Origin of the sequence: Paenibacillus rhizosphaerae (assembly GCF_014192015.1) — a bacterium.
In the GTDB taxonomy this organism is placed as follows: domain Bacteria; phylum Bacillota; class Bacilli; order Paenibacillales; family Paenibacillaceae; genus Paenibacillus_AQ; species Paenibacillus_AQ rhizosphaerae.
In genome coordinates, this window is record NZ_JACHXJ010000003.1 from 346029 (window position 1) to 576714 (window position 230686).

211 protein-coding genes, 1 tRNA gene, 3 pseudogenes and 1 other annotated feature (2 of these 216 only partly in view) are annotated in these 230686 nt (G+C 53.0%); of the genes and pseudogenes, 65 read left to right on the forward strand and 150 right to left on the reverse strand.

Annotated elements, in window-relative coordinates:
- The 6 genes from FHS19_RS18215 to FHS19_RS18240 form a co-directional block, all read right to left on the reverse strand.
- Positions 1-575, reverse strand: the 5' portion of a protein-coding gene (locus tag FHS19_RS18215; protein ID WP_183583284.1) for a glycosyltransferase family 4 protein. It extends 673 nt beyond the left edge of the window; only the first 575 of its 1248 coding nucleotides appear in the window; its start codon is at positions 573-575; its stop codon lies off the left edge, out of view.
- Positions 576-595: 20 nt separating this feature from the next.
- Positions 596-1789, reverse strand: coding sequence for a glycosyltransferase family 4 protein (locus FHS19_RS18220; protein ID WP_183583285.1), 1194 nt, complete (start codon positions 1787-1789; stop codon positions 596-598).
- Positions 1790-1802: 13 nt separating this feature from the next.
- Positions 1803-2501 carry a sugar transferase gene (locus tag FHS19_RS18225; RefSeq protein ID WP_183583922.1) on the reverse strand — a complete coding sequence of 233 codons (699 nt, stop codon included), beginning with the start codon at positions 2499-2501 and terminating at the stop codon, positions 1803-1805.
- 16 nt (positions 2502-2517) lie between these two features.
- Positions 2518-3408: a UTP--glucose-1-phosphate uridylyltransferase GalU gene (galU, locus tag FHS19_RS18230; protein WP_183583286.1), complete on the reverse strand. Its 891-nt coding sequence runs from the start codon at positions 3406-3408 to the stop codon at positions 2518-2520.
- Positions 3409-3660: 252 nt separating this feature from the next.
- Positions 3661-4350, reverse strand: coding sequence for a CpsD/CapB family tyrosine-protein kinase (locus FHS19_RS18235; RefSeq protein ID WP_183583287.1), 690 nt, complete (start codon positions 4348-4350; stop codon positions 3661-3663).
- The gene (locus FHS19_RS18240) at positions 4331-5083 is read right to left on the reverse strand and encodes a YveK family protein (protein ID WP_183583288.1); all 753 of its coding nucleotides are present in this window, start codon (positions 5081-5083) and stop codon (positions 4331-4333) included. The genes FHS19_RS18235 and FHS19_RS18240 overlap by 20 nt, the downstream gene beginning before the upstream one ends.
- Positions 5084-5457: 374 nt before the next feature.
- On the opposite strand from FHS19_RS18240, the gene FHS19_RS18245 reads away from it, so the two are divergent.
- From FHS19_RS18245 to FHS19_RS18260, 4 genes are all read left to right on the forward strand, one after another.
- Complete coding sequence (locus FHS19_RS18245) at positions 5458-5931, forward strand: VanZ family protein (RefSeq protein WP_183583289.1); 474 nt, start codon at positions 5458-5460, stop codon at positions 5929-5931.
- Positions 5932-6071: 140 nt separating this feature from the next.
- A complete protein-coding gene (locus FHS19_RS18250) occupies positions 6072-8021 on the forward strand; it encodes an asparagine synthase-related protein (protein ID WP_183583290.1) in 1950 nt (649 codons plus the stop codon).
- A 15-nt stretch (positions 8022-8036) separates the two neighbouring features.
- The gene (locus FHS19_RS18255) at positions 8037-8162 is read left to right on the forward strand and encodes a paeninodin family lasso peptide (protein WP_105441696.1); all 126 of its coding nucleotides are present in this window, start codon (positions 8037-8039) and stop codon (positions 8160-8162) included.
- Between the two features lie 103 nt (positions 8163-8265).
- Positions 8266-9177, forward strand: coding sequence for an aldolase (locus tag FHS19_RS18260; RefSeq protein ID WP_183583291.1), 912 nt, complete (start codon positions 8266-8268; stop codon positions 9175-9177).
- A gap of 127 nt (positions 9178-9304) precedes the next feature.
- Here the strand turns inward: FHS19_RS18260 and FHS19_RS18265 are convergent, their stop codons facing one another.
- Positions 9305-9979: a winged helix DNA-binding protein gene (locus tag FHS19_RS18265; RefSeq protein WP_183583292.1), complete on the reverse strand. Its 675-nt coding sequence runs from the start codon at positions 9977-9979 to the stop codon at positions 9305-9307.
- A gap of 174 nt (positions 9980-10153) precedes the next feature.
- Here FHS19_RS18265 and FHS19_RS18270 point away from each other — a divergent pair, with 174 nt between their 5' ends.
- Entirely contained in the window at positions 10154-10771 is a 618-nt protein-coding gene (locus FHS19_RS18270; RefSeq protein WP_183583293.1) for an NAD(P)H-dependent oxidoreductase, read from the forward strand.
- A gap of 265 nt (positions 10772-11036) precedes the next feature.
- Positions 11037-12326, forward strand: coding sequence for a phytoene desaturase family protein (locus tag FHS19_RS18275; protein WP_281382544.1), 1290 nt, complete (start codon positions 11037-11039; stop codon positions 12324-12326).
- 72 nt (positions 12327-12398) lie between these two features.
- On the opposite strand, the gene FHS19_RS18280 is transcribed toward FHS19_RS18275, so the two are convergent.
- Positions 12399-12740 (reverse strand): KGG domain-containing protein, encoded by a 342-nt coding sequence (locus tag FHS19_RS18280; RefSeq protein WP_183583294.1) that lies wholly within the window; start codon positions 12738-12740, stop codon positions 12399-12401.
- Positions 12741-12883: 143 nt separating this feature from the next.
- On the opposite strand from FHS19_RS18280, the gene FHS19_RS18285 reads away from it, so the two are divergent.
- Positions 12884-13639, forward strand: coding sequence for a YqjF family protein (locus FHS19_RS18285; RefSeq protein ID WP_183583295.1), 756 nt, complete (start codon positions 12884-12886; stop codon positions 13637-13639).
- Between the two features lie 186 nt (positions 13640-13825).
- Here the strand turns inward: FHS19_RS18285 and ptsP are convergent, their stop codons facing one another.
- The 10 genes from ptsP to FHS19_RS18335 all read right to left on the reverse strand — a co-directional run bounded on the left by ptsP (position 13826) and on the right by FHS19_RS18335 (position 23306).
- Complete coding sequence (gene ptsP, locus FHS19_RS18290) at positions 13826-15580, reverse strand: phosphoenolpyruvate--protein phosphotransferase (protein WP_183583296.1); 1755 nt, start codon at positions 15578-15580, stop codon at positions 13826-13828.
- Positions 15580-15849 (reverse strand): HPr family phosphocarrier protein, encoded by a 270-nt coding sequence (locus FHS19_RS18295; RefSeq protein WP_183583297.1) that lies wholly within the window; start codon positions 15847-15849, stop codon positions 15580-15582. Before FHS19_RS18295 ends, ptsP begins: the two co-directional genes overlap by 1 nt.
- 26 nt (positions 15850-15875) lie before the next feature.
- Entirely contained in the window at positions 15876-16610 is a 735-nt protein-coding gene (locus FHS19_RS18300) for an SIS domain-containing protein (protein WP_376771939.1), read from the reverse strand.
- Positions 16607-17365 carry a creatininase family protein gene (locus FHS19_RS18305; protein ID WP_183583299.1) on the reverse strand — a complete coding sequence of 253 codons (759 nt, stop codon included), beginning with the start codon at positions 17363-17365 and terminating at the stop codon, positions 16607-16609. The genes FHS19_RS18300 and FHS19_RS18305 overlap by 4 nt, the downstream gene beginning before the upstream one ends.
- Positions 17366-17377: 12 nt before the next feature.
- Complete coding sequence (locus FHS19_RS18310; protein WP_183583300.1) at positions 17378-18370, reverse strand: phosphotriesterase family protein; 993 nt, start codon at positions 18368-18370, stop codon at positions 17378-17380.
- Between the two features lie 138 nt (positions 18371-18508).
- Positions 18509-19807, reverse strand: coding sequence for a PTS ascorbate transporter subunit IIC (ulaA, locus tag FHS19_RS18315; RefSeq protein WP_183583301.1), 1299 nt, complete (start codon positions 19805-19807; stop codon positions 18509-18511).
- A 35-nt stretch (positions 19808-19842) separates the two neighbouring features.
- A complete protein-coding gene (locus FHS19_RS18320) occupies positions 19843-20106 on the reverse strand; it encodes a PTS sugar transporter subunit IIB (RefSeq protein WP_183583302.1) in 264 nt (87 codons plus the stop codon).
- Positions 20103-20546 (reverse strand): PTS sugar transporter subunit IIA, encoded by a 444-nt coding sequence (locus tag FHS19_RS18325; protein ID WP_183583303.1) that lies wholly within the window; start codon positions 20544-20546, stop codon positions 20103-20105. Before FHS19_RS18325 ends, FHS19_RS18320 begins: the two co-directional genes overlap by 4 nt.
- A 24-nt stretch (positions 20547-20570) precedes the next feature.
- Entirely contained in the window at positions 20571-22706 is a 2136-nt protein-coding gene (locus FHS19_RS18330; protein WP_246426681.1) for a BglG family transcription antiterminator, read from the reverse strand.
- A gap of 246 nt (positions 22707-22952) precedes the next feature.
- Entirely contained in the window at positions 22953-23306 is a 354-nt protein-coding gene (locus FHS19_RS18335; RefSeq protein ID WP_183583304.1) for a DUF2512 family protein, read from the reverse strand.
- Positions 23307-23631: 325 nt separating this feature from the next.
- Here FHS19_RS18335 and FHS19_RS18340 point away from each other — a divergent pair, with 325 nt between their 5' ends.
- On the forward strand, positions 23632-24213 hold the full coding sequence (locus tag FHS19_RS18340; protein WP_183583305.1) for a TetR/AcrR family transcriptional regulator: 582 nt from the start codon (positions 23632-23634) through the stop codon (positions 24211-24213).
- A complete protein-coding gene (locus FHS19_RS18345; protein WP_183583306.1) occupies positions 24210-25217 on the forward strand; it encodes a glycerophosphodiester phosphodiesterase family protein in 1008 nt (335 codons plus the stop codon). The genes FHS19_RS18340 and FHS19_RS18345 overlap by 4 nt, the downstream gene beginning before the upstream one ends.
- Before the next feature lie 7 nt (positions 25218-25224).
- Here the strand turns inward: FHS19_RS18345 and FHS19_RS18350 are convergent, their stop codons facing one another.
- Positions 25225-26004, reverse strand: coding sequence for a DeoR/GlpR family DNA-binding transcription regulator (locus FHS19_RS18350; RefSeq protein ID WP_183583307.1), 780 nt, complete (start codon positions 26002-26004; stop codon positions 25225-25227).
- A gap of 252 nt (positions 26005-26256) precedes the next feature.
- Here FHS19_RS18350 and FHS19_RS18355 point away from each other — a divergent pair, with 252 nt between their 5' ends.
- On the forward strand, positions 26257-27219 hold the full coding sequence (locus tag FHS19_RS18355; RefSeq protein ID WP_183583308.1) for a metallophosphoesterase family protein: 963 nt from the start codon (positions 26257-26259) through the stop codon (positions 27217-27219).
- Between the two features lie 22 nt (positions 27220-27241).
- Complete coding sequence (locus FHS19_RS18360) at positions 27242-28099, forward strand: EamA family transporter (protein ID WP_246426682.1); 858 nt, start codon at positions 27242-27244, stop codon at positions 28097-28099.
- Between the two features lie 84 nt (positions 28100-28183).
- Here the strand turns inward: FHS19_RS18360 and FHS19_RS18365 are convergent, their stop codons facing one another.
- The gene (locus tag FHS19_RS18365; protein WP_183583309.1) at positions 28184-29320 is read right to left on the reverse strand and encodes an NADH-dependent flavin oxidoreductase; all 1137 of its coding nucleotides are present in this window, start codon (positions 29318-29320) and stop codon (positions 28184-28186) included.
- 195 nt (positions 29321-29515) lie between these two features.
- On the opposite strand from FHS19_RS18365, the gene FHS19_RS18370 reads away from it, so the two are divergent.
- The 7 genes from FHS19_RS18370 (at position 29516) to FHS19_RS18400 (ending at position 36730) form a co-directional block, all read left to right on the forward strand.
- Positions 29516-30037, forward strand: a complete 522-nt coding sequence (locus FHS19_RS18370; RefSeq protein WP_221224002.1) for a MerR family transcriptional regulator — start codon at positions 29516-29518, stop codon at positions 30035-30037.
- A 97-nt stretch (positions 30038-30134) separates the two neighbouring features.
- A complete protein-coding gene (locus tag FHS19_RS18375) occupies positions 30135-31397 on the forward strand; it encodes a sensor histidine kinase (RefSeq protein ID WP_183583311.1) in 1263 nt (420 codons plus the stop codon).
- Positions 31372-32040, forward strand: a complete 669-nt coding sequence (locus tag FHS19_RS18380; protein WP_246426683.1) for a response regulator — start codon at positions 31372-31374, stop codon at positions 32038-32040. Before FHS19_RS18375 ends, FHS19_RS18380 begins: the two co-directional genes overlap by 26 nt.
- A gap of 231 nt (positions 32041-32271) precedes the next feature.
- A complete protein-coding gene (locus FHS19_RS18385; RefSeq protein WP_183583313.1) occupies positions 32272-33201 on the forward strand; it encodes an alpha/beta fold hydrolase in 930 nt (309 codons plus the stop codon).
- A 56-nt stretch (positions 33202-33257) separates the two neighbouring features.
- Positions 33258-34529, forward strand: a complete 1272-nt coding sequence (locus FHS19_RS18390) for an alpha/beta fold hydrolase (RefSeq protein WP_183583314.1) — start codon at positions 33258-33260, stop codon at positions 34527-34529.
- Positions 34530-35102: 573 nt separating this feature from the next.
- Complete coding sequence (msrA, locus tag FHS19_RS18395; protein WP_312887262.1) at positions 35103-36272, forward strand: peptide-methionine (S)-S-oxide reductase MsrA; 1170 nt, start codon at positions 35103-35105, stop codon at positions 36270-36272.
- Positions 36269-36730: a DinB family protein gene (locus FHS19_RS18400; RefSeq protein WP_183583315.1), complete on the forward strand. Its 462-nt coding sequence runs from the start codon at positions 36269-36271 to the stop codon at positions 36728-36730. Before msrA ends, FHS19_RS18400 begins: the two co-directional genes overlap by 4 nt.
- A gap of 269 nt (positions 36731-36999) precedes the next feature.
- Here FHS19_RS18400 and FHS19_RS18405 read toward each other — a convergent pair whose 3' ends face one another.
- Together FHS19_RS18405 and FHS19_RS18410 are read right to left on the reverse strand one after the other, a co-directional pair.
- Positions 37000-38070 (reverse strand): bifunctional 3-deoxy-7-phosphoheptulonate synthase/chorismate mutase, encoded by a 1071-nt coding sequence (locus FHS19_RS18405; protein WP_183583316.1) that lies wholly within the window; start codon positions 38068-38070, stop codon positions 37000-37002.
- A gap of 585 nt (positions 38071-38655) precedes the next feature.
- Positions 38656-39528, reverse strand: a complete 873-nt coding sequence (locus FHS19_RS18410; RefSeq protein WP_183583317.1) for a LysR family transcriptional regulator — start codon at positions 39526-39528, stop codon at positions 38656-38658.
- A gap of 144 nt (positions 39529-39672) precedes the next feature.
- Between FHS19_RS18410 and FHS19_RS18415 the strand changes: the two genes are divergently transcribed.
- On the forward strand, positions 39673-40590 hold the full coding sequence (locus FHS19_RS18415; RefSeq protein ID WP_183583318.1) for an NADP-dependent oxidoreductase: 918 nt from the start codon (positions 39673-39675) through the stop codon (positions 40588-40590).
- A 110-nt stretch (positions 40591-40700) separates the two neighbouring features.
- Here the strand turns inward: FHS19_RS18415 and FHS19_RS18420 are convergent, their stop codons facing one another.
- The 9 genes and pseudogenes from FHS19_RS18420 to FHS19_RS18455 all read right to left on the reverse strand — a co-directional run.
- Positions 40701-41906 (reverse strand): acyltransferase, encoded by a 1206-nt coding sequence (locus tag FHS19_RS18420; protein WP_183583319.1) that lies wholly within the window; start codon positions 41904-41906, stop codon positions 40701-40703.
- A 244-nt stretch (positions 41907-42150) separates the two neighbouring features.
- Positions 42151-42621, reverse strand: coding sequence for a RidA family protein (locus FHS19_RS18425; RefSeq protein ID WP_183583929.1), 471 nt, complete (start codon positions 42619-42621; stop codon positions 42151-42153).
- Positions 42621-43862, reverse strand: a complete 1242-nt coding sequence (locus FHS19_RS18430) for a M20 family metallopeptidase (protein WP_183583320.1) — start codon at positions 43860-43862, stop codon at positions 42621-42623. Before FHS19_RS18430 ends, FHS19_RS18425 begins: the two co-directional genes overlap by 1 nt.
- Before the next feature lie 27 nt (positions 43863-43889).
- Positions 43890-44639 carry an alanine racemase gene (locus FHS19_RS35320; RefSeq protein WP_312887263.1) on the reverse strand — a complete coding sequence of 250 codons (750 nt, stop codon included), beginning with the start codon at positions 44637-44639 and terminating at the stop codon, positions 43890-43892.
- Positions 44627-44980, reverse strand: a complete 354-nt coding sequence (locus FHS19_RS35325) for an alanine racemase (RefSeq protein WP_281382545.1) — start codon at positions 44978-44980, stop codon at positions 44627-44629. Before FHS19_RS35325 ends, FHS19_RS35320 begins: the two co-directional genes overlap by 13 nt.
- Positions 44981-45329: 349 nt before the next feature.
- Entirely contained in the window at positions 45330-45998 is a 669-nt protein-coding gene (locus tag FHS19_RS18440; RefSeq protein ID WP_183583321.1) for a helix-turn-helix transcriptional regulator, read from the reverse strand.
- Positions 45999-46352: 354 nt separating this feature from the next.
- Positions 46353-47915 carry a 2-isopropylmalate synthase gene (locus FHS19_RS18445; protein WP_183583322.1) on the reverse strand — a complete coding sequence of 521 codons (1563 nt, stop codon included), beginning with the start codon at positions 47913-47915 and terminating at the stop codon, positions 46353-46355.
- Between the two features lie 93 nt (positions 47916-48008).
- Positions 48009-48245 (reverse strand) — a binding site (T-box leader).
- Positions 48246-48327: 82 nt separating this feature from the next.
- Positions 48328-48855: a PadR family transcriptional regulator gene (locus FHS19_RS18450; protein WP_183583323.1), complete on the reverse strand. Its 528-nt coding sequence runs from the start codon at positions 48853-48855 to the stop codon at positions 48328-48330.
- A gap of 69 nt (positions 48856-48924) precedes the next feature.
- A pseudogene (locus FHS19_RS18455) lies at positions 48925-49854 on the reverse strand (YhgE/Pip domain-containing protein); the annotation flags it as partial.
- Between the two features lie 90 nt (positions 49855-49944).
- Between FHS19_RS18455 and FHS19_RS18460 the strand changes: the two are divergent.
- Complete coding sequence (locus FHS19_RS18460) at positions 49945-50439, forward strand: GNAT family N-acetyltransferase (RefSeq protein WP_246426685.1); 495 nt, start codon at positions 49945-49947, stop codon at positions 50437-50439.
- Positions 50440-50513: 74 nt separating this feature from the next.
- Here FHS19_RS18460 and FHS19_RS18465 read toward each other — a convergent pair whose 3' ends face one another.
- The gene (locus tag FHS19_RS18465) at positions 50514-50720 is read right to left on the reverse strand and encodes a zinc ribbon domain-containing protein (RefSeq protein WP_183583324.1); all 207 of its coding nucleotides are present in this window, start codon (positions 50718-50720) and stop codon (positions 50514-50516) included.
- Between the two features lie 74 nt (positions 50721-50794).
- On the reverse strand, positions 50795-50950 hold the full coding sequence (locus FHS19_RS18470) for a hypothetical protein (RefSeq protein WP_183583325.1): 156 nt from the start codon (positions 50948-50950) through the stop codon (positions 50795-50797).
- 172 nt (positions 50951-51122) lie between these two features.
- Between FHS19_RS18470 and FHS19_RS18475 the strand changes: the two genes are divergently transcribed.
- The 3 genes from FHS19_RS18475 to FHS19_RS18485 all read left to right on the forward strand — a co-directional run bounded on the left by FHS19_RS18475 (position 51123) and on the right by FHS19_RS18485 (position 53963).
- On the forward strand, positions 51123-51698 hold the full coding sequence (locus FHS19_RS18475) for a sigma-70 family RNA polymerase sigma factor (RefSeq protein WP_183583326.1): 576 nt from the start codon (positions 51123-51125) through the stop codon (positions 51696-51698).
- On the forward strand, positions 51688-52758 hold the full coding sequence (locus FHS19_RS18480) for a hypothetical protein (RefSeq protein ID WP_183583327.1): 1071 nt from the start codon (positions 51688-51690) through the stop codon (positions 52756-52758). Before FHS19_RS18475 ends, FHS19_RS18480 begins: the two co-directional genes overlap by 11 nt.
- A 221-nt stretch (positions 52759-52979) precedes the next feature.
- Complete coding sequence (locus tag FHS19_RS18485; RefSeq protein WP_183583328.1) at positions 52980-53963, forward strand: glycoside hydrolase family 43 protein; 984 nt, start codon at positions 52980-52982, stop codon at positions 53961-53963.
- 88 nt (positions 53964-54051) lie between these two features.
- Here the strand turns inward: FHS19_RS18485 and FHS19_RS18490 are convergent, their stop codons facing one another.
- The 4 genes from FHS19_RS18490 to FHS19_RS18505 form a co-directional block, all read right to left on the reverse strand.
- On the reverse strand, positions 54052-54507 hold the full coding sequence (locus FHS19_RS18490) for an SRPBCC domain-containing protein (protein ID WP_183583329.1): 456 nt from the start codon (positions 54505-54507) through the stop codon (positions 54052-54054).
- 120 nt (positions 54508-54627) lie between these two features.
- Positions 54628-55620, reverse strand: coding sequence for a quinone oxidoreductase family protein (locus tag FHS19_RS18495; RefSeq protein WP_183583330.1), 993 nt, complete (start codon positions 55618-55620; stop codon positions 54628-54630).
- 17 nt (positions 55621-55637) lie between these two features.
- Positions 55638-56867, reverse strand: a complete 1230-nt coding sequence (locus FHS19_RS18500) for an MFS transporter (RefSeq protein ID WP_183583331.1) — start codon at positions 56865-56867, stop codon at positions 55638-55640.
- A gap of 130 nt (positions 56868-56997) precedes the next feature.
- A complete protein-coding gene (locus FHS19_RS18505; protein WP_183583332.1) occupies positions 56998-57846 on the reverse strand; it encodes a helix-turn-helix transcriptional regulator in 849 nt (282 codons plus the stop codon).
- A gap of 135 nt (positions 57847-57981) precedes the next feature.
- On the opposite strand from FHS19_RS18505, the gene FHS19_RS18510 reads away from it, so the two are divergent.
- Both FHS19_RS18510 and shc read left to right on the forward strand, forming a co-directional pair.
- Positions 57982-58893 (forward strand): alpha/beta hydrolase, encoded by a 912-nt coding sequence (locus FHS19_RS18510; protein ID WP_183583333.1) that lies wholly within the window; start codon positions 57982-57984, stop codon positions 58891-58893.
- 76 nt (positions 58894-58969) lie between these two features.
- Positions 58970-60898: a squalene--hopene cyclase gene (gene shc / locus FHS19_RS18515; protein WP_183583334.1), complete on the forward strand. Its 1929-nt coding sequence runs from the start codon at positions 58970-58972 to the stop codon at positions 60896-60898.
- 59 nt (positions 60899-60957) lie between these two features.
- Here the strand turns inward: shc and FHS19_RS18520 are convergent, their stop codons facing one another.
- The 3 genes from FHS19_RS18520 to FHS19_RS18530 all read right to left on the reverse strand — a co-directional run bounded on the left by FHS19_RS18520 (position 60958) and on the right by FHS19_RS18530 (position 63879).
- The gene (locus FHS19_RS18520; protein ID WP_183583335.1) at positions 60958-61431 is read right to left on the reverse strand and encodes a PAS domain S-box protein; all 474 of its coding nucleotides are present in this window, start codon (positions 61429-61431) and stop codon (positions 60958-60960) included.
- A 1-nt stretch (position 61432) separates the two neighbouring features.
- A complete protein-coding gene (locus tag FHS19_RS18525) occupies positions 61433-62272 on the reverse strand; it encodes an alpha/beta fold hydrolase (protein ID WP_183583336.1) in 840 nt (279 codons plus the stop codon).
- A gap of 158 nt (positions 62273-62430) precedes the next feature.
- A complete protein-coding gene (locus FHS19_RS18530) occupies positions 62431-63879 on the reverse strand; it encodes an aminotransferase-like domain-containing protein (RefSeq protein ID WP_183583337.1) in 1449 nt (482 codons plus the stop codon).
- Positions 63880-64004: 125 nt separating this feature from the next.
- Between FHS19_RS18530 and FHS19_RS18535 the strand changes: the two genes are divergently transcribed.
- Entirely contained in the window at positions 64005-64622 is a 618-nt protein-coding gene (locus FHS19_RS18535; RefSeq protein ID WP_183583338.1) for a LysE/ArgO family amino acid transporter, read from the forward strand.
- A 186-nt stretch (positions 64623-64808) separates the two neighbouring features.
- Positions 64809-65786: an aldo/keto reductase gene (locus FHS19_RS18540; protein WP_183583339.1), complete on the forward strand. Its 978-nt coding sequence runs from the start codon at positions 64809-64811 to the stop codon at positions 65784-65786.
- Between the two features lie 154 nt (positions 65787-65940).
- Here FHS19_RS18540 and FHS19_RS18545 read toward each other — a convergent pair whose 3' ends face one another.
- Together FHS19_RS18545 and FHS19_RS18550 are read right to left on the reverse strand one after the other, a co-directional pair.
- Positions 65941-67086 (reverse strand): epoxide hydrolase family protein, encoded by a 1146-nt coding sequence (locus tag FHS19_RS18545; protein ID WP_221224003.1) that lies wholly within the window; start codon positions 67084-67086, stop codon positions 65941-65943.
- A gap of 265 nt (positions 67087-67351) precedes the next feature.
- Positions 67352-67972 (reverse strand): TetR/AcrR family transcriptional regulator, encoded by a 621-nt coding sequence (locus FHS19_RS18550; RefSeq protein ID WP_246426686.1) that lies wholly within the window; start codon positions 67970-67972, stop codon positions 67352-67354.
- A 238-nt stretch (positions 67973-68210) separates the two neighbouring features.
- Between FHS19_RS18550 and FHS19_RS18555 the strand changes: the two genes are divergently transcribed.
- On the forward strand, positions 68211-69470 hold the full coding sequence (locus tag FHS19_RS18555) for a cytochrome P450 family protein (RefSeq protein WP_246426687.1): 1260 nt from the start codon (positions 68211-68213) through the stop codon (positions 69468-69470).
- A gap of 184 nt (positions 69471-69654) precedes the next feature.
- Here the strand turns inward: FHS19_RS18555 and gdhA are convergent, their stop codons facing one another.
- The 5 genes from gdhA to FHS19_RS18580 form a co-directional block, all read right to left on the reverse strand.
- Positions 69655-71019 carry an NADP-specific glutamate dehydrogenase gene (gdhA, locus tag FHS19_RS18560; protein WP_376771940.1) on the reverse strand — a complete coding sequence of 455 codons (1365 nt, stop codon included), beginning with the start codon at positions 71017-71019 and terminating at the stop codon, positions 69655-69657.
- 150 nt (positions 71020-71169) lie between these two features.
- Positions 71170-72153: a diaminopimelate dehydrogenase gene (locus FHS19_RS18565; protein WP_183583341.1), complete on the reverse strand. Its 984-nt coding sequence runs from the start codon at positions 72151-72153 to the stop codon at positions 71170-71172.
- A gap of 132 nt (positions 72154-72285) precedes the next feature.
- Entirely contained in the window at positions 72286-72999 is a 714-nt protein-coding gene (locus FHS19_RS18570) for an SDR family oxidoreductase (RefSeq protein WP_183583342.1), read from the reverse strand.
- 27 nt (positions 73000-73026) lie between these two features.
- On the reverse strand, positions 73027-73581 hold the full coding sequence (locus tag FHS19_RS18575; RefSeq protein WP_183583343.1) for an NAD(P)H-dependent oxidoreductase: 555 nt from the start codon (positions 73579-73581) through the stop codon (positions 73027-73029).
- 124 nt (positions 73582-73705) lie between these two features.
- A complete protein-coding gene (locus FHS19_RS18580) occupies positions 73706-74284 on the reverse strand; it encodes a TetR/AcrR family transcriptional regulator (protein ID WP_183583344.1) in 579 nt (192 codons plus the stop codon).
- 304 nt (positions 74285-74588) lie between these two features.
- Here FHS19_RS18580 and FHS19_RS18585 point away from each other — a divergent pair, with 304 nt between their 5' ends.
- Complete coding sequence (locus tag FHS19_RS18585; RefSeq protein ID WP_183583345.1) at positions 74589-75731, forward strand: family 8 glycosyl hydrolase; 1143 nt, start codon at positions 74589-74591, stop codon at positions 75729-75731.
- 229 nt (positions 75732-75960) lie between these two features.
- Positions 75961-76458, forward strand: coding sequence for a MarR family winged helix-turn-helix transcriptional regulator (locus tag FHS19_RS18590; RefSeq protein ID WP_376771925.1), 498 nt, complete (start codon positions 75961-75963; stop codon positions 76456-76458).
- Between the two features lie 90 nt (positions 76459-76548).
- On the opposite strand, the gene FHS19_RS18595 is transcribed toward FHS19_RS18590, so the two are convergent.
- A complete protein-coding gene (locus FHS19_RS18595) occupies positions 76549-77634 on the reverse strand; it encodes a Gfo/Idh/MocA family protein (RefSeq protein WP_183583346.1) in 1086 nt (361 codons plus the stop codon).
- A 50-nt stretch (positions 77635-77684) separates the two neighbouring features.
- Positions 77685-78866: a Gfo/Idh/MocA family protein gene (locus FHS19_RS18600; RefSeq protein ID WP_183583347.1), complete on the reverse strand. Its 1182-nt coding sequence runs from the start codon at positions 78864-78866 to the stop codon at positions 77685-77687.
- 166 nt (positions 78867-79032) lie between these two features.
- On the opposite strand from FHS19_RS18600, the gene FHS19_RS18605 reads away from it, so the two are divergent.
- Entirely contained in the window at positions 79033-79917 is an 885-nt protein-coding gene (locus tag FHS19_RS18605; RefSeq protein ID WP_183583348.1) for an AraC family transcriptional regulator, read from the forward strand.
- 282 nt (positions 79918-80199) lie between these two features.
- On the opposite strand, the gene FHS19_RS18610 is transcribed toward FHS19_RS18605, so the two are convergent.
- From FHS19_RS18610 to FHS19_RS18630, 5 genes are all read right to left on the reverse strand, one after another.
- Positions 80200-82479, reverse strand: coding sequence for a penicillin-binding transpeptidase domain-containing protein (locus FHS19_RS18610; protein WP_183583349.1), 2280 nt, complete (start codon positions 82477-82479; stop codon positions 80200-80202).
- Positions 82480-82937: 458 nt separating this feature from the next.
- Positions 82938-83321 carry a hypothetical protein gene (locus FHS19_RS18615; RefSeq protein ID WP_183583350.1) on the reverse strand — a complete coding sequence of 128 codons (384 nt, stop codon included), beginning with the start codon at positions 83319-83321 and terminating at the stop codon, positions 82938-82940.
- A 14-nt stretch (positions 83322-83335) separates the two neighbouring features.
- Positions 83336-84313, reverse strand: a complete 978-nt coding sequence (locus tag FHS19_RS18620) for a hypothetical protein (RefSeq protein ID WP_183583351.1) — start codon at positions 84311-84313, stop codon at positions 83336-83338.
- Between the two features lie 434 nt (positions 84314-84747).
- The gene (locus FHS19_RS18625; protein WP_183583352.1) at positions 84748-85140 is read right to left on the reverse strand and encodes a hypothetical protein; all 393 of its coding nucleotides are present in this window, start codon (positions 85138-85140) and stop codon (positions 84748-84750) included.
- Between the two features lie 31 nt (positions 85141-85171).
- Positions 85172-85735 carry a hypothetical protein gene (locus FHS19_RS18630; RefSeq protein WP_183583353.1) on the reverse strand — a complete coding sequence of 188 codons (564 nt, stop codon included), beginning with the start codon at positions 85733-85735 and terminating at the stop codon, positions 85172-85174.
- 456 nt (positions 85736-86191) lie between these two features.
- Here FHS19_RS18630 and FHS19_RS18635 point away from each other — a divergent pair, with 456 nt between their 5' ends.
- From FHS19_RS18635 to FHS19_RS18645, 3 genes are all read left to right on the forward strand, one after another.
- Positions 86192-87592, forward strand: coding sequence for a metallophosphoesterase (locus FHS19_RS18635; protein WP_281382547.1), 1401 nt, complete (start codon positions 86192-86194; stop codon positions 87590-87592).
- A gap of 88 nt (positions 87593-87680) precedes the next feature.
- Positions 87681-88838, forward strand: coding sequence for a HupE/UreJ family protein (locus tag FHS19_RS18640; RefSeq protein ID WP_183583355.1), 1158 nt, complete (start codon positions 87681-87683; stop codon positions 88836-88838).
- A gap of 23 nt (positions 88839-88861) precedes the next feature.
- Complete coding sequence (locus FHS19_RS18645) at positions 88862-90148, forward strand: tetratricopeptide repeat protein (protein ID WP_183583356.1); 1287 nt, start codon at positions 88862-88864, stop codon at positions 90146-90148.
- A 330-nt stretch (positions 90149-90478) separates the two neighbouring features.
- On the opposite strand, the gene FHS19_RS18650 is transcribed toward FHS19_RS18645, so the two are convergent.
- The 5 genes from FHS19_RS18650 to FHS19_RS18670 form a co-directional block, all read right to left on the reverse strand.
- Positions 90479-91792 carry an extracellular solute-binding protein gene (locus FHS19_RS18650; RefSeq protein ID WP_183583357.1) on the reverse strand — a complete coding sequence of 438 codons (1314 nt, stop codon included), beginning with the start codon at positions 91790-91792 and terminating at the stop codon, positions 90479-90481.
- A gap of 295 nt (positions 91793-92087) precedes the next feature.
- Entirely contained in the window at positions 92088-94334 is a 2247-nt protein-coding gene (locus FHS19_RS18655; protein WP_183583358.1) for a pectate lyase family protein, read from the reverse strand.
- Positions 94335-94632: 298 nt separating this feature from the next.
- Positions 94633-94842: a tyrosine-type recombinase/integrase gene (locus FHS19_RS35730; protein WP_183583943.1), complete on the reverse strand. Its 210-nt coding sequence runs from the start codon at positions 94840-94842 to the stop codon at positions 94633-94635.
- A 367-nt stretch (positions 94843-95209) separates the two neighbouring features.
- A complete protein-coding gene (locus FHS19_RS18665) occupies positions 95210-95977 on the reverse strand; it encodes a fumarylacetoacetate hydrolase family protein (RefSeq protein WP_183583359.1) in 768 nt (255 codons plus the stop codon).
- 29 nt (positions 95978-96006) lie between these two features.
- Positions 96007-98187 carry a malate synthase G gene (locus FHS19_RS18670; protein ID WP_183583360.1) on the reverse strand — a complete coding sequence of 727 codons (2181 nt, stop codon included), beginning with the start codon at positions 98185-98187 and terminating at the stop codon, positions 96007-96009.
- Between the two features lie 723 nt (positions 98188-98910).
- Between FHS19_RS18670 and FHS19_RS18675 the strand changes: the two genes are divergently transcribed.
- On the forward strand, positions 98911-99801 hold the full coding sequence (locus FHS19_RS18675) for an NAD(P)-dependent oxidoreductase (RefSeq protein WP_183583944.1): 891 nt from the start codon (positions 98911-98913) through the stop codon (positions 99799-99801).
- Positions 99802-100030: 229 nt separating this feature from the next.
- On the opposite strand, the gene eno is transcribed toward FHS19_RS18675, so the two are convergent.
- From eno to FHS19_RS18705, 5 genes are all read right to left on the reverse strand, one after another.
- Positions 100031-102724, reverse strand: a complete 2694-nt coding sequence (eno, locus tag FHS19_RS34605; protein ID WP_204797547.1) for a phosphopyruvate hydratase — start codon at positions 102722-102724, stop codon at positions 100031-100033.
- Between the two features lie 39 nt (positions 102725-102763).
- Complete coding sequence (locus FHS19_RS18690; protein ID WP_183583361.1) at positions 102764-103894, reverse strand: tyramine oxidase subunit B; 1131 nt, start codon at positions 103892-103894, stop codon at positions 102764-102766.
- 222 nt (positions 103895-104116) lie between these two features.
- Positions 104117-105142, reverse strand: a complete 1026-nt coding sequence (locus FHS19_RS18695) for an N-acetylglucosamine kinase (protein ID WP_183583362.1) — start codon at positions 105140-105142, stop codon at positions 104117-104119.
- Positions 105143-105268: 126 nt separating this feature from the next.
- The gene (locus FHS19_RS18700) at positions 105269-106372 is read right to left on the reverse strand and encodes a sialidase family protein (RefSeq protein ID WP_183583363.1); all 1104 of its coding nucleotides are present in this window, start codon (positions 106370-106372) and stop codon (positions 105269-105271) included.
- Complete coding sequence (locus tag FHS19_RS18705) at positions 106369-106914, reverse strand: DUF4364 family protein (RefSeq protein ID WP_183583364.1); 546 nt, start codon at positions 106912-106914, stop codon at positions 106369-106371. The genes FHS19_RS18700 and FHS19_RS18705 overlap by 4 nt, the downstream gene beginning before the upstream one ends.
- A 282-nt stretch (positions 106915-107196) precedes the next feature.
- Between FHS19_RS18705 and FHS19_RS18710 the strand changes: the two genes are divergently transcribed.
- Positions 107197-108156 carry a D-2-hydroxyacid dehydrogenase gene (locus tag FHS19_RS18710; RefSeq protein ID WP_183583365.1) on the forward strand — a complete coding sequence of 320 codons (960 nt, stop codon included), beginning with the start codon at positions 107197-107199 and terminating at the stop codon, positions 108154-108156.
- 74 nt (positions 108157-108230) lie between these two features.
- Here the strand turns inward: FHS19_RS18710 and FHS19_RS18715 are convergent, their stop codons facing one another.
- The 11 genes and pseudogenes from FHS19_RS18715 to FHS19_RS18765 form a co-directional block, all read right to left on the reverse strand.
- Positions 108231-110558, reverse strand: coding sequence for a glycoside hydrolase family 9 protein (locus tag FHS19_RS18715; protein ID WP_183583366.1), 2328 nt, complete (start codon positions 110556-110558; stop codon positions 108231-108233).
- Positions 110559-110601: 43 nt separating this feature from the next.
- Positions 110602-111540, reverse strand: coding sequence for a 3-hydroxyacyl-CoA dehydrogenase family protein (locus FHS19_RS18720; RefSeq protein WP_246426688.1), 939 nt, complete (start codon positions 111538-111540; stop codon positions 110602-110604).
- A gap of 131 nt (positions 111541-111671) precedes the next feature.
- Complete coding sequence (locus tag FHS19_RS18725) at positions 111672-113051, reverse strand: aminotransferase family protein (protein ID WP_183583367.1); 1380 nt, start codon at positions 113049-113051, stop codon at positions 111672-111674.
- Positions 113052-113088: 37 nt separating this feature from the next.
- Positions 113089-114150 (reverse strand): tartrate dehydrogenase, encoded by a 1062-nt coding sequence (locus FHS19_RS18730; protein WP_183583368.1) that lies wholly within the window; start codon positions 114148-114150, stop codon positions 113089-113091.
- A 31-nt stretch (positions 114151-114181) separates the two neighbouring features.
- Positions 114182-114597, reverse strand: a pseudogene (locus tag FHS19_RS18735) (alanine dehydrogenase); the annotation flags it as partial.
- A 32-nt stretch (positions 114598-114629) separates the two neighbouring features.
- Complete coding sequence (locus FHS19_RS18740) at positions 114630-116075, reverse strand: aldehyde dehydrogenase family protein (protein WP_183583369.1); 1446 nt, start codon at positions 116073-116075, stop codon at positions 114630-114632.
- Positions 116076-116197: 122 nt separating this feature from the next.
- Positions 116198-117820, reverse strand: a complete 1623-nt coding sequence (locus FHS19_RS18745; RefSeq protein ID WP_183583370.1) for a type 2 periplasmic-binding domain-containing protein — start codon at positions 117818-117820, stop codon at positions 116198-116200.
- 47 nt (positions 117821-117867) lie between these two features.
- A complete protein-coding gene (locus FHS19_RS18750; RefSeq protein WP_183583371.1) occupies positions 117868-118752 on the reverse strand; it encodes a carbohydrate ABC transporter permease in 885 nt (294 codons plus the stop codon).
- Positions 118753-118770: 18 nt separating this feature from the next.
- Positions 118771-119718, reverse strand: a complete 948-nt coding sequence (locus FHS19_RS18755) for an ABC transporter permease (protein WP_312887264.1) — start codon at positions 119716-119718, stop codon at positions 118771-118773.
- Positions 119719-119740: 22 nt separating this feature from the next.
- The gene (locus FHS19_RS18760) at positions 119741-120697 is read right to left on the reverse strand and encodes a BadF/BadG/BcrA/BcrD ATPase family protein (protein ID WP_183583372.1); all 957 of its coding nucleotides are present in this window, start codon (positions 120695-120697) and stop codon (positions 119741-119743) included.
- Positions 120698-120706: 9 nt separating this feature from the next.
- Entirely contained in the window at positions 120707-121807 is a 1101-nt protein-coding gene (locus FHS19_RS18765; protein ID WP_183583373.1) for an SIS domain-containing protein, read from the reverse strand.
- A gap of 697 nt (positions 121808-122504) precedes the next feature.
- Here FHS19_RS18765 and FHS19_RS18770 point away from each other — a divergent pair.
- From FHS19_RS18770 to FHS19_RS35735, 6 genes and pseudogenes are all read left to right on the forward strand, one after another.
- Positions 122505-123200 carry a helix-turn-helix transcriptional regulator gene (locus FHS19_RS18770; RefSeq protein WP_183583374.1) on the forward strand — a complete coding sequence of 232 codons (696 nt, stop codon included), beginning with the start codon at positions 122505-122507 and terminating at the stop codon, positions 123198-123200.
- Between the two features lie 832 nt (positions 123201-124032).
- A complete protein-coding gene (locus tag FHS19_RS18775) occupies positions 124033-124296 on the forward strand; it encodes a hypothetical protein (protein ID WP_183583375.1) in 264 nt (87 codons plus the stop codon).
- 886 nt (positions 124297-125182) lie between these two features.
- Positions 125183-125863 carry a YrpD family protein gene (locus tag FHS19_RS35330; protein WP_183583376.1) on the forward strand — a complete coding sequence of 227 codons (681 nt, stop codon included), beginning with the start codon at positions 125183-125185 and terminating at the stop codon, positions 125861-125863.
- A complete protein-coding gene (locus FHS19_RS35335; protein WP_312887290.1) occupies positions 125859-126275 on the forward strand; it encodes a YrpD family protein in 417 nt (138 codons plus the stop codon). Before FHS19_RS35330 ends, FHS19_RS35335 begins: the two co-directional genes overlap by 5 nt.
- 21 nt (positions 126276-126296) lie before the next feature.
- On the forward strand, positions 126297-126506 hold the full coding sequence (locus tag FHS19_RS18790; RefSeq protein ID WP_183583377.1) for a hypothetical protein: 210 nt from the start codon (positions 126297-126299) through the stop codon (positions 126504-126506).
- Between the two features lie 12 nt (positions 126507-126518).
- Positions 126519-126731: pseudogene (locus FHS19_RS35735) on the forward strand (stalk domain-containing protein); the annotation flags it as partial.
- Positions 126732-127617: 886 nt separating this feature from the next.
- Here the strand turns inward: FHS19_RS35735 and FHS19_RS18800 are convergent.
- Positions 127618-127690: transfer RNA gene (locus FHS19_RS18800), tRNA-Ala, on the reverse strand.
- A gap of 226 nt (positions 127691-127916) precedes the next feature.
- Complete coding sequence (nrdR, locus tag FHS19_RS18805) at positions 127917-128384, reverse strand: transcriptional regulator NrdR (protein WP_076170449.1); 468 nt, start codon at positions 128382-128384, stop codon at positions 127917-127919.
- A gap of 214 nt (positions 128385-128598) precedes the next feature.
- Here nrdR and FHS19_RS18810 point away from each other — a divergent pair, with 214 nt between their 5' ends.
- The gene (locus FHS19_RS18810) at positions 128599-128817 is read left to right on the forward strand and encodes an alpha/beta-type small acid-soluble spore protein (protein WP_076170450.1); all 219 of its coding nucleotides are present in this window, start codon (positions 128599-128601) and stop codon (positions 128815-128817) included.
- Between the two features lie 91 nt (positions 128818-128908).
- On the opposite strand, the gene FHS19_RS18815 is transcribed toward FHS19_RS18810, so the two are convergent.
- The 10 genes from FHS19_RS18815 to pnpS all read right to left on the reverse strand — a co-directional run bounded on the left by FHS19_RS18815 (position 128909) and on the right by pnpS (position 140440).
- Positions 128909-129472: a lytic transglycosylase domain-containing protein gene (locus FHS19_RS18815; RefSeq protein WP_076170451.1), complete on the reverse strand. Its 564-nt coding sequence runs from the start codon at positions 129470-129472 to the stop codon at positions 128909-128911.
- Complete coding sequence (gene coaE, locus FHS19_RS18820; RefSeq protein WP_183583378.1) at positions 129469-130065, reverse strand: dephospho-CoA kinase; 597 nt, start codon at positions 130063-130065, stop codon at positions 129469-129471. The genes FHS19_RS18815 and coaE overlap by 4 nt, the downstream gene beginning before the upstream one ends.
- A 14-nt stretch (positions 130066-130079) precedes the next feature.
- Positions 130080-130832, reverse strand: coding sequence for a manganese efflux pump (locus tag FHS19_RS18825; protein ID WP_183583379.1), 753 nt, complete (start codon positions 130830-130832; stop codon positions 130080-130082).
- Between the two features lie 141 nt (positions 130833-130973).
- Positions 130974-131807: a DNA-formamidopyrimidine glycosylase gene (gene mutM, locus FHS19_RS18830; protein ID WP_183583380.1), complete on the reverse strand. Its 834-nt coding sequence runs from the start codon at positions 131805-131807 to the stop codon at positions 130974-130976.
- A 127-nt stretch (positions 131808-131934) separates the two neighbouring features.
- Positions 131935-134601 (reverse strand): DNA polymerase I, encoded by a 2667-nt coding sequence (gene polA, locus FHS19_RS18835; RefSeq protein ID WP_183583381.1) that lies wholly within the window; start codon positions 134599-134601, stop codon positions 131935-131937.
- 179 nt (positions 134602-134780) lie between these two features.
- On the reverse strand, positions 134781-135440 hold the full coding sequence (phoU, locus tag FHS19_RS18840) for a phosphate signaling complex protein PhoU (protein ID WP_183583382.1): 660 nt from the start codon (positions 135438-135440) through the stop codon (positions 134781-134783).
- A gap of 49 nt (positions 135441-135489) precedes the next feature.
- Positions 135490-136245 carry a phosphate ABC transporter ATP-binding protein PstB gene (pstB, locus tag FHS19_RS18845; RefSeq protein WP_183583383.1) on the reverse strand — a complete coding sequence of 252 codons (756 nt, stop codon included), beginning with the start codon at positions 136243-136245 and terminating at the stop codon, positions 135490-135492.
- A 145-nt stretch (positions 136246-136390) separates the two neighbouring features.
- Positions 136391-137581 (reverse strand): methyl-accepting chemotaxis protein, encoded by a 1191-nt coding sequence (locus FHS19_RS35340; RefSeq protein ID WP_281382548.1) that lies wholly within the window; start codon positions 137579-137581, stop codon positions 136391-136393.
- A gap of 153 nt (positions 137582-137734) precedes the next feature.
- Entirely contained in the window at positions 137735-138469 is a 735-nt protein-coding gene (locus tag FHS19_RS18855; protein WP_183583385.1) for a response regulator transcription factor, read from the reverse strand.
- A 165-nt stretch (positions 138470-138634) separates the two neighbouring features.
- Positions 138635-140440, reverse strand: coding sequence for a two-component system histidine kinase PnpS (gene pnpS, locus FHS19_RS18860; RefSeq protein WP_183583386.1), 1806 nt, complete (start codon positions 140438-140440; stop codon positions 138635-138637).
- A 328-nt stretch (positions 140441-140768) separates the two neighbouring features.
- Between pnpS and yfbR the strand changes: the two genes are divergently transcribed.
- Entirely contained in the window at positions 140769-141425 is a 657-nt protein-coding gene (gene yfbR, locus FHS19_RS18865; RefSeq protein WP_183583387.1) for a 5'-deoxynucleotidase, read from the forward strand.
- A gap of 180 nt (positions 141426-141605) precedes the next feature.
- Here the strand turns inward: yfbR and FHS19_RS18870 are convergent, their stop codons facing one another.
- From FHS19_RS18870 to FHS19_RS18930, 13 genes are all read right to left on the reverse strand, one after another.
- Positions 141606-142481, reverse strand: a complete 876-nt coding sequence (locus FHS19_RS18870; RefSeq protein WP_183583953.1) for an SDR family oxidoreductase — start codon at positions 142479-142481, stop codon at positions 141606-141608.
- A gap of 278 nt (positions 142482-142759) precedes the next feature.
- On the reverse strand, positions 142760-143185 hold the full coding sequence (locus tag FHS19_RS18875) for a hypothetical protein (protein ID WP_076170462.1): 426 nt from the start codon (positions 143183-143185) through the stop codon (positions 142760-142762).
- Between the two features lie 135 nt (positions 143186-143320).
- Positions 143321-144262: a malate dehydrogenase gene (gene mdh, locus FHS19_RS18880; RefSeq protein ID WP_183583388.1), complete on the reverse strand. Its 942-nt coding sequence runs from the start codon at positions 144260-144262 to the stop codon at positions 143321-143323.
- Between the two features lie 15 nt (positions 144263-144277).
- On the reverse strand, positions 144278-145570 hold the full coding sequence (gene icd / locus FHS19_RS18885; RefSeq protein ID WP_183583389.1) for an NADP-dependent isocitrate dehydrogenase: 1293 nt from the start codon (positions 145568-145570) through the stop codon (positions 144278-144280).
- A gap of 123 nt (positions 145571-145693) precedes the next feature.
- Positions 145694-146809 (reverse strand): citrate synthase, encoded by a 1116-nt coding sequence (citZ, locus tag FHS19_RS18890; protein WP_183583390.1) that lies wholly within the window; start codon positions 146807-146809, stop codon positions 145694-145696.
- Between the two features lie 339 nt (positions 146810-147148).
- Complete coding sequence (locus FHS19_RS18895) at positions 147149-147550, reverse strand: FxsA family protein (protein ID WP_183583391.1); 402 nt, start codon at positions 147548-147550, stop codon at positions 147149-147151.
- Positions 147547-148056 carry an acyl-CoA thioesterase gene (locus tag FHS19_RS18900; RefSeq protein ID WP_183583392.1) on the reverse strand — a complete coding sequence of 170 codons (510 nt, stop codon included), beginning with the start codon at positions 148054-148056 and terminating at the stop codon, positions 147547-147549. Before FHS19_RS18900 ends, FHS19_RS18895 begins: the two co-directional genes overlap by 4 nt.
- 211 nt (positions 148057-148267) lie before the next feature.
- Positions 148268-149692: a pyruvate kinase gene (gene pyk / locus FHS19_RS18905; RefSeq protein ID WP_183583393.1), complete on the reverse strand. Its 1425-nt coding sequence runs from the start codon at positions 149690-149692 to the stop codon at positions 148268-148270.
- 136 nt (positions 149693-149828) lie between these two features.
- Positions 149829-150812, reverse strand: a complete 984-nt coding sequence (locus FHS19_RS18910; protein WP_183583394.1) for an acetyl-CoA carboxylase carboxyltransferase subunit alpha — start codon at positions 150810-150812, stop codon at positions 149829-149831.
- Positions 150813-151703 (reverse strand): acetyl-CoA carboxylase, carboxyltransferase subunit beta, encoded by an 891-nt coding sequence (gene accD, locus FHS19_RS18915; protein WP_116232263.1) that lies wholly within the window; start codon positions 151701-151703, stop codon positions 150813-150815. It lies immediately after the preceding gene.
- Positions 151704-151779: 76 nt separating this feature from the next.
- The gene (locus tag FHS19_RS18920) at positions 151780-151968 is read right to left on the reverse strand and encodes a glutamate decarboxylase (RefSeq protein ID WP_076170471.1); all 189 of its coding nucleotides are present in this window, start codon (positions 151966-151968) and stop codon (positions 151780-151782) included.
- A 135-nt stretch (positions 151969-152103) separates the two neighbouring features.
- Positions 152104-152610, reverse strand: coding sequence for a phosphatidylglycerophosphatase A family protein (locus FHS19_RS18925; protein WP_183583395.1), 507 nt, complete (start codon positions 152608-152610; stop codon positions 152104-152106).
- 220 nt (positions 152611-152830) lie between these two features.
- Positions 152831-156511 (reverse strand): DNA polymerase III subunit alpha, encoded by a 3681-nt coding sequence (locus FHS19_RS18930; protein WP_183583396.1) that lies wholly within the window; start codon positions 156509-156511, stop codon positions 152831-152833.
- 155 nt (positions 156512-156666) lie between these two features.
- Here FHS19_RS18930 and FHS19_RS18935 point away from each other — a divergent pair, with 155 nt between their 5' ends.
- From FHS19_RS18935 to FHS19_RS18945, 3 genes are read left to right on the forward strand one after another with little or no spacing between them, the layout of a single operon-like run.
- Positions 156667-156993: a YtrH family sporulation protein gene (locus FHS19_RS18935; RefSeq protein WP_076170474.1), complete on the forward strand. Its 327-nt coding sequence runs from the start codon at positions 156667-156669 to the stop codon at positions 156991-156993.
- A 3-nt stretch (positions 156994-156996) separates the two neighbouring features.
- On the forward strand, positions 156997-157500 hold the full coding sequence (locus FHS19_RS18940) for a sporulation membrane protein YtrI (protein ID WP_183583397.1): 504 nt from the start codon (positions 156997-156999) through the stop codon (positions 157498-157500).
- A 23-nt stretch (positions 157501-157523) separates the two neighbouring features.
- Positions 157524-157862, forward strand: a complete 339-nt coding sequence (locus FHS19_RS18945; RefSeq protein WP_312887265.1) for a YtpI family protein — start codon at positions 157524-157526, stop codon at positions 157860-157862.
- A gap of 278 nt (positions 157863-158140) precedes the next feature.
- On the opposite strand, the gene FHS19_RS18950 is transcribed toward FHS19_RS18945, so the two are convergent.
- The 3 genes from FHS19_RS18950 to FHS19_RS18960 all read right to left on the reverse strand — a co-directional run bounded on the left by FHS19_RS18950 (position 158141) and on the right by FHS19_RS18960 (position 160322).
- Positions 158141-159475 carry a DRTGG domain-containing protein gene (locus FHS19_RS18950; RefSeq protein WP_183583398.1) on the reverse strand — a complete coding sequence of 445 codons (1335 nt, stop codon included), beginning with the start codon at positions 159473-159475 and terminating at the stop codon, positions 158141-158143.
- A 127-nt stretch (positions 159476-159602) separates the two neighbouring features.
- A complete protein-coding gene (locus FHS19_RS18955; protein WP_183583399.1) occupies positions 159603-159890 on the reverse strand; it encodes a hypothetical protein in 288 nt (95 codons plus the stop codon).
- An 84-nt stretch (positions 159891-159974) separates the two neighbouring features.
- Entirely contained in the window at positions 159975-160322 is a 348-nt protein-coding gene (locus FHS19_RS18960) for a YlbF/YmcA family competence regulator (protein ID WP_089545814.1), read from the reverse strand.
- A gap of 290 nt (positions 160323-160612) precedes the next feature.
- Between FHS19_RS18960 and FHS19_RS18965 the strand changes: the two genes are divergently transcribed.
- The 6 genes from FHS19_RS18965 to FHS19_RS18990 are packed head-to-tail and all read left to right on the forward strand — an operon-like array spanning position 160613 to position 167257.
- Positions 160613-161980, forward strand: a complete 1368-nt coding sequence (locus FHS19_RS18965; protein WP_183583400.1) for a YheC/YheD family endospore coat-associated protein — start codon at positions 160613-160615, stop codon at positions 161978-161980.
- 11 nt (positions 161981-161991) lie between these two features.
- Positions 161992-163113 (forward strand): YheC/YheD family endospore coat-associated protein, encoded by a 1122-nt coding sequence (locus FHS19_RS18970; protein ID WP_183583401.1) that lies wholly within the window; start codon positions 161992-161994, stop codon positions 163111-163113.
- Positions 163113-164489, forward strand: a complete 1377-nt coding sequence (locus FHS19_RS18975) for a YheC/YheD family endospore coat-associated protein (RefSeq protein ID WP_183583402.1) — start codon at positions 163113-163115, stop codon at positions 164487-164489. Before FHS19_RS18970 ends, FHS19_RS18975 begins: the two co-directional genes overlap by 1 nt.
- Before the next feature lie 2 nt (positions 164490-164491).
- A complete protein-coding gene (locus FHS19_RS18980) occupies positions 164492-165598 on the forward strand; it encodes a YheC/YheD family endospore coat-associated protein (RefSeq protein ID WP_183583955.1) in 1107 nt (368 codons plus the stop codon).
- A 22-nt stretch (positions 165599-165620) separates the two neighbouring features.
- Positions 165621-166142 (forward strand): GNAT family N-acetyltransferase, encoded by a 522-nt coding sequence (locus tag FHS19_RS18985; RefSeq protein ID WP_183583403.1) that lies wholly within the window; start codon positions 165621-165623, stop codon positions 166140-166142.
- Positions 166124-167257, forward strand: a complete 1134-nt coding sequence (locus FHS19_RS18990) for a YheC/YheD family endospore coat-associated protein (RefSeq protein ID WP_183583404.1) — start codon at positions 166124-166126, stop codon at positions 167255-167257. The genes FHS19_RS18985 and FHS19_RS18990 overlap by 19 nt, the downstream gene beginning before the upstream one ends.
- Positions 167258-167317: 60 nt before the next feature.
- On the opposite strand, the gene FHS19_RS18995 is transcribed toward FHS19_RS18990, so the two are convergent.
- The 10 genes from FHS19_RS18995 to FHS19_RS19040 all read right to left on the reverse strand — a co-directional run bounded on the left by FHS19_RS18995 (position 167318) and on the right by FHS19_RS19040 (position 176834).
- The gene (locus tag FHS19_RS18995) at positions 167318-168004 is read right to left on the reverse strand and encodes an HAD family hydrolase (RefSeq protein ID WP_183583405.1); all 687 of its coding nucleotides are present in this window, start codon (positions 168002-168004) and stop codon (positions 167318-167320) included.
- Positions 168005-168130: 126 nt separating this feature from the next.
- On the reverse strand, positions 168131-168700 hold the full coding sequence (locus tag FHS19_RS19000) for a manganese catalase family protein (protein WP_183583406.1): 570 nt from the start codon (positions 168698-168700) through the stop codon (positions 168131-168133).
- Positions 168701-168736: 36 nt separating this feature from the next.
- Positions 168737-169012: a spore coat protein CotJB gene (locus tag FHS19_RS19005; protein ID WP_076170486.1), complete on the reverse strand. Its 276-nt coding sequence runs from the start codon at positions 169010-169012 to the stop codon at positions 168737-168739.
- The gene (locus FHS19_RS19010) at positions 168996-169238 is read right to left on the reverse strand and encodes a spore coat associated protein CotJA (RefSeq protein ID WP_145136083.1); all 243 of its coding nucleotides are present in this window, start codon (positions 169236-169238) and stop codon (positions 168996-168998) included. The genes FHS19_RS19005 and FHS19_RS19010 overlap by 17 nt, the downstream gene beginning before the upstream one ends.
- A gap of 244 nt (positions 169239-169482) precedes the next feature.
- Positions 169483-170514: a sporulation integral membrane protein YtvI gene (gene ytvI, locus FHS19_RS19015; RefSeq protein WP_183583407.1), complete on the reverse strand. Its 1032-nt coding sequence runs from the start codon at positions 170512-170514 to the stop codon at positions 169483-169485.
- A gap of 10 nt (positions 170515-170524) precedes the next feature.
- Positions 170525-171886: a hemolysin family protein gene (locus FHS19_RS19020; protein WP_183583408.1), complete on the reverse strand. Its 1362-nt coding sequence runs from the start codon at positions 171884-171886 to the stop codon at positions 170525-170527.
- A gap of 16 nt (positions 171887-171902) precedes the next feature.
- Positions 171903-173036, reverse strand: coding sequence for a radical SAM/CxCxxxxC motif protein YfkAB (yfkAB, locus tag FHS19_RS19025; protein WP_183583409.1), 1134 nt, complete (start codon positions 173034-173036; stop codon positions 171903-171905).
- A gap of 295 nt (positions 173037-173331) precedes the next feature.
- Positions 173332-174414, reverse strand: a complete 1083-nt coding sequence (locus tag FHS19_RS19030) for an HD-GYP domain-containing protein (protein ID WP_246426742.1) — start codon at positions 174412-174414, stop codon at positions 173332-173334.
- 131 nt (positions 174415-174545) lie between these two features.
- A complete protein-coding gene (locus FHS19_RS19035; RefSeq protein WP_183583410.1) occupies positions 174546-175373 on the reverse strand; it encodes an undecaprenyl-diphosphate phosphatase in 828 nt (275 codons plus the stop codon).
- A gap of 21 nt (positions 175374-175394) precedes the next feature.
- Positions 175395-176834, reverse strand: coding sequence for a bifunctional metallophosphatase/5'-nucleotidase (locus FHS19_RS19040; RefSeq protein WP_183583411.1), 1440 nt, complete (start codon positions 176832-176834; stop codon positions 175395-175397).
- A 127-nt stretch (positions 176835-176961) separates the two neighbouring features.
- Between FHS19_RS19040 and FHS19_RS19045 the strand changes: the two genes are divergently transcribed.
- Positions 176962-177690 carry a molybdenum cofactor biosynthesis protein MoaE gene (locus FHS19_RS19045; RefSeq protein WP_183583412.1) on the forward strand — a complete coding sequence of 243 codons (729 nt, stop codon included), beginning with the start codon at positions 176962-176964 and terminating at the stop codon, positions 177688-177690.
- Between the two features lie 89 nt (positions 177691-177779).
- Positions 177780-178829, forward strand: a complete 1050-nt coding sequence (locus FHS19_RS19050) for an HD-GYP domain-containing protein (RefSeq protein ID WP_183583413.1) — start codon at positions 177780-177782, stop codon at positions 178827-178829.
- A 230-nt stretch (positions 178830-179059) separates the two neighbouring features.
- Here the strand turns inward: FHS19_RS19050 and sufB are convergent, their stop codons facing one another.
- The 6 genes from sufB to FHS19_RS19080 form a co-directional block, all read right to left on the reverse strand.
- Positions 179060-180457 carry a Fe-S cluster assembly protein SufB gene (gene sufB / locus FHS19_RS19055; protein WP_183583414.1) on the reverse strand — a complete coding sequence of 466 codons (1398 nt, stop codon included), beginning with the start codon at positions 180455-180457 and terminating at the stop codon, positions 179060-179062.
- Between the two features lie 21 nt (positions 180458-180478).
- Complete coding sequence (gene sufU, locus FHS19_RS19060) at positions 180479-180910, reverse strand: Fe-S cluster assembly sulfur transfer protein SufU (protein ID WP_183583957.1); 432 nt, start codon at positions 180908-180910, stop codon at positions 180479-180481.
- Positions 180910-182121 (reverse strand): cysteine desulfurase, encoded by a 1212-nt coding sequence (locus tag FHS19_RS19065; protein ID WP_183583415.1) that lies wholly within the window; start codon positions 182119-182121, stop codon positions 180910-180912. Before FHS19_RS19065 ends, sufU begins: the two co-directional genes overlap by 1 nt.
- A complete protein-coding gene (gene sufD / locus FHS19_RS19070) occupies positions 182118-183422 on the reverse strand; it encodes a Fe-S cluster assembly protein SufD (protein ID WP_183583416.1) in 1305 nt (434 codons plus the stop codon). The genes FHS19_RS19065 and sufD overlap by 4 nt, the downstream gene beginning before the upstream one ends.
- Positions 183423-183449: 27 nt before the next feature.
- Entirely contained in the window at positions 183450-184232 is a 783-nt protein-coding gene (gene sufC, locus FHS19_RS19075; RefSeq protein ID WP_183583417.1) for a Fe-S cluster assembly ATPase SufC, read from the reverse strand.
- Between the two features lie 617 nt (positions 184233-184849).
- On the reverse strand, positions 184850-185311 hold the full coding sequence (locus FHS19_RS19080; protein ID WP_183583418.1) for a Dps family protein: 462 nt from the start codon (positions 185309-185311) through the stop codon (positions 184850-184852).
- Positions 185312-185630: 319 nt separating this feature from the next.
- Between FHS19_RS19080 and mtnK the strand changes: the two genes are divergently transcribed.
- Both mtnK and mtnA read left to right on the forward strand, forming a co-directional pair.
- Entirely contained in the window at positions 185631-186854 is a 1224-nt protein-coding gene (gene mtnK, locus FHS19_RS19085) for an S-methyl-5-thioribose kinase (protein WP_183583419.1), read from the forward strand.
- Positions 186851-187936, forward strand: a complete 1086-nt coding sequence (gene mtnA / locus FHS19_RS19090; protein WP_183583420.1) for an S-methyl-5-thioribose-1-phosphate isomerase — start codon at positions 186851-186853, stop codon at positions 187934-187936. The genes mtnK and mtnA overlap by 4 nt, the downstream gene beginning before the upstream one ends.
- Before the next feature lie 121 nt (positions 187937-188057).
- On the opposite strand, the gene FHS19_RS19095 is transcribed toward mtnA, so the two are convergent.
- Positions 188058-188360: a YunC family protein gene (locus FHS19_RS19095; RefSeq protein WP_183583421.1), complete on the reverse strand. Its 303-nt coding sequence runs from the start codon at positions 188358-188360 to the stop codon at positions 188058-188060.
- 215 nt (positions 188361-188575) lie between these two features.
- Between FHS19_RS19095 and FHS19_RS19100 the strand changes: the two genes are divergently transcribed.
- Complete coding sequence (locus FHS19_RS19100) at positions 188576-189106, forward strand: hypothetical protein (RefSeq protein ID WP_183583422.1); 531 nt, start codon at positions 188576-188578, stop codon at positions 189104-189106.
- 190 nt (positions 189107-189296) lie between these two features.
- Here FHS19_RS19100 and FHS19_RS19105 read toward each other — a convergent pair whose 3' ends face one another.
- Positions 189297-189677: a DUF423 domain-containing protein gene (locus FHS19_RS19105; protein ID WP_183583423.1), complete on the reverse strand. Its 381-nt coding sequence runs from the start codon at positions 189675-189677 to the stop codon at positions 189297-189299.
- 175 nt (positions 189678-189852) lie between these two features.
- Between FHS19_RS19105 and FHS19_RS19110 the strand changes: the two genes are divergently transcribed.
- Both FHS19_RS19110 and FHS19_RS19115 read left to right on the forward strand, forming a co-directional pair.
- Positions 189853-190290, forward strand: coding sequence for a hypothetical protein (locus tag FHS19_RS19110; RefSeq protein ID WP_183583424.1), 438 nt, complete (start codon positions 189853-189855; stop codon positions 190288-190290).
- 49 nt (positions 190291-190339) lie between these two features.
- A complete protein-coding gene (locus tag FHS19_RS19115) occupies positions 190340-191191 on the forward strand; it encodes a DegV family protein (protein WP_183583425.1) in 852 nt (283 codons plus the stop codon).
- A gap of 35 nt (positions 191192-191226) precedes the next feature.
- Here FHS19_RS19115 and FHS19_RS19120 read toward each other — a convergent pair whose 3' ends face one another.
- The 6 genes from FHS19_RS19120 to FHS19_RS19145 all read right to left on the reverse strand — a co-directional run bounded on the left by FHS19_RS19120 (position 191227) and on the right by FHS19_RS19145 (position 196841).
- Entirely contained in the window at positions 191227-192384 is a 1158-nt protein-coding gene (locus FHS19_RS19120; RefSeq protein ID WP_183583426.1) for a phosphodiester glycosidase family protein, read from the reverse strand.
- A 185-nt stretch (positions 192385-192569) separates the two neighbouring features.
- On the reverse strand, positions 192570-193346 hold the full coding sequence (gene pdaA, locus FHS19_RS19125) for a delta-lactam-biosynthetic de-N-acetylase (protein ID WP_183583427.1): 777 nt from the start codon (positions 193344-193346) through the stop codon (positions 192570-192572).
- A gap of 85 nt (positions 193347-193431) precedes the next feature.
- Positions 193432-193818, reverse strand: a complete 387-nt coding sequence (locus tag FHS19_RS19130) for a response regulator (protein ID WP_183583428.1) — start codon at positions 193816-193818, stop codon at positions 193432-193434.
- A 116-nt stretch (positions 193819-193934) separates the two neighbouring features.
- The gene (locus FHS19_RS19135) at positions 193935-194615 is read right to left on the reverse strand and encodes a Na-translocating system protein MpsC family protein (protein WP_183583429.1); all 681 of its coding nucleotides are present in this window, start codon (positions 194613-194615) and stop codon (positions 193935-193937) included.
- A 147-nt stretch (positions 194616-194762) separates the two neighbouring features.
- Positions 194763-195929: a DUF4349 domain-containing protein gene (locus FHS19_RS19140; RefSeq protein ID WP_183583430.1), complete on the reverse strand. Its 1167-nt coding sequence runs from the start codon at positions 195927-195929 to the stop codon at positions 194763-194765.
- Between the two features lie 159 nt (positions 195930-196088).
- Positions 196089-196841, reverse strand: a complete 753-nt coding sequence (locus FHS19_RS19145) for an SDR family NAD(P)-dependent oxidoreductase (protein ID WP_183583431.1) — start codon at positions 196839-196841, stop codon at positions 196089-196091.
- Positions 196842-197127: 286 nt separating this feature from the next.
- On the opposite strand from FHS19_RS19145, the gene FHS19_RS19150 reads away from it, so the two are divergent.
- Complete coding sequence (locus FHS19_RS19150) at positions 197128-197802, forward strand: TetR/AcrR family transcriptional regulator (protein ID WP_183583432.1); 675 nt, start codon at positions 197128-197130, stop codon at positions 197800-197802.
- An 86-nt stretch (positions 197803-197888) separates the two neighbouring features.
- Here FHS19_RS19150 and fba read toward each other — a convergent pair whose 3' ends face one another.
- The 15 genes from fba to FHS19_RS19225 all read right to left on the reverse strand — a co-directional run bounded on the left by fba (position 197889) and on the right by FHS19_RS19225 (position 214714).
- Positions 197889-198752, reverse strand: a complete 864-nt coding sequence (fba, locus tag FHS19_RS19155) for a class II fructose-1,6-bisphosphate aldolase (RefSeq protein WP_183583433.1) — start codon at positions 198750-198752, stop codon at positions 197889-197891.
- 22 nt (positions 198753-198774) lie between these two features.
- The gene (locus FHS19_RS19160; RefSeq protein ID WP_183583434.1) at positions 198775-199779 is read right to left on the reverse strand and encodes an ROK family protein; all 1005 of its coding nucleotides are present in this window, start codon (positions 199777-199779) and stop codon (positions 198775-198777) included.
- A 30-nt stretch (positions 199780-199809) separates the two neighbouring features.
- The gene (locus tag FHS19_RS19165) at positions 199810-200595 is read right to left on the reverse strand and encodes a DeoR/GlpR family DNA-binding transcription regulator (protein WP_183583435.1); all 786 of its coding nucleotides are present in this window, start codon (positions 200593-200595) and stop codon (positions 199810-199812) included.
- A gap of 20 nt (positions 200596-200615) precedes the next feature.
- Positions 200616-201677, reverse strand: a complete 1062-nt coding sequence (locus FHS19_RS19170; protein WP_183583436.1) for an SIS domain-containing protein — start codon at positions 201675-201677, stop codon at positions 200616-200618.
- Between the two features lie 278 nt (positions 201678-201955).
- A complete protein-coding gene (locus tag FHS19_RS19175; RefSeq protein ID WP_246426689.1) occupies positions 201956-202912 on the reverse strand; it encodes an ROK family protein in 957 nt (318 codons plus the stop codon).
- Between the two features lie 32 nt (positions 202913-202944).
- Positions 202945-203649 carry a copper homeostasis protein CutC gene (locus FHS19_RS19180; protein ID WP_183583438.1) on the reverse strand — a complete coding sequence of 235 codons (705 nt, stop codon included), beginning with the start codon at positions 203647-203649 and terminating at the stop codon, positions 202945-202947.
- Positions 203646-205103 carry a leucyl aminopeptidase family protein gene (locus FHS19_RS19185; protein ID WP_183583439.1) on the reverse strand — a complete coding sequence of 486 codons (1458 nt, stop codon included), beginning with the start codon at positions 205101-205103 and terminating at the stop codon, positions 203646-203648. The genes FHS19_RS19180 and FHS19_RS19185 overlap by 4 nt, the downstream gene beginning before the upstream one ends.
- Before the next feature lie 42 nt (positions 205104-205145).
- A complete protein-coding gene (pepV, locus tag FHS19_RS19190) occupies positions 205146-206579 on the reverse strand; it encodes a dipeptidase PepV (protein WP_183583440.1) in 1434 nt (477 codons plus the stop codon).
- Complete coding sequence (locus FHS19_RS19195; protein ID WP_183583441.1) at positions 206576-207595, reverse strand: ABC transporter ATP-binding protein; 1020 nt, start codon at positions 207593-207595, stop codon at positions 206576-206578. The genes pepV and FHS19_RS19195 overlap by 4 nt, the downstream gene beginning before the upstream one ends.
- Positions 207592-208602, reverse strand: coding sequence for an ABC transporter ATP-binding protein (locus tag FHS19_RS19200; protein WP_183583442.1), 1011 nt, complete (start codon positions 208600-208602; stop codon positions 207592-207594). Before FHS19_RS19200 ends, FHS19_RS19195 begins: the two co-directional genes overlap by 4 nt.
- Positions 208603-208614: 12 nt before the next feature.
- On the reverse strand, positions 208615-209529 hold the full coding sequence (locus FHS19_RS19205) for an ABC transporter permease (protein WP_246426743.1): 915 nt from the start codon (positions 209527-209529) through the stop codon (positions 208615-208617).
- A gap of 13 nt (positions 209530-209542) precedes the next feature.
- Complete coding sequence (locus tag FHS19_RS19210; protein WP_183583444.1) at positions 209543-210478, reverse strand: ABC transporter permease; 936 nt, start codon at positions 210476-210478, stop codon at positions 209543-209545.
- 128 nt (positions 210479-210606) lie between these two features.
- Entirely contained in the window at positions 210607-212256 is a 1650-nt protein-coding gene (locus tag FHS19_RS19215) for a peptide ABC transporter substrate-binding protein (RefSeq protein WP_183583445.1), read from the reverse strand.
- Between the two features lie 247 nt (positions 212257-212503).
- A complete protein-coding gene (locus FHS19_RS19220; RefSeq protein ID WP_183583446.1) occupies positions 212504-213511 on the reverse strand; it encodes an asparaginase in 1008 nt (335 codons plus the stop codon).
- Between the two features lie 18 nt (positions 213512-213529).
- Positions 213530-214714 (reverse strand): ROK family transcriptional regulator, encoded by a 1185-nt coding sequence (locus FHS19_RS19225; RefSeq protein ID WP_183583447.1) that lies wholly within the window; start codon positions 214712-214714, stop codon positions 213530-213532.
- A 484-nt stretch (positions 214715-215198) separates the two neighbouring features.
- Here FHS19_RS19225 and FHS19_RS19230 point away from each other — a divergent pair, with 484 nt between their 5' ends.
- Complete coding sequence (locus FHS19_RS19230; RefSeq protein WP_183583448.1) at positions 215199-216434, forward strand: MFS transporter; 1236 nt, start codon at positions 215199-215201, stop codon at positions 216432-216434.
- Positions 216435-216614: 180 nt separating this feature from the next.
- Here the strand turns inward: FHS19_RS19230 and FHS19_RS19235 are convergent, their stop codons facing one another.
- The 8 genes from FHS19_RS19235 to FHS19_RS19265 all read right to left on the reverse strand — a co-directional run bounded on the left by FHS19_RS19235 (position 216615) and on the right by FHS19_RS19265 (position 226560).
- On the reverse strand, positions 216615-217631 hold the full coding sequence (locus FHS19_RS19235) for an endo-1,4-beta-xylanase (protein WP_183583449.1): 1017 nt from the start codon (positions 217629-217631) through the stop codon (positions 216615-216617).
- 149 nt (positions 217632-217780) lie between these two features.
- The gene (locus FHS19_RS19240; RefSeq protein ID WP_376771941.1) at positions 217781-218683 is read right to left on the reverse strand and encodes a carbohydrate ABC transporter permease; all 903 of its coding nucleotides are present in this window, start codon (positions 218681-218683) and stop codon (positions 217781-217783) included.
- Between the two features lie 59 nt (positions 218684-218742).
- Positions 218743-219702, reverse strand: coding sequence for an ABC transporter permease (locus FHS19_RS19245; protein WP_183583450.1), 960 nt, complete (start codon positions 219700-219702; stop codon positions 218743-218745).
- Between the two features lie 88 nt (positions 219703-219790).
- Positions 219791-221494: an ABC transporter substrate-binding protein gene (locus FHS19_RS19250; RefSeq protein ID WP_183583451.1), complete on the reverse strand. Its 1704-nt coding sequence runs from the start codon at positions 221492-221494 to the stop codon at positions 219791-219793.
- 129 nt (positions 221495-221623) lie between these two features.
- The gene (locus tag FHS19_RS19255; protein ID WP_246426690.1) at positions 221624-223069 is read right to left on the reverse strand and encodes a response regulator transcription factor; all 1446 of its coding nucleotides are present in this window, start codon (positions 223067-223069) and stop codon (positions 221624-221626) included.
- Positions 223030-223161 carry a response regulator gene (locus tag FHS19_RS35345; RefSeq protein ID WP_281382549.1) on the reverse strand — a complete coding sequence of 44 codons (132 nt, stop codon included), beginning with the start codon at positions 223159-223161 and terminating at the stop codon, positions 223030-223032. Before FHS19_RS35345 ends, FHS19_RS19255 begins: the two co-directional genes overlap by 40 nt.
- Before the next feature lie 26 nt (positions 223162-223187).
- Positions 223188-224990: a sensor histidine kinase gene (locus FHS19_RS19260; protein ID WP_183583452.1), complete on the reverse strand. Its 1803-nt coding sequence runs from the start codon at positions 224988-224990 to the stop codon at positions 223188-223190.
- Positions 224991-224994: 4 nt separating this feature from the next.
- Positions 224995-226560, reverse strand: a complete 1566-nt coding sequence (locus FHS19_RS19265) for a response regulator transcription factor (protein WP_246426691.1) — start codon at positions 226558-226560, stop codon at positions 224995-224997.
- Positions 226561-226813: 253 nt separating this feature from the next.
- Between FHS19_RS19265 and FHS19_RS19270 the strand changes: the two genes are divergently transcribed.
- The 3 genes from FHS19_RS19270 to FHS19_RS19280 form a co-directional block, all read left to right on the forward strand.
- Positions 226814-228589 (forward strand): sensor histidine kinase, encoded by a 1776-nt coding sequence (locus FHS19_RS19270; protein ID WP_183583453.1) that lies wholly within the window; start codon positions 226814-226816, stop codon positions 228587-228589.
- A gap of 2 nt (positions 228590-228591) precedes the next feature.
- On the forward strand, positions 228592-229374 hold the full coding sequence (locus FHS19_RS19275; protein WP_183583454.1) for a response regulator transcription factor: 783 nt from the start codon (positions 228592-228594) through the stop codon (positions 229372-229374).
- 119 nt (positions 229375-229493) lie between these two features.
- Positions 229494-230686 carry the 5' portion of an extracellular solute-binding protein gene (locus tag FHS19_RS19280; protein WP_183583455.1) on the forward strand. The gene runs 145 nt beyond the window's last position, so the window shows 1193 of its 1338 coding nt (coding positions 1-1193); the start codon lies at positions 229494-229496; its stop codon lies beyond the right edge, outside the window.

Here is a 230686-nt window from a genome sequence, read left to right on the forward strand (position 1 = left end):
TACTTTCTCGTTAAATTACTCTCAAATTTTAAAATAAATTGTTTGAGTAACCTGTTATCGAAAATATCCTTAATTCTTTTTGGTATTACATTCTGGACGTTCCCCAATGATGGTGTATACTCAACCCATTCATACTGCCTTGCATATCGGGTTGAGAGTAAATCATCGTAGTTCATGATGTTTGTTTGCGCACCTTTGATGAAATATTCTGCAACACGAATCATATCAAAAAAAACATAGTCTGGTTCGTAGTGTTCTATAAGTTTAGTTATTTTTGTTTTTGCCCTTCTGCTATAATACAAACTAACCTGAAGCGGCCATTTTCTTAATATGATTGTATATAAAAAAATATTTAATAATTTTTCGATAAAACCCGGGTATTCTATTGATTCATGAAAATCAATAGTTTTCGGTCTTTTATTTAGATAACTTGGATCATCTACATAAGATATATTGATTATCTTTCCTTCAGGGTCCATTTCTTTAAACTCGTGGATATATTGTGACAGAATATTTTTCCTTCCATCTATGTTTGGGTATGGTAACCTGCTAGTAATCAATAACATCTTGGACATAGTTTCCTCCGCTTTACGGATTATTTTACATATATCAGATTTTGATATATTTTCTCATGTTCCAAAAAAAGAGACGAAGTATTGAATTTTTTGCTATGCTCATAACATTTACATTTCATTTCAACTTTGTGGTCAAGCGGCAGATGATAATATTCCAAGATGGCTTGGCTTATAGAATTGGAATCTTTGGGCTTAAATAAATTCAAGTCTTTCTCGATCAACACTTCCGGGATTCCTCCTACATTTGAGGCCAACACATTTGTCCCCACCTGGTAGGATTCAATAATGACTCTTCCGAACGGTTCATCCCAAATTGAGGGTACAACCGTTAAATCGACTCGGCTCATCTCTCTTGAAACTTCTGTACGATCTAGCTTGCCCATAAATTGTATGCGTTTATCCTCATTCGAAAGCTCCTCTAAATGCTCCCTCTCTGGCCCTTCTCCAAATATCAATAACTTTCCAACTATATATGAAGGAAGGCTCTGTACGGCCTGAATTAAATACTCAATTCCTTTAACTGAGCTTAGCTGTCCAAAATATCCGATCATAAGTGGACTAAGATGACTTAATTCCTTCTTGATATATAAGTCGCGGTTCTCTAGTTTATCTTCAACGACATTCGGTATTATATAAGGAATTGCGTTAGGAAAGTACCCCATTTGAAGATGCTTATCCAAAACGTCATTAGAAATGCCAATAACCTTTGATACAGAACGGCTAAGTGACCTTGCTATTCTTTGGTAGAGATGAGAGTAGGATTTAATGGGGACAGGTTCCAACAACGAAAAATCTCTTAGTGTATGAACAATTGGAATATTTAACTCCTTCGCTGCCCTCCAAATAGATAAGCTTAGCCCCGGTAAATTCTGAGTATGAAGAATTTTTGGAGATTCCTCCTTAAGAATACTTTTAATGACTTTATACTGTTTAATATTATAAACGTCATTAAATCTCCACCGAATTTTATCCAAGGTACTCTTACTTCTGTCCGTATCTCCAAGCCAGTAAAGATTAGCGTGATGAAGTCTTAATACTTCAATCTCATTCACTAACTCCTTGCTCACTTTTCTTTCATTTTGAGGGCCTACTGTTATTACTTTTACTGAATATTTCTTCGCCATTGTTTCCGCCAGAATTTGGGTGGAAACTTCGGCACCACCGATGATATTGGGTGTGTAAAGACTATGGGCGATGACTATATTATTACGCATCTTTTCAACCTCATTAAAATGCATTTTTCGAATTAATAAATACTGTTAGAGTCTTAAGTAGAATCTTCCAATCCATCATAACGCCGCGCTGCTCGATATACCGCAAATCCAACTCCACCATCTCGCTGAAGCTCAGCTCGTTACGCCCGCTCACCTGCCAGAGGCCGGTGCACCCGGGGATGACCCTCAGGCGCAGCATATCGTAGCTGCTGTATTCCGCGACCTCCCGCGGCAGGGCCGGCCGGGGGCCGACGAGGGACATGTCTCCACGCACGACGTTCCAGAGCTGCGGAAGCTCGTCGATGCTCGTTTTGCGGATGAATGCACCCACCCGGGTGATGCGCGGGTCCTTTTTCATTTTGAACATGGCGCCGCTGATTTCATTTTGCTCCAGAAGTCCATCCAGCAGCTCTTCGGCATTGGATACCATGGAGCGGAACTTGTACATCCGGAACGGCTTTTCGTCTTTACCGACACGGGTTTGTCCAAAAAAAACGGACCCCTTAGGGTCCTCCAGTTTAATCAGAAGCGCAACGACTAGAAACAGCGGTGAGAGCACGACGAGACCGATCAGCGCAAGGACGATATCCGTCGCTCTTTTAAACGCCTGATAGATGACCCGGGGATTCTCGTTCTCCAGAACATATGGCGAGTACGCCGGCGTGCCCTCGAATGCGACATCCGACTCGTTTCTTTGCGGTGTGGGAGAGATCACCACCTATCACCTCCTAGCGATTTATTTTGCCGAGCTGTTCCCGCTCGAGAATATGCTCCATCCCCTGCAGCAGCGGTGTGCGCAGTTCTTCGTACTGCAGCGCAAAATCCAGCGTCGTCATGATGAAGCCAAGCTTCTCGCCGACATCGTAACGCGTGCCTTCGAAATCGTAAGCATAGACGCCTTGACTCTCGTTCAGCTTCTGAATGGCGTCGGTCAGCTGAATTTCCCCGCCGGCTCCTTCTTCCTGCAGCTCCAGGTAGCTGAAAATTTCCGGTGTCAGCACATACCTGCCCATAATCGCCAAATTCGACGGAGCCTGGCCTGCCGGCGGTTTCTCCACAAAATAGCTCACTTCGTGTAAACGTCCGAACTTCTCCAGAGGCGCAACCACCCCATACCGGTGCGTCTGCTCGCTAGGAACGGTCTGCACGCCGATGACGGACTTTCCAACCTGCTCGTACTGCTCCACCAGCTGACGGATGCACGGCACCTCGGACTGCACGATGTCATCCCCCAGCAGCACCGCAAAGGGCTCGTTGCCAATGAAGTTGCGGGCGCACCACACGGCATGCCCCAGCCCTCTGGCTTCCTTTTGGCGTATGTAGTGAATCTCCACGTTGGAGGATCGGCGGACTTCGTCCAACAGATCAAACTTCCCCTTGCTGAACAGATTGTTCTCCAGCTCAAACGCATGATCGAAATGGTCCTCGATGGAGCGCTTACCTTTGCCCGTCACGATAATAATGTCCTCGATTCCGGATGCCACCGCTTCTTCCACAATGTACTGAATCGTCGGCTTGTCGACGATCGGCAGCATTTCCTTCGGCATCGCCTTGGTCGCGGGTAAGAACCGGGTTCCAAGCCCCGCGGCGGGAATAATCGCTTTTTTCACTTTCCTCATCTCATTCACTACCCATCTTTTTATATTTTTCTTTGTACCCCAGATGCATGCTGTGTATGTAGAAAACCTAGCTATATGCTCTTCGCAAAAAAAGAAAAGACCATAGCTCCATTTTCTAAAAACAGGGCATTCAACCCGTCCTCACATCACACCCTCGACAATAAATGTCTAAGGTCCATAGGACCCACAGCGTGACCGAGTGCCTCCAGTGATAAAGGTGCAGTAGGCATTACCTTTTTGAAAACCACGTTTTTATTGAGCCTGCATACCGTAATGATCCGCAGCAAATGCCTGCTGGTCACGGCCGCTTCGGTTAAGCACCAGCCCCAGCATGTTAGCCTTCACATGATCCAGCTGTTCCTTGGCCGCCCGCAGGTGGCTCCGTTTGACCTTGCCCGCGGCAACCACCAGGATGACACCATCGCATAATGCACTCGTAATGACACCGTCCGATACCGCAAGCACCGGCGGTGTATCGATGAGGATGACGTCGTACTCCTGCCGGAGTTGCACCAGCATGTCCCGCATGGCTGCCGAGTCCATTAGCTCCGCCGGATTCGCCGGCACGGGGCCTGCCGTCAGCAGGGATAAATGATTGATGCCCGTCTCCTGAATGGCCTGCTGCACCAGCACGTCCCCGGCCAGCACCGTACTCAGCCCGTGCCGGTTGGAAAGGGAATAGATGTCATGCAGCGCCGGCTTGCGCATATCCGCGTCAATCAGGAGCACTTTCCGGCCTTCCATCGCGTAGGTCATCGCCAAATTGCTGACCGTTGTCGTTTTACCTTCGGAAGAACGCGTCGATGTGACCATGATGACCTGATGCGCCGCGTCTTTGGGGGAAAAATGAATTTTGGTCCGGAGCAGCCGGTATGCTTCGGATACCCGGGAGGTTGGATTCCCGGATACGATCAGGGCTTCTTTATTGATTGAGCGTCGCATACTTGCCTTCACCTACTTTTTGATTTGGTATACTTGTGCCGCTTCGGGTTTTCAAATCCGCCCGGTTCATTTCAGTGATGACCGCAAGCACCGGCATGTCCAAAATTTCCGCAGCCTCGGCTTCCGTTCTCACCGTATCGTCCAGATAGTCAAGCAGGAAAACCAGTCCGATGGCGAGCATCAGGGAAACGACGAAGCTGATCAGCATGTTCATGACCGGGTTAATGTTGATCGGTCCAGGGGTGGCCTTGGTGTCGGCTTCGCTAAGAATCGTAATATTGTCCACATTCATAATGCGGGGAATCTGTTCCTTAAACACCGTGGAGACGGCATTGACGATTTTGGCCGCCCGGGTATAGGACGGATCCTGGTACACCAGATTCATGACCTGCGAATCGTTGGCCGAAGTGACCGAGATCATCGCTGCAAGTTCACTGGGCGATGCTTTCAGATCGGGATATTTTTGCACGACTTTGTTCATAATGGCGGACGACTTGATGATTTCTTTATAGGAGTTAATGAGGAATATGCTGGTCTGGATCGTTCCGGCATTCAGGCTGGCCCCGCCGTCCGCAGAGGCGGATTGGTTTACGATCAGTTTGGCGTTGGCCTCATAGACCGGCGTCGTGAGGTAGAGGCTTTTGACTCCGGTAGCCGCAACGGCAATAACGACAATCGCCGCAATTAACCACCACTTTTTTACAATGATCCGAAAATACTGTTTAAGCTCCATAAACACGCTACCCCCGCTAATCATTTTTCAACTGCAGTTGTGGGTCATACCTTACCGATACAGTATGTATTATTCATCCTACACTTTACGATACAAAATGTATCATGTCAAGCAAATGACTCTAATTTTTTTCGAAAAGCGACATGATTATGCAGCGTAAAACCGCTTTCATCCGCATTTCCATGGTATTCAGACAGCTAAAATCCCCTGTCCCTCTCTCGTGCGTTAAAAAAGTGACGACCCGCAAACTTGAAATTCGAAAAATGCTGCTATATACTTGCCGAAAAAAGTTACATTATGTATCACAAACCCGCCTTCCATCATCTCAGAACGGACACATATATAATGGAAGCGCTTTAAATGAAGGAGGAATTATGCGTATTTTTCTCACCCTGATCTGGGCGGTCTGCCTGTTCGTCTTTACCTGTTCTTTCGATTTCAACGCCCTTCTCCACTATCACCAGGCGGAATTCCGGCTCAACCCCTCACCCGATTGGAGTGAGCTGATTAAGCTTGATTTACAGTGGTCGAGCGAGGCCTGGATCAACCGGAAAATTGGGCATTTTATCGGTTTCTTTCTATTGGAACTGCTCTTGTCCAACTTGCGCAGCTCGAAGCTTGCTGTCATCTCCGCGATCCTTTATGCAGCGTTAACCGAGGTTCTTCAGCTGTATTTTTTTCGGAGCGGGCGGATTTACGACATCGTGAACGATACGTTCGGCATCCTCTGCGCTTACCTGTTCTGCCTTATGCTCCAGACTTATATCAAGCGGACAACCCGTGCCAGAACAGCAGCGGCGCGGACTCCGCGTTCGGCTCTTCGATCCGACAAAAAGCAAACCAGGTAATCTTTCCTCATCCCAATTCACTAAATTTCGCGCGCTGAAAAAATATGTTGATACAATATGTATACATGTAGTATGATACAGAAGAACTAGATACATATTGTCGCAAATTGTTTGTAAGGTACATAACGGAGGAAGATGTCATGAGCGCAATTGCGGGGATTTACCGGTATAGCCAAGACCCCCTGGACGTCAGCGCCGGAGCGCCCATTATGGAGTCGCTGAAGCGGTATCCGGCGGACCGGAGTTCGGTATGGCAGCACGGCCATGTATGGTTCGGCTGTCACGCCCAGTGGATCACACAGCAGGCTGCCCACGAATTGCTGCCCTTCTATTGCGCAGAACGCAGGCTGGCCATTACCGCCGACGCCATCATCGATAACCGGGATGAGCTGATGGATGGGCTTCAGGTCCCTCTCCGGGCAAGACAAGCCATGACGGATGGGGAAATTCTGCTGCTCGCTTACGAAAAATGGGGAGAGTCGATGCCGGAGCGTTTGGTCGGCGACTTTGCTTTTATAATTTGGGACGAGAACAAGCAGATGCTGTTCGGAGCCCGGGATTTCTCCGGTGCGCGCACGCTATATTATCACCGGAATGGGGAACAGCTGGCTTTCTGTACGGCCATTCGTCCGCTGTTAGCCCTGCCATATGTTCATCAGGAGCTGAACGAACCTTGGCTGGCCGAGTTTCTTGCCATCAGCGGGGTCTTTGAGCCGCCGGACTTATCTACGACAATTTACCGGCATATCGAGCAGCTGCCCCCTTCGCATACACTTACGATCCGCAGCCGTCAGGTGTCCGTCTCCAGATACTACAGCTTGACGGAGACTTCCCCCCTGCAGCTCAAGTCATCCGAAGAATATCAGGAAGCTTTCCGTGACGTGTTCAACCGTGCCGTGACCTCAAGGCTGCAGCGGACAAGCCGGATGGTCGGAGCACATTTAAGCGGGGGACTGGATTCCGGATCGGTTGCCGGCTTTGCGGCCAAAGCGCTGGATCGTGACCACAGGAAGCTGCATACGTTCAGCTACGTTCCCGAAGACGGCTTCGAGGATTGGACGCCCAAGCGAAGACTGGCCGACGAAAGACCGCTCATCCGGCAGACAGTCCAGCATGCGGGCAACATTGAGGACAGCTACCTGAGCTTTAACGGCCGCAGCCCGTTTACCGATATCGACCACTGGCTGGATATTATGGAGACACCCTACAAATTTTTTGAAAATTCGTTCTGGCTTAGAGGAATTTACGAACAGGCGCATGAGCGCGGGGTGGGCATTCTGCTGAACGGCGCAAGAGGAAATTACAGCATCTCCTGGGGCAACGCTTTGGACTATTACGCCAAGCTGATGAAGAAATTGGCATGGGTCCGCCTGCGCGGGGAGATTAACCAATACAGTATGAACATTGGAGTGGGGCGAAAGCGCATCATAACCGAGCTGTGCAAGCAGGCTTTTCCGCTTCTGAAACGCAAGACTATCGCCTCGTCCGCCAATGAATTTCCACAGCTGGTCAACCCGGAATTCGCCAGACGGGCCGGCGTTTACGACAAGCTGACGGACAGGCAGTTCACCGAGATCGGATCGGGCGAAGATCTTCCCTCTGACCCGGTTGAGGCGAGAAAGTATCATTTTGACAGCTATAACGTTTGGAGCACGACCGGAACGAGCGTCAGCAAGCTGTCGCTGCAGTATCCCCTGTGGGCGCATGATCCGACCAACGACCTGCGCGTCATCCGATTCAGCCTGTCGGTACCGCTGGAGCAGTATGTGCAGAACGGGCTCGACCGCGCATTGATCAGACGTTCTGCTCAAGGCTATCTCCCCGACAGCGTCAGGCTGAATCAGCGGCTCAAGGGAATACAGGCGGCCGATATCCTCCACCGGATGGCTCCGCAGTGGGAGCAAATGATCCGGGAGCTGGATCATTTGTGCCGGGATTCCCGCATGCAGCAGGTGCTGAATATCCCTGTCGTACGCGAAGCGCTTAACGAAGCCAGAAACGGGATGCACCCAAGCCAGGCCTACAGCCCGGCCATTAAGGTGCTGATGCGGAGCTTGATCGTGTACCGCTTTCTGGAGCGAAACTTTTGAAAGGAGGTGAAATCGATGAAAAAAGAATGGACTACACCTGAACTGGAAGTATTGGAAGTCAGCATGACGATGGCTGGCCCCGGAAAAGGCAAACCGGACTCTTTCCAACCGGACCCGGATGATCCTGTCTTCTACAGCTAATTCCAATTCATAACCGAGCGAACAGGAGCAGCCCTTGGTCCCAATTATATGGGGTAAGGGCTGTTCTTATATCCACATTCTTTTGACGAAGCGGAGAAAAGATATGATCAAACCAGCGATATATACAGCCTTCGGGCTCACGATAGAAAGCGAAATCCCGCTGCCCGAGCTCCGGCCGATCGAGCATTTCGGCCAAGACATCCAGGTGCGGATCGGCTTGGCCGATCTTGCCGATGCCTGGGCACGGCAGGAAACGCCCGTCAACAGATTCGCCGTAAGCGAGCAGCAGGTGATGTTCCGGATTCCGAAGCTGGCCGTGTTCAGCGCAGAGAACGGAACCGACATTTACGTCTCGCCGGATGCAGACGCGGACGAGGATCAGATCCGGCTGTATGTCCTCGGGACCTGCATGGGGGCCATTCTGATGCAGAGAAGGATTTTGCCCCTGCACGGAAGCGCCGTCGTCATGAACGGCAAGGCTTACGCCCTGGTCGGCCATTCCGGACACGGCAAGTCCACGCTGGCATCCGCCCTGCTGCAGCGGGGATGCGAGCTGCTGACCGACGATGTCATCGCCGTAACGATGGATTCGGAGCAAATACCTCAAGTAGCCCCTGCCTACCCGCAGCAGAAACTTTGGCAGGACAGCCTTGACACGTTTGGCATGGACGCGGGCGGTCTCCGTGCTCTATTCGACCGGGAAACGAAGTATGCAGTCCCGGTTCTCTCCAAGTTTGTATCCGACCCGATTCCGCTGGCCGGCGTGTTCGAGCTGCTCAAAACGGACTGCCCGAAGCCCGAGATTCGGGAAATCGTGGGCTTGGAGCGCCTGCCGCTTCTCTACCGCCATACCTACCGCAGCTCGCTTCTTGCGGAGAGTGGTCTAACCCCGTGGCATTTTGAATGCACGACCCGGCTGTCGGGATCCGTGGACATGTATCAGCTGCAGCGCCCCCTGGATCAACTCACGATCGACAGATTGACCGAGATGGTTCTGGACGTTATTGGAGGCTGAGGACCATGTTCATACGGGATACGGCCATCGCCGATCCATGACCAAGCCCTGTTCCAATGCTGGAAGCAGGGCTTTTTATGCTGCAGGCATGGACTCGCATCCCCTCCCTCTTTTCGGGAAATCCCGCTCAAAAAAACATGAGTTGAATCATGTCCCTCACTTTACGCAGCTCCCGCTCTTCCAAGCGCTGCAGCTGGCCTAAAATCTCGCTGATCACCGCCGTTTCCGGCGCACCTGAGCGGCTTCCTTCCGCCTCCTCCTGCCCGTCCGCCGGCTCGACAAAGGAAGTGCCGAGCGTATCCCTCATGCCCGCTGCGAGCAGCTGCAGCTCATCGAGCGTGTAGCGCTGCATAAAACGTTTGGCATTCCGCTCGATTTGGCCATGCAGCGCCTCATGCAGGTCGTAAATGTCCTTGCCGAGCGGAGTCAGCCGGAAGAGCACCTCCTTTTTATTGTCAGGAAGGGATTCGGATTGGATGACGCCCAGGACGATAAGTCTCCGGGTGACCTTGGACACGCTGCCACGGGGAATGTCGAACTGCTTGGAGATCGTGATCCCATTAACGGGTTCAAGCCGTCCTACGGCGTCAATGACATGGAGCATCACGACGGTCGACTCCTGTAAAAACGCCTTGATCTCCGCATTGTCGGTTTGGGAGATCATCCACTGCCTTTCTTCATCGATGCCTTCCGCCTGAAACCTCCGCTGAATTTGCGCGATGCTGCTCATCATTTCCTGAATGACGATTTCCTTTTGCGGCCACTCGCCAGTAGAGGGATGCACCTGTTTGGACCGGTTCATGCGGCTCGCCTCCTTTCTTTCATTTCACGTTAGAGCTGTTACAACCAGTATAACAGCATCCCGTCTCCAAATAAAGATTCCTCGAAACAATATTGACACCATAAAAACAAAAACGTATGATTGATTCACCAAAATTATTTTGTTTCTCGGAATCATTTGATGGAGGGTACCCACATGCATATCGTTATCGTTTTTGATCATCCTTACGGAGCGTCCGCCTCCGACAACATTCCCCACCGGAGAAGTTTCTCCGCCGCCCTGCTGGCGTCCGTTACCCGCGGCCTGACCACCGCGGGCCACACCGTGGATCTGATGGACCTGCAGGCCGACCGCTTTGACCCGGTGACCTCAGCAGAGGATCTCGCCGCCTGGAGGCAGAAAATCACCCGGGACCCGATGGTCCAAGATTACCAGCTCCGGCTTATGGATGCCGATCATCTGATTTTCATCTTCCCGATTTGGTGGGAAGCGATGCCCGCGCTGACCAAAGGCTTCTTGGATAAAGTGTTCGTCAAGGGCGTCGTTTTTGACGAAGTCAAGCCTGGACGCCCGTTTGTCTGTCTTCTTCCCAGGTTGAAGGGGGTCTCACTGCTGACCGTTATGAGTTCGCCCGGATTCGTGTACCGGTGGATATTGGGTAACCCGATCACGAAGATTCTTTTTCGCGGCACGTTTCGGAAAATGGGGATCCACAAGCTCACCTGGCTTAATCACCCGGGGATGGAGCACCTTAGCCTGGAGAAGAGACGTGAGCGCCTGTCCGCAGTGGAAAAGCGGTTCAGCCGGTTGTAACCCGTACCCTTTGAAGGACCACTGTGCAGCCTTCCCGTTTGGACGTGCAAACCCAGGCAACCTGGGACCCAAGCATCACTGCTCGAACCATTTACGTTCATCACATAACTTCTCAGCCTTTACAATAAGACCTGTCAATACAGCTTGCCGTACCAAGTAAATGCTTATCAAATAAATCCTTTTTGATCCTCTTGACACGTTACCATAAAGTAACATATATTATATGTGACAAATAAGTAACATATTTAAGAGGAGCGTACTAAATATGAACATAAATATGAACATGACCGTTAAACACTCATTTTATGATATTGCCGTGATCGGCGGCGGGCTAACCGGTCTGACCGCAGCGATATATGCAGCCCGGGCCGGACGATCCGTCATCCTGCTTGAAAAAGACAGCCGCCTTGGCGGCTTGGCCCAAACCGCCAGAATCGGGGGCGCCTTGTTTAATTACGGCCCCCGTGCCATGTACGAAGGCAGCGCAGCGCTGCGGATTTTGGAAGAGCTCGGCTGTAAGCCTTCCTTGGGCAACGGGACGAAAAATGCAATGTACGGCATTTTAGACGGGAAGCTGATCCATGCCGCCCAGGAGCTGAGTCCCGAAGAGCAGACGGAATGGAGTACGCTCATGGGAAGCCTGAACCGGATCGATCCGGAACCGGTCCGCTCGATCAGCATGAAAGAATGGGCGCAGGGACATATCCGTTCGGACCGCGTCCGCCAGTTCTTTTATGCCATGTGCAGACAGTGGGCCTACGATGACGACATGGAGCGGTTAAGCGCAGGCTACGTTTTGGAACAAGGACAGCTCGCCGGCCAGGGCGTCCGGTATGTGCTTGGGGGCTGGCAGACGGTCATCGACAACCTGCAGCGGGAAGCCGTTCAAGCCGGCGTCGTCATCGCCGCAGGTGCCGAAGCTGCCCAAATTGTGCATGAGCAAGGAGCGGTCACCGGCATCCTTCTATCCGAAGGGACCCTCCTCAGAGCAGGCAGCATCATCGCCGCGGCCGGTCCGGATGCGGTCCGCAGATGGCTCAAGAGTTCCGGTTTGCACAACCGTTCGCTAGAAGCCTGGAAGGAGCAGGCTCACCCGCTGTTCGTTTCCTGCCTGGACGTCGCCTTGAAGCAGGTGCCCCATCCGGATCGGGCGTTTGTTCTCGGACTGGATGAGCCGTTCTATTATTCGAACCATTCGGCAGCAATCCCGCTCACAGAGGACAGTTCCCAAGTGATTCATGTGATGACATACCACGGCTCCCGTCCTTCCCGTGATCCCGAGTTCGTCCTGCGGCGCCTGAAGGAAAGGCTTGAAGCCATTCAGCCGGGTTGGGAGCGGGAGGCCTCCGCTATCCGTTTCTCCCCGAATCTGCTCGCCGCTCATGCTTCCCGCACTGCGCTGCGAAGCGGGGCCGCTCCCGCACCGGGACCGGCCGTTCCGGAAATCCGGGGGCTGTACGTCGCCGGCGACTGGGTGGGCCGCGAAGGGCGCCTTGCCGATACCGCCATGACGAGCGCCAAACTCGCCGGTCTTGAGGCCGCGGGCAGGGGTTGATGCCCCTACGATAAAAAGGACCTCCCCGAAGGAAGGTCCTTTTTATTGTGGTTCATCTATCGTATCGTCTGGTTAAGAGTTATCTCTTTGACGGGCCCGGGCCTCTCCACCCTTACGGCCGGCTTCCTCACGGCTCATTTTGCCGTCGCTGCCATCGCTGTCATTTCTCGCTTCTCCGCCTTGCCGCCCGATTTCCTGATAAAATTCCCGGTCATGCGAGTCTGATGTCGCCTCGCCGCCCTTGCGGCCGATTTCCTCATAGAACTCACGGTCATGGGAATCAGCCGTCGCTTCGCCGCCTTTTCTGCCGATTTCTTGATAAAATTCCCTGTCATGCGTTTTGGCGGTTTGCTCGCCACCCATACGTCCGGCTTCTTCGACGGTCATCTTACGGTTATCTTTGTTATTTGCCATTTCGAATCACTCCTTCTAGGGTTTTGAGTGTTGCGCTTGCATTCATAACTTACCCGTGCCCCAGGATATGAAACATCGTATTTGTGCATAGATGGGTAATAACGATACATAGCCCCTACCCCAACAGCCGAGAGGAGAGAACCATGAAAAACCGCAGCATACTAGAACAAACGAGCCATCGTCCGATACCTATGCCTGACGGGCCTTGGGTCATGAAGCAGGGATGGAACGACCTGCTATTCGCCCATTGGCCGGTAGATGAACACAGCCTGCTTCCCTATATTCCCCCCGGCCTTGAGCTTGAGCGATGGGAAGGGCGGCCGTGGATCAGCGTTGCCCCGTTTCTGCTGGATCCGCTCCGCATGCGGGGTATGCCGCCGGTACCGGGGACCCGGAAGTTCCTGGAGCTGAACGTTAGAACGTACGTGAACTGCGGTGGAAAACCCGGCATTTGGTTTTTGACGCTGGAGGCTTCGAATCCGCTCGCGGTCGCGGGTGCCCGCATGCTGGCCCACCTGCCCTACCGCTACGCCCGAATGCACAAGGGCCACCAAGAAGGATTCATCCATTATGTCAGCGAAAGGGATCGCGGGCGCGGAGAGTCCCCGGCGGTATGGAAAAGCCGGTATCGCGCGGTAAACCCGAAGGTCTATCATGCTGAGCCCGGGACCCTCGTTCATTGGCTGACCGAGCGGTATTGCCTGTATGCCGCCGGATCCGACGGTCAGCTCCGGATCGGGGAGATTCACCACTTTCCGTGGCCGCTCCAAGAGGCCGGACTGTGGATCGAGGAGAACAGTCTAACGGCCTCGTTCGGCTTGGTCCACGACCCGGAGCCGGCGCTGCTGACGTTTACCCCGAGGCTCGAGGTGCTGCTGTGGCCGGTACGGAAAATCTAAAAAACCTCTTTTGCAGTGAAACCGGAAGACGCCGCTTGTATAAAGCAAAGAGGCATTCGCCATACCGTAATACCGTAATACCGCAATATCGCCATTCCGTAAAATAAAAAAGGCAGAGGATCCTCTCAAAGAGGACGCTCTGCCTTTTCCTGCAAACTCCAGTGGTCGAATGCTAAAATAATGAGTCTATAGCGTAAGCCCGATAGCACGGCGAAACTCTTCAAGCGCCTGCCGGACCGCCTGGGGCGTATCCAGTGTCAGAACGCTGTCGGCCAGCGAGCGGCAGGCTTCCCGGTCGAGAGCCGACAGCTCTTTCTTGATCAGTGAGAGCCGCCCCGCCTCCATGCTCCACTCGTCCAATCCGAGCCCCAGCAGCAGCGGAGCGGCCAGCGGATCGCCGGCCATCCCGCCGCACATGCCGGTCCATTTGCCCGCCCGATGAGAAGCTTCGATGACCTGGCGGATCAGTTGCAGCACCGCCGGGTGGAAATAATCGTACAGGTACGCGACCTTATCGTTCATCCGGTCCACGGCCAGCGTGTACTGAACCAGGTCATTCGTACCGATGCTGAAGAAATCGACCTCACGGGCAAAAACCCCTGCCATAACGGCTGCCGAAGGCACCTCGACCATGATTCCCGCCTCGATGCGCTCGTCGAATGCCGTCCCGCTGAGCCTCAGTTCTTCCTTCGCCTCCTCCAGCACACCTTTGGCTTCCCGCCACTCCTGCAGCCCGGAAATCATCGGAAACATCACCTTGACGTTGCCGAACGTGCTTGCCCGCAGCACCGCACGCAGCTGAACCTTCAGGAGATCCTGGCTGCCCAGGCCAATTCGGATCGCCCGATAGCCGAGGAACGGATTGTCCTCCCGCGGCAGATCCAGATACGGCAGCGCCTTATCACCGCCGATGTCCATCGTGCGGATGATCACCGGGCGGCCATCCATGGCGGCCGCCGCCTCCCGGTATGCACGGAACTGCTCCTCCTCGCCCGGCATGGCCGGGGCGTCCATGAACAGGAACTCCGTGCGGAACAGCCCCACGCCGCCGGCGCCCTGCTCGGCGGCGGCCTTCGCTTCGGCGGCCGTCCCGATGTTGGCCGCCAGCTCCACGCGCGTCCCGTCGGCGGTCACCGCCGGACGCGCGGCGTAGCGGGCGAGCGCGGCACGCTCCCGCTCGCCCTCCTCCATCCGGAGGCGGCTCTGCTCCGCCTCCGCCTCGCTGGGCCGGACGATGCAGCGTCCGGCCGCCCCGTCGACGGCGATCAGATCGCCGTCCGCGATGCCGTCGATGGCGCTGCCGGCGCCGACGACGGCGGCAATGCCGAGCGAGCGCGCCAGGATCGCCGTGTGCGACGTCGCGCCGCCGGCGCGGGTGATCAGCCCCACCACCCGCGCCGGGTCCAGCTGGATCGTGTCCGACGGCGCCAAGTCGTCCGCCACGAGGATGACCCGCTCCGTAATGGCGGATAACCCGTGGTCCTCTTTCGCCGCCAATGCATCCAGCAGACGTCCGCCAATGTCGCGGATATCCGCGGCACGCTCCCTCATATAGTCGCTGCTCATGGCCTCGAACACGCCGGCCACCTGGTCCACGATGCCGGCAACGGCCTGCTCCGCGGGCACCCGCTTCGCCTGCACCCAGGCCTCCATCTTCGGATAGAAGGCCGGGTCATCCAGCAGCCTGCGCTGGCCCGTCACGATCCCGGCCTGATCTTCGCCGAGCGTCTCCGCCGCCTTCGCCGCCAGCTCCTCCAGCTGCCGGGCACACCGGCGCTTCGCCTCTCCCAGCCTGGAGAGCTCAGCCCGAATCGCCTCCGGATCGGCGGGAAGCTCCGCGGGAGCCGGCGCGCGGCCGGCCTCTTCCCGCCGGTAGATGAAGGCCGGCGCGATCCGTACCCCTTCCGACACGCCGATGCCTTGAAGATACAGCGTGTCCATCAGTCCTCACCGAACTTGCCGTCCACAAGCTCCGCCAAAGCGCGGACCGCTTCTTCGTCTCCCGGACCGGCAGCCTCGATCGTCACGACCGATCCCGCTTCGAGCCCGAGCGTCATCAGCTCCAGCATGCTTTTGCCGTCGGCCCGGCGTCCGTCCTCCGTAATCACCGCCACCTGCGCCTCATATTGCCCCGCCCGGTCCGAGAACTGCTGGGCCGGCCGCACATGAAAGCCCTGTTTATTCCGTATGGTCACCGTTTGTGTAATCATGTTGCTCCTCCCCTTTATGAAGCCGGTCACGCCAGCAACGCGATCCGGCCCTTATAAGCTTCGATCAATGCCGCGTTATGCGCGTCGGCCCCGTCGATGTTGCCGCTTAAAAATACCGGCGGCGTTAGTCCCTTGTCGATCATGATCCCGATTGCCTCGGCGAACACGGCGTTCAGAATCGCCGCGCCGATCACCGTCGAGCTGGGCGCAAACGCGACCTCCATACCTGGATACCGAAGCACCGCATCCCCCTTGACGGAGAAGTTGTCGATCACCAGATCGACGGCGTCGGCCAGGTGCCGGCCGCTCTCATGGCGGGAAGGCTGGCTCTTGGAATACGCCAGGGAGGTTACGCCGATGGTAAAGGCGCCCTTCTGCCCGGCCATAAGCGCAACATCCACCGGCACCGGATTTCGTCCGGAGGTAGACAGCACAAACACCACTTCGCCATCCCGGATATCCTGCTCTCCCATGAAGTCTGCCGCAAGGCCGTTCTGCCGCTCCAGCTCGGATGAACGCACCGCGCCTTCGTGCAGCATCAGCTTCTCCACGAAGATGGGACGGATGGGAGCAAGCCCGCCGGCCCGATAGAACACCTCTTCGGTGAGGATATGCGAATGCCCGCAGCCGAATAAATGGATAATGCCTCCCTGCTCTATGCAATCCGCAACCTTAACGGCAGCACGGCGGATCTCCCCTGCCTGCTTCGTCCGAACCTTATGCAGCAGCTCACCGATAATGTTGAAATACGCGTTCATCAGCATGATTCCTCCCCCTTCGCTTCAAAATCCAGCTTCCTTCTGGCCTGCAGCACCATGTCCGCCATCGCGTCCAGGCTGCGTTCGATGATCTTCTCGCCTTTCGTCCGGCTGGCCAGAGTGGCGTCGCCCAGCACTGCCGAAGACGTCATCTCTTCCCAGGGCGTAGGGGTGCAGTCGGCGTCAACAGGGATATGCGGTTTCCCGTCGATCGCACGGTCCATGTCCACATACTCTTCAGCCAAATACAGCATGTAGGACGTTTCGATTTCGTCGGCATGCATATAAGTGCCGTGAACCGCCGGCGTTTCCCGGACTTCTGCGGTTACTTCCTTCGTTCCGGGATAGAAGAAGTAGAATACCTTAAGGTCCGGCACCCGTTCATACAGCACCCTTGCGGCTTCCTTCAAGGCGACGGCATTTCCCAAATGGCCGTTGACCATGGCCAGAATGCGAAAGCCCTGGTTGTACAGGCTTTCCCCGATATCGGCCAAGATCCGGATTAGCGCCTCGTTGGAAACGGAAATGCTTCCCGGAAAATGGCGCAGGCTCCACACTTGCCCGTAAGGCAGCGTCGGCAGCACGAACCCGCAGGTGCGCGCAGCCAGTTTGTCCGCGAGCCGTTCGGCAAGCAGATTGTCCGTGCCGAGGGGAAGATGCGGGCCGTGCGCTTCCACGGCACCGACCGGCAGGATGGCCGTGCGGTGCCGGCGGATCTTGTCCATGACGTCAACCGAGTTTTCGTGCTCGAATTTCATGACCCTGCCCCCTTACTTTTTGAACGTAAAACAACGTGCCGGGTTGGCGACAAAGAACTTCTCGATCAGCTGTCTGCCGTCAAAGCCCGCGCGGTCCGCTTCGTCGATGAAACGGGGCACCCATTTCGCAATGATATATTCCAGCCCCAGCCCATGGTCGTAATGCTTGTAGTAGGTTTTGCGGGCGGTGTCCCCGCTGATCAGAATTTGGTCCTCATAGCCTTTGCGGACGAGGTTCAGGATGAGCTCGATGCGCGTGCTTTCGGGCGCGTATTTGATCTTGCCGATGCCGTCAAAGCTCAAAAATGCGCCGGTTGCGGCGATTTGCTCGTGGTAATACGGATCCGGATTCCGGTCCATGTGTCCGAGGCTCAGGTAGGACAGGTTTACGCCTTCGCTTCTCAAGAGCTCGATCTGCTCCAGCGCCATCGTGCCGACCTCCGTGTGGGAGTGGACGGGAGCTTTTGTTTCGTGATGCGCCCTTGCCACGGCCCGCAGCGTTTTTTCTTCCAGCGGCGTGATCCGGTTGTAGCCGGTTCCGAATTTGACCTGGCCTGCCTTGAATGGCGTTCCTTCCAGCCCTTCCTCGACCTCGCGAATGACGAATTCGGCCAGTTCATTGATTGTTTTCGCCTCAATCCACTGGGCGTAAGTATTATAGGGCCCGGTAAGGGGCTTCAGCTCTTCCTTGATGCCTGCATCCCACAAAAAGCTTTTGTTGAATCCGGCCGTCCCGACGATCCGGATGCCCGTCTCGCGGGCAATCTCCTCTACGGCATGAACATCCCGGCCATAATCGACCGCCGTTGCATCCACGATCGACTGCCCGCCGTGCCGTTTGAAATCCAGCACATCCAGCTTCGACTTCTCCTTGTCGTCCAGCAGAAGATCGTCTTCCCCCCGTTCCTGCCAATAGGCCGGGCGGCATACGATATGCTCATGGGAGTAAGTAAACCCGAGCTCCTTTGGATCGATGTCCCCGTGAAGTGTGCGGATAAAGCCCATTAACGCTCTCCTCCATTCATGATGAGTTGTTGGTGCCCTGATGTATCATCCGTCTGCAAGCCAAGGCCCGCCAGGCCCCGGGAAGACGGCGCTCCGACCGTTCGCCATCTTCCGTTTGGCCGTTTGTAAACGTTCAACTTAAAAGAACAGCTTGGCGATAAAGTGCAAAATCGGACCGATGATAAACATATCCGAGTCGGCGGCCCACATGGCCGTGTCCGGCACGGTTGAAGAGATGAGGAAGCGGACCATGACAAACTGCCCCCAGGCGACGATCGTCGATGTAACAAAGCCCCCGATAACCGCTCCGCGCACGCCGCCCGTCGAGTTACCGAATACGCCGGCGGTTGCCCCATGGAAGAACAGCACGATCATCGTCGGTACAAAAATGTAGGACACCGTGCTGCCGAGCACAAGCAGCCAGATGATGGCTCCGGCGAAGGCGCCGAGGAAACCGAGCACAACGGCGTTCGGCGCGTAAGGATACACGACCGGGGCATCCAGCGCCGGCTTGGCCCCGGGCACCAATTTGGTCGCAATCCCGTTAAAGGCCGGCACCAGCTCGCCGACAAACATCCGCACCCCCATCAGCACGATCGCAATGCCGCCGGCGAACGTAAACGACTGGATAATGGAATAAATAATAAAGTTCTGGTCTCCTGCCTTGGCGATCAGTGCAGCGGCTTCGGGGGTTCCCTTGGTCGACAGGATGATCGCTCCGATCAGGAACAGCACGCCCATGCTGAGCGCCGTAATGACGTTGGAGTCGCGAAGAAATTCGAATCCCTTCGGCACTTTGATCTTCTCGGAATCGTTCTTTTTGTTGCCGAGCACCTTGCCCAGCAGCGCCGCCAGCAGAGCGACGGAGGCTGAGGTGTGGCCCAGGGCGATGTTGTCGTTCCCGGTAACCTTTCTGAGGAACGGCTGAACCAGGGCCGGCTGGAAGGTCCAATACAGGCCCAGGATGACGGCGATGACGACCACGAGTTTCCATACCGGAACGCCGGTGCCAGCCGCATGGACGATGACGCCCGCAAAGATCGTCGAGGTCCAGAACATCATGTGTCCGGTCAGATAAATGTACTTGAACCGGGTAAACCGGGCCAGCGCCACGTTAATCAGGAAGCCGACCAGCATGGCCAGCGTGACGGCGCTGCCGAATTTGGTGTTGAAGGCATCTTGGCCCATGAAGCTGCCGAGCGAGCTGGTCTTCAGGCCGAACACTTCCTTCCACATCGGTTCGAACACGTTCAGCGCATTCACGATGACGTCCGAACCCGCCCCGATGATGAGGAAGCCGATGATCGCCTTGAACGTCCCGCTCACCAGCTGGCTGGTCGATTTTTTCTGAAGCATGAGGCCGACCAGAACAATGAAGCCGAGCAGTATGGCAGGTGTTCCGAAAATGTTGGTTGCGATCCAATAAAGCACGTCCATGGATGGACACCTCCTCGGTTAGGTCAAGATAGGGCTTACAAGGCTTCCTCCAGCTTTTGCTTAATTTCGGCATTGTCGAAGTAGTTGTTGAGGACAATGATCCGGGCGGAATGGCCCTCCAGGCTTTGCGCCAGCCCATGGCTTGTGATGATATAGTCGGCCGCTGTACCTGAGGCCGTGGATACGTCTGTATGCTCCACGTCGGCGCTGACGCCCATGGCACTCAGCACATTTTCCACGTTCATCCGCAGAATCAGACTCGTTCCTTGACCCAAACCGCATACGCATAATACTTTCATTGCTCATTCCCCCTAATGATTTGTTGGATAGCTTCTACATCAGCCGCCTGTTTGAACTGCTCCAGATGCGCCGGACTGCTCAGCAGCGTTGTCAGCTGGCGCAGCAGGGCGATATGCTCGCCGCTGTCGGAACCGCCAAGGGCGAATACCAGCTGCACCGGATCGTTGGCGCGGTGGCCGAAGACGACCGGTTCCTTCAGCCGGACAAAAGACACCGCGGCCTCGATCACACCGTCCTGCGCACGGGCGTGCGGCAGGGCAATGCTCGGGGCGAGGACGAAGTACGGTCCCCTCTCCCGGTAGGACTCCACCATCGCGTCGGCGTAGCGCGCTTCCGCAGCGCCCGCCTCCGTCAGCAGCGCGCCAGCCAGCCGGATTGCCTCCTCGGCGGATGCCGCTTCGGCATCCAGCGCAATGAGCGGAGGTTCAAGAAATTTCATGTTCATCTCTCCCGTTCGGATAGTTTAGCCGGAACTTGAAGCCGTCCCGATCTGCTTCAGAATCTGCTCCTTCGTATGCGCCTCCTTCAGCCGGTTCAGGCCGGCTGCGTCCTTCAGCATGCCTGTTAGCTCGGACAATGCCTTCAGATGCGACTCGCCGTCGATCGCCGCCAGCACCAGCACGACCCGCACCTGGTGGCGCGCTTCCCCGGAAAAAGCCACGGGCCGCTCTAATTGCAGCAGACTCATCCCCAGCCGCTTCACGCCATCCTCCGGCCGGCCGTGCGCGATGGCGATTCCGGGCGCGACCACAATGTAAGGACCAAGCGACTTCACTTTGCCGATCATGGCATCGATATAGCCTTCTTCGATATATTCTTCCGCCAGCAGCGGCCGGGCCGCTTCCCGGATTGCTTCGCGCCAGTTTGCGCTCTCCCGCTGCAGGCGGATCATCGGCGCGGACAGCAGCTCGGCCAGTGACGGCTTGGGCCGCTCGCCCAGCCATACTTTGCTTCTGCCGCCGGACAGGTAGCGGCCGAGCTCGTCTGCGAGTCCCGCTTCGTCGGTCACGTCTGCGTGCTTGCGGACGATATCGAGAAGGGCCTGCACCGAGCTTGCCTGCGTCCTTTGGCCACGGCCACCTCCCGTGTTCACCCGGCCGAGCAGATTCTCTTTGTCCTTGTCGCTGAGGATCGAATGGACGACATAAACGGGCACTTTGCTGTCCGGCAGCGGGACTGTTGAGAAAATTAAATCGACCCGCTCCTGGAACTGCTCGTATTCCCGTAAGGAGAGCAACGCGATAATGTCGAGGGTGGAGAAAAGTCCCTCCAGCTGGGCCTTCAGCATCCTTGACGCAGAGATCCCGTTCACGCAGACGATCGCCGCCCGCCGCCGGGCCGCCGGCTCCACTTCCTCCCGGCGCAGCCATCCGCCGAAATGCATCGCCAGATAGCTGATCTCGACGTCGCTCAGCTTCCGGCCGACCAGCTCCTCGAAGGCGTACGCCGAGCGCCGGGTGAGCTCGAATAAATCGCCGTATTTACCGCGGATGTCCTCCAGGAGGGGATTGACCAGCTCCAAACCATACATGATCCGGTAATACGCCGGCTTTAAGTGCACCAGCAGGTCCGCCTCCACGGCTTCCCGGCCGCCGAGCCAGACGCAGGCGCTGCGCTGAAACGCATCCGTCATCTCCCGGGCCGCGTCCCGCAGGCTCCCAATGATTTCATCCGATCCTGTCAGCTGCTCCATCCGGTTCGCACGCGCCCCAAGCAGATGCATCGTAAGGTAAGCGTTTTCTTCTTCCGGCACCGGAATGCCGAATAAGCGGCTAAGGCCGTCCGCGATTCGGGAAGCCGCGTCATACTCGGGCGTCTGCCGGAGCACCTCCCGCTCGTCCTCATCCACGCGGATTACCCGGCCGGACTGGATCCGGCGGATATACAGCAAAAATCGGGTGGTCAAATGAAAGAGCATCTCGTCAGTGAGTTCCACGTTCAGCAGCCGCTCGCTGGCCGCGATCAGCCGGTAGATCTGATGCCGGATGCCGTCGTCCATATTCTCCGGCATCAGATCCCGCAGCGGGTTCTGCTCTCCCCAGCTGCCCGTAAGACTGATCGCCTGCTCCCAGCTGACGCTGCCGGCAAGCTGATCGCAGCAGCGGGTCAGCTCTCTCCTGATCCTCGCCTCATCGCCGCGCACTTCGTAGCCCCGCTTCCGGTCGTACACCACTTCGAGGCCGGCCTCTTCCAGCTGCGCGCGGACTGTATTCAAATCCTTCAGCACCGTCCCCCGGCTGACTTGGAGCAAATCGGTAAGGCGGTGAATAAAAACGGGACTTTCCGCCGTTAGCAGCCGGACTAAGATCCAGGCCAGCCGCTCCCGCGGAGACAAATAATACTGCTGCGCCGAAGAGCTCTCTGCCCCTGCCGTTTCCGGGATCCCCCGGCGGCTGGCCTCCGGCAGCAAATAACCGGCCGTGCGCACGTACTCGACAGGGGGCAGTTCCAAAGCCTCCAACCAGTCATTGATTTTGTTCATATCGTAATACACGGTTCTTCGGGAGATGCCGAGCCTCTGCGTCAGTTCATCCAGCGCCACGTAATCATCCGCCTGCACCAGCAGCTTCAGTATTTCGGTACTGCGTTCATCAAGCATTCCGGCATCCCTCCTGTCATTGACGAAATATGTCGTTCCTGGTGACTCGATTATACCCATGGCCCTGCGGCGAATGACAGTTCAATTCCTGGAAGTCCGGTTTGTGCAAAAATGAATCCCATCGATTTCCAGGTCGCTGACGCAAACCGGAAGCCCGGCACGACAAAAAGCCCTCTGCTTGGTTACAGAGAGCTTAGAGTTCCATGTACTCATCTATTTATCTATCAACGTTAAGCTGCGGCGGCATTAGGCCCGCTGTCTTCTGGCCGAACGGTCGTCACTAAGCAGCCACATGTGGTAGAAGTATTCGAAAATCCCCGCCACGATGGTGATGATCAGCATATCCGTATAAGACAAGGACCACAGATTCGATGCGCGCACCGCCCAGAGCATGAGAAAAACCAGGACAGCATCGCACAACGTAGACACGATATTGCTGTTGGAAGTGCGGAGTATCAGCAGGTCGCCGACCAAATAGGAAATGACGCCGATCGCCAGCGCCGTGGCCAGAGCGCCCCAGATCGTTGCAGTAGAGAGCACTAACAGCATCGCGGTGATCACAACCAAATGAGCTACCAACTTTACGGCAAATTTACCCATATTCCTGACCCCCTTTCCTCATTTGGATTGTTTTTCATGTTAGTTATAAACAGGTTTGGGTGCTTTAAACCATCAACTGCCCTAGCAGACAAATCGTTCTTTTTCTATTACCATGCGCCAAAAAGCCGGTTTATATGCGCATCCGCAAAAGGAGAGCCCAAATGAAATATCAGCAGCGCCGATAGAAGCGCATTCCTGTCCAAGTCCTGGAGAAAACAGAAATTATGGGGATAGACAGGACTTGTGCTCCAATCGGTTTATGCCATATAATGACCATAGTCATTTATGACCTTGGTCATTTTTTATACATAATGAGGTGGTTGGATTGCTGAGAGACCAGAAGAAAAAGAGCACTCGGGAAAAGATTACCCGCTATGCCCTTCAAATGTTTAAGGAAAAAGGGTACGACAACGTCACCGTGGAAGAAATTGCCGCCGCGTGCGGAATCGCGAAAGGAACCTTTTTTAACTATTTTCCGAAAAAAGAGCATGTGCTTCTGTATGTAGCCGATTCGTACGCCAGCCTGATGGACGACATCATCGCGCGTCATCCGGACGGTCCCTTGAAGCAGCGCGTTTTGCGGATCCTTCACGACCTGCTGCACATCTATACGCAGCATGAGGAGCTTCTGCGGCTGACCCTGATTGAAACGATCAAAGCGGAAATCGTATCAGGCAGCGAATTAACCAACATTTCGAATTTCAAAAATGCACTGCGCCGGTTGATGGAGGATGCCGGAGAACAAGACCCGCGGCAGCGGCTGTCAGACCCCGAACTAAGCTCAGGAGTGGTGGTCGGACTGTTCTTCCAGACGCTGATTACGCTGTCCTCCAAGATGAGCGAAGACGGGATATACGGATCGATTGAACGGCAGCTGGACGCCGTATGGGAGGGGATCGGCAGGTGAGGCGTTTGAAGCGGATTGTACGGAGCAAAACCTTTATCATTTTGGCACTATTGATAGTTTTTATTTATCTGAATAACACCTCCCTGCTTGCCAAACCCCGGGATGGTTCCCCTTTTCTGCTCGCCCATCGCGGATTGGCCCAAACCTTTACGATGGAGGGAATCACGAACGACACCTGTACCGCGGAACGGATTTATCCCCCTGAGCACCCCTACCTGGAAAATACGCTTCCGTCCATGGAAGCCGCATTCCAGGCGGGTGCCGATATGGTGGAACTCGATATCAAGCTGACGAAGGACGATCAAATCGCCGTGTTCCATGACTGGACGCTGGACTGCCGCACCCATGTGAAAGGCATGACGACGGATTACACCATGGCCGAGCTGAAAAAGGTTGATATCGGCTACGGTTATACCGCCGACGGCGGGCAAACGTATCCTTTCCGGGGTAAAGGCATCGGGCTTATGCCGACGCTCGATGAGGTGCTGAAGCATTTTCCGGACCGGTCTTTTCTGATTCATATGAAAAGCAGTGATCCGAAGGAAGGCGTCCGGTTGGCCGAGGCGATGTCGGCACTGCCGGAAGAGCGGTTGAAGCAGCTCGCTTTTTATGGCGGGGATGAGCCGGTAGCGGCACTCCATGCGCAGCTTCCCGGTGCCCGCGTCATGTCCATTGCCACGATGAAGCGCTGCCTGATTCCGTATCTGGCCGCGGGATGGACCGGGTATATGCCTTCCGCCTGCAAGCATACGGAGCTGCATATTCCCGAGAAAATCGCCCCGCTCCTGTGGGGATGGCCGAACCGCTTCCTGAACCGGATGGACAAAGCTGACACGCGGGTGATCGTCGTCGGCGGCGACGGCAGCGATTTTTCATCGGGCTTTGACAGCCCCGAGGACATCAAGCGGCTGCCGGCCCGTTACACCGGCGGCATCTGGACGAACCGCATCGACCGGATCGCCCCTTTGTTTAAAGGCAGTTCCGCGGATGAACCCTCCTCTTAGAGCCCTTCTAAAGCGGCGCCTCCCCCGAAATGATTTCAATATCCAGCTGCTTCAGGGCGTCGATCCATTCCCTGGAGCAGCCCGCATCGGTGACGACCATCGAAATCTGCGTAAGCGGCGCGATCTGGGCGAAGGTGGTGACCCCGAACTTGGAATGGTCTGCGACAAGAATGGCCTCTTCCGTACGCTCGATCATTTTGCGGGACAGCAGCGCTTCTTCCAGATGATAATCGGTAATCCCGTCAGTCAGCGATATGCCTCCTGCCGATATAAACGCCTTGTTCACCTTGAAGCGGTCGAGCAGCTCATGGCTGATCATCCCCGTAGCCGCCTGATGCTCCGGATTGATCTCACCGCCTGCAAAGACGATTTTCCCCCGAAATCCCTCCAGGGCAAGGTTTAATATCGGAACGGAGTTGGTGATGACCGTGACATGGGTGCGTTCCATCAGGTTCCGCATAATTTCCAGCGTCGTCGTGCCGTTATCCAGCAGCACCGTCTCCCCGTCTTCGATTAGCAGCGCCGCCAATTTGCCGATCTCCTGCTTCTCGCCCCTGTGCATCAGGGAACGGTTCGTAAACGTCGGCTCCGTGAAGCCGGAACGAACCCGGACCGCGCCGCCGTAAACTTTACGAAGCTTGCCTTCCTTCTCCAGACGGTCAAGGTCCCTGCGGATCGTCTCTGTCGAAACGCCGAACATCTCTGCCAGCACGTGCACGCGGACTTTCCCTTCCATCCCCAATTGACCGAGAATGGTCTCCCGCCGTTCCTCATAGGTTAAGGACATATCGAAACCCTCCTTTATACCAAAAGGCTTAGTATTTGGACACATGTGGTTTTTCATCGCTTACATGTGTTTTGTTGTTGTTTCTTATAAGTGTAGTTGTCGATGGAGAGGGATGTCAAACTCCAGAAAAAATCGATTGACATCAGCTTCCAGCCGGAATAAAATCAACTAAAACCACATAAATACACATAATACAACATTCATATGTGTGGTTTGTTAAACCAACGTAAAATGACGAGGGGGAAACGTGAGATGAGCCAACGCTTGTCTTTTCGAAAGGACGGCACCTTTACGATTGTTCAGTTCACCGATTTGCATTGGATGGACGGCAGATCTGAGGACCAGCGCACACGGGGGATCATGGAACGGGTCATGGATGCAGAGAAACCCGATTTGGTCGTGATCACCGGAGACGTCATTTATACCGGACCGGTGTCCCCGGGGAAAAAGGAATGTGAGCATCCCCGGGAAGCCTTCCGGGAGGCGGTCGCTGCTGTGGAAGAGCGCGGCATCCCGTGGGCGGTCGTCTTCGGCAATCATGATACGGAAAACCGGATCAGCCGGGACGAACTGATGCAGACCGTGCTGGAGCACCGGCACACGGTGACCGAGCCCGGTCCGGCGGACTTGAGCGGGTCGGGCAATTACACGCTGGAGCTGATGGACACGGAGGGGCGTCCTGCCGCCAACCTGTATTTCCTCGATTCCGGTGATTATTCCAGCCTCGAGCAGGTCCCCGGGTACAACTGGATCCAGCGGGACCAAATCAACTGGCTCGCCGCCGAATCCGCCAGGCTGAACCCGAACAGGCAGGCGGAGAAGCTGCCTGCGCTGGCGTTCTTCCATATCCCGATTCCCGAATACCAGGAAGTGTGGGACACCCAGGTCTGCTATGGGCATAAATACGAACGGGTCTGCAGCCCCCCGGTCAACTCCGGGCTGTTTGCAGCACTGGTCGAAATGGGCGACGTCATCGGCACGTTCTGCGGACACGATCATATCAACGATTACAGCGGAACGTTGCACGGTATCCGCCTGAGTTATGGGAGGGCCACAGGATGTAATACTTACGGTAAAGAAGGATTTATGCGGGGTGCCCGCGTCATCCGCCTGTCCCTCGGCGAGAAGGACTTCGATACCTGGCTCCGGCTGGAGGACGGGTCGGCCGCTCTGGAACAGCCGATTCATGAACCCGATACCCAAGGAACCAACTAAACAACCAAGGGGCTGACTCATTTTGTTATTACCGATTGTCCTTGTGATTGCTTCCGGCATGGCCCATGCTGTATGGAGCATGTTCACCAAGCGGAGCCGCAGCAAAAGCGTCTTTCTGTGGTCCATCATGATGGTCGCGACCATTCTGCTGCTGCCGGTGCTAATTACCGTACTCTGGAAGAATCCGATGAACGCCGCTTCCTACGGCCTGCTGCTGCTGTCGATGCTTCTTCAAGCCGTTTATTCCTGGCTCTTGTCGAAAACCTATGAGCTGGGCGACCTGTCGCAAATCTATCCGATCATGCGGGGCACCAGCACACTGCTTGTCCCCGTGATCGGCGTCCTTTTTCTGAACGAGTCGCTGTCCGTCTTCGGCTGGCTCGGCATCCTCTGCATGCTCGGCGGATTCGCTGTGCTGAGCGGCATCGGCTCCAACAGCCGCAGCGGCGGGCAGCAGGCCCAAGGCTTGAAGCCCGTGCTTATGGCTTTGTGCGTCGGGCTGTGTACCACCTGCTACGTCTTCGTCGACAAGCTGAATTTGGAGCATGTCTCTCCGATCGCGCTGCTGGAGGTGACCAACATCGGATTTGTGCTTGGTCTGACCCCGGCCGTGATCGCCTCCGGAAAGATAATTGAGGAATGGAAGGCCAATAAAACTACGCTGCTGCTTGGGGCGGTTTTAAACCCGGGTTCCTATCTGCTGTTCCTGTTCGCCATGTCCCAGGCGCCAATGGCTCATATCAGCCCGCTGCGGGAAATCGGCACCATCTTCGCCACCTTCCTCGGTATCCTGCTTCTGAAGGAGCAGCAGGGATTGCGGCGGATGCTGTGTTCGGTCGTTATTTTTTGCGGCATTGTCCTGATCGGTATGCTGGGCTGAACAGTTGGCACAAAGGGGAACAGTCCATATAAATGTAGAAAAGCGCGCCTAGGGCGCGCTTTTTCGCAAAACAGCAGCCTATCTTCAAGCCTGTTCAACATGGCCCGCGATCGGGAACCATCCCGGCGTATGAACGATTTTGTGCCATAATCGATCGGCAATCCCCAGTTTTTCCTGATCGTGTAACGTGATCTCCGTACGGATTTCGTTTTCCCTGCCCTGCGCTACCTTTTCGACCCAATCCGGATCGATAATCAGCTCACGTCCCAGTGCGATAAGCGGAACCCCCGATTGCAGCGCTCTAAGCGCCTCGTCAGGTGTGCGGATCGATCCTACACCAATCACGGGAACCCTTTGCCCGGCGAGCTCATCAATGATTTCCATTCTGGAGCGATGATTTTCTACTCCACTTCTGGGTTTGGACCAAAAATCCATCAAAGAAACATGCAAATAATCCAGGTTTGTACCGGCGAGGGTATCTACCAGTCTGAGTGTATCCACCATCGTAATGCCAGGCGTCATTTCTTCTTCCGGCGAAAACCGGTATCCTACAAGAAACGGCTGTCTGGCATGTTCGGCCACCACTTTGATTACTTCATCCACCACAGCAAGCGGAAACGCCATTCGTCTGTCTAGATCCCCTCCCCAACGATCATCGCGCCGGTTGGTGTATGGCGAAAAAAATTGCTGGATCAGAAACCGATTGGCACCGTGAATCTCTACCCCGTCGAAGCCCGCCTCGATCGCCCTCCGGGTGCTGGCGCCAAACGCGCGGATGATCTCTATAATTTCCTGCTCTTCAAGCGCCCGGGGGATCACGTTCTGCCCCTCTTTTGCAATCGCGCTCGCACTTACGATCTCGCCGTTCGGTACTGCCTCCGGCAGGCCTTCGCGTCCCCCATGAAAGATTTGCAGAATCGCTTTGGCCCCGCGTGTTTTGATGGCTGCTGCCAGGCGCTGCAAGCTTGGGACCTGATCGTCATGGTCCGCGGCGATTTCTCCTCCGAATACTTTGCCACTCGTTGTGACGATCGCGCTGCCCGTGACAGCCATTCCAACACCGTTCGAACGGCTTTCATAATACGCGATGACATCATCCGATATCGCACCGTCATGCCGGGAGTAAGAAATCGTCATCGGTGCAAGAACGACGCGGTTCTTGACTTCGACTCCACTTTTGAAGCGATACGGCTCCATTAAAAGCTGATATTTAGGGTTCATGTGCGTCTCCTCCTTCATATGTCAGGGATATGTCTCCCTGGTAGAGCACATTGTAAAAGTTGGAGTCGAATCGAAGTCAAGACACCGGGGATGAAGCCGTTGTACGAAAAAAAAGGTAAGCTGACCCCGTTTGACTTGGAGTCGGCTCCAAGATATATAATGCATGTAAGTTTCCATTTCAGGAGGTGCAAAGTGATGACCGGGCAATCGTTCACAATAAAGCAAACCGCGGAGCTGACTGGACTTTCCGAGGACACGATCCGTTATTACGAAAAAATCAAGCTGCTCCCTCCGGCGGACAGGAAGGACAACGGGCACCGCGTCTACCGCTGGAAGGATATCCATACGATCAAATTAATATCCTGCCTGAAAAAAACAGGGATTTCCCTGGAGGCCATGAGGCCGTTCCTGAAAGCATCCGGTAACCCTGATCCCGCCGAATATCTTGAGTTGGCCCAGACGCTGAAGAGCCACCGTGAACAAATCGTCGAGCAAATCTCATCACTTCAGCAGCTCGTTGATTTCATTGACGTTAGACTGGAAAAAGGGTGCCCCAGCGGGGAGTACCCGGATCAATGTCCCGACGACGGTTTGGAAGCCGGATTAAAAGACAGACTGGAAGACGGTTTGGCAGACCGTAAGGAGAAAACAGAAGCAAAGCCCATTTCCGTTGAGGAGATGAGCTATTTTCCGCAGCTGCGAAAACGGGCGAATTGAGGAATAAGCAAACCGTTCCATAGATCAATTGATTTTCTTGAAACCCCCGTGGTAAGTTTAAGAGGACCATCATCCGGGGGGAGCGGGATACGAGCGTATGAATGAAAGGATAGCCGATAAGCAGTCAGCCGCCGAAGGCGAATGGAGTTCTTCCAGGACATGGAAGCTAGTGTTCGGACTGAAGCTCTTGCTTAACTTAGCCCTGTCCGGCCTCATTTATTTTGATTATTCGATTGCGCTGTTTTGGAGACTCAGCTTCATTTTTATTTCCATCGTGGCCCTTTTGTTCGCCAATTACGTCTATCTGAATCGCGGCAAGCGGCGAAGCGGTTTGTTCCACTTGCTCATCCTCGATTTTTTGCTATCCGCCACCTACGGATACATCCATATCGCGGGAGACTTCCCGAATCATCTTTTCGTCGGCATTACGGCGCTGGCCATCTTGATGTTCGCGCAGAGTATCCGCGGGATCATCTGGACATGCCTGCTACTGCTGGGCGTGTACGTTCTGACGATGGGAAGCTTGGATTGGTATGTCTACCGGCAATTGGACAAAATCAGCTATTTTACGACCGGGTCGTTCATCGTGTTCGCTGGCATCGTGTGCGTGCTGATCCATTTTTATCGGAGCGCGCGCACGGACACCCTGAAGCTGTATGGAGAGTTGATGCAGTCGCATGCGCAATTGCAGACGTACGCGCTCCAAACGGAAGAGTGGGGCGCCGCCAAGGAGCGGATCCGCATCGCGCGGGAGATTCACGATACGGTCGGCCATAAGTTAACGGCGCTGCTCGTCCAAATGCAGGCGGCGCGCAAATTAAGCCGGCTCGATCCGCAGCGCAGCGAACAAACCTACGCGGAATGCGAGAACTTGATTCGGGCGTCGTTGCAGGAAATTCGGCTTTCGGTCCGGGCCATTCGCGACGAACCGATCCGTTCGACTTCGCTGCAGGAGCGTCTGGCGGAGCTCGCGCAGGAATTCACCAAGTGGGCGGAAGTGCAAACGACGCTGGAAGTGGAGGGTCGGGCCGTCGCGCTGCCGGGCGACCTGCAGCTGACCGCGTACCGCATCGTGCAGGAATCCCTCACGAACGCCCAGAAACACGGTCATGCCCGGAAGGCCGAGATCGTGCTCGCCTATACCGACAATGGGTTTTCGCTTCGCATCCGCAACGACGGCGAAGCGCCCGCGGAACTGAAGCCGGGCTTCGGGTTAATCAATATGCAAGAACGAGTACGAGAGTGGAACGGGGAAGTGCAGTTAGGGACGGAGACGGGAACTGGCTTCGCGGTCGACGTCCGCTTCCCCTATGCCGCCGGCGGAAATGGAGCGGATGTCATTGAAAATTCTCATCGTTGACGATCAGCGTCTCATGCGCGAGGGGCTCGCGACCATCATCGGCCTGGAAGATGGCATGGAGGTGGTGGGAACGGCCGTGGACGGCCGCGACGCCTACAACCAGGTCGTCGAGCTGCGGCCGGACGTGGTGCTGATGGACATTCGGATGCCCGGTATAGACGGTGTGGCTGGGTCCGAATTGATACTGCGGCATGTGCCGGACACAAAGGTGCTGATCCTGACCACGTTCGACGACGCGGAATTGATTTTGCAAGCGCTGGAAAAAGGCGTTCAAGGGTACTTGCTGAAGGATTTGCCGTCGGAGGCGATCGTCAGCGCGATTCACACGGTGTACAACGGCGGCACGGTGCTACAACCGGACATCACGGCGATGCTGCTGCGCGAAATGAAAAAGATGGCGGACCGCGATCCGGATATGACGCGGCCCTTGCCTCCGGACACGCCCGACGCATTGGCGTCGCTGACCGACCGGGAAAAAGAGGTCCTCGCCTTGCTGGGGCAAGGCTTCAATAACAAGGAAATGGCCGAGGCGCTGACGATCACGGAAGGCACGGTGAAAAATCACGTCTCAAATCTGATCGCGAAGCTGGAGCTCCGCGACCGAACGCAGGCGGCCGTCTATGCGGTCCGTCACTCCATTTGAGCGAAACGAGCATTACTTTTGGCATAGCGTATGAGATTCGTCATGCGCGGCGGCCCAAAGTGATGCTTTTTTTGCGTCCAATTCATGACGTTCAACAGATTTGGCCGTCCGCTATCCTTGGTAAGATTAAAGGGAAAGAACGGTCAGTGCTTTGAAAACCAAGCAGCAAAATCGATCATCATTAAGAAAGAAAACAGGAACGTATATTCGAATCCAGGAGGAATAGAAATCATGAAATTTATCAAGAGCAAAACCGTTTTAACCATTTCACTGGCAGCAGCATTTGTCGTAACCGGAGTCGGGGTAGTAGGCAGCGTATCCAAACCAAACGTTGCGAACGCAACTGCCTCTATTCATTCCAATGAAGTCATCGATACTGGAAGCGGCCATTATGTCACCGTTGATAAAAACGTGAGGTTGTACGTCGAGGACGTAGGCAAAGGCAAACCGGTCGTCTTTCTTCATGGCTGGCCGTTTAATCATGAAATGTTCGAATATCAACAGAACACGCTGCCTGCCAAGGGAGTTCGGTTTATCGGGATCGATCTTAGGGGATTCGGCAAATCCGACCATACTTACGACGGCAATAATATGGAGACCTATGCGGATGATGTTCGCGCCGTCATCGAGAAACTCAATTTAAAAGACGCCACACTGGTAGGCTTCTCCATGGGATCAACCGTCGCAACCGAATATGGGATCAAATATCAAGATAACAGGGTTTCCAAACTAATACTCACCGCCGCCCCCACGCCTAAATGGGGAATTCCACAGGAAGCGGTCGATAGCCTCGTAGCCGGTCTGGTACAGGACCGCCCTCAAACACTTGCAGTCGGTGAAGGCACTTTCGTAAGTAAGACCTCTAAGGAGTATTTGGCATGGCTCGGCCAGTTGGAACTCGAAGCGGATTCCCATACAACCATCGAAAGCATTAAATCGGTGGCTGCCACGGATTTGAGCGGAGAATTGGATCAAATCAAAGTGCCAACTCTTATTTTGCACGGCGTTCAAGATACAACCGTTCCATTTGCAGTTGCGGAAAAATTGCATAAGGGAATCAAAAACTCCACGTTGGTGCCTTTCGAAAACAGCGGTCACGGCCTCTTCCACGATGAAAAAGACAAGTACAACGAAGAGATCATTCATTTCGTCCGTCCTTAACGGGTTAAAGTAAGAAAAATGGGAACCTACATTCAAATTCAGGAGGAACAGAAATCATGAGATTTATCAAGAGCAAAACCTTTTTAACCGGATTACTGGTAGCAGCCTTCGTCTTAACCGGGGTTGGGCCGGCAGGCAGCATATCCAAACCAGACATTGCGAATGCAGCTGCGGAGTACGCGGCCGGTAATAATCCGAATGAAACGGTTTCGGACTCAACACCAACCCCAGCGCCGACATCGACGCCAGCACCAGCGGCTTCAACTCCAGCCCCGGCTTTGACGCTTTCCGACGCGCAACAAGTAGAAATCGCCCGTAAGGCGGCGGTGAATATCCCTTTAACGGATCAAACAAACGCCGAAGCAAATGCACTTTACGATAAATTTAAACAATCGGCGGCGTCAAGCAATGACGTGGCTGCAAACAAAGCTTATTCTGATGAGGAACTCATCAAAGAACTTCCAGGCTTCAAGAACGGCTACAAGGAAGCCAACGGCGTCAGGCTTCACTACGTCGAGGGCGGGGAAGGCGAACCGCTGTTTCTTCTGCCCGGCTGGCCCGTAACTTGGTATTCGTTTCGCGAAATGATGCCGGAGCTGGCTAAGAACTATCATGTTTATGTCGTGGAATACCGCGGCATGGGGAGCTCGGACAAACCTCAATCGGGCTATGACAAAAAGACGATGGCAACGGATATTTATGAATTGGCCAAAGCGCTTGGATATAAGAGCATCAACATCGCTGGGCATGATATCGGAGCGACGATCGCATACGCATATGCAGCCAACTTCCCGCAAGCCACGAAGAAAGTCGTGCTGATGGATGCTTCCCATCCGAACGAGAACTTTTTGAAAATCCCGATTTTGCCGCCGTCGGGTGTGTATGATGAAAGCAATCCCGAACGCGCGAAGTTCTACTGGTGGTTTGCCGTCAATACCATTCCGGGCTTGTCGGAGCAGATGCTCCAGGGCAAAGAGCTGGATCTCGTCTATAATTGGATTTACGATTATATGGGCTACACCAAGGATGCGCTCAGCAAGAAGGAACGCGAGGTTTATCTCGCGGCCTACTCACAGCCTGATGCGCTTCGCGCCGGCAATGAATGGTACAAGACGTTCAGTGACGATATCGAAACGCTGAAAACGTACAAGCCGCTGACCGTGTCTGCGCTCGGCATCGCCGGCGTGTCTGGTTACAGCATGCTGGAGCAGTTCTTAAATGAGCATGCGCCGAATTCAAAGACGGTGAAGCTGGAGAAAACCGGACATTGGATCATGGTGGAGAACCCGCAAGCCGCCATTAAACTGTTTAACGAGTTTTTCCAATAACAGGAAGCAGTTGTCGGAATCCAGAGTACAAGATTTATTCCGAACGCTGATCTTGAATAAAAGGATAAACCTAGCGATTTGCTGTATTTGTCTGAGCCACCAGAAGGTAACTTTCTTGTGGCTCTTCTATTTTTAAACAGGAGGAATGAATCAAACATGTCATTCATCGATGTATCGTAGAGCTACATTGACAACGCAGGCGGCCGTCTATGCGGTCCGTCATTCCATTTGAACGAAACGAGTATGACTTTTGGCATAGCGTATGAAATTCGTCATGCACAGCGGCCCAAAGTGATGCTTTTTTTGCGTCCAATTCATGACGTACAACAGATTTGGCCGTCCGCTATCCTTGGTAAGATCAAAATGCAAGCACGAAGGAGAACGCGGCAGCGATCTCCGACAAAAGAAACGATAGGAGTGTGGACGTGAAGACGGAGAAAAAAGTCGGTTTGGCGTTGCGGATCGTGACGGTGCTGCTCTGCTGACGCTGGTTGTTGGATTTTTTTTGAACTTAACTTCTTGAATTATTGAACGCGCATGCGAATGCAATGGATTCCGCGGAGGTGAAGGCTTGTGAAACTGAAACGATTCGTGCTTCCCGTCGGGTTGATGGCCGTGATAGTGTTTGCCGCTTATGGCTCCTATCACAAACACGATATTACGGAGGCAAAAGGCATGAGTAACGAGGCGAAAGCCATGAGTAACAAGGTGACTCGATTTACGGAAACGGCGGCGGCAAGCGGGGATACCAAGACCGCCGTTTTCGCCGGAGGCTGCTTCTGGAGCGTGGAAGCGCCGTTCGAGAAGCTGGACGGCGTCGTGAGCGTCGTCACCGGCTATTCGGGCGGACACACGACTGACCCGACATATGAGAAGGTGTCTACCGGAAAGACGGGCCATCTCGAAGCGGTGCAGGTCCGTTACGATCCGAGCCGCATCTCATACAACCAGCTGCTCCAAGTCTTCTGGCGCAACACGGATCCGACCGACACGAAAGGGCAATTCGCCGACCGCGGCACGGAATATCGTTCGGTCATCTTCTACGACAGCAAGGAACAGCAGACGGCGGCAGAAGCGTCGAAAGCAGCCCTCGCCGCGCAAGGCAAATTTGAGAAGCCGCTCGTGACGAACATTTTACCGGTCTCCGCGTTCTATGAAGCCGAGGATGTCCATCAGGACTTCTACCGGACCCATCCGGCCGATTTCGAATTCAACGACGTCGCGTCCGGCCGGAAGGCGTTTCTGGACGGCATCTGGGGTGAGGATCAGGAGTTGAAGGCGCTGGAAAGTCCGTATTCCCGGATCGACAAAGCGGAAAGGCTCATGTCGCTCACAAAGCTGCAGGTCGAAGTCACGCAGCATGATCAGGACGAGCCGCCGTTCCAGAACGCGTATTGGAACAACACCGAAGAAGGCATATACGTCGACATCGTGTCGGGCGAGCCGCTGTTCAGCTCGAAAGACCAGTTTGATGCCGGTACGGGCTGGGCGAGCTTCACCCGTCCCTTGGAGCCAGACAGCGTGGTCTACCGGGAAGTCGGCGGGTTCTTCTCGGACGAGACCCAAGTGAGAAGCCGCTACGCGGATTCCTTCCTCGGCCACGTATTCGAAGACGGTCCCGAACCGACGGGACTTCGTTACTGCACGAACTCGGCTTCGCTGCGCTTTATTCCGAAGGACGATCTCGTACAAAGCGGATACGGAAAGTATACCAAACTATTTCAGGGGGATGATGAACAATGAGAAACGAGTTTATTTTGGAACTGTTGGACAGCCGGCTGAACGTTTTTCTTCAATTGGTTGAGCAATGCCCGCCGGACAAACGCCGCGTGATCCCGAACGGCTTTAAGAACCACCTGCATTGGCATGTCGGACATGTGCTGACGGTGACGGAATTCCACGTGTTCACGCTCTCGAATCAGCCCACGTTCCTGCCGGAACGGTACCAGTCGTTGTTCGCCTACGGCACGAAGCCCGCGGATTGGCAGGAAGAGCCGCCGGCGTGGGACGACTTGATCGCGGAGCTGGGCGCTCAAGCGGTCCTCATCCGCGAGACGTTGAAGGACAGGCTGGACGAACCCGTGCCGGAGAACTTCCTGAAGGCGCAAACGATCGGCGAGCTTATCGTGTCCACGGAGCTGCATATGCTTGACCATGTCGGATTCGTCAACGCTATGCTGAAAGCACTGCAAGCTTCTTAAGGCGAATGGAGATCTTCGCTGGGCTAGAGAAACTTCGGCTGACCTCGCTAGGGATGGGCATCTCTTGATATCCAAGAATATCGTAATCCAGAAGGATTTTTGGTGTATGCCCAGCCGGATTCGTTCCGCTATGCGGACAAATATTTGGTGACCCGAAGAACGCAATATCTAAAAAAAGCCGGGCTCCTCCCGCATGCAGCTTTGGAGGAGACCCGGCTTAATGATGTTGGCTATCGTGATTTAAACAGGCTGTGTTTCTGGAATCCGGCTTACAGCAGTCCCGAACCTTTAACCTGGTTATAGAATTCCTGGAACTGCGGAATGTTGAACTGCTGGGCCGCGTCGGACAACGCCGTAGCCGGATCCGGATGAACCTCGACCATCACGCCGTCGGCGCCGGCCGCCAAAGCCGCTTTGGCGCAAGGCGCCATGATGTCTTTGCGGCCGGTGGAATGGGTCACATCGACCAGCACCGGCAGATGCGTTTCCTGCTTCAGAATCGGTACAGCCGAAATGTCGAGCGTGTTGCGCGTCGCTTTTTCGTACGTGCGGATGCCCCGCTCAATCAGCATGATCTGCGTGTTGCCCCGGGATAAAATATACTCGGCCGCATGCACGAATTCGTCGATGGTCGCCGCCAGCCCGCGCTTCAGCAGAACCGGCGTCCGGACGTCCCCCGCCGCCTTCAGCAGCTCGAAGTTCTGCATGTTTCTCGCCCCGATCTGGATGACATCGATGTAATCGCATGCCAGCTCGATATGCGCCGGGTCCACGATTTCGCTGATCGTCTTCAGCCCGAATTCGCTCGCCACTTCCTTCAGAATTTTCAGGCCTTCGATGCCAAGTCCCTGGAAATCGTAAGGCGAGGTTCTCGGCTTGAACGCGCCGCCGCGCATCACCGTAATGCCCGCTTCTTTCAAAGCGGCTGCTACAGTGCGGACCTGCTCATAGCTCTCGACCGAGCACGGTCCTGCGATCATGACCGGCTTGCCGCCGCCGATCGTCACATCGCCCAGCTGAATGACGGTATCCTCCGCCTTTTTCTTGCGGCTGACGAGCAGGTGCTTCTTATGATCGATCTGCTGCAGCGTCAGCGTCGCCTGAAAAATTTGCTTGAACAGATGCCGAACCGTCTCATGGTCGAATGGTCCTTCGTTGCTGGCTACGAGTTTCTCCAGCATTTCCTTTTCACGGACCGGATCAAATTTCGGCACGCCCTGTTTTTCTTTCTCTACACCAAGCTCCTGTGCGATCCGCGCCCGTTCGGACAGCAGCGACAGCAGCTGAAGATTCACCTCATCCAATTGATTGCGCAGTTCTTCCAAGCGCCCTTGACTCATCTCTCATCTCTCCTCACCTAGTGTTGAAAATATCTAAATCAAACAAAAAAGACCCCTGTCCGCCAAGGGACGAGGAGTCGTGGTACCACCCTTATTAGACATGCACACGTGCAGGCTGCATATCTCACTTGAACCTTTTAACGCAAGGGAAACGGGTATTCCTACGTCCTGCATTCATCAAACAGGGAATCAAAATACCGGCTCAGGAATGAACTTCGGCGGGCAGTGTCCCTCGGATGCTTCCAGTCTATCGGCATACCGTCCCTGGCAGGAGCTTTCTCCGCTTACTCTTTCCTTCACAGCTTGTGTTCTATAAATTAGTTCGAACTAAAATTTAAAAGCATTGTATTACAATCCGTGGAAGGGATGCAAGATCACAAAGTAACGCATTAACGCGATGAATTATTAGATACACTCGAATCAACAAGTCCCCTTCATTCGTAATTCCTTGCCCAAATCAAGGGAGATGCGGCCGAATATCGACGATGCCTATCCTGTCCAACAGCCCTATTAAAAGCCAGGAGGTTCAAATTGTTCAGCATGCGCCTAAGCGGCCGCCAAACGGTCACTTCGCTCTGACGTGAATCACTCAGCAAAATACGCGGTCACGTGGTCCCTAAATTCGCACGCGGCGGCCGACAAATAGCGCTGCTCGCTCCATACGAGGTAAAATTGGCGCCGGCACGCCTGATCGGCCACGGGCACTAGAGTGACACCGGGTATTTCTTTATCCCCTTTTTTGCAGCCGGACAGTGCCACCCCGATGCCCGCGCGTACGAGGCTTAGGATCGCCGGCGGTTCGTCGACCCGGCAAATATACCGGGGAGCCGCCCCGGCCTGCTCAAAGAAGCCGTCATTGATCTGCTGAAAGACAAAGTCTTCGCGGTATCCGATAAAGGGCTCCGCCGCCGCTTCTTTCAAAGAAACCTGACGGCGGCCGGCAAGCGGATGCGCCGAGGGCACGGCCAAGTACAATTCCTCGCTCAGCACGGCCTTATAAGCATATCCCCCTTGATCCAGCGGCAGCGGCGTAAAGCCGAGATCCGCCTCACCCGAGGTGAGAATTTCGCTCATCTGCTCGATGGGAGCCTGGGAAATTTGAAAGTTTACTTCCGGATGAGCCGTTATAAATTCGGTGATCGGCCCCGTCATCCGCTCCAACGTCACCGTCACCAGTCGGATGCTGCCGCGCTCCAGCCCGGCAAGGTCCGTCACCTCCCGTTTTCCTTCCTCCAGCAGGCGGAGCGCCTCCTCAGCCTTTGTCAGAAACGCCTTTCCATAGGAATTCAGTCGAATTCTACCCGCTTGCCTGTCGAACAGCGGAACGCCGATATCCTCCTCCAGCCGGGAAATCGTCTTGCTGAGCGCAGGCTGGGCGATCCTCAGCTCTTGCGAGGCCTTCGTCATATGCTCCAGCCTGGCCACAGTCCTGAAATATTGAAGCTGCAGCAGCTCCATAGCTCTCCCTCCACCCCTTATATACTTCAATATATAGAGTCATATAAAAATATATATTTCCGTTTATCGCAGCCTGATTATAAGATAACCTGAGAAGGAAATCAATGGGATCTACAATTCAGGATAAGTCAAGGAGTGAACCGTATGAAAGCCATAACATTCAACCGCCTGGGGCCGCCCGACGTGCTGCAGCTGACCGAGCTCCCCGTCCCGTCAGCCCGACCGGGAACCGTCCGGGTACGCGTCAAAACGGCCGGCGTCATGCCGATCGACGCCAAGGTCCGCAGCGGAGTCGTTCCGTACGCGCAGTCCCACCCTTTCCCGATCATCCCCGGCAATGAATTTGCCGGGATGATCGACGAGGTGGGTGACGGCGTTAGCGAATTCGCCCGCGGGGAAGAAGTGATCGGCTTCACGACATTTGGCGGGTATGCCGAATATGTCGTCGTCAGCAGCGACCAATTGGTACGTAAACCGGAGGCTATGCCTTGGGAGACCGCCGGAGGTTTTACCGGCAACGGACAGGGCGCCCATATGGCGCTGGAAGCGATCCGGATTCAGCCCGGGGATACCGTGCTGATCCATGGGGCGGCCGGCGGGCTGGGCACCTTTGCCGTGCAGCTCGCGCTGGCTTGGGGCGCCGGCAGGGTGATCGGCACGGCCAGCGTGGCCCATCACGAACACCTCCGCCGCCTGGGCGCCATTCCGCTCGGCTACGGGGAAGGGCTCGCCGCCCGCGTACGCGCTATCGCCCCCGCGGGAGTGGACGCCGCCTTGCATGCCGGCGGCGGGGATGACCCCATCCTGCAGGCATCCGTGGACCTGGTCCAGGACTTCAGCCGAATTGTAGCGATGGTCCCCAGTGTTCAGGCCCAAACGCTCGGCATCCGGCAACTGACCGGAACGCGCAGCAAAGAACGCCTTACCGAACTTGTCCGCATATACAGCGAAGGGAAAGTCGATATCTCTATCCGCAAAGTGGTGCCGCTGGATCAGGCCCAGGACGCCCACCGGGAGATTGAATCCGGCCATGGCCGCGGAAAGATCATCCTCTCGGTCTAATTTGCTTCGACTTAAAAAGGGTGCCATCAATCAACGATCGATGGCACCCTTTTTCGCTGCGGATCAATGGGAGAATAATGGATTTGTCTCAAAAGACTTTCATCACGGCATCAAGACACCGTCGGCGACTCCTTGCGAAAGCCGGATTCGCCCGGCTTGCTCCGCTTCGCGTCACGGCGCTTTGCACCGATGATCCAGCGCGAACCCGGCAGATGCGACAGCGTGTAGCTGATGCCGAGCGAAGCGAGTACGGTCAGGCCGAAGGTCAGGAGCGTAAAGGATACGTGGCTGCCTGCCAAATCCATCGGACGCGTGAAAAAGGCGATCACGTAAATGATCAGCGCATGCACAAGATAGCCGCCGAACGAATACCGGCCGATCCAGGTCAGCAGCCGCAGAAAAGCCTGGCTCCGCCCCTGCATCATGATAAGCAGCCCGTACAGCAGGAGCATCTGCGCGACGATGATGACAAAGGTCGATGGCCGCAGGTACGTGGAAATATTTAAATTCACGACCTCACCCGACCCCTGCAGCACGTCATAGCCCAGCTTGATGTACATGGCCAGGAACAGGAGTCCGGTCCAAGGCAGCAGCCGGGTGCACCATGCCCGCCAGTTTGAGACGGATGCCGCGCATACCGCGCCGGCCACAACATAAAAACCGTACATTACGAACGAATAGCTGCGGTATTGCAGCAAAACGGACCAGGGTCCGCCAAGCCCTTCGGCCCAGCTCCCCATTCGGTAATAGGACAGATACAGCAGAGCAGCGTAAATGATAAAAGATCCGCCCAGGATCGCGGATAACAACCCTGCCCGCTTCTTCGTCTCCAAAGGCCCGATCACGCGCCGCGCCGCCCGAAACGCCCAGGCAAACAGCGGAAACAGCAGGTAGAACTGAAAGATCATCAGAATAAACCACAGCTGGTATCCCGTCTGAGGAACGAACATCTCTTTCAGCAGCGCTCCCCAGTCCTGTCCTCCTTTTTGCCAGAAAGATGGGGTAAATACGTGGACATACAGCCAATAAATCACCGTCCAGCACAGAAAAGGGACATACACATCTCCGAACCGTTTGCGGATAAACGGACCGTACCGAAACCGTTCACCATAGTTATAAAACAACAGCACGGCGGATAAAAACACAAAGGTCGGCGTTCCGAAACGGGTCAGGTGGTAGATCATCGTCAGCATGGTGGAATCCGCGGCCACAATGTCGGGCCTATAAATGTACTCGGCAATGGAATGCTGCATCACGATCGCCAGAAAGGCGAGGCCACGCAGCTGCGTCCATTCTTCGATTCGCGGTTTGCCCATGAGCATGAGGTCCTCCTTCTTCTTGTTCAGGGCCAGTATACCCGGTCAATATTAAATGAACCTTAAAGCAGGTGGAATTAACAGATTTTCTCTCATCCAAAGGCCACTTTTTTCCCCCGTACATGGTTCACGATTCTCCAGTTTCCAACAACTCCCCATGCATATAAAAAAACCGGGAAGTCCATCTTCTGGACGTTCCCGGCACGAAGGGCCGTGTATAACGAAATAGCCCCATGATCCTGCTCTATCGCGATAATTCGATCTCGACGATGATCTCCACCTCGACCGGCGTATCAAACGGCAGCTCGCTCGTGCCGATCGCGGAGCGCGTATGCTTGCCCTTCTCCCCGAACACTTCGATCAGCAGATCCGACGCCCCGTTCAGCACGTAAGGCTGGTCTTTAAATCCCGGGGCGCTTTGGATGAAGCCGAGCATCTTGACCACTTTCTTCACCCGGTCCAGGCTGCCCAGATGGGCCTGCAACGACGATAAAATATTCACGATGCACCGGCGCGCCGCCTCTTGCCCCTGCTCGATCGTCAGCTCTGCTCCAAGCTTGCCTTTTAGAATCAGCTCCCCGTTCTTGCGGCAATCATGACCCGAAGTGTACAGCAGATTTCCTACTTGATTTACGGGAACGTACGAGAACTTCGGCTCGCCAACCGGCTCCAGCTCGATGTTCAGTTCTTTTAATCTCTCTTGAATGCTCATCATCATTCCTCCTGTAATGGTTGTTGTTGAAGCAGCCGCATGGCGAGCTGCATGTATACCTTGGCTGCGTCCGCGATCTGACGGACGGGTACCCGTTCATCCTTGACATGGGCTTGATCCAGCGATCCGGGTCCGAATATAATCGTCGGTATGCCACGATCAATGGACAGGAACGGCGCCTCGCAGGTGGCTTCGAAAATACCGATGGCGGACGGCTTCCCGAGAACATCACAGGTAGCGTCGACCAGCGCCTGCACAAGCTCATGGTCCTGCGGAATGGTCGACGCCGGAATAAACAAGTAGTCGTCCACTTCGTAGGTGACTTCCCCGGCGATTTCACCTAAGCCTTCGCCTGAGCCTGCACCCGCACTTAAGCCTCCGCTTACACCCGCGCCTGACGCCGCATTTAGCGCCTCCTTCAATTGCTTCAGCACCTGCTCCGCCGTCTCGCCGGGGATGACCCGGCGGTCGACCTCGATCTCGCAGTGCTGCGGCACGATGTTCGGCGCCGTCCCGCCCTTGATCTGCGTGACGTTCAGCGTCGCGTACCCGAGAAGCGGATCGGCGCTCTCCTTGAGGCGGCTTCGAAGCGGCTCCAGCGCCGAGATGAGCGCCGCCATCTTCGGAATGGCGTTGTCGGGCTCCAGCACCTTCGCCGCATGGCCGGCGACGCCCGCCGTGCGGATCCGGTAGCGGCCGACGCCTTTATGGGCGGTGCAGATGCCGAGCCCGGTCGGCTCGCCGATAACGGCGTAATCGGCGTGCACACCGCTGCGCAGAAAGTGGCGCATGCCGGCATTCTCCCGCTCTTCATCCACGTTGAAGAGCAGGAGCAGCTCCCCGGCGAACGGGCAGCCGCGCCGGTGCAGCAGGATGGCCGCGTACAGCATGGCCGCGACGCCGGACTTCATATCGGCGGCACCCCGGCCGATCATCTCACCGCCCCGGACAACGGCGGCAAACGGGTCCTCGCTCCAGCCTTCCCCGGCCGGAACGACGTCGAGATGGCCGTTGTACAGCAGCGCCGGCCCTTCCGCCGTGCCCTTCAGCCGGGCGACCACATTCGGCCGCTGCGGCGCGGCCCACTGCAGCTCGGCCTCGATCCCCTCGTCCCGAAGGAGCTTCAAGACGTACCGGGCGGCCGCTTCTTCGCGTCCCGGCGGATTTTCGCTCGGGATGCGGATGAGTCCGCAGACGATATCCAGCAGCTCATGCCCGTGAAATGAATCAAGGTCCTTCTCCATGAATAGCCAGCCTCCTCACTGTACCGCTCAGCTGTTCTTGCCCCTGGCGTCGATCCGGATCTTCTCGACCGGCACCCCTCCGCGGAAGCCGACGATTTCATCGCACAGATTCGGGAGGACGCAGGCATGATTCGGGATAATGGTCAGGTGCTGGCCGATGTGAAGCGATACGGAAGCCGGATCATAGCTGAGGAAACCGTGCTCTTCATTCAGCTTGAAAATTTCGATATCGGGATGCTCCACGATGTAGCCGAAACCTTTGGAGAAAGGCATCGTGTCCGTGGTGAGCGTTTTGGATCCCGCGTCGATGATCGCCCGGCCCGGAGCCGGAACACTGACGACCGTCGTGATTACCCGCAGCGCGCAATCGTCCACCGTGATCATGCCCATCGACAATTGGCCCACGTCGTGGAATATGTAATTTCCGGCCCGAATCTCGGTTACACCCTCAAGCTCCTGCGCGAACTTGGACGACAGCGACGAACCGCCGCTAACGACCGGAACATCGATTCCCGCTTTTCTCAGCAGATCGGCGGTGTTCTTCAGGGTAGCCGCCTCCTGGCGAGCTGTGCTGCGAATCTCTTCCCGGCCCTCTTCGCTGTAAATCTGGCCCGCATAGGAGAGCAGTCCGGTGATTTCGATCCCCGGCAGGTTCCGGATCTGCTGCGCAAATTGCAGCGTGTCTTCCCCCGGCTGGCGGCCGCAGCGGCCGATGCCCCCGTCCACTTCGATGTAGAGCGGTATGCGGCGGCCGAGACGCTCGCCTACCTCCGACACCGCCGCGGCGCCTTCCACACTGTCGGCAACGGTCGTAACTTTGACCTTTTGCGCCAGTGATATAACCGCTCTTGTTTGTCTTCGCCAATGATGGGAAAAGCGATCAAAATATCGTCGATTCCCGCTTCAGCCATCACTTCCGCTTCCCCGAGCTTGGCGCAGGTAATGCCGGTGCTTCCGGCCTCCAGCTGCTTGCGGGCAAAATAAACCGACTTGTGCGACTTGATGTGGGGACGGTGCCGGATTCCGGCCTTTCTCGCTTCCTCCGCCATGCTGCGGATGTTGCGTTCGGCAATGTCCAAATCGACGATGACGGCAGGCGTTGATACGGTTTGAACCATCTTGCTCCCTCCTTAATTGACACAGATCTGGATTATGGATATGACCTTGTTGTAGGCTCGCTGAGACAATCAATCTTCAAACCAACAAAAAAAAAATAATTAGATCAAAAAAATATTTTTTTGATTGTTCACATTATGAATCCCCTCGCCGCGTCTTGTCAATATAATTCCACGACTCAGCATAATGCTGAATACGCTTTCAAACTAGGATAAGAAAAGCCCGAAATACAGGCCAACTCTTATGCAGCACCGTGGCTATTATGTTCATCGAATGTGCGGACTCCTTCTGCCCTTGTCTGCGCTTTGCTATCCTCAAATCCCCGGCCCTGGCCCGGGCGGCTTAGCCTTGCTATACCTTGTTTTTCGGCATGCCTTTGTCCTGGTTCGCCCGAATTTCGTCGAGATAGTTATACAGCGTAAACTTGGAAATATCGAGGAACTGGCATACTTTATCCCCCGCCTTTTTCACGAGAAAAGCGCCGCGCATATCCAGAAACTGCACCGCCTTCACCTTGTCTTCCTTGCTCATATGAGAGACCGGCTTGCCGATTTCCTTCCGGCATTCCTGAAGCAGGTAATCAAGCAAATCGTTCACGTCGTTGACGAATACCTCTTTCACTTCCTGGTCTAGACTATGCATCGTCAGCGACCGGATCGTATTCTCCGCAACGAGCAGATCGGAAATATCCAGGTTCATGCAGAGGGCGCCGATCGTCTCACCTTTACTGTTTTTAAAGTAGGTTGAAGAGGATCGCAATATTTTGCCGTCTTTCGTCTGGGTGATGTAGTTGTAGCGGTCTCCCTCCGTCACGGTTCCGCGCAGCACCTCCAGCCCGAGATTGCTTCCGCAGTCCCCGACCTTCCGGCCGGTAATGTGGCCGTTCTCGATCGCCACGATCGTGCTTTCGTACCCTTGCGTCAAATCGTGAAGCACCACTTCGCATTTCTCCCCAAACTGGGCGGCGATGGCCCGGATAACGGGCAGCAGCACATTCAGCTCTTCCTTGATATGTTCCATAGATCCCACTCTCTTTAAACTGTCATCTAAAAATAATTTTGAGTATCAAAAAAACTTTAATGCATCTCTAGTTTGTTCAAAATCGTTCTTTTTGTCAAGGTGTGACGGCAGAACCGCGGTAGACTTCACAAAAAATGATAAGAACAAAAGAAGCAGCACATGCTGCTTCTTTTGGATCCGGACGTCAAATGCGGGGCCCGGACTTGCTGCGATGGCCGAACCCCATGTCACCGAGATGGCTCTGCACCCGCTCAGCACTCTATTATAACGCCATGATTTATCTCCCCCCTTCTTTCGGAACCGTTTATCACTACGCACGCATTCGGCTGGGTCCAGCCTCTGTCCGACTTTCCTTTACTCGTTCGCGCTTTGCATGGCCGTCTGCGGCTCGCCCGGTGCGTCCAGCACGGCGGCGTTGATGCCGTTCAGAAACGCCAGCGCGCTCGCCTTGATAATGTCGGTATCCATTGCGCGTCCGGAGTATGTTTTGCCCTGGTATTCCAGCCGGATGTTGACGCGGCCGATCGCCTCTTTGCCCCGCGACAGGCTGTTGATTTTATAATCCCTCAGCTGCACGTCAAGTCCGACCAAAGCCTTGATCGCGCTGTACAGCGCATCGATCGGTCCGTCCCCGACCTTGCTGTCCGTGTAGCTTTCGCCGCCTTTTTTCAGCTGGACGGTCGCCGTCGGCACGATGTCGTTGGTCACGACCTGAAAGGACTCCAGCTCATATAGATGGCTGGTGCCCTGATCGATTTTGCGGTGCTCGGCTACCAAATAGAACACGTCATGGTCATAAACTTCCTTTTTGGCGTCGGCCAGCTGCAGAAATTTCGCAAACAGCTCCTCAAAATCGTTAGGGTTGCTCGTGTCGAAGCCGATTTTTTCCACCGCATTTTTGAACGCATGCCGTCCGGAACGCGCGGTCAGGATCAATTCCATGCTCTCAGCCCCGACTTCCTCCGGCGACATGATTTCGTACACGTTTTTATCCTTCAGCAGTCCATCCTGGTGAATGCCGGACGAGTGGGCAAACGCGTTTTCGCCTGTAATCGCCTTGTTCACCTGCACGTCCAGTCCTGTCAAATGGGTCAGGAGCCGGGAGGTGCGCAGAATTTCCTGCGTCTGGATCTGGGTATGACAGTTAAAATAGTTTTCCCGCACCTTCAGCCCCATCACCACTTCCTCAAGCGAGGTGTTGCCGGCGCGTTCGCCAAGCCCGTTGATGGTGCACTCCACCTTCTCGGCCCCGTTCTTGATTGCGGCCAGCGTGTTTGCCGTCGCCAGGCCCAGATCGTTATGGCAGTGCACGCTCAGGACGACCTTGTCATTCAGGTTTTTCAGCCGGTCGTTAATTTTTCGGATCAGCTCGCCGAACTCTTCCGGAACGGCATAACCAACCGTGTCAGGAACGTTGATGATCGTCGCGCCGGCCTTGACCACCGCTTCGATCGTCTGCCACAGGTATTCGAATTCCGACCGGGACGCATCCTCCGTGGAATACTGCACCTCCGGCAGCAGCGTCTTCGCAAATTTGACGGCATCCACGCCCATTTGCACGACGGCGTCCTTCGAGCGGCTGAACTTTTTCTCCACGTGAATGTTGGACGTGCCCAGCACGATATGGATAAACGGATTTTGCGCGAGCTTGATGCTTTCATACACGCTTTCGATGTCGCTCTTCACCGCCCGGGCGAGTGCGGTCACAGAGACGCTGTCTCCCACGGTTCTGACGATTTCCTGCACGGCTTGAAAATCCCCCGCCGACGACGCAGGGAAGCCCGCCTCGATGATATCTACATTGAGGCGCTTCAGCTGCTGCGCGAATTCAACCTTCTGCTGCGTGTTGAGCTTGGCGCCAGGCACCTGCTCTCCGTCGCGTAACGTCGTGTCCAATACGATAATTTTGCGGTTCATCTGCAATTCCTCCCCAATCAGTGTAGTTATATATATTTAAAAGCGGGGCCGGCCAAACCCGGAATTTGGCCAACAAAAAAACCCCGTCTCTACGCTAGAGACGAGGTTTAACCCGCGGTACCACTCTAATTCATTTTCAGCAGTGCAAAAATGATCTTCTTTCGATGGCAATCACCATCTATCCCTGTAACGGTGGAACTCCGGCAGACCCTACATTGTCAGGTGGCGGTTCATAGACGAGTTCGAAATGATCGACAATACCGCTTCACACCACCCAGCGGCTCTCTGGAAAGTCACTACACTTCTACTATTTCTAATCGAAACCTTTATGAGGTATGAAATTGTTAATTATATTATGGCATCCATTTGCTTTTGTCAACCCTGGATTTTCCATAAAGTTGAACCCGGAAGATCAAGCGGAACGGAGATGTTCCATCAGCTTCCGAAGCCAGTTGGCATCATTCGATAGGGCTTGGTAGGCGTGCTCGCTAATAAAAAGGGCCGAGTCCCGGTACCTGTCCGGAACCTCGGAGAAGCCTGGCCGCTCCTCGATCAGCCGGATTTTTTTCTCCAGGCGGGCGATGGACTCCTCGATGATGTAAGCCAGCTTGTGCTTGTCCACCTTATCCAGAAACAACAGAGATGAATACAGGCTCGTGATGCTTGTGAAATTTTGAAATACCGCGTAAATTTCCTCTTCCAGCGCCCTGCGGCCCTCGTCGGTAATGCCGTAGGTCGTTTTCTCCGGACGGTTTTCGGATTGGACGACTTTGATTTTACGGATGTAGCCCTTTTTCAGCAGGACCTCAAAATTGTAATACAGCGTTCCGTCGTTGATCGTGATCGTATTTTCCAGAGGCTTGAACACCTGTTTCTTGATGTCGTACGGATGGTGCTCCCCCTCGCTGAGCAAGCCGAGAATAAAGATCTGAAGCGACATTGCGATCCCCCTCATCATATGAAAAAAGGGCCGACAGGACCTTTTCCCGTCAGCCCATCCGATCTTATTTTACATGAATTGCGGTTCCGCTGCAGGCTCCTTCCCCGCCTTGGCCGTTTTGACAGGCTTAAACTGGTGAATGAACAGGTTGATGACGAGCGCACCCGCTCCCACCAGGGCCAAACCGAGAACATATTCAGCCGTTTTCCCGCCTCCAAAGAGCAGGTTGTAATCCAGATGAATCGTGTAGAACATCGGAGAAATATGGCTGAAAGCCTTGAAGAATCCCGGCATCATCTCCGGCGGCAGCACGGCTCCGCCCGCAATCGTCTGCGACAGCAGCAGCGGCAGGTTCAGCATCATGCCGGCCTGGCCGAACAGCAGCACGCAGATGCTGGTGAACTCAATGGCGACGAGCATTTCCAGGGAGTGCACCATCCACATATTCAGGAACGTCTCCGCCCCGTAGTTGTGGAAGCCGAAGTAGATAGCCAAACCGACCAGCGGCGCGATCAGGGACAGCACCACATGGACGCCCTGAAGGGACAGAAACGCTCTCCATTTGCCTACTTTGGCTTTCAGCTGGTTCAGCGCGCCCGAGCTGATCATCGAATAAATCATCGCACCTACGTAGGACGCCATCGTCAGGAACATCGGCGCCATCTGATTATGCATACCGGCCGGCGGTGTGTTCGTGGACACGATATTCGGCGTCATCTTCGACATCACGCCTTCGACCATCTGCTTGGATTGCTCTGCGGGCACCTTCATGCCCTGCAGCATGGCTTCAAAGCTCTGCGTCTGAATTTGCGTGCTGATCTTAGAGGAAACCTGTGTCGCAATGCTCTGCATCGTGCTGTTGACCGAGGCCGGATTGGATTCGTTGATGAAAAAGTCCAGCTTCACCTGCTCGCCCTGGGCGGCCAGCTTCTGCGTAAAATCCTGCGGGATATGCATGATGAACTGAATATCGCGGTTATCCAGGTCCTTCTGCGCCTGCTCAAGCGATTCGTCCGTGTTTAGAGGTTGATGTCAAATCGACGCGCAAGAGGCTGGAGTTAAGGCGCTAACCGGCGGTTATCTACAACCATGAACTTCGATGTGGTAGAATATGTAATCATATTACTTGTGGGACAGGTGAAACGAATGAATGCGGATATCAAGGTAAGACTGGCATCAGTATCCGATGCAGAGGAACTCTCCAGGCTAAACCAAGCGTTTAACGGAGGTGACAAGCGGCCTCCCCAGCAAATCATGGAGAGCCTGAAGATCCACAACGAATTAATTGCTGTAGCAGAAATAAGAGGCAAAGTCGTTGGTTTTGGTTGTGCTCAAAGCTTTCATTCATTTTGTTACGAAGATCCGCAGGGGGAAATTACGGAACTGTATGTTGAAGAAGCCGCACGAAGGAGAGGAATTGCGGGTGCAATCATTTTTTGTCTGGAAGAAAATCTCAGGAAACGTGGCGTAGAAAGCGTAAAAGTGTTGACTGGCAAGCGGAACGACGCTGCCATTAAAACGTATGAACACTGCAATTATGTCAAAGACGATGAGCTGGTGCTGACCAAAAGGATAGAAGACTGACGATTTATTCAACAAAGACCGCCCTGAAAAAGGCGATCTTTTATCAAAGCCTGTGGAGGACGAGCCTCCACAGCTTAACCAAAGAACAGGTCGAGAATATTCGATCCTGTCGACGACTGTTTGTTGTAAAATTCGGAATAGCCGCAATTTTCGCAATAGACGACAACAAATTGGTTGTGCTGGACATCAAACATTTTGGAGAGGCCTGTGCCGGTCATGGCCACCTCTTTCGTCTTGGCGTTGCGGCTGCCGCATTTCACGCATCCCTGTTGTTCATTCATCTCTCATTACCTCCATATTCGCGTTCGCGTTTTGTATCCTAATACGGTCCGTGCTAAGGCATGGTTGCAAACTGTCACTCTTCCGAATACATTCCCCAGCCCTTATATTTGTATAATCCCTCCAAAGCCAGGTTGTAATTCAGCGCTTCGATGCTCCAGACCTTCATCTGATCAGCCGGCAGCAGGCCCAATTCTTTGAGCTCACCTTGCAATCTGACGGGAAAGAACAATATGTCTTCCTCGCTTTCCTGCTGCTGCCCACCTTCCCGCCATTTCGTTCATAAGTACCACCTCCTATATAGCCCAAATATTTATATTTTATAAAATGACATAAAAACCGAACTCTTTTTTCATCGAGCGACAATATTGGGTGTAAGCTGCTTACCCAGGAGGGCCCTCTGAATGCAAAACGAATCGATGCACCACGTGCTCACAAAAATGATCGAAGGTGATCAGCAGGCGTTTCACACGCTGTATGATGCCACCTATCAGGATGTCTACCGGACGGTCTCTTTTCTGGTGGATCATCCTCAGGATCGCGAAGATATCATGAATGAGATTTACATGCAAATGTGGACCTCGCTTCCCAACTACGATCCGAATCGTCCTTTCCACTTCTGGCTGCACGGCTTGGTCATCCGCCAAGTGCAGAGATTCCGGATGAAAAGCTGGAGGAGATTCCGAATTTTCGAACGAATCCGTATCTTTTCCCGGGAAGAGCATCATTGGGATCAGCCCACGGTGACGACGGATGGGACAGACCCTGAGATATCAAAGGCCATGCACAAGCTGACCGATAAACAGCGAACGGTGATCATCCTCCGCTTTTACCACGACTATACGCTGGAGGAGATTGCAACATTACTCGATATTCCGCTGGGTACCGTCAAGTCCAGATCTCATGCCGGCCTGCAGTCGCTTCGAAAACACTTGGGAAACCTCCCCCTGGAAAGGATGGAAAAGAACAATGCCTATTGAAAGCCAAATCCGCGAGTACCTGCATCAAGAGGCAGAGACCATGGAATGCCCCCCGGCCATTTCCAAACGAATCGAACAATCCTATTCTCATTACGCACAACGACAAAGGAGCAAAAAAACGATGAAAAAACGATGGATCGGCGGCCTTGTTGCTGCAGCAATTATGATTCCAACCGCGGCATTCGCCGCCCCTCCCCTGTTTGAAATGGCTAAGAGAACACCGATGACGGCCGAGCAAGTCAAGGTGGATGCGGTTGGCGGAGCGGCGCTTGACAAGCTGTATCGCTCTTATCCGGAAACCAAGTCGTTTGAAATCATCGACGCCAGCCAGCTTGGAGGAGACCCCGCGGATGCAAGTCAGGGGAAAGCCATCCAAACCAGCATCGTGCTGCAGGAAAAGGGAGCCCATGGCAAAAAGGTCCGCCTTGATTTGAACGGGATTACGGGTGAAATCGAACATGTAAATCAAGAAAATTGGCAGCCTCAGGAGAAGCCGGTCATCTCCTTAACCGATCAGGAAATCAAATCGAAGGTAGATGATCTCATAAACAAACTGTACGGCAGTACCGGTAAGTACGAATACAGCATGGAGCCGATGCAGAATTCGGACCCAAAAACGTTGATATTGAACTATACCGAAAAGGGATCAGCAACGCCGTTCTATCAGGCATTAGTTCAAGGGAATACGATCAGCGTTTCTCTGATCGGAGGCGGCCCTGCCCCATCCGTGGAAGGCTTTTTCACTACAAACGGCAAGCCTGACTATACTGCGGATGCCTTTTTAAATGATGAAAAGCTATTTTCTTTACTTCAGATGAGTCCTGCGGAATTGAAACAAGAATTGGCGAAAGGTGCATCTGTCGCCGAGATCGCAGCATCTAAAAAGGTTTCCAAGCAACAAGTCATGGACGTCATCGCAAGTACACAGGCTCAAAAACAAATCCAGGCCGATTCGCATGGAGGAGCTTCCGATGACGAGCGTACGCTGGAACAATGGAAACAATTTCTTGAACCCAAAGTATCGCAAGTGATTGAACATAAAACGGAAACGCCTTGGTAGAAAGAACAGTCCAGGTGCCAGAAATGGCGCCTGTGTTTTTTATGGATGCTCCCCTCTAGAACTGATCGTCTTGATAGGGGAACCATCCATTTTCTTAAAAACCTAAAATTTTGAGGAAAAGACCTATAAATCTTGTAGGTTTTGAACCCGGTTTGTTTGCTAAAATGGAAAGGAGCACCTTTTGCAGCATCTATCCAACCACAGAATAAGGAGGAAACGAGATGACTCAGCCTGTGACGCAGCGCGAGCCTTTGGTCACCCACATCTATACCGCCGACCCTTCGGCTCACGTGTTTGAAGGCAAGCTGTATATTTACCCATCCCATGACCTGGACCATGAGCATACGTCCAACGATAACGGGGATCAGTACGACATGGAGGATTACCACGTCCTGTCCATGGACGATGCGAACTCCCCATGCCAGGATCACGGCGAGGCGCTGCATCTCCGCGATATCCCTTGGGCCAAGCAGCAGCTCTGGGCGCCGGATGCGGCCTATAAGAACAATACGTACTACCTCTTCTTTCCGGCACGGGATCACGACAACATCTTCCGGATTGGGGTAGCTACCGGCTCCTCTCCCGCAGGGCCATTCACTCCGCAGCCGGAATATATTCCGGGCAGCTTCAGCATTGACCCCGCCGTCCTGATGGACGATGATGGAAGGGCTTTCATGTACTTTGGAGGGCTGTGGGGCGGCCAGCTGGAAAAATGGCAGACGGGCACCTTTGATCCGAACGCTGAAGGCCCGGCAGCCGACGAACCGGCGCTGGGGCCAAGAGTGGCCGAGCTTAGCGACGACCTGCTGACCTTCAAGGAGGCGCCCCGCGAAATCTCCATTCTCGACGAGAACGGCCAGCCCATTTTGGCAGGGGACGAGGAACGGAGATATTTTGAAGGACCGTGGGTACATAAGCATAACGGACTTTATTATCTGTCTTATTCGACCGGCACGACCCATAACATCGTATACGCTGTGAGCGAGAACCCGCAGGGTCCTTTTACGTACAAAGGAAAAATCCTGACGCCGGTCATCGGCTGGACGACCCACCACTCGATCGTGCAGTTCCAGGATAAATGGTATTTGTTCTATCATGACAGCTCACTATCGGGCGGCGCGGACAACAAACGCTGCGTCAAATTCACTGAGCTGACCATCCACGAGGACGGTACGATCAAAACCATCGATCCATACGGGAAGTAACCGCTTGTGATAAGCTCGCGGTGAAGTGAAAAAGGCTTACCTCCACCAAATGGAGATAAGCCTTTTTTTGGTCTGCAGCGCCGAGGGTCTACGCTGTCCCTTCGGCAAAATTCCGGATCGCGTCCATATAGGACGAGGCCGGATACTCTTGCTTGGCGTGCTCGTATCCCGGATTGCCTTCGGACCACGCACAGGTGAGCTCCAGCTTGGTCTGGTCCCCCACCGGCGTCAATTGATAAGTCATATCGCAATATACGGACTCATGCTGTTCATTGTAAGCCGGAGCGGGATGCTGTTCATACGAAAATTCGCGGTTCGGCTCGTACGACTTCACGAATCCGTACACATGAAGCGTCCGGTCCCCATCGGGCCCCGGTCCCCTGAATTCGACGCGGGCTCCCGGCTCAAATGTCGATTCGATACTGGACCCGAACAACGTGGCGCGTGTTCCTTCCGGTGTAACAATGGCCGCCCACACCCGCTCGGGCGGAGCTGCGATCAAGACTTCGTACGTCAAGCGGCTGCTAGATGGATTGACTGCCATTTCAATCACCTTCCATTGCTTGATAGGAATGTATGCTGCCGGATGGATCCATCCATTTTTTTACTTTAGCATGCAGGTTGGTTGAAGCCAATCTATTTTTTGCTTCAATGAAACGTATTTTCACTCATCCATCTTAAGCAGCAGCTTCCCACGCGTGGAGCCGGTCTCCAGAAGACGAAGCGCTTCATTGGCTTCATGAGCCGGGTAAATCCCGAAGATGTCGGCATGGACCTCTCCCTTGGCCAGCATTTGCAGCGCTTCATTGGCCCTTTGGCCTGCCCTCTCGGGGAAAGCATCGCTGTATGTACCAAGCTGAAATCCGGCGACGGACAGATTTTTAAACCACAGCTCTTGGGTCGATTGCAGTGTATCCGGCTCCCCGCCAGCGTTGCCAAGCACAACGAGCTGACCGAATGGCTTCATCACGTCAAGACTCGTCCTTCTCATGGCTCCACCTACGGGATCGAGTACGGCATCAACGCCTTGGCGGCCGGTAGCCCGCATCGTTTCTTCGACGAATCCGGAGCGTACAAATAAACCATCGTACCCAAGGGAGGAGGCCAGGCTCTTTTTATTTTCCGATCCAACCGTGCCCAGCACCAAGCCGGCACCCAGCCGGCGGGCGACCTGGCCAAGGAAACTTCCGAGCCCTCCGGCGGCGGCATGGACCAATAGGCTTCCGCCTGTCTGCAGGCGGATCACGTCCTTCATCACGATCAGAGCCGTAGTCAAATTGACGACGGAAGCGGCAGCCACCGCCAGATCCAGGGTGGAATCGAGCTCTGCAAGCCGTACGGTCAGTTCAGGTCTGACCGATACCACCGTGGCAAATCCTCCAATCTCAGACAGCGTCATTCCGGCAACCGGTTCGCCTACACGGAAACCCTCAACACCTTCGCCGATCTCCCGCACATAGCCGGCAATCTCCAATCCGGGAACATAGGGGGCTTGAACGTGGTCGAACTCCCCTCTGGCCAGCATGACATCCACAAAGCCTACGCCGGCGTAGACGACATCGACCGTTAATCTTCCCGGTGCTGCTGACAGAGCCTTTACTTTTTTCAGGCGAAGGGCTTGCGCCTCCCCTGGTTGTTCTACCGTTAAAGCTTTCATTAGGTTGACTCCCCTTTCTAATTTTTCACCAGAACTCCTTGCCGCTGTTTTCGCCTAATCCTTCTGCGCCTCGTTTCCAGCAGGATCATAAAGACGATCAGCGTCAATCCCAATAGCGTAACCCCTCCGGAAAAAATCGGTACCGCTCGAAGCCCAAACTGGCTGTCGATCACTAGTCCTCCCACCCAGGCACCCACAGCGTTGCTGATATGCAGCGCAGATACATTCATGGTGGTCGCCAAATTTGGCGCTTCCTTTGCTTTGCCCATCACAAGGACGGTGAGGCAGGGAAGAATGCCGAAGCTGAATACGCCCAGGAGAAACATGTCCGCCACTGCAAAAATCTCACTTCCAGCCAATACAGAAAAGGTAAAGAGGCATGCTGCGAGTCCCGCAGTGATTCCCATAAGCGCAGGTCCCAAGCGCCAATCGGCCAGCCTCCCCCCCGCGACATTGCCAACGGTTACGCCAATGCCAAACAAAACCAGAATCCACGAAACGGCCCTGTCGTCAAACATGGCGATCTGCTCGAGCAGCGGAGCTACGTACGTAAAGGTCATAAACACGCCGCCAAAGCATAAAGCACTGACCAGCAGCGCGAGTAATACTTCCGGTTTGCCCAGAACGCCGATCTCCCGCTTCAGCGTCGCGGGCCGGGTGCTCAGATGGCCGGGAAGCAGGCGGAAGAGTCCCGCCAGCGCCGCGGCCCCTGTGATGGCAATCGCTGCAAACGTATAACGCCAGCCAAGGGCATGGCCAACCCACGTACCAAAGGGAACGCCGGCGATGTTCGCTATGGAAGAGCCGCTGACAATAACGGATATCGCCCAGGCCCTCTTATCGGCGGTCACCATCTCGGCTGCCATGACCGTCGCCACTCCGAAAAACGAGCCGTGCGTCAAGGACATCAAGATCCGCGCTGTCATCAGCATCGCAAAGTCTTGGGCGAATACGGCCAAAGCGTTGCTGATGACAAACAGCAGCATAAGGAGGAGAAGCAGTGTTTTCCGTGGCAAACGGCCCGTCAACATCATGATGAGCGGGGCAGTAACGGCAACGCCAAGCGAGTAACCTGAAATCAGCAGCCCGGCATCCGATATCGTGACCTGCAGGTTCGAAGCGATGTCGGGCAGTATGCCCATGATGACGAATTCAGCCATGCCGATGGCAAATGCGCACAAGGAAAGCACCAATAGAGGGCGTAACGGTGAAGATAAAGGCCGGAGAACTTCAGGTGATGGTTGCATACAGACGCCTCCTTTCGGTAATTCACATTACGTTAGGAAGGCAGAGGGAACCAGATCAATTTTTTAACTAGTATAAAAAATAACAGGGAGCTTCAGGGCAAAAAGAAACCCGCACTTCGCGAAAATTCGCTTACATGCGGGCGGGACGAGTTTTCAACCAGGCCTCCAGCTTTTCGGATGTACGTGTCTCCGGCAGCGGCATATAAATGCAGCACATCAGATTTTCCAGATCATTGATTTGGGTAAAGGTTATGATTTCAAATTGCAGTTGTCCCATTGACGGGTGCTTCACTTCGATTCGCAGGCCGTTCTTTTCAGCTACTTCATGAAGAGGCCACCATTCGGCAAACTCTTTGCTGTTAGCGGTCAGGTCTTCAATGAGCCGGGTATACCAAGGCTGATCAGCCGAGCGGTCGTACAGCTTCCTGTAGAAGGATAGGGCGATTTTGGTCGATTGCTCCCAATTGATAATTTGGGTCCGAAATGCAGGATGCATAAAGGTAAGCCGCAGCATCTGCATGTCCTCAGGCGCTATCGCTGAAAAATCCGTCAAAATTTCGCAGGCGAGCTCATTCCAGGCGATGAGGCGATTTTCCGGTCCGATGACGAAAAAGGGATACGGCGTGCTCGTCACCAAATTCATGAAGGCGGGCGACAGCCTGTATGCCGACATATCCCTGGATTGTACCGCATACCTCCCCGCAAGAAGATACAAATATTCACGCTCCGTATGAGTCAGCTGCAGCGCCGAGGACAGGCGATCCAGTACCTCGGGCGAGGCGGATACTTCCCGGCCCTGCTCCAACCACGTGTACCAAGTGAGGCTTAAGTCGGCCAGCTGCGCCACTTCCTCCCGGCGGAGCCCCGGCGTTCGGCGGCGCGTATGTCCCTGTGGCAGTCCAAACTGCTCTGGCGTCAGCTGCGCTCTTCTGGCTTTCAAGAAATCTCCGATCGCTTTTCGGTTCAAGCCGGCTTCCATCGTTCGAGTCCACTCCCATCCAGGTAGTTTTTATGCTAGTTACGTTTGCTACTGCCTTCAGTATAAACGGCATGTTAATCTCGCTTCAAGCAATGATACCCCTAACCAAATATCAGGAAAGAAGGAAGGAATAATATGACACTACATGCACAAGCCGAGAAATTCATACGGGATACGGCATCCCTGCCGCCTTCCCACACCCTGGATCCTGTGGAGCTGCGCAAAATAGCCGCAGGAACCGTGATTTCAGACACGTTCGGGCTGGCATCGGCTCAAGATATGAGCATCGAAGGGCCTTACGGCGAACTGCCGCTGCGGATCTACCGGCCAGTGCGTGAAGGCGTGCTGCCCGTTATCGTATTCTATCACGGCGGTGGCTTCGTCATCTGCGATGTGCAGAAATATGACCCGATGTGCCGCATGCTGGCGGCAGTAACCCGCTGTGCTGTCGTATCGGTGGATTACAGGCTGGCTCCCGAACATCCTTTTCCCGCCGCTCCGACGGAGGCCATCTTCGCCGCCAAGTGGGTGGCGGATCGCTCCGGGGAGCTCGGCTTTGACCCCTCCAAGCTGACCCTGGCGGGAGACAGCGCCGGTGGAAATCTGGCGGCCGTGGTTGCCCAGCAACTGCGCGACCTTGGACAAGTTCATGTTGCCGGGCAAATATTAATCTGTCCCCTCACGGATTATTCCCAATGCTATGAATCGGAAGACCGGTTTGCCGAAGGTTATTTTCTAAACCGTAACGTGCTGGATTACTTCAGGAAGCATTACTTAAAGGAGGATGCCAACCGGTCGAACCCGCTCGCATCGCCGATGCTGGGACGGTTTGACGGACTTCCGCAGACGTTAATCATCACCGCTGAGTATGATCCGGTCCGCGACGAAGGTGAAGCGTATGGCAGACGGCTTGCGGAGGCCGGGGTTTTAGTCACATTCAGGCGTTATCTCGGTATGATCCACGGCTTTTACGCCATGACCGACCTGTTCGACGATGGCCGGCTTGTTTACGAAGATATCCGCAAATTTTTGCAATCCTTGGCGTAGCTGAGCCTCTTCTCATTTCCCCGTCCTCGCCGACATATATTGCTATCATGATCAACGAACGGAGGGAAGGGCCAATATGGGCAATGTACTGAGCACGGTAGACAAGGAGATCGGGCGTTTGACGGCATATCTCCTGAAGACGCAGCAGCCTGACGGCTCCTGGCGGTTTTGCTTTGAAAACGGAATTGGCATCGACGCCTTCGTTATCATCCTCTTTCGCATTTTGGAGGCGGACGAGGAAGGCCTCATCCGGCAGCTTCACGACCGGCTCTGCAAAGAGCAGCAGCCTGACGGATGCTGGAGACTGTATCCCGATGAGAAAGAGGGCAGCTTATCGGCTTCGGTTGAGGCTTACTATGCCCTGCTTTGCTCCGGGTACAGCCGGCCGGAGGAGGAGCATATGCAGCGCGCCAAGCGATACATCCTTTCGCGCGGAGGAATCGGTAAGGTCGACAGCATTTTGACCAAGGCGATCCTGGCAGCGACGGGCCAGCGCCCCTGGCCCCGGTCGATCACCATGATTCCGCTGGAGTTGCTGCTGTTCCCCTCCTATTTTCCGATCAACTTTTTCGAATTTTCCGGTTATTCCAGGGTCCATCTCACGCCGCTGCTGATCATGGCGGACCGGAAGTTTTCAGTCTCTCCGCCGAACGCTCCCGACCTCTCGGACCTTGCTGCCCCCCGCTCGGACTTCGACGAGGATCAACTGCTGCCGAGGGAGTACGAGGACATGCAGGCGGATATCCGCCGCGGGATGAACAGGCTGATCGGCACACCGCGCGTTATCCATGAAGCCGCCGTGGAGCGAGCGGAGCGGTATATGCTGGATCGGATCGAACCGGACGGCACCCTGTACAGCTATGCAAGCAGCACGATCCTGATGATTCTGGCGCTGCTTGCCTTGGGCTGTGAGCGGGAGCATCCCGTCATTAGCGATGCCGTCAAAGGGCTGACTGCCATGCAGTGTCAGGCGGACGGAACGACGACGATCCAGAATTCGCCCTCCACCGTCTGGGACACCGCCCTGATCGCCGATGCCCTGCAGGAGGCCGGGGTTGCGGAGAATCATCCGGCCATCCGTCAGGCCGCCTCCTACCTGCTGGTCCGGCAGCAGGACAAACCGGCCGATTGGAGCCTCCATAACCCGGATACGGCTCCCGGCGGGTGGGGATTCTCCGAGTCGAATACGATCAACCCGGATGTGGATGACACGACGGCTGCGCTGCGCGCGATATCCCGCCTTTCGGAAACAGACCCGCTGTACCGGGAATCATGGAACCGCGGGCTGAGTTGGGTGCTGTCGATGCAGAACCGGGACGGAGGCTGGCCGGCGTTCGAAAAGGATACCGACAAGCACATCCTCACTTGGCTCGCGATCGAAGGGGCCAAGTCCGCGGCCATCGATCCCTCCGAAGCGGATCTGACGGGCCGGACGCTGGAGTACCTTGGCCATTTTGCGGGTTTGACGCGGAGGCATGAGTTCATCCGGCGGGGCGTAAACTGGCTGATCCGGCATCAAGAAAAGGACGGCTCGTGGTACGGGCGCTGGGGAGTATGCTACATCTACGGCACCTGGGCGGCATTGACGGGACTGGCGGCAGCCGGAGTACCCGCCAGTCATGATGCCGTCCAAAAGGGCGTCCGGTGGCTTCAGCAGATCCAAAATCCGGACGGCGGATGGGGCGAATCCTGCCGGAGCGACCGGGTCATGCGCTATGTCCCCCTCGGAGAGAGCACGCCGTCGCAAACGGCCTGGGCGCTGGACGCGCTCATCGCCGTGCAGGGGCAGCCGTCGACTGCCATGGACCGGGGCATTCAGAGGCTGTCCTCCCTGCTGCAGCAAGACGGCGGCATGACGGCCTATCCGACGGGGGCCGGCCTTCCCGGCACCTTCTACTCCCGTTACCACAGCTACCGGTACATTTGGCCGCTTCTGGCGCTGAGCCATTACAAGCGGAAATATGGCCATACCGCCCCGGAAACACCAAAGCCGCCGGACCTCTGACAAGAGTCCGGCGGCTATTTTATCAAACCAGTTATTTATAAAAATATGAAGTATGGTACTTATTCCATAGAAGAAGATCCCTGCACCCGCTCCAACTCATCACGTTTCTGCCGGAGAAGTTCCTCCATCCGCTCAAGTTCTTCCCGCGCATGCTTTGAAGCGCTCTCGGCCTGCTGGATCTGCTGTTCATATTCCGTCCGCCGACGCAGGGGCATCAGCATGCAATCGTAGACCCACTCGCCATCCCGCTCCGCTGCCGAAGCATTAAGAAGAACTGAAAGGGTTCCGCCGCTGCTCGTTTTAAACGTCAAATACATCTCCTCGACGCCCCGGTTCAGCTTCATGAGCGGAAGAAAATAAATTTGAAAAAAAATCTGGCTGGAACGAGTCAACAGCGATTCGAAACTGCTCCCGCAAATCCCCCGTTTCTCATATCCCAGCATGCGGCACAGCGTGGCATTGACATCCTGAATAACGCGATTATCGGCCATGGACACATATCCGCAAGGCGCCTGATCCAATCGTTCGTCCATGCTACCGTGTGAACTCGCTTGTCTTGCCGGCCTGGGCCGACGCCAAGTAGGCTTGAATCAGCTGAATCGTTTCACCGGGATGGCTCATATGCGGACAATGGCCGGTGGCATCCATGAGCTGAAATTCGCTACCCGGCATGTGGGTATGGATATAAGCTCCGGCTTCCAGCGGCGCGATCACGTCCTCGGCACATTGGAGAATCAAGGAAGGCACCTTCACCTTTCCAAGCTCCTCCCGGTAATCCGAGAGAAACGTCGCTTCGGCAAACCGCCGGGCCACCTTCGGATCGGTTGCGCAGAAGCTCTGCTCCAGCTCGCCGGACAATTCAGGGCGGCCCGGATTGCCCATGATGACAGGTGCCAGATAACTGGCCCAACCTTGATAATTTTTGTCCATCATATCCATCAGAGCGAGCAAATCCTCACGTTCAAAGCCTCCGATATAATCGGGAAGGTCGTTTATATACCGTGCGGAAGGGCCGACCAGAATCAGCCGTTCAAAATATTCGGGTCTGCGGATGGAAGCGAGAATGCCGATCATGGCACCTACGGAATGACCTACGAAAATCGCGTCCCTCGTCCCCAGCCCCTCGCATATATCCAGTACATCCTGGGCATATCCTTCCAGATCGCCGTACCGGACCGGATTGTACGCCCGGATGTCCGACTTGCCGGATCCGACAAAATCAAACAAAACTACTTTGTAATGCTCTTCGAAAGCAGGTGCGACAAAACGCCACATGTTCTGGTCGCAGCCGAAACCATGGGCAAAAATCAAATACTGCGTACCGCTGCCAGTAATTTGAACGTTGTTACGGACGAGAATCTGTTGATGATCCATGATGCTTCCTCCTGTTTAGACAGAGTGATTTTCGATTGAATCGGGATGATGATCGTTCGACACTAAACTTCATTATACTACTAAACCCATCCTTCGGAACAAGAGATTAACCATCATTTGAAAGATGGAATCCAAAGTCAGGACCCAAGGGTGAATACTCACATATACGCCCGGATCATTCCGGCCAGTCGAATCAATCCCTGCTCCAGGTCGTGAAGAGACGCATATGCATACGATAAGCGCAGGTGCTGCCGGTCATGCCGGTCATAAATTTGCCCCGGGTTTAAGAGGATTCCCTCTTTCAGAGCCTGCTCAAACAGGTGGTGAACCGGGATGGGAAGGTGCAGCCGCAGCCAAATATAAAACCCGCCTCCGGGTACCTCCCACTCTGCCATGTCATGAAAATATTGCTGAAGGATCGAGAGGGCTAAGTCTCTGCGCAGCTTCAGCTTCTGCCGGATATCGGTAAGATGCGACTCATACCGGCCTGTGCTCAGCCACTCCGCTACGGCGTATTGGGACAGCGAGCTGGCGCCGTAATCGGTTTGCATCTTGATGTCGGCCAGCCGGTCGATGACCGGTTCCGGCCCGGCTACCCAGCCGATCCGCAGTCCCGGGCCAAGTGTTTTGGACATGCTCCCCATATAGAGGACAAGGCCCTGTGGATCTGCCGACTTGAGCGGCGGGGGTGGCGGCGCGTCCAGCCACAAATCCCCGTACACGTCATCTTCAATCATCGGCAGCCTCTCCAAGGCCGCAGCCTTCATCAGCTCTTCCCGGCGCTCCCGCGACATGACCCGTCCGGTTGGGTTATGGAAGCTCGGGATCGTATACAGCAGCGCCGCTTGATGCTGATGTTTGGCCGGTCCTACCGCATCCGGACGAATCCCTTCCATGTCCATCGGAACGCCGGCCAGGCGGATCCCCGCCGACTGAAATACGTGGATGGAGTTCAGGTAGGACGGAGTTTCCGTCAGAACCGTCGAACCGGGCTGGAGCAGACCGACCGATATCAGCTGCAAGCCTTGCAGCGCACCCGACACGATCAGGATCGACGACGGGGAGGCGGAGATTCCCCTGGACCGTAAATATTCGCTAAGCGTCTCCCGGAGAAACCGGCTTCCTTTCGGCTCGGAATACCCCAGCGACAAATGCCTGCCGCTTCCCTTTCCGATCACTTCCTGCATATGGGCGGATGGGAGAAGCTCCGGCGACAGCTCCCCGGTTCCAAGCCGGATGATGTCCTCCCTCGCCTCGGCCTGGTTGATTCGCTGGATCAGCTGGATGTTGGGCGGATGAGCCCCTGCCCGGACGTACCGGTTCCAGTCGGGAGCCGGACCCGCGGCAAGCAGATTCCACGTATTGTTGACCACCACGGTTCCTTGACCAACCTTCGATTCGATGAGCCCACTAGCCGCAAGCTCTCCAAGTGCATAGACCACCGTGCTGCGGTTCACTTGAAATCTGGCGGCCAGCTCGCGCTGCGGAGGGATTCTTGTGCCGACGGGCCATTCCCCGTTCATGATTTTTCCCTGCATATAATCGTAAATCTGCCGGTGCAGCGGCACCGGAGACGACTTGTCCAAATGCCATTCCTCGTAACCCATAGACCCTCTTCCTATCGTGATTGGTACGTATATTGTATCAGATTGGTTGGGCCTTTAACCAACCAATTGGATGGAGACCTGCGCGGGCACCTTCGATAAAATAAGGGCATTACAGGAGGAATGATATGATACACGCCTTATTTCACGGATTTATTTTAGCCTTGGGGCTGATTCTGCCGCTCGGTGTTCAAAACCTGTTTGTGTTCGGTCAAGGCACGGCCCACACCCGCTTGACCCGGGCACTGCCGGCTGTCATTGCCGCTTCCCTCTGCGATACGCTGCTGATATCCCTGGCGATCATGGGCGTTTCCGTCGTCGTTCTCGAATATTCCTGGATCAGAATGGTCCTTTTGGGCCTGGGGATTCCTTTCCTGCTGTACATGGGCTACGTCACGTTAACCAGCAAACCGACCGTCCATAACGGGGAGGACATCCGGTCTTTATCGACTCGGAAGCAAATCGCTTTTGCCGTATCGGTATCCCTGCTCAATCCCCATGCGATTCTGGACACCGTCGGCGTGGTGGGCACAAGCTCCTTAAACTATGCCGGCGGGGAAAAGCTGGCGTTCGGCGCGGCATGCGTCATCGTCTCCTGGGTATGGTTCGCCGGACTCGCCGCGGCGGGACGGGCCGCCCGAAGGCTCGATTCGACAGGCCGGCTCAGATTGCGGCTGAACCTCCTGTCCGCCGTCATTATGTGGGTTACGGCCGCTTATCTGGCTTACAGCCTGTTTAGGGAATGATCACGAAAAGTGGAGGATCCGGAGGGTCCATTGTGGTCAACGCAGATTCACAGCAGGTTCAAGCAGGTTCAAGCAGGTCCAAGTTACACGAGGTTCACTTAGTATACTTTTTTTCAGTGCTTACCAGAAACCGAAAGAAGAATTATAATGTTACCGAATCCACCAGGAAAAGGAGGAAATTGAAACGTGAAGTATACCTATTTGGGGAAAACAGGATTAAAGGTCAGTCGTCTTTGCCTCGGTACGATGAATTTTGGTCCAAGCACCGAGGAGAAGGAAGCCTTCAAGATTATGGATGCAGCCCTCGACGCAGGTGTCAATTTCTTCGATACGGCCAACGTCTACGGCGGGAATGATCACCGCGGATGGACCGAGGAGATCATCGGCCGCTGGTTCGCCCAAGGCGGCGGAAGACGGGAAAAGGTCGTGCTCGCCACGAAAGTGTACGGCAACATGGAGCATCCCATCGTCGATCCCAATGAGCAAGGGGGACTTTCCGCGTACAAAATCCGCCGTCACCTGGAAGGCTCACTCCGCAGGCTGCAGACGGACCATATCGAGCTTTATCAAATGCACCATGTGGACCGGAACGTGTCCTGGGATGAGCTCTGGAACGCTTTTCAAACTCATCAGAACCAGGGAAAAATCGGATACGTCGGCGCCAGCAACTTTGCCGGCCGCGACCTGGTGAAGGCACAGTACGAAGCGGAGAAGCGCGGCCTGCTCGGCCTTGTGTCCGAGCAGCACAAATACAGCCTGCTCTGCCGGCTGCCGGAGCTTGAAGTGCTCCCTGCCGCGGAAGAGCATGGCATCGGCGTCATCGCCTGGAGTCCGCTGGACGGCGGCGTGCTTGGCGGCAACCTGAACCCGAAGGAAGGATCGCGGACCGCGCGCCAGACCGAGCGGCTTGAGAAGCTGCGTCCGCAGCTGGAGCAGTTCTCGAAGCTGTGCAAGGAGCTTGGCGAATCCGAAGCGACCGTAGCGCTCGCCTGGACGCTGGTGCATCCGGCCATGACAGCCCCGATCATCGGACCGCGGACGTTGGAGCAGTTTGAACAGACGCTCCGGGTCGTAGAGCTTGAGCTGAGCGAAGACGTGCTGGCGCGCCTGGACGAAATTTTCCCGGGTCCCGGCGGGGAAGCGCCTCGAGCTTACGCTTGGTAAGCGGTAATCGAAGTAAGCTGCTTGACCGAACTCATCCGATTCAGATACGCTGACAGCCTTCCGGACATGTTCCGAGAGTTCATGATCAGCACCAGCTCAACTAATAGAGAAAACACCTTGAAAAATTCAAGGTGTTTTCTTGCTGTTTATGGGATTAGTCTCTGAACCGGCGGAAGAAGGAGCGCAGATCTTCGGCAAGCTGATCCGGTACCTCCATGGCGGCGAAATGGCCGCCACGGTCAAACTCCGACCAATGCACGACGTTATACTGGCGCTCGGCAATCCGGCGGACCGGCTGAACCAGATCGTATGGGAGCACCGCGACGCCTATGGGAGCCGGGCAGGGAATCGGCTGGCCTTTAAGCTGCGCGTTTTCATAATACAGCCGCGCGGCGGAACCCGCGGTGCCCGTCAGCCAGTACACCATCACGTTGGTCAGCAGCTGGTCGGCCGTGACCGGGTACCGGGGATCCGTCCACTCGGCAAGTTTATCCGCGCTCCAGGCCAATTGTCCGATCGGCGAGTCGTTCAGCGCATAAGCCAGCGTCATCGGACGCGAACCCTGGATGCCCATATGCCCTGCCGGCTGGGCCAGGTAAGCCTGCATTCCGGCGATTCTGCGCACCTCCTCCGCCGTAGGAGCGTCCGGTTCCTCCTTCGGCATCCAGGGCAGATAATTGAGATGCACGGCGCAGGCATGCTCCGGGTCCACGGCTGCCAGCGTCCGGGATATATTCGACCCCCAATCGCCGCCCTGAGCCCCGTACCGCTCGTATCCAAGCCGCTTCATCAATTCCGCCCAGGCACGTGCGATCCGCGGAACGTTCCAGCCGGTTTCCGTCGTCGGTCCGGAAAATCCGTATCCCGGAATAGATGGAATAACTACATGAAAGGCGTCTTTCGGATTTCCTCCGTACGCCTTGGGATCGGTTAGCGGGCCGATGATGTCCAGAAATTCGACGAAGGAGCCGGGCCAGCCATGCGTAAGAATGAGCGGAAACGCTTCCGGTTCGGAAGAACGGACATGCAGAAAATGAACGGAGGCTCCGTCAATGGTGGTCATGTACTGCGGATAGCGGTTGATCCGCTCCTCGTGAGCGCGCCAATCGTAGCCGTTTTGCCAATGATCCGTTAGTTCCCGGATGTCATCCAGTCCAGCGCCGTATTTTCCTGCCGTTCCCGGGATTTCATCCGGCCAGCGGGTGCGGCTCAATCGCTCCTGAAGGTCATCTAGTACCGCTTGGGGAACGTCAATCCTGAATGGTCTTACTGAAATATCGAGCGTCGAATCCAATTTCAAATCGATCTCCTCCTCGAAAATGGTCCAGTCACCATACTTTGTTGAGTTATCAACTTAACTCCGATCATAAGTGATTATTGTTGATTAGTCAACAGTAAGGTAGAGGCGGCTGATTGGATCCCGATTCATTCCTTTAGCTCCTGTGCTCTTCCTTAATTTCCTCGGTTTCTATACGGAAAGAAGACGGTTGGCCCCGGGTTACAGTTATATTTGCAGCAAAAAGATTCCGCGGGAGCCGCGGAATCCTTTTACTTACTTCATAACCTCAACGCGGTGGCATAGAAGAAAGCCGGTCCATATGGCGATGCAGCACATCCACCAGATCCGTATCCTCCCCTAGCTCCAGCCACTCCTCGATGGAGACGCGCAGGGCGGCCATATAGACAGCCACCAAAAACCGGACTTCATCACGGTCCACCCCGATTTCGAACTTAGACCACAGTGCATCGCAGAGGGCCGGCTCCGTCTCCATCAGCGTGTACAGAAACAGCGAGGCAATGGAGGGCGTTTGTCCGGCAATTCGGTACCGGAGTACAAGACCCGGGCGCTGCTTCTGGTATTGGCCGGCCAGGTAGCCGAAGACCGACTTCAGTGCTGCATGGGGTGATGCCGGAGGCGCCGCTTCCTGCAAGTATCGGATCCCGTCAAGCTGCGTGCTGCGGATCGGTCCCGACAGCACTTCCTCCTTGGACGCATAATACCGGAAAAACGTGCGCGACGACATCGTGACCGCATCGGCAACGTCCTGAATCGAGGTCTGCTCATAGCCCTTCTGCTGAAACAGCCGAAGCGCCGCTTCCTCGATCGCCGCCTGGGCCAGGCGCTTTTTTCGCTCCCGCAAACCTGCCGGCGCTTCTATGGGATGTATGTTTTCTTTAGGATTCATCTCGAATTCTTCCTTCGTTGACTTTTGTCACTCAGTGACATTATATTGGATTTAAGCGCAATCCACAATGCAAAATACAAACACGGCTGCGCGAACTTGTACGCCCAAGCCTTTCGGGACGAGCCTTCTATTATTCCACCTGAAATCACAGCTTATTTCAATCATTCGATCATACCCAAAGACAGCTCCGTCCTGCCATGGCAAGGCTAAAATACTCTGCTTATGAAAGGATGGTTTGATGATGAATCCGTCAGATCCCATTGCCCCGGAAGCGCTGAATCTTTTCAGCGGTGCCAGCGGGGAAAATCCGTTCCCTGTATTCGCCCAGATGAGAGAAATGAACGCCGTCATTCCGATCCCGTTTCCGATGGGCGGGCCGGATCGTCAAGCGTGGATGGTCACCCGGATGGAGGAAGCGTTGCAGGTGCTCAAAGACCATGCCCATTTCACAGTGGACCCCGCCTCGATCGACGGCAGTGAAGATTTCAGAAAGAGCCTGGCCGGCGGTTCGGATCCGTCCGCACCTCCCACTTTTTTCACCGGACACTCCATGCTCACGGTCGATGACCCGGACCACCGGCGGCTGCGGAGCCTGGTATCGAAGGCGTTCTCACCGCGATACATGGAGAGCCTCCGTCCCCGCGTGCAGGAAATCGCCGACGAACTGCTGGACAAGGTCCAGGCGCAAGGCGGGATGGACCTCGTCAAGGACTACGCCTATCCGCTCCCGATCAACGTCATTTCCGAAATGCTCGGCGTTCCCCAGGAGGACCGGGAGCAGATACATACCTGGTCAGCCGCTCTCGCCCACGGACTGGGACTGGGAAGACGCGAGCCGGGCGTTGAAGAAAACCTGCGCGCCTTCGGCGAGTATACCGCCCGGCTGGTGGCTTCCAAACGGCAGCAGCCTGCGGACGACCTCATCAGCCAGCTGATCGCGATCGAAGAGGAAGGAGACCGGCTCACGGAAACCGAGCTCGTGTCGATGATCACCCTGCTCATCTTTGCCGGCCATGAAACCACCTCGAACCTGATCGCCACCGGCAGCCTGATGCTGCTGGATCATCCGGAGCAGCTGGAGAAGCTCAAGGCTGAGCCGAGCCTGGTGCCGTCCGCCGTTGAGGAGCTGCTGCGCTTCAACGGGCCGGCTACTATTGCCGGACCTCGCTTTGCCACGGAGGACATCGTGCTCGCCGGGCAGTCCATCAAGAAAGGCGATGCGGTGATCCCCGTGCTGAAATCGGCCAATCGGGACGAGCGCCAGTTCGACCAGTCCGAAGAGCTGGACATTACGCGTCGAATCAACCGGCATCTCGCCTTTGGCCACGGCATCCATATGTGCCTGGGAGCCCCGCTGGCCCGCATCGAAGGGGACATCGCTTTTACCACGCTGCTGAAACGCATGCCGAACCTGCGGCTGAGCATTCCCCGGGATGAGATCCCTTGGAACTTTACGCTTAGTTCCCAAGGGCTGGCTGCCCTGCCTGTGTCCTTTTAAATCCATATTCATGAGAAGCCCTTGGAACCCAAGGGCTTTTTCTTATGCGGGATGGAGCCGCAGTACTCCGATTGGTTCGTAACGTATAAAAAGAAAACCACTGATCGATGGGCATCCCATTGATCAGTGGTTTTTATCGTGATATGAGTTGATTTTGATCGATTCAGCAAGCTCCGGGGAGGACTTAGACGATCCCCTGAGCGATCATAGCGTCCGCTACCTTCCGGAATCCGGCAGCATTGGCGCCTACGACGAGATTGCCATGATATCCGTATTCATCGGCTGCCTGAACGCAGCTCGCATAAATATTTTTCATGATATCATTGAGCTTTGCGTCAACTTCTTCAAAGCTCCAGGACATTCTCATGCTGTTCTGGGCCATTTCCAGCGCAGATACGGCAACGCCGCCCGCGTTCGCTGCTTTGGCCGGTGCAAACAGGACACCGTTCTTCTGGAAAATTTCGATCGCTTGAAGGGTGGACGGCATGTTTGCGCCCTCACCGATCGCCTTCACGCCATTCTTAACCAGCAAAGCGGCCGATTCCTCGTCGATTTCGTTTTGCGTGGCGCAAGGCAGCGCGATATCGCATGGAACTGTCCAAATGTCACGGCAGCCCTCGACATAAACGGCATCCGGATGTTCATTAACGTACTCTTTAATCCGTTTCCGCTCTACTTCCTTCAGGCGCTGAACCGTATCGATGTCCAGTCCCTTCTCGTCGTAGATATAGCCGTTGGAATCGCTGCACGCGACGACCGTAGCCCCGAGCTCTTTCGCTTTGCGCATGGCATAAATCGATACGTTTCCGGAACCGGATACGACGACTTTGCTTCCCTCAAAGGACAGGTCGTTGTCTTTCAGCATTTCATCCACGAAATACACACATCCGTAGCCGGTTGCTTCCGTACGCGCCAGGCTTCCGCCGTATCCGATGCCCTTGCCCGTAAGCACGCCGGCCTCGTTGCCGCCCCGGATCCGCTTATACTGCCCGAACATGTACCCGATCTCCCGGGCTCCTACGCCGATGTCGCCGGCAGGGACGTCCGCATCGGGTCCGATATACTTATACAGCTCCGTCATGAAGCTTTGGGTAAAACGCATGATTTCCCGGTCCGACTTGCCCTTTGGATCAAAATCGGAGCCGCCCTTGCCTCCGCCGATCGGCTGGCCGGTTAATGCGTTTTTCAAGATTTGCTCAAAACCCAAAAACTTGATGATGCTTGCATTGACGGAAGGATGGAACCGGAGTCCTCCCTTATATGGACCGAGTGCACTGTTGAATTGTACCCGAAATCCCCGGTTAACCTGAATCTTGTTGTTATCGTCCACCCAAGGCACGCGGAATGTGATGAGACGCTCTGGTTCGACCATGCGCTCTAAAATGCCTTGTTCCATGTACTCCGGATGTTTTGCAAGAACAGGTACCAGCGAGTCGAAGATTTCCTTGACCGCCTGGTGGAACTCATCCTCGGAAGGATTCCGGGAAACGACTAAACTGTACACATCGTTAACATACTTTTCGGCTGTATTTAAACCCTGCGTATCCATTACACTATTCATAACCCAACCCCTTTTGCACAATTCGCACATTTTTTTGCACTATAACGCTTTGCTTCACTAAATTCTAATGCAGGTTAAGGGGTTTTTTCCAATAAAAAATATTTTTTTAGTCGATTAAATGCATTTATCGGTGCAAAATTACAGCAATTGTTGGCGCAGTTCTGCATCGCTTTTCGCGGATAAGTAACCGAGCGGGATATCAAACACGGTTTTGGCACCAACCGCTCCTTCTTTCGCCAACCGGACAGCAGCTCTTGCATAAGCGGTCAATACGCTCGCGGTGAATTCCGGATTGCTCTCCAGCTTCAAGCTGAATTCAACGATTTGCTTCGTTCCTTGGCCGGTCACCCCGCTCCGGATCACAAATCCGCCGTGCGGCATGCCGCTGTGCTCGGATTTCAGCTCTTCTTCCTTAATGAAATGGACCGTTGTGTCATAGTCTGCAAAATAGTTAGGCATGTTCACGATGGTCTTTTCAATCTCGGCACGGTCCGCACCCTCTTCAGCAACGACATAGCAAATCCGTTCGTGCTTCTCGCGGGTTGCCAGTTCCGGCGTTTCGCCGCTGCGAATTCGTTCGATGACGCTTTCTACCGGCACGGTATACTGTACCCCTGCTTTAACGCCCGGAACGCGGCGTATGGCATCCGAATGGCCCTGGCTGACGCCTTTACCCCAAAAAGTGTATTCCTTACCCTGCGGGAGAATAGATTCAGCGAGCAGTCTGTTCATGGAGAACAAGCCTGGATCCCAGCCGGTGGAAATGACGCTGACGGTTTGTCCATTTTTAGCCGCTGCATCCACACTTGCAAAAAACTCAGGAATCTTGGCATGCGTATCAAAGCTGTCCACCGTGTTAAACTGGGCGGCAATGGCCGGGGTCTGCTCGGGAAGATCGGTTGCGGATCCTCCGCACAGGATCATGACATCGATCGATCCTTTATATTGTTCCACCGTCGATACATGCTCAAATTTGACGCCTGCTTCCGAAGGCATCTGCGACGGGTCACGCCGCGTAAATACCGCTACCAATTCCATATCTTCGTTCTGAGCGATGGATTGCTGGACGCCTCGTCCAAGGTTACCATAGCCGACAATTCCAATTCTGATTTTCGATGCCATTTTTATGTCCCTCCACTTATTCTGATTATCCTTTTGATTATATGACATGAGATGTCATATGCAAAGTAAAAATACGAAAGAACGGGAAAAAGCCCTTGATTTTCAAGGGCTTTTACTGCAATATGGAAGCATTTACCACGGGAGCGTGTCATCCATGTAGAAAAATCCGCCGGTCGGGCCATCCTCAGGTATCGTTGCCAGCCGAACAGCCGTGACCGCGCCTTCTTCAGCCGTCAGTTCCGCCTTGTCACCGCCCATGCGGGTCTTCACCAAACCCGGATGCACCGCGTTAATTTTCAGGTTCGTCCCGCTGGTCTTTTGCGCCAAGTAGGCCGTCAGCATGTTCAGCGCCGCTTTTGAGGCCGAATAGGCCGGTGTCGCAATACGCTGCGCCAGCTCGTTCGTCAGGATGAATTGCATTGACCCGAGCGCGCTGCTTTGGTTCACGATCCTCCCCGCCTCACTCTTCTGCAGCAATGGCAGCAGTGCCTCTGTAATAAAATAGGGCGCAAACGTGTTCACTTCAAACGTATCTCTGAAAGCGTCTCCCACATATTCATATTTTTCCAAGTGGACGCCTGCATTGTTGACCAGGATATCGAGCCGGCCGTATTCCGTTTCAATCCATTTCGCGAGTTGCGCGATATGGCCTTCATTCGTAACCTCCAGCTGAACGCCGACCGCTTCGATCCCCTGCTTGCGAAGCTCCGATGCCGCCTGATCCGCCGCTTCTTTCGTCCGGGCTGCCGTTAATACCGTAATGCCCTGCTGGCCCAACTGTTTGGCCACCTCAAATCCGATTCCTTTGCCGGCTCCTGTCACAAGTGCAATTTTGGTGTTGTTCATATTCAATTCCTCCCTGTTATGAAATGGTTAATTGATTTCAAGTGCTTCGTATTGTACAGGCTGCGCCTCAACCAAATGCTTGACATACGCGGCCTGGCTGTCGGCGATCTGCTCATCCGTCACATGATGCGCGTCATGCAGCGCAAAAGGCGGCAGATAACGGGCGCTCACATAGTTAGCCAGCGCTTCTACCGGCTTCGCGATATCCCTGATCGTAAACAGGTTATATCCTCCCGGCTGATATGAAACGGCGGTGCCTGAGGTGGAGATCGCAATTCCAAGCTCCTTGCCCTTTAACCGGTCTCCTCCGGGACCAAAAGCCCAGCCGTATGTGAGAACCTCATCAAACCACTGTTTGAGGAGCGGCGGCGTACTGTACCAGTACAGCGGATATTGAAAAATAATGCGGTCATGGCTCTCCAGCAGACTTTGCTCCCTTGCTACGTCGATATTTCTGTCCGGATAGGCTTCATACAGCCGGTGTACGGTCGTCTCTGCTTGCTGTTGTGCCGCTTCGGTCCAGGCCCGGCTGATCCGGGAGGTATTTAAATCTGGATGGGCTGCAATAATTAACGTCTTCATAACAAATCGTCTCCTTTTGGGAATGATCATTCTCCTTTCCATGCGCCAAGTCATTCTTATTACACAGTTTTAGCCCTGTTATTTCGGGAACGTTCATTCTATAATTACGAAAAAAAATATGTTTTTATTTTTTGACGAAGCGTATCGTTACTTCTGCGATCCGCTCCAATTTTTCTTGGGGAAGGGACGTCCGCTTCATCACTCGAATTCCCACCAGAGCGTTATGAAGGTACTCCGCCAATTCTTCCGCTTCATATTCCCTTGTAAACTCGCCGTTCTGCTGCCCCCAAAACACGATTTCCCTCAGCAGCTGCTCGGCTTTGGCAAATGCCTCCGTCGCCTTTGCGTCCACCTCTTCGTCACGGATCCCGAGTTCCACGGCCGAGTTCACGACCATGCAGCCTGGCGGGACGTCTTCATCCCCATGAATCACGTATTGGAAAACAAACTCCAGCGCCTGTTCGGCCGTTTCCGACTGCTTAACCCCTGCTGACATTTTGGCGTTGAACCGTTCCCCAAAGCGGTCGATCGCTTTCAGGAACAACGTGTGCTTATCGGTGAACGTATCATACAGGCTTCTGCGGTGAATGCCCATATGCTCAACAAGGTCGTTCATGGATGTCTTCTCGTAACCCTGTTCCCAGAACAGCTTCATCGCTTTCTCCAGAACGGCGCTTTCCTCAAATTCTTTGCTTCTGGCCACCCCGTACACCTCCTTCCGTCATCTTATCATTTCGGGAATAATCAGTATAGAAAATCTGTCTTTTCCGCTCCGAATCCCCTCTCTTAGCTTAAATATAATATGGCCTATTTCGAGAATGCCCATTCTATTTCACACGCTGTAAACCGTCCTCTTTACGAATTGATCATAACATTTCGGGAACGATCGGTAAAGTATTATTTTAATACCCGGAACCTAAACATCTATAATTTGAAGGGTAAACGCTTTAATTTTTAGAGCTCCTGTTATGTTACGATAAGCTTAAACGAACAGCTGGAGGTTGACTATGGCTCTAACGATGCAAGGTGCGTTCTATACCGGCAATTACCGTAATGTATTCGTGGAAGCGGGTTATTCGCAAGACGAGATCGAAGCCAGGCTTGAACAGGCGTGGAACGACCTGTTTGACGGTGCACCTGAGGTTCGGATCTACTTCCCTCTTGGCGAGGATAAAGGATATGTTCTGGATACAGGCAACTCGGACGTCCGCACCGAAGGGATGTCATACGGCATGATGATGGCCGTTCAGATGGACAAGAAGGACATCTTCGACCGGCTCTGGAATTTTTCCAAATCGTATATGCAGCATAAGGAAGGACGTTACAAGGATTATTTCGCTTGGCACTGCAAGCCGGACGGCACCCGCCTGTCTCCTGGACCCGCACCTGACGGGGAGGAATACTTCGCGATGGCCCTGTTTTTTGCTTCAAGCCGGTGGGGCGACGGACCGCCGCCGTACGATTACTCTGAGCAGGCGAAGACGATTCTTCGTGCTTGTGTTCACCAAGGTCAGGACCAAGAAGGAGATCCGATGTGGGACCCTGCAACCAAGCTGATCAAGTTCATCCCGGAGTCTCCTTTCAGCGATCCTTCCTACCATCTCCCCCACTTCTACGAGTTGTTCGCTCAGCGTGCCGACGAACGGGATCGGACTTTTTGGAAAGAAGCTGCGGTCGCCAGCCGGACTTATCTGCATCTGGCCTGTCACCCCGAAACAGGACTGTCTCCGGAGTATGCGAACTACGACGGCACGCCGGCCGAACCGCAGCCCCATGGCGATTTCCGCCATTTCTTCAGCGATGCGTACCGGGTGGCGGCCAACATTGCCCTCGACTGGGAATGGTTCCGCCAGGATCCATGGCAGGTTGGGCAGTCCAACCGGATTCAGCGGTTCTTCCGGGAGATCGAGCCGTCCGAATACCGTAGATACCGCATCGACGGGAGCCCTTTCGAAGAGCCTGCCCTGCACCCCATCGGTCTGTTGGCCACCAATGCGATGGCTTCGCTGGCCGCGGACGGTGAAGATGCGCTCCCCTTCGTTCACAAGTTCTGGAGCACACCGCTTAGAACCGGCATTCGCCGATATTACGACAACTGCCTTTATTTTTTCAGCTTGCTGGCGCTAAGCGGAAAATATCGCATCTATTAAACATGCAGAGCAGAGAGCCCTTGATATATAAGGGTTCTCTGCTCTGTTTTATCTCCTTCACTGATGATCTTTAAAACCTCACATGACTTCGCTTAGAACCGTCTTTTCTGTTGATTCAGACAAACGGCTAGCTTAAGGTGACCAAGTAAGCAAATAAACCTTGATCGGCAAATCATCTTAATATAATGTTTATCTTAACGAGTAAAGACATAAGCTACGTGGAGGAATTATGATGTCACAAGGAAAAGACCCTTTTTCACCCGATCTCGCTTCCTTACAGCAGGAGATGGTGCATGAGCTGCGCCAGAACAGCACCCGTGCGGTGATGTTCCATCAGCTGATCTCGGAACGATTAGGTCTGAACGCCACCGATCACAAATGTTTGGATTACTTGAACCAGGCCGGACCTGTCACGGCCGGCCAGCTGGCCCATTTAACCGGGCTGACAACCGGAGCCGTGACCAGTGTTATCGACCGGCTCGAACAAGCGGGTTATGTCATCCGGGATAAGGATCCGAACGATCGCAGACGCGTCGTCGTCAAACCGGTGCCGGAAGGCTCGGCATCCATCTCCCCTTTATTCCAATCGATTATGCAGTCGACGCTCGAGATCGTCTCGCAGTATACGGAGCAGGAACTTCAGCTGATTTTGAATTTCATCCGGCAGTGCAATGAGATGACTTTAGCTGAGATGAACAAGCTGAAGAAAGAGAAAGGCATGAAGTGATAATGAATCCATACGCAGCCCTCCCCAACTTATTTTAAACAAATGCATTTTAATTAGCTGCTCCATGATCTTCATGGCCTGCTTATGCAATCAGCTGCCGCTGCGGGTCACGTCCATCGCCATTTCCTGCGCTTTCAAGCACAGCTCAGCGGCCATAAAGGCGTGCTCCTGCGTCATGGCGTTCTCGGTCCGGTTCAGGCAGTCAAGAATGAGTTCCCCAAAGAACGGATATCCAACCTGCCCGGCAACATGAAAATGGTACTCCCCTTCTTGATTGACCAGGTAGACATGATTGCCGGACCGGTCGCGGGCGATATCGATATATTTTCTTAGCTCAATATAACCTTCGGTTCCCAAGATGACCGTCCGGCCGTCCCCCCAAGTCCCTAATCCGTCCGGCGTAAACCAATCCACCCGAAAATATTGTGTGGCCCCATTGTCCCCCAGAAGGGTAGCGTCACCAAAGTCTTCAAGCTCCGGATACTCAGGGTTGTTGTAGTTTGCAACTTTACTGTGCAGAACCTCCGCCTTCTTACAACCCGCATAGAACAGGAACTGTTCGACCTGATGGCTGCCGATATCGCATAAAATTCCTCCATATTGCTTCTTTTGAAAAAACCACTCCGGCCGAGACGAAGCATTTAACCGATGCGGCCCGAATCCCGTCACCTGCAGCACCCGCCCAATCGCGCCCTGCTCGATGAGCTGCCCGGCATAAACCGCCGATTCGACATGAAGCCTTTCGCTGTAGTAAACCATATATTTTTTTCCGGTTTCAAGCACCTTGGCGCGGGCCGACTCCAGCTGCTCAAGCGTCGTGAAGGGGGCTTTATCCGTAAAATAATCTTTGCCTGCGTCCATCACCCGAAGCCCCAGCGCGCAGCGTTCCGAAGTCACGGCTGCTCCCGCTATGAGCTGAACCTGCGGATCAGCCAAAATCTCCTCCTCGGACGCAGCAATCGTTACTTGAGGGTAGGTTTGTACAAATGCTTCCGCTTTGGCTCGGTCGCGGTCATAAACCCACTTTAAGGTAGCGCCTGCTTCGAGCAGCCCGTTTACCATTCCATAGATATGTCCATGATCCAGCGCCACCGCAGCGATCACAAATTCACCCGGCTTGACCACCGGATTCGGTTTGCCTTTCGGAGCATAATTCATTCCGTCGTTCTTCTGCATCTGCTTCATCCCTTTCGCGTTTAAAGGTTCTCAGTCCCATCCGTTGGGATTCACTTATCGTCCGTCGATTGTCCGTTCTTTTCGCCGTAATGGCTTCCTGTGGTTATTTTTAGATCCGCAAAATTTTCAATGCTGCTGGCCTTTTCATAAAAATGAGGTACATTCTTCATCAGACCCTCCCGCGTATAGAAAGGATCGTCCTGCTGCAGGGGAAGTTTGACCTTTTCTCCGGTGCTAGCCGATTTGTAAATACTCATAATGAGTTCCAACGTATTCCTTCCGCTGATTCCGTCTATCAACACCGACGTCCCTGTCTCAATGGCATTCAGCACATTATCGATCTGTGCCGTATGGCCTTCGTATGGCAGATCCGGCAGCTCGTTGTAGTATTGCTGGATTTTCTCTTCGAGAGAGGGTTCCCGCTTCGGGAAGCCGTTCGGCAGTGACCTGGAAGCCGTGACCCGCCACGGCGCCGAGATCCGGGCATGCTCACCCTGGAAAATAAACTGCTGTTCTTCACCATGATGAACGACGGAGCTTGTAATTTGCCCTAAGCTGCCGTTCGGATATTTAAGAATCGCGATGGACAGATCCTCCACTTCCGCATTGTCATGGGCGACGTTGCTCATATAAGCCTGAAGCTCGCTGGGCTGACCCAGCATCCAGAGCAAGGCGTCGATATGATGAACCGCATGATTCAGCGTAGGACCGCCTCCCTCCTTCTCCCACGTGCCGCGCCACCACAAATCGTAATAGCAATGGCCTCGCCACCAGTACGAATCCACCTGGGCATGAAGAATCCGGCCGGCCAATCCGCTGTCAACCACGTGCTTCAGCTTCATAATCGGATTTCTGAAGCGATTTTGAGCAACAACGGACAGTACCTTCCCGCTTTGTTCCGCAGCCTCGATCATGGCATCGCATTCTTCAAGAGAAGAGGCCATAGGCTTTTCCACGATCACATGACGGCCTGCATTCAGGAAATCAATAGTAACAGGCGCATGAACAAACGGAGGCATACACACAGAAACCAGATCAATTTCCTGATCAAGCAGTTCCTTGTAATCCTTAACGATGACAGCGTCCAAACCGTATTGCTCCCGCTTAGCCTCGGCTTTCTCGGGATAAAGATCGCATAAAGCAACAATTTTGCAGCGGTCCTTAAATTGCAGATAACCTTCGATATGAGCGGACGAAATCGCCCCGGTCCCTATAATCGCAACCTTGATCATCCAATTAACCTCCCGTGAGCTTCATTCATTGGTATATAAGGATATTAACTGAAGCTGCGAGAACTTTGTGCTTCGCTGTGGGGGGAAAAATAACACTGGATTGCGGTTATGAGATAGAATAGATTCGAACCCTAATAAAAACGAGGGACGAAGGAGGCAAGGGGTCATGTCTTTTGTTGCGGGTAATTATAGCGAGGTGCCCCTGCATTTTGCCTATAAGCGAAAAAGCGTCAACTATGAGCATAGAGAAACCTTTCATTCCCACCTTGGGGTGGAAATATTGTTGATCCATCAAGGGAAAGGGACGATGATCGTCAATAACATCCGCTACGACATCAAACCGGGCATGCTCTGCATTTTTCAACCTTATCAGCTTCATCATCTCAAGCTCGAATACGATGATGGCCAATGCTTTGAACGTTCCCTTGTGACCTTTGAACCGACGATGTTTGAGTCTTATTTTGAAAAATGGCCATCCCTTCACTCCTTTTACAAATTCATGTATTTAGGGGAGCTTCCTTTTCCGTGCATGTATGATACCGGGGATGAGCTTCGCATTCTGGACGCTGTTTTCAAAAGCCTGGATGATCAATTACCGATGCTTTCAGAGGCAGAAAGATATGAGGAATTTTCTTTATTTCTCGTCATGCTGTACCGCTCGATCAAACATGCGTGGGATCAGCGGACGGAAGCCGGGCAGCCTACGGCCCTACGTAAGAATCATCAGGTGGAGCACATATTGACATGGATCGAGGCCAACTATGCATTACCGTTTCGGCTGGACGACATGGCCAAATCGCTGCATTTATCTCCCTATCATGTATCGCATCTCTTCAAAGAGACAACAGGAATCAGCATCTCCGAATACATCATGGCCCGCCGGGTCCATCAATCCGTACTGCTGTTAACGACCACCAAAAAACCAATCTCGCTCATTGCCGAGGAGATTGGTTTAGCAAACAGCTCTTATTATTGTAAATTGTTCAAACAGCGCATGGGCATTACGCCCCACCAGTATCGCAAGAAATGGGCCAGGAACTTAAAATCATAATAATAAAATGAAAAACAAAAAACCCTTGATTCCCAAGGGTTTTCTTCTATGGAGCCTAGGGGGATCGCAGCGCTGACCTGCGGGCTTATGAGTCCGAAAACAAACAGAGTCAAAGAGGTAATCGTCAAGTCCATGACTGTGATTGGAAAGTTATCTTGTGCGGCGTATAATGTAGCAATCACAGTAAGAACGGTCTCAACAAAAAGAACTACGTACAAAAGGGTGTATATTGCTCGTCTTACCCGTTTTGGCTTGATCACTCGGGACAGAATTAGCCGCCTATCAGTTATCGCCAACTTCTTCGCCGGACTTGCCACCTGCCGAATCGCTGGTTGACGTATCCTTCGATCCGGACTCGTCCTCCGTGGAGGAGGATGAGGTATCCTGCGATGCCTCGTCACCCTTGACCGGCTTCAGCGTCAGTTGGACGGAACGCTTGCCGTTCTTGTCCGTGACCAGCTGCTCGGTGACGTATCCTTCGCCTTGGACGGTAACCGAGCATTTCAGCAAGGTTAAAATATCCAGCGCATCGCGCAGCGATTCGCCTTTGAGATCCGGCACCGTCATCTTATCGGTCTCCTCAGTGAGCAGATACATACGCTGTCCCGGGCTCATCGGCGTTTCCGCTGCCGGGAACTGCCGGATGACCGAGGCGCCCTTACCGATCGTTTCAAAATCGATACCGGCGTTTAGCAGCTTTTGTTTGGCATCCTTCACTGCCAGTTTTGTCAGCGTCGGCACCGCAGGGCGTTCCACCGTCGTTTTGCCGTCCGACGTTTTTTTGGTGGTGGTTTTCGGCACGCCCATGTACGGCAGGGCCTGGGACACGATTTTCTTAAAGATCGGCGCCGCCACCGTGCTTCCGCCGACATCAGGATCATTCGGCTGGTCCACAATGACAATAAGGGCGATCTTCGGATCGTTCACCGGCGCAAAGCCGATAAAGGAGACGACGGATTTCGAATAATCCGGTTTTCTGTCCGGGCCATATTTAACCGCGGTACCTGTTTTACCGGCCACCCGATAGCCTTCGATATATGCTTTTTTTCCGGTACCGATCACCCGGTCCGCCACAACCTGCTCCAGATAGCTGCTCGTTTCCTTGGCGGCTTCCGGGGAAATGACCTGCCGGATGACCTTGCTCGTATCCGGAGACTCAATCACTTTGCCTGTATCCGGATCGGTAATCTCTTTGATGATATGCGGTATCTTCAATTTGCCGCCATTCGCCACCACGCTGATCGCCGCCAGCTGCTGGATCGGTGTCACGGACACGCCGTGGCCATAAGAAGCGGTCGCCACTTCGACCGGACCCGGAAGGTTGATCGTGGTCGAGACTTCGCCGGGCAGCTCGATGCCTGTCTTCTGACCGAACCCGAAGTCCTTGATATATTTCAGCAGCCGGTCTTTCCCGAGCATTTCCGAGCCCAGCTTGACGAAGGCGACGTTACTGGAGCGCTTCACGCCTTCCAGGTACGTGATCGGCCCCCATCCTGAGCGGACAATGTCATGAAGGGGCGTATGAGTCCCTTTGACATAGATTTGTCCGGACTGGTAGATGGCATTCGGATTAAACAGTTTCTCCTGCACCGCACCGGCGAGCGTCACGATCTTGAATGTTGAGCCCGGTTCGTACGTTGCCTTGACAGCATAGTTAAAAAAGTCCTTCTGATCATTCGCGGGATCCCAATACGTATTCGGGTTGAACGTCGGCAGGTTCGCCATCCCGAGAATTTCCATCGTCTTCGGATCGGCCGCAATGACCGTCATGCTGATCGGTTTGTATTTCTCATACGTTTCTTTCATCGCGTCTTCGATATAATACTGGATCGTGTCGTCGATCGTCAGCTTTACATTTTTACCATTGACAGCCGGCTTGTACACCATATTCGCTTCGGGAAGCCGGTCCCCTTGCCGGTCGCTTTCATATTTCATTTCTCCGGGGATGCCCTTCAGAACATCATCTTTGTATGCCTCAAGACCGGCGACAGCCTCACCGTCGCGGTTGGTATAACCCAAAATATGAGCTGCAAGTGTCCCTTTTGGATAATACCGCTTCTGCTCCTTAAGCAGGCCTAGCCCGGTCTCCATTACTTTTTTTTCTTTCTTAAGCTGGTCCATTAACTCATTGTTGAAATCAACGATCTGTTCCTTTTTCGTTTCGTCAATTTTCCACCCTTCATTCCGAACCTCCCGATTAGTAAGGTATTTCCCATCCTTATTAGCATTTACAAGTGCCTTAAGCTCGCTTTCAGCCTTGCCCAAAATTTTGTGCAGTCCTTCGATAATTTCGTTCTCCAGCCCATTCTCGTGAATGACGGCCGGATTGACGATCACCGTATAAGCCGGAATGTCGGATGCGAGAATATCGCCGTTCCGGTCTGCGATCGTGCCGCGGGTTGCCGGAATCGGGACCTTTTTCGTCCACTGGGCTACCGCCCGCTCGTGCCAGTCTTGTCCTTTGACTACCTGTAGCGTAAATACCCGTATCAACAGAACAACAAAAAGGAGGGTGATGAATCCTCCTAGGAGCAGTGTGCGAAGCTTTAATCTTTTAATCATACTCTCCCCTCACAAGCTCTATATCCTCAAGGTAACTGTAATATTTCTCTCCGTATTTGTTACGAATATTTTTTTGTGTCTTGCTCATCTGGCTTATAAAATTTCTTTGAGCTCGGTTTAATTTCGCCATAACATCACCCCAGAACCAGTTTAATACAAAAGTCCATAATTGGCGATACTTGGAAATCCCCTTCCCCGGCTAAATAGACTAAGAATTGTCCGAATTCCTTTCTGGTACAGTTTTGTCGATGAACATATCTATATCCAAACGTCCCCACCATTATATTGAATTAGGCCAAACTGAAAATGAAAAACAAAAAACCCTTGATTCCCAAGGGTTTTCTTCTATGGAGCCTAGGGGGATCGCAGCGCTGACCTCATCGCTGCCAGTGCTGGAAACGTATTATGGTTGAATTGGATAAATTGTGAAAAGGGAGCTGATTTTAATGGGCCGCGATTTACCAACGAAAATGCCTTATATTGCCCATCGTATCGGCCACATCGATCGTTACATTGCGCACGCTCAGCAGCCCACGCTTGTAACTATGGCCCTGTTCGTCAACGAAATCGGATAACGGCAGGCTGGATTTGACGGCAGGCAGTACATCCACTTTATAAGTGTACTTGTCATCGATGGTGATTTTGGCATTGAACCATACATGTCCAGTGTGGTTCTGTACCAATAAGTGTCCATTTGTAACGCCAATCTCGGCAATGGGGACCGGACTGGTCGGCGCGGGCACGCATCCCGTCATCATGCTGGCAAGGCAGACAATCAACAAGAAAGATGAGCCGATTCTCATTGTAGGCTTACTTATGAAATTCATCAGGTTTATCCGCATGATCCACGTTCCTTTCATTCTGATTCAACAGACAATGCAAGGTCAAAGAACAGATTGGGCGAGGAGGGGTGGCTACGGTGCACCTCAACAGCTATGACATTAGCCCCCTTCAGCAGCTTGTTCAAATGGGCTTTTAGATCAATTCTTCGATAAAAGGTAAACTCATTTGGAAATGCCAGCGAGGATTCAGTTAAGATTCCCGATAGAATGGCGTCCCTGGATATTTCCTGGCCGTTCAGATAAACGGCGTAACCGTCCTCATAAGCGATATTCAAAACTAAATCGGATAGCTCCTTCGGATCGACATCCAAGTCAAACGACTTGCGGAAATAATAAGTTGGGGACTTCACGGTCTCCAGGTTTGTTTGAACATAAGTCTGCCGCTCCCCGTTATTCGTATTTCCCAAAGGAGCCCTGCCGAACTTCCAGTCGGAATCGTTGTATTCCGGACTGCGCCAATCGTTAGCAGGCAGTGGAACCGTTTCCGTATGAGATGTTTCAATGATCGGTCCCTCTCCCACCAGGTCCCCCCCTTCCGGTAAAGCGGATTGGATTGCCTCGCTGCCTGAATGATAGCGCCATATAGATTGAATCCCCACGAGAGGGATTTCCTGTTTTTCTTTCAACGTAGTCAGGTTCCATGATGCCAGATTCTGCGCATCCTGTTCCAGTTGATCCAGCACTTGTCCTTGTTTATTTTCAGCTTTAATGAACAACGTATTATCTGTGGCTTCCAATACCGTAATGAAGGGCTTTTCCTTCAGCCTGTTTAAATCCCAAACTTCCCAGCCCTCATATTCGGTGGGCATATCATCGGAAGACTGCTGCGTAACGGCCAATTTAAGAACATAAACGGAATCATGGATGAAAACTGCGTTAATTCCGGCGGCTCTGAACGCGTTCCATACTTCGGGAAGCTTCGGATCTTTGCTCAGCCAGACGAAGTTGAAAAGCTTCTTATTTTCATTAGCCGTCCTGCGAATCCATTCCAACTGATCGTCTCCCGCATCCGATAACCGATCGGCGTTCAGGAAGAACATCCTGGCGTTTCCATGACTGGCCGTATACACCGATTTTCCATAACCCGGAAGAGTCCCGGTAGGCACATGGGGATAAGCCTGGTTGAAACGCTGTTCCGTCGTAGAACCGTCATATATGGGATAAATCTGAGACGCTAGCGTTTCCGGATGACTCTGCAGCAACTGATCGGATGCGACAAAGTACGAAACGTCCCGGAATTGCTTGATCGAATCCCCGATTTCCCCTTCCTGCTCACTAAAATAACCGAATCGAAACGAGATGGACGATGCGGCGGGTGTCTTGAATCCTGCCATCGGCACTCTTGTCCAATAGAAGGAACACCAAAGCACACAAATAAGCACCAACAGTGAAAAGGATAGTTTATATTTGGAAATAATCACCATGACTAACCCTCACCTCCGGGCAACGTGTTCGGCAGAGCTGGCCACCACAGGATGGTGTGGTACACGGTTGGCCACAGGATGACCAGATTGACAACAAAGGCAATGGCAAATCCGATCGTCCATGGTCTCAGATCAACCTCTTTCCGTCCGATCGTCCAGTGGAATATAGCCCATGAGACCAACCAAACGAGCAGTCCTACCGTTTCTTTACCGGCATAGGGACCGATACCCCACCAAGAGGGGATCCAGGAGCCTATCTTCAGCAAAATCGCATTCGCTTTGAGCGGATTGTAATAACTCCATAAGTGACTGGCCGTTGTCGCAAGGATACCGAGATATACTGACAGCAGAACGGATGCGACCTCGCCCGTTTTTCGTTGCTTGTCTTTTTTCATGATGTTCTCCCCCAGTGGATCGTCTTCAGATTCATACCATTCTCAGTTTCGCTATGCCGATGCCAAACGCAAATCCAACCAGCAGACAGATCCAGAATAGCGTGATCAATAAAGCGATGATCCCGCCAACCGCCGAGCCAGGTTTGAGCGTATGGCGAAACCGGCGCAATAAAAAGCCTGCCGCAATTCCCAAGGGGAGCGGATACAGCGAGACGAATTCTTTATATTCCATGAGGATCAAATGTACCTCGGGGCTGTGGAACATCAGCCATTCCTGCGGACCGTCAGGCCCCCGGTATGCGATGTAGAGCCAGTTACCGAACACGATCGTGAGCAGAACCATAACATTCGTGAGCCAGAGCACCCATTCCAGTTTTGCCGCAGCCCCTTTCTTGCCCCGCAGCATGGGATAGGTCAGGTGAATCATTTGACAGCTCATGATCACGGTGACGGTTGCACCCAATCCGTGAAGGACGGCTTCAAGCTTATGGTTGCTGAATCCGATCACATTGACCAAAGGGATCGATAAAAAAAGGGCAGCGGCTACACAAGCTTGTGTAACCGCAAAATCTCTTGCAGTGAACAATGATTTCATCGACTATCCATCTCTCTCTCAGATTTACTTGATTACTATAATCATCTCAATGAAGTCTACAGAAGAATTGTAAAGAGAATATTATAGCTGGTTTAGGAGATTGAAAAATTATTTTATCTATATAAAGGATTCAGCAGCATTTAAAGAATTCCACAGCATTAGGATTTGACAAAATTCGAAAACATTAATATTAGCTTAAAAAACTCTTGAAACAGAATTTACGTTAGACGAGTAAGATGTGACTTGCTCGGACAGTCGGAAAACCTGTTAACCGTAATTTCTTAAAAATGTCAGTGGGTGAAAGGAGGTTGGGAAGCGGTTTCCTGTGTCTCCGACGACTAGAATGAAGTTGAGAGGAAGTTCATGATGAAGGAAAAATTAATAGGCAAGTTGAAGGGCAAGTGGAAAAGTGTAACCGCAGTTGTAAGTGTTAGTGCTCTTCTTTTCACGGTTGGTATGTTCAACGCGTCAGCTGAAAGCAACTTTATTAAAAGCCCGTATTTGCTGTTCGAAGGTTCCAACACCTCAATGAGCCTTCTTTGGCAGACGAGCGATGACCAATCGAATGTCATCAAATGGGGTACCGACACCTCCTATTCGATGGGGCAAGAGACTGTCGGGACTTTCGGTACCGACCACCAGCACAAGTTCACCATCACGGGGCTGAAGCCAGCTACCAAATATTACTATAATGTAGACGGTCAGACGGGTTCCTTCGTCACCGCGCCTGCGGACGATGCTACTTCCGTGAAGTTCCTATCTTACGGCGACAGCCGTACCCAACCAAGCTATCAGGAGCAGGTAGCCGGCCTGGCGCTTAAGGCTTATGCCGCCGATCCTGCCTACCAGACCATTCTCTTGAACAGCGGTGATATTGCCTCGAGCGATACGGAGAGTAACTGGACAGCTCAATACTTCGTTCCCGGATCCACCTATCCTCAGCTGCACACTCTCCAGTCCGAGGTTCCGATGGTTGGAGCAAGGGGCAACCATGAGGGAGCGGGATCTGTCTATGGAAAGTACTTCCCTTATCCGTACGTGTCTAACTTCTACTGGTCCTTCGATTACGGCCCAGTCCATTTTACCGTGCTGGACGAGTATTCCGACTATAAACCCGGCTCGGCTCAATACAACTGGCTGGTTAACGACCTTGCCTCCACAACCAAACCGTGGAAGATTGTGATGGCCCACAATCCAGCGTGGGGTGCCGGTACTCATGGAAACGACACGAATGTTCAGAATGTCATCCATCCGCTCTTAAAGCAGTATGGGGTACAGTTGTACCTCAACGGACATAACCATAACTATGCCCGTGCGGAAGTCGAAGGAATCGAGTACCTCACCTCCGGCGGCGGCGGCGCTCCGTCGTATGCAGTAGATCCGACTTGGCCGAACATTGTTAAAGCCGAAAGTACGTACTTCCTATCCGAGTTCGATGTGAACGGGAAAAAGATGAACGTCACTTCCCGCCGGATTGACGGCTCGGTCATTGAGACCGTGACGCTCAATAACAACAAGGTGCCCGTTGCTGATGCCGGACTTGACCAAACGGTGACTGACGACTGCAACGGCAACAGCTGTAATAATGTCAACGCACCGAAAAGAACCGGACCCAAAGATCCGGGGTACGAAATGATTACCCTAAACGGGACGAAAAGCTTGGATCAGGACGGAACGATCTCTTCCTATGTCTGGAAAGAAGGGGAAACCCAAATTGCCACCGGCGCCACTCCGAGCGTCAAACTGGCTGTTGGCACCCATACAATTACCCTTACTGTGACAGATGACGATGGCGCCACTGCCACGGATACTGTGGTCGTCACCGTGAAGCCGAGCTTGAAAGATAACAACAAGTAGTACCATCATTTGTCGCAGTACAATAAAACAGCGGCCGCAGGCTTTCCTGCGGCCGCTCCTAACTTCAAGAAGAAACGAGGGCATCATCATGCCTATACCATGGTTTCGAAAACTAGCTCCAATGATACTGATGTTCGGTTTATTTTTTGGTGGAGTTACCCCCGTCTTCGCACATGACATGTATCTAGGAGGATCAGAATGGGCCGTCGGCAAGGATCGCATTCTGTTCACGATTGACCTCGATCCCGCCATATTACAGCAAATTAATGGGATCAAGGAACTCGGAGATAACCTTGACAGTCTCACTGATGAGCAGCGCAGTAGAATGGAAACCAATCTCATCCAACCTTATATGAACGAGAAGCTCTCGGTCTCCGTCAATGGCCGTTCTTATCCGGTTAAGGTAGAGAAAATGGAGAAGGAAGGGACAGTATGGAGAACATGGATGAGGGTTAGTGATCTAAGTTTGAACCAGCAAGACAACAAGATGAAGATTAATTACCATCTTTTATTTAAGGAAACCAATAATCAGCATGTGAGTATCGGCTATATTTATTTTACCGATGCCGATGACGATTCGGTGAAGCAGGTTTTCAATTATAGCCAACCGGATTTGATGTATACGTTCGATTCCGGTCATACGGAATTTGAGTTCTCGGTTAAATCTAAAACCGCCGCTTTGCAGTCGCAAATCTTTACCTTCCTCGTACTTGGAATCAAACATATCCTGACTGGATATGATCACATAACCTTTTTGGTTGCTTTAATTGTGATAGGTTTATCCGCCAGGGAAGCCTTAAAAATTATCACGTCCTTTACTTTGGCGCACAGCATTACTTTGCTGCTGGCGGCCATGCATGTGATCAATCTGAACTCCAGATTTGTTGAGAGCGTGATTGCCCTCTCCATCTGTTATATCGCGGTGGAAAACTTGTTCGCCAAACAGGTCAATTATCGATGGCTGGTCACCTTTGTCTTCGGGTTAGTGCATGGGTTCGGCTTTGCCAGTGCCCTCGAGGAGCTCGTCAGAGGAAAATCGAATCTTGTTCTCTCGGTGGTCTCGTTTAACATCGGCGTGGAGACGGGACAGTTGATGATCTTTTTAATTCTGTTACCCCTTCTCTACCTGATAAGAAAAAAGTTCTCTATCCGAAGAGTAACCGCTGTAGCATCCATAGCTATTTTTGTACTTGGTTTTATCTGGTTCGTTGATCGGGTGTTCAATTTGCAATTGATACCGTTTTAAGAAAAACAGGAAGAGAGAACGACATGAAGAAAAATACATCATCTTATTTTTTTATTTCCATCATGGTTGCTTTTATTGTCTTCATTTCGAGTCCTGGCACTGGCATGGCTCAAAGCCGTTCAGCCGACCTTATACAAGAATACAGCAATAAAGCGAACCAATTCATTGCCGACAAAAATTATGAGCAGGCAGCTTTAGTGTTGGAAGAACTCCTGATAAAGAAACCAGAACTGAATAATGAAATGGTCTACAAGCAAATGACCCATATCTATGATGATTACCTTTTTAATTTTGAAAAAGCGTTGTCCCTCTATAAAAAGTATCTTGATCAATTCCCCGAGGGGATATTTGCCGGCGCCTTTCGGGAAAGAGTCGCTTATCTGAATGAAAGACGCTCTGAATGGCAAGTATTGCGAGATTTTAGAAAAGTCCAGTTGGAAGAAGACCATATTCCCATCAAAGATAGCCTGGAGGAAGTCGAAACCATCTTATCAAAGAATGAGGACAGATTGACCGCGCCGGAAATGCATATCTATTTGGCCAATAACTATTTTAAAACTGCCGACTATCAAAAGGCGAGCGAGCATGTGGAAAAATATATAAAGAACTTTGATAAGGCCAGCATGTCAAATACAGATAAAGTCCTGGCCCTGCAGTTGTATTCCGACATTCTCGTTAAGCAGCATCGATTCGGAAAGGCCATCCGGGCCTTGGATCAGGCAATGGAGTTGGGAAAGCCGGAAGAAAACTTTACTTATGCCTTGAAAAAAAACCATATCATTAACCAAAGGAACATGTTGTATGGGTTCATGTTTTGCCTTTTGTATTTTATAACGGTGGTACTGTTGTTAATTCCCATAAAATTTTGGAGGCGGTTTAATTTACAAAAATATGCCGGTTGGCTTGTCACTCCTTCATTGCTTCTTGCCCTCATATCGCTTGGCCCTGTCTTAATCCTACACCTAATTGAAGAGCCGGAAGTCGACCTGCGAATTTTCTTTGGCCAGTTGGGCTTATCCATCCTTTCGCTTATGATCATAAAGCTTCTTGCCCCGCTGACATCGAAAACGGGCAGATGGGTTTATGTTTTGATAAGTTGTTTGCATATGGGTGCCGCTTCTTTCATGGCATATTACATGACCGTTTACAGTGGAAGAAAAATCGTTATGAACACTGTAATAGAAGCTGATGTAGATCCCGCGGCTTCCTTATTTCTGATGTTAATGTGGAGTTCGGCCGCTGCAGCCTTATTGATAAACATCATTTATGCCATTATTCTTTCAAAAAAAGAGCAGATGGCGCGGATATAATTTGCCGGAAGTCGCCGTCCGAAAGATGTTCGCGCCAAGGACTAGAGCCGGCACACAAATCGATGCAGGGTGCGGACCAGCCATGGCGAATGAGTTTCCCGCCGAAGAATCCTTTATTTATAGGGTATTTGCCAATCAGAATATGACTGATTTGGTTGCTCTATGATTGTTGGGGATGAATTTGGTCCCAATTCGTCCCCAACACTATTAATAAAATTCTTATTAGAATCAGGCGTTTTTTAAACCAAGATGTGGTATAGAGTCGGTTGGGATTTTTGTCTTTAATCAGACTGCAATATCCGACCATGTTTTTTTGGTGAATTTCTTGCTTTATTTAGATTTCACCATTTCCTGATCAATCACTTGTTGGCCCATTTCTTGCACCTCTCTTAAGATCGTATTTATATCTTTTTTCCCTGTTACAAGTTCATTTACTTTATCATTCATTAAATCAACAATATGATCTTCTAATGGATGTAGTTGACGCATCGGAGCATTTTCATTTACGTACACGGCACCGAAGTTTTTATCCTGGTCCGGATGGTTTTCAAATGCAACATCTTTAACTTTTTGTGATTTCAATGGAGATATTTTCCCTTTTTTTGAGACTTCCATTTGGTATTCTTCAGACGTTAAATATTTTAAGATTTCCATTGCCGCATCTTTATTTTCAGAAATGGAAGTAATACCGGCATAGTTTGCGTAAGGCTGAGTACCTTTACCTGGGAGATCTTTGAAGACTGGCATCGAAACCATGTCCCAGTTCAGTGGCATTTGATCTCTCGAGACCGCAATCCATTCGGTTAAAAATACATACATTGCTGTAACACTATTTTTCCCTCTAAAGTGATCATGACTTGGGAAATTTACTCTAGCCATTTCCCGCACACCAGAATCTCTACTCAATTCAGCGAAGATATTAAGAATACGTTTCCAATTATCATTATCTACCGTCACCTTATTCGTTTCTGGATCAACGAAACCTTGAGATAAGGAATTCATGCGGAAGTAGTGCTTCGGAGATATCCAAAGACCCATATACTGGGTTCCGTTTTCATTCCGATCGAATTGATGGGCGAGTTCCAACGTTTCCTCCCATGTCATACCATCTCTCGGGTATGGAACTGCAAATTTGTCGAATAAATCCCGGTTATAATACAAAACAAGAGAATCATTAAAAATCGGAAGGCCGTATAATTTGCCATCAAACGTGGCTGATTCAATAAACCCCGGGGCAAATGAATCCAAGTTAATTCCATGTTTTTCAGCTAACTCCGTCATATCAAAAGTCATTTTCATCGGTTCGTATGCATTCAAAAATGCAGCGGCTCTTGCGAAATAAATATCAAACTTCGTTTGAGTGGCTACTAGTTGTTCTAATGAAAGTCCTCTATTCGAAATATGATTAATCGTATAATTAGGAAATTTTTTCTTAACATAACTACCAATAATTTCTTCAAATTCTTCATCAGAAAATATGGTAGAAAATGTGACTTCGGCTTTTTCCGGCACCTGAAGTTCTTCTGCCGGATCATTACCGTTGGACGGTTTAACATTTCCTTCAGTATTACCTGTTGTACAAGCTGCGACTAAACTTGTCGTCAAAATTAAAACCAATAGTAGTACCATACTTCTTTTTAACATTTCGATGTCCCCTCCCTTAGTTAAGCAATCACCGTTTAAAATAATTTTTTCACAGATAATTCAGGCTTGATGTAAGGTTAAGAACTGAGGTTTTTAAAACGTAAGAACCGCTGTCCAGCTAATTTGAGGCAGCGGTTTTTTCAATACATAAGATAAATTTGTATGTGATCGGTAAGCTTAAAATGGCTAGAAAAGAATCTTGTCATCTCGGACGCGAACAACGTTAATGCTTCCCCCCGCAACCATACGAACGATCTGTTCCATGCGGAGTTGCTCGTTCAAACCCTCCAATTAATCACTTGCCAGACTGCCCTTTTATTCTAAAAGAGCGACTTATCGAAACGTCACTTACATTTCCTGCAGCATCGGTTGCCGTTGCGGTGACGGTATACGTTCCGTTGTTTAATTTTGTTGATTCGACACTGAATGAACCGTCCGAGTCAACTGTTGCCGTCAACGTTGTGTTTGTTTTTTTCGATCCTGAAGAAGTATCTGTCAATGTTATGGTTACGATGCTGCCCGGTTCTGCCGTTCCGCTTATGCTCGGAGTACGCGTGCGAATTTCCTCTGATTCTGCCGGAGCTATAATAACTGGTGCTCCTGGCGCTGTAATGTCTAGACCCGCGTACCGAGTGACAAGAAAAGGGATATCCTTGGCATCATTCAGATCGTAGGAGTAGGGCGGATTAATAAAAGGCTCCACGCTTTCGTAGCCATCTGGTGTAACGGCGCCCGTATCCATAGTTCCGCTTGTGTTGTCATAAATATTGCCCGTAGCCGTGATATACGCCGGACGACGGTCGGGGTACATAAACTGGTGTGGGTTTCTCACGTTCTTGAAGTAGTTGTTTTCCACGAGCATCGATGCGAAGACGCCTACGCCAATGGCGTAATCGTTGTCACTGGCTGTGTAGTAGTTGTTGTAGGCGTGCGCCTGTCCGAACAGGACACGAGGCATCCGCTGATCGGTATTGTTGGCGAACCAGTTGTGATGATAGGTTACCTTGTTCTTGCCTGTGTCGGTATCGTCATGTTCCGCACCTCCGCCGTTCAAGCTGACCAAACGGTGAGGATTATCCGGATCGGTGTAAAAGAATTTGTTCCATGAGACGGTGACGTAGTTAGTGCCTAGGGTGAGGTCCATTAAGCCGTCACTGGCATCCCAGATGTTCAGGTGATCGAACCAAAGATGATGAGAATTTCTCGCAGCGATCGTGTCTGCAGGGCCGAAAATAGGCCAGATGCCTTGGAAGTTCAAGTTGCGAATGATGATGTTGCTGCTATCGTCTATGGTGATGCCGCCGCGGATGGTCGCGTACTTGTTCTCCCCCATTATCGTCTTGTTGCTGCCTATGGTGATAGGCTCAACCCCGGATTTGATTGTTCCGGAAATGACGATGACTCTTGGGACGTCGTCGCCGGCCAGTTGTTCTAGTTCTTCTAGCGTTGTCACCTTCTGAGGTTCGGCATCGCTTCCGCCTGTCGTCCCTTCAAGGCCTTCAGCCTCTACGGAGGCCCACCCGTAAAGTTCCATGGAAGGTTCCGTATGGGGCCTTAAACGAATATGAAGCGTCAGAGTTGCCTCATCCCAAATGACATCCAGACCCATCGCTTCGGATATTTCACGAATAGGAAGCATCATATTACCATCCAGAACAAAAGGACGAACCTCCGGGTTAATTTCCAAACCGTTCACGATCAACTGGATCGACTGCTGTTTGAACCTTGCTTGGCCCGGTACGGAATTAATCAGAATAGCATTCTTTTCCTCATTCCAAACGACATCAGCGCCAAGTTCTTCAGCTATGATATTTACAGGTACCATAACTTGGCCGTCCGCTCTAATCGGCGGAACATCCGACTCCGCCTCTTCTCCATAGACATCAATGGTTACGGGAGTCATATCAATATCTGGAAGAGGTTCTTCATTTCCGGGGTCTACGGGATTAATAGGAATCGGACCGTCAAGCGACTTGATTTCAATGTAGTTGATCTTAATGTTTTCCGTGGCGGTATCTTTTGGATCGAGGGTCAGTTTGCCATCATACACATCCGCTACTACAGTTTTGGATATGTAAGTTTGTCCATCCGGTTTTACGTGTTCCCAAATGCCGTCAACTTGTTTGTTTTCGAAGATGACGGTCTCTTCAGCCAAGAGTAACAATTTTCCTTTGATTTGGTTCGGATATCGAATATCGCCTATGCTGACCGTCACTTCATACTTACCGTTCGGAACAGCAATTTCCCAAATAATCCCTTCACCAAATTGGTTTAGGGTTGCTAGTTTAAGATCCGGTTCAATTAAGCTGTAATCTCTAGCGGCTCCAACATTGCCTGGGGTCCATCCATATGTATAGCCATTCCCGCGGTCGCCGTACTCATCCCCGCTGTCGGGCAGATAACCTTCTGCCGTTAGAGACCCTTTGGTCTGGAAGTCGATTTTGACGGTGTCTTCTTCAGCTGCTGCGCTCGTGGCAAACATGATAATCATTGCAAGAGAGAATGCCGATACGAGAAATGAAATGGTGAGTGACCTCTTCAATAAATACCCTCCTTTTAAAAAAATAAAATTTCCTTAATATTACTATGATCTAACATCTTTAATAATAGGGCAAAAGCGCTTTTATAGGGGTCCCTCCAACATTTTAACGAATGTTGGAGGGACCCCTAGTCATGAAAGCCATACCTATGCGACAATCCTTCAGCTGTCTTCCCGAAAATTGAGGTTCGTCGAGAAGTGCGGTTAAAGTAACTTTAACTGTCAACATATAGGTAACTTAAATTAGACTTCTGAAAGGTCGCAACCAAATGAACAATAGCTTGGGGGGTACGAATGGTTGTTATGAGTATCGTTCTCCAGCCAGTTTGTTGACGGCAGCCTTCCGTTCTTTGCGGCTCGGAGCAACGTATTTCCGCCTATAATTGATATTGGAATGGCCTAGAAGCTTTGCAATGGTTCGCAGTGACTCCCCGCGCTCGGCAAGGACATGAGCGAATGTATGCCGGAGAACGTGCGGCGTATGATCCGGAATGCCGGTTTTATCAAGCAGCTATGCTCCACCCCATCGGTCGTAAAAGCACCGCCACGCTGTAAAACGAACAGCTTCTTGGTTTTAGGCAGACCACGTTTACGGATCCAATCTTGTAGTGTATTGATTAAGTCTTTGTTCAGTTCAACATTTCAGGATTTACCACCTTTACCGTTTTGCTTAATTAACCGGAGAATGTAGTAATGCTTTAGGCTTGAATTCGGAGCCATACATGTTCTTGTCTTATTCACGGCAAAAGATTTATGTTCTTGTGGTCGTGTTTTGGCACGAACATATATCGTTAAAACAAAAAAGGCCGCTACTACGCGGCAATTTAGAATGAATATTCTTTTCGTCTTACAGCAGATTAGCATAAATATCCACTATCTTATGCCAGCTGCTGATCTACGAATGTATTCTTTAGGTTTCCGATTCCCATAATCTCACATTCGATGACACTACCAGCGCCAACGAGCTCCGATCCCAGTGGACTCCCTGTTAGAATGACTACTCCAGGCTTCAAGGTCATCACACGCGATAGATAAGCAATCATCTCACGAACTGGTATAATCATTAACTCCGTTCCGCTGTTTTGCTTCTCAACCCCATTCAGGCGGGCTTCCACGCGAACGGTATCCGGGTTTAGTTCTGTTTCGATCACTGGACCGAGCGGTGTGAAGGTATCAAAGGATTTTCCAATAGTCCAATGACCATTCTCATGAAAATACTGTGGCGCGGTTACGTCATTACCTACCGTATAGCCAAAGATATAGTCCAGCACTTCCGACTCACAGATATTCCTAGCTTCCTTGCCAATGACGACAGCCAGTTCGGATTCGAATTTCACCTGCTGGTTGGAGCCGGGGATCACAATGCGATCACCAGGCCCAATGACAGATGAGGTTGGCTTAAAGAAAAATACAGGGATGTCTGGCAGCATACCGGGGCGCTCATCGACCTTGGAGACGTAGTTAGCTCCAATCCCAATAATTTGGTTCGGTTCTAAGGGAGCAAGCAGCTTTACGTCCTGAGTTGCATAGCTCACGCCAGAATAACGCCATTCGCCGAACAGATTTCCTTGAATTTCTCGAATCGTATCCGATTCAAGAACCCCTTGACTTGTTTTTGCATTTATCGCAAATCTGACGAATTTCATTGATGATAACTCCTCTCAAATCGAATATTTTAGCTGAACATACCTGCTCTTTTCGACTTGGCTTCAATTCGACGACGATGGAGAATCGGTTCAGTGTATCCGCTTGGCTGGCCGTAGCCTTCAAACACTAAATCACAGGCTGCTTGGAAGGCAATGGAGTTTTCGTAGTCCGGCGCCATTGGAATGTATTCGGCATCACCAGCATTCTGATGATCTACAACTTTGGCCATACGCTTCAGGGTTTCAAGCACCTGCTCCCTGGTGCAAATGCCGTGATGCAGCCAATTTGCCATATGCTGACTGGAAATACGCAGCGTGGCACGATCCTCCATAAGCTCAATATTGTTGATGTCCGGCACTTTGGAGCAGCCAATCCCCATTTCTACCCAACGGACGACGTATCCAAGAATCCCCTGCGCGTTATTATCCAGTTCTTCCTGGATTTCCTCCGGGCTCCAATTCGGAACATGCGCCACCGGTATTTGCAGAATTTCATCTCTATAATCGATTCGCTTCGCTGCGATCTCTAGCTGAACATCTTTCACGTTAATTTGATGATAGTGAATCGCATGCAGGACAGCAGCGGTTGGTGAAGGCACCCAGGCAGTGCTGCCTCCAGCCTGGAGCTGGCCCCCTTTTTGTGCGAGCATATCGGCCATTAAATCAGGCATGGCCCACATGCCCTTACCAATTTGCGCTTTGTCCTGCAAGCCGGCAGCTAGGCCTACGGCTACATTGGAACTCTCATAACCTTTCAGCCAGACGGAGAATTTCATATCCTTTTTGGGAAGCATGGGACCAGCTTCCATGGAAGTATGGATTTCATCACCGGTACGATCCAGAAATCCGGTATTGATGAATACGACTCTTTCTTTTACGGCATAAATGCAGTTCTTAAGATTTAGCGAAGTGCGTCGTTCCTCATCCATCACGCCTATCTTAAGCGTATTGCGTGCAAGTCCCAGGATATCTTCAACGCGGCTGAAAAGCTCCGCTGCAAACATCACTTCCTCAGGACCGTGCATCTTCGGTTTAACAATATATATAGAGCCCTTCTGCGAGTTGTGATAGATTCCATTACCTAAAAGCGTATGTTTGCCGATTAAGCTTGTAACGATACAATCTAGGAAGCCTTCAGGCACTTCCTGGCCTTGATCATCCAGCACGGCATTAATTGTCATTAGGTGACCTACATTACGAACGAACATTAACGATCGACCCGATAAAGTCAAAGACTCGCCGATTGGAGACGTGTAGGCTCGGTCAGGGTTCAAGGTACGGTTGATCGTATTCTCACCTTTGGCAAAGGTAGATGTTAAATCACCCTTCATCAAACCCAGCCAATTGGTGTATACAAGCACTTTATCTTCGGCGTCAACCGCAGTTACCGAATCCTCGCAATCCATTATCGTCGTAATAGCAGCTTCCATTAAAATATCTTTAACATGAGCCGGGTCATTCTTGCCAATCGGATGCTGGGCATCTATTTGAATTTCAAGATGAAGTCCATGGTGGACGAATAATACGGCAGATGGCGCTGCCGCGTCACCCTGATAACCGGCGAATTGCGTTTCAACCTTTAAGCCTGTCGTAGCTCCATGAGACAGTTCTACTGCTAATGCACCTTTTGAAATGCTGTATTTTACCCCGTCCTTATGCGAGCCCTCTTTTAGTGGAATGACATCGTCTAGTAATTGCTTCGCAAATGCGATAACCTTATCGCCTCTAATCGAGTTGTACGTGCTTCCCTTTGATGCTCCATTCTCTTCGCTGATGGCATCTGTACCATACAAAGCATCATAAAGACTGCCCCAGCGTGCATTCGCTGCATTAATGGCATAACGCGCGTTGTTCACCGGAACGACAAGCTGCGGGCCGGCTTGAATCGCAATCTCGTCATCTACATTTTTCGTAGAGACTTGAAAGTCCTCTACTTCCGGCTCCAGGTAACCAATCCCCTCCAAGAAAGCTTTATAGGATTGAAAATCAACACCTTTATTCGCCTTGTGCCAGGAATGGATCTTTTCCTGAATTCGATCTCGCTTGGCGAGTAAGGCCTTGTTTTTGGGAGCCATGTCCTTGACCAGACTACCAAAACCGGACCAGAAAGCCTCCTGCGTCACGCCGCTCTGCGGAATGACTTTCAAATTGATAAAATCATAGAGTTCCTTAGCAATTTGTAAGTTTCCATCCTTCACGTAATATGTCAATCTCAAGCACCCTCCTTCAATGGTTAAGCTTCATACTTTACTGCAGCATCTTCATTCAAATTTTCTTGGCCTCTACTCAACGCCCAGGGCTTGGAAACAGTTTCCCCCATTCAGATTCTTAGCTCGCCATATGACAATCCATCCTATCTTTGTTGACAACGGTTGGCTCGCGTATAGCGTTCCCCCTTATTGTTGTAATTTTAGGCAAAATGGCCTTTTTGCGATTATAGGCATATGCATCCGCGCAGTCGAGGTTGAATAAATTCACTCCCATAGCATAAAGTCGGTTTGGTAGGAAATTTTATCCTCTTTATTATCTGAAAAAATTTGTAAAAATAAGATATAACCTTTTCCGGAATTGCCCTACAATCGCTTCATTATCAAGTAGCGGAGTTAGTCAGGGATCCATCATCCAGAGGTTCACAGCAAGGTCTTTATGATAAGGACATCGCCAGGACCGTAATGGGTGCGAAGCTGATGAAGAACAAAGGCTTGGTAATCCGAAAGCGAACAAATACAGGTTTCAAGTGGAACTTGCTCTAATGGCGAGCAGTAAGGACATCCCCCTTCACACGATTTTGAGGAGTTCCGGTTTGGATGGCGCAAGGAAACCCTTGCCCTATCTGCCTCAATAAATGAATGCTGAGTGGCTATCAAATATACTAGGAGGTTGTATGATATGATACAAAGGAAGAACGACAAACGAAGAGTGGTATTATGGCTATGAAATGGCTAGATACGGATTCTGCCGTGATCGGGTTCATCGGGACAGGCGTCATGGGCAGGAGCATGGCGCGCAATCTCATGAAACAAGGTTACCGACTGCATGTGTATAGCCGCACAAAATCGAAGGCGGAGGAACTCGTTGCGGAAGGCGCCGTGTGGCAGCCTTCTCCTGCGGAAGTGGCGCGGCATGCGAACGTCATCATCACGATGGTCGGGTTTCCGCGTGAAGTGGAGGAAATATATTTGCAAGAGGATGGGATTGTTGCGGCTGCTCAGCCCGGCTCCTATTTGATTGATATGACCACATCTAGCCCGTTGCTAGCGGGGCGCATCCATACGGAAGCGAGACAGAACGGCTTACATGCGCTTGATGCACCCGTGTCGGGCGGGGATGTTGGCGCGAGAGAAGCGCGGTTGTCGATCATGATCGGCGGCGAGCGAGAAGCATACGATGCAGTGCTGCCCATACTAGAGTCTATGGGTTCCAATATCGTCTATCAGGGCAGCGCTGGGGCAGGACAACATACGAAAATGTGCAACCAGATCGCCATTGCTTCAAATATGATGGGCGTCTGCGAGGCGTTGGCTTATGCGGAAAGCGCAGAACTCGATCCGCAGAAGGTACTGCGCAGCATCGAGAGCGGCGCAGCTGGCAGTTGGTCTCTCAGCAATCTGGGACCGCGCATCATCGCGGGGAATTTCGATCCTGGGTTTTACGTGAAGCATTTCATTAAAGATATGGGCATTGCCTTGGAATCTGCAGCGGAAATGGGGCTGGACACGCACGGGCTCCGCTTGGCCAAATCGCTCTATGAACAGCTCGCGGCCAGGGACGGAGGAGATGACGGCACGCAGGCATTATATAAAATCTACAACCGGGAGCTCTAGATACACAAATCCGAACAATTGGCTCATTTTCATGTCTGAAAAGCTTCGCTCAAGGCACAACGACGGAATGAATTCTGTCAGCCTTGAGCGATTTTTTAGATGTTAGAGTTGCGAAGGTAATCAGCACACTACAAATTGCTTGGAGCTAAGTGAGCCGTTCCTTTGCCTGGCGACCGCATGATTATATGTATAGGTTGCCTTTCTAAGCATAAATAAAGTGTCAATTATCTTAGAATTTCAAAAATTGGTCAATTTTGGCCATGTGACAACCAGGGTATTTATCTTTAACCCTCATCAGGAAGTTCAACTTTTCAATGCGTTCGCCGGAGCGGGGACAGCCGTTCTTGATAAAAGGGATCTGCAGTCCCACTGCCATATCCATGACTACGTCGTCGATGACACCCCCGGAACGCCCGGAAGTGATTGAGAGCAGCCTGTGAGCCTTTGCAAAATTGTGAGCTTCAAGCGCTTCACTGATTGTACCGACCTGGTTAGGCTTTAAAATGAAGCCATCGATAGAATTAGTCTTATGAGCACGCAAAATACGGGCTTTGTTGGAAACGGTAAGATCGTCGGCAATGATAAGTGCACGAGTAATTTCCTTATGCGCTTTTTCATAGCCTTCCCAATCGTTCTCATCCAATATGTCTTCAATGAATACAAAATTATATTTTTCTGTAAGGTACTTTATATAGTTGATGACCTCGTCACTGGTCGCATACTTTCCGTTCAGGTAATAACTGTTAGTTAGTGCATCATACATTTCGCTCAACGCACAATCCAGTGCAAATGCACATTTGTGGGTATAGCCGCATAAGTCGATGGCTTTTTGGATCAGCTCAAGGCATACTTCAGGGTCTTCGGATGGGGCTACCCAGCCGTAAGACTGCCCGACTGCAGGTTCGGCGCCGGTGTATTCCCTTATAACATAGCCGAGTTTCTGAAATACTTTGACTGCGATTTCCACAGCTTCCTCGATGTCGTCAGCGCGGTAAGGCATGACGATAAATTCGTTGAAGGCCTGAGTAATGCCTCCGTTTCTGCCACCATTAATCACGTTAAATGATGGAATAGGGACAGTTTTTACATTGCCTCCCGAAATACAATCATAAAGCGGACGGTGTTGGGTCGCGGCCGCCGCACGGTAGCAGGCTACGGAAACACTGTAAATCGTGTTTCCGCCAAGTACATGCTTATCAGGAGTGCCATCAAGGTCGACCATAACCTGATCAAGCATCTTTTGGTCAGATACAACCATCCCTATCAATCTGGGAGCGATTATTTCATTGATGTTCGCAACAGCCTTGTGAACACTGAGACCATCATACTCATTCGGATTTCCGTCACGAAGTACCTTGGACTCGTACATTCCCACGGAGCTGCCAGTAGGAGCGGCACCGGTGCCCATTGATCCGTCTTCCGTAATAACATCAACCTCGACCATGGGTCTACACTTGCAGTCAATAAGCTGTCGAGCATGAACTGATCTGATCCGGTTTCCATTCTTTGTAACAGCCCTTCCGGGGAGAGCTGGAACATACATAATATTCAAATCACACAGATTGGTACCGGTGTTTCCGGTAAAGACAGTATCTCCAATCTCTTCGAGCGCTTCAAAGCATGCGTGGCCTCGCAAGGATTCATATACATCAATTCCTTTTTCGCAGGCAACCTCAAAACTTTGGGAATCTGTGATGCCTCCGGCTACCTTGGTTGTTCCGTCGGTTCCCTCCGTGTCGATGGAAAGAAGAGCACAGCCAGGCATCTTCTGAGCGGCAATAGCAAAACTAAGCGTAAGTTCCTGACCAGGACCTCCATGTCCCTTTATTTGAGAATTATCAAGTATTTTTGTGGTCACTTCGCCGGAGCTCAGCACTACACAAGGAGCAGCGACAGGATTGCCGCTATTCTGGATTTCACGGGCAATGGATGCAAAAACCGTTCCCACATCTCTGCTTTCACCCTCGATGAATGAGGAAAGGATGATAGCTGAAATACCCATCTCCTCTGCTGCTTTCTTTGCATATAGGCAGGAATCAGGCAAACTGTTAATAAGAAAATAGGTATTTTTAGGAAAGGCCTTCGGCGTTTCCCCTTGGGGACCCACGTTCATGATGTAGTCAACAACTGCTTTAGGTAGCCGGTCCTTAACATCGTAATCGTGTATGATTCTCCTTGCTTCTTCAAGCGTGGTCTGATCAGGTCCCATGGGGGTGCCTTTATAATCCTGGTATGGTTCACCTATATTATGGGTGGCAGGCGTACCTACTGCATCGCTGATACCGAAACCAATCAACTCGGCGCCGCGGTCTTGAATACGTTTGGCCAGCATGCCACCGTTCATCTGGCTTATATGCCTGCGAATGGCGTTTATTTCGTATATGCTGCAGCCGGACTTCAGCATGATATCTGTCGTGTCAATCTCATCCTGAAGCGTAATCCCGTCAATCGGGTAACTCATAAGAGATGAGCTTCCTCCGCTCATCACAACAATAAAGAGGTCTTCGGAAGTTGCATTATCAACGATTTTTAATATTTCCTGGCAGGCACGCACTCCTTCTTCATTAGGAAGCGGATGGCCACCTACATAAACTTTTGTCTTATGAAAAACATCTATTTTCTCGGAAATCTTTACTATCGCAATACCAAGGGTAAGATGATCACCGAGAATTTCATCCACTGCCATTGCCATGTGATTGCAAGCTTTACCCGCACCAATAAGATAGACGTTGCGTCTTTTGGAAAGGTCCCATTTGCGACTTCCAATACAAAGTATTTCGCCTTCCATACGAGCGATACTTTTGATACGCTCGTATGCATCAAGATGCTGCAGTGTCTTATCCGCAATGTCAAGAACAATTTTTCTGCTATCGACGTCGCCATGTGACAGCAAGACGTTTTTGTTTTTTATTTTGGACTTCATTCTGAATCTCCTTATCAACATCAATCTCAGTGTAGCCGCTTATTCTTCTTCACTTTGTTTCGGATTCTCCCAGAGCAGCAGCTTCTGACCGATTCCCTTCTCGAGCGCAGTCATATAAAGATCGTATCCGAGACCCAAATCAAATACAGACATACCGCATGCAACAAAGCAAATAATTTGCTTATCGCAGATACGGCCTTGATTTTCACCGATAATGACCTGGCCAATACTGATAGAGTCATCTAGAGCCGGTTTCTTGCCAGCATCAATAAGACGATAAATGGGACCGCCGATTACTCTGCTGTAATATTCGTCCTTGTCACCGGACTCGATTGCCTCTTCTACATAGGCATGGTGCAAACCGATATGGTCATAAACGATATCCATGTCCATCCAAAGAAATTCATCGCACTGGAGAGGACCAGAGGCAAGTATTGTACAACCCGGCTTGATCCATTTGTGCTTGAAATGCAGTGGAGCAGTACGGGAGGCGGCGACAGAAATTACATCAGCTTCACGGGCGGCAGACTCAAGACTGTTTTCAACGATGGCATTCAGGCCATAGTTTTTTTTGATATAGTTTGCAAGTGAAACGGCTTTTTCTTCAGAGCGGTTATTGCAGATAACCTTTTCAACATTCGGAAGTTCAGTAATGATCGCATCGAAACAGGCTTTGCCAATAGGGCCGCAGCCAACAAGAGTGAGAACCTTGGAATCCTTGCGCGCGAGATAGCGGGCTCCAACGGCAGGGACGGCGCCGGTACGGCCAGCACTGATCAGATTAGCGCTCATATAGGCTAAAGGCTCGCCAGTGCTTTTATTATTCAGAGTAAGCATAAGGATAGATCGGGGAAGACCCACTTTTTTATTTTCTGCATTTGAGCCGTACCATTTCTGTCCACATATATCAAAGCGCCCGCCAAGATAGGCGGGCATGGCTACAAAGCGGCGATCAGGCCCGGCAACAGGCATATTGGGAAATGGAGTTTCTTTAGGGAAAACGATATACATTCCGTGATTGTTATGATTACTTCCTCCCATCAGATAGTCGCCCTGTACTAAAAGCTTGAACACCTCTTCTGCGTTATTCACGCACATTTTTACATCCAGAACACCAGCCTCAATGACATCCGGTTCGGACATATAAAGGAACTCAGTTCTCTTGCCCAAATTCTTTTCTCCTTTCGAGCCTTAAAAGAAATATGATTGGCGATGTGTGCCCCCTATTGCAGGTTTATTATTCTGCAACAGGGGACTCTTCTTGTCTTTTATTTTTTACCGGATCGAGAATTTTTTAGGATCTGTGATGCGAGATATATGAACTAGAACTAGAATTAGGCGAAATATGAATAACCGTCCTGCTGTTCTAAATACTCGCGATTTTCTTTTATCCTACCCTGCATTTCCGATTTCCCGGAAAAGCTTCCGTTCGGCGCAGCCATGCTCAAGCGTTTCCATAACGTCTTCTGGTATACCCTGCGGATAAATGCGATCCAGCTCCATTAGCAGGGCCCCTATTACCGGTTCGAACCGCGCATTTAAGCAGTATGCCCCGGGTATTTTTCCCTTGAGGTGTTTTTCAATAAGTTCCTGAATCATGTTGTCGCCCTTACACACACCTCCCGAAATGACCACAGGCAGCGGCCTTTCGACGATATTCAGTTTTTTGGCAGCAACAGCCACATAATTAGCAAAAACGGCGCAAAATTGATCAATATACTTCAGCGACACAGCGTCTCCGAGACGTATAGCCTCAAAAAGCAACGGGCAGAAATCCTTATACACCGGCTGTTTAGGAGGCTCGTCTTCGGTTCGGCCCGTCGTACAGAGCATATAAAACTCCTCTACGGAGGAAAAACCCGTAAAATCCAGTAAAAGGCGCGTTAGTTCGGTTTTCGGCCCTATGCCGACGCTGGCGTCCACCACAGCGTCCACAATGAAGCGGCCTATGGCTTCGCCTCCCTGGTGTGCGTTCTTTAAATAGTAGCCATACTCGTAACTCTGGCCGTCTTTGTTATAGACTGCGCAGTTGGCGCCTGTACCCAAGCAGATAACAGCACAATCGCGTCCGATAATCTCTGTGCCGCCACGAAGTGCGCCTATGCAATCATTAAAGTAAGAAACATTCTGCACGTCCAAAGTCTCGCGAAGCTGTCTGACTCCAATAGGCAATTCAAACGACCAGTCCGCACCGGAGCAGCTGGCGGATACCCGATCTATTTTTGACAGGGGCAATCCTGCGTCGGCGAGAGCTTTGTCCGCGGCGAAACGGATACGTACCATTTTAAATATCCGTCTTTCCAGCGCTTGAAATACCCATTCCTTGTCGTCTCCAAATCCCAGAATGTTGCCTTGGTCGTCAGCGACGATAGTATGGGCTTTCGTGCCGCCTAGATCAACAGCTAATATCAATGACATGATTAACACTCCATTTATTTACTGAACAAGTTCCAGCAGGTTATGCGCGCTTAGCATTAACATCAGCTTTAACCCGTCCAAGATCTATTTTTGAGGGCGATTTATGATCGAATTCAGGGCTGGCGCTTACATCGAGTCCACTGGTATCCTAGCGATGACCGCGCTTCTTACACCATCTTGTTCTTGCAAAGTACAGGCGATATACAGGACTCCTTCCTGCTCGCAGGCGCAAGGATAAAACCAGTATCCCCCCCGGCCATCAAATTCTGTAACCGAGTCTTCGAATAACTTATAGGCTTTTGTGTATTCTACCTCTCCCGGTTCGGTGAGAGCGATACAGAGCAGATCTCGTTTAAAGTAGCCCCGATCGTTGTTGTAAATTATGTAGCGCCTGCCATCGGACAGGATACCTGCGAACATTTTGGAATTTCCAACTGGCATGGTGGTAATTCTGGCCGGGTTTGACCAGCTCTTCCCGTAATCCTCGCTCGTAAAGACAAAAGACGGTCCGCTTGTGAGATCGCCAAACTTGCCCTCGTCATTACGAACATAGGCGGTGACAGCGCTTCCCCGCACGACTAAAGTTATTTCGGGACACCTGATCTTCACGGCGTCTGGGGCGAGCGGGTCATACAAGAAAGAGCAGCGCCACGGCTTCGAAATATTCAAGCCCTGGCTGATGAGTACTGCCGGAAAAGCGGGAGTATCTCCCTTCAGCGGCATCCAGACACCGGCAATGTAATCGCCCGTGTCCATAAGAATTGGGGGAGAATTGCTAAGAAACCCCCCGGATATGACGGAGACTCTTTCCCAATCGTTAAGGGAAGACTCCGGGGCCTGGAACAGGTCAAGAGAAATCGAAAGATTCTTGCCGCCCATCTCGGTAATCAGAGAATACAGTTTGCCCTCGTGCACAAAGAAGCTCGCCGGCACAAAATGCTCCTCGGCGCTGCCGATCTCGCCCACTACGTTGAATACCTCCGACCAGTTCTCCCCCCCGTCCTCGGAATAGCGCCCCCGGATCAAGGAAGAGCCGCAGATTTCCGCGTCGGTAGAGTTATACCAGCCCAAATACAATCTGCCGTAGTGCGAGGTGATCGTGCAATCATGAAGAAAGGGCAATAGATCGAGCCGTCCATCGTGCGCGATTAGCCTTGTCATGCCGCTGGGATAAGACATTTCGGATGGTTGGGGGTAAGGGAGCCCCTCTTTCCAGACGGGTAGTTTCATGCCTTCCCCTCCTCCGGACGACTTGTCCAGAAGCCCGGATCTGGCGCATCCCCGGCGATGGCCTGCCATACGGCGTCAAATGCGCGCGCAGAGTTGCCCATCCAACCGGAACATATTTTTTTCGCAGTGTCGATATCCCTGACAATAATATTAATCTTGAGGATAATCCTTGAGCCGTCGCGAATGGAAAGGAATACGGGAACCACCCCGGTGGACGACTCGGTGTACTGGGCGATGTAGTCTTTCTCTTGCTCAAAAACACGCTTGTATTCTGCGCTTTTGGCCGCTACGTCCACATTTATCCGCGCAAGCGTCGCGTCGCCGTTCACCAAGGTCCGACCTGCGTCCGTGATTTCGTAGACGATGCCACGCAAATTTACAGTCTGGTAAACAAGTCCCTGTTCCTTGAGAGAGGTAAGCGGCAGCTTGAGATCGGTTTCCGCGACAAGGCCTGTTTCAAATAAAAAACGTGAAAGCTCTCCCACACTCAGCTGACCCATCTGCGCCAATGCGCATAGGGCATACGATTCTTGGCTCGACATGACGATCCATCCTTTCATTGTTGACAACCGTTGGGGCGCGCATATCGTTCCACCCCTATTGTTGAAATTTTAAGCAAAACGGCCTAGTTGCGATTATAGGCATATACGCCCGCTCAGTCGAGAATGAATAAATTCACTCCCATTGCAAAAATGGTCGATTGGGTAGGAAATTTTATCATCTTTATAATCTGAAAACTCCTAGTTAAAATGTAAAAATGAGATATGCCCTTTTCCGGATTAATGGGCCCTCTCCGTTACCAACAACATGGGAGGACTGTGCTGATGAAAAAGACCCTGCTGGTCATGATGACCTTTTTACCTGAATTTCGCGCTATACTGGAGGCGCTTGCACCCGAGCTTGATATCGTTTACTGCGAGAAGCAGCCTCCTACGGAAGAAGATCTCAAACGAGCCTCCTATATTTGGGGGAACCCCAGTGAAGAGCAGCTTTCCTTATGTGAGAGATTGGAATGGCTGCAGCTCCAGACAGCCGGGCATGACCGGTATGTGCTGCCGGGCGTGTTGCCAAAGGGTGCTATGCTGTGCAACTGCTCCGGCGCTTATGGACTTGCCATCTCAGAATTTCTGCTTGCCCATACGCTCGTCCTCATGCGCAAGCTTCACCTGTACCGCGATCTCCAGCATGAGCACAGTTGGAGTCATCTTGGACGCATCGGGATTGTAGCGCGCTCTTCCGTGCTGGTCGTTGGCATCGGCGATATCGGCGCCCGCTATGCTCAAAAAATGCATGCGCTGGGCGCGAGGGTTTTCGGCATTCGCCGGCAAGTTGACAAAAAACCCGATTATCTGGAAGCCTTGTATCGTATGGATCAAATTGACGACATTCTACCGCAATGCGACATTGTAGCTCTGTGTCTGCCTAACCACCCGGAAACGGAGGGCTTATTCAACCGAGAACGCATCGCGAAGATGAAGCAAGGAGCGTTCCTGCTCAATGTGGGACGGGGTTCGGCCGTCGACACCGAGGCACTCTGCGACGCGTTGGAAAGCGGCGCGCTGGCAGGCGCTGGCCTCGACGTGGTAGAGCCTGAGCCTCTTCCTGAAAACCATCGCCTATGGAATATCAAAACAGCGATGATTACTCCCCATTGCGCCGGCGGTGACCAATTCGGTGAGATCTATCCTTCCATCATCGAGGTTTGGTGTGAAAATCTGCGCCGACTGCAAGCGGACGAACCCATGCTTAACCGTGTTGACATTGAAACGGGATATCGCGTGTAACAAAATAACGAAACAGCCCCCGCCTCTAATGGCAGGGGCTGTTTTGTCGTTGCCTTTATGGTGGAATTAAGGAATCAGATCCCCTTGTAAACCTCTGCAATGCTCCACATCACGCGCGCGGTGCTGCACACCCATACTTCCTTATAGGTGCAGTTGTTTTGCATAGGCATGTATGGCTCGTCTTCATTTTCGAAAGTCTCGAAGCCGACAGGCACCGCGCCCACGGGTTGGCCTGCAAAGCCGCCGTAGAGCAGAGGGTAATCATAGCCTTCACCATACATGGTACTCATGGCGAAGGGGTTGAACCCCAAAACATATTCCAGTTGCCTGGCGGCTATGTCATAGAGCTCTCGGTCACCAAGGAACCTTGCCAATGTAAAAACGTTTTTGGCCTTGCTCAGCAAGGTCGCATGAAAACCACGGAACTGGTAGGACACCGGAAATCTGCGCAAATATGTGTTTTCGTTCAGCTTGATACCGTTTTTCACCTGCGCATTATATTCTTCGATCGTCGGACCGCCAATGTCCCTCGACCCCTCGTGCGACATCTTGGAATAATCGGTATTGCCTACTTCGTATACGCCTGACGGCAATATGCCGTAGGGCTCCATGACATGTGCGGTTTCCTTGATGTAGTCGGTGTACGCATCCACGCACTCCCTCCACAACCCCGCATCAGGATGATCTTGCGCGTCTTTCAGCAGTAGTGTGAAACCCTTCATGAAGAAATGCTCATAACTGCGGTGGTAAAAACTGATAGGCCTATTTTTATCACGATCTTCGTAGAAGTAGCCGTACAGCGGAATGGAAAAGTCCGTCCTGCGCTCCAGCTGCTGACATTGGGCAAGTTGCCGCGCACGATTCGCCGCCGCGTCAAGAAAACGTGTCTCGCCAGTCACTCGGTAGAGCATGGCAGCAGCTGAAGTGGCTACTGCGAAACGCTCGGACATCAAGCTGTTATCGTTCGAAGCTGCAATCGTATCTTCGGCAAAGAAAAAGTCTTCACAGGCGCACTTGACACACCAGTCGTAGAAATTTCTGTCCCATTTATAGAACGGCGCACCATAGGCGCAAGTATAGGCGGCGGTGTAGTTATGAATAGCGGTATTCTTTGCCTCCCCCGTCATATCGTCCTTATCGCCGCGGAAATTCTTGGTCCAGATGCCCTTAGTGAGGCTAGTATGACGGTAGCCATCGCCAAAACGGGTGCGCATTGCCCAGTTCAGTCCCCAGCGGGCTTCCTCTAGCACGCGATCGGAAAGGTCTGGCTCCGTTTCACGGGTGGCTTCGCCGAGATCGAGCATAGCGACAATTACATCTGCAGTTTTATCTATAGCCTGCGATAAATCTCCAGCATCGTGCCAGCCGCCATGTACAGGTATAGTGCGCCCGTCAGGGTGTTGGCAGAAGGTATCCAGGTGGCATTCGATGTGAAGCTCCGGCACTTCGAAGCCGCAGCGCTCGGTGAAGAAGAAGCTAAGGCTCTTCCATGCAGCGGCGAGAAATGCGTCCGGGCCGATGGGAAAAACTTTGGAAGAGAATTCACCTGCTGTAATCGTGTAAAAGCCGGGTGCTTTAAAACCGGAGAAATCCAAAATGCCAAAGCCGTTTTCACCAGTCGTTACCTTGCCGGTATACACGGTTTTACCCTTGTCATCGGTCAGTGAAAAGGTTTCAGCGTCGGAGCCCTGTACCAGCGCCTGTTTGCGTGCATCACTCAGATAGCCGCTGTGACAGTAGGCTATGGATCCTGCTGGAAGGTCCCAGCCGCGGCTCTTCTCAGGCTCTACTCTTTCAATTCGTAAATCGTCAAAATAAAGGGTCATGCTGTCCGAAGCATTCATGGGTGAGCCGGGCAGAAAAGTGACTACTGAGATACCGGTGACATTGTCGCGGTAGATATCGGGGAGCTCCCAAATAATCTGTGTCCACTCCCCAGGCTTCGAGTCAGCGTGATGTGTGCCCTCAAAACGGCCAGGCACGGGCATGATATGCTCCCCCTCATTGTGCAGTGCCACCAACACAAATTGGTTGGAAAAACCGGGAGAGTCCACATAGATCCAGAGCGAGATTCGGTTGTACTCATAGAGGTTTTCGTTCTGCAGCGGTAATAATATTCCGGGTTCATCATATCTACGGTTATTTGGACTTTTGATGGCGGTTGAAGTGGGCGTGTCCAGCCGGACGCTTCCCTTGCCCGATATGGTATGTATAAAATCCCTGTGTATGGTGCCTGGGCCCTTTTGGATCAAGGTATCAAAATTCTCGCACAGATGAAGCTCACGGGACTTCAATACGGGTTTCTTACGCCAGCGTTCATAAGCGGAGTCCGATTCGTCCACTTTCATAGACCTGCGGATATACCGACTCTCCTTGAGCTGATCGAGTAGAGTTTGATACATTTGTAAAACCACCTTCCTAATAATAATCTATTCGAAGATTAGGCTATTCCAGCCCCATATCGCGCTTCAAAAACCGAATGAGCTCCAACTCCCGGGCCTTGTTCATTTGCGCGGAAGACTCTTCATCCCACTCGTAAAAGCCAGCGCCGGTTTTAAGCCCGTACTTACTACTGTCAACTAGCTCGCGCATAGTCCCAAGCGATTGATCGGCCTTGCTCAGATCGGCGAATAGATAGTTGGAGATGGCGTCAAATACTTCAAGACCGCCCATATCGGCTGTCATGAACGGACCGGTTATGGGGAGCCGGCGCCCGAGGCTGTACGTCATGGCTGCGTCGATATCCTCCATGCTGGCGATGCCCTGCTCCAAAATATACTGCGCCTCCCGGAACAGCGCATACTGAAGCCGGTTGCCGACTGAACCGAGCGCATCCTTTTTTAAAAGAATCGGTTTTTTGTCCATAGCCCGCATCAGTTGCATCGTCCGATCCGTCGTCTTGTCGTCGGTTTTCACTCCACGTACAACCTCGACGAGCGGCAGTAAGTGTGCAGGATTCCAAAAATGGGTGACGACCATCCGCTCCGGCCGTTTCATCCGCTCGGCAATCGCTGTCGGGCTCAGCCCGGATGTATTACTCGCCAATACTACGCTTTCATTGCACAGTGCATCCAGTTCTTTGTAAAGTTGCCGCTTTAGCTCTAGCTGTTCCGGAATCGACTCGATCACGAAGCTTGCGTTCGCAACAGCGTCAGGTACCGAAAGAGTTGTTCGGATGCGCCTGCGTATCGCCGCAATGTCCTCCTTCTTGATCAGACCATTGTCGGCTATCAGCGCCAACTTGTCGCAAATTCCTTTGTCCGCGCGCGCCAGGCCGGCTTCACTTTGCCCCTGTAAAACGACCGAAAAACCGGCCCATGCCGCCGTCAGCGCGATGGAATGGCCCATCAGCCCTGCACCTAGCACGCTTAAGGTTTCTCTCAAACCGTTCCCCCTCCTTGTTACTATAGGTTCCTGTGCGACGAACAGGGCGAACGGCTGAAAGCCATGATCGTCCGCTCCCCGGTACGCATGTAATAGATTTTGTAGGAATCATGGGCAAAGGTTTACGGCTATCAACCGAACAGTTCCTTCCCTGCTGCCGCAATCGAAGTGGCCAGGATGTCTATGAGCGACTCCACCTGATCCTTCTTAATGGTCAGAGGAGGACATAGGGCTATGATGTCCGTATTATCGATCATGATCGCGCGCGTGATCAGACCTTTTTCCTTCGCCTTGTCGAATACGAGCTGTGCGGCCTTCTTAGCTGACGGAAACGCCCGTTTGTCCACCTTGTCTTCGACGAGCTCAACCGAAGCTAGGAGCCCACGGTACGTGACGTTGCCTACCATATCCGAATCCTGCTTCAATTGCTCCAATCCTGCGCCAAGAACCTGGCCCATGGCGGCAGCATTCGCAACAAGATCTTCTCGTTCTATAATCTCCAGGTTTTTAAGTGCCACTGCACAAGCGGTCGGATGTCCGCTGTAGGTATATCCATGAGGCAATACCGAAGTGGACAGCTCAGCAAGTTCCTTATGCAAGCGGTCGTTCAAAATCACGCCGCCAAGCGGAATGTACCCGCTCGTAATTCCTTTCGCAAACGTCATTAGGTCGGCAACCACACCCTCGTGTTCCATGCCGAACCATTTCCCGGTTCGTCCAAAGCCGGTAATAACTTCGTCGGCGATCATCAAAATGCCGTACTTGTCGCAAAGACGGCGGATTTCTTTCATGTAGCCGGGTGGCGGAACGATGACCCCGCCTGCTCCCTGAATCGGTTCGACAATAATCGCCGCCACTGTGTCTGGACCTTCCCGGAGGATCGCCTCTTCCATACTTTGTACCGCACAGGCGGCGCCGCCTTTGGCGCAAGATTCGCATTTGTCGCAGCGATAGCTGTATGGAGCGGCCACTTGAACGAATCCACCGGCGAGCGGTCCGCCCGTCTGGCGGAAAACTGGAATGCCGGTAGCGCTCGTCGCGCCCATCGTCACGCCATGGTAGGCGCGGTATCGGGCAATGATTTTATAGCGGTTCATCTCGCCCTTCAATTTGAAATAATGGCGAATCAATTTAAATACTGTATCGTTCGATTCCGAGCCGCCTGATGTGAAATGGCAAACGTTCAAATCAGCGGGCGCAAGTGACGCCACTTTCTCGGCCAGCATGATGGCTGGCTCATGGGAAAACCGGTTGAAGGAGTGGCTGTAGGCCAACTTACTCATTTGCTCCATAGCCGCTTGCGCCAGTTCCTGCCTTCCGTGGCCGACATTGACGTTCCAAAGGGAGGATAACCCGTCGAGATACTGTTTTCCATCGATATCGTACACATAAATGCCTTCGCCCCGCTGCATGATGACAGACGGTCCCTGTTCGTAATGATCCTTAATCGGACTGGTCGGATGCAAAATATGCTTACGATCCAGTTCCGTCAATCGTTGATTATCAGCCATCTTTTTCGCCTCGCATCAAATTTATAATAAAAAGGGATTAATTCAACCGTTGAAGCCTTTCCCGAATCGCGACCCCGACCTCTTTCGTCGATGCTGTTCCGCCGACATCCGCCGTACGAATTCCGCTCTCCATGACATCTTCGATGACCTGAAGAAGCGCGGTTCCGAGTTCCTCCTCGCCAAAATAATCGAGCATCATCTTCGCCGTCCAAATCTGGCCGACGGGATTTGCGATGCCTTTTCCGTATATATCAGGCGCGGAACCGTGTACCGGCTCGAACATGGATGGATATTTGCCGTCCAAATTGATGTTGATGGAAGGGGCGATTCCAATGCTTCCCATAATGGCTCCCCCAAGATCGGTCAAAATATCGCCGAATAAGTTGCTGGCCACCACCACATCGAACAACTGCGGACGGCTGACAAAATACGCGGCAAGCGCATCAATATGATACGAGTTGGTTTTCACTTCGGGATAGTCGGTCTGCACTTCCTTGAAAATCTGATCCCAGAACGGCATCGTATGATAAATCCCGTTCGACTTGGTCGCGCTCGTTACATGTCCTCTTCTTTTCTGCGCCAACTCGAAGGCATAGCGCATTGCAGCTTCGGACCCTTTGCGAGTAAATACAGCGTTCTGGATCGCGACTTCATCCTCGCCTTGATGAATTCTCCCGCCAATCTCGCTGTATTCTCCTTCGCTGTTCTCCCGAACGACAATCAGGTCGAAGTTTTTGGGGTTCACCAACGGCGATGCGACTCCTTTTAATTGCTTGGCCGGGCGGAGATTGATCGTCTGGCGGAAGCCTTTGCGGATTTTGAGCAGCAATCCCCAGAGCGAGATGTGATCCGGCACGAGCTGGGGATTGCCGACCGCACCGAGAAAAATGCCATTGAAGCCCGCAAGGGTGTCCAACCCGTCATCCGGCATCATTTTGCCATTCTCGCAGTAGTAATCGCAGTTCCACGGAAACTCGACAAAATCGAAACGAAGACCGCCGTGAATCTGTGCGATGCAGCGCAGCACTTCGAGCGCTTCCGGCATTACTTCCTTGCCGATGCCGTCGCCTGGTAGGACGGCGATTTCTAAAACTTTCACGTTGTTAAGCCTCCATTCCGCTCCCTATTTCCTAGGGATCCAGTTTTAAATTGGTAGATTCGATGGTGGAAGTCCGCGACACAGCACCAGGCATGTTGGCGATCGCGTAAAGTACTACGTCATGCTTGATATAAGAAGGATTGTCATGCGTCGACACATGTCGACCGTTTCAAAAATACCCCCCTGGTTTACGGCGACGATGACGGAGCCGGTTTCATCGTCTTGACCATTTCTTCCGTGATAAGTCTGGCGCTTTCGCACCGGTAATTAGTAACGCTCCGATGACCAGTTCCAACTCCTTCACGCATTCCACGATGTTCGCCGGTTTCGAGATCACCGTGTTCACAGATTTTCCGAACAGATCTCCAACGCGCGAAGCCGATCAGGTATGGAATCGATAATGGTGAAGTCTCCTCCGAGACCGAGCGCGATTTTGGCAGCATTCGTTCCAACGACTCCGCATCATGGTAAATCCCATCTCATTGACGGGCGTGCGTTATATTATGGTTAATCACGACCAACTTCATTTCTGTCAATTCCTCAACGGCATATTTGATTCCCTCGCGGCCCATGCCACTGTCCTTCACGCCGCCGTAGGGCATGTGGTCCAGCCGAAAAGAAGGCGTATCGTTGAGCATCACACCTCCGACATGCAGCGTTTTTGCCGAGCTGAAAGCATTATGCATATTCGAGGTATAAATGCCGGCTTGCAGTCCGAATCGCGAATCGTTGACGTAATTCACGGCCTCCTCAACGGATTTCACCTTATTGATTAGCACGACAGGCGCAAAAGCTTCCTGGCAGGAAACTTTCGTCTTCGAATCAACTTCGAGCAAAACCGTTGGCAGAACAATATTGCGTTCAGCGGTTCCCCCTGTGGCGATCACCGCACCGTTCTGTTTGGCTTCCTCAATCCAGCTCAACGTTCGCTCGACGTCTTTCCGGCTGATCAAGGCGGAAAGATCGGTCCTTTCGTCCAGCGGGTCTCCGATGGTCAGCTTGTGTGTCGTCTCTAAGAACTTGTTGACAAACATGTCGTAAATCGCTTCATGAACGTAAATCCGCTGTAGCGAAATGCACACCTGCCCCTGGAAACTGAACGAGCTGGTAACGCAACGGTCAATAATTTCGTCGATGTCAACGTCCCGATCGACGATCAACGCCGAATTCGAGCCGAGTTCCAAGGTCGCACGCTTTAACCCCGCTCTGCTTCGAATTTCCATTCCGACTTCCGGACTTCCCGTAAACGTCACAGCTTTGATGCGCGGGTCCGTCACGATCTTGTCGCCAACTTTCCTTCCACTCCCCGTCACAACATTTAACGCTCCGGCGGGAAGACCGGCTTCGGCAAACAATTCCGCCACGAAAAACGAACTTAGCGGGGTTTGCGAAGCGGGTTTCAACACGACCGAATTGCCGGCTGCAATCGCAGGCCCGACCTTATGGGCGACAAGATTCATCGGAAAGTTGAATGGCGTAATGGCGCCGACGGTTCCCAGCGGCTCCCTGACGGTGTAGGCTGTCCGGTTTTCCCCGCCGGGCGCGGCGTCAACCGAGATTTGCTCACCTTGAATGCGCCTTGCTTCCTCCGAGGAAAACTTATAGGTCATGATCGTACGCTGCACTTCCGCGCGGGCCATGGCAAGCGGTTTGGCGGCTTCAGCGGCGATCAGCCGGGCCGCCTCCTCGGCTCGCTCGGTCAGGAGCAAAGTAACTTTACCCAAAATTTCGGCTCTCTGATGGCTCGACATCACAGCCATGACCTTAGCGGCACGATCGGCGGCCGCGATTGCAGATTCGGTCTCCTCTATCGTAGCTTGGGGAATTTCAGCGATCGTCTCTTCTGAGTAAGGCGATTTCAGAGTCTCGTAGTATTGAGCTTCAACCCACCTGCCATCAATGAATAACTTCTTTCTTCCGCTCACTCCACATCGTCCTTTCAATTTTCACGGAAACATTACCCCCATTTTCAGGTTTATTATTCTGAAACTGGGGGTAACTGAAGACTTTTTGTTTTTCACTAATTTACCATATCAATCCAAACATCCTATTTTTTCTTCAGTGCAGTAAGCTCGTCCAGAACAGGCTGAATCAGTGGCATTTTTGATTTGACCCAAGCGTTCCAGTTAGCCTCTACATCCGGTCCCTTCAGAACAATAGAAGCTAATTCTTTATTGAGGTCCATGACTGCGCGAGTACGCGCAGGGGAACTGTAGAAGTAAACGTCCGGGTCGAGCGTTACAAAATCCGCAGGATTATTAACATCTGTGGCCTTCATTTTATTAACATACTGATTCAGGCCTTTATCGCGCCAAATTTGCGGCAATGTCGGGTTAATCAAGTTGAAATCGTCGCGCAGACGGAGCAACGGAGTCCATAAGTCAGGGATACTCTTGTACTTGTCAGAAGTCTGGGTCTCGCCGTTCAAGTTCTTAATCGTGCCGTCGGCATTCTTCTCCCAGTCAACGCCTTCAATGCCCATATTAATGAGGTTCTGTCCTTCCGGAGAAGCGGAATAGTCCAAAATGTCGAGAATGCGTTCGAACTTGGCATCCTCCAGTTTCGGGTTGAAGATCAGGCTGCCAGCGAAGTTAGGGATTTCATTGGTATGATAAACACCATTGTCATCCGTAATAATCGCAAAGTTCAACGCTTCTTCAGGATTAACACCTAAGTTCGCTTTCATAAAGCTGGCCTGACGAGTACCCACGGAGGCCAAGCCCGCGGAGGCATTCATCGCAGCAACGCCAGCAGTACTCAGTTGCGCTTCCGTTTCTCTTCCGCCTGGCAGATTGTAGAACTCAGGGTGCAGCAGCCCCTCGTCATAGGCCTGACGCCACAGCTTCAACCCTTCCAGAACTTCCGGATCGGCGAGCCCCCAATGAAACACGCCGTCAGCGTCCTGGTAGAACTGAGACTCATTCCGGTAATGGTTCGAGAAGGCGTGTACGAAGAGATGAGGAAGGTCCGAAGATGCAATCTCCATCGGAACGAGCGCCTTGCCCACTTTGCCAGGATCCTGTTCCTTGATCTTTCGCCCGATATCCATGATTTCACTAATGGTGTAAGAATCCTTTACTTCGGCACCAACGGCACGGAACCAATCCGCACGGTACCAAATACCCGAGTTGTCGATCAGCGTGTCTATTGGATAGTTGTCACCCATGATCGGCTTGAGCAGAATGTTGTCGCTGCCCACTTGCTTCGAGAGATAGTCGGCCATTCCAGTCGCATCTTGGGACGCGGCAAGGTTCGGCCATCTCTCGCGCCAACCTTTAGGCAATTCCTTCAGCAGTCCCTGTTTTACATAGGAGACATACTCGGAATGATTATAGTTCCAGCTTCCCATGTCGGCCATATCGCCGGAATTGATCCAGATGCGGAACGTTTCACTGTTGTTATTGGAGGCTACCGGCATGATCTCCCAATCGAAGTTGAACTTGTCCTTCCAGACCTTTGCGAATTCATCGTCGTTAACATCAAGGTTATTACTGCCGACGGCATACGAAATGGTCATAGGCTCGGCATACTTATTCTGTTCTTGCCCCGTGTCTGCCGACGACGGTGCGGATGTGGCCTGGGGTGTGGTCTCATTTGAAGAACATGCTGAAACTATACCGGCCAGCATGATCGTCACAAGAAGAGACATGAGTGTTCTTGTTTTTCTCATACAAATTAGCTCCCTTTTTTTATATATTATCAATCCGCGTAAAATTGTTATTTTACCGCGCCGACCATAATGCCTTTCACAAAGTATTTTTGCAGGAACGGGAAGAACAGCATAACCGGAAGCATGGTACATATGATAGCGGCTGTTTTTACTCCCATAGCGAAATTTGACGCCAGCTCGATCGTGTTCCCGCCGGTTTTCACCATATCCATTTGCGCATCGATTACAATGCTTCGCAGCACCAGCTGCAGCGGTTGAAGATCTCCTTTTTGAAGAAAAATCATAGGGTTGAACCATTCATTCCAGCGGTCCACTGTGTAGAACAAGGTTATGGTGGCAAGTACGGGCGCGGACAGCGGCAAAACAATATTGGCAAGAATCCGCCATTCCCCCGCTCCGTCTATCCTCGCTGATTCCATAAGCGAATCAGGCAGGGCTTTGAAAAAATTGTGCATGAGAATCATGTAAAAGGTACTCACTGTATTTGCCAGAACAACAGCCCATAAATTATTGGGCACCAGGTGCAGATCCTTCATTAGCATATACAATGGGATGATTCCGCCGTCAAAAATCATAGCGAGCAACACAAAGTAAAAGATGAATTTGCGCCCGGGAAAATTTTTGCGACTCATCCCATAAGCAAAACTTGTGGTAAGAAATAAACTTAGCGGCAAAGACATTACCAGGAGTTTAAATGTAGTAAAATAACCGCTCGCGATGCGCCCGTCCTCAAATATCCGTTTATACGATTCAAGCGTCGGTTCCTTGGGGAAGAGTAGCAACGGGGTTTTAATGTATTCGGTCTCTGATGTAAACGAAATTACGACAACGCTTAAAAACGGAAACAAAACTAATAATCCCCATATAATCAGAATAGCTGGAATAACATAATCGCCTATCGTCCTTCTTTTCAAGCTTTTCGTTGATTTCATATGACCCTCGCCTCCTTTCTAGCCCATTAAGCCATCTTTACCCATCAGCTTTGCGATGCGGTCAGCAGCCAATAAAAGTACCATATTAATGACGGAACGGAAAAGGCTTACCGCCGTTGAGTAAGAAAAATCCGGCGCACTTTGGAATGAGATTTTATAAATATACATATCCAAGGTTTCAGCTACGTCGCGTACCGCGTCATTGCTCAGATTGAAAATCTGATCAAAGCCTGTGGACATCAGACCGCCCATCGTGAGGATAAACATAACAATGATCGTGGGCATAATACCGGGCACAGTAATGTGGAACATTCTTTGAAACCGGTTTACCCCATCAATGGCCGCGGCCTCGTATTGCTCTGAATCAATGCCAGATATAGCCGCCAGGTAGATGATTGCTCCCCAACCTGAACTCTTCCAGATCTCAGTAATGTACAGCAAGGGGACAAAAATGGGTTCATTTCCTAAAAAATTAAAAGATTTAAGGCCAAAAGCCTTAATCATGCCGTTAACAAACCCATCGTAAGACAAAATAGTAATCAGGACGCTTGATAGTACCACCCATGATAAAAAATGCGGAAACGTGAGTATCGTTTGCAAGCTTTTTTTCAACCTTAGGAAAATCACTTCATTTAAAATAAGGGCAATCACAATTGCCATGGGGAACTGAAAGACCATTCTTCCCAAGTTGATTTCCAAGGTACGAACTACCGAATGTATAAACGCCTGATCCACAAATATATATTTGAAGTTCTCCATGCCAACCCACGGGCTGCCCCATATTCCGCCTTTCGCCGTATAGGTTTTAAAAGCTAACGTAAGTCCACCCATGGGTCCGTAAACAAAAATGATATACCAGATAAAACCCGGAGCCAATAAGGTGTAAACCATCCTGTATTTCCAAATAGATATCAAGAGGTTTCTGAATTTTTTCGTTTGCGTTCTTTCCGTAAGTGAGGTGATCAATACTCTAGACTCCTCCTATTGGTTATTTTTCCTCAAGCTCAGTAATAAACGGTATTTCACCACCTAAACAATCCAAAGCCATCTGCGCCGCGCTGTCCGCTCCGTCAACTTTTGGACGTACCAGGCTGGAATTAGGGTATTCCTGCAAGAAGAGCCGCCTGTACTCATCCGCAAAGATCGCTGAGTCATGAAATACGCTACCCCACATTCCACACACAAAAGCGGATCCTTTTTCAAATCCCAGCTTCTGAACCACTTCCCATGAAAGATTGACGAGTTCCCTAGCACCTTTGTGCAAAATATCAACGGCAGCCTCATCGCCATCGATTGCCGCGCTATATACCAGAGAGGCCATTTCCGGCTTAATCAGATTGCGTCGGAGGCTGTTTGCACACTTAATCAGTTTGTTAGAGTCAAAGCCGTGGAAGTGTTCGATCATATTCATAACCAATTTTGTAGTGGGAACACTTTCATCTATCCACCTTGACATATGCTTAAGGGCCATAACAGCGAGCCACTGCGCAGAGCCTTCATTGCCCATGATGGTGAGGGGATACCCTCCTGAGCGCGTTATTTTTCCCGTTTCATTCCGACCGACTACAATAGAACCCGCGCTTGAAATTGCCACGATGCCGACGCCTCCCGTTGCCCCGTATAGCGCTACTTTTCCGTCATTCATACAGAAGATGGGACAAGGAAAACCCAGTGCCGCGTAAAAACTCTCTACGACTAATAGGTCTCCGGACGAATCAATGCCCACCGAGCCGACGACAACGCATTTGCAATCTTCTATTTTAGCGTCGAAATCATTTAATAGTGCTTTGGTCACTTCGGATACTAAGCGTTCAGCCTTCTTTTCTCCTACAATTTTGCGGTTGATTGCTCGTCTCGACTTTTCGGCCAGTGTCCTCCCTTCCAAATCCATAGCTTTAATTACATACTTTGTCATTCCATCGTCTACGCCGAGTACATATTTCATACAGTCCCATCACTTCCCCGAATCCGACGTCTTAGTATTCATATCAGAAGTTATTGAACGTATGGCAGGGTGGCGGACTATCCCCAGTTCCTGGGTTAGTAGCGACGATATAAGCTGTCCAAAGTAAATATCCACGAATGGAGACATGAATTTACTGTCTCCCGCGTTCAATCGAAGTATATTATCACCCTGCATAGAACCGGTTCGATCAATAATGTAGCTGTTTTTGCTGGCCTTGCGAGTGATGTCTGCCATTTTTTGCATCCGGATGCTGTCTTTGTCACCAGAATTAAAGAGGAATAAGGCGGTTTCCTCATTGATACAAATAGGCGGGCCATGCAAAAACTCCTCAAACTCATATCCGGCGCTGGGTAAGCAAAGGGTTTCCAACACTTTTAGCGCGTCTTCCTCACCCACGGCCGCCGCAGGTCCCTTACCCACAAACAGGAAATGACGAGCTGTTTTCAGATCGTCCAAATGAGCACGGTAAAACTCCTCGCACACCTTCAGGTTTTGCTCGCCATATCCTATTGTTTTTTTCAGCAGTCCAATTTCTTCGCCATACCCCGCCTCACTTAAATTCCCACATAGCAGCGCAGCTTCGAGCGTGGCAAGGTATAAGCAAAGCACCGTTCCCGTAACACCTCTAGTTTTGGGACCCACAGTTTCGTCGCCCACCGAGATATCTACAGAAATATCCGCCATACGCGCAACGGGATTGTCCACGCCAGCTGTAAACGATACCGTCGGGACTCCGTCTCGTAGTTGTTCCAGTAAAGCCACGGTGTTAGACGACTTGCCGCCCTGAGAGATTGCCAGAACAAGCGGGCGCGCACCTCGGATGATTGGCTGATTGCTCGGAGGCGCGCAGGTTATTTCCACCCCCAGGATCGTTTCCATATATTCTCTTGCCGCTTTGCAAGCATTCAAGCTGGAACCGCTTCCAAAAAGATAAATTCGATCCGGTTTCTGTTCGTTATAAAAACGAGCAAAACCCCCGACTATATCCTTTCTTTTAGAAAGCAGTTCCTCCATACATGAAGGCTGGCTGCGATAATATCTGTACATCTCCTGCAACATATCATGATACTGCCGCATTGCCTGTTCCATAAGAATCGTCCTTTCGATTGGTTGATTTAATGGTTTCATATTATTTTCAACCGATTTTATTGTAAAGGATGAAAAAACTTGCAATCAGACCTTTATCTATCAGAACTTTTAAGTTTTTCGCTGGCTTAAATTTTAATAAATTGATGATTGATGAATATGTTTTTTGTGGCATTAAGGCAAACTTAACACATTAAAATAAAATAATTTGTACCATTTTACATTTGTCAAGTATGAACTTTTATAATCACTTGTATCATTGAATAAGACTAGACTTATTGAATCGATATTAAATAGAATAGAATCAATTTCATAATGATCTTTATTGAAGATCGACTTTAGCTAGCTTCAAACAATGACGAAAGTTGCTAAGTAAGGGGCAAACAGCAAAATCTTTGGATGATGTGTAGTTGGACATTTCGTGCTTTGGATCGAGGTTATCGTAGCGAAAGCTAGGATCTTCCTTGCAGACAGACAGGTTGGGTTTTTGTTTTTCAGTCGGGCTTACCACACAAACTTTTTTTGAAAGCACTTCCAAAATTAGTGTTTCTCCCTTTCATCTCGACGTAACCAAACACTTTCAAAATTTAGGGGATACACCTCTTTTTCGTGTCTAAAAAAACTCAAGCTACTCAAGGTATTTATTTGTGAAATTAATTCACAGAATATATTTTGGAGCATTCGTCCGGAAGGTGATGTTATGAAGACGATTGTTAACCCTATAAAAGTTCTAATTGTTGATGGCTCGGAACAAACACGGAATAAGCTAACGCGCATTATGGCTAACAATCCGGCTATTGTTTTGGTTGGTTCCGTTGGTAGCGGGTATGAGGCGGTAGCTTTCGCCGCCAATAACGCTCCTGACGTAGCAGTAATGGATATTGAAATAGAGTCTAGACTCGCGGGGCTTTACGCAATGCGCGAGATAATCAAACTGCGGCCAAATACCAAAGTTATCATCTATACTGTCCAGAATACCGACTATTTCATCTCCAATGCATTTCTATTCGGGGCGTCCGACTACCTCATAAAAGGCGTCTCTGAATCCGACTTACTCGACACCATAATACGTGCTGCGCAAAACCGCTCTTACATACACCCAGAAGCCGCGGAGTATTTGAGGAAGGAATATATCCAATTGAAAAACGTCCAAGAGAACCTTGCATATACTGTTCAGGTAATTCTGAAACTCACCCCCTCAGAAATGGAAATACTACACTTGTTGCGATCCGGCATGAAGTATGAGGAAATAGCTGAAGTCCGTTTTACTGAGATGACGACTTTGAAGACCCATATTTCAAATCTTCTAAGGAAATTTGACAAAAAGAGTGTTGTAATGCTGCTGGAAACCATTGAGAATACAGGGTTCTTTTCTCTATTAGAAAATGCGAAATAGAAACGATGAAGAATATGGCAAACTGCCATAAACTTCTTATTACCCAGTTGATTCGCTCCTATACAATAGACCCGACAAATACAAGATAGCCGGTCGGAAGCATATTACCCACTGGATTGGAAAGTATAAATAGTTATTTGCAGCCTCAAAGCATATAACGGAAGATTGAGGCATATGACCAAGGATAACTGTTGACGTTCTGGCTGGGGTAAACCTAAACCAAGCCATATCCGATCTTTCATTTATATACCCTCTTTACTGTTTTCTGTTCCAAAATCACCAAAAAGCATGCTTTAATAAGAGAGACATTTATTAAAGCAAAGAAATACCTTTATGAAGAAAGAAGTATCTAACAAAAAAACCTTCTCCTCTCCGGAAGAGATTGAAGGTTTTACGCAGCTTCAATTTTTCTTATTAAACTAACGCTCCTCGTTAGTTTAATAAGCTAATGCTCAATTGTTAGGAACGCCTGAGTCCTCATTGTTACTTAGGTAGATCTCCGTATGCTCACTATAGGCCATGTGCCAAAAATCCATCTCTAGTAAGCTTACCTTTTCAAAAATGGCGGCCAGCTCTACTTTTTCATGTGCATTAGACAGAAGAAGAACAAAGGACACATGAGAATCACTGTAGAGCAATACCAGACGATCCATGAACAGATCGAAAAAAGTTGAAGGAATACGAATTTACCCATGAAGAATGGAAGGCTGAGGTGAAGGATCACTTCGAGAAGCGACCGAAGAGCAATAATGGGAATATCATTGCTTCTGCATGCTGCACTAAGGCGGTTTGATGTGGGATAATGCTACTGTACTGAGAGGAGGGATTATCCATGGAACTGAGATTGACTGTTGAACGGCTACAGGAATTGAATCATGACCAAATGGATCGTGTACAGAAATGGTGGGACAAGAACCATGAAGGTGAGCCTTTTCTAACAACGACTGACATGATCGACTTGTTAGGATCAATGGGAGTTGGAGTGTCTATCTTCGTTCCGAAAGGAGAGCGATCATCTGACGGAAAGGTAGTAGTCCCCGATGATGAGGAGGAGTTGTTCTTGGGGATGTGGGGATGTCTAAAGGAATCGCTATGATATTGTTTTGAAGTCACTCATTCGAGTGGCTTTTTATTTTGGGGAAAGGGTAGTTGTTATGAATTCAATGAAATTTGAACCCGGCGGAATTGGTTCGAGTTCACAGTCCAGTCTTCTCCGTGATGGTGCACCGGAAAAGATCATAAGGAGAGTGTACACATTAATTTAAGATCCTGATGCAAAGAAGGCGATTGAATACAGATATATTCGGCGTTACTCACATAAAGAGACACTTTTGTTTTTCAGGCATGGATCATCAGACAGCATCAGGAGGAAGATCCTTGAGGGAACCGAAAGCATAGCAATACGTTGAAATTTATGGGTTTTTTTGAACAGAATAATGCGGAATTTTTAGCAGTAGGCAAAAATGAGTAATTTTCATTGCTTCTTAGTCCAATTCATTTCTCGCTACTTGAATATACTGAATTATCTTCTTCGAAGGGAGGATGTTTCATGAAACATCGTCGTCATAAGAAGCCTATAGTTATCGTCCTCAAACCTGGGCAAAAGGTATTGGTTAAGTGTGAAAAACGCAGAAGACATCGTTGCTTCTAACAACACTCTTTCCGGTGATTCTTATTTTTAGATAAGGTTCACCACCACTTTACCAAGGGCTACAAACTATTTTTCCAATAATAGTTTGTGGCCCTTTTACTGAAACCTCGTGATTAATCTGAACAAAAATACATAATCGAAAATATAACTTCCATGACCTTCTATTATATGTGGGAAATAAAAAACGAGAGCAGCGACTATGTACTGTACTAAAACCCAACCTAAGAAACTGTAATATTTTACCGCTAGAGGCTCCTTTCGCAGAAATGTAAACTTATATATGTTAGTTATTACATACATAAAAGGAGAATTCATCATCTACAGGAAACTATTGGACTCATCCATTCTCGCAACCTCAATTCTCAGCCTGCTACTAGTGCCTACTGCAACATTCGCAGAGCCTGTATCGTCTGAAACATTAACTGCTGCAGATGGTAAAAAGGTAAAGGTATTCCACTCCGAAAAAATAAAAGTGGCCGACGTGAATTTAAAGGATGTCGTTTCCAAAGCAAAAGCTGCAGTTAAGGAAGAAAAGACAAAAAGCAACAGCGAAACTTTTGATTACATCTTATTTGACGATCAGCAGATCTACACGTATGAAGAAACGCCAGCTTCACCAGATGGGGAATTAGTCGTTTCCGATGCAACCACCCCAGCGCAAACCCTTTCCGCGATGGCCACCTCCGGACAAACGGATTTCATCGATGACGGAGTTGGAGGAAAGCAAAAGATCTCGAAAGTAGGAAGTGTCGGAAGTTATTTGAGTACAGTATTAAAATTACCAACAGGGTCATCCCAAGTTTCCGATGTTTCTTCAAGTCACAGTCCGTATAACTACGCTGGGTTCGAGTATACAAATACAGCTAACTCCGGAATTGGCTCCTGGCAATCAGATATGGGATTGCAATATTACCAGAACCTCGGATTCAGTGGAACAGCAAGTGGTTGGAAACCTATCCTTACCCTAAAGCAAAAAACAGGCGCTGATACTTGGACTGCCTTATCAAATTAATTTTGACTCAACCTATAACCAAGCGCAATACCATAACGGTTTCAAACCAGGTACATCTACAACGATTTATACTTATTACAATTATAATGGGAAAGTGCGGATGAAGCTTACGGGAACAACTATTTGCCAGGATATGGCTTGTAATGTATCAGGGGATTATTCCAATACGACCATTATGGAATCGAATGCCGCTTGGAATATTACAAAAATTGATGATTTTAAATTACTGTCTACTGTCGTTTCATCGAACAATACTGGTCTCAATAAAGCTGTCTATTCATCGATTAAAGTGGACGGGATCGCAGTTCCTTCTTCTTATTTCCTTACCCCGCAGCAGGATCATGCGCTTGTGACGCGAGACTCTTCAAATACTGCAACGATAGATGTTAATTCATCGTTATATACTTTCTAAGACATTTAAGGAGGAAAACTCTTGAAAAAAGTACTGATTGCCTCCCTGCTAGCTGCTACTGTTATTGGATCTGGTATGGCTGACTCCTCCTCCTCTTTAGAGCATCCTAGTATCTATGTGAATGGTCAAAAATCTGCATTAAATGGTGTAGTTCCACCTAGTGGTTCAACAATGGTTCCATTTAGACCAGTATTTGATTTGGTTGGAATGAATGTTTCGTTTGATGACTAAACGAAAACCGTAACCGCAACAAAAGAGGGCATTGAGATTAAATTACATGCTGGTTCACTGGATGGTTATGTGAATGGAAAAAAGGTACACTTAAATCAAACTCCAGGAATTGAGAATAATGTTTTTTATGTAAACTTGCGATTCATCATTGAAAACGCCGGTGGAAGCGTTACGTGGGAAAAACTTTCCGCTAATGACGCTGAAATTCGCATTACATTACCGTAATAAGTTTACAAATTTAAAGAGGTTCCCGAAACGGGACAACTTTTTTGATGACTTTAATATCAGTTCCATGTAGAGTGACGTACTCTTTTTTTTATTCGGAAATAAAACCTTCCTATACCACTGCAGCCGGTCTGGCCCGTTCCGCCGCATTGGACTAAAGCCAATAGGCTTAAAGCCGATAGTGTCCACATTGGGAGAGGGTTAATTCGACTGGGTGGAATCTTTATAAAGACCAGCACCTAATGTTTTATCCGTAGCCGTCTGTTTAGGGAAGGCACTATCTGATTATTCGATTTCAGTGTGTTCTTAATAGGCAGCCCTCATTCTTGTCTTTATCCTTATAGTGAATTGGTGTTTCAGCGATTTGTGTTGTATCATCCTCATTCAGGAAACCTTTTTTTCTCCGTTCGTAATTCATTGATTTCTTTCCTCTCATTCTGGTGCGGTGCACACTCTATGATTGTTGAATCGCCTGTGTTTCAGTACTTTCCTGCGGTGCAACCCCTAGATCCGTGTGGCTAATGAGCCAGCAAGGATAGCATTAAGTACCTTTTTAAAGGTACGCTTTTTCTTTTCCATTTTGTTTCCCCTTTTATATTTGTTGCAGCAAGAGGATGCTGCAGATGCTTTTAATACAATTATTTCTCACGAAGGTAGTGACCCAAAAATTGATAAAATTAGTTATTCCAATAAGTTACTTTATCCCAAGATTCTAAGCGCTTAATTCGAGCGCTTTTTAGTTTTGTAACCTTAAGGGAAATTAAAGAGGTCATAATGAACATTTGTCCTAATTCGTCCCCACTTCGTCCCCAACTGCAAATTTTATTAACCGAACTGAAGATTAGAAAAACAAAAAAACCCTTGATTCCCAAGGGTTTTCTTCTTATGGAGCCTAGGGGGATCGAACCCCTGACCTCATCGCTGCCAGCGATGCGCTCTCCCAGCTGAGCTAAGGCCCCTTATTATTTTCTACTGATTTATTATGTATCAGCGACTCTTATAATTTATCAAAGATTTATGCATGTGTCAACAAAAAAATCAAAAAAGTTTCCGGTGCTTAGGCAAGCCTCATCTTTCTGCATTCGTGACCATCGCCAAAACAAAAGAGCCCTGGAAGGCTCTTTTGCCTTTAAGATGGCGTTCATGCACAGAGACTAACGTCCACGCAGCATTCCTAATTTACGGTTAATCCTCCACCGTATTTTTGGACAGCAGCCCCTTCAGCTCTTTCATGAACATGTTGATATCTTTAAATTGGCGGTAAACCGACGCAAAACGGACATAAGCCACCTCGTCCACGGGATACAGCTGCTCCATCACCAGCTCGCCGATCTGGCGGCTCTCCACCTCCGCGACGGCGGTGTTGCGCAGCGACTTCTCCACCTCGGAGACGATCATGTCGAGCTGCTCCACGGATACCGGGCGCTTCTCGCAGGCGCGAATTAGGCCGCGCAGGATTTTATCCCGGCTGAACTCTTCCCGGCTTCCATCCTTCTTGATGACCATCAGCGGCGTTTCCTCCACCATCTCAAATGTGGTAAAGCGCCGGCTGCACTTCTCGCACTCACGCCTGCGGCGGATCGATTTATTTTCGTTGGCGGGCCGTGAGTCCAGCACTTTCGTGCCGGCATAATCACAGTACGGACATTTCATGGTAAACTCCCTTCCTTTGCAAATCACGGTGTATATAGAACAAAATCAAGAACATTCACAGGGACCGAATACCACAGCCCCTTACCCCGTAAGGGTTTGTCTTGCCGCCTCGCCGAAATGTATTAAATTTCCAATAAAAACTTTTCAAAAAGAGTAATGAACTTTTGAGCTTCGAGACATAATACATTTACAAACAGCGAGGAGGTGAACAACAATGGCTTCCAACAACAACAGCTCCAACAACCTGGTAGTACCTAAAGCTACCGCAGCCCTGAACCAATTGAAATATGAAGTCGCTCAAGAACTGGGTATCAGCATCCCACAAGACGGATACCAAGGCAACATGACTGCATATGAGAACGGTTCGATCGGGGGACTTATCACTAAACGTTTGGTGACCCTGGCTGAACAACAACTGGCTGGTCAATTCTAATTCGGTTTGATACCCGAAGAAGTGTTGGAGACGCTAACCTAGCTTCTCCAATGCTTCTTTTGTTATGTTTAGCGACAGAACAGTACTCCCTTTAAAACTCGCTGTATATCCGCGTGTACTGATTGTAGTAATAAATGACCCGCTGAACGTAGTGCCGGGTTTCCCCGATGGGAATATTTTTGACCGAATCGTAGGTCCCGTCCCATACGCCTCTTTTCAGCCATCCGTCCACTTTACCAGGCCCCGCGTTGTATGCGGCGATCACGGCAATCCGGTTTCCTTTAAACTGCTCCGACAGCGTTTTAAGATACCAGGTGCCGATTTCGATGCTGGCCTCCGGCTCATGCTTAATATGGTCAAGAGTTACCTCGGGAAGCTTGGCCTTTTCCATCGCCCAATTGGCTGTATCCGGCATCAACTGCATCAAGCCGAGAGCCCCCTTCTTGGACTCTTTGCCCAGCTTGTAATTGGATTCCACCCGGATAATCGAAGCCACCAGGAACGGATCGACGTCATAACGCTCAGCCTGCTCGCGAATGTTCTCTTTATAATGAATCGGGTAAAACCACGACATCCAGTTCGTATTAAAAAACAGGATGACGACAAATCCTAAAAACAACAGAAGAAGCACTCTTTTTTTGCGTAAAAACTTCATAGCAGGCCCTTCCGGTTCCAAAACTCATCCACTTGGCGCTCAGTCTCGGAAGGTTGTCCACTGTTATCGATCACAGCATCGGCCCGCTTCTTCTTCTCTTCAATATCCATTTGGGAACGAATTCGCGCGACCGCTTCGTCCCTCGTCAGCCGGTTTCTCTCCATCAGGCGTTCCACCTGAACCTCAAACGGGGCATAGACCAGCAAAACCTGCTCAAACATCGCTTCCAGACCCGACTCAAACAGGAGAGGGATGTCCACCACCACCAGGCGGTCCGGGTGCTCCCGTTCAAAAGTCTGCATCTGCTCCCGAATCTCCTGGCGGATCGCAGGATGCGTAATCTCGTTCAAAGCTTTGCGCTCGGCGGGATCGTGAAACACGATATCCCCCAGGCGTCTGCGGTCCAGCGTTCCGTCCGGAAGGAGAATGGCTTGTCCAAAATGCTCAACGGCCGCCGCCAAAACCGGATGACCCGGGAGCATGACTTCCCGGGCGATGACGTCGGCGTCAACAAGCAGCGCCCCCTTGCTGACTAAGAGGGCGGATACGGTGCTTTTTCCTGTCGCTATTCCTCCGGTTAACCCGATGTTCATATCCTTAACTCACCTCATAACAGCTTCATTATTCCCATTACAATTAATAATATTGCCGGCAGCACCGTAAAACGGCGCATCCACGTTCGGGACGCAAAGCGCAGTCCCGTCTTCATTCCGACGACCAAAAAGGTGCCGCTGAAGAGCGCGATCACGACGGCGGTCAGCAGCGGCGAAAAGCCGAGCAGTGCTGCACCTAGACCCGCACCGAACGCATCCAGGGACAAAGCTATGCCAAGCCACATGGCCTCCCATCCGGAGATGCTGCCCGACTTATCCATATCCGCGGAAGACGGCGTCCGCAAAATGCGGATCACGACGCCCAGCTTCCGGATTTCCAGCGAAAACACCGTCTGTTCAGGTGCTTCATGCTGGGCAGGGTCCAGTGTACCTTCTCTACCGGAGCTTTGCAAGCTATGACCTTCCATCCCGCTGGTATGCGCGTCTTTAGCTTCCCTGGCGACCTCTACGTCTTTGCCTTCCCCGCTCTTTTCCTTCTGGATCCACATCTGTACCAACGACCACGAACCCATAATGATCAGGATGACCGCTCCAATGATGGAGGCGATCGAAGGGGATACGAATTGGGCCAGCAGTACGCCGACCTGCATGGACACATAGATGATGACCCCGGAGCATAAAGAAATTATCGCTATCGATAACGGCGAAATCCTCATTTGACGAAGGCCGTATGTAATGCCGACACCAAAACTGTCCAAACTTAATGCTAACGCAAGCAGCAGCAGTGCAAGAACATGACTGAGCACCCCGGTTCCCTCCCTGTGACAGGAGCGGTGCCCCGAAAAAGCCTGCAGTACGGATCAGGCATTCGGAAGCCCCGCTTCAGAAGATATCTCTATCTCAGTATATGGAGGTACAAAAAAGGGGTGCACGCCCAGTTCTAATTGTTATGATTTCAAGGTTTGGCAGGATGGGCAGAAATGGGTTCCGCGCCCGCCAACGACCGTTTTCTCCACGGCGGTACCGCAATTTACGCACGGCTGGTTCTGCCGGCCGTAAATCTTCAGCTGGTGCTGGAACATGCCCATCTCGCCTTGTCCATTGACATAAGATTTGATGGACGATCCTCCCACTTCTACCGACTCGGCAAGCGTGGCTACGATCGCCTGATGGAGCGCTTCGAGCTGTTCATCCGTCAGCGTATCGGCCGGCTGCTCAGGGTGAATGCCCGCCCGAAACAGCGACTCATCCACATAAATATTCCCGATGCCGACGATATATGCCTGGTTGAGCAGGACAGCCTTGATTTTGGTCTTCTTCCCCGTCAGCGTCTCTTTGAATCGCTCCAGCGTAAACGCCGGATCCAGCGGCTCCAATCCCAGCTTGGAGAGCGGAGGAAGCTGAAATTCCTCTCCGGGCTGAAACAGATGCATCGTTCCGAACTGCCGCACATCCTTGTACCGCAGCTCGGTGCCGTCGTTAAAGTGGAAAATGACATGCGTATGCTTTTCCACTGGATCACTGCTCAGGTACACCCCGTATCGTCCCTCCATCCGCAAATGGGAGACGAGCACGAGCCCGTCCAGCAGAATCCGCAAAAATTTACCGCGCCGCTCCACACCTTCAATGGTGTGTCCGGCCAGCATCCATGCAAAGTGATCTATATCATCCGGGCGCTGAATGATCCGCGCCAAATGGACACTAACGCGGTCAATCACCTTGCCCTTCACGAGCTGATTGAGTGTTCTTTTGACTGTTTCGACTTCCGGCAATTCCGGCATGATGACTTCACCTCAACCTCCATTATAGCGTAAGACAACCCCACAAAGCGGCTCTTTTTCTTCAAAGCCTGCTTAGGTACTCCGGGGGGACCCCGTAAAATCTGAATACGGGAGTTTACGCAGCCCTTTATTTCGCCTCATACCAATTGACTCCGTAGCTCACTTCCGCTTTGAGCGGTACGGACAGGGCCAGCGCATGCTCCATCGTCTCCGGTACCAATTTTTTCATGAGCTCCAGCTCGTCCTCAGGGACTTCGAATACCAATTCGTCATGCACCTGAAGCAGCATACGGCTCTTCAGCTTCTCTTTCGCCAGCGCCGCATCCATTTGGACCATAGCCAGCTTGATGATATCGGCGGCGGTGCCCTGGATCGGCGTGTTCATCGCCGTCCGCTCGGCGAAAGACCGCAGATTGAAGTTGCTCGCATTGATTTCCGGCAGATACCGTCTGCGCTCCAGCAGCGTGGTGACATAGCCGTCACGCTTGGCGTCTCTGACGATATCGTCCATATATTTGCGGACGCCCTGGAAGGCATCGAAGTATTGATCGATAAATTGGGCTGCTTCCTTCCGGGTAATGTTCAGGTTCTGGGACAGGCCATAGTCGCTGATGCCATACACGATGCCGAAATTAACCGCTTTGGCGGACCGGCGCATATTGGCGTCAACGTCTTCGGCTTTGACACCGAACACGTCCATCGCCGTCTTCGTATGGATGTCCATATCGTGCAGGAAGGCTTCCTTCAGCCCTTCATCCCCCGAGATATGGGCCAGCACGCGCAGCTCGATCTGGGAGTAGTCGGCGGCCAGAATGTACCAGCCCGGTTCGGAAGGCACGAACACCTTACGGATTTTCCGTCCCTCTTCCAGGCGGATCGGGATGTTCTGCAGGTTCGGGAACTGGCTGCTGAGACGTCCTGTAGCCGCTATCGTCTGGCGGTAATACGTGTGCACCTTGCCCGTTTCCTCTGAAATTTCCTTCAGCAGGCCTTCCACATACGTCGACTGAAGCTTGGCGATGGTCCGGTACTGCAAAATCAATCGAACGATATCGTGATACGGCGCCAGCTTCTCCAGCACTTCGGCGTCGGTGGAATAACCGGTTTTGGTCTTTTTCACGACGGGCAGACCCAGCTTAACGAACAGGATCTCTCCCAGCTGCTTCGGCGAGTTCAGATTCAACTCGGTGCCTGCAATGTCATAAATCTGCTCGACCAGCGACTTGATCTGGGACTCGAATTCCGTTCCGAGCGCCTTCAGATCGTCCCTGTTGACCGCGATGCCCTGCTTCTCCATGTCCGCAAGAATCCGCGACAGCGGCATCTCCAGGTCATGGAACAGCGAGCTCATCTCATTGTCCGCAAGCTCCTTCTCCTGAAGCGGAATGATCTCCAGCAGCGCAGCGCTTTTCCGGGCCAGGTGCCCGCTCAGCACATCCATCTCCGGCACCTTGTATTTTGCGCCCTTGCCGAATACGTCCTCATCCGCGGCCAGTATCGGCAGCCCGTACTTGGAAGCAAGCGCGTTGACATTCTGGTTGGCTTCCGTCGGATCCAGCAAATACGCGGCCAGCTGCACGTCAAACGACGCCCCGGCAAACGCAATTCCCTTCCAGTGAAGCGCCAGGTCGGTGCGGTGCAGGTCATATCCCCGTTTCGGAACATCCGGGTTCCCCAGCCACGTCCGCAGCGGCTCCGCCCAAGACTCTTTCATTTGTTCGAACGGGACGTAGTAATGCTTCGGCTCCGCGGAGAACATGATTCCGATCACGTCGGCGTGATGCGGATTCTCCCCGCTGGTCTCGACATGAATAAGCTGCACGCTGTCCAATGCACCGATCAGCTCGTCCGCATTCTCACCGTCAACGACGCTGACCTCAATCTCCCGTTCGGCAGCCTTTGCCTGCTCCTCATCCGAGTGCGTGTTTCCGTCCGCATGGAAGGACAACCGCTCCAGCAGCGATTTGAATTCCAGCTTGGCAAGCGCAGGCCCTGCCGTTTCTTCCTTCAAGCCCGGGAATACCATCTCGTTAAACGACTTGTCCAGCGGCACCTCGCGGTAAATGGTCGCCAGCTTCTTGCTGAGAACCGCGTCATCGGAATGGGTTTCGATCTTTTCCTTCATCTTCCCCTTCAGCTCGGCCGTATTGGCCAGTACTTCCTCGACCGATCCGAATTGGTGCAGCAGCTTGAGCGCCGTCTTCTCGCCGACACCCGGAATTCCAGGAATATTATCCGACGGGTCCCCCATGAGGCCCTTCAGGTCAATGATTTGAAGCGGGGTCAGTCCGTAGCGCTCCTTGATCTGCTCGGGTGCGTAGGTTTCGATTTCCGTTACCCCTTTGCGTGTCAGGCCCACCTGAACATGGTCCGAAGCCAGCTGCAGCATATCCTTGTCCCCGGTCACGACGAGAATTTGCTGCCCCTCTTCCTCGGCGATACGGGAGACGGTCCCGATGATATCGTCCGCCTCGTAACCGCTCAACTCATATTGGGCGATGCCAAAGCTTTGCAGCAGCTCCTTGAGCAGCGGGAACTGTTCCGACAGCTCTGGCGGCGTTTTTTCCCTTCCGCCCTTGTACTCCTGGTAGCCTTCGTGGCGGAACGTCGTTTTCCCGGCGTCAAATGCAACCATCATGTGCGTCGGCTTATGGTCTTCAATCAAACGCAAAAGCATATTCGTAAATCCGTACACAGCATTCGTATGCAGACCCTTGGTGTTCGTCAGCGGGGGCATCGCGAAAAATGCGCGGTAAATAATACTGTTTCCATCTATCAAAATCAGCTTGTTCATTGGGCACCTTCCCTTTATCAAACGTCCTTCATTTATGATACCATACGCGCCCCTTTTCGAGAAAAAATTAGGCCGTTTTGCCGCAAATCTCCTAAGCGTAATTTCTGTCAATTCCTTTAAGACAAAAAAGGAGCTTCCCGCCTGTGCGGGTCAGCTCCTTGATCTCATGTATGATGATTTTATTGATTCAAGTCAGGACGCCGGCCGGTGACGAGATACACCGTGCTCTCCCCGATATTCGTGGCGTGATCGGCGATCCGCTCGATGTACCGGGCCACCAGCGTGAGCAGCAGCGCCTGCGACAGGGTTTCGGGATTCGAGGCGATATAGCCGTACAATTCCGTGATGATCCGGCTGTAGAATTGGTCCACCTGATCGTCGTCCTTGGCCATTTTATATGCCAGGTCGGTATTTTCGTCCAGGTAAGATGTAATGGACTCCTCGATCATCACTTGCACCAGATCAGCCATTTGCGGAATATCGATCAGCGGCTTGATCAGCTCCTGTCCTTGCAGCCGCAGCGTCACCTTGGCAACGTCCAGGGCAAGGTCTCCCATGCGCTCCAGGTCGCTCGAAATTTTAAAGGCCACGAGAATTCTCCGCAGATCCTTGGCTACCGGCTGCTGGGTGACGATCAGGCGGGAGCCGATGTCCATGATTTCCTCTTCCATCGCGTTCAGCTTGGCGTCATCCTTGACGATTTGCTGTGCCTTCACAGCATCCAGCGTTTTCAGGCTGACGACCGCCTCTTCCAAAGCATGAACTACATGCTCGCCCATCTGGCGAAGCAACGAGCGCAGTACCTCTAAATCCTGATCCAACTCTTTTCTCCGAATCATCGCTGCCCTGTTCCCCCTAGGATATATTTAATACTCATCTTGCTGCCGACTACCCGAAACGCCCGGAAATATAATCTTCGGTACGCGAGTCCCGCGGATTGGTAAACAACTCCTTGGTATCGTCGGCTTCGACGACTTCCCCGTTCAGGAAAAATACCGTACGGCCGGAAATCCGGGCAGCTTGATGCATATTGTGAGTAACCATAACGATGGTATAGGTCTCCTTAAGCTCCTGCACCAATTCCTCGATCTTAAGCGTCGAAATCGGATCGAGCGCGGAGGTCGCCTCATCCATCAGAAGAATGTCCGGCTGAACCGCCAATGCTCTGGCAATGCACAGACGCTGCTGCTGTCCGCCCGATAGGCTGAGGGCCGAACGCTTCAAGTAATCCTTGACCTCTTCCCACAGCGCTGCCTGGCGGAGGCTTTGCTCCACAATTTCATCGAGCTCCTTCTTATCGCGTGTGCCATGCAGACGGGGCCCGTAGGCAATATTGTCGTAAATCGATTTAGGGAACGGATTCGGCTGCTGAAACACCATGCCCACCTGCTTGCGAAGGACTTCCACATGCACGTCATTTCCGTAAATATCTTTGCCGCCGATTTTGACGGAGCCTTCGATATGCGTGCCTGTGATCATGTCATTCATCCGGTTCAGCGTCCGCAGCAAGGTTGACTTGCCGCATCCGGAAGGGCCGATAAAGGCAGTGATCGTTTTTTCGGGAATGTCCAGGTCTATATTTTTAAGCGCATGAAACTGCTCGTAATACAAGTTCAACTGCTCAATATCGATAATATCTTCCATTTACAATCGCTTCTCCTTTTTTCAAAAAGGGTCTATGGAGTTCAGTTCTTCTATATGGCACCTATCTATAGTAATGCCGTTATGTAAATACTGTGTCCCACAATTGTAAACGCAGTGTAAAATGTGTAAACTCGCAGATCCAATATTAAGCAAAAGAACTTCCCTTTTCCAATTCCTGCCGGATGACGGCGGCCCGTATGGCCGTATCTCCCGCCAACCGATTCACGGTTTCGCCGGTCCCCTCCACGTGCTCGACCGCCTTTTCCAGCTCACCGAACATCCGGCTTCCTTCGCCGAGCAGCTCCGCGCTTGCCGAGATCTCGCCCACTCCGGCCGTGGTTAAAGCCCCCGTTTCCTTCGCCAGCCGGCTGATGCTTCCGAGCAGTCCGGAAATATCCGCCGCCAGCTGCCGCGTTTGTCCTGCCAGCGATCTGACTTCAGCAGCCACGACCTGAAAGCCGCGTCCGTGTTCGCCGGCATGCGCCGCCTCAATCGATGCGTTCATCGCCAGCAGATTGCTTTTATCCGCCAGCTCCGAAATGCTCCGGGTTAATGCCGAGATCGTGTCGACATCCTGGATCAGCCGGGCCACCTGCTGCTGGTTGGCGTTCATCCGCTCCACCACATTGGAATAAGACTGGCCGACCTCATCCAGCTTGCTGCGCCCGTACAGCGACCATTCCTTCATCTGGCGGCATTCCATCAGCGTGGCGTTTGCCGCCTCCGCTACCTGCTGCAGCGATTCCTCCATGCCGGTGACATGCCTGAAGCTTTCCGCTACTGTCTGCCTGCGCCGCTGCTCAGCCCCCGTCTGAAGCAGGCCCGACAGGATCATCAAATCCAGAACCGTCAATACGCCTGCCAGCTGCCCCTGATCCGTCAAAATGACGCAGTCATAAAATTGAGATTCGGGACGGTCCAGCGCCTGCTGGATCAGCCGTCCGGGATCGGCTCCAATATCGGCGATCAGGGGCTGCATATCCGCAAATTTCTCAACTGGACGGGCAAAGTACAGATCGGCACCGAACCGGCCGGTCAGCTTCCGGTAAAAGGTGTCCCGCATGACCAGCCCAAACGGCACGCCCTCATTCCCCCCGATCACCACGCAGGGAAGATCCGGCTGCTCCTTGATGAGCTCCAGAACTTCACGGCAGCTCGTCTGGGCGTCCAGCAGCGGAACCATCCGGCAGTATTCCGCCGGCGTGGGACGCCCCTCCGAATCCTCTCCCTCCGGAGTGCTGGCTTCAGTATGGCCTTGCGCGGAGGCATTACCTTCTTGAGCTGGGTTTCCATTTGCACGAATGCTTTGTTCCAGATCGGCGTACAGTGTGGACAATATGGCCCTCCCCCTCTTCGGCTCTCTAGTCTTTAGCCGCATCATACCTCCCGAGCGTTAAGAGAATATGCGGGGAGTGTAAATTGTATGTAAACCTATGATCATAGAACTAGTTCCTTAGGTCTAATGTATGCAAAAAAGAAGCTCTCACCTTTATTCCACAGGATGAGAGCTTCTCTTTTTATTGACGACCAGCTTATAACCAACGCCGCGAATGGAGTCGATGTGAACGGATTCGGGATCGAGTTCCAGCTTCTTGCGCAGTGAGCTGACGTGCACATCCACCGTCCGCTGACCCCCGATGTAATCAAACCCCCACACCGCGTTCATCAAATCATCCCGGGTCAGGACAACGCCGGGCTTGCGGGCGAGATACAGCAGCACTTCAAATTCCTTCGGCCGCAGATTAATGCTGGTACTGCCCAGCATGACCTCGTATTTCTCCGGATAAATCTCCAGCTGTCCGAGCGTGATGGCCGAGGTAGGCGATTCCGGAACGGCCGCCGCTTCCTCTCCGGGACCGGACACTCTGCGAAGCACGGTGCTTACGCGCGCCAGCAGCTCCGAAACCCCGAACGGTTTCGTAATATAGTCGTCGGCGCCCAGCTTAAGGCCCTGCACGACCTCTTCCTCCGCGTTCTTGGCCGTCAAAATAATTACCGGCGTCTCAATCCCCTTGCCGCGGAGTTTGCTCAAAATGTCAAAACCATTCATTCCCGGCAGCATCAAATCCAAAATAATGAGGTCGTAAGGCTCGTGGGCGGCCCGCTCGTACCCGGACGTGCCGTGGTCCTCAATCGTGACATCGTAGCCTTCCTGCGTCAAGTTGTACGAAAGCAATCTGGCGAGCGTCGGCTCATCCTCGATTACCAACAATCGTTGAGTCATATTCACCGGTCCCCCTGTTTCTTGTATCAAATGAATGAATGCTGACAAGCAACATCTTATCATCTGATTGTTAACGCTGTGTAAAAGAATACATAATGTTTACCTTTTTCGAAAAGATAAGCCTATTGTCTCTAACGAAAAGGAGGAATATTCCATTCCACCCGTTTACAATCCGTCCGGTTCCTGAAGCATCGGAAGCTTAACCGTAAACGTCGTGCCGATGCCGAGCTCGCTTTCCACGGATATCGCCCCATGATGGAGTTCTACCAGATGCTTCACGATCGAAAGCCCCAGCCCGGTTCCTCCCGAGCTTCTCGATCTTGCCTTATCCACCCGGTAAAAGCGCTCGAATATCCGCGGCAGGTCCTTCTTCGGAATGCCGATGCCCGTATCGGAAACAGTGAACACGACTAGTTCATTCCCGTCGGCGTCCTGCGCATCGTGCACGGCCAGCTCGACTCTGCCACCATCCTGGGTATAGCTGATCGCATTCGAAAGCAGATTGATAAAAATTTGCCGCAGCTTGTCCTCATCCGCCTCGAGAAACAACTCATCCGGAATGTCCGTCTGCAGGGAGATCCTTTTTTTCTTGGCGACCGTGCCAAGCGTATCCATCATCGTCCCAAAGAACGTGGACACGTCGACGGGAGCGTAATCCATCGGCGACTGCTTGGATTCGATTTTGGACAAATCCAAAATATCGCTGATCAGACGGTTCAGCCGCTCGCTCTCATCGAAAATGATCTGTAAAAACGACTTGGCCGTTTTCTCGTCATTGACGCCACCGTTCAGCAGGGTTTCCGCAAAGCCCTTGACCGCCGCCACCGGCGTCTTGAGCTCATGGGAAACATTGGCCACAAATTCGCTGCGCATATTTTCCAGCCTGCGGATCGCCGTAACGTCCTGCAGCAGAAACAGCATGCCGCTGAACTCTTTGCCGCTTTGCTCCCGGAACATCGGAACCCCGTCCATGCGGAGGATCGTTTCCTGAGGAATGTAGACCTTTCGCTCCTCGTGGATTTCGATGCGCTCGGAGATCCCTTCCTTGATCAGCTTCGTCAGTTCGTAGTACTGCTTCAGTTCATCATAAGAGCGGCCCGTAATGTTCTGGGCATTCACGCTCAGCATGTTCTCGGCTGCCGGATTCACCAGCGCAATCTTTCCTTCGGCATCCACAAGCAGAATGCCTCCCGTCATATTGTCGAGCACGCTTTGCAGCAAATCCTCATTGTCCTGGATCGTTTTCAGCTGTGTCTGCAGGCTGTCGGCCATCCCGTTGATCGCCTTGCCCAGAAGGCCGATTTCGTCCTTTCTGCGCAGGTCTACACGCGCGTCGTAATCCTGCTGCGAAATACGTCTGGCCACCCGGGTGATCTTCTCCAGCGGCGACGTCATCCCGGACGCGATACGGTAGCTGATCAAGGCTGCCGCGGCAAACAGGATAATGAGGCCGACGGCCATGACCATCCAGCCGTTCCGGACGCCCTCATCGACGGATTTCAGGCTGACCGACAGCCGGATGAAGCCGTCGAAATTCGCGCCGGAAGTCACCGGCACCGCCACATACAGCATATTCTGGCGGAGCGTATCGCTGTAACGAATGGCGTGCCCAACCCCTTCCTTCAGAGCCGACACAACCTCCTCCCGCTTGCTGTGGTTGTCCATTTCCAGCGGATTGCTTTCCGAATCGCCGACCACGGTACCGTCCCTTTTAATAAAGGTCACCCGCGCTTCCGTCAGCTTGCCGAGCTTCTCGGCTTCGCTAGTATAATAGCTGACCGCATCCGCCGCCTGCATCGGCATGAAATCAAACGTGGTGCTGAGCAGCTTTATTTCGCGGACCATATTCTCTTCAAGTCCTGTAATGTGCGATTTCTTGAACACTTGGGCCATCGTGATGCCTGCCCCGAGCATGGATACGCCGATCATCACCATAAGAATCAGCGTCAATCTGATCCGAAAAGGTTTCATGGGTCCCTTCCTTTATCCTCAAGTTTCCTCTTTTTCTATTCCTAATCGTAACGTGAATCCCGCCCTTTGACCAGTGGAAAATGGACAGCCCTGTTCCAGGGTGTCTCTTCCCGGATATAATAAGATCATCCATATAGAATGAACTAAAGAAATGAGGTTATATGCCTCTGTCCGGCTGTTAACAGGAAATCCGCTGCAACCTTTAGTTCAATCTATCCATATAGAATGAACTAAAGAAATGAGGTTATATGCCTCTGTCCGGCTGTTAACAGGAAATCCGTTGTAACCCTTTAGTTCAATCTATCCAGCTCGAAAGGAGAACCGAACGTTGAACTATCATTTTTCCGCTTACTTGTACCGTCTGCAGTATATCCAGCGTTGGAGCCTGATGCGCAGCACCTCGCCGGAAAATGTGGCGGAGCACTCGTATCACGTCGCTCTGCTCGCACATATGCTCTGCCATATCGGCAATGTCTACTTCGGGCGCCAGCTCAATGCGGACCGTGCCGCGTCCCTCGCCTTGTTTCACGACGCGGCGGAGGTGTTCACCGGCGATATCGCCACGCCGGTGAAGCATAACAATCCGCGGCTCCTCGGAAGCTTCCGCGAGATGGAGCAGATCGCCGCGGAGCGCCTTGCCGGCATGGTGCCTCCGGAGCTGCAGGCGGTTTACGGCCCCCTGCTTCATCCGGATGCAGCGGATGAACAGGAGTCCGAGCTGCTCCTCTATGTCAAGGCCGCCGACCGGCTCGACGCGTACCTGAAGTGTACGCGTGAGGTTGCCGCAGGCAACCGGGAATTCGCCGCCGCCAAAGAGCAGACGCTGGCGAAGATCCGCCAGATGAAGCTCGCCGAGGCGGATTATTTCCTGGAAAATATGGCGCCGAGCTTCGAAATGTCGCTGGATGAGCTGTCCGCCGACGATGAGGGCGGCAGTAACCCAGCCGGTACTGCCGACGGAAATGACGGCGGCCGTCCAGAATGAAGCAGCCTCAGAAGCTTCCACCAAAAAAGGTTGTACCCGGAGCTCCATCTTCCGGGTACAACCTTTTGCTCAAAGGGGCTGGTTGAGGCCAATCCCTATGGATAACACCCCATCCAAATATGGGCTGTGCCTGCCAGAGGTTCCAAGGCATCGCTGCCCTTTTTCAACGTTCCGTTTGGCTTAGCCGTTCACAACTTCGCCGCCGTTCACGTGGATCACCTGTCCGCTGACGTAGGACGAGTCATCCGATGCCAGGTAGACATAGGCCGGCGCCAGCTCTTCCGGCTGACCCGGACGCTTCATCGGCTGCGACGCGCCAAACTGGCTCACCTGCTGGGCGTCGAACGTGGACGGAATGAGCGGTGTCCAGATCGGCCCCGGAGCTACCGCGTTCACGCGGATGCCCTTCTCCACCACGTTCATGGACAGCGCACGCGTGAAGCTGACGATTGCGCCCTTCGTCGAGGAGTAATCGATTAGCGTCGGGTTGCCTTTATAGGCCGTAATGGAGGCCGTGTTGACGATGGCGCTGCCATGCTTCAGATACGGCATCGCCATCTTGGTCATAAAGAACATGCCGAAAATGTTCGTACGGAACGTCTTTTCCAGCTGTTCCTTCGTAATGTCCTCAATTTTTTGCTGCGGATGCTGCTCCGCCGCGTTGTTGATCAGAATATCCAGTCCGCCCAGCTCCTGTACCGTCTGGTTGACTGTGTTTTTGCAGAAGGACTCGTCTCCGATATCGCCGGGGATCAGCAGGCATTTGCGCCCTTCCTGCTCGATCTGGCGCTTCGTTTCCTCAGCATCCCCGTGCTCATTCAGATATACGATCGCGATATCGGCGCCTTCTTTGGCGAAGGCTACGGCCACCGCACGGCCGATCCCGCTGTCGCCGCCGGTGATGATCGCTTTTTTGCCCTGCAGCTTGCCCGCGGCTTTGTAATCCTTGGGCTCGTATTTCGGTAGAGGGTTCATTTCCGATTCCGTCCCCGGCTGATGATTCTGATGCTGAGGAGGCAGAGTTTGTTTGGATTGCGATTGCGAATTTCCTGACATCATTCATTCTCCTTTCACGGATGGGTCTCATCGGTGCACATGCCATCACATTCCGTATTAGGATGGCATATGACGGATGGATTATTCTCTACCGTTGATACTTACCACACCGCTTCCGGAGTTAAACAGCAGAAGACCGCTCTCCATCAAGAAAAACAGACTCTGGTTCAGTTTTTCTTGCGAGATCAGGAAGCGGAGGCTCCGAAACGTAGACTTTCTGATCTCTAAAAAAAGATGACCCCGCAACGCGGAGTCATCTACGATAGATCCCTTATAGCTTAAATAATGTGGTTGTAGACCATGAAGAAAGTCATGATCAACAGGCAGATCGCCAGCAGAGCGCTGAGCGTACGGATTTTCCCCATTTCTACGGAAATATCCCTTTTTTCCTGAATGCCCTTGATCGCCAGACGGAGCGGCTTGCCCATAATTCCGCTGATTGCGCCGAGCGCCAGCAGCAGGATGACAATAATGATCATCCATGGTACGGAATAGTCGCCTTGGCTCATCAGATAGCCGCCTGTCAACAGCTGGATCACAAGGCCTACCTGAGCAAACGTATTGAGGCTGCGGATGGCTGCCGCGCTGCCTTCCTGAGCAGGGAGTGACAAACCGGCCACTTTCCCTACGACGAATGGCAGAACCAGATAGAATCCGAGAGCCAACGCTCCCAAAATATGTACGAAAAACATCACTGTCGTCATTCCATTTCCTCCCCGCGTGCTTCTGTTTCCATAACATTTATTATACTTATAAACCTTTGAAAAGAAAAGAAAACCTCTATGGTTGTCACACATTAGAGGTTTTCTTGTTCAAAGTTTGGACACGAATGGTCCCGCTTATACGTTCACTACAGCGATGACATTGCGGACGGAATCAGCCGATTTATCCAGCGCCGCTTTTTCTTCGGCCGTCAGCTCCAGCTCGAACACTTTCTCGATGCCGCTGCCGCCGAGAATCGTTGGTACGCCAAGGAAAATGTCATGGTAGCCGTATTCGCCGTCAAGACGCGCGATGACCGGAATAATCCGTTTCTTGTCCTTAAGGATGGCTTCCGCCATTTGAACCAGTGAGGCCGCCGGAGCGTAGTACGCGCTGCCGTTGCCGAGCAGGTTGACAATTTCGCCGCCGCCGACGCGGGTGCGCTGCACAATCTCCTGAATGCGCTCCGGCGATATCAGCGTGTCGATCGGAATGCCGCCGACGCTGGAGTACCGGACGAGAGGCACCATGTCGTCGCCATGGCCGCCGAGCACAAAGCCGCGCACATCCTCGACGGAGACGTTCAGCTCCTGAGCGATAAACGTACAGTAGCGGGCCGTGTCAAGGACGCCGGATTGGCCGATGACGCGGTTCTTAGGGAAACCGAGTGTCTTGTAAGCGACGTGCGTCATGGCGTCCACCGGATTGCTCAGGATGATCACAATCGATTCCGGTGCTACGCGTTTTACGTTTTCGCAGACCGACTTAACGATGCCTGCATTGGTGTTTACGAGGTCGTCACGGCTCATACCCGGTTTGCGGGCAACGCCGGCCGTAATGATCACGATGTCGGAGCCAGCCGCATCATCATAATTCGAGGTACCGATGATCTGACTGTCAAAGCCTTGAACAGGACTCGCTTCCAGCATGTCCAGCGCCTTGCCCTTGGTTGGGTTCTCCAGTTGAGGAATATCCAGCAGCACCACGTTGCCAAGTTCCTTTTGCGCGAGCATCAGCGCCGTCGTGGCACCGGTAAAACCGGCACCCACAACGGTAATCTTTTTACGAGTCAAGGCCATGATCGGATCTCTCCCCTACATGTTTTTGATAACTTCGTCAGCAAACTCGGAGCATTTAACTTCCGTCGCGCCTTCCATCAGACGGGCAAAATCGTAAGTTACCGTCTTATTGTTAATCGATGTTTCCATGCCTTTGTAGATCAGATCAGCCGCTTCCTGCCATCCCAGGTGCTCAAGCAGCATAACGCCGGACAGGATGACCGAACCGGGGTTCACGACGTCTTTGTCCGCATATTTCGGAGCCGTTCCGTGCGTCGCTTCAAAGATCGCGTGTCCCGTCACGTAGTTGATGTTTGCTCCCGGAGCGATACCGATACCGCCGATTTGGGCAGCAAGGGCGTCGGACAGATAGTCGCCGTTCAGGTTCAGGGTAGCGATCACGTCGAAGTCCGTCGGACGAGTCAGCACCTGCTGAAGAGCGATGTCGGCAATCGCATCCTTGATGATGATTTTGCCTTCGGCTTCAGCGGCTTTTTGAGCGGCATTCGCAGCGTCAACGCCGTCTTTTTCCTTGATTACGTCATATTGTGCCCAAGTGAACACTTTATCGCCAAACTCCTGTTCAGCCACTTCGTAACCCCAGTTCTTGAAGGCACCTTCGGTGAATTTCATGATGTTGCCTTTGTGAACGAGCGTAACGCTCTTGCGGCCGTGCTTGATGGCGTATTCTACTGCAGCGCGAACGAGGCGCTTGGAGCCTTCGGAAGATACCGGCTTGATTCCGATACCGGAAGTTTCAGGGAAACGGATTTTGTTTACGCCCATTTCTTCCTGGAGGAATTTGATAACCTTCTTCACTTCCTCCGTGCCTTCCTTGTACTCGATACCTGCATAGATGTCTTCCGTATTTTCGCGGAAGATGACCATGTCGACCAGCTCAGGATGCTTAACCGGAGATGGCACGCCGTTGAAGTAGCGCACAGGACGCAGGCAGACATACAGATCGAGCTCTTGGCGCAGGGCCACGTTCAGGGAACGGATACCGCCGCCGATTGGCGTCGTCAAAGGTCCTTTGATTGCTACAATATACTCGCGGATAGCTTCGAGCGTATCGTTCGGCAGCCACTCCCCGTATGTATTGTAGGCTTTTTCGCCGGCAAATACTTCATACCAGGCGATTTTTTTCTCGCCGTTGTAAGCCTTCTCTACAGCTGCATCCAGAACGCGCTTAGAGGCTCTCCAGATATCCCGGCCTGTGCCGTCGCCTTCGATGAACGGAATGACTGGATTGTTTGGAACCTGCAGCTTGCCGTTCGTTATTTCAATCTTTTCACCTTCGGTAGGGAGTGCAAATTTCTCGAGTTTCATGAATAATTCCTCCTTATAGTTTTCGTCGGGCATCTTATTCCTGCCGGGACAAGCACAAAGCCAGAGGGAACCGCCCGTGCCCGGGTTAATCGTACACGGTGTTCCCCCTTTTCCTATTATACCTTAAGAACGCTGCTCAATCGGAACATATTTTTGATCCGTTTGGCCGACATATTCGGCACGCGGACGGATGATGCGGTTGTTTTCATATTGTTCCAGAATGTGCGCCGTCCATCCCGACACGCGGCTGATCGCAAAGATCGGCGTGAAAAGCTCCTGCTCGATGCCAAGCTGAGTATATACGGAAGCGGAGTAGAAGTCCACATTCGGCTTCAGTCCCTTCTGGCCAGTCACGATGTCCTCCACTTTGACGGACATTTCGTACAGGCCTGTATCCCCTTTCATTTCGCCCAGCTCACGGGACATCTTCTGCAGGTGCTTCGCACGGGGATCCCCGTTTTTGTAAACGCGATGGCCGAAGCCCATAATTTTGTCTTTATTGTCGAGCTTCTCTTGAATGTAAGGCTCAACTTTGTCGATGCTTCCGATTTCGTTCAGCATCTTCATAACCGCTTCGTTGGCACCGCCGTGCAGAGGGCCTTTCAGTGCGCCGATCGCCGATGTTACGCCGGAGTAGATGTCCGAAAGCGTCGCCACGGTTACGCGCGCCGCAAACGTCGAAGCGTTCAGCTCATGGTCGGCATGCAGTACAAGGGCCTGGTCGAGAGCCTTCACCGAAGTCTCCTCAGGCGTTTCGCCTCTAAGCATATACAGGAAGTTTTCGGCAACCGACAAGCCTGCTTTCGGTGCGACAGGCTCCTGGCCTTTGCGGAGACGGGCCATGGCCGCAATAATCGTAGGGAGCTGTGCCTGCAGGCGGATTGCCTTACGCTCATTGGCTTCACGGCTCATATCGTCGGCTTCCGCATCGTACAGCGCCAGGGCGGATACGGCGGAACGGAGAGCTGCCATCGTGCTCATATCTTTAGGATACAATTTCATTTGTTCGATCAAAGCATCCGGAATTGCGGCATACTCGCTGAGGTCCTGCTGGAGGCGACTCAATTCGTCCTGATTCGGCAGTTTTCCGAACCAGAGCAGGAAAGCCACTTCTTCGAAGCTCGCGTTCGCTGCCAGGTCATCAATGTTATAACCACGGTATGTGAGCACACCGTCGACAATCGAGCTGATGGAAGAAGCTGCGGCAACAATTCCTTCCAGACCTTTGGTAGCTGTCATTGTACATCTCTCCTTCGTATAACGGAATTTTAACAACATGCATGAACCGTGAAAACAGTTACATTTTACTGAAAAGAAAAACGTCCATCGACGCAATCCACAGCAGACAGGCCGTGCCATAATGCCGTTAACGCGGAACCGGGCGGGCTGTACTCTCCTGTTCGGATCCCGCAAAACCGTTGTCCGCTACTCTACCTGACACCAAGCGCCAAGTAATGGAACCATCTATTATCATAAAGTATTTTGACGTCTATGTGAACAATTACAAGGTGACAGAAAACATCAAATTGTTTTATCAGGCAAATAAACAATTTTTTATCAGCTATGCTCTTCCTTCCGCTAACGGCGGTAAATCTTAATGTTTCCATCTTTCATCTTCCGCTCGATCCACTTCAAAATGACATAGCGGTACAACGGCCGAGTCAGCGGAAAAACCATCGTAAACCCGATCAGGTCCGTCACAAAGCCGGGCAGGACAAGCAGCATCCCTCCGATAAACACGCATAAGCCGTCCACCATGCTCCGGCCGGGAACCTGGCCCGAATTCATCTTGGCCCGTGAATCCTCCAGGACCTTGCGCCCCTCAAAGCGCATCATCAGCATGCCGATTCCGGATGTGACGATGGTCAGCAGCAGCGTATTGGCCGCTCCCACCCGGGTAGCCACCCATTCGAAGCCAAATATTTCGACCACCGGGACGATAATGATCAGGGCAAGCAGCCATTTTCTGAACGTGGTCATGCTCCTCCTCCTGTAATCGATTTGGACAGCGCCGTATACAGCGCAGACGAGTGCTTGTCGAGCCTTACGGGCTGCCAGTCCCGGTTCAGCCACACATGCTGCGTCGAACCCGTGACTAGCAGTTCACCAGGCAGTTCTTCCCCGATTTTATACCCGCTGCTGGTAAACGTTACCTGCTCCTGTTCGGATAGTCTTCGGATTTCATAAATATAGTCAATCCGCAGTTTGGTGAACCGCGTCATTCTCGTAAAAATGGTAATCACGTCGTCATAGCGCGCCGGCTGCACAAACTTCATGTCAAGCTCCGTGATGGGCAGAAACAAGCCTTCATCCTCCATACTGCGGTAAGTAATTCCCAATTCGCGGATCATTTCGGTCCGGCCGATTTCAAACCAGTTTAAATAATTCGCATGGTAGACGACAGCCATTTTGTCGCTTTCCTGATAACGTACCCGGAGTGACGTCGTATACCAGCGGCTGAGCTGAATGCCGTTATCTTTTCCCATCCTCCACTGTTCCCTTTCTTGCTGTAATTAATGTTCTTCATTAGTGCCTATAACATTCATTTCTTTAGTTCATTCTATTTAGTATAACATAAGGGATGCCTGCTACTGAAATCCGTCCGGTTATCCGCAAAAAAGCCTGCCAGGAATGAATCCTGACAGGCTTTTCTATGAATCTATCGGTAGGCTCGCGGCAGTCTGCGCCGCAGTCCTCTTATTCGTTAGGAATTTGGCTGACTTTCACCAGGTTCGTCGAACCGGATTGGCCCAGCGGAACCCCTGCAGTAATAACAACCAGATCGCCCGGTTTTACGAGACCGGATTCCAGGCCGCCCTTCAGGGAGTTCTCGAACATTTCATCCGTCGATGTAGCGGTCTTGCCTGGGACCGGCGTAACGCCCCAAGTCAGAGCCAGACGGCGCAGCGTGCGCTCCTGCGTAGTCACCGCGATGATCGGAGCTTCCGGACGGTACTTGGATACCATGCGTGCCGTATGGCCGGATTCCGTCGAAGAAATGATCGCCTTGGCGTTCAGATCCAGTGCGGAAATCGCCACCGATTGGCTGATCGCTTCGGTAATTGTCGTTTCCTGGGCAATCCGCTGCTTCAGGAAAATTTCACGGTAGTTCAGCGCGGATTCTGCTTTCTCGGCGATGCGGGACATCGTCAGAACGGATTCCACCGGATATTTACCGGCAGCCGTTTCCCCGGACAGCATGATTGCATCCGTGCCGTCGAAGATCGCATTCGCTACGTCACTCGCTTCGGCGCGTGTCGGACGCGGGTTGCGCTGCATGGAATCCAGCATTTGCGTCGCCGTAATGACCGGTTTGCCGGCAACATTACATTTCTCGATCATGCGCTTTTGCACCAGCGGTACTTCTTCAGCTGGAATTTCCACGCCAAGGTCGCCGCGGGCAACCATCAGACCGTCGGACGCTTCCAAAATTTCATCGAGGTTGTCCACGCCTTGCTGGTTCTCGATCTTGGAAATGATCTGGATGTGCTCTGCATTGTGCTTGGCGAGCAGCTCGCGGATTTCTTGAACATCACTTGCTTTGCGTACGAAGGAAGCTGCGATAAAATCGATGCCCTGTTCGATCCCGAATACGATATCGTTCGCGTCTTTCTCTGTGATTCCCGGTAGAGAAATCGCCACACCCGGTACGTTCACGCCTTTTTTGCTCTTGATCGTACCACCATTGACAATACGGCATTTAATTTCAGTGCCCTCGACTTCCACAACCGTCAGGCCGATCAATCCGTCATCGATCAGGATCGTCGAACCCGGCTGCACATCACTAGGAAGATCTTTGTACGTGATCGAAATCCGGTCTTTGTCGCCCAGAATTTCTTCGGTCGTCAGCGTGATGTACTCATCCTGCACCAGCTCGATCGGCTCCACGGCAAGCTTGCCTGTGCGGATTTCCGGTCCTTTGGTGTCAAGCAGGATGGCAACGGTTTTGCCAAGCTCGCGGCAGGCCTCGCGGATGTTGTTGATCCGGCGGCCATGCTCCTCAAAATCGCCGTGCGAGAAGTTCAAACGGGCAACATTCATGCCGGCCATAATCAATTTTTTGGTGTTTTCCAACGATTCACTGGAAGGACCGATGGTACATACGATTTTTGTTTTACGCATTTGGGTTTCCTCCGTTTTATTCTTTAAAGTCTCTCTACCCTACATGTCTTTATCCAAAGATTAAATTTACTACAAAACGAAAGTTTTGTATAGGAAGTTTGAAAGTTTGTCATAATACATCTTTGCCCAGATTGAACTAATCTATCACACTGACATGCGAAGATTGTTCATAGGCAAACTTGCCGATCTTGCGGAACTTCTGATACCGGTCTTCCTTCAAAGCGGCGCTGTCCAGTCCCGACAGTTCGCCCAGATGGCGTGCCAGGCTGTCCTTGATGGCAGCGGCCGTCGCCTCATAGTCCCGGTGCGCTCCACCCTTCGGTTCAGGCACGATCTCTTCAATCACTTCAAATTCAAGCAGATCTTTGGCTGTGATCTTCATGGCCTCGGCCGCCTGATCCGCCTTGGATGCGTCCTTCCAGAGGATCGAAGCCGCTCCGTTCGGCGAAATCGCCGAATAGATCGCATGCTCCAGCATCAGCACACGGTTGCCGACGGCCATCGCAAGAGCACCGCCGCTTCCACCTTCGCCGATGACCACACAAATAACAGGAACACCCAGCGCGGCCATCTCCCGTAAATTGCGGGCGATTGCCTCGGATTGTCCCCTCTCTTCTGCTGTATTACCCGGATAAGCACCTTTTGTATCAATAAAAGTGATAATCGGGCGTTTAAATTTGTCCGCTTGATGCATCAGCCGCAGCGCTTTGCGGAAGCCTTCCGGATGAGCACTGCCGAAGAAACGGGCAATGTTGTCCTTCGTATCTTTCCCACGCTGTTGGCCGATCACGGTGACCGGAGTCCCGTTCAGCTTGGCCAGCCCGCCAATGACCGCGAGGTCATCACCAAAGAGACGGTCCCCGTGCAGCTCAATGAAATCGCTGAAAATCAGCTGGATCAAATCGAGCGAAGTGGGGCGCTGATGATGTCTGGCCAAATGCATTTTTTGGGCGGCCGTAATATTTGAATACAACTCTTCTTCCAGCTGGGCGTATCTTTCTTCCAATCTCGCAATCTCGTCGCTAAAATCAATCCCCTTGTCCGCTCCGAATTGCTTCAGCTCATTGATCTTCTGCCGCATTTCCACAAGGGGCTTTTCAAAAGGCAATTCTCCTGCCACTTAATATCCCCCTTTCACGGTATGCATCTCGATCAGCTTGTACAGCATTTGGCGCAGTTCTTTGCGGTGGACGACCAGATCCAGTTGTCCGTGCGCCAAATTGAACTCCGCCGTCTGAAAGTCATCCGGGAGCTTCTGGCGGATGGTCTGCTCGATAACGATCCGTCCGGCAAAGCCGAACACAGCCCCTGGCTCTGCGATGTTAATATCGCCGAGCGTGGCAAAGCTGGCCGAAACCCCGCCTGTCGTCGGATCGGTAATCACCGAAATATAAAGGCCGCCTTTTTCGTTAAAACGGGACAAAGCAGCGCTTGTTTTCGCCATTTGCATCAAACTCAGGATACTTTCCTGCATACGCGCTCCGCCGGAGGTCGAGAAAATAATGAGCGGGAGATCCCTCTCGGTCGCAATTTCGATCGCCCGGGTAATTTTCTCGCCGACGACCGAACCCATGCTTCCCGTAAAGAAATCGAAGCTCATAACAGCGACGACAACCGGGAGTCCTTCAATGGTGCCTTGTCCGGTAATGACCGCTTCGCGCAGGCCAGATTTGAGCGCCTGCTGCTCCAGCTTGTTGGCATATCCCGGAAATTGGAGCGGATCGACCGATACCATCCCGCTGTCGAACTCTTCGAATCCTGCATCGTCCAGCGTCATTTGGATCCGTTCCAACGCATTCAGACGCATATGATGTCCGCAGTTGGGGCAAACCTTCAAATTTTTCTCCAGCTCTTTGCTGTATTGAATGCTGCCGCATTTCGGACATTTATTCATCAAGCCTTCGGGAATTTCCCGGCGCGGTCTTTCTTCACCCGGCTCGCTGCCTCTTCCTACACGTTCTGAAGGAATGGTCGCGTATTTTCTTTTTTTCTGGAACAAGTCTTTAAACACAACTACACCTCTCAGCCGTTAATTTGCCCAGCCGCTCTCACTCTGCCTCTATAAACGTCACTTTGTTTCCTTAAAATTAAGGATGCAAAATGGAATTAAGCACTTCCTGGACTTCCTCCAGCTCACCAGAGGGGACCAAAATCTCGAACTGCTGCTTGGATAAATTGATCGGACGGCTTTTAACCAAAAATCCCTCTTCCGTTAATTTGGTCGTGATCATTTCCGCTACCTTGGCGGTAGGTGCGATATAGATGACCGTCCACATTCCTTGCAGAACCCCCTAATCTCATGTTCTGAGCACGTATAATAGAGTAATGATAACATAACTCCGTTTTTTCCCGCAACAAAGTGCTAGGACGCGGGCGGGCCGATCAGAGGGTTCGTTCAAGGCGGCCGGGCGTTACAACCCGGAATTTCCGGAAGCGGACGGATACTGCTTGGCTCCCTTGTACCGGTGGGCGATCCTCGCGGATGCCGCGGCGGCGAGCCCGGCGACCAGATCATCGAGAAAAACGTGGATCTCGTCCTTTTTATTGTTCAGGGTATCGATAATACCGATTTTTTCTTTATCCAAAAAACCAAAACTTGTCAGTCCGATCATACCGTACACGCTCGTAATGCCGAGCGCCAACGTCTCGTCCACTCCGTACAGCGGTTCGTCCGCCTCCATGATCGCCTGCAGTGGTTCGGGAAGAAGCTTTTTCTCCGCCAGCTGGTCAAGGGCCATCCCGGTCAGCAGCGTGTACTGCACTTCCCTTTTGCCGAGGACGGCGTTCACGCTCTCCACACATTCGTCGATCTCCAGTTCCGGATGGTACGGGATTTGCAGTTTATACACGATATCGGCGATATCCCCGACTTTGACTCCCCTGCGGCTCAGCATGGCAATCGCTGCATCATATGACATGTTTATTCCTCCCGCACGGCACGCCCGCCCCCGGGTCCATCGAAAAATGCGATCTGCCCAAGGCAGCCGGGCGGCACATGATAATGTTGTCCCTAGGTGTTCCTAAGTGTATGCGGGAGGCTCGGGAAACGTTCGTAAAATCTGTGTCAATTCCGCAGAAGTCCGAAGGGTCATTGAATTGCTGCCGGTTGTTGTGCCAATCGGCTTTCTATCAATCCTTCTATTTGATCCGGACCGTCCCTTTGCCGAGCATGTTTTCGATCATTTCGAAAAATCCGGGCGACGGTTTGATCCGATAGTTGTCGCTAAGCGCAAGCAGCTTTTGGCTTTGCTCGTAAAAGAGCACCGTGGCGACCGGACCCGGATGCTCCTGAAGCAGCTGTTTCAGCTTGGCGAGCAGGTCCGGGTTCTCCGCTTCCGGCGTGATTTTGACGAAGACGCGCTGCTCCGCCGTTTTGGTGCGGCGCGCCGGTTCCTTCGCCGGGGCGGCTGCTCCGCCGCCCTGCTCCTTGCGCAACGGGGCGTCGGCCGGTGCGGCGGCCGGTGCGGCGGCATCGCCGGCGGCTGCCTGCGGGGCCGGGCGGCCCGCAGGCGCGCCCTGCCGCCGCGAGGGACCCTGCCCCGCGGCGAAGGATTTGCCGCCGGCTGGCGTCTGGTTCCGCTTGACCATCTGGGCAAGCGGGGCCCCGGCCAGCGGCAGCACTTCCTCGGCGAGGAGCTTGAAGCCCTCGTCCTGCTGCTGCACCTTGGCGCGCAGCGCCAGCAGCTCGCCTTTGCCGGCATAGTCCGTGCTGCGCTTCCAGACTTCAGGGAACAGCACCACCTCGCAGCGTTCGATCTGGTCTTCAAGCTCCATGAAGGCCATCGCTTTGCCCTGCTTCGTCGTAATCGTCTTCACCGACACGACCATGCCGGCGACGACCACCTTCGCCTCGTCCGCAGCCTCGGCCAGGTTCATCAGCCGCTCCACGCCCGGTTCGTCCAATACTTCATCGAAGTCGTCCAGGGGATGGCCGGACAGATACAGACCGAGCAGCTCGCGCTCGTGCTCCAGCTGCTGGGAAGCGGAAAACGGCGGAATGTCGGGATACTCGATTTCCCAATTCGTCGTTTCGACAAAATCAAACAGCTGGATCTGCAGATCCTCGCGCTCCTTGCGCCATTTGACGGCGGCCTCGACGGTCTCGTCGAGCATGGCGAGCAGCTGCGCGCGGTGGCCCGGCAGCGAATCGAAGGCGCCCGCCTGAATCAGCGACTCGATCACCCGTTTGTTGCAGACGCGCAGATCGATCCGGCGGCAGAAGTCGAGCAGGCTTTCGAACGGCTTCTCTTCCCGGACGCGCATCATGTTTTCCACGGCTTGGGTGCCCACGTTCTTGATGGCCCCCAGCCCGAACCGGATATGCCCCGGCCCTTCGGCCGGCTCCCCGTTCTCTGCGTTTACCGCTACCGGCGTAAACAGCACGCCGCTCTCGTTGACGTCGGGCGGCAGCACCTTGATGTTCATCCGGCGGCACTCCACCACGTATTCCGCGACCTTCCGGTGGCTGCCCATGACGGCCGTTAGCATCGAGGCCATGAACTGCACCGGAAAGTGCGCTTTGAGGTAAGCGGTCTGGAATGCCAGAACGGCATACGCGGCCGCGTGGGCTCTCGGAAAACCGTAATCGGCAAAGCGCACGATCATGTCGTATACCTTGTTCGCATCTTCTTCGGTATATCCCTGCTTCAGGCTGCCCTCCACGAAGTGGCTGCGCTCACGGTCGAGCACTTCCCTCTTCTTCTTGGACACGGCGCGCCGCAGCAGATCGGCTTCCCCGAGTGAGAAGCCCGCCATCAGCGAGGCGATTTTCATGATCTGCTCCTGATACACAATGATACCGTAGGTATCGGCCAGGATCGGCTTCAAATCGTCATGCGGGTAGTCAACCTGGATGGTACCGTGCTTCGCCTGGATGAAATTCGGGATAAACTCCATCGGTCCCGGGCGGTACAGCGCCACAACCGAGATGACGTCCTCGAATACGCTTGGCTTCAGCTCTTTGAGCACCCGCCGCATGCCGGCGGACTCCAGCTGGAACACGCCGGTCGTATCCCCGCTCCCCAGCATCTCATAGGTCAGCGGGTCATCGTCCGGAACCTGCGCGAAGTCCGGCGCGCTGCCGGTCATTTCCCCGATCCAGCGCATGGACCGCTCAATGATCGACAGGGTGCGCAGACCAAGGAAGTCCATTTTGAGCAGGCCGATGCTTTCCAGCTGCTCCATCGGATATTGGGTCAGCGCGGTTCGCTCGCTGCCTTCCTGCAGCGGGACCGCATCGGTCAGCGGGTCGCGCGATATCACCACGCCCGCGGCGTGGGTCGACGCGTGCCGCGGCATGCCTTCGACCTTCATGGCCATGTCGAGCATCTCGCGGGTTTTGGGGCTCTGCTCGTACAGCTTCTTCAGCTCGTCGCTGATTTCCATCGCCCGGCGGATGTTGATACCGTGCGCGTTCGGAATCAGCTTGGCCGCCTTGTCCACCTCGCCGTACGATACGTTCAAGGCGCGTCCCACGTCGCGTACCGCCGCGCGCGCAGCCATCGTTCCAAAGGTGATAATCTGCGCAACGTGCTCGCTGCCGTATTTACCCGCCACATATTCGATCACTTCGTCGCGGCGCTCGTCGCTGAAGTCGATATCGATATCCGGCATAGTCACCCGTTCCGGGTTCAGGAAACGTTCGAACAGCAGGTTGTATTTGATCGGATCGACGTTCGTGATGCGGAGCACGTATGCGACGAGACTGCCCGCCGACGAGCCCCGTCCTGGACCCGTTACGATTCCCTGCCGGTGCGCGTAGGCGATAAAATCCCAAACGATGAGGAAGTAATCGCTGAACCCCATGCTCCCGATGACGCCGAGCTCGTAGTCAAGGCGCTGCAGAAGCTCTTTTTTCCCTTCTTCGCTGTCCCAAAGGCCGGTCATGCTGTAGCGGCTCTCCAATCCTTCCAGGCACAGGGCGCGCAAGTATTCGGCAGCCGTCTGCCCCTCGGGAAGCGGGCGGTATTCCGGCAGGATGGACCGGCCGAATTCCAGCTCCAGGCTGCATTTGTCCGCAATGATGAGCGTATTGTCCAGAGCTTCGCGGACATACGGGAACAAGCGGGCCATTTCCTCACCGCTCTTCAGGTACAGCTGGTCGGTCTGAATCTGCAGCCGGTCCTCGTCCTCTACCGTTTTCCCCGTACCGATACAGATCAGCACGTCCTGCATGGAGGCGTCCTCACGGACGAGATAGTGGACATCGTTGGTCGCCACGAGCGGAACCTCCAGCTCCCGGGCGAGCTCGATCAGCTGCGGGTTGACCCGCTTCTGTTCGGGCAGCCCGTGGTCCTGCAGCTCCAGGTAAAAATCTTCGCCGAAAATGTCCCGGTACCGGAGCGCCGCCCGTCGCGCCTCTTCGGTCCGGCCGTGCAGCAGATGCTGGGGCACTTCTCCGCCGAGGCAGGCGCTAAGGCAGATGATGCCCTCATGATATTTCGCGAGCGCATCCATGTCGATGCGCGGTTTATAGTGAAAACCTTCCAAGTGCCCGATAGAGCACAGCTTCATCAGATTGCGGTAGCCCGTCTCGTTCTTGGCCAGCAGGATCAGGTGATAGATCGGCTGATCCTTGCGGCTGCCGCGCTCTTTGCGGGAACCGGCCGTCAGGTAGGCCTCGCAGCCGATAATCGGCTTGATGCCTTCGGCCACACAGGCTTTATAAAATGGCACCGCGCCGTACATGACCCCGTGGTCGGTCAGCGCCAGCGCCTTCATTCCGTTCTCCGCGGCTCTCCGGACAAGGTCCGAGATCCGTGCCGCTCCATCCAGAAGGCTGTATTCGCTATGCACGTGAAGATGCACAAATGAACTCATGTCTCGTCTCCTTTTCGCCGCAGTGATCACTGGTTTTTAACGTTTCATGCACTATTTATTATTTTATCATAATCCGCCTGGGACCGCCCATAGAATGGAATAAGGAAACCGCTGGACAAGGCGTTTCCGACCTCCTTGGGAAAGGACTGGGGTTCATGAGCGTGTTTTTATCCAAAGCCATACTGGATTTCTTTATCGCTTTCGGCATCGTGCTGGGGGGTGCGATGGTCGGCGGGATCGGTGCGGTCATTTCGCTGCAATCACCGACACACACCATGCTCGAAGTGGCCGATCGGATTAAAATATGGGCGATGGCGGCGGCAATCGGCGGGACGATCGATCCGATGCGGGTCATCGAGAGCAATTTTATGGGCGGCAATCTTTCCCCCGCCATCAAGCAGGTTCTGTTCCTCCTCTTCGCCTTCCTCGGCGCCCACATGGGCAGCGAGCTGGTCAAATGGGTTTGCGGCGGCAGGGAGTAGCCGATGCGAATTCCACCGTTCAGCCGATACCGCCATTTCTCCCAGATGACCGCCGTCTTCGTCTTGGGCGCCGTTATCGGAAGCGTCGTGTATAATTCGGTGTTCCACTCCAGCTTTGACATGCTTTGGGCGTCCAATCAGGACCTGGAGCTTCGGATCCAGCAGTACGAAGACGACATCAAAACGCTGAAAAAGTACAACAACCAGCAGACCGTGATCAAGGAAATCAAAATCCGTGCGGAACAGCAGGATCCACCTCTCGATCCAGTCATCGTCAAGGAAGTGATCAGCAAGCTCGGCGAGGATCTGGAGGTGCTGCGGGGCCGGGACATTTTCGATATCGACGAGGACAGCAAAATCGCCCGGAACCTCCTCAATCGCAAAATTTACAGGGTGCGCGATAAGGAATATTCCATCGAAATCAAGACGATGCTGGTGGCGGAGGGCGTGCTCCAGATCTGGATCGACATCGAGCCTCAAAGTGTCGCTTCGGTCGGCAAATCGTGATACAATGAGGAATATTGAAGCTATTGACAGTAAAGGAGCTGCAGCATTCGATGATTTCCGTCATCCGCTATTGCCTATTTGCGCTGCTGGTGATTACCTGTTTATGTTCCGCTTACTACAGCTATCGCGCGCGGCGTACCGCCGATGTCCGTGAACGGGGCTTGTACGGCTCGAATATGAATATCTGCCTTGGTATGATGCTGGTGGTACTTGCGCTGATCTGCATGTTCATTTTCCATGGATCGACCGCCGCGGTCGTTGTCGAGGGGCTGTTCCTCGTCCTCGGGGCGTTCAATATTTTCGCGGGTATCCGCAACCGGGGGCATTTCAGCCGCATGAAATCCTCCGATACGAAAGCATGAACATCGTGTTACAAGTGCTTAGCGAACCTGAATCTTTACATGCGTGAAAAGGACCACTTTAACGCGCGGGAGAACATCAGGGCCACACACAACAAATAACCGGCCGTATCTTTGATCAAAGATGCTGCCGGTTATATTTATGTCTGCCTGTATACGTGCTGCTGTATACGTATCTGGGCGGGTCATAACCTCCAGAGCTCGCTTTTACGGTTCGAGTTTGGATTGGCTTCATGTACATGCCGCACCATGCCGTTACGTCTATCCGCCAATCCTTACCGTTATCCGTGCTCGATGGAATGCAGCGTCAGCACGGCTTTGGCTACCAGGCTGTCGTCATGCTGCATTTCGATTTCGATCTTGCACGTCCGCCGGCTCGCCTCCAGCAATCGCGGCATGACGGTCACCGGATCCTCGATCTGCACCGGACGGACGAAGTACGTCGACATGTTATCCAGGACAAAATCGTTCCCCGTCATATCCTTCGCCGCCCGCAGCGCCGCCTGCGTCATCACCGTGGTCAGGATGCCTTCCGAAATCGTGCCGAGGTCCGTTGCCATCTGCGGCGTAATAAAGCCGTGGAAAAAGAGGCGCCCCTCCTCATCCCGCTCATCCGCAAATCCATTCCAGATCAGATGGTCGAACGTCTCGCCGAGCTGCGGCTGCTTGCGGGCGTCGCGCATGGCTTGAAGCACTTCCTTCCGCGACACGGTCGCGACCAGCTTGCGGTTGCGGTCGACGATCGGCAGAAAATCCACGCCCTCCCACATCATGAGCTGTGCCGCAGACGCGAGCGAGGTTTGCAGTCCGGCCGTGACCGGATTGCGGACCAGCAGCTTTTCAATGCTCTGCCCATCGGGCAGGTCCTTCATATCCCTCCGGTTCACGATGCCGAGCACCCGGTTCCACTCGTCGATGACCGGCAGCCGCAGCTGTCCGGTCTGGTCCGCCAGCGCCTTGCACTCCGCTACGGTGCTCGACAGCTTGAGGGCATGAATTTTGGCCCGGGTGTTGACGATGTCTTCCACGATCATAATTTTCTTTTTGATCAGCCGGTCGAAGATAGCCCGGTTGATCAACGATGCCACCGTAAACGTGTCGTGGCGCGATGAAAAAATCGGCAGGTCGAGCGCGTCGGCCAGCTCTTTAACCTCCCGGCTCGTTCCGAATCCGCCGGTGATGAGCACCCCCGCTCCCTGCTCCAGCGCCAGCGAATGCGCGTCGGCCCGGTTGCCGACGATGAGCAGGCTGCCCGCGTCGATGTAACGGGCCATGGCATCCACCTCCATGGCGCCGATGACGTATTTATGCAAATGTTTATTGAGTCCATCCGCTCCGCCGATCATGTGGCCCTCCACAATCTCGACCACGTCGGCGAAGGTGAGCTGCTCGGAAATATTCCGCGGCTTCTTCTCGACCCGGACAGTGCCGATCCTTTCCTTGGTCACGACGATGCCCAGGTTTTCGGCGTCCTTCACCGCGCGGTAAGCGGTCCCCTCGCTAACGGACATTTCCTTCGCCAGCTTGCGGACCGAAATCTTGGTGCCAATTTTCAGCCCTTCGATATGCTGCAGCAGCTGCTCATGTTTTGTAATCGTTTCATCGCGGCCCTCCAACTGTTACACCCCCACGTTTCTATCTGTACCATACTGTACTATTATATCATGGTTGGAGCCGGAAAATAACAACACAAAAAAAGCCGCCTAACGCAAAAACTTTGCGCAAGACAGCTTTTTATCGCATTTATACATTTTCCTGCCGCTGCTGTGTTTCCTCCGGCCATTTCAGCTGCCACTGCTGCAGCTTGGCCTTGCGGATGCGGTCCAGCGCTCTTTGCTTCTCTTCGTCCACCCCAAGCAAATAATGCAGGTGCGAGCCGATTATCAGAAAGGCAAACACGGCCCAGGCCGCTCCGAACCCGGAAGCCCAGGTCCATCCGCCGCTGAAGTTGATCCGGGGCAGAGCGTACACCAGCATCGCCAAAGCGAGAAGTAGATAAATGGAATGCTTCAGTTTGCTTCTTTTTTTCATCTCATCGCAGCTCCTTCATTTGGTAACTCTATATTTCTACTCTATGAAGGGGTCCGCGAAAATATGAGAAAAGTTTTGTCCACTTTACAGGCTTTGTCCCCCATACAGATGCTGGAGGCTGTCCGAAATGATTTTATTCACGTCCTCGATGATCGTGCTGAGGCGGCGCTCCGCTTCAAACAACCGGCGGATGTTCAGGTTCAGGCTGAGCACGTCGAAAAGCTTCTCCATCTTCTCCATCTCTTCCTGGGATGGCATATCCCCGGACATCATCCGCTGCTGAATTTCCATCTGCCGCTGGCGGAAATCCTCGAGCATTTGTTTGCTCTCCGGATCCGCTTCAATCAGGCTCATCGCCGAGCTGATCTCTTGAACCTCCGAGCTTTCCTTTAGGGCTTTGGCCAGATCGTGCGCTTTGTCATAAATGTTCATAGGTTGTCATTTCCTCCTTAAATTTGGGCAGTAACGTCAATCGACGTGTTTTATGGAAGACGGACCGCACCCGCGCGGAAGTGATTCCTGCGATAATCGCAAGGTTAGCTTCGATCACAGCTTAAAAATCCGACCGTCTCCGAAAAAATGAAGGGCTGAAATCCCGGTTTTTATAAAAGTGGGTCAATCACCAAGGGATATATGTCCTCATATGATGCATTACATGCAATATTGCAGATGCTCCTTATCTGCCCTGTAGACATCAAGTTGTTGTTGGAAGGAGATCCACGATGTCCAAAAAAAAGCTTCCGGTCCAAACGTTCAGCCCGGGCATTGTGAAAGAAAACACCGTCATGCTCGGCGAGAGACTGATCAAACAGTGGAAGATTCCCACTGACCGGCCTCTGCAGCTGTCCTTTGGTTCCTTTAGACAAGAGATCACCGTTATTTCCGCAGCAAAATATTCCGGCCTACGCATCAGCGAGCCACTGGCCCGCAGAATGGGCTTAGCGTCCCGTCCCGTACTCCGAGCGGCATACAGCCCATCCAGCAAAACGCTCAGGCTGGGTCCGCTCATCAGTGTCCTGATCAGCCGGGATTATCCTGACTCGCCGGAGAAGCCGTTCGGTTCCATTTCCATGTTCTGCAGGGAACTCGTCAACGCCTGCCGCAAGCAGGGTGCATACGTATACTTCTTCACTCCGAATCACATCACCGAGAGTGCAAGCAGCATACAGGGTTGGATCTATGACGGCGGATGGCGCCAGACAACTATGCCTATCGCAGATGTCATCAACAACCGCCTGACGACACGCAAAATGGAGAATAAACCTAGCGTACAGCATTTTATGAAAGAAGTAAAATCCCGGTACGGGAGCCACATATTCAACGAAAAGTTTTTGGACAAAAATGAAGTGTTCGACACGCTGAAGCAGGACTCCTCCTTATCCCGGCTGATGCCGGAATCGCACCTGTTGACCGGCTATTCCATCCTGAAGAAGATGTGCAGCCAGTATCCGGTCGTGTTTCTGAAACCGGTGCGGGGCAGCCTCGGCAAAGGAATCATCCGGATCTCCAGGCAGTCCGACGGTACCTACCAAACATTGGCTACATCGGTGGGCGGCCCCAAAAAACAAAGCTATCCCAGCCTTAACAAACTGTTTACCAACATTTCCGGAAAGATGAAAAGCACCCGCTATCAAATCCAGCAAGGCTTGACGCTCATCGACCACAGCAAACGGCCCATCGATTTCCGTGCACTTGTCCAGAAGAACGGTCTCGGCAAATGGAGCGTGACCTCCGTCGTAGCCCGGATTGCGGGCGGGAACCATTTTGTCTCGAACCTCGCCAGAGGGGGAACCCTCAGTACCGTAATGGAAGCTGTAAACCGTTGCGCCCTCCCGCCGGCTGTTAAAAGCACCGCACACGCCAAGCTGCAGCGGGCTTCGCTGGACATCGCCAAAGGCTTGGATACGCTGCTGCCCGCCCACTTCGGCGAGCTCGGCATCGACCTGGCCATGGATGCCACCGGTAAAATATGGCTGCTTGAAGTGAATTCCAAGCCTTCCAAAAACGACAATACGCCGCTCCATGAACAGAAAATAAGGCCATCCGTCAAACGCCTGCTGGAATACTGCGCCTTCTTGTCAGGGTTTTAGGAGGTGCAGCGATGAAAAAAACCACGATTGGTACCATTGGGATATTAAGCTCCTCCGCACCGGGCTCCACTCCCTTCTCGGGAGAAGGTTACGCCCGCCGATTGGCTCTGGCCGGGAAAAAATACGGAATTCAGGTCGTCGTTTTTTGCCCAGATGGCGTGCCGAAGGGTCAGGAGAGCATCCAGGGATATATTTTCAGCAATGGGACGTGGCACGCAGCCACGGTCCCCTTTCCGGATATCGTCTACGACCGCTGTTTTCCCCAGCGCGGCAGCGAATACCGGGCAGCGGCAAGGCTGTTGGCGGACGCTCCTACTGGGAAGAGATGGATTTTGTGGTCCCGGGGACTTCCCGGGAAAGGGCACGTCGACCAGGTGCTCCGGAAGGAGCCCGGCCTGCTGCCGTTTCTTCCCCCGACTGCCGTCTATCGCGGAAGCAGCCAATTGCTGCGCTGCTTGAGTTCATATAACGGCGAGCTGTTTATGAAGCCGATGAGCGGATCGCAGGGAAAAAACACGCTTCGCGTCACGCGTCATGCCCTGGACGGATCTCTAACGATCCGAGGAAGGAGTGCAAGCAACCTGACATTTGTGAAGCGCTTCGACGATACGCACTGCGGCCTGGCATGGATCCGGCGGTTTACGGGGGACCGTTCGTTCCTGATTCAGCCCTTCCTGCATTTGTACAGCACAGACGGCGCCCCTTTTGACGTAAGAGTGCTGATGCAAAAAAATGAAACGGGTTCGTGGATGCATACCGGCATGGCGCTGCGCCTGGGCAACCCGGATAGCATTACCTCAAACCTTCACGGCGGAGGAAAACCTCTGTCTGTCCTGCCTTTTCTGACCGAACAATTCGGGGCCGACCAGGCAGAACACATAAGGGATCGTCTTCATAATCTGTCGGAGAAGATTCCGCCGATTCTGGAAAGCCGTTATGGCCGGCTCGGAGAACTGGGTATCGATTACGGCATTGATACGAAAGGGAAAATCTGGCTGCTTGAAGTCAATTCCAAACCGGGGCGCACCTCCTTCCGGCACATTGGGGAACCAGGCAGCGATGTTCTCGCTACGGAAAATCCGCTCCGCTACGCCCGCTATTTATTGCTTCGACAACTTAGGAGGGTAAATTGATGAGTTTGACATTTTGTAATGTTCATTTTTCGCAGCAGCCCGAGAAAGTCGTCTACATTTCGAATTCGCTGATGAAAAGCCTCAAGCTGTCCGGCAAAAAGAATATTCAGCTCCGTCTGGGAAAAGACATGGTTAACGCAACCGTTAAGCCCATTAAAAAGACGGGTAAGCATCTCTTCCTCAGCTCCGGCGTCCGAAGCGGCATTCACGTTCCGAGCGCCGGCGGGGTCATGCTGAGAAACCTCCAGGAGGACGAAGTCCAGCTCGGTCCTCTGATCGGCGTGCTCTCGGATGGACCCAGCACGTCACCGTCACAGCCGTTCGCTTCCCGGACCGCCTTCATCAAACAGCTTCTCCGCGAGGGGAAAAGGAAATCGTATATTTTCGCCTTTACGCCCAGGGACATCAACTGGCAGCAGGAGACGGTCCGGGGCTATTTCCTGAACGAGAACGGCACCTTTTACCGTAAAACCGTTCCACTGCCCGATGTCGTCTACAACCGCCTCCCGAGCCGGAAAGCGGAAACCTCCTCTTCCATCAATCAGCTCAGAGAGCGGCTGACCCGCAAGAGAATCCCGTTTTTTAACTGGAGCTTCTTCAACAAATCCGACATCTACCGCCTGCTTGAAGACGACAATACCGTAAACCGGTACGTGCCCGAATCCCATATCAACCCTTCCCCGGAACGGATCAAGGATATGCTTGAAAGGCATCAGTTTCTGTACTATAAGCCTTCCGCAGGCAGTTTGGGAAAAGGCATCTACCGTTTGACTTACCTCCCGAAAAGGGGATATTTCGCCCGTTACCGCAAGGGAGGCGGCAATGTCCTGCTCCGCTTCAGCAACTTCAACAGCTTGATGCGGATGCTTAAATCCAGACATGGCCGTACCCTGGAAACGTATGTCATTCAGCAGGGGATCCGGCTGGTCGAAATCGACAACTGCCCGATCGACTTCCGCTTTCATATGCATAAGAATGGCAACAACAAATGGGTTGTTGTCGGTGTCGGCGCCAAAAAGGCTGGCCGCGGCAGCGTAACGACCCATCTGAAGAACGGCGGCTCTCTCCTCACACCTGAACAGGCATTGAGCCGGACCTTTGGCGACAGATCCGACGAGGTGCTGCAAAACGCCAAAAAGGTCGCCATTACCCTGGCCGAAGCGATCGAGTTCCATCACCAGCACCTCCTTGGCGAGATCGGCTTTGACCTGGGTATCGACCAAGACGAGAAAGTGTGGATGTTTGAAGCGAACGCCAAGCCGGGCCGTTCCATTTTCAGCCATCCTTCCCTCAAGGCGGAAGGCAGGGCATCCGTGGAGCATATTCTTGAACACTGCCTGTATTTGAGCAAGTTCCGCAGGAGGGATGTGGAGTGAACATCCGAAGTCATACCGACAACAAACCCGTAGTGGCCATCCTCACCATGTCGGATTCCCACGGTTATTTCCGGGGAAATCAATCGAATTTTGAAGATATTGTCAAGACAGGACAGAAAATGGGATTTCCTGTCTATGTCGTCACAGCTAAAGATCTAAAGCTGACGGAGGATCGGATCAAGGGATTTACGCTGAATGAGGAAGAGACCTGGGAACAGCAGTATTTTCCGCTGCCCCAGGTCATCTATAACCGGATTCCGCAGCGTGAAGACGAACTCCGGCCCGCTGTGCGCCAGAAAATCAAGGAATGCATGAAACATCCATCCATTTCGCTGTTCAATCCGCACTTTTTTAACAAATGGCATCTGTTCGAGTGGCTCAGAAGCTCCAAAGCGACGGAGCATCTGGTACCGAAAACCAAGCGCTTTACAAACGTGAGCACGCTGCAGAAAATGCTTGAGCGTTATCCCTGCCTCTACCTCAAGCCGGAAAGCGGAAAAGCCGGAAAAGGCATTATGATGCTGAGATACCAGAGGGACAAACTGCTTCCTTACCGGCTCAAGGTTCAGCACCACCGGTCCAGCACCACGTACAAAACGCGGAATCTGTACCGCCTCTGGGCACGGATCAAAAGCGAAACCGGCAGCGCACGCTACATTATTCAGCAGGGCATCGAGCTCGCATCCGTCAACAACCGGCACTTTGACCTCAGGGCACTGCTGCAAAAAAACAACAAAGGCTTATGGGGCGTCACCGGCGTCGGAGCCAGGATGGCCGGTTCGAAGAGCATTACGACCCATGTGCCGAGAGGCGGCACGATCGAGGATCCCAGCAAGCTCCTATCCGATGTATTCGGATCCGAGATGTCTGCCGTGATTCTGAACCGTGTCCGAACGACGGCGATCATCATCGCCCGCCAGATTGAGAAGGCTTCCGGCTACGAACATGGAGAGATGTCGATGGACCTCGGGATTGACGAATTAGGAAATATCTGGTTCTTCGAGGCAAACGCCAAGCCGATGAAATTCGATGAACCGCATATCCGGAAGCGGTCTCTCAAGCGAATTTTCCAATACAGCGAGTATCTCTCCAATCAACCTAAAATGTAATCGCAAGGGAAGTGATGAACAGGTGCAGATCTTAACGATAACCCCCACCCGCGAAGATTGGCTGCGCCAGCACGCCAAAATCCTCAAATTTGTGTTTGAGCATGGCGGGAATCAGGCGGCGCGCGCGGAGTTCATTCTCCTTGCCCGATTGAAGGCGGAACAGCTCGCTGCGCCGGGAACCTCGCTTATGGCCGCAACGGTCCGGTGCGAAGACGGGGAACGTCTGGCTGGCGTCAGCTTTGTATCGGGCTACGGGACCGAGGGTTGTCTCGTCGTCGTCCATCCGCTATACCGCGGCAGAGGGGTCGGCACCTCCCTTTTAGCGTCGCAGCTGCGGCAGTTAGGCACCGTGCGATGCGAGGCTCTTCTGAGCCGGCTTCCTTTTGTTAAAATGTGCTTTCGCGCCGGGCTTCACGCCGTTGCCATCAACCAGGGGGCTGCCGGAGAGCCTGCCCTGGTCATGGAAGGGACGTGCGGAGTACCGGATGATACATCCATAACTCTGACCCAAGAAGGTGATCCCCTGTGCCGCTACCCGTGTTAGGCATCTTGACGCTGTATCTGAACGAGCATAAGCATTTGGAGGAAAAACCGATCTATCAGAAAATGATCGTTGAAGGCGGCAAGCTGGGACTTGACGTATTTGTGTTTACCCCGATGGACGTCAGCGACAGCAAGAAAAAAATCTTTGCAATGGAATACGACGCAAAGCAAAAGAAGTGGACCCGGCGATGGAGAAACTTCCCGGATATGATTTACGATCGGTGCCGCATCCAGAAGAGCCCCCGCTTTGCCCAGCTTCTGCAGTTCCGGAGCCGGTACAGCAAAATGCTGTTTCTGAACAAACCGCTCCGCAACAAATGGACCATTCACGAGGTGCTGTCCAAAAAGGCGGAATTCCGGAAGTTTCTGCCGGAAACGCGCCTGTATCATGGACTGACAGACGTCCACCAAATGCTGAAGAACAGGTCTGTCGTGTTTTTAAAACCGATCAACGGAACCGGCGGACGGGGTATTCTACGGATCGAAAAATTGAAGGCCTCTCCCCAGTACTACATTCAAGGACGGAATCAGCAGCGGAAAATCATCTCTCCGCAAAAAATCCACGCTTCCCGGCTCGGCTCCATCCTGAGCGGCTGGAATATGAAGGACCGGTATTTGATCCAGGAAGGCATCGCGGTGGAGCTTCCCGACGGCCGGGTTCATGACTACCGCATGCTGGTGCAGAAAAACAAGGAGGGGCATTGGCAGCTGACCGGCATTGCCGGCCGGGTGGGGGCGCCGCGAAGCGTCACCTCCAACCTGCACGGCGGCGGAAGAGCTGTGCCCGCTCATCAAATGCTGTCCTCTTGGATCACAGACGAGGAGCGGCGGCAGGAGGTGATCTCGACAGCAGGCAAGATGGGCGTGGACATCGCCGCTTATCTGGAGCACCAGTACGGACCGCTGTGCGAGCTGGCGCTCGATCTCGCCATCAACCGGAAAGGCCGGATATACCTGCTCGAAGTTAATCCTAAGCCTGCGAGGGAAGTATTCTCCCAGATCGGCCAACCGGAACTGTACCGCACGGCCATCACCAGACCGCTGGAGTACGCCCTATGGGTTTACAAGCAGAAGACGGAAACCGCCGACACAAAAGAAAACAAACCGCAGCCCTAGCGCGGTTTGTTTTTCTTTATATGCAGCTATGATTCCCTTCGAAGGCGGCTTCATCACGGTTTACAGCGATGAGGCATACAGCCCCAGAAGTTCGTCGAACGAACTAATGAGGACATCAGATCCTGCCAGTTCTTCAGGGTTCCCAAACCCGGCGTATTGGCATCCGATGACGGCGAGGCCGTTCTTCCGGCCGGCTTCCACATCTGAAGAGCGGTCGCCCACCATCCAGCCCGTGCTTATGCCTTCGCGCTGAAGCAGGAATTCCACCAGATGTACCTTCGATTTGGTTCCGTGCTCCCCGGCACTGTACAGGCCGTCAAAAAGATCCAGAATGCCGTGCGCATCCGCGATCCCCTTTACGTAATGCTCCAGTCCGTTGCTTGCGACATACAGACGCACGCTATGATCCTTCAACCGGGCCAGCGTTTCCTTCACCCCGGGATAGAGCTCGGTGTCACCTTCCTTGAGCCCTTCCAATTCCAGCTGGAGAAGGAGCTCATTGGCACGCGCATGGGCACGCTCGCTGCCGTCCGGCATCACCACTTTCCAAATATCCTCCAGCAGCATCCCGAGACTGCCCATCATCCGTTCCGCCGGAGGCGTCGGTGCCGTATACAGCCCCTCCTCCCGCAGCTTGTCGAACAACCGCTCATGGGCCGGCAGCAGCAGCGACTCCGTCTTGAACAGCGTGCCGTCCATGTCGAATAATATCGCCTGCGGCCTGTTCAATGTCTTCTCTTTGTCCATCGGTTATCTTCCCTTTCATGGCCTGCATTCGTGCGTAATACATAGTATCACCTGATTACATGCCTATGATAAGGGAAGCGCCAAGCCTTGTAAACTTCGATCGATTTGAAAAACGCACGCGATTCTTTAGAAGAACCGTTTTTTGCCCCGGTCATCCTTAATGATTTCCACGGCCTCCCGGAACCGGGTCGAATGGACGATTTCCCGTTCCCGAAGGAACTTGAGTCCGTCCTGCAGGTCGACGTCATCGGTCATGTCAATAAGCCACTGGTATGTAGCCCTGGCCTTTTCTTCTGCGGCGATGTCCTCATATAAATCGGCGAGCGGATCGCCTTTGGCCTGAATGTACGATGCCGTCCATGGGACCCCGGCTGCATTCTGGTAAAATAAAGCCTTGTCATGATTGACATAGTGGTCTGCGAGTCCAGCCGCCTTCAGCTGATCCGGCGTCGCATCTTTTGTCAATTTATAAACCATAGTGGCAATCATTTCCAAATGGGCGAATTCTTCCGTGCCGATGTCGTTGAGAATGCCGATGACCTTATCCGGGATGGTGTACCGTTGATTCAAATATCTCAAGGCAGCGGCCAATTCCCCGTCGGCACCGCCGTACTGCTCCAAGAGCAACCGGGCCATATATGGATCACACTTGCTGACCCTGACCGGATACTGCAGCTTTTTTTCATATATCCACATGCGGGACACTCGCCTCCTTTTGATTCATTTTGCCGGTTACACCTGCCAAGGCCAAGGGGCCTGCGGCCATTCGAACGGGAACTTCGAATAGGCATGGCCGAAATGCATCAATGGTCCATAGGACTCCTGAAACTCCCGGACGATCGGGATCCGCTCCTGGGCGAGCCGATTGTACTGCTCAATGCTTTTTAAATCGTCCGGATGGGTATCCAGGAAGAGGTTCAGTTCGACCAAGGCGAAGTCAATCATCTGCAGCTTTTCAAGCAGCTCATAATAGCGCTGATCCACCGCTGGTTTAGACTGGTTCTCCATCACTCCCCACCTCCTCCACTCTTTTGCTTTTAGATTCATAAGGGCTGTAAAGGTTCGGCCAAAGCGTTCCCAGCTTCAGCGCCTCGGCAAGGCTGAATTGCGGCCAATCCAGAGGCTGGAACACGATATACTGGTTGGGCGGGACGACGTACGTCCTGTAAGGCAGCGGCGGGCACGGATCAAACGGGCCAATGAAAGGCTTATACACTCGTACCTGTGAGTTCACCACTTGCTCCTCCTTTTGTTGTCCATACTAAAGTCGCCGATTTCCGCGAGAAGGCGAAAAATCAGACACTCTTCGTAATTAAACATATGACCCATCCGCGGAATCTGAACAAAAAAGTTCATGGGACAACAAAAAGACCCCTGATTTGCGGTTGATTTACCGCCGAGGGGTCAGTGCAAACGGCTCTAGTAACTTTTGTCGAAGCGCTGTATGTAACGCGAGCCTTTTATGAGAAGATACACCTTTAAAATCTGATCTTAATCTGGAATAGTCCCGCTTTCCGGACCGCCGAATAAATAATGACCACCAGCGGCCCGATAAACACGCCGATCACACCGACGAGCTTGAAGCCGATATACATGCTTACCAGTGCTGACAGGGCGCCGATACCGACCGAATCGCCGATGATTTTAGGCTCGACCACCCGGCGGGCGATCGTAATGACCCCAAACAGCAGCATCAGCCCAAAGCCGGTATAGGAGTCGCCCACGATAAACAAGTACACCGCCCAGGGAATCAGCACCGAGCCGACCCCCAGAATCGGCAAAATATCGACGACCATGATCAGCAGGGCGATCGCCAGCGGGTAATGAATGTCGAGGATGAGCAGTCCCGTGAGCGTCAATACATAGGTAAAAGCGCTCAGGATCATCTGGGCCTGAATAAAGCCGAAGATCGACCGCTTCAGGCTGTGCAGCACCTCGTTGATCTGGTCTTGGGTCTCCTCCTCAAACAGGGATAGAATCCCTGCCTTGATCGTCTCCAGCCCAAAGCTGAACAGATAGACGGCGACAAAGAAAACCACCAAAAACACAAACGTGCCCGGGATGCCCTTGGCAAAAGATAAAAAGGTTGACGACAACGAGTTGATGAGCGACTCGGCGTATGACGTCAGATTAGTTAGCATTTCCCTCAGGCTCTCGGCCAGCTCCGGCTGAAACCGGTCAAACAGCCCTCTCGCCTGGATCAGCGTCGTCTGTACGAAATCGTCGGCCGACGCAAAGTATGCCGGCGCATTCTTCCAGTATTCCAGCAGCTGGGCGAAAACCTGAAAACCCAGCATGTACACCAAAAGAAGAATCATGAGCATAAACAACGTACATGTCAGCGAAGCGGCAGCGATACGGTTCCATTTCAGCCTCCCGATCAGCATCCGGTTGATCGGCTCCAGCGAAACGGCCACGAGCGCTGCCAGTACAAAGGGGGCGCCTGCCGTAAACAGCAAGTACAGCAGGAGCAGTCCCACACCGACGAACACCAGCTGTCTGCCAGTCATGCTTCACTCCTTAATCCCCGTTATCCGTCCCTTCCTGTTCCTCCTCGTCGATGACTTCCGTATCGGCAACGCGGTGAATGTTAACCCGGGTAATCCGGAGCTTGGTCGATTCCTCGACCTCAAACATGAAATTGCTCACCTGGACCTTTTTGCCTTTTACCGGATTGCCTTCCAGCTCCTTGAACAGCCAGCCGCCAATCGAATCAACCTCGTCATCCTCGATGATGACGCCGGTCAGATCGTTGACATCCTCGATCAGCATCCGTCCGTCAACCGAGATGACATCCTCCTGGATTTCGACATCGGGACGCTCGTCCTCAAATTCGTCATAGAGCTCCCCGACGATTTCTTCGAGGATTTCTTCGGCTGTCAGCATGCCGGCCGTGCCGCCGTATTCGTCGACAACCAGCGTCAGCTGGGCATGCTTCTTCTGCATGAGGCGCAGCACATGGCTGATTTCCATCGACTCCGGCACGTTCAGAATCGGACGGACCAGCGTGGTCAGCTCCTTCTGATGCTCGGCGTCGGCCAGGAGAAAATCGGTAATATGCACAAATCCGATAATCTGGTCCTTGTCCTCCACGGCAATAGGATAACGGGAATGCTTCGTATCACTGATGATCTGCAGGTTCTCTTCCAGCGTATTCGTCGTGTACAGGCAGTCCATATCCGTCCGTGGGAGCATAATTTCGCGCGCCAGCAGGTCGGAGAACTCGAAGATGTTGTCCATCAGCTTCATCTCGTCCTTATCGATGACCCCGCTTTTGGCGCTCTGATTCATTAATATGCGGATTTCCTCTTCAGAATGCGCAGCTTCTGCTTCGCCGGCCGGATGAACGCCGAACAAGCGAAGCAATCCGTTGGCGGAAGCGTTAAGCAGCCAAATAAAAGGAAAAAATATTTTATAAAAAGCCATCAGCGGCGCGGACAGCAGCAGTGCGGCCCCTTCCGTCTTCTGAATGGCAAGCGACTTGGGGGCCAGTTCCCCAAGCACGATATGTAAGAAAGTAATGACACAGAACCCGAGCACCACGGATACGGTGGCGATGAGCGTTCTGTCGGTAATTCCCATTTTATACATTAAAGGCTCTACCAGTAGTTCCGAAATGGCCGGCTCCCCGATCCAGCCGAGACCGAGGGATGCCAGCGTAATGCCGAATTGGGTAGCGGACAAATAAGCGTCCAGTTTGTTGTTCACTCGGAGCGCATAGCCGGCCAGCCGGTTGCCTTCACTGACCAGCTGCGTCAGCCGGGACTGCCTCATTTTTACAAGCGAAAATTCGGCGGCCACAAACACGCCGTTAAAAAATACCAGCAGCAGAACAAAAAAGAGGTTTAACAGCAGTTTGCCTATTTCTAACTCCCCGTCCAATGACAACGCCCCATTTCTATAATAAGTTCGCTTTTTTTACGGTAAAATCGGTATCTTTATAATACATGTCCTTCACGAGCAGATTCGGCCCACAGCAGCCTGCGGCGTCGCAGTGGCAGTTCACCGTCTTGTTCAGCGGATGCCCGGTCTGCCACGCATTAAAGATGTCGTCGAGGCGGCCGGTTTCAATATTGCCGAACGCCGGGATATCGGAAAAGTCGGTGACGTAAACATCGCCCGAGAACAAGTTAACATTGACGCGGTTGCGGCCGTCAGGATCGTTACGAACAGTGACGTTCGGCGCATCCGCAAGCCTGCGGATCAGCTTCAGATCTTCGTGAATATCACTGCACGCGAAGAACGGCAGCGTTCCGAACAGCATCCACATCTGCGGATCACGTACATCCAGCAAGCTGTGGATCGCCCTGCGCGTCTCCTCCAAAGAAAGCACCGGAAGCCCCGTAGCAAAATTGGAGGCATACATCGGATGCACTTCGTGGCGGCGGCAGCCCATTTCCCCTATTAGTTTGTGAATTCCTGCAAGCTTTGTATGCGTCCGGTAATTAATCATGGACTCTGCCGAAATGAACATGCCCGCTTCGCTCAGCTTCAGGGCGTTATCCATCATTTTGTCATACATGCGGTAGGCGGTTTCCTTCGGAACGGGATGGTTACTGTTGGCGAAGCCCACCTCATGGAAATCGTCCCCATTCAAATAGTTGAACGAAATGTGCATCACGTCAAGGTATGGGAGCATCGCTTCATATCTGCTGATATCCAGCGTCAAATTGGAGTTGATCTGCGAGCGGATTCCCCGGTCCTGAGCATATTTGAGCAGAGGCACGATCACCTCTTTCACGGTCTTCTCCCGGAAGGAGGGCTCGCCTCCGGTCAGGCTGATCGTCTGCAGATGCTCCACCTCGTCCAGACGCCGCAGCATCAAATCCAGCGGAAGGAACTCTGCCTCTTTCATGACGAGCATATCGCCGACCGCACAGTGCTCGCAGCGCATATTGCATAAATGCGTCACCGTCATTTCGACACTGGTCAGCACATGTCGGCCATATGTACGAAGGGATTCAATCGGATCCCATGGGTCATTGCTCGGAGATAAGGGGGCCAGTGCACCCCGGGTATTTACAGTATTCATTATTTACTCACCTTATTTCTTTATTTAACCCAAAACACGGTTTTTGTGTAACCTTTATTTTCCAGACCAGAGCTATCCGGTTGTCTCAGGATGAACTTGTCATTCCTTCTATCATACCATGAAGCGCGAAAAATCTCTCTGTCAGAATAGGTATGCCGGGACATGAAGAAAAAAGACCCCTAAACCGGCGGCTTCTGCGGGCAGCAGGGAAATCGAATTTCCACCGCATCAATCACTGCCTGAAACCGCTCGCTTTATGGGTCTTCTGTCATGACACTTCGTAACTCTTGCTCCCCTAATCTCCGAGGACACCGTCAATAATAACGGAGAGCGACTGGGACAGGTCCACCTCGTAAGGTGCCTGCAGCGGTGCCCCTTCCGGATCCTGCAATATGCGGATCACGGGACGATGGGGCATATGGGCGTGAATTTTCGACACCACTCCCGTTTCCCCGGTACTCAGCTTGACCGACAAGCCTGGCGGATAGATCGCCACCTTATCCCGGAACAGCTCCAGCTTCTTTTGGTCGTACAAGGTACCTGCCCCGCCGTAGAGCACTTCGGCCGCCTGATGCGGCAGCATCGCAGGCCGGTACACTCTATGCGAGGTCATCGCATCGTAGGAGTCGGCGAGCGCCACCCATTGGGCATATTCGTGAATATCGTCACCCTTGATTCCACGCGGATAACCGGATCCGTTAATCCTTTCATGATGCTGAAAGGCGCAGTGCGCCGCCAGGAGCGGAATATTCGGCTCGTCCTTCAGGATTTTAAAGCCGATTTGAGCATGCGCCTGCATGAGGCGGAATTCCTCATCGTCCAGCTTTTGCGGCTTGAACAGCACTTTTTGGGGAATCTGGGTTTTCCCGATGTCATGCAGCAGCGAGCCCAGCCCCAGCACCATCAGCTGGTCCTGCGTATAACCGCTCGCGATCCCCAGCACAAGTGAATATACGCACACATTTAAGGAATGCTTATATAAGTAATGATCTGCGGTGTTCATGTCCATCAGCATGATCATGCAGTCCTCTTGAGAACTGACATCCGCAAGAATGGACTCCATCACCTTGGAGAACTGCTTTCCGAGATGGTGATACCCCCCTGTAATCGGAGAGGCTTCGGATAACCGCTGAAAATTGACGCGAATATTCTGAAGAGCCTGACGTCTCGTTTCCTCCCGGAGCATTTCGGGAATATCGATGCCTTCCGTCAGATGATCTTCCACATAAATATAACCGATGTCCAGCTTTTGCAGGCGGCTGATCAGCAAGGAGGTGAGCTCCACGCCTTCCGCGAGAAGTACAACTCCCTCGTCGCTGTATATTTTTTTGCCGATCTTCATTCCCTGCTGCAGCATCGGAACGGGTACCAAACGCAACACGATCCACTCCTGCCTAAAATCACGGCCACCCGGTTATTGTTCCCAAGGTCCGTTTACCTAGTTTCCCCTGCCATCTATGTAGCCCAACCACGTTATGCGAATTTGTGAATTACATTACTGTCCTTGAATCAGCGCATAACGAACAGCCAGAACACGGCGGCAAGCACAAACCGGTAAATGGCGAAATGGGTCAGACGGATTTTTTGAATCAATTTCATAAAAGCAAGCACGACGACATACGCCACCACAAAAGCCACGATAAAGCCGATGGCGAACATGCCGATCGTATCCTTGGTCATATACTTGTACGAATCCAGCATCTCATAGCCGGAAGCGGCGCACATGATCGGAATGGCGATCAGGAACGAGAAGTCAGCCGACGCCTTGTAGCTTGCCCCGCTCAGCATCCCTCCGGAAATCGTGGAACCCGAACGCGAGAATCCCGGCCATACGACGGATAAAATTTGATACAGCCCTATCATCAGCACCTGCTTGTACGACAGGTCATCCATCGTTTCGGCGGTGATTCTGGCTTTGGACTTGTTAAACCACTCGGCAAAAATCATGAAGATCCCGCCCACGATCAGCGCCCAGATTACCGTATTTGCGCTGAACAGGCTCTTGATAAAGTCCCTGGCAAAAAAGGCCACGATGAGTGCGGGGGCGATCCCGATGATGACATGCAGCAGATTCAGCTTCTTGCCGGACCGCAGGCTTCCGGATTCGGGCATGGTCCGCTTGATGCCCAGCAGATCCAGAATCCGTCTCCAATAGACGAGGGCAATCGCCAGAATGGCCCCCAGCTGAATGACGATTTCAAAGGTTTTCATGATGGGGTCCTGCTCATCATAGCCCAAGAGCTTGGACGTTAATATCATGTGCCCCGTTGAAGAGACCGGAATAAATTCCGTAACCCCCTCCACAATCCCCAAGATAATTGCAGTAATGGTATCCATTTCTTCCTCCTCTGGTCCTTCTTAAACAACCTCGATCCAGCGGTTCTTGCCGCAGGTATCCAAACTTCCAGGCCGCTGGAGCTCAAGTCTCAGCAGGTCCCGCAAAAACTCGGGAAGCAAATATTTCGGATCTTCCCCCCGCGAAATCTGCTCGTATCCCGTCCCGAACGTAAACATGTCCAGCGTTCCAACGGTGTACATCCGGTCGTCCTGCAGCGGCTCCCCCTGAAGCGAAATTTGAACAATCCTATCATAAGGGATGCGGCTTGGATCGTACAAGACTTCAATTCCGTCTACCGCGATGTTGCCGAGCACATGGCCGCGGAACCCGAATCCCCGGATTCCCTTGCTCCAATATTCCGGCAGGAGGCTCTCCTCCAGGCTTCGCCGGATATGCTCTCCTTTGAGGCTGATCACGCAGGGATTAATCGGAGATGGGCAGAGCTCGTGAAGCAGTCCCGCCGTGATTTCCCCTTCCGGCAGATCGCCCAGCAGCTGCCCCGTGTTGACAAGCGACAGCGCTGCGCCAGTAAACTGGCGGACCGACTGCGCCAGCAAATTGCCGAACGGCGACTCTCCCATATGCGTCAGGGTCAGCGGCCGGTCCGTAACCGCCACAGGTTCCCTCAGGGCTTCTTCGGCCCGCTCGCGGTGAATTCCAAGGGCCCGGGACACCGTTTCATCCAGGAGGCCGGTATCGACCGGGCGGCATCCTCCCTCAACGACACGGAAACGGCCGTCATCCTGTTGGGTCATGACGACCTTACCGACGTATTGACCGTACTTTCCCGCTGCGCACAGCACCGTGTCCCCAATCCGCAGCGGCTCTTCCAGCAGGTGGTGGGTGTGCCCGCCGAGGATGAGGTCGATGCCGGTAACGCGTTCAGCCATCAGCCGGTCGGTAGACAGTCCGAGATGGGATAAAACGATCACGATGTCGGCCTCCGTACGCAGCCCCTCAACCTGCTCTTGTAACGCTTGCAGCGGCTCCAAGGCATCCCAACCGAGCAATTTGTAGAAGTCGGCGAACGGGGCCGTAGCTCCCGTTATACCGATCCGGATCCCGTCCTTGTCCAGAAGAACGCTTTTCTTCATCCATGCGGGGGGCGCCGAGCTGAGCTGCTCATGGATGTTGCAGCAAACAACCGGGGACTGCAGGCCCGCATAAAGGCGTTCCAGCACGTCCGGCGTAAATGTCAGCCCCTCGTTGTTGCCGATCGTCACCGCCTCATATCCCGTTAAATTCAATATGTCGATGTTCGTCTGGCCCATCGTTCCCTCGGTTTCGACGGCCGTCCGGTCCATATGATCTCCTATATCCACCAGTAAAAGAGGACTCTCCGCCGACTGAGCGCGTTCGGCGGCAGCCAGAGCTGCAATGGAACTAACCGTTTCAAAGTGGCTGTGTATATCATTCGTATGCAGAATTGTGATCGATTTTGCCTGGTTCTGCAGCATCATTGGATAACCTCCCCTTTCACTGTTCTCGCCTTGTTTGGCCCAAATGCTCCTAGGGATAAGCATAACATTTTCAAGGTGGATATGGTATATTGAAGACATGAACTACCACGCCCGAGGAGAGAAAGAAATGCAGCTTGATATTCGATTGTTTGCCGGTCTTGCAGAACGGCTCCAAACCTCTGTTTTACCCTTGTCCGTCGAAGGGGAATCGATTACAGCCGACGGCTTGAAACGAAAGCTGACCGAATTGTACCCGGAGGCTGCCGCGCAGATCTCCGTTTCTTTTGTTGCCGTTAATCAGAATTATGCGCCGGGTGACGCGCTTATTACGGCAGAAGACGAAGTCGCCCTCATTCCGCCTGTATCGGGCGGAGACGGAAGCAGCCCGGTACGTGAAGTATCAGCAAACGGGTTATTCTGTATTACCGATCAGCCGCTGTCCGTTGATGAGGTGACGTCCAAGGTGCTGGACGATAACCACGGCGCCACGCTGTCTTTTGTCGGGACCACCCGGGAAATGACCGGTGAGCAGCGTACCGTTCACTTGGAATACGATGCGTATATCCCGATGGCACTGGCCCAGCTGGAAGTGATCGGCCGGGAAATCGCCGAACGTTGGCTGGGCACGCGCTGTGCGATTTCGCACCGGATCGGTACAGTCGATGTGAAAGAGATCAGCGTCATCATCGCGGTATCGACCGGACACCGGGAGGCTTGTTACGAAGCGAGCCGGTACGCGATTGAGAAGCTCAAACAGTCCGTGCCCATTTGGAAGAAGGAAATTTGGGAGGACGGTTCGGAATGGAAGGGACATCAAAAAGGGCCTTGGGACCCGACGCTCCCCCCTTCCGTCTAAGAAGAGTTCGTTGATAATCCATATATTTCTTGCTAAGATAGATCTCAAAACAATGAGTTCCAATCTGAACAATGAGGTGACGATCAGTTTTGAGAGTTCATGTCACGGAATTACGGCCCGGTGATCGGCTTCAAGCCGATACGTTTAACGATATCGGGCTTCATGTGCTCCACAAAGGCAAGGAACTGAAGCTCGAAGAGATCAGCAAGCTGATCCAGCATGGCATCGCTTATGTAGAGGTTGACCCCTCCCGGCCCGATGACCCGGCCGCTACAGCACCGTTCCTTTCCGGTCAACCTGCTTCAAGGGTGGAAAAACAGGTTGGATTAGCCGTGGACGGGTTTGAGTCGCTGTATCTGGAAGCCCTTTCGACAGGCCGGATCAACACGACCGTCGTCAATGACATTATGGAGCCGCTGGTGGACCGGCTCAGCACTCATACCGACGTGGTCTCCCTCCTCTTGTCCATCAATCCGGAAGACGAATATACATACCAACATTCCGTTCAGGTCGGCATTCTTTCCTACTACATATCAACCTGGCTCGGGTATGCTCCCGAGGAGGCTTACGCAGCCGGAAAGGCGGGTTTTTTGCATGACATCGGCAAATGCCTCGTCCCCGCCGAGCTGTTGTACAAGCCCGGCAAGCTTACGCCGGAAGAATTTGAAGAAATGAAGCGTCATACCGTTTACGGATACGATATCATCCGAAGCTCTACAAACGATGAAATTCCCGCGCTGGTCGCGTTGCAGCATCATGAACGCGACGACGGAAGCGGTTACCCCCACCAGTGCGGCGAGCTTGAAGTCCATCCTTTTTCGCGGATTACCGCGGTGGCCGACGTGTTTAGTGCGATGACAACGAACCGCGTATATCAGACGAAGCAGGAACTGCTGACCGTGCTCCGCGAACTGTACAGCCTCAGCTTCGGGAAGCTGAGCCCCCGGGCAACGCAGGCGTTTATCAGCCATATGCTCCCGAATTTTATCGGCAAGCGGGTCACCCTGACTTCCGGGGAAACCGGCACCATTATCATGACCAATCCGGCGGATTTCTTCCGCCCGCTCGTGAAGACGGAGGTCCGGTTCATTGATCTGTCCTCCGATCGGGATATTGACATCGATCAAATTTATATGTAAACCAGTATCCATACAAAAGAAGCCCTCAGTTGAGGGCTTCTTTTTTTAAACATGTAACCCGAAGAAAAACACCTATCGGCGTACTTTCATCGAAGACAAACCGTGTTTATCAGAAGTTTTTCTTGGGATATAAGGACACCGGGTCTGCCGAAGCTTTTCTTATATCTAAAAAAAGCGCGCTCCGCGAAACCGCCGAAACGGCTGCGCAGAACACGCTTGTTTGCTTCCTATTAACCGATGGAGCCTTCCATCTCGAATTTGATCAGGCGGTTCATTTCGACCGCGTATTCCATCGGGAGCTCCTTCGTGAACGGCTCGATAAAGCCCATAACGATCATTTGCGTCGCTTCAGCTTCGGAGAGACCGCGGCTCATCAAGTAGAAGAGCTGATCTTCCGACACCTTGGATACCGTCGCTTCGTGCTCCAGAACGATGTTGTCGTTCTTGATTTCGTTGTACGGAATCGTATCCGAAGTGGACTCGTTATCCAGGATCAGCGTATCGCACTTGATGTTGGCTTTCGCGCCTTCCGCGTTGCGTCCGAAGGAAGCGAGACCGCGGTAAGTGACCTTGCCGCCGTGCTTACTGATCGACTTCGATACGATTGTGGATGTCGTATCCGGAGCCAGGTGAATCATCTTGGCGCCTGCATCCTGATGCTGGCCTTTGCCTGCAACCGCAATGGACAGCACCATCCCTTTCGCGCCGCGTCCTTTCAGCAGCACTGCCGGATATTTCATCGTCAGCTTGGAGCCGATGTTGCCGTCTACCCATTCCATCGTGGCGTTCTCTTCAGCTACCGCCCGTTTGGTAACGAGGTTGTAGATATTCGGCGCCCAGTTTTGGATCGTCGTGTAACGCACGCGTGCGTTTTTCTTACAAATGATCTCAACGACCGCACTGTGCAGCGAGTTCGTACTGTAGATCGGAGCGGTACAGCCTTCGACATAATGCACGAAGCTGTCTTCGTCCGCAATGATCAGCGTGCGTTCGAATTGGCCCATGTTCTCGGAGTTGATCCGGAAGTAAGCCTGCAGCGGGATTTCGCATTTAACGCCTTTTGGAACGTAAATGAAGCTTCCGCCGGACCATACCGCACTGTTCAGCGCAGCAAATTTGTTATCGGTAGGAGGAACGACAGTCGCAAAGTGCTCTCTGAAAATTTCAGGGTGCTCTTTCAGCGCCGTGTCGGTATCCATGAAGATAACCCCTTGGTCTTCCAGGTCTTTCTGCATGTTGTGATACACAACTTCGGATTCATACTGGGCGGATACACCGGCCAGGAATTTCTGCTCGGCTTCCGGAATACCGAGCTTGTCAAAGGTTTCTTTGATCTCAGCCGGTACTTCCTCCCACGTCTTTCCTTGCTTCTCGGAAGGTCTTACGTAGTACTGGATATCGTTGAAGTCCAGTTCATCCAGGTCGCCGCCCCAGCGAGGCATTGCCATTTTCTCGAACTGCTCCAATGATTTCAGACGGAATTCAAGCATCCATTCCGGCTCATTTTTGATTTTGGAAATTTCGGTAACAATCTCACGGGTAAGTCCTTTACCGGTTTGGAATACCGCTTTATGTTCGTCGCGGAACCCGTATTTATACTCTTCTATTTCAGGCGCTTTTTTAGCCATGAGTATTCAGCCTCCCTATCGTTAATGGTTAATGCGTTCCTCGTCAATACCTTTCCGCAGTGCATTCCAAGCGAGCGTTGCGCATTTAATGCGGGCCGGGAACTTGTTAACTCCGGACAGGGCTTCGATATCTTCGTAATCATCAAAATGAACGTCCTCACCCTGCATCAGCGACGAAAAGCGCGAAGCCAGTTCCTTCGCTTCCTCGAACGTCTTGCCTTTGACCGCTTCGGTCATCATCGAGGCGGAGGACATGCTGATGGAGCAGCCCTCGCCTGTATATCTGGCATCTTTGACAATCCCATTATCGATGATCAGCTGAAGCGAAATTTTGTCGCCGCAGGTCGGGTTGTTCAGATCCACCGTCACGGCTTCATTCTCAAATTTGCCCCGGTTGCGGGGGTTTTTATAATGATCCATTATGACACGCCGGTACAAGTCGTCAAGTTCCATCATCCAAAATACTCCTTTGTCTGGATTAAGGCGCTGATCAGACGATCTACATCTTGTTCGGTATTATATAGATAAAAGCTTGCACGGGCGGTGGCACTGGCCTCAAGCCAACGCATAAGCGGCTGGCAGCAGTGATGCCCTGCGCGGATCGCAACCCCGCTGGCATCCAGAACCGTAGCCACGTCATGCGGATGCACATCTCCCAAATTGAAGGTGACCAAGCCCACTTTACGTACACGTGGACCATACAGCTTCAGGCCTTCAATTTCCGATAACCGCTCGATCGCATACTTCGCGAGCTTCTGCTCATGTTCCTCGATTTGATCCATGCCGATCTCCTCGAGAAAATCGATAGCTGCAGCCAGCCCGACCGCTCCGGCGATTATCGGGGTGCCCCCTTCAAACTTCCAGGGCAGCTCCTTCCAGGAAGAATCGTATAGTCCGACATCGTCAATCATTTCACCGCCGAATTCCACCGGTTCCATGGATTCGAGCAGCGCCTTTTTGCCGTACAGTACACCGATGCCGGTAGGACCGCACATCTTATGGCCGGAGAAGGCGTAGAAGTCGCAATCCAGATCCTGAACATCGATCTTCATGTGAGGCGTGCTCTGGGCTCCGTCCACAACCATATACGCACCGTGGCGGTGGGCCAGCTCGGCAACTTCCTTCACCGGGTTAACCACGCCCATGACATTGGACACATAGCCCATCGCGATGATCTTGGTCTTCTCGGTGACGACTTTCTCAACTTCGGCCAAGGTGACTGAACCGTCTTCTTGTAGTTTAACATATTTCAACGTGGCGCCGGTGGCTTTTGCCACCTGCTGCCAAGGAATTAGATTACTGTGGTGTTCCAGCGGGGTCAGGACGATTTCATCGCCTTCCTTGCAAATCGAGCGCCCGAACGAGGCAGCAACCAGGTTCAGGGCCGTCGTCGTTCCCCGCGTAAAAATAATTTCCTTCGTGCTCTTGGCGTTAATGAACTTAGCTACCTTCTCGCGCGCGCCTTCATAAGCATCCGTTGCACGGCTTCCAAGCGTATGCACCCCGCGGTGCACGTTGGCGTTGTCATGCTCGTAATAGCGTTTGACAGCCTCGATCACAGCGAGCGGTTTCTGGGAAGTTGCCGCATTATCAAGATATACCAGCGGGTGGCCGTTAATTTCCTGATTCAGGATGGGGAACTGCTCGAGAATATCGCGGTTCATTGTCCCAACTTCCCTTCGATCACCGATTGAAGCTGCGTGCGCAGGCCTTCAAGCGGAATCTGAGATACGACAGGTGCCAGGAATCCGTAGATGATCAGGGATTCGGCAACTTCACGGGAAATCCCGCGGGACATCAGGTAATAAATTTGCTCAGGGTTGACCTGGCCGACGGAAGCAGCATGACCTGCTTTAACGTCGTCCTCGTCGATCAGCAGGATCGGGTTGGCGTCACCGCGTGCTTTCGGGCTCAGCATCAGCACTTTCTCCGTTTGCTGTCCGTCGGACTTGGTCGCGCCCTTCTCGATCTTGGTAATGCCGTTGATGATAGCCTGTGCTTCTTCACGCATGACCGCACGGGTGATCATTTGGCTCTCGGAGCTCTTGCCGAAGTGGTTCGCACGAGTCGTGTAGTTCAGCTTCTGGGAACCGGAGCCGACAGCGATGACCTTGGAATCGGACGTCGATCCGTTTCCTTTCAGAATCGAGTAAGTATCGCTGGCCGTATCGCCGCTGTTCATTTCGCCGACGATCCATTCCATGGACGCGTCGTTCTCGATCACAGCACGGCGGTAGCTGATGTCCGTTACGTTCGTACCCAATTGGTGAATCGTCGCAAACCGGACTTTCGCTCCGGACTTGGCAAACACCTCAACGGCGCCGTTATGAGTGACCGGTTTATCCGACGTACCGGATACATAGTTATCCACATAGGTTACCGAGCTGTTCGTATCGGCAATGACCAGAATATGAGGTGCGAAGGTCGCTTCCTCGTCGTCTGTCAGCAGAACGGCCTGCAGCGGTACGGATACCTCCACGTTTTTCGGAACATACAGGAACACTCCGCCGTTCCACAATGCGGCATGAAGTGCGGCAACGGAGCTCTCATCCGCCTTAACAGCCGTATGCAGGTGAGCTTTGACGAGATCCTCATGCTCTTTCACGGCCGTCGCCAGATCGGTGAAAATGACGCCTAGAGCAGCCAGCTCAGGAGACAGCTTCGTATACACGGTTCCGGAATTGCGCTGGATGATCAGGTTCCCCGCTTCCTGGTCCTTGATCAGTTCCCGAATCGATTCAGGGGCCTCGGCCAAGGAAGAAATCGGGCTTACGGATTTGAAGCTTCCGTAGTTTTGGATGTCCCAGCGCTCGATTCTCGTTTTTTCAAGTTTCGGCAACTCGAGGGTTGCCGCGAGTTCCAGTGCTTTCAGACGATTTTCCGTGAGCCAGGCCGGCTCGCTGCTGTTCTTCGACAGCGCGCTCAGGCCTTCAGCGTTAACCGGAAGAATGGTTTGTGTTGTCATAATTCGTTCTCCTCCTTCCGCTCTTGTTTACGCTTCTTGACCTACGGTTTCGTCTTCGATGCCGAGTTCCTCTTTCACCCAATCATAACCTTCCGCTTCCAGGCGCTCCGCCAGTTCCGGACCACCGGATTTCACGATGCGGCCCTGCATCATAACATGTACAAAATCAGGTTTCACATAGTTAAGCAGGCGCTGATAGTGGGTAATAATCAAGAAACCGCGGTCGTCGCTGCGCATGGCATTTACACCGCTGGCTACAATTTTTAAAGCGTCGATATCCAGACCGGAGTCGATTTCGTCCAGGATGACGATGCTTGGTTCAATCATCATCATTTGCAAAATTTCGTTACGCTTCTTCTCACCGCCGGAGAAGCCTTCGTTTAAATAACGATGAGCAAACTCAGGGTTCATATCCAGTTCTTTCATCTTTGCTTCCATTTGACGGATGAAACGAATCAGCGAAATTTCATTGCCCTCTTCACGGCGTGCATTGATGGCACTGCGGAGGAAGTCGGAATTGGTCACGCCCGTAATTTCGCTCGGATACTGCATAGCCAGGAACAGGCCGGCGCGCGCACGCTCGTCAACGCCCATTTCCAGAACGTCTTCGCCGTTCAGAATTACGCTGCCGTCCGTTACTTCATATTTAGGATGTCCCATCAAAGCGGAAGCAAGTGTACTTTTACCGGTACCGTTAGGTCCCATGATGGCGTGGATTTCTCCGCCCTTCATTTCCAGGTTGATGCCTTTCAGGATTTCCTTGCCCTCGATTGTCGCTTTAAGTCCTTCAATGGTGAAATTAGTAGCCATATTCGTTTTTCCCTCCGTTAAATGTTTTGCCGAAATCAGAAAGTCTATTTCAACAGGGACGCGCTCCCCGATTTCAATCAATCATTATTATCAATTTGTAATGAGTCTAAATTGATTCTCAATGATTATCACAATTTTATAATAAATGGCGAATCATATCAACCGCCCGTGGGAGTAAACCTCGTGTTTCATTACAGAAACAGGCTTCGCCGCGGTTGCAGCCAAGCCTGTTTCCTCATAATATCAAATTATTTCCATGGATGCTGTTAATTACTAACGGAATTCGCGGAAATTCTGCAGCATCCGGCAACGGAGCATCGTTCTCGTCACCGGCTGGCGTTTCGTGAACATTCTGCGATATATTTTGGGGCAAGCCCCACAATCCAAGGAACAGCAGCATGGAGGATCCTAACAACCGCGCAGACGCTCGGATTCATAACCGGGAGCAGCCGCCAGAGACCGGATCCCATTTCTCCCTTTCCCGTACGTCCGATTCATGTCTGATCATTCAAAAAGAGCAACGCGGTCTTATACCCTATGCCGTCAAAGGCTTATCCGGGACACAAAAAGTGCGCTGGCGGCCAGCGCACTTCCGGGCTTTCGCGAAAGAAGTCCCCTTATCCCAGGTAAGAACGGAGCATCCACATATGCTTTTCGAAGTCGCTCTTGATCTTGATAAACATATCGGCCGTCGGGTGGTCGCCGGCTTCCTCCGCCAGGCTGATTCCTTCGCTCATTTCCTCGGCCACGGTGGCAAAGTCCTCGATTAGGGTCTGCACCATTTTGCGCTGGTCTTCATTGCCGGAAGCTTCCTGAATGGTCGCGATATCCAGGTATTCCTTCATCGTAGCAGCCGGGCTTCCTTTAATCGTAAGCAGCCGTTCAGCCACTTCGTCCATTTTCAGCGTAATATCGTCGTACAGCTCTTCAAATTTTACGTGGAGGGTAAAGAAATGCTCACCCTTCACATACCAATGGTAATTATGGATTTTGACGTACAGGACGTTCAGGTTCGCAACTTGTTGATTAAGGATTTGCTCCAAAGTAGAGGTTTTCGATTTGGATGACGTTTTTGCCATGAATATCCCTTCCTTTTTTAAGTATATGGCCTTCTCCCTTATTTGCCGCATACAACGGCAGCTCCGGAATCCGGCTGGAGTTTTCGTTTAAGTATGGGGAGGCTCTTCCGAGAGTATTCTGGGCTGCATGCCTCCCTGATCTTATCTTACCCTTCAACCCGCCGCACGAAACAACTGCCCATAAATGGCAGGGTCTTTCGTTTTCAGGCTCTCACTGAAAAAAAGATTCAAAAGAGGCCGGCAATCCGATATACTGTTTTATAACCAAGTGAACAAGTTGGCTTTATTCGCGTTTCCTTATTATACGGAGGTGACTTCCATGTCCACATATCACCCGCTCACCGTCCAAGACGCCATTTCTCTCGTCCGCGGCATTCCGGGGCATTTCACGCCCGATGCGCAGCTGGAATGCAAAGAAATCGGTGACGGCAACCTGAACTTAGTGTTCCATATTACGGACCGGAACAGCGATAAAAGTATCATTGTCAAACAAGCCCTGCCTTATGCGAAGGTGGTCGGGGAATCTTGGCCGTTGTCCCTGGACCGGGCACGTATTGAACGCGAGGCGCTTCAAGTTCAGTACCGCCTGTGCCCCGGACTGGCACCCCAGGTGTTCTCCTACGACGATGACCTGGCGATAACCGTCATGGAAGACCTGAGCGACCATACGATTATGCGCAGAGGGCTGATCGAAGGACAAGCCTACCCGTTGTTTGCCCGCCATATCGGCGAATTTACGGCTAGAACGCTGTTTTATACCTCGGATCTGTTCCTGAACCCGCACGAAAAGAAAGAACAGGTACGTAAATTCATCAACCCGGATCTGTGCAAAATTACCGAAGATTTGATCTTTGACGATCCATACCGGTTTTCCGATAACAACAACTACCCGGACTACCTGGAGGATGAGGCAAAGGAACTGCGGGAGAACGGCAGTCTCCATCTGGAAGTCGCCTTGCTCCGCGAAGCCTTTCTGACCCGGACTGAAGCGCTGCTTCACGGTGACCTGCATACCGGCAGCATTTTTGTCACACCGGAGTCGACCAAAGTCATCGATCCCGAATTTGCCTATTACGGACCGATGGGCTTCGACCTCGGCGCGATCATCGGCAACCTGCTCCTGAACTACGCTTCCCGGCCAGGCTGGGATGCCGCAGAATCGGAAGTTCTCGGCAATCAAGAGCGTCTCCTGCGCATGGTTTCGGACGTATGGTCCGAATTCGAAATCCGCTTCCGCAAGCTGTGGGATGAGGATGCCAAGGGCCCGCTCGCGAAAGCCCCCGGCTACCAGGACGCCTACGTGGCCAAAGTGCTGCGGGATGCCTGCGGATTCGCAGGATGCAAAATGATCCGGCGTATCGTGGGCTTGTCCCATGTGGCCGACATCGACACGATCGCGGACGTGAAGCTGCGGGAGAAGGCGCAGCGTACGGCGCTGGCCATCGGCAAACAGCTCGTACTGGGCAACCGGACCATCCAGTCCGGCGAAGACATCGTCCGGCTGGTGCAGGAAGCCGAGCCGCTTAAAGGAGCTGTCCAATGAGTAAAGACAACCAAGAAAAGACACAACGACGCAGCGAACCGTTAACTTCAGTCAAGTGGGGAGTCGACCGGCTGATCCTGCTGGATCAGCGCCTGCTTCCGGACGCCATCGTCTATCTGGATTTGTTCACACCGGAAGAGGTGTGGGAATCGATTCATGCGATGAAGGTCCGGGGCGCGCCGGCCATCGGCATTGCCGCCGCTTACGGCGTGGTGCTCGGGGCGCGCCAGTATGAAGGCGTCGATCCCGCCGCCTGGGACGACCATGTCGTCAAGGTCAGCGCACACCTGGCCACCTCGCGGCCGACGGCAGTCAATCTGTTCTGGGCGCTGGACCGGATGAAAGGGAAAGCGCATGAGCTGGCCCGCCGGGGAGGCAGCGTTGCCGACCTGAACGAGGCCCTGCTCGCCGAAGCCAACGCGATTCAAGCGGAGGATGAAGAAGTGTGCCGCCGGATCGGGGAGAATGCACTGCCCCTGTTCCGGGACGGCATGGGCGTGCTCACCCACTGCAATGCAGGCGGGCTGGCTACGGCCAAATACGGAACGGCGACCGCGCCGATGTATTTGGCCCAGGAACAGGGCATACATCTGAAAGTGTATGCCGATGAGACGCGTCCCGTGCTGCAGGGCGCGCGGCTGACGGCCTTCGAGCTGCAGCAGGCCGGAATCGACGTGACGCTGCTCTGCGATAACATGGCAGGCATGGTCATGTCCAAGGGATGGGTGCAGGCGGTGATCGTCGGCACCGACCGGGTGGCGGCCAACGGCGACGTCGCCAACAAGATCGGCACTTACAGCCTCGCCGTGCTGGCCAAGGCCCACGGCATTCCGTTCTACGTCGCCTGCCCGTTATCGACGATCGATCTGAACACCCCTACAGGGGACAACATCCCGATCGAAGAGCGGCCGGCCGCGGAAGTGACCGAGGGCTTCGGGAAGCGAACCGCTCCCGAAGGCATCCAGGTCTACAACCCGGCGTTTGACGTCACGCCTCACGAATATGTAACAGCCATCATCACGGAAAAGGGGATCGTCAAAGCGCCGTTCGCCGAGAACCTCGCCGCCCTTTTCCAAGCTTAATGAACATTGCCGGTGTGGCTTCATTTCGGGCTAACATCTGTAAGCGCCGGAATGCAACCGGCTCAGCCAGCCCTGTTCGGGCTGGCTTTTTATTGCTTTCAAGTCGGCTGCCGTGAGGCCCCTACACCATTTTCAACAAAGCTTCATGCCCCGGCATGCCCGGAACGATCCCGAGCGCCTCGGCCTCGATCGTCACCGACTCCAGCGGCGCTTCAAGCAGCTCCTGCAGCGTCTTGACCCCGACGGCCCGGCCTGCAATGATTTTTCGCTCCGCCAGTCTCGTGTTGAGCAGGCCTACGTCCAGCGCCCCGCACATAATGTACCCTTTCGGCGAATTGATTGTGAGCAGCGTCGTCTTGGGCAGCTTGACCTCGACTCCGACAAAGCTGTGCTCCCCCACGGTAATCGGCACCATAGTCACCATTCAGCTGTACACCTCCCCAGGCATGATATCCATCCAGCATCATTGTATTCGCCCGGGGAATGGGTTGACTGTGCGGACGTCCAGACGAAAATGCGCCGCAATAAATAGGAAAAAAGTTGCTTCCCACTCCGACATTAGGACTATGATTCTATTCACATTCATGATATTATTTAGTCACTTTCATATCTAATTTGAACGTATAGTTTGGGGGATCCATGGACAACAATCAATCCAATGACGAATCGGGTTTTTTATTCAACGTCGACATCTTAGTGAAAAGTCCCACTAATGCCCTGGCACTGCAAGAACTCCTCGGCATGCTGAACGGCAACGGGCATATTGCGGATTTTCGCATCAAATCGGGAATTGAACTGGGGCGGATGATTGAATCGATGCTTCAGGACAAACGCAAATCTCTCCTTTCCAAAGAGGAGCCTTCCCCTCCGTCCGCTCCCCCTGCTCCGATTAAGGAACCGGAACTGCGTACAGCGGCCGCGGGGAAAAGTGCGAAGAGCCAGCCGTCCCGAAACCCGGTGCATGGCGGTTTGGACATTTACGATTGGATTCAGGTATATATCCGCGACAACCGGCTGATCCGGCTGACGGCCAACCGGAGCGGGCAGCATATTCATATGCCGTGCCGGATCCTGAATTTTGATGAGGAACATCAGATGCTGAACGTATATCACGTGGATGAGAAACAGGTCTATACCTTTAAGCTGAACGAAGTGGATGAGGTCATCTAGCTGTCGTCAAACAACCATAACGTTTGTCAAAGACGTATTTTCAAGGAAGCCTGACTCCATTTACCGGTAGTTTTTCTTGCAAAATCTAAGGGATGCCGTTTCTCCGAAGCTCATAACACTTAAACAAGCCCGTCTCGGCTGACGAAGCCGAAGACGGGCTTTCTTCTATGCTTTCTGCGATTCGGACGGGTCAGGCTCGTCTGTGCGATGCGGCTTCCGCAATGAGGCAGATCCAGCCGATGATGAAGGCGACGCCGCCGATCGGCGTAATAGCTCCAAGCACTTTGATCCCCGTGATGGCGAGAACATACAGACTTCCGGAAAACAGAATGATTCCGGCCAGCAGCAGCCATCCGGCCCAGGCCAGCTTGCGAGAATCCCCCCATAACCCGGCGACGACCCCAATCAGTATAATCCCCAAGGCGTGCGCCATATGATATTGAACCCCGGTTTCATAGACCTTCATCGCCGACTCCCCGACGATAGGCTCCAGCATGTGGGCCCCGAATGCTCCGATCACCACAGACAGCATCGCCATCAGGGCGCCGGTCAGTATAAATTTGCGCTGCACATCGACAACTCCTTTGGATGTTCCTAATCTACTACAAACTGTTAACTATTTTAACCGATCGGACGTAACCTTTTCCACCACCATGGCTCATAACTGCTCAAATCAGCTTGATTTTTACGGGATCTTATGGAAAAGTAAGAAGCATATCTATCGATTCGAAGGAGAGAGTGATTTCATGGATTCAAACCAGCCTCCGCACCAGCCGGACGGATTCCAGCAGAACCCGGGGCCCCATTCGCCCCATGCTCAGTTCGTTCCCCCTGCTGCGCTGAAGCATTCCGGGCCCGGCATCGCATCCTTTGTCATGGGCCTGGTCAGTTTGCTGGGTTATATCATTAGTGCCGCGGCAGCAGGCGCCATTATGGCTCCTTATCTCGAAGAAGGCATGCTGGACGGTCCGAATTCCAATGCGGTCCTTGGCCTCGGCGTGGTCGGTCTGCTGATGATCGCACTGGTTTTCATCAACGTGGTCGGAACGATTCTGGGCATTGTTGGGACGGCCATTAGGAACCGCAAAAAGATCTTTGCCATCATCGGGCTTATTGTGAATGCCGTCATCGTGCTCAGTATCGGCTTGTTCTTTATATACTTCATGGCCTCTGCCGCAGTCTAGCGGCCTCCTACCCGCAGTCCAGCAGTCTATTAGAAGAAAAGGTGATCTTATGTCTCAAGTCAAAATATTTGCCGACAGCACATGCGACCTTCCTCCCGATTGGATCAAAGCCCATAACATCGGCATTATTCCGCTGTACGTTACGTTTGGAGACCAAAATTACAGGGACGGCGTCGACTTAACGACACCCGAATTGTATGCCAAGGTGGAGGAGACGGGCAGCCTTCCCAAGACCGCCGCTCCGTCTCCTTCCGATTTTATCACGGCATTCACCCCGTTTGTGGAAGAAGGACGGGATATCGTCTACATCAGCCTGTCGTCCGAGCTTTCCTCGACTCATCAAAATGCGCTTATCGCTGCTGACGAGTTTCCGAAAGGAAGAATCACCGTCGTGGACTCGAGGAACCTGACCACCGGAATCGGCCTGCTGGTCATGAAAGCGGTGACCGCAGCAGAACAGGGGAAAAGCGCCCGTGAAATCGCCGATATCGTCGAGACCGTCAAGCCGCTTGTGGAGACCGAATTCGTCATCGATTCCCTGGAATACCTGTACAAGGGCGGACGCTGCTCCGGCATGCAGAACCTCATGAGCAGCCTGCTCAAGATCCGGCCGGTCATCAAGGTGATCGACGGAAAGATGACTCCAGCCTACAAAGTCCGCGGCAAGCGGGAAAAGGCGCTGGAGCAGATGGTGAGCAATGCGCTCGACAAGAAGGACGAGATGGACGACGATCTCATCTTCGTGACCCATTCCATGGCGGCTGAGGACGCGCAAGCGATCAAAGAGCTGCTGGAACAAAAAACCGGCGCCCGCGAGGTTGCCCTCTCGGATGCCGGCTGCGTCATTTCCTCCCACTGCGGTGCCAAAACGATCGGAATCATTTATTCCAAAAAAGCCTGATTTCAGGGCTTTTTTCTTTTACATTAGACGTTTTCTTATTTCTTCGAAGGGTCGATATCCTTCGGATTAAGGCCCGCCCATATATTCGGGATGTCCGCCTGCTCGGGGTTCTCAAACACCAGAAAGGCGGTAGGTAAATACCGTTCCCCGTATTCCGATGACGGTTTGTTTACAATCTCATTGTCCTTGACCAGCACGGTGGAGGACCCTCCGTCCAGATTGGCGGCGATCACCGCCCCGTGCTTCAGCATGATCTGCTGAACGTCGTATAAATTGGCTCCGACGCTGTACGTCGGCTGTCTTCCATCGATGACGACAAACAGGATGGCCCCGTCCTCACGCTGGCCCATGGCGGTCCGCGGCGCGATGCCCCAGCCTTCGGCGGCATTCTTGATGAGTCCTTTGCCGTTGACGATGATCCTCGGCTGAAACGTCACCGCTTCCTGAATCCCCATCCGGTCCAATTCCTTCAGCGAATAATTGCCGGCGATCATTTTGCCGTCACGGTCAATGCCTACCACCTGGGTGGTCGCATTTTTTCCCAATCCGTTGTAATACAGCTTCCCCTGCGATATGACGATGCCGATCGGCTTAAAGCCGTTCCCTTTCCAGTTCGGATCGGCGAATCCGCCTCCGTTCACGCCGGCAATCGCGCCGTAGCGCTTGACCATACTGGAGACTTTCTCGCCTTTGCCGCGCTTTGCAGGAACGCCAAGTCGGATTTTTTTCGGATCGTGAACGGTCATTACATAGCCGTGGTAACCTTTACCCGAGACTTCCTCAATCTCCACAAGAGGCGGCTTCTCCGTCTCCTTGCCGGCTTCGGCGGAAGCCGTCTGGGTTTGCACCGGCAGTTTGATCTGGTGCGTATCCTTTTCGACGCCCATGGCTTCAAACCGCTTGTTGTATTCCGCTACGCGCTTGTTCAGCTCGTCCTGTCCAATAATATACTTCGCCAAATAGCGATGCTGTGTCGTTATGAGCGTATCCGCGATCAGGTAACGAAAATGATTGCCGGATACCGTCAGGAACAACCACGCGACTGCCGCGGCACCGACCAGAACCAGGCTCCAGAACAAGCGTATGCTGAATCGCAGGAAACCTCCCTTTTTCTTTTTCCTTTTCTTTGTCCCTTTTGGAGCGGACCGTTGGTTTCTGACGCTTGAACGTTTGGGCAGCGATGCGTGCTCCATCGTTACTTCCCCCATCTCATTAACTCGGGTCCTAAGTCCCACGTAGAATAGACGCGAAATCAGGGAGGAAGGTTTCATATATTCGGGCATTATCAACAATAATGTACAAATATTTTCCAAAATCGCCGCAGAAAGAAGCACAAAAAAACGCCGAGCCATCTTGGCCCGGCGTCTTCTTATTCGGATTAGTAAGTTGGCCGCTTCAGTTGGTCCAAGCTTTTGAACTCATAGCCCTGCTTACGGGCATCGTCGATGATCCGGGCCAGTGCCTCCGTGTTATCCTTCGAAATGGAGTGCAGCAGAATGACCGCTCCCGGATGCAGCTGCGCCATCACTTGACGGTAGGCATAGTCAGCCCCTTTCTGATCGTTCACGTCCCAATCCTTGTACGCTACGGACCAGAATACCGTCGTATAGCCTTCTGCGCGTGATGCCGCAAGTGTGCGGTCGCTGAAAATCCCCCGGGGAGGACGAACGTATGCCATCTCCTTCTGGCGGGTTGTCCCGGTTACGCTCTGTTTGACCTTATCCAGCTCTTCCTTGAGCTGCGCGTTGGAAATCTGGGTCATATCCGGATGCGTCCAGGAATGATTGCCTACCAGATGGCCCTCGGTTACCATCCGGGTTACGAGTTCTGGCTTGTCCTTCACATAATGTCCCGTCAGGAAAAAGATCGCCGGCACCTTCTTTTCTTTCAAGACGTCCAGTATTTTAGGGGTGAACCCATTTTCATACCCGTTGTCAAACGTCAAATACAGCTCTTTCTGGGTTGTATCCCCCAGGAAGATCGCGCCGTTCTTCTGCAGAATGTCTTTAAAGCCTTCTTCGTTGATGGAAGGTAGCTGACCGTTCCTGCTTTTCTTAAAGCCAAAATGATAAGGGCTGTCCGCAGCCGCTGTCTCCTGGAAAAATCCGCAGCACAGTAACAGTGCGGCAACCGCAGCAAACGCAAAACGCTTCATCTTGAAATTTCCCCCTGCATTGGATTATGGGCACTCAAAGCTATAACGTAATATGCCACATCCGTTACAAAGTTATGTGATATGTTCAAAATGGCAGCCGCCGGAGGACGGATTCGATCACCTGAATAAAGTGCTTAATGTAGAATGGCTTCGTAATGTATTCGATAAAACCTGCCTGTCTCCCCTTAGCGATATCCGATTTCATCGCATAAGAGCTGACGGCTACCACCGGGATTGCCCTTGTCTTCTCGTTGGCCTGGAGGCACGCTAGAGCATCGTATCCATTCATTCCGGGCAGCTGGATGTCCATGATGATCAGATCGGGGCATCTGGCCGTGGCGAACTCTACCGCCTCCTCCCCCGTACTGGCCTCCCACATGGTGGCGTTCGGAATTTTTTTGAAAATATGCCGCAAGAGAGCCATATTAATTCCGTCGTCCTCCACGCATAAAATGTGATAATTGCTCTTCATTTTCTTAAACCTCCCAGCATGAAAAAAAGCCAAAGAAAGAGCATTCCGGCTCCTTCTTTGGCTCATGTTCAGCTCATGGTCGATCCATGTCTGACCCATTACCGCCAGGTGACCGCCTAATCTTGGAATGTGCAGGCAATCACGCTTTTATCTTTATCAAAGTCCCAGTCCACGTAAAAATCGACTATGGTCCGGCCTAAAATTGTCCCGAGCTTGGTTTCTTCCTCGAAATACCGCTTCTCCAGCTTTCTCTTGGTAGTCCGCAATACTTCATCAAAACCGGTACTGATTAATTCCTTCTCGATCAAGATCAGAATTCCTTCCCGAACGACAAATAAAGTTTTGGGATTCATCCACCAGGAATACACCTTCTCCGGTACCTTCTGTACAATGCCTGTAATCCGGCTGATTTCCTTATGTAGTGCTTCACGCCCCGTATAATCCTCGGTTTCGATAGTCTGGTCCGCCATGAGTCCGATAATGATGCCCGAAGCGTTATGTAGTCCCCAGTCATAGTAGATCTCTTCCAGCCGGATATCCATTTCCTTCTCCAGATACGCCTTCAATTCAGGAAGCAAGGACTCCATCAGCAGTTCGCGGGTATATCGAAAAGCTTTCTCCTCTTCCTGGTTTAATAGAAACTTCTCGACCGGCCCGATAAAATTGCGGATATGGAGTGCGATCCCATATTTCCCGACGGATACGTGCACCGATTCCGGCCCTTTGCCGAACCTGTCCCTTAACAGTTTGCCGGTATAAGCCGCGATTTGGTTCGTGTGATTGGCTGTATACAACATGACAGCTCTCTCCTTCTCATCATAGTGCATCGCTTTCGTGAATTCAATTGATTTCATCTTGTGTCATTATCAAGAGGTATATACCCAAAAAGATACCGGGCACAATCAGGTGCGCCCGGCTTACTTCTTTCATTCCTTAGGATGGCGTTATTTATGGGTGTCGGAATCCGTGTCGGAGTCCGGGCCAGAATCGGGATCGGGTTCCTTCGGATCCGGCTCGCTTCGTTCCGCCTGTGCAGAATCTGCTTCCTCCTGCTGCTGTCCTGTAGGGCCGGACAGTCTATGGCGCTCCTCTTTCCAAGTCTTCCTCCGCTCGGCGGCTTCAGCCCGTTGCTGCTTCCGGCCTTTGCGGACGATCCAAACGATAAGGAGCACGATCGCGGCAAGAATCAGTACAGGAACGGCTCCCGACAGGATGACGATGATCCACTGGACCATCTGCGTCAGCACGTCCATGCTTCCCTGCAGCGCATCTCCCGCACGCTTGCCAAGGGGGGCCTGCTGCCGATCGGGCTCGGCTTTGGGCAGCGTCTTCTCAGGCTGGTAAATGCGCAGCTCCACCGTGGAATAAGCCACATTCTGATCAATATAGCGCATGCGGCCCTTGATCTGCTCGATCTCTTCCTGAACCCTCTCCAGCTCTTTAGCAAACGCCACGAGGTCGCTGGTCTTCGTGGCCTTTTTCATAAAAGCGATATACTGCTCCTCCATAATCTGCTTGGCTTTGAGCCTTGCCTGCAGATCCACGTATTCCTCGGACACGTCCTGGCCTTCAATGCTGCGCTGAAGGGAATCGTGCTTGATCTGCTCAAGCCGGCTCAAAAAGGACGAGAAGCCCGATGCAGGAACCTTGAGAATAAAGGTACCGCCCCGCTCACTGGCTGAATCCGTTTCGGAAAAATTGACGATATAACCGCCCGACAGCGTTACCATATTTCTCACCTCGGTCTGCGCCTTGGCATAGTCCTGAATCTCCATTACCAGATGCGCCTTATAGATGAGCTTCTTGTTTAACCCGCCGGCCAGGTCCTGGGCGGTGAAGCCGGCCTCCGGCGCCGTGTCCGCCTCCAAAGCCTTTACCGTATCGGCCTGCTTCGCGTCGGCCGAATTCGCCGGCGTCTGCACAGCCGTCGATGCTGCCGAGGATTGCTGGTCCTGAACTGCAGCAGTGTTCGCCGCATGGTCTGAGACAGCGGAGCTTTCGACGGTCCCGCCGGCGCTGCTGGCGCTGTCCTTTGAACTCCCCGACGAGCAGCCGGTAACCAACAGAATAACTAACATGAATGCAGCAAGCCATGACCCCCAAGTGCGCATACTTCATTCCTCCTCAGAAATGGAAAATATTTTATATTTTCCTATCTAACGTCAGAAGGACTTCGAAGGTTGCGGCCCTAAAAAGAAAAAAGGCCCCCGGGTGTAACCCGGAAGGCTCCTAGGCTTCATTTATATGCGTATAGATTCGCCGGATCACAATCAGGTCGCGGATACGCCGCCGTCGATGGCCAGCTCGGCGCCGGTAATAAAGGAGGATTCGTCGGATGCCAGGAACAGCACGCCGGCCGCAATGTTCTCCGGTTTGCCCAAGCGAGGCAGCGGCGTTTTGGAGCGGAACCAGCCCGTCATCTGGTCGCTCGCAAACAATCCTTCCGTCATCGGGGTTTCAATGTACCCGGGATGGATCGAATTGCAGCGGATATTGTCCTTGCCGTAATCTACGGCCACTGCCTTCGTCAGCATCCGGACAGCGCCCTTACTTGCGGTGTAAGGTCCTGCTCCGTTGCTTCCCGTCAGCCCGGCAATCGAAGAAATATTGATGATAGAGCCTCCGCCCCCGCGCTGCATCACCGGTACCACGTATTTCAAACCGAGAAAGCCGCCTGTCAGGTTGATGGACATCACCTTGTCCCAATCCTGCATGGTCGTGTCCACGAGCGATTTGGCCAGCGAGATGCCGGCATTATTGACGAGAACGTCGATCGTGCCGAACGCTTTGACCGTTTCGTCCACGATATGCTGCCACTCCTCCTCGGAGGTAACGTTATGACGGAATCCGATAGCCTCTCCGCCCTGCTGCTTGATCTCCTCCACGACAGCCTGGATTTTGTCCTCCTGAATGTCGGTGACGACCACCTTGGCCCCTTCCTGTGCCAACAGAATGGCATCCGCCTTGCCCATGCCTCCGGCTGCTCCGGTGACGATCGCGACTTTCCCCTGTACTCTGCCCATATTGTTAAGACTCCCTTCTCCTATTTTCTCCACAATGATTACGAACGAGGCAATATCCAGCCCAGGTCGGGCGGGCATTACCTTGTAAAACCAAAGGTCGTGATAGTGATACTATCATGACAAAACCAATTATATCACTGCACATTTTTCACTTCAATCTTTGTCACATTTATCCCTTCGGTTCCCGGTTGGCGTACACCGGGGCCACGTTGACTTCTCCTGGCGGTTTTGATAGCATTTTTTACGATTTTATCTTTACATCCGGAAGGCGAGTTGACTCACAATTATGGATCCGAAGACAAGATGGGAACAGGAACGGCTGGAAGGTAAAAAAGCGCGAGAGAGCAGCATTATCGAAGCAGCGGAGCGGGTCTTCAACCGCAAAGGGATCGATAAAGCGACCATGCGGGATATCGCTGCGGAAGACAACGTAGGCATCGCCACGGTGTTCCGATATTTTCCAAAGAAGGACAAGCTGATCGTCGCGGTCGCCACGCATTTGATCAGCCTGGAGGAAGAGGCGTTCCGGGCGATTGCCGCCACACCGGTGACGGGCATCGACAAGCTCGAAGCGCTGCTGGATCATTTCCTGAATCTCCAACTGCCGGAATTGAGCAGCAGGAGCCGGTTCCTTGAGGCGTTTGAAAGCTATGCCGCCCAGCAGGCCGAGCCGCTGGAGGATATTCAGCAGTACAACGACGTCCACCGCAGGGTTTCCGAAGCATTCGCCGAAATTATTTCCAGCTGCATTCAGGACGGCTCGGTGCGCTCAGATCTCCCCATGGAAGAAACCCTGTCGACCGTGGTCAATGCGTTCGGCATCTTTTCGAAAAAGCTGTCTCTGCAGCGCAGCATCGTGATGTTTGAGTCCATCGTCAGCGCGGACGTCCAGCTGGACCTGCTGAAACGGATGTTTCTCGACTATTTGCGAAACCCGGGGTCTTCCTCTTCAAATGTATAACATCCCATGAACAAACAAGCCTGCTTCCCCCGGCTCTCCCGGGCCCAAGCAGGCTTGTTTCATTTGTTCTGTGAATGACTTTGCGTTTAGAAATCCCCCGCCCGCCCGGCGCAACCGCACAGCCGCATTTTCTCAATCACGGCCGACTTCAGCGCTTTCTTGGCAGGAACCATGTATTTCCGTGGATCGTTCTCATCCGGATTCTCGGCAAAGACATGCTTGATGGCGTCGGAGAACAGGATGCGCAGTTCGGTAGCCACGTTCATCTTGGCCATGCCGAGACTGACCGCCCGCTTCACCTGCTCCTCCGGAATGCCGGAGCCTCCATGCAGGACGAGCGGAACGTCAACGGCTTCGGCAATGCGCCCGATCCGGTCGAAATCGATATTCGGCGTCCCCTTGTAGATGCCGTGGGCGGTGCCGATCGCGGGGGCGAGCGTGTGCACGCCGGTGCGCTCCACGAATTCGGCGCATTCTTTCGGATCGGCGAGCAGGGCATCGCGTTCGTCGACGACGATGTCGTCCTCGACGCCGCCGACCTTGCCGAGCTCCGCCTCCACGTTGATGCCAACGGCGTTGGCGGCTTCGACAACCTTCTGGGTCATAGCCACATTTTCCTCAAAAGGGGAATGGGACGCATCGATCATGACGGACGTATAGCCCGCCCGGATACAGCTGATAATGACGGAAAATTCGTTACAATGATCTAAATGAAGTGCGATGGGCACGCTGGCGCGGTCCGCCGCCACCCGGGCGGCAGCAGCGATATAATCGGCCCCCAGATGCTTGACGGTCCCGACCGTAGACTGGATAATGAGCGGCGACTGTGCTTCTTCGGCCGCCTCGACCACAGCCTGCAGCATTTCCAGCGTATGCACGTTAAAGGCCCCAATGGCGTAATGTTTAGCCCTTGCTTCTTGCAGTAAAGACGTAGACGAAACGAGTGACATGGTGTTTTCCCCTTCCCGTTTGTTATGCCTTGCTGTCCTGTGTTAATCCGGTCGATCCGGTATATTTATGCTTGGCGTACATGGCACTCCCGGTCACGCCCGCATCGTCGTTGTGCATGGCGGGAACGACCTTGAGCCGGTCGCGGTAATCCGGCAGAATCCGGCTCATCAGCTCCCGCTCCAGCGGCTTCAAAATGCGTTCCCCCGCCAGCGCCCCGCCGCCGCCGATAATGATCATCTCCGGGCTGTTCAGCGAAACGGCGTAGGACAGCGCCCGGCCGAGCAGCGAACCCGCCCGCTCCAGGATGGAAACGGCCAGCGCATCACCCTGATCGTATGCCCGCGACAAATCCGCCGCCGTCAGCTCCGCGAGGCGTTCGCCCGGAAACCAGCCGCTGAGCACCGTCGGCTCGCCGGATTCTATCGCTTTTCGGGCCTGCCGCACCATGCCGGAGGCGGAGGCATATGTCTCCAGACAGCCCGTCAAGCCGCAGGGGCATGGATCGCTGAGCCCCTCCATGACGATATGCCCCAGCTCCCCGGCCATATGGCGGAAGCCGTAGAACAAGCTCCCCTCATTCACCATGGCCGAGGCGATCCCCGTGCCGATCGTCACACCGATGACGTGACCAGTGCCTGCACCGGCTCCATACAGCGCCTCGCCAAACACATACGTTCTGACATCGTTATCGATAAAAACCGGCAGCTGCAGCCTGGCCTTCAGGCGGCTGGCGGCCGGAAGGTCGCGCCAGCCGAGGTTGCCGGCAAACTTGGCGATGCCTTCCTCGGGATCGACCAGCCCAGGCAGTCCGATCCCGGCCGCTGTGACGGTTACGGGCCGGCCGTCCTCCCCGCGGTACGAGGCGACCGCTTCCTCGATCATTGCGGCGATTCGCTCCAGTACCGCATCCGGACCGCGTCCGGCTTCCGTCGGCCGCTTCAGCTTATGAACCACTTGTCCGGCGGAAGATACCAGACCGCATACGATATTCGTTCCGCCGACATCGACTCCCGCAAACACTTCCATGCTGAGCACCTGCCCTTATTTCACAGAATGTTATTTCGCAACATGCACCTGCACCCCGGCTTCTTTCAACCGGCTGCGGAGCTCCTCTCCGGGATCTTCATCCGTAATGATTCCGTGCAGGGCCGCCACGGGCGCCACCTGGAACAGGGAACTGCGGCCGTTCTTCGTATGGTCAAATACGGCGATGGTTCGGTTCGTGCGCTTCATCATGATCATCGCCGTATTCGCTTCAAGCTCGGAATAGGTGCTGGCCCCTTGTTCCGCCGAAAAACCGTCGATCCCCATAAACATGGTGTGAATGTTGATCGCCTCCAGCGTCCGCTCGGCAAGCGGGCCGCACAGCTCGAAGTTTTTGCTGCGCAGCATGCCGCCGGTCAGCACGACCTGAAGGTCTTCGTTCTCCGACAGCTCCATCGCAATATTGACGGCATTGGTTACCACCGTAATATTGCGGCGGTTCTTGAGTGCCCTCGCAATGAGATACGTCGTGGTTCCGCCCGTCAGGCCGACCACGTCTCCCTCTTCCACGAGGGAAGCCGCCATGGCGGCGATTTTTTCCTTCTCCTGATACAGCTTGTTCTGCTTCTCGTGAAATGGAATTTCCCTTCCGGCGGTGATTCCCGCCGATTTGGCGCCTCCGCCCATCGTGCGGATGACCCGTCCCGATTTCTCAAGCGCCTCCAGATCCCTGCGTGCCGTAGCCTCAGAGCACTTGAAGCGGGCCGTCACCTTCTGAAGGGAAATAGAGCCGTGCTGCAGGATGTAGTCCAATATCTGTTCCCGGCGTTCTTCTTTCGATCCATTTCGTTCACTCAAAGCGATTCTCTCCTTATGGTTTAAATTTTGACCACCTGGGTCAAATTCCGCGGGCTGTCCGGATTTCTCCCCTCCCGCAGTGCGGTGTAATACCCGATATATTGAACCAGCGGCATGTACAGCACCGCTCTCGCCTCATCGGACAGCGCCCGGCCTCCGGTCTCGAACACGAGATCCGCAAAGCCGGTGTCTCCGCCCTTATTCGCGGTAATGATGACGACATGCGCACCGTACTCTTTCATTTCCTGCGCTACCTTAATCTCATAGTCCCTTGCGGTTTCCGACAGCAGCAGGCAGACCATCGTTCCCGGCTCGACGACCGATTTCGGCCCGTGCCGGAATTCCATCGTGCCGAAGCTTTCCGTCCATACGCAGGACATTTCCTTAATCTTCAGGCAGGCTTCCTGAGCCAGCCCGTAATAGGATCCCATGCCCAAATATATGAATTTGTTCAGCTCCGGATGGCCGGAAATCAGCTCCTTGGCGGCTTCATCCGCCTTGGCTACCACGCCGGCGCTGAGCTCTGCGGCTTCCTGAAGCTCCTTCAGCTGCTCGGTCTTGCCGGCCGCGTGTGCCATCGCCCCTTGGAGCATAAAAGTCATGCTGCTAAAAGATTTCGTCATGACGGTGCTTTTCTCCTTGCCGAGCGGTGACAGCAAGTATGGAGCGAGCTTCGCCATCGTGCTCTCCTCATCGCAGGTGATGCTGCAGATCGTCCAATCCGGCAGATCCTTCACCGATTCCAGTGCGAGAATAACCTCCGTCGACTCTCCCGAACGGGAAATCCCGACCAGCAGCACACGTCTTCCGGGCGGAACCGCCTGCTCCCGGAACAAAAAGACTTCGGATGACGGATAGGCCGCACCGCTGCGCCCCGTCCATTTGCGAAACGTGGACGCGGCGGTCTGCGCCAAATAATAGGAAGTCCCTGATCCGATAAAAATGACTTCATCAAACGAAGAATTGCCGATAAACTGGGAGATCCACTCCTGCTGCGCTTCGAGCTGCTTCCAGGCAGCCGCAAGCGCGTCGGATTGTCCGCCGATCTCTGGATACGTCAGTACGCCTTGAGTCTGTGCCAATGAATACCCACCCCGATCTCATCATATTGGTAGTATAGCTGTTGTTTCTATTGGAAATTATATTGCAATGCATTGAAATATTCAATCATTATTTTGATATAAAATTGCAAAACAAACCCCGATCAGGATGATGGCCCTCTTATCAAAACTCAACAACTCAATCAAAAAAGGACAAATCCATAATATATGGATTTGCCCTTCCTTTCATTACCTCATATCCATGTTGCCTATTTAAAATGCACGCATAATAGATAAGATTGCGTATAGTTTTCAGCCGTCTATTCCACGAACAGGGCTGCCGCCCCAATAATGCCCACATCGTCTTTCAGCTCAGCGGGCTTGATCGCATAGGTGCCCCGGTAGGGCTCCATGACCAGTTCCCCGGTCTTGTCGCGGAGCGGCTCGAAGAAGGCCGTCCCGGCTCTGCTGACGCCGCCGCCAATGACGATGCAATCCGGATTAAAGCTGTGAATGATGTTCATGAGTCCAAGGCCCGTATAATGTATGACCTGCTTCAGCGTGTCTTGGGCCAGCTTGTCGTTCGTCGCCGCGGCTTGAAACACATGCTTGGCGCCCAGCGGCACGCCTTCCGCTTCGGCCAGCGCGGTCATCTGCGTCATGCCTTCCGCCGCCGCGGCAACCGCCTCGGAAGCCTGGCGGGCGATGGCCGTCCCGGAGGCATAGGTCTCCCAGCAGCCCCGCTGGCCGCAGCCGCACAGCGCCCCGTTCGGGTCGACCACTGTATGGCCGAGCTCGCCCGCGAAGGAGCTCGTTCCCAGGTACAGCTTCCCATCAAGAACCAGGCCAGAGCCGATACCGGTGCTCAGGGTAACGTAAACCATGCTCTGTGACCCGCGTCCTGCTCCGTACACGTATTCTCCCCATGCCGCCGCGTTCGCGTCATTGATCAGCTTCGCCGGCACCTGCAGCCGCTTCTCCAGCTCCGCCTGCAGCGAAATGCCGTTCCATCCGGGCAGGTTCACTCCGTTGCGGATGATCCCCCGGCGGGTGTCGACCGCCCCCGGGGAAGCCAAGCCGACACCGGCGATTTCGTGTTCTCCACTCACTTCCGTTATCGTATCTACGATCGCCTGAATGACCTCATCCGAGCTTTTCAGCCCTGCGGTCGCCTTCTGGCTTCGGGCCAGCATTCTTCCGCTAGCGTCCAAAAGCCCTGTTGCGATTTTCGTTCCGCCGAGATCCACCCCGACGATCATCTTAGGTTGTTTGTCCAATGATTTCACCACAGTAATCGAGTATTTTGTTGTTACCCTGCTGACTTTGCGATGGATTTCACCGTCTGCGCCGCCGCCTTCACCCGCTCGGAATCGAGCGGCAGCAGGTAATTCCCTTCCGCTCTCAGCGCCGAGCCGAAATGGACCTCGGGCACGCCCGTCTTCTGGACGAACTCCGGAAGCCCCGGGACAGTCAAACCGTATCCAGCCAAGATACGGATGCCGGTTCCGGCCGATGCCTCGACCAGTGCTTGGATGCGGTCCGTCGACTCCGGCGCGGCCCGTGGCCCTCCCGAAGTTAAAATCCGGTTAATCTGCGGATACGCCGACAACGTCCGGAGCGCTCCGAGCTGATCGTCGATTTCGTCGAATGCCCGGTGGAACGTCACGTTCAGACCGTCGGCTTCCTTCAGCAGCAACTCCAGCGCCTCAGTATCAATCGTCCGGTCCGGTTTTAACGTTCCAAGCACGATCCCCGCCGCTCCGCACTCTCGGATAAAAGCAATATCCTCGCGCATCGTCAGCAGGTCGTATTGGTCATAGACAAACGACTGGCTGTGCGGCCGGACCATGACATGGACCGGGATGCTCATCAGGCCTACGACCTTGCGGATCATTCCCGGCCCCGGCGTCAATCCGCCTTCCATAATGCCCGTCACCAGCTCCAGGCGGTCCGCTCCCGCATTCTCGGCGACGAGCGCATCGTACAAATTGGTTGCGATTACTTCCAGCTTCACTCCGCAGTGCCTCCATTTTCAGAATTGGCCTGTTCCGTCACAAAATCAGCCAGCAGCCGGACTCCGTAACCGGTAGCCCCCGCAGCTTTATACCCCCGGTCCGACGGGACCTGGGACGTATTGGCCATGTCGATATGGCACCAGCGCGCCTTAGAGGGCACAAACCGCCGCAGGAACAGGGCTGCCATATTGGCTCCCCCGTAAGGGCTTGAGGCCAGATTGGCCAGATCGGCGTACGGGCTGCCCAGGAGCTCCTCGTCCTCATCGACAAGCGGAAGGCGCCAGATCGGGTCGCCGTTCTTGCCGCCGATCCGCATCAGCTGCTCGGCAAATCCGGCGTCGCCCCAAATGCCGGCCACCCGCAGACCCAGAGCATGTCCCACTGCTCCGGTCAGCGTCGCAATGTCGATGATCCGCTCGGCCCCGCTTCGGGCAGCGTGCAGGATGGCGTCGGCCAGGATCAGCCGGCCTTCGGCATCCGTATTAACCACCTGCACGGACAAGCCGTTGGGATAGCGGATCACATGCGACGGCAGAATGGCGCCTGCATCCGGCACGTTTTCCGCGATCGGAATCAGCGCCGTGATTCTCGCCTTCACTTCCAGCCGGGTGAGCAGGTCCATCGCGCCGATGACGGCCGCGGCCCCGCCCATGTCGAAGCGGGCGTCGCTTAAATCCCGGGCGACCTTCAGGTTCATGCCGCCCATATCAAACGTGATCCCCTTGCCGATCAGCGCCAGATGCGGGGCGCTTGAATCGCCAAGGTATTCGATCTCCACCATGGCCGGCGGATGTTTGCTCCCGCTTCCGACGGCCAGCAGGCCGTTCATCTGCCGCTGCTTCAGTTCCTCGCCCTGGTATACGTGAAGCTTCACGTTCCTGCCGGCAAATACGGTCTTGATCCGCTGCACGAAGCTGGCCGGATGAAGATCATTCGGCGCCTCGTTGCACAGGTCCCGCGCCAAGGCGACCGCTTCGGCCCGCGCGCGTCCAAGCCAGGCCGCTTCCGCATAGCTCCGCTCGGCGGCGGACTCGATCCGAATCCAATCGACCTGCCCCTTTTTGTGGCGCGATGTATATTTATCGAACACGTACGTGCCCAGAAGCCACCCTTCGACCCAGGCTACGGCCGCCTGCTCAGGCCATTCGCCTTCCCCGAAAACCTCACGGAGGGCTGTACACTCAATCGACGCGGTTCTTAAGGCCGCCTTGCGGATTTCGCGGCCTGCACCGCCGGCGGCTTCCCGCAGCGCCTCCATGCCGAATTTGTCCCGACTGCCCAGACCGACGACGAGAATATCCTGCTCCCCGTGCCGTCCGTAAAACCAATGGACGGCGCCGCGGCCGCCCATGCCTTCGCGAAGGGTGAGCCCGGAGGCTTCTCCGTCGCTGTCCTCAAACACCGGATAGATCGTTACATCCGCCGGTTGCCCTGTTCCTGATATCAATTCCATCAGCTGTACATTCCTTTACAAGAATTTTGGTTAAGCCGCAGATTATAGGTTCAGATTGGCCAGCTCATGCATCGCCCGGGCATAGATCGCCGTCGAGCGAATCAGTGCATCGATGTCGATATGTTCGTTTCTTTGATGTGCCGAATTGGCCATGCCCGGAAATACCGGGCCGAATGCAACGCCGTTTGCGATATACGCCGCATAGGTTCCGCCTCCGGTTGACAGCAGCTCGGCCGGCTGCCCCGTCTCCGCCTCGTAGACCCGCTGCAGCGCTTCGATCATCGGATGATCGTCCGGCACGCAGTGCGGATGTTTCAAGCTCGGCGGTTCGATCTCAAGGCCGCAAGCCGAAGCCCGGACCCCGATGTTCTCCAAAATATCCGCCTGATTGCCGCAAACCGGATATCTCAGGTTGATGTGAAAATACGATTCTCCTTCCGGATCATACTGCAGCAGACCCGTGTTAACCGTCAGCGGTCCGGTGATCTGGTCTTCCATCGCAATGCCGAACGCACGCCCGTGGACATCGCCGTACATCAGCGCATCGACCGTATGAAGATAATGCTCCGCACCCGAAGGGAACGAGAACTCCTTCAGAAAATGGATCAGCCTGAGGCCCGCATTAACGCCGAGCTGCGGCTCCATCCCATGGGCCGTCTTACCGGTCAGGGACAGGCTTGCCGTCCGCCCTTCAGCATCGATCTCAAAGCTTCCTTTCAACCCTTCCGACGCGCAGTAGTCCTCATAGGCCTTCTGCATCGCATTCAGGCTGCCTGTGTCTCCCGCCACCTCGGCGCGCGCCCCCTCAGGCACGCTGTTAGCTACCTCGCCAGCCGTGAATAACCGCAGCTGGTACTCGAAGCCGGACGAATCGCTGTCCTCAATCCGCTTAAAGAGCAGCCGCGTATTGATCTGCCCTTTCTCGGCCCGAACGATCGGGAAATCGGCATCCGGCGTAAAACCGCAGACCGGCGCCGGCTCCAGCTCGTTATATTTCTGCATGCACTTCCCTGTCCGCTCCTCGTCCGTTCCAAATATGAGGCGGATCCGGTGCTTCAGCGGAAGCCCCATGTCTTTGACGATTTTGAGCCCGTAAAACGCAGCCATCGCCGGACCTTTATCGTCCTCGGCGCCCCGCGCAAAAATTTTCCCTCCCCGGACGGACGGCTCGAAAGGCGGGGTCGTCCATTGTCCGGATGCCGGAACGACGTCCAGATGGCTTAGAACGGCTACATAGTGCTCGGCCGATTCCGGACCGAATTCGGCATAGCCTGCATATCCGTCCAGGTTCCGGACCCGGAAGCCTTCGGCGGCACAAAGGTCCAGCATATATTGAAGCGCCTCCGCGACCCCTTGGCCCATCGGCTGCCCGGGACCGCTGGTATCCGGATCATAGACGCTGTCGATTCTCAGAAGCCCGGACAAATGTTCAATCAGGGCCTCTTCCTGCTCTTCGGCCATTTCATACCAGCTCATGCGCCGGCTCCCTCCTTGCTTAAGCTCATATTTTTGCTTGGATCATACAGATGGCAGGCCACCCAGTGCCCTTGTTCTGCTTCCTGCCATACCGGCGCTTCCGCAGCACACAGCTCCGTGGCAAACGGGCAGCGTGTCCGGAAACGGCATCCGCTCGGCGGGTTGATCGGGCTTGGCAGATCACCCTGCAGCACCATGCGTTCCCGGCCGCGCTCCAGCTTCGGATCGGGTACCGGGATCGCCGAGAGCAGCGTCTTGGTGTATGGATGCAGCGGATTCTCAAACAGCTCGTCGCTGCTTGTAAGCTCGACCATGCCCCCGAGGTACATCACCCCGATGCGGTCGCTGATATGCTTTACCATCGACAGGTCATGAGCAATGAACAAATACGTCAATCCCAGCTCCTGCTGCAGCTTCTTCATCAGGTTCACGACCTGTGCCTGGATCGATACGTCCAGCGCCGAAATCGGCTCATCGGCGATCACGAACCGCGGATGAACTGCGAGCGCCCGGGCGATGCCGATCCGCTGGCGCTGGCCTCCTGAAAATTCATGCGGGAACCGTTCGGCGTGGCTCCGGTTGAGCCCGACGGTCTCCAGCAGGTCGTAGACCATCTGCTGGCGCTCCTTTCGGTTCTTGGCGATGCCGTGGGCGTCAATGCCTTCGGCGATGATGTCCGTCACTGTCATTCGCTGGTTCAGCGAGGCGTAGGGATCCTGGAAGATCATCTGGATGCTCCGGCTCAGCTTCTTGCGCTCGGAGTTAGACTTGCGGCCGTGCACTGCCTCGCCGTCAAAGCTGACCGTCCCTTCCGTCGCTTCATAGAGACGGATCAGCGTGCGGCCCAGCGTTGACTTGCCGCAGCCGGACTCGCCGACAAGTCCGAAGGTCTCCCCCGGATAAATGTCAAACGAGACATCGTCCACCGCTTTCAGAATCTGTCCGCGGCCCACGTCAAAATGCTTCTTCAAATGCTTGACCTCGACCAGCGGTTTTGTCCCCTTCTCGTGCTTCATGGCCGATCACCTCCCGCAAGCGGACTCTGCACTCTCGGCGCCCGGCTGTCCTGCAGCCAGCAGGCCGCGCGGTGCGTCTCCGAGTGCTCTGTATATTCTGGCATATATTCATGGCAAATTTCCATCGCGTACGGGCAGCGTGCCGCAAACGGGCATCCCATTGGCGGGTCGCTGAGGTCCGGCGGCGTGCCGGGAATGGCCATCAGCTCCTCTGATTTCTCATGCAGCTTCGGCATGGAAGCGAGCAGCCCCCAGGTATACGGATGCTTGCCTTCATAAAAGATTTCATCGACCGTACCGGTTTCCACGATTTTACCGGCGTACATGACCGCCACGCGCGACGCCATGTTCGCAACTACGCCCAGATCGTGCGTAATCAGCACGATGGACGTGTCCAGCTCCTGCTGCAGCTTCTTCATCAGCTCCAGAATTTGTGCCTGAATCGTCACATCGAGCGCAGTCGTCGGCTCGTCGGCGATCAGCACCTTCGGGTTGCATGCCAGCGCAATCGCGATGACCACACGCTGGCGCATGCCTCCGGACAGCTGGTGCGGGTACTGCTTCAGCCGCTTGTCCGGGTTCGGAATGCCGACCTGGTCCAGCAGCTCCACCGCCCGCCGGTTGGCTTCCGCGCCGCCGAGCTTGCGGTGCTTCTTCAGCACCTCGGTGATCTGCTTGCCGATCGTCATCGTCGGATTCAGCGACGTCATCGGGTCCTGAAAGATCATCGAAATGTCCCGGCCCCGGATATCCTGCATCTGCTTTTCCGGCAGCGACGCGATATCCTTGCCTTCAAAGCGAATCGAACCGTGTTTGATTTTCGCGGACTTCGCCAGCAGCCTCATGATGCTTTTGGAAGTCACCGATTTGCCGGAGCCGGATTCCCCCACAATCGCCAGTGTCTCGCCCCGGCCCAGGGAAAATCCGACGCCGCGCACGGCCTGCACTTCGCCCGCATATGTGAAAAAGCTGACCTGCAAATCCTGCACTTCGAGCAAGTTGTCCATTCTCTCTTCCCCCTATTTCCGCATTCTCGGATCCAGCGCATCCCGCAGCCCGTCACCCAGAATATTGAACGTTACCATAATGAGGACGATGACAACCGAAGGGTACAGCAGCAGGTATGCCTGCGTATTCAAGGATGCGAAGCCGTCGTTGATCAGCACCCCGAGCGAAGACATCGGCGACTGAAGTCCAAGGCCGATAAAGCTCAGGAACGCTTCGGTAAAAATCGCCGACGGAATCGTGAACATCGTGTTGATGACGATGATGCCGATCGTGTTCGGAATCAGATGCTTCGTAATGATGCGCCCGGTGGACGTGCCCAGCGTGCGGGCCGCCAGGACGAATTCCTGCGATTTCAGCTTCATGATGTGAGCTCGGACCAGCCGGGCCATGTTGACCCAGCCTGTAATGGACATCGCCACCATGATGGTTACGATTCCCGGCTTCATCACCATCATCAGCAGGATGATAATGATCAGGCTCGGTATCCCGGTCAAAATTTCGACGATCCGCTGCATCACATTATCGACTCTTCCGCCGAACAGGGCGGAGATGGCGCCATAGGCAACCCCGATGACGAGGTCAAGCGCGGCGGCGAGCACGGCGATCAGAAGCGATACGCGCGTTCCCTGCCATACGCGGGCCCATTGGTCCCGGCCGAATTTATCGGTGCCGAACCAATGATCGGCGTTCGGTTTTTGATAGACGGCATTATAATCGGTAGTGTAATAGTCGTGATGTCCGATCCACGGACCCACGATCGCCAGCAGCAGCATGATGACCAGGATGACCAAGCTGACGATCGCCGCTTTGTTTTGTCTCAGCCGTCTCCAGCTGTCCTGAAAAGCCGTCAAAGATTTGCCCGCAATCTTCTCCCGTTCGTCCGGCCTTGCGGCGGCCGGCTTGAACAGCGCATCCACGTTATCCATTTGCGTCATGTCCTCACTCCTTTCCCGATGCCAGACGAATCCGCGGATCCACCAGGCCGTACAGCAGATCCACGATCAGCATCACGAGCACGTAGAAGGCGCTGTAAAAAATCGTGATCCCCATAATCGTGGAATAATCGTTCATTTTGATCGAATCGACGAACAGGCTCCCGATCCCCGGAATCCCAAAAATATTCTCAATGACGAGCGAACCTGTCAGCAAATTGACCACGATCGGACCAAGAATCGTAATGACCGAAATGAGCGAGTTACGGATCACATGCTGGAACATGATGCGTGCAAATCCGAGCCCTTTTGCCTTTGCCGTCGTGACGTAATCCTGCTCAAGCACCTCCAGCATCTCCGTCCGCACAAACCGTGCGATCAAGGCAATGACGCCGACGCAAAGCGCGATGGACGGCAGGATCGAGCTGGGATAGCTCTCCCAGAAGGCAACCGGCAGGAGCCCCCATTTGAGCCCGACAAAATATTGCAGCAGCGCCGCGAGCACGAAATTCGGCACCGACACGCCGAGAACGGCGATAATCATCGTGGCGTAGTCCCAGCCCGAGTTATGGCGGTAAGCGGCGATGATCCCGAGGATCATGCCGATGGCCAGCCCGAGCAGAACTGCTTGCAGACCGATCAAGGCCGAAGGTCCGATCCGGCTCATGATGATGTCTTTGACATGTTGTCCGGTGTAAAAAAACGACGTTCCCAAATCGCCTTTGACAATATTTTTTAAATAGTTCACGTACTGCACGCCGACCGGCTTGTCCAAGCCGTAGCTGGCGTAAATCATCTGCTTCTGTTCCTGCGGCAACTGCTGAAGCTTTTCTTCATCGAACGGAGTGCCGGGCAGTTCTTTCATCAGAAAAAAGGTGGCGGTCGTAATAATAAACAAGGTCAGCAGTAAGTATACGATCCGGATGCCGATATACCGTTTCAATGTTGCACCTCCCAATACGCGGGGCCTTCAAAATTTTTCGTTTCGTCCTGGAGCTTGATCCAAGAATAAAGGGAAGGAGAGAAGCCGCGCTTCTCTCCTCTCCCGTCACATGCCCAAGTGAAGCGGCATTACTTCATGCTTGCATATTTAAAGTCAACCGGGTTGCCGTATGGATGGTAGTCCAGTCCTTCGACTTTATCGCTCAGCAGGTAGGAGTATCCGCCGAAGTAGATCGGAACGACCACGACGTCTTCTACCGTCAGAATTTTTTCGGCAGTCAGCAGCATGTCGATCCGTCTTGCTTCGTCCGTTTCTTTCTTGGCGTCAGTGATCAGCGTGTCGTATTTCGGATTTTCATAGTTACCGCGGTACGGTGTGTGGTTTGCCCACAGATCCAGATACGTCATAGCGTCGTCGTAATCGGCGCCCCAAGCGGTAATCGCCATCTGATATTGGCTGTTGTCCATCAGCTGTCCGCGGGCCTTCGCCGTTTTGGTGTCGATCGCTACGTCGATGCCGAGGTTTTTCTTAAACTCGCTCTGCATGAAGGTAGCGACGTCCTTCGTTTCGGAGGTGTCCGCTACGAGCATCGTAATTTTAGGCGCTTTACCCAGTTCTTTGACCCCTTGCTCCCAATAGGATTTGGCTTTGGCCGCATCCGGCGTGATCAGGTCGCCCTGCATTTCACGGAAGCTTTTGCCTCCAGTTGCGCTCATTTGGTCCGGAATCAGTCCTGTTGCGGCTTTGGAACCGTTGTTCAGCACCTGGTCCGCCAGCAGCTTGGAGTCGAAGCCGTATTCCAGCGCTTTGCGGATGTTGATGTTGCTGACACCGTCCGCCTTCAGGTTGAACTGCAGGTACGTCGTTCTGAAGTTGATGCCTGTTCCGAATCCAGGGTCGGACTTGGATGCATTGACATCGGAAGACTGCAGCAGCACGCGGTCAAGCTGTCCAGCTTTGTAGGCGTTCAGCGCCGTACTCTTTTCCTTGATGACTTTCAGGTCCACTTTGTCCACCTTGACGTTCGCAGCGTCCCAGTAGCCGGCATTCTTCTCAAGCACCGCACCGCTGGCGGCATCGACCGAAGTCAGCGTGTAAGGACCGTTGAACAGCATGTTTTGCGGGCTCAGCGCATAGCTTTCGCCTTGGGACTTCACGAATTCCTCTTTCATCGGGAAATACGGGGCCAGCGAAGTCAGTCTCAGGAAGTAAGGCGTCGGCTGCTTCAAATGAACGACCAGCGTCTTGTCATCCTTCGCTTCGATGCCGACTTTGTCCGCCGAACCGCCTTCTGCATACTCGGCTGCACCCACGATGTAGTCCGTCATGATGAAGGAATAGCCGTTGGTTCCGGTTTTCGGATCCATTTCACGCAGCCAGGCGAACTTGAAATCGGCTGCCGTTACCGGCGATCCGTCGCTCCATTTAGCATCTGCGCGCAGCTTGAACGTATATGTCAGCTTGTCTTCGGACAGCTCCGAGCTCTCCGCCATGGCCGGCTGGGGCTCGTTCTTCGGATCGAGACGGTACAGTCCTTCTCCGATATTGTTCAGCACCGTAAACGATACGTCGTCGGATGCCGCCCATTGATTCAGGTCTTTGATTTCGCTTTCCACGGACAGTCTCAGCTCTTTAGATGCCGTCTGCGCGGCATTGCCCGTGTCCCCCGTCGTGCCCGAGCTCGCGCCTTTACTGTCGCCGCCGGTAAACGAGCATCCCGTGAAAATGGCCGATACGACAAGCAGTGTCGCCAGCAAGCTTACCTTTTTCCTTTTCATTGCATGTCCCACTCCTTTATGTCCCCTTTGTGAATGTATGATTGCACCGCCGTTTCCTAAGAAAGCTGCGGGTGAATCCGAATCTCTTGTGCTCATTCATGCTGAAGAACTTCCGGTGCAGCGTGTCAATGGCAATTAGGTGCCTGGTCTCTCCTGCTTCTTCTTTTTACTGCTGCTGAAGAGCTCGGTTCGTGGTCTGAAAAAGTTTGCTGCAAAAGGAGAGCGTTACTTCATTGAAAGCTTACGTTCACTTGCCGGTCAGGGTAAAAGCGGCTCTGCGCTCGCCGACCACAAGGTGGTTGTCATTCTTGATTTCCTTTGGAACCACCGTATACAAACGGTTAATGGTCTCCTTGTTGCTGTATCCGATTTGCTCGAGGATCGAAGCGACGGCGATCGGCCACGGTGTCTCCGAGCCGTCGATCACTTTCAGCGCAAAAGCGACGCGTTCCCGAATTAAAGAGAAGCAGTAGACACCTTTGGCTCCTCCCTTGGCGACGATGTTGTCGTCCCGCAGCAGCTCCGAGCAGATGAACTGATGGCTCGCAATGCTGTCCGGCGCTGCGTGCATATAGCGGACCATGCGCTGTACGGCTTCCCGTGTCCCGGCATCTTGGATCAGATCAGGACAGGCCAGCTTCAGGTATGCCGTGGCGATCGATTTCAGTGGCAGCGCAAAGATCGGAAATCCGCAGCCGTCAACGCCCACTTTAATCTGATCGACCGGATATTCGGCCATGTCCGCGAGCGTGTGAAGGATGTCCTGCTGCAGCGGATGCGAAGGCTGCCAGTAGGTCTCAGTCGGCAAGCCCATCTCCCTCGCCGCGGCCAAAATACCGAGATGCTTGCCGGAGCAGTTATGATACAGCTTGCGCGGCGGCTTGCCTTCCCGCATGAGGGCGAACTTCGGCTCGTCGTTCAGCGGATAGGTCGGGCAGCACAGCAGCTGCTCTTCTTTGAGGCCGGTTTTGACCATTATGGATTCCAACGCTTCAATATGATACGTTTCGCCCCGGTGGGAGGCGGCGAACATGGCGGCTTCCGCGTCCGTCAGCCCGTACTTTTCCGCGATGTTCTGCTTCATGACCGGGATCGCCTGGAACGGCTTGGCCGCCGAACGCAGGAAGGTCATATGCTCCGCATCGCCCACCTCATAGATGACTTTTCCTTGATCCGATACGCCGCACAGCACGCCGAGATGCACGTTCTCCAGCACGCCGCCGCGGTATTCCTCCACCAACGGTTCCAATTTCATACGTCAACACCCGCTTTGTTAAATTTGGTCTGCCTGCTCCATCTGTCTGTCGATGTCCAGGAATAGGTTTTGGGCCAGAATGCCCGATCCGATCACTACGCCGTCGCTCTCCAGCGCCGAGTAGACGATCTGGAAGGTTCCGCGCAGCGGCTCCCACACGAATTGATCCATGCATTTATCCGAAAGGAAGTTCCGGACTTCAGGGAAGCTTTCCACCAGCTTGCCGGTCAGAATTACCGTATCCGGGTTGTATACGCAGGCGATGTTGCTGACCGTGACCGCCACGAAAGTCATGGCCCGGTCCAAAATGCTCGCCGCCCAAAACTCCCCGTCCTTTCTCGCCTGGAACAATTCCTCCAGCGAGCCGATCGGTTTGATTTTGTTAGCCTGCTCGACAAGCGACGCCTCGGCGATATAGGTCTGCAGGCATCCGACCTTGCCGCACTCGCACAGAAGGCCTCCCGGATCTACTACCGTATGCCCGATTTCCCCGGCGCTGTTCGTCTCTCCGCGATAGATTTCCCCATCGATGATCAGGGAGGAGCCGACCCCGCTGCCGAAGCCGATCAGCACCGAGCGGCTCGATCCTCTCGCCGAACCGTATTGGTGTTCGGCGAGTGCACGGACCTTCAGCTCGTTATCCACGGCGACTTCAAATCCGGTCAGCCGCCGGAGCTCCCCGGCGATATCGGTCTGCTTCCAGCCAAGCTGCGCGGACAGTACGACGCTGCCCCCCGCATAGTCGACGATGCCCGGCAGCCCGACGCCGATGCCAACCACCTTGCGGCGGTCGACGTCCTCCGCCTCGATCAGTTCCTCCATGGACGAGGCGATACGCTGCAGCGTTACCTCCGGCGTTTCGCGGGAATCGCGCGTGATCTGCGTGCTGTGGATCACTTTGCCATCCAAGTCCACAATGCCGATCCGGATGCCGCCCCGGTCAATTTCAACGCCCACGGAGAGCACCGAGCCGGGATTCACATGCAGCATCACGGCTTTCCGTCCGACACCGGTCGTCGTCTGCTCGATCTCATGCATAAAGTCCTGCTGATACAGCTCGGAAACGATCCGGCTGACCGTCGTGGGACTCATCCCTGTCAGTCTGGCGATCTCCGCACGGGACAGGGGCGAGCGTTTGCGGATCAGCTCAAACACCGTACTTCTGTTTTTTCTCCGGATATAATCCTGATCGTGCTTCTGCATCGGAGACGGTCCTCCATCTTAATTAATTTCACCTTTGGAGAAAATCTAGGTCGAAAATCGGAACATGATGGATCAAAACTCGGTATTCAGCCATATTCATCCGAAACAGCATCCGACTTTAGTCTTATAATTTCTCCAGTGATGTTATTAATTGAACTTTAATAGAATTGAGATTTCGTGTCAATATATATGTCATGTTTTTGTCGAAATTCGTCTGAATTTCCGGTTTAAAGGAATTCCATCAGGATGAAATGCAAATTTTCAGAGCACCGTTTTCAAGAAAAATGCCAATTAAACCGCTTACTATAACAATTCATGTCAACTTTTTCTTTCAAAAAACAGACCGTTTCAGCCCGTTACAAGTCCCCTATCATACTCGTTACCGTGAAATTTTTTCTGAAAGTTTCTTGTTTTCCTGTTACTATGAAGGAAGAATATTACCCGGACGACGACCGTCTGGTTTGAGAAAGGTTGAAGCTGCAGCATGAATTCTTCTTCTACTACAGATTTGCATTCCCATACAGCGGCAAAGGGCAAGGAACCCTTCCCTGTTTCCCTTATATCGCTGACGGTGGGCGCCTTCGCCATCGGCATGACCGAATTTGTTATCATGGGCATTCTGCCGAACGTAGCCGAGGACCTGAACGTCAGCATTTCCACAGCCGGGCAGCTGATTACAAGCTACGCGCTGGGCGTGGCGGTCGGCGCCCCGATCCTGACCATCCTGACCCACCGGCTTCCGCAGAAGCTGCTGCTCTGCCTGCTGATGGCGCTGTTCATTCTCGGCAACGGCATTGCCGTCATTGCGCCGAACTATACCGTGCTGATGGCAGCCCGCCTGATAACGGCACTGTGCCACGGCACCTTCTTCGGCGTCGGCGCCGTCATCGCTTCCGGCCTCGTCAAGCCGCATAAGCGGGCCGGCGCGGTATCCATCATGATGGCGGGCCTGACGATCGCCAACATTATCGGCGTACCGGTGGGCACCTTTGTCGGCCAGCACCTGGGCTGGCGCGCCTCCTTCGGCGCGATTATGGCGATGGGGATCGTGGCCCTGATCGGTATCGTTCTGTTTATTCCGCGGATCCGCCGTGATAAATCGGCCAGTCTGGGCAAGCAGTTCAGGGCGGTAGCCCAGCCCAAGCTGCTGATCATCCTTCTGGCCTGCGCCGTCGGCAACTCCAGCTTGTTTGCCGTCTTTACTTATATCGCGCCGCTGCTGGAGGAGGTGACCGGCTTCCATGAAAGCAGCGTCACCTGGATTCTCGTCCTGTTCGGCATCGGGGTCACGGTCGGCAATATGCTGGGCGGCAAGCTCGCCGACTGGAAGCTGATGCCCGCGATCCTGGGCATCTTCCTCTCCATTTGCGTGCTGCTGACGATTTTCACCTTTACCGTCCAAAGCCCTGCCGGCGCGGTCGTCACCATCTTCCTGTGGGGAGCCGCTTCGTTTGCGGTCATGCCTGGCATTCAGGTAAAAATTATGAACCTGGCGCAGGAAGCGCCCGCGCTCGCCTCGACCTCCAACCACTCGGCCGGCAATCTCGGCAACGCGTTTGGCGCCTTCTTCGGCGGATGGGTCATCGACGAGATGGGACTCACCTCCCTGCCTTGGATCGGCGCCCTGCTCGTCGGGCTCGCCTTCCTGATCGTGCTGGTTGTCTATATGCAGGAGCGCAGACGGCAGACGGTGCCGGTGGCGGGAACGGTAAGCAAGTAAAGACCGGGCTTGGAGCATGTACTCGAGATTGCAGAGATCAGCAAAAGAACACCTCCCTTGGAAGGGAGGTGTTCTCTTTTTATTACATATCGTTCCCACTTAACGAGCCGACATCATCCAATAATCAGGTTCTGGCTGCAAGCCAAAAGAAACCGCCTCTTCGCCATCCAGCGTTTCAGCCTACTCCGTAAACAACGCGGCGATCCGGTCGTACGCCGGCTTCGGCCGGTGCTGCACATCGAACAGCATCGGCCAGTTTTTGCGGCCGCGCACAGGGAAATTGTCCAGCCACGTGTAATCGTCGGCCGCCCCCCAGAACGTCACCCCGCTGATGACGTCGCGGTACTCCTTCAGCAGGCCGAACACGGCTTCGTACAGCTCCGCCTGACGCTCGAGCATGCCCGGCTCCGGCGAAGCCAGATCGGCCCGCCTGTCATCGAAGCGGAAGACCGACACGTCCAGCTCGGTGAGCTGCAGCTGCAAGCCGAGCGAAGCATACTTCTCGATCGCCGCGCGGATATCGTCCAGGGACGGATCGAACAGGTTCCAGTGCGCCTGCAGGCCAATGCCGTGGATCGGTACGCCTTGCTCCAGCAATGACTTCACCAGCGCGTAAATTTTATCCCGCTTAGCGGGATGCGATTCGTTATAGTCGTTGTAAAAGAGCAGGGCGTCCGGATCGGCGTCATGGGCGTATTCGAACGCCTTGGCGATAAACTCCGGCCCGGCGATGTCCAGCCACTTCGACGGACGCAGAAGCTCCTCGCCTTCGTCGGCGATAACCTCGTTGACCACGTCCCAGGCATAGAGGCGGCCCTTGTACCGCCCCACCACCGTATCGATATGCGAGCGCAGCCGCTCAAGCAGTACGGCCTTGCCTGCCGGCCGTCCCTGGCCGTCCTCGAACAGCCAGTCCGGGGTCTGATTATGCCAGACGAGCGTGTGCCCACGCATCGCCATTTGGTGACCGCCGGCGAAATCGGCCAGCAGATCGGCGTCCTCAAACGTATACACGCCTTCCTCCGGATGAACGCTGACGAACTTCATTTCGTTTTCCGCGGTAATGCTGTTAAAATGGTGCGCCAGCAGCTGCTCCTGCGACCGGATCGTCCGCGGATTTACCGCCGCCCCGATCCGGAAATGCTGCGCGAGGAGATCCTTCAGCGCCTGCTCCGTACGCGTTCCGGTTGACTTCATGACAGGCTCCTTTCTGCATATGGGCGTTAAATTGGACTTTAGTGAAATTCGGCGACCGCCACGATAACCCTTGGGAGGCCACTTAGAGGCCGCTATGCGGTTCCCTCAGGTTTCGAAGATTCCACTGGGCTTTTCCGTTCTTTGACAAGTTACTCCTTCACACTTCCGACATTAAGCCCGACCACAAAATACTTTTGCAGGAACGGATAGACCACCAGGATCGGTACCGAAGCCACAATCGTTACCGCGGCCCGGATCGACAGCGGCGTTACCATCGATACCGCTGATTCCTGCGTCATGCCGGCACCGGCCGCCACGTTCGGGTTGCTGTTAGAGTTCATGCTCGACGACAGCAGCTTCATCAGCTCATACTGCAGTGTACTGAGCTCCTGTCTGGAGGAGGTGTACAGGAATGCGTCAAACCAGGAGTTCCAAGCGCCCACGGCTACGAACAAAGCGATGGTGGCCAGCACCGGGGTGCACAGCGGGAAAATGATCCGCAGGAAAATCTTGAAATCCCCGGCACCGTCAATCTTGGCCGATTCGACCAGGCTGTCCGGAATCGTTCCGATATAGGTACGGATGACGATCATGTTGAACGCGCTGATCATAGACGGGAAAATATACACCCAGAAGCTGTTCAGCAGGTGCAGGTCCTTGATCAGGAAGTACCCGGGAATTAAGCCGGCGCTGAAATACATCGTCAGCACGAAAATGACGGTGATCGGCTTGCGGAAGACGTATTCCTTGCGGCTCAGCGTATACGACAGCATCGTCGTCAGGAAGATGTTCAGCACCGTGGACAGCACGGTCCGTGCCACGGAGATCCAAAACGCGTCATAAATCGTCCCCGACGCAAATACCGCCTTGTAGTTCTGCAGCGTCCACTGTCTCGGCCATAAATAAATGCCGCCGCGGATCGTATCGTTGCCTGCATTAAGCGAAACTACGATCGTGTTCAAAAACGGGTACAGCGTAACAATGACAAGAATGATCATAAATATGGCATTAAACGTATTGAACAGCACCGGCTCGATCCGGCTCGAGCGCATACTTTTGCTTATCGTAACACCAGCCGCTTGCTGCGGGCTGAGTTGATGATTTTCCATACTCATAACAGCCTCTCTTCCCCAAGCCGCTTCGCGGTCCAGTTCGCCACCAGAAGCAGGGCAACGCTCACGACCGTTTTAAAGATCCCGCCGGCTGTGGCAAGTGAATAGTTTCCTTGAGCGATCCCGTATTTCAAGACAAAGATATCGATCGTTTCGGCCCAGTCTACGACAAGCCCGTTGCCGAGCAGGTACTGAACCTCAAAGCCAGCGTCCAGAATATGGCCGATGGACATGATGAGCAAAATGACAATTGTGGATTTGATCCCCGGCAGGGTTACATGAAGCATCTTGCGGTAGCGGCTGGCTCCGTCCATCTCCGCCGCTTCGTACAGCGCGGGATCGATCGACGCCATGGCGGCCAGATAGATGATCGTATTCCAACCGACTTCTTTCCACACATGGGAGGCACCAACGATGCCCCAAAAATATTTTCCTTCGCTAAGCCATAAAATCGGTTCCTTAATCAGATGCAGCTTCATCAAAATATCGTTGATAATGCCGTCGGAAGCCAGCGAGGTGGCTACAATCCCGGTCACGATGACCCAGGACAAAAAGTGCGGCAGGTAAGAAATCGTCTGCACGGTTCTTTTCCAGACGACCTTGCGAATTTCATTCAGCAGCAATGCGAGCACGATCGCCGTCACAAAGCCCAGCACCAGATTAATAAAGCTCATGCCGATCGTATTGCGCAGCACACGTATAAAATCGTCATCGGTAAACAAAAATTTAAACTGCTTGAATCCGACCCAGTCCTGCTGGCTGAAGGAACGCGCCGGCTTGTAGTTTTGGAATGCCATCGTCCAGCCCCAGACGGGAACGTAGGCAAACAGGATAATATACAGCGTCAAAGGAACGGACATCCAGATCAACTGCTGCTGGCTCTTCAGCACAGCCCAGGTCAGCGTCCGCTTCTTCTCTGGCTTCCGGACAGCTTTCTTTTTAGTTACAGTTACAGCCATACGTTTGCTCTCCTCACCATATTCAAATTCCGGAACGGCTTTTTATAAAGCGGAAGGCGCTTTACGCGCCTCCCACTTTCCACAACCCTTATTTGCTCCAATTATCGATTCTCCACTTGATTTGCTCGTTGATTTTGTCCTCGTACGCCTTGACATCCACCTTGTGAATCTGCGAAGTGTACTCGTTCCAGACCGAATCGAAATCGGAAGGGTTCGCCAAGATCGCTTTCGGCAAATACTTGGTGGACAGATCGTTCAGCTTCGTGTTTGCCACTTTGGCTTCCGATCCTTCCACCAGATCGATCGACCAGGCCGGGTAATAAATCGGATTCTCCGGCGGCTCGCTGAAGAAATCGACGTAGCTATTAAAGCCGTAGGCTTCCAGGAACTTTTTGTCGTAATCGTTCAGGCCGGCCTTGTATTCTTCCGGCTGTGCAGCGGCGTCGGTGGAGTTGCCGTCGCTGAAGCTTCCTTCGATTTTCGGGAGGTTTCCGAAAAGCGCGTCGGCTTTATTTGCCAGTTTCCATGTTCCATCCGACTGCTTATCGCGCTGTTCCTGCGTTCTCATGAACCGGCCCTGGTCATTGACGATGTAATCCTCGCCTTCGATGCCCCAAGTGAATGTCTTCTGCCAGTCCTCGGTGATCAGGGTGTCCAGCAGCTTAATGATCTTCACCGGATCCTTGGCGTTTACGCTGATGCCGAAGCCGTTGTTCAGGTTGAGCGGCGCGCGGTCGCGATAGTAATCCTTCGTGCTCTCATCGTACACGATTGGAAGTCCCACATACGTCCGGTTAAACTTCTTTTGGGTGATCAGCGAGTTCTCGGCATTCTGGAAGTTCCAGTGCTGGTCGAACATGCCGAGCACCGTACCACTGGACAGCTTTGCCAGGTACTGGTCATAGTTCTGTACGAACGTCTCTTTATCGATCAGCCCCTGCTCATTCATCTGGTTCAGCTTCTGGTAATACTGCTTGGCGTAATCCTTATCGGCAAAAATTTCGGCTGCGCCGTTATTCACGACCACGCCGCCGTCGTTCGGATGACCGATCAGATGCTGAGGCGGATTAAAGAGTCCCCAGTTTCTCCAGTCGTAGTTCAAAATTTCAAAACCGATCGTCGGGCTGCCGTCGATGGTCGGATGCTTCGCCTTGTACTTGGCGATCAGGTCGAAGTATTCGTCCAGCGTTCTCACTTTCGGATACCCGGCCTCAGCCAGCACGTCCTTCTGAACCCAGAACGCTGGCCCGGCGTACCAGGAACTGTTCAGCTTGCCGTTAAATACGCCGTAGTTCGGCAAAATATAAATGTGCCCGTCGTTCGGGTCTTTCATCATGTTCCAATAGGCTTCATAATGCTTTTTTAAGTTCGGCGCATACTTCTCGATCAAATCCTCCAGCGGAATATAAGCGCCTGCCGCCGTCAGCTTTGTGTTCCCGGTCATCAGATCCGGGTAGTCGGATCCGGCGATCATCACGCCCAGCTTCTGGTTAATATCGCCCGCCAAAAATTCAAAATTAAACGTAGCGCCCGTCTCTTCTTTGATCTTCTTGTAAATCTTGTTGTCCGGAGTGGGCTGCTGTCCGGCTTCTCCGATGAAGACACTCACGTTAAACGGCTCCACTTTTCCGTCACTGCTGCTGCCGCCATTATCGGTCGCAGTCTGTCCGGTTGCGCTGCCAGCGTTGTCCGCGCTGTTATCTTTGCCTCCACCGCAGCCCGACAAGATCACGCTGAACGTCATCGCCATGAGAATGCCGAGTCGAAACAGCGGTTTAAACCTTCCCCCCATGTAAAGCACCTCCGTCAAATTTTAGCCACACCAAGCTTGTTTGTAAGCCTTTTCATGTAACTGTCTTTATTGTAAAAGCGTTGCCATAGCTGAAACTATATCGGAATTAAAGGAGTCACCTTCAAAACTTTAGAACATCCTTTTTTTGTATTCATTGGGGGACATCGCATGCCTCGCTTCGAACTGCTTGAGGAATTGGCCGTAATGGCCGTACCCGACGCGCTCCGCAACTTCGCTGTTCTTCAGACTGCTGTTTTCCAGCAGCCGGACAGCCTCTTCGATCCGCAGGTTATGCAGCATTTCGTTGAAGCTGATGCCATTCTTCTTCAGCAGCAGTTGGCCGAGATAAACGGGATGCAGGTAAAAGACCTCGGCCAGCTTGCGGATCGTCAGCGACTCCCGGTAGTGCTCGCGGACGTAGTCGGTAATTTCCTGGGCAATGCCCTGGGACTGCCGCTGCTGTTCCCGCATAAAAAAGTCGATGCAGCTCTCGGCGCAGGACAGCAGATCGTCCAGGACGTCGCCAAGCGTCATCACGGTGCCGGATAACCGGGGAATGTCGTATTCTTCGATCCATGGCTCCGCCGCCGGACCGGCAGCATCACGCACATACTTCATGATCCGGTACATGACATGAATCACGATTTTTTTGACGAAGTCCGGATTCGGCATGGACTCCCGTAGGCTGGAATCCGCTAACTGTACCGCCTTTCGCAAAGATTGCTTGTCCAGCAGCGATACGGCCTGGAGCATTTCCTCAAATAGATCGAACCGCTCAAACTGATCCTCAAACTTGATGTGCCGCACTTGCTCGTAGAGGATCAAGCCCGGGGCATGATCAAGGTAAAAAGCATATTGTATGGCCTTCTTCGCCGCCTTGAAGCTGCGGCCGATCCGATGCAGGCTGCTCTCCGCCTGCCCGGACGCCATAAACACCCGTCGGTCGCTTGTGCCTTCCGTCAGCGGCTCCATCGTGAAGGGCGCCGTACCGTCATCTTGAGCCGTGTTCAAACCATAAACGATCCCAAAGCCGTTCATCTCCAGATCGACCAGATATACATATTCCCCCGCTTCCGCCATAGCGGCAGCCTTAGCCCGCAGCCGGGGAAGATCATCCGGCGCCGCCTGCACCAGGCACATGTTCCATGCCGGCATGGCATCCGACAGGGGGGTTACCTCCTTTTCCATCCCGCCCAAGGCGTCCAGGCCGCTGTTAAGCAGTTCTTTGATTATCGAGACTGCCTCTTCGTAAGTCGCCATCCTCGTCAGGCTTTGTTCCTCCCGCTCCCGCATCAGCTCCCGCTGAATGTCCCGGATCTGCTCAGCCGCCTCCTCCGGAATGACCGGTTTGAGCAGGTATGCATTGACGCCGTATCGCAGCGCCTTCTGGGCGTATTTGAATTCGCCATAACCGCTGACAATGACGAATTTGACCGGCGCCGTCCCCTCCCGGCTCCACGCCCCGATCATTTCCAGCCCGTCCATCAGCGGCATCCGAACGTCGGTGATGACCAGGTCCGGCGCCAGCTCCCGGATTAAATGCAGCCTTCCTTTCCGTTGCTTGCGCGGCCGCATACCTCAAAGCCCAGCTCCTCCCAGTCGATCCACAGCTCCAGCCCCTCCAGGGCGGCGGGTTCGTCATCGATCAACAACACTTTAAATGCCATGGTTCCCCTCCTGTATTACGGATCGATCAGCCTGCCATACCGCTTAGAAACTTGATCGGAATTTCAAAAAATACGGTCGTGCCCTGCTGCGGGCTGCTTACGATATCAAAGCGCACTTGATCGTGATAGTACAGCTCGAGTCTCCGGTACACGTTGCGGATGCCGATATTGGCGCCGGACTCGTCTTCGGTCTGTACCGCCTTTTTAATTTCCTTGAGCCGCTCCAGCTCCATGCCTTTGCCATTATCCGCAATAACGATGCGCAGACGCTCGTCGGTAACGAACGCGCTGACCGTCACGATGCCCTGTCCGTCGATCGCCTGAAGCCCGTGTTTGCAGGCATTTTCCACGAGCGGCTGAATGCTCATTTTGGGGATTTTGTACTGCAGCGCGTCCGGATCGATATCGAAGCGGTATTCGAATTTGTCACGGAACCGGAACTTCTCGATTTTGAGATACATGTCAATAAACAGAATTTCTTCCTCCAGCGTTACGATGTCTTCCTTCCAGCTCAGCAGGCGGCGCAGCAACTTGGACAGGCTTTTGACGATATCCGTTACGTCCGTGTAATGATTTTTCGTGCAAACGACCAGGATCGCATTCAGCGTATTGAACAGAAAATGGGGGTTCATCTGGCTCTGCAAAAAGTTCAGTTCGGCCCGCACCCGCTCCATCTCCAGATTTTTCTGCTGGATTTCCAGCTTGTAGACGTTGTTGATCAGGAACTTGATCCGGCCGGTCATCCTGTTAAAATTGCGGATGAGTCCGCCGATTTCGTCACGCCCCTCGTCAATCTGGATCAGGTCGAACTTCTCATTCGTCACCTTTTGCATATGCCGTGCCAGCCGCTTCACGCGGTAATTGTAGGATCTCAGCATAATGAAAATAAATCCCGTCGTGAACAGCGTAATCCCCGCTGCGACGATTCCGACGTACAATCTCATTTCGTTCATCGCCTTGGTGATGCGCACACCCTTGGTGACCCCGATCAGCCGCCATCCCTTGACGTATTTGGCGGTGCCAATGTCGACCGAATGAACGTCCTGTTCCTTGTCCTCAGCAGACAATTTGAACACCGGGTACGCGTCTGCCGTACCGGTCTGGTATCCGCTCTGGGCCGACATAATGATTTGGTTCCGCTCATTGACCAGGTAAAGGTCCAGGTAATCTTTTTCCCGTACGATCACGTCATAAATTTTGTTCAGGTCAATGTCGATTCGCAGCAGCTTCTGATAGTGGTCGTAGTTATCAAAATAATCCATCCGCTCGATCACGCTCAAATAAGGAGCCGTAAACACGCTGCTGCTGGCTTGGTTGGCCCGGTACGCCGCGACGAACACCAGATTCTGCGAGTCCTTCCACAATTTATACCAGTCGCTCGCCCGGACCTCGCCATCGATGACGTGGTAGTTCCCTCCGTCGACGATCGTCGGATTATCCGTAAAAATGCTGATGCGCTCGATTTGGTTGTTCACCGGAATATAGCTGGTCACCCGATTGCGCAGCTGCTCGTCAAAGGCGTCATAAAAATCGATCTGGCTCGCGTATTTTCGGTCGAGCATTTCATACAGCGTCTTATCGCTGCTTAAGGCATGGCTGACCGCTACCCCGCCGTCGATGAAATCGTGAATATCCTTTCTCGCCCGCTCGATCGAGATATCGAGGTTCTGCTCCTCCCGCCCTTTGATCAAGTCCGACAGGCGGTCCGTCACGACCAGGTTGATGACGATCATGGGGAGCAGCACGCCGACGATAAAGATGAGCAGAAATTTATAATTCAGCGGAATATCGTTGACGATCTTCCTCAGTTTCAATTTGCGCGTGGACATCGTTTCATCGCTCCCTCATCGGTCCATCCGGCAGATTTCCGGCGTCCTGCTTGTAGGCTGAGGGCAGCATGCCGGTTTTCAGCTTGAATTTGTTAATAAAATAGTCCGTGTTCGGGTAGCCCACCTGGAGCGCCACCTCGGAGATTTTGAGCGGGGAGCGCTTGAGCAGCCTTTTCGCCTCTTCGATCCGCTTGTCATTGAGGTATTCGTTAAACGGCTTCCCCGTCGTTTTCTTGAACAGCTGGCCCAAGTAAGTCGCGTTCATATGAAAATGCCGGGCCAAATCCTGCAGCTGCAGCCTTCCGCGGAATTCGCGGTCGACGTATTGCACCACCTGGTATATGGTGTTGCTCTCGTTGCTCAGCTTGAGCCCGGACAGAAGGATCCCAGCCTGAAGGCAGAAACGCTCCACATAGGCCTGAAGCGCCCGGTAATCCCTGATTTCTCCGAGCGTGCCAAGCAGCCTTTCCTGCACCTTCATCAAAGCAGCAGGATCGCCGTTCAGCTCCTTGATCAGGGCGCAAATCGACCATTCCATATCCGCCACATGGGTCTTCACCCATTCCAACTCTAGCGGACTCGCGGCAATCCACGCGAAGGTCTCCTTGACGCAAGCGGCGATGCCTTCCGGATCCCCTTCCTGCACCGTTTCCTGAAGCGTTTTGAATTTTTGCAGGAGCAGCTCCCGGTTTACCGGTCGGATGCACTCCTGGTAGAAGAACACCCCGCTTTTCCCCAGGCAGCGCTTCCGCTCCCCGACCCCCACCGTTTGGGCATACAACTCCCGGATCGAGCGCAGGCCGCGTTTCGGCTCGCTGACGGCGATAATGACCGGCTCGTCCATCCGTTCGGTTAGCTCCCGGTGAATCTGGATCGCGGCATCCTGCAGACGGCCCGATACTGAGGCGCCGGACTGAACGACAAATCCCATCCTTCCGTACCCGTCCTGGAAAAGACAGCCTGCTTCTCCTTCGAAGCCTCGGGTAAGCAGCCCTTTTACCGCCGCAGGATCGAATACGTTTTCCATCCATATCAGCAAGCACTGCAGTTCAGCGTTACCCTCCAACTTCAGGGAGTGCTTGATCTGCTCCTCCATCGCTTCGCTGTATTCCCCCTGGATCAGCCGGTTCATGATATGGCTGGCGGCAAAAAGCTCCTTTTTCGCCTGATGATGCTCTGCTTCGATTTCATCGCCGATCTTCCGGCTGAGCTTGACTAGCAGTTCTCCCATCTCATCGTCATCTACCGGTTTAAGCAGGTACTCGGCCACCCGCTGCCGCATTGCCGCCTGGGCGTACGAAAAGTCGTCATAGCCGCTTAATACGACGAACTTGGGTGGTTTGGCCAGCAGCTGATTCGACTGCTCGATCAGTTCGATGCCGTTCAGGACCGGCATGTTGATGTCGGTGACCACCAGCTCCGGACGGTGCTCCTGAATGAATCGCAGCGCATCCGGTCCGCTCTGCGCCTCCCCGCAAACCTGAAAACCGTATTTGTTCCAGTCGATCATCGTCCGAAGACCCTCAAGAACCCACGGCTCATCGTCCACCAAAAGTACGTTCAACATCATTCTCGCTCCTTACTCATTGACCCCACATGTTGTAAGCGCATTCACAAAGATGTGTATGGCAGGTCTCCCTCTATTACCTTCTAAGTTAGCCTGATTTTAGCAAAAGAGTTGTAAAAAAGAAACCGTTCTCTTTCTGTATCTTTACGCCATCCCCGCCTGAAAAAGGATAATGACAGAAACCGCTGACTTAGGTTACATTTCAACTATGTCACTCCTCTTCCATACCACTCTCCGTTCAGAAAGGTTGACCCTGATGCGAACGAAACTGAACCGGTTCAACACGCTCCGGAACCAAATGCTCTTCGGCTTTCTGTTTGTGATGCTCATTATTTTGTCGGTCGTGGGGATCGTGAACTTCGATACGGTCTCCAGGCTGCTGAAAAACAACGCGGAGAAGCACATTCAGCAAACGGCCATTCAGGCAAGCGGAAGGCTTGAGGCCGTCCTGAACCAGATCGATTCCCTGACCACTCAGGTCGCCACCAATACCTATGTTCAGCAGGTGCTGCTGAACGAGTCGGCAGGCAAGCACGCGACGTTCTCGGAACGTCAGTCCCTGCTGAACAGTATCAAAATCGTCCAAACCTACGCCGACGGCGTCAACTCGGTCGAGCTGTACAGCGGCAGCAAACGCAGGCTGTTCCCGCTGGATGAAGGCCATCTGAACAGCAGGATCAGCCAGAAGTGGATCGATACCGCCCGCGAGGAAAAAGGGCGCATCGTCTGGATCGGAATCGATCCGCTGGATCCGAATTCCGTGCTGGCGATCCGCAGCGTGAGCCTGATGGACCAATGGTTCAGGCCGGGCGGGTATCTCCTCATCCGGATGAACCGTGAGATTTTTCAAATCGACGAGGCGCTGAATGAGGATGGCGGCCGCGAAACGATGCTGCTTGCCGACCGGAACTACAGCCTCATCGCCGTGAACGACGACCAGGTCACGCCCTGGCGCATCAAGTCCCTGGTGGATACGAACGACGCCGTCGTCGCCATCGACGGACAAAAGTACATGCTCGTCAAGCAGCAGTCCGCCTTGACCGGATGGACACTGTTGATCCTGACGCCGATCAGCGCGATCACGAGCGGCATTTCCGTACTGCGCACCGCAATCCTGGTCTCCGCCGGCATCGGCAGCATCCTGTTCATCCTGCTGTCCTTCCTGCTGTCGACCCTGATCACGCGCCCGGTCTTCCGCCTGATCAAGACGATGCGCAGCGCTCGGCTCAGCGGCCTCAAGCCGACAGTGTACATTTCGTCCACGATTGAAATCAACGAGCTGAATCACTCCTACAACCAAATGGTTGGGCATATGAACGAGCTGATCGGGCTTGTTTACGAGAAGGAAATTTTGCAGAGCCGGACGGAATTGAAAGCGCTGCAGGCCCAAATCCATCCGCATTTCCTGTTTAACACGCTTGAGGCGCTGTACTGGTCTCTCATGGAAAAGGACGAAGACGAACTGGCCGAATATGTGGTGGCCATGGCCGATCTGTTCCGCTATACGATCACCGGGCCGGGCAAGGAGGAATGGGTCCGGCTCGAGGACGAGCTCGAGCATATCGAGCGCTATCTGCTCATCATGAAAATGCGGCTCGGCGACCGGCTGTCCTGGTCGATCTCGTCGCCGCCGGCCTTGGCATCGGTGCCGATGCCGAAGCTCCTGATCCAGCCCCTCGTGGAGAACGCCATCCTGCACGGCGTCGAGGGCCGGATCGGCCCGGGCAAGGTGTCGGTCGACGTCTCCCTGTCCGCGGACCAAATGCATCTGGTCGTCACCGTGAACGACGACGGAAAGGGCATCGACGAGGACAGCCTACGCCGGATCATCATGGCGCTCCGGACCGGGATGACGCCGTCCGCCAAAGGCTCCGGCATGGGCATTTTTAACGTCCAGCAGCGGATCAAGCTTTACTATGGCGGAGACAGGACGGATGAATCGGGGCTGACCATAGACAGCCAGATCCACCGGGGAACGCGGGTAAGCTTCACCATTCCGATCCAGACAGGGATCCAGACAGGAGAGATGTAACGATGGTTAAATCGAAAACGATTTTAGTCGTAGATGACGAACCCCGAACGAGGCAGGGATTGACCCGTATGCTGGAAACCTGGGGGAACGGCGCGTGCAGCATCATTTCGGCCGACAACGGCCGCGACGCCCTGGACCTGCTGGAGCGCGAGGCAGTCCATCTGCTCATTACCGATATCCGCATGCCGGAGATTAGCGGACTGAATCTGGTGCAGCAGCTGGAATCCGGATCGCCGGCCATCATCCTGATCTCCGGCTATGCCGAATTCGACTATGCGCAGCAGGCCATCCAACTGGGCGTCGTCAATTATTTGCTCAAGCCGATCCGCAAGGACAAGCTGTTTGATGCCGTGGAGAAGGCGCTCCAGATCCAAGAGGAACGCTCGCGGATGAATAAAATCCAGCGGATGGTCGACAGCAAGCTTCTTGAGGCTGCCGGGGATACTGATACGCTTGCTGAGCCGGTCCAGGAAGCGCTCCAGTACGTTTCGGAACATTTGGATCAAGGCTTTGGCCTGCGGGAGGTGGCCGATCACGTCCACTTGAACCCGAGCTATTTCAGCGTCCTCTTTAAGGAGCAGATGGACATGACGTTCATCGAATATGTCACCCGGCTCCGAATTCAGAAGGCCAAGGAGTTACTATTGCAGACGAAGCTGCCGGTCTCGGAAATCGCCGAACGCGTCGGCTATCAGACCACCAAATATTTTAACAAGGTCTTCAAAGACTACGAGGGTTCAAGCCCCGGCGCCTACCGCAAGGGCGGTCAGGCAGCACCTAAATAAAGTGGAATTATACCCAAACGCTGTGCCCTTATGTCCTCCCCGTGCGGGGTGCTACACTTGGCTTCAGAGGGAAAGCGCATACATCTCTCGCGATGATACGAAGGGGGAAACGGGCATTTATGAAAAAGAAATGGTTATCCGCATCGATGCTGCTGCTGGCATTGACACTCGTGCTGTCGGCGTGCGGCGGAAGCAAAAACAGTTCGGACAACGGCAGCACAGCCGCCGGCGGTGAAAGCGCATCCGGTGGATCCGGCGATAAAGTCACGATCAAAATGATGCACCTGTGGCCGGACGGCAGCAACTCCGCCCAGAACAAGCTGGTGAAGCAAATCATCGGCGAATACGAGCAGGCCAACCCGAACGTCAAAATCGAAACGGAAGTGCTGGAGAACGAGCAGTATAAAAATAAACTGAAGGTCCTCTCCGCCTCCAACAGCCTGCCGGACGTCGGCTTTACATGGGCTGCCGGATTTTTGGAGCCATATGTCAAAGGCAACATGTTCGCCCCGCTGGACGACCTGCTCCAAGGCGACCTGAAAGACAAATTTGTAGCGGGGACGACAGAAGCCTATGCCGTGGACGGTAAAACATATGCGCTGCCCGTAGAGCTGAACATCGTGCCTGTTTATTACAACAAAGAGATTTTTGCCAAATACAATTTGCAGCCGCCGAAAACCTATGAAGAATTTAAAAACATCGTCAAAACGCTGAACGACAACAAAGTCACTCCGATCGCCCTTGGGTCGAAGGACGCCTGGACCGGCTCCTTCTGGTACATGTACCTGGCTGACCGGCTCGGCGGTCCGGACGTGCAGGATCAGGCGGTAGCCAGCAGCACGTTCAGCGATCCGAGCCTGATTCAGGCTGCCAAGGAAGCGCAGGATTTGGTGAAGAGTAACGCCTTCGTGAAAGGCTTTAACGGTCTGTCCAACGACGAAGCCAAATCGGAATTCATGAACGAAAAAGCGGCCATGTACGCGATGGGAACCTGGGAAGTACCGAACTATACGACCAATCCCGATATCCCGCAGGAGTTCAAGGATAAAATCGGCTTCTTCAAATTCCCGACGATCGAAGGCGGCAAAGGGAACATTAACGACTGGGTCGGCGGCGTCGGCGTCGGCATGTTCGTCTCCGAAAACTCCAAAGTCAAGGAGGATGCCAAGAAGTTCGTCAACTTCTTCGTCAAACGTTGGGGCGAGTTATCCGTAGTTGATGCGGGCATTATCCCGGGAACGAAGGTTGATACCTCCAGCGTCAAGCTGCCGCAAATGTTCATTGACGTCTTGAACGAACTGAACAACGCCAG

Bases quoted from the DNA above. Each gene is read 5' to 3' on its own strand.
- FHS19_RS18530 (WP_183583337.1), bottom strand. From the start codon at position 63,879: ATGGGTTACGAGGAATGGCATTTGGACAAGTCGTCTCCGGTGCCGCTG.
- FHS19_RS18725 (WP_183583367.1), bottom strand. From the start codon at position 113,051: ATGGCTGATAATCAACGATTGACGGAACTGGATCGTAAGCATATTTTG.
- FHS19_RS19095 (WP_183583421.1), bottom strand. From the start codon at position 188,360: ATGGTGACTATGGTGCCGATTACCGTGGGGGAGCACAGCTTTGTCGGA.
- FHS19_RS18385 (WP_183583313.1), top strand. From the start codon at position 32,272: ATGAAATTTATCAAGAGCAAAACCGTTTTAACCATTTCACTGGCAGCA.
- FHS19_RS18430 (WP_183583320.1), bottom strand. From the start codon at position 43,862: ATGGAGAAGGACCTTGATTCATTTCACGGGCATGAGCTGCTGGATATC.
- FHS19_RS18650 (WP_183583357.1), bottom strand. From the start codon at position 91,792: ATGTTAAAAAGAAGTATGGTACTACTATTGGTTTTAATTTTGACGACA.
- FHS19_RS18480 (WP_183583327.1), top strand. From the start codon at position 51,688: ATGCCTATTGAAAGCCAAATCCGCGAGTACCTGCATCAAGAGGCAGAG.
- FHS19_RS19100 (WP_183583422.1), top strand. From the start codon at position 188,576: ATGGACAACAATCAATCCAATGACGAATCGGGTTTTTTATTCAACGTC.
- FHS19_RS19035 (WP_183583410.1), bottom strand. From the start codon at position 175,373: ATGGATACCATTACTGCAATTATCTTGGGGATTGTGGAGGGGGTTACG.
- FHS19_RS18565 (WP_183583341.1), bottom strand. From the start codon at position 72,153: ATGGCATCGAAAATCAGAATTGGAATTGTCGGCTATGGTAACCTTGGA.
- FHS19_RS18625 (WP_183583352.1), bottom strand. From the start codon at position 85,140: ATGAAAAAAGACAAGCAACGAAAAACGGGCGAGGTCGCATCCGTTCTG.
- FHS19_RS18275 (WP_281382544.1), top strand. From the start codon at position 11,037: ATGAACATAAATATGAACATGACCGTTAAACACTCATTTTATGATATT.
- citZ (WP_183583390.1), bottom strand. From the start codon at position 146,809: ATGACAGCTACCAAAGGTCTGGAAGGAATTGTTGCCGCAGCTTCTTCC.
- FHS19_RS18280 (WP_183583294.1), bottom strand. From the start codon at position 12,740: ATGGCAAATAACAAAGATAACCGTAAGATGACCGTCGAAGAAGCCGGA.
- FHS19_RS18855 (WP_183583385.1), bottom strand. From the start codon at position 138,469: ATGACTCAACGATTGTTGGTAATCGAGGATGAGCCGACGCTCGCCAGA.
- FHS19_RS18410 (WP_183583317.1), bottom strand. From the start codon at position 39,528: ATGGAGCTGCTGCAGCTTCAATATTTCAGGACTGTGGCCAGGCTGGAG.
- icd (WP_183583389.1), bottom strand. From the start codon at position 145,570: ATGAAACTCGAGAAATTTGCACTCCCTACCGAAGGTGAAAAGATTGAA.
- fba (WP_183583433.1), bottom strand. From the start codon at position 198,752: ATGTCACTCGTTTCGTCTACGTCTTTACTGCAAGAAGCAAGGGCTAAA.
- FHS19_RS18570 (WP_183583342.1), bottom strand. From the start codon at position 72,999: ATGAACAACACCAAAATTGCACTTGTGACAGGAGCCGGCAAAGGAATC.
- FHS19_RS19200 (WP_183583442.1), bottom strand. From the start codon at position 208,602: ATGGACAACTTGCTCGAAGTGCAGGATTTGCAGGTCAGCTTTTTCACA.
- FHS19_RS18635 (WP_281382547.1), top strand. From the start codon at position 86,192: ATGTTCAACGCGTCAGCTGAAAGCAACTTTATTAAAAGCCCGTATTTG.
- FHS19_RS18240 (WP_183583288.1), bottom strand. From the start codon at position 5,083: ATGGAGCTTAAACAGTATTTTCGGATCATTGTAAAAAAGTGGTGGTTA.
- FHS19_RS19120 (WP_183583426.1), bottom strand. From the start codon at position 192,384: ATGGAGCACGCATCGCTGCCCAAACGTTCAAGCGTCAGAAACCAACGG.
- FHS19_RS18715 (WP_183583366.1), bottom strand. From the start codon at position 110,558: ATGTATCAAACTCTACTCGATCAGCTCAAGGAGAGTCGGTATATCCGC.
- FHS19_RS18355 (WP_183583308.1), top strand. From the start codon at position 26,257: ATGAGCCAACGCTTGTCTTTTCGAAAGGACGGCACCTTTACGATTGTT.
- FHS19_RS18605 (WP_183583348.1), top strand. From the start codon at position 79,033: ATGTCTTTTGTTGCGGGTAATTATAGCGAGGTGCCCCTGCATTTTGCC.
- FHS19_RS18920 (WP_076170471.1), bottom strand. From the start codon at position 151,968: ATGTGGACGGTCATCTATATCGCACCTACCGCCAAGGTAGCGGAAATG.
- FHS19_RS18325 (WP_183583303.1), bottom strand. From the start codon at position 20,546: ATGAAATTTCTTGAACCTCCGCTCATTGCGCTGGATGCCGAAGCGGCA.
- FHS19_RS18415 (WP_183583318.1), top strand. From the start codon at position 39,673: ATGAAAGCCATAACATTCAACCGCCTGGGGCCGCCCGACGTGCTGCAG.
- FHS19_RS18640 (WP_183583355.1), top strand. From the start codon at position 87,681: ATGCCTATACCATGGTTTCGAAAACTAGCTCCAATGATACTGATGTTC.
- FHS19_RS18425 (WP_183583929.1), bottom strand. From the start codon at position 42,621: ATGATGAGCATTCAAGAGAGATTAAAAGAACTGAACATCGAGCTGGAG.
- mdh (WP_183583388.1), bottom strand. From the start codon at position 144,262: ATGGCCTTGACTCGTAAAAAGATTACCGTTGTGGGTGCCGGTTTTACC.
- FHS19_RS19195 (WP_183583441.1), bottom strand. From the start codon at position 207,595: ATGAAGCACGAGAAGGGGACAAAACCGCTGGTCGAGGTCAAGCATTTG.
- FHS19_RS19160 (WP_183583434.1), bottom strand. From the start codon at position 199,779: ATGGAAGTGTTTGCGGGAGTCGATGTCGGCGGAACGAATATCGTATGC.
- FHS19_RS18975 (WP_183583402.1), top strand. From the start codon at position 163,113: ATGAGTTTGACATTTTGTAATGTTCATTTTTCGCAGCAGCCCGAGAAA.
- FHS19_RS19185 (WP_183583439.1), bottom strand. From the start codon at position 205,103: ATGGAATTGATATCAGGAACAGGGCAACCGGCGGATGTAACGATCTAT.
- phoU (WP_183583382.1), bottom strand. From the start codon at position 135,440: ATGATTCGGAGAAAAGAGTTGGATCAGGATTTAGAGGTACTGCGCTCG.
- pyk (WP_183583393.1), bottom strand. From the start codon at position 149,692: ATGCGTAAAACAAAAATCGTATGTACCATCGGTCCTTCCAGTGAATCG.
- FHS19_RS18505 (WP_183583332.1), bottom strand. From the start codon at position 57,846: ATGGAAGCCGGCTTGAACCGAAAAGCGATCGGAGATTTCTTGAAAGCC.
- pstB (WP_183583383.1), bottom strand. From the start codon at position 136,245: ATGGAAGATATTATCGATATTGAGCAGTTGAACTTGTATTACGAGCAG.
- FHS19_RS19240 (WP_376771941.1), bottom strand. From the start codon at position 218,683: ATGCGCTCGAGCCGGATCGAGCCGGTGCTGTTCAATACGTTTAATGCC.
- FHS19_RS19150 (WP_183583432.1), top strand. From the start codon at position 197,128: ATGGATCCGAAGACAAGATGGGAACAGGAACGGCTGGAAGGTAAAAAA.
- FHS19_RS19130 (WP_183583428.1), bottom strand. From the start codon at position 193,818: ATGAAGAGCAATTATCACATTTTATGCGTGGAGGACGACGGAATTAAT.
- ptsP (WP_183583296.1), bottom strand. From the start codon at position 15,580: ATGGACACGCTGTATCTTCAAGGCATCGGCGTGTCGGAAGGGGTACGG.
- FHS19_RS19040 (WP_183583411.1), bottom strand. From the start codon at position 176,834: ATGATGCTGCAGAACCAGGCAAAATCGATCACAATTCTGCATACGAAT.
- FHS19_RS18760 (WP_183583372.1), bottom strand. From the start codon at position 120,697: ATGAAATATGTACTCGGCGTAGACGATGGAATGACAAAGTATGTAATT.
- ulaA (WP_183583301.1), bottom strand. From the start codon at position 19,807: ATGGACGTGCTTTATTGGATCGCAACCAACATTTTCGGAACACCTGCC.
- FHS19_RS18475 (WP_183583326.1), top strand. From the start codon at position 51,123: ATGCAAAACGAATCGATGCACCACGTGCTCACAAAAATGATCGAAGGT.
- FHS19_RS18815 (WP_076170451.1), bottom strand. From the start codon at position 129,472: ATGAAGTTTTTACGCAAAAAAAGAGTGCTTCTTCTGTTGTTTTTAGGA.
- FHS19_RS18770 (WP_183583374.1), top strand. From the start codon at position 122,505: ATGAAGACGATTGTTAACCCTATAAAAGTTCTAATTGTTGATGGCTCG.
- FHS19_RS19110 (WP_183583424.1), top strand. From the start codon at position 189,853: ATGGATTCAAACCAGCCTCCGCACCAGCCGGACGGATTCCAGCAGAAC.
- FHS19_RS18365 (WP_183583309.1), bottom strand. From the start codon at position 29,320: ATGAACCCTAAATATCAGCTTTTAATGGAGCCGTATCGCTTCAAAAGT.
- FHS19_RS18350 (WP_183583307.1), bottom strand. From the start codon at position 26,004: ATGTCCTTAACCTATGAGGAACGGCGGGAGACCATTCTCGGTCAATTG.
- FHS19_RS18285 (WP_183583295.1), top strand. From the start codon at position 12,884: ATGAAAAACCGCAGCATACTAGAACAAACGAGCCATCGTCCGATACCT.
- FHS19_RS18585 (WP_183583345.1), top strand. From the start codon at position 74,589: ATGGCTCTAACGATGCAAGGTGCGTTCTATACCGGCAATTACCGTAAT.
- FHS19_RS19145 (WP_183583431.1), bottom strand. From the start codon at position 196,841: ATGGGCAGAGTACAGGGGAAAGTCGCGATCGTCACCGGAGCAGCCGGA.
- FHS19_RS19005 (WP_076170486.1), bottom strand. From the start codon at position 169,012: ATGGAGAACCAGTCTAAACCAGCGGTGGATCAGCGCTATTATGAGCTG.
- FHS19_RS19270 (WP_183583453.1), top strand. From the start codon at position 226,814: ATGCGAACGAAACTGAACCGGTTCAACACGCTCCGGAACCAAATGCTC.
- FHS19_RS35325 (WP_281382545.1), bottom strand. From the start codon at position 44,980: ATGGTTCAAACCGTATCAACGCCTGCCGTCATCGTCGATTTGGACATT.
- FHS19_RS18520 (WP_183583335.1), bottom strand. From the start codon at position 61,431: ATGGACGAACGATTGGATCAGGCGCCTTGCGGATATGTGTCCATGGCC.
- FHS19_RS18940 (WP_183583397.1), top strand. From the start codon at position 156,997: ATGCGAATTCCACCGTTCAGCCGATACCGCCATTTCTCCCAGATGACC.
- FHS19_RS18895 (WP_183583391.1), bottom strand. From the start codon at position 147,550: ATGACCACGTTCAGAAAATGGCTGCTTGCCCTGATCATTATCGTCCCG.
- FHS19_RS18665 (WP_183583359.1), bottom strand. From the start codon at position 95,977: ATGAAATTCGTCAGATTTGCGATAAATGCAAAAACAAGTCAAGGGGTT.
- FHS19_RS18295 (WP_183583297.1), bottom strand. From the start codon at position 15,849: ATGATTACACAAACGGTGACCATACGGAATAAACAGGGCTTTCATGTG.
- FHS19_RS18705 (WP_183583364.1), bottom strand. From the start codon at position 106,914: ATGTCGAGCCAAGAATCGTATGCCCTATGCGCATTGGCGCAGATGGGT.
- pdaA (WP_183583427.1), bottom strand. From the start codon at position 193,346: ATGAAGCGTTTTGCGTTTGCTGCGGTTGCCGCACTGTTACTGTGCTGC.
- FHS19_RS18400 (WP_183583315.1), top strand. From the start codon at position 36,269: ATGAGAAACGAGTTTATTTTGGAACTGTTGGACAGCCGGCTGAACGTT.
- FHS19_RS18235 (WP_183583287.1), bottom strand. From the start codon at position 4,350: ATGCGACGCTCAATCAATAAAGAAGCCCTGATCGTATCCGGGAATCCA.
- ytvI (WP_183583407.1), bottom strand. From the start codon at position 170,514: ATGACTGGCAGACAGCTGGTGTTCGTCGGTGTGGGACTGCTCCTGCTG.
- FHS19_RS18645 (WP_183583356.1), top strand. From the start codon at position 88,862: ATGAAGAAAAATACATCATCTTATTTTTTTATTTCCATCATGGTTGCT.
- eno (WP_204797547.1), bottom strand. From the start codon at position 102,724: ATGAAGTCCAAAATAAAAAACAAAAACGTCTTGCTGTCACATGGCGAC.
- FHS19_RS19205 (WP_246426743.1), bottom strand. From the start codon at position 209,529: ATGGATAACGTGGATGCGCTGTTCAAGCCGGCCGCCGCAAGGCCGGAC.
- FHS19_RS19260 (WP_183583452.1), bottom strand. From the start codon at position 224,990: ATGTCCACGCGCAAATTGAAACTGAGGAAGATCGTCAACGATATTCCG.
- pnpS (WP_183583386.1), bottom strand. From the start codon at position 140,440: ATGAAACCTTTTCGGATCAGATTGACGCTGATTCTTATGGTGATGATC.
- FHS19_RS18630 (WP_183583353.1), bottom strand. From the start codon at position 85,735: ATGAAATCATTGTTCACTGCAAGAGATTTTGCGGTTACACAAGCTTGT.
- FHS19_RS18440 (WP_183583321.1), bottom strand. From the start codon at position 45,998: ATGGAACATATCAAGGAAGAGCTGAATGTGCTGCTGCCCGTTATCCGG.
- FHS19_RS18775 (WP_183583375.1), top strand. From the start codon at position 124,033: ATGGAACTGAGATTGACTGTTGAACGGCTACAGGAATTGAATCATGAC.
- FHS19_RS19135 (WP_183583429.1), bottom strand. From the start codon at position 194,615: ATGTTGTATACAGCCAATCACACGAACCAAATCGCGGCTTATACCGGC.
- FHS19_RS18260 (WP_183583291.1), top strand. From the start codon at position 8,266: ATGATCAAACCAGCGATATATACAGCCTTCGGGCTCACGATAGAAAGC.
- FHS19_RS18590 (WP_376771925.1), top strand. From the start codon at position 75,961: ATGATGTCACAAGGAAAAGACCCTTTTTCACCCGATCTCGCTTCCTTA.
- FHS19_RS18490 (WP_183583329.1), bottom strand. From the start codon at position 54,507: ATGGCAGTCAATCCATCTAGCAGCCGCTTGACGTACGAAGTCTTGATC.
- FHS19_RS18405 (WP_183583316.1), bottom strand. From the start codon at position 38,070: ATGAGTCAAGGGCGCTTGGAAGAACTGCGCAATCAATTGGATGAGGTG.
- FHS19_RS18765 (WP_183583373.1), bottom strand. From the start codon at position 121,807: ATGGAACAGGCAATGCGGCAGTATCATGATATGTTGCAGGAGATGTAC.
- FHS19_RS35345 (WP_281382549.1), bottom strand. From the start codon at position 223,161: ATGGCATTTAAAGTGTTGTTGATCGATGACGAACCCGCCGCCCTGGAG.
- FHS19_RS19115 (WP_183583425.1), top strand. From the start codon at position 190,340: ATGTCTCAAGTCAAAATATTTGCCGACAGCACATGCGACCTTCCTCCC.
- FHS19_RS18500 (WP_183583331.1), bottom strand. From the start codon at position 56,867: ATGCAACCATCACCTGAAGTTCTCCGGCCTTTATCTTCACCGTTACGC.
- FHS19_RS18995 (WP_183583405.1), bottom strand. From the start codon at position 168,004: ATGGACAAAGAGAAGACATTGAACAGGCCGCAGGCGATATTATTCGAC.
- FHS19_RS18265 (WP_183583292.1), bottom strand. From the start codon at position 9,979: ATGAACCGGTCCAAACAGGTGCATCCCTCTACTGGCGAGTGGCCGCAA.
- FHS19_RS19230 (WP_183583448.1), top strand. From the start codon at position 215,199: ATGAATTCTTCTTCTACTACAGATTTGCATTCCCATACAGCGGCAAAG.
- mutM (WP_183583380.1), bottom strand. From the start codon at position 131,807: ATGCCGGAATTGCCGGAAGTCGAAACAGTCAAAAGAACACTCAATCAG.
- FHS19_RS18925 (WP_183583395.1), bottom strand. From the start codon at position 152,610: ATGTCATATGATGCAGCGATTGCCATGCTGAGCCGCAGGGGAGTCAAA.
- FHS19_RS18305 (WP_183583299.1), bottom strand. From the start codon at position 17,365: ATGAAATTCGAGCACGAAAACTCGGTTGACGTCATGGACAAGATCCGC.
- FHS19_RS19220 (WP_183583446.1), bottom strand. From the start codon at position 213,511: ATGAAATTGGAACCGTTGGTGGAGGAATACCGCGGCGGCGTGCTGGAG.
- FHS19_RS18535 (WP_183583338.1), top strand. From the start codon at position 64,005: ATGATACACGCCTTATTTCACGGATTTATTTTAGCCTTGGGGCTGATT.
- FHS19_RS18525 (WP_183583336.1), bottom strand. From the start codon at position 62,272: ATGGATCATCAACAGATTCTCGTCCGTAACAACGTTCAAATTACTGGC.
- gdhA (WP_376771940.1), bottom strand. From the start codon at position 71,019: ATGGATACGCAGGGTTTAAATACAGCCGAAAAGTATGTTAACGATGTG.
- sufC (WP_183583417.1), bottom strand. From the start codon at position 184,232: ATGGCTACTAATTTCACCATTGAAGGACTTAAAGCGACAATCGAGGGC.
- FHS19_RS19225 (WP_183583447.1), bottom strand. From the start codon at position 214,714: ATGCAGAAGCACGATCAGGATTATATCCGGAGAAAAAACAGAAGTACG.
- FHS19_RS18900 (WP_183583392.1), bottom strand. From the start codon at position 148,056: ATGGGAAAAGATAACGGCATTCAGCTCAGCCGCTGGTATACGACGTCA.
- FHS19_RS19245 (WP_183583450.1), bottom strand. From the start codon at position 219,702: ATGGCTGTAACTGTAACTAAAAAGAAAGCTGTCCGGAAGCCAGAGAAG.
- FHS19_RS18380 (WP_246426683.1), top strand. From the start codon at position 31,372: ATGTCATTGAAAATTCTCATCGTTGACGATCAGCGTCTCATGCGCGAG.
- FHS19_RS18675 (WP_183583944.1), top strand. From the start codon at position 98,911: ATGAAATGGCTAGATACGGATTCTGCCGTGATCGGGTTCATCGGGACA.
- FHS19_RS18555 (WP_246426687.1), top strand. From the start codon at position 68,211: ATGATGAATCCGTCAGATCCCATTGCCCCGGAAGCGCTGAATCTTTTC.
- FHS19_RS18615 (WP_183583350.1), bottom strand. From the start codon at position 83,321: ATGCGGATAAACCTGATGAATTTCATAAGTAAGCCTACAATGAGAATC.
- FHS19_RS18965 (WP_183583400.1), top strand. From the start codon at position 160,613: ATGTCCAAAAAAAAGCTTCCGGTCCAAACGTTCAGCCCGGGCATTGTG.
- FHS19_RS18495 (WP_183583330.1), bottom strand. From the start codon at position 55,620: ATGAAAGCTTTAACGGTAGAACAACCAGGGGAGGCGCAAGCCCTTCGC.
- FHS19_RS18745 (WP_183583370.1), bottom strand. From the start codon at position 117,820: ATGAGAAAAACAAGAACACTCATGTCTCTTCTTGTGACGATCATGCTG.
- FHS19_RS18310 (WP_183583300.1), bottom strand. From the start codon at position 18,370: ATGGGCTTTATCCGCACACTTCACGGGGACATCGATCCAAAGGAGCTC.
- FHS19_RS18970 (WP_183583401.1), top strand. From the start codon at position 161,992: ATGAAAAAAACCACGATTGGTACCATTGGGATATTAAGCTCCTCCGCA.
- coaE (WP_183583378.1), bottom strand. From the start codon at position 130,065: ATGAACATCGGGTTAACCGGAGGAATAGCGACAGGAAAAAGCACCGTA.
- FHS19_RS19250 (WP_183583451.1), bottom strand. From the start codon at position 221,494: ATGGGGGGAAGGTTTAAACCGCTGTTTCGACTCGGCATTCTCATGGCG.
- FHS19_RS18510 (WP_183583333.1), top strand. From the start codon at position 57,982: ATGACACTACATGCACAAGCCGAGAAATTCATACGGGATACGGCATCC.
- FHS19_RS18330 (WP_246426681.1), bottom strand. From the start codon at position 22,706: ATGCTTGATGAACGCAGTACCGAAATACTGAAGCTGCTGGTGCAGGCG.
- FHS19_RS18550 (WP_246426686.1), bottom strand. From the start codon at position 67,972: ATGAATCCTAAAGAAAACATACATCCCATAGAAGCGCCGGCAGGTTTG.
- FHS19_RS18245 (WP_183583289.1), top strand. From the start codon at position 5,458: ATGCGTATTTTTCTCACCCTGATCTGGGCGGTCTGCCTGTTCGTCTTT.
- FHS19_RS19065 (WP_183583415.1), bottom strand. From the start codon at position 182,121: ATGAACCGCGATATTCTCGAGCAGTTCCCCATCCTGAATCAGGAAATT.
- FHS19_RS18460 (WP_246426685.1), top strand. From the start codon at position 49,945: ATGAACTTCGATGTGGTAGAATATGTAATCATATTACTTGTGGGACAG.
- pepV (WP_183583440.1), bottom strand. From the start codon at position 206,579: ATGAGCTGGTATGAAATGGCCGAAGAGCAGGAAGAGGCCCTGATTGAA.
- FHS19_RS18390 (WP_183583314.1), top strand. From the start codon at position 33,258: ATGAGATTTATCAAGAGCAAAACCTTTTTAACCGGATTACTGGTAGCA.
- FHS19_RS18320 (WP_183583302.1), bottom strand. From the start codon at position 20,106: ATGAAAGTATTATGCGTATGCGGTTTGGGTCAAGGAACGAGTCTGATT.
- FHS19_RS19000 (WP_183583406.1), bottom strand. From the start codon at position 168,700: ATGTGGATATATGAAAAAAAGCTGCAGTATCCGGTCAGGGTCAGCAAG.
- FHS19_RS18335 (WP_183583304.1), bottom strand. From the start codon at position 23,306: ATGGGTAAATTTGCCGTAAAGTTGGTAGCTCATTTGGTTGTGATCACC.
- FHS19_RS18600 (WP_183583347.1), bottom strand. From the start codon at position 78,866: ATGATCAAGGTTGCGATTATAGGGACCGGGGCGATTTCGTCCGCTCAT.
- mtnK (WP_183583419.1), top strand. From the start codon at position 185,631: ATGTCCACATATCACCCGCTCACCGTCCAAGACGCCATTTCTCTCGTC.
- FHS19_RS18810 (WP_076170450.1), top strand. From the start codon at position 128,599: ATGGCTTCCAACAACAACAGCTCCAACAACCTGGTAGTACCTAAAGCT.
- FHS19_RS18450 (WP_183583323.1), bottom strand. From the start codon at position 48,855: ATGTCGCTTCAGATCTTTATTCTCGGCTTGCTCAGCGAGGGGGAGCAC.
- FHS19_RS18870 (WP_183583953.1), bottom strand. From the start codon at position 142,481: ATGTCAGGAAATTCGCAATCGCAATCCAAACAAACTCTGCCTCCTCAG.
- FHS19_RS19080 (WP_183583418.1), bottom strand. From the start codon at position 185,311: ATGGCAAAAACGTCATCCAAATCGAAAACCTCTACTTTGGAGCAAATC.
- FHS19_RS18610 (WP_183583349.1), bottom strand. From the start codon at position 82,479: ATGATTAAAAGATTAAAGCTTCGCACACTGCTCCTAGGAGGATTCATC.
- FHS19_RS19215 (WP_183583445.1), bottom strand. From the start codon at position 212,256: ATGAAAAGGAAAAAGGTAAGCTTGCTGGCGACACTGCTTGTCGTATCG.
- FHS19_RS18595 (WP_183583346.1), bottom strand. From the start codon at position 77,634: ATGCAGAAGAACGACGGAATGAATTATGCTCCGAAAGGCAAACCGAAT.
- FHS19_RS19045 (WP_183583412.1), top strand. From the start codon at position 176,962: ATGCAGCTTGATATTCGATTGTTTGCCGGTCTTGCAGAACGGCTCCAA.
- FHS19_RS18255 (WP_105441696.1), top strand. From the start codon at position 8,037: ATGAAAAAAGAATGGACTACACCTGAACTGGAAGTATTGGAAGTCAGC.
- yfkAB (WP_183583409.1), bottom strand. From the start codon at position 173,036: ATGAATACTGTAAATACCCGGGGTGCACTGGCCCCCTTATCTCCGAGC.
- FHS19_RS18375 (WP_183583311.1), top strand. From the start codon at position 30,135: ATGAATGAAAGGATAGCCGATAAGCAGTCAGCCGCCGAAGGCGAATGG.
- sufB (WP_183583414.1), bottom strand. From the start codon at position 180,457: ATGGCTAAAAAAGCGCCTGAAATAGAAGAGTATAAATACGGGTTCCGC.
- FHS19_RS19275 (WP_183583454.1), top strand. From the start codon at position 228,592: ATGGTTAAATCGAAAACGATTTTAGTCGTAGATGACGAACCCCGAACG.
- polA (WP_183583381.1), bottom strand. From the start codon at position 134,601: ATGAACAAGCTGATTTTGATAGATGGAAACAGTATTATTTACCGCGCA.
- sufU (WP_183583957.1), bottom strand. From the start codon at position 180,910: ATGGAACTTGACGACTTGTACCGGCGTGTCATAATGGATCATTATAAA.
- FHS19_RS18270 (WP_183583293.1), top strand. From the start codon at position 10,154: ATGCATATCGTTATCGTTTTTGATCATCCTTACGGAGCGTCCGCCTCC.
- FHS19_RS18710 (WP_183583365.1), top strand. From the start codon at position 107,197: ATGAAAAAGACCCTGCTGGTCATGATGACCTTTTTACCTGAATTTCGC.
- FHS19_RS18370 (WP_221224002.1), top strand. From the start codon at position 29,516: ATGACCGGGCAATCGTTCACAATAAAGCAAACCGCGGAGCTGACTGGA.
- FHS19_RS18465 (WP_183583324.1), bottom strand. From the start codon at position 50,720: ATGAATGAACAACAGGGATGCGTGAAATGCGGCAGCCGCAACGCCAAG.
- FHS19_RS18750 (WP_183583371.1), bottom strand. From the start codon at position 118,752: ATGAAATCAACGAAAAGCTTGAAAAGAAGGACGATAGGCGATTATGTT.
- FHS19_RS18420 (WP_183583319.1), bottom strand. From the start codon at position 41,906: ATGGGCAAACCGCGAATCGAAGAATGGACGCAGCTGCGTGGCCTCGCC.
- FHS19_RS18250 (WP_183583290.1), top strand. From the start codon at position 6,072: ATGAGCGCAATTGCGGGGATTTACCGGTATAGCCAAGACCCCCTGGAC.
- nrdR (WP_076170449.1), bottom strand. From the start codon at position 128,384: ATGAAATGTCCGTACTGTGATTATGCCGGCACGAAAGTGCTGGACTCA.
- FHS19_RS18935 (WP_076170474.1), top strand. From the start codon at position 156,667: ATGAGCGTGTTTTTATCCAAAGCCATACTGGATTTCTTTATCGCTTTC.
- FHS19_RS18220 (WP_183583285.1), bottom strand. From the start codon at position 1,789: ATGCGTAATAATATAGTCATCGCCCATAGTCTTTACACACCCAATATC.
- FHS19_RS18700 (WP_183583363.1), bottom strand. From the start codon at position 106,372: ATGAAACTACCCGTCTGGAAAGAGGGGCTCCCTTACCCCCAACCATCC.
- mtnA (WP_183583420.1), top strand. From the start codon at position 186,851: ATGAGTAAAGACAACCAAGAAAAGACACAACGACGCAGCGAACCGTTA.
- FHS19_RS19265 (WP_246426691.1), bottom strand. From the start codon at position 226,560: ATGATGTTGAACGTACTTTTGGTGGACGATGAGCCGTGGGTTCTTGAG.
- FHS19_RS18445 (WP_183583322.1), bottom strand. From the start codon at position 47,915: ATGAACCGCAAAATTATCGTATTGGACACGACGTTACGCGACGGAGAG.
- FHS19_RS18485 (WP_183583328.1), top strand. From the start codon at position 52,980: ATGACTCAGCCTGTGACGCAGCGCGAGCCTTTGGTCACCCACATCTAT.
- FHS19_RS18695 (WP_183583362.1), bottom strand. From the start codon at position 105,142: ATGTCATTGATATTAGCTGTTGATCTAGGCGGCACGAAAGCCCATACT.
- FHS19_RS18875 (WP_076170462.1), bottom strand. From the start codon at position 143,185: ATGACGACAGTGATGTTTTTCGTACATATTTTGGGAGCGTTGGCTCTC.
- FHS19_RS18960 (WP_089545814.1), bottom strand. From the start codon at position 160,322: ATGAACATTTATGACAAAGCGCACGATCTGGCCAAAGCCCTAAAGGAA.
- FHS19_RS19255 (WP_246426690.1), bottom strand. From the start codon at position 223,069: ATGCGGCCGCGCAAGCAACGGAAAGGAAGGCTGCATTTAATCCGGGAG.
- sufD (WP_183583416.1), bottom strand. From the start codon at position 183,422: ATGACAACACAAACCATTCTTCCGGTTAACGCTGAAGGCCTGAGCGCG.
- FHS19_RS18575 (WP_183583343.1), bottom strand. From the start codon at position 73,581: ATGAAGACGTTAATTATTGCAGCCCATCCAGATTTAAATACCTCCCGG.
- shc (WP_183583334.1), top strand. From the start codon at position 58,970: ATGGGCAATGTACTGAGCACGGTAGACAAGGAGATCGGGCGTTTGACG.
- FHS19_RS19235 (WP_183583449.1), bottom strand. From the start codon at position 217,631: ATGAAGTCAACCGGAACGCGTACGGAGCAGGCGCTGAAGGATCTCCTC.
- FHS19_RS18930 (WP_183583396.1), bottom strand. From the start codon at position 156,511: ATGAGTTCATTTGTGCATCTTCACGTGCATAGCGAATACAGCCTTCTG.
- FHS19_RS19140 (WP_183583430.1), bottom strand. From the start codon at position 195,929: ATGCGCACTTGGGGGTCATGGCTTGCTGCATTCATGTTAGTTATTCTG.
- galU (WP_183583286.1), bottom strand. From the start codon at position 3,408: ATGAGGAAAGTGAAAAAAGCGATTATTCCCGCCGCGGGGCTTGGAACC.
- FHS19_RS18955 (WP_183583399.1), bottom strand. From the start codon at position 159,890: ATGAAAAAAAGAAGCAAACTGAAGCATTCCATTTATCTACTTCTCGCT.